This is a genomic window from Methylophilus sp. Leaf414, assembly GCF_001425425.1.
GTDB lineage: Bacteria > Pseudomonadota > Gammaproteobacteria > Burkholderiales > Methylophilaceae > Methylophilus.
The window spans coordinates 519,045-749,730 of record NZ_LMQQ01000004.1; the positions used below are offsets into that span (position 1 = coordinate 519,045).

207 protein-coding genes and 1 tRNA gene (2 of these 208 only partly in view) are annotated in these 230,686 nt (G+C 46.8%); 122 read left to right on the top strand and 86 right to left on the bottom strand.

Annotated features, from left to right (window positions below; translation table 11 throughout):
• The 3 genes in view from fliP to fliR are tightly spaced (at most 39 nt apart) and all read left to right on the top strand, a layout consistent with a single transcriptional unit that may run on beyond the window.
• Positions 1–104: the 3' portion of a flagellar type III secretion system pore protein FliP gene (gene fliP / locus ASG24_RS11355; RefSeq protein WP_055871447.1), read on the top strand. It extends 661 nt beyond the left edge of the window; the window shows 104 of its 765 coding nt (coding positions 662–765); its start codon lies beyond the left edge, outside the window; its stop codon occupies positions 102–104.
• A 36-nt stretch (positions 105–140) separates the two neighbouring features.
• Positions 141–410, top strand: a complete 270-nt coding sequence (gene fliQ / locus ASG24_RS11360; RefSeq protein ID WP_055831028.1) for a flagellar biosynthesis protein FliQ — start codon at positions 141–143, stop codon at positions 408–410.
• A 39-nt stretch (positions 411–449) separates the two neighbouring features.
• Positions 450–1,217 (top strand): flagellar biosynthetic protein FliR, encoded by a 768-nt coding sequence (gene fliR, locus ASG24_RS11365; RefSeq protein WP_055831030.1) that lies wholly within the window; start codon positions 450–452, stop codon positions 1,215–1,217.
• A gap of 86 nt (positions 1,218–1,303) precedes the next feature.
• Here fliR and flgL read toward each other — a convergent pair whose 3' ends face one another.
• The 11 genes from flgL to flgB form a co-directional block, all read right to left on the bottom strand.
• Positions 1,304–2,224 (bottom strand): flagellar hook-associated protein FlgL, encoded by a 921-nt coding sequence (flgL, locus tag ASG24_RS11370; protein WP_055831031.1) that lies wholly within the window; start codon positions 2,222–2,224, stop codon positions 1,304–1,306.
• 19 nt (positions 2,225–2,243) lie between these two features.
• A complete protein-coding gene (gene flgK, locus ASG24_RS11375; RefSeq protein WP_055831033.1) occupies positions 2,244–3,923 on the bottom strand; it encodes a flagellar hook-associated protein FlgK in 1,680 nt (559 codons plus the stop codon).
• A gap of 245 nt (positions 3,924–4,168) precedes the next feature.
• Positions 4,169–5,263 (bottom strand): flagellar assembly peptidoglycan hydrolase FlgJ, encoded by a 1,095-nt coding sequence (gene flgJ, locus ASG24_RS11380; RefSeq protein ID WP_055871450.1) that lies wholly within the window; start codon positions 5,261–5,263, stop codon positions 4,169–4,171.
• An 11-nt stretch (positions 5,264–5,274) separates the two neighbouring features.
• Positions 5,275–6,408, bottom strand: a complete 1,134-nt coding sequence (locus ASG24_RS11385) for a flagellar basal body P-ring protein FlgI (RefSeq protein ID WP_055831037.1) — start codon at positions 6,406–6,408, stop codon at positions 5,275–5,277.
• Positions 6,409–6,419: 11 nt separating this feature from the next.
• Positions 6,420–7,085, bottom strand: a complete 666-nt coding sequence (locus ASG24_RS11390) for a flagellar basal body L-ring protein FlgH (RefSeq protein WP_200934481.1) — start codon at positions 7,083–7,085, stop codon at positions 6,420–6,422.
• A gap of 22 nt (positions 7,086–7,107) precedes the next feature.
• Positions 7,108–7,890, bottom strand: a complete 783-nt coding sequence (flgG, locus tag ASG24_RS11395; RefSeq protein WP_055871455.1) for a flagellar basal-body rod protein FlgG — start codon at positions 7,888–7,890, stop codon at positions 7,108–7,110.
• 55 nt (positions 7,891–7,945) lie between these two features.
• Positions 7,946–8,689 (bottom strand): flagellar basal-body rod protein FlgF, encoded by a 744-nt coding sequence (gene flgF / locus ASG24_RS11400; RefSeq protein WP_055831041.1) that lies wholly within the window; start codon positions 8,687–8,689, stop codon positions 7,946–7,948.
• A gap of 54 nt (positions 8,690–8,743) precedes the next feature.
• Positions 8,744–9,958, bottom strand: coding sequence for a flagellar hook protein FlgE (gene flgE, locus ASG24_RS11405; RefSeq protein WP_055831043.1), 1,215 nt, complete (start codon positions 9,956–9,958; stop codon positions 8,744–8,746).
• Positions 9,959–10,011: 53 nt separating this feature from the next.
• On the bottom strand, positions 10,012–10,683 hold the full coding sequence (locus tag ASG24_RS11410; RefSeq protein ID WP_055871458.1) for a flagellar hook assembly protein FlgD: 672 nt from the start codon (positions 10,681–10,683) through the stop codon (positions 10,012–10,014).
• A gap of 21 nt (positions 10,684–10,704) precedes the next feature.
• Positions 10,705–11,109 carry a flagellar basal body rod protein FlgC gene (gene flgC, locus ASG24_RS11415; RefSeq protein WP_055831046.1) on the bottom strand — a complete coding sequence of 135 codons (405 nt, stop codon included), beginning with the start codon at positions 11,107–11,109 and terminating at the stop codon, positions 10,705–10,707.
• A gap of 18 nt (positions 11,110–11,127) precedes the next feature.
• On the bottom strand, positions 11,128–11,559 hold the full coding sequence (gene flgB / locus ASG24_RS11420; RefSeq protein WP_055871461.1) for a flagellar basal body rod protein FlgB: 432 nt from the start codon (positions 11,557–11,559) through the stop codon (positions 11,128–11,130).
• A gap of 228 nt (positions 11,560–11,787) precedes the next feature.
• On the opposite strand from flgB, the gene flgA reads away from it, so the two are divergent.
• The 3 genes from flgA (at position 11,788) to ASG24_RS11435 (ending at position 13,522) form a co-directional block, all read left to right on the top strand.
• Positions 11,788–12,555, top strand: coding sequence for a flagellar basal body P-ring formation chaperone FlgA (gene flgA / locus ASG24_RS11425; RefSeq protein ID WP_055871465.1), 768 nt, complete (start codon positions 11,788–11,790; stop codon positions 12,553–12,555).
• Positions 12,556–12,717: 162 nt separating this feature from the next.
• Positions 12,718–13,035, top strand: a complete 318-nt coding sequence (gene flgM, locus ASG24_RS11430) for a flagellar biosynthesis anti-sigma factor FlgM (protein WP_055831052.1) — start codon at positions 12,718–12,720, stop codon at positions 13,033–13,035.
• A gap of 4 nt (positions 13,036–13,039) precedes the next feature.
• Positions 13,040–13,522 carry a flagella synthesis protein FlgN gene (locus ASG24_RS11435; RefSeq protein ID WP_055871469.1) on the top strand — a complete coding sequence of 161 codons (483 nt, stop codon included), beginning with the start codon at positions 13,040–13,042 and terminating at the stop codon, positions 13,520–13,522.
• Between the two features lie 98 nt (positions 13,523–13,620).
• On the opposite strand, the gene ASG24_RS11440 is transcribed toward ASG24_RS11435, so the two are convergent.
• From ASG24_RS11440 to ASG24_RS11570, 27 genes are all read right to left on the bottom strand, one after another.
• Entirely contained in the window at positions 13,621–15,522 is a 1,902-nt protein-coding gene (locus ASG24_RS11440; protein WP_055871472.1) for an ATP-binding cassette domain-containing protein, read from the bottom strand.
• A gap of 132 nt (positions 15,523–15,654) precedes the next feature.
• Positions 15,655–17,598, bottom strand: a complete 1,944-nt coding sequence (locus ASG24_RS11445; protein ID WP_082488082.1) for a nucleoside-diphosphate sugar epimerase/dehydratase — start codon at positions 17,596–17,598, stop codon at positions 15,655–15,657.
• Positions 17,598–18,170, bottom strand: coding sequence for a sugar transferase (locus ASG24_RS11450; protein ID WP_055871475.1), 573 nt, complete (start codon positions 18,168–18,170; stop codon positions 17,598–17,600). Before ASG24_RS11450 ends, ASG24_RS11445 begins: the two co-directional genes overlap by 1 nt.
• 2 nt (positions 18,171–18,172) lie before the next feature.
• Positions 18,173–19,069 (bottom strand): NAD-dependent epimerase/dehydratase family protein, encoded by an 897-nt coding sequence (locus ASG24_RS11455; protein WP_055871478.1) that lies wholly within the window; start codon positions 19,067–19,069, stop codon positions 18,173–18,175.
• A gap of 13 nt (positions 19,070–19,082) precedes the next feature.
• Positions 19,083–20,093: an EpsG family protein gene (locus ASG24_RS11460; protein ID WP_055871481.1), complete on the bottom strand. Its 1,011-nt coding sequence runs from the start codon at positions 20,091–20,093 to the stop codon at positions 19,083–19,085.
• On the bottom strand, positions 20,086–21,345 hold the full coding sequence (locus ASG24_RS11465) for an oligosaccharide flippase family protein (protein WP_055871485.1): 1,260 nt from the start codon (positions 21,343–21,345) through the stop codon (positions 20,086–20,088). Before ASG24_RS11465 ends, ASG24_RS11460 begins: the two co-directional genes overlap by 8 nt.
• A gap of 9 nt (positions 21,346–21,354) precedes the next feature.
• Positions 21,355–22,281: a glycosyltransferase gene (locus ASG24_RS11470; RefSeq protein ID WP_055871490.1), complete on the bottom strand. Its 927-nt coding sequence runs from the start codon at positions 22,279–22,281 to the stop codon at positions 21,355–21,357.
• Between the two features lie 17 nt (positions 22,282–22,298).
• On the bottom strand, positions 22,299–22,892 hold the full coding sequence (locus ASG24_RS11475) for a DapH/DapD/GlmU-related protein (protein WP_055871493.1): 594 nt from the start codon (positions 22,890–22,892) through the stop codon (positions 22,299–22,301).
• The gene (locus ASG24_RS11480) at positions 22,889–23,653 is read right to left on the bottom strand and encodes a glycosyltransferase family 2 protein (RefSeq protein WP_055871496.1); all 765 of its coding nucleotides are present in this window, start codon (positions 23,651–23,653) and stop codon (positions 22,889–22,891) included. The genes ASG24_RS11475 and ASG24_RS11480 overlap by 4 nt, the downstream gene beginning before the upstream one ends.
• Positions 23,654–23,658: 5 nt before the next feature.
• On the bottom strand, positions 23,659–24,498 hold the full coding sequence (locus ASG24_RS11485; RefSeq protein ID WP_055871498.1) for a glycosyltransferase: 840 nt from the start codon (positions 24,496–24,498) through the stop codon (positions 23,659–23,661).
• Entirely contained in the window at positions 24,495–25,247 is a 753-nt protein-coding gene (locus ASG24_RS11490; RefSeq protein WP_055871502.1) for an FkbM family methyltransferase, read from the bottom strand. The genes ASG24_RS11485 and ASG24_RS11490 overlap by 4 nt, the downstream gene beginning before the upstream one ends.
• Positions 25,248–26,360, bottom strand: a complete 1,113-nt coding sequence (locus ASG24_RS11495; protein ID WP_055871505.1) for a glycosyltransferase — start codon at positions 26,358–26,360, stop codon at positions 25,248–25,250. It lies immediately after the preceding gene.
• Positions 26,353–27,555, bottom strand: coding sequence for a glycosyltransferase (locus ASG24_RS11500; RefSeq protein ID WP_082488083.1), 1,203 nt, complete (start codon positions 27,553–27,555; stop codon positions 26,353–26,355). The genes ASG24_RS11495 and ASG24_RS11500 overlap by 8 nt, the downstream gene beginning before the upstream one ends.
• Entirely contained in the window at positions 27,531–28,442 is a 912-nt protein-coding gene (locus ASG24_RS11505; RefSeq protein ID WP_055871511.1) for an NAD(P)-dependent oxidoreductase, read from the bottom strand. Before ASG24_RS11505 ends, ASG24_RS11500 begins: the two co-directional genes overlap by 25 nt.
• 17 nt (positions 28,443–28,459) lie before the next feature.
• Entirely contained in the window at positions 28,460–29,341 is an 882-nt protein-coding gene (locus ASG24_RS11510; RefSeq protein ID WP_055871514.1) for a hypothetical protein, read from the bottom strand.
• Positions 29,342–29,400: 59 nt separating this feature from the next.
• Complete coding sequence (locus tag ASG24_RS11515; RefSeq protein WP_055871516.1) at positions 29,401–30,090, bottom strand: class I SAM-dependent methyltransferase; 690 nt, start codon at positions 30,088–30,090, stop codon at positions 29,401–29,403.
• The gene (locus ASG24_RS11520; RefSeq protein ID WP_156376557.1) at positions 30,083–31,234 is read right to left on the bottom strand and encodes a polysialyltransferase family glycosyltransferase; all 1,152 of its coding nucleotides are present in this window, start codon (positions 31,232–31,234) and stop codon (positions 30,083–30,085) included. Before ASG24_RS11520 ends, ASG24_RS11515 begins: the two co-directional genes overlap by 8 nt.
• A 32-nt stretch (positions 31,235–31,266) precedes the next feature.
• Positions 31,267–32,118, bottom strand: a complete 852-nt coding sequence (locus ASG24_RS11525; protein ID WP_055871521.1) for a hypothetical protein — start codon at positions 32,116–32,118, stop codon at positions 31,267–31,269.
• Positions 32,119–32,147: 29 nt separating this feature from the next.
• Entirely contained in the window at positions 32,148–33,215 is a 1,068-nt protein-coding gene (locus tag ASG24_RS11530) for a class I SAM-dependent methyltransferase (protein ID WP_055871523.1), read from the bottom strand.
• Positions 33,212–33,895, bottom strand: a complete 684-nt coding sequence (locus tag ASG24_RS11535) for a TylF/MycF/NovP-related O-methyltransferase (RefSeq protein WP_162241165.1) — start codon at positions 33,893–33,895, stop codon at positions 33,212–33,214. The genes ASG24_RS11530 and ASG24_RS11535 overlap by 4 nt, the downstream gene beginning before the upstream one ends.
• A gap of 114 nt (positions 33,896–34,009) precedes the next feature.
• A complete protein-coding gene (locus ASG24_RS11540; RefSeq protein WP_156376558.1) occupies positions 34,010–35,011 on the bottom strand; it encodes a hypothetical protein in 1,002 nt (333 codons plus the stop codon).
• 43 nt (positions 35,012–35,054) lie between these two features.
• Positions 35,055–35,843 (bottom strand): 2OG-Fe(II) oxygenase, encoded by a 789-nt coding sequence (locus ASG24_RS11545; RefSeq protein ID WP_055871532.1) that lies wholly within the window; start codon positions 35,841–35,843, stop codon positions 35,055–35,057.
• A 4-nt stretch (positions 35,844–35,847) separates the two neighbouring features.
• Positions 35,848–37,113 carry an ABC transporter ATP-binding protein gene (locus tag ASG24_RS11550; RefSeq protein ID WP_055871535.1) on the bottom strand — a complete coding sequence of 422 codons (1,266 nt, stop codon included), beginning with the start codon at positions 37,111–37,113 and terminating at the stop codon, positions 35,848–35,850.
• A gap of 3 nt (positions 37,114–37,116) precedes the next feature.
• A complete protein-coding gene (locus ASG24_RS11555) occupies positions 37,117–38,007 on the bottom strand; it encodes an ABC transporter permease (RefSeq protein WP_235562404.1) in 891 nt (296 codons plus the stop codon).
• Positions 38,008–38,224: 217 nt separating this feature from the next.
• On the bottom strand, positions 38,225–39,193 hold the full coding sequence (locus ASG24_RS11560) for a GDP-L-fucose synthase (RefSeq protein WP_055871538.1): 969 nt from the start codon (positions 39,191–39,193) through the stop codon (positions 38,225–38,227).
• A 3-nt stretch (positions 39,194–39,196) separates the two neighbouring features.
• Entirely contained in the window at positions 39,197–40,282 is a 1,086-nt protein-coding gene (gene gmd / locus ASG24_RS11565; protein ID WP_055871542.1) for a GDP-mannose 4,6-dehydratase, read from the bottom strand.
• Between the two features lie 87 nt (positions 40,283–40,369).
• Positions 40,370–42,391, bottom strand: coding sequence for a UvrD-helicase domain-containing protein (locus tag ASG24_RS11570; RefSeq protein ID WP_055871546.1), 2,022 nt, complete (start codon positions 42,389–42,391; stop codon positions 40,370–40,372).
• Positions 42,392–42,520: 129 nt separating this feature from the next.
• Here ASG24_RS11570 and ASG24_RS11575 point away from each other — a divergent pair, with 129 nt between their 5' ends.
• Positions 42,521–43,786 (top strand): GGDEF domain-containing protein, encoded by a 1,266-nt coding sequence (locus tag ASG24_RS11575; RefSeq protein ID WP_235562405.1) that lies wholly within the window; start codon positions 42,521–42,523, stop codon positions 43,784–43,786.
• A gap of 26 nt (positions 43,787–43,812) precedes the next feature.
• Here ASG24_RS11575 and ylqF read toward each other — a convergent pair whose 3' ends face one another.
• Together ylqF and ASG24_RS11585 are read right to left on the bottom strand one after the other, a co-directional pair.
• On the bottom strand, positions 43,813–44,760 hold the full coding sequence (ylqF, locus tag ASG24_RS11580) for a ribosome biogenesis GTPase YlqF (protein ID WP_055871549.1): 948 nt from the start codon (positions 44,758–44,760) through the stop codon (positions 43,813–43,815).
• A 170-nt stretch (positions 44,761–44,930) separates the two neighbouring features.
• Positions 44,931–46,001 carry a YdiY family protein gene (locus ASG24_RS11585; RefSeq protein ID WP_055871554.1) on the bottom strand — a complete coding sequence of 357 codons (1,071 nt, stop codon included), beginning with the start codon at positions 45,999–46,001 and terminating at the stop codon, positions 44,931–44,933.
• A 281-nt stretch (positions 46,002–46,282) separates the two neighbouring features.
• Between ASG24_RS11585 and ASG24_RS11590 the strand changes: the two genes are divergently transcribed.
• Positions 46,283–47,119, top strand: coding sequence for an SAM-dependent methyltransferase (locus ASG24_RS11590; protein ID WP_055871557.1), 837 nt, complete (start codon positions 46,283–46,285; stop codon positions 47,117–47,119).
• A gap of 100 nt (positions 47,120–47,219) precedes the next feature.
• Here ASG24_RS11590 and ASG24_RS11595 read toward each other — a convergent pair whose 3' ends face one another.
• The 12 genes from ASG24_RS11595 to ASG24_RS11645 form a co-directional block, all read right to left on the bottom strand.
• Positions 47,220–47,912 (bottom strand): OmpW family protein, encoded by a 693-nt coding sequence (locus ASG24_RS11595; protein WP_055871560.1) that lies wholly within the window; start codon positions 47,910–47,912, stop codon positions 47,220–47,222.
• Positions 47,913–48,094: 182 nt separating this feature from the next.
• Positions 48,095–48,469, bottom strand: coding sequence for a hypothetical protein (locus ASG24_RS11600; RefSeq protein WP_229007189.1), 375 nt, complete (start codon positions 48,467–48,469; stop codon positions 48,095–48,097).
• Positions 48,470–48,680: 211 nt separating this feature from the next.
• The gene (gene pqqA, locus ASG24_RS14910) at positions 48,681–48,752 is read right to left on the bottom strand and encodes a pyrroloquinoline quinone precursor peptide PqqA (RefSeq protein ID WP_081624291.1); all 72 of its coding nucleotides are present in this window, start codon (positions 48,750–48,752) and stop codon (positions 48,681–48,683) included.
• A gap of 145 nt (positions 48,753–48,897) precedes the next feature.
• Positions 48,898–50,151 (bottom strand): DUF3526 domain-containing protein, encoded by a 1,254-nt coding sequence (locus ASG24_RS11605; RefSeq protein WP_055871563.1) that lies wholly within the window; start codon positions 50,149–50,151, stop codon positions 48,898–48,900.
• Positions 50,148–51,554 (bottom strand): DUF3526 domain-containing protein, encoded by a 1,407-nt coding sequence (locus ASG24_RS11610; RefSeq protein WP_055871566.1) that lies wholly within the window; start codon positions 51,552–51,554, stop codon positions 50,148–50,150. Before ASG24_RS11610 ends, ASG24_RS11605 begins: the two co-directional genes overlap by 4 nt.
• Positions 51,551–52,261 (bottom strand): ABC transporter ATP-binding protein, encoded by a 711-nt coding sequence (locus tag ASG24_RS11615; protein ID WP_055871569.1) that lies wholly within the window; start codon positions 52,259–52,261, stop codon positions 51,551–51,553. Before ASG24_RS11615 ends, ASG24_RS11610 begins: the two co-directional genes overlap by 4 nt.
• Positions 52,258–54,309 carry a TonB-dependent receptor gene (locus ASG24_RS11620; RefSeq protein WP_055871572.1) on the bottom strand — a complete coding sequence of 684 codons (2,052 nt, stop codon included), beginning with the start codon at positions 54,307–54,309 and terminating at the stop codon, positions 52,258–52,260. The genes ASG24_RS11615 and ASG24_RS11620 overlap by 4 nt, the downstream gene beginning before the upstream one ends.
• Before the next feature lie 180 nt (positions 54,310–54,489).
• A complete protein-coding gene (locus ASG24_RS11625) occupies positions 54,490–55,164 on the bottom strand; it encodes a DUF1826 domain-containing protein (protein ID WP_055871575.1) in 675 nt (224 codons plus the stop codon).
• A gap of 2 nt (positions 55,165–55,166) precedes the next feature.
• Positions 55,167–56,402, bottom strand: coding sequence for a zinc metallochaperone GTPase ZigA (zigA, locus tag ASG24_RS11630; protein ID WP_055871578.1), 1,236 nt, complete (start codon positions 56,400–56,402; stop codon positions 55,167–55,169).
• Positions 56,403–56,422: 20 nt separating this feature from the next.
• The gene (gene dksA / locus ASG24_RS11635; RefSeq protein ID WP_055872047.1) at positions 56,423–56,827 is read right to left on the bottom strand and encodes an RNA polymerase-binding protein DksA; all 405 of its coding nucleotides are present in this window, start codon (positions 56,825–56,827) and stop codon (positions 56,423–56,425) included.
• Between the two features lie 136 nt (positions 56,828–56,963).
• Complete coding sequence (locus ASG24_RS11640; RefSeq protein ID WP_055871581.1) at positions 56,964–57,416, bottom strand: Fur family transcriptional regulator; 453 nt, start codon at positions 57,414–57,416, stop codon at positions 56,964–56,966.
• A gap of 7 nt (positions 57,417–57,423) precedes the next feature.
• The gene (locus tag ASG24_RS11645; RefSeq protein ID WP_055871584.1) at positions 57,424–59,010 is read right to left on the bottom strand and encodes a YdiU family protein; all 1,587 of its coding nucleotides are present in this window, start codon (positions 59,008–59,010) and stop codon (positions 57,424–57,426) included.
• Between the two features lie 171 nt (positions 59,011–59,181).
• On the opposite strand from ASG24_RS11645, the gene ASG24_RS11650 reads away from it, so the two are divergent.
• From ASG24_RS11650 to ASG24_RS11675, 6 genes are all read left to right on the top strand, one after another.
• Positions 59,182–61,095: a ribonuclease catalytic domain-containing protein gene (locus ASG24_RS11650; protein WP_055871587.1), complete on the top strand. Its 1,914-nt coding sequence runs from the start codon at positions 59,182–59,184 to the stop codon at positions 61,093–61,095.
• The gene (locus ASG24_RS11655; protein ID WP_055871590.1) at positions 61,095–61,889 is read left to right on the top strand and encodes a polyamine aminopropyltransferase; all 795 of its coding nucleotides are present in this window, start codon (positions 61,095–61,097) and stop codon (positions 61,887–61,889) included. The genes ASG24_RS11650 and ASG24_RS11655 overlap by 1 nt, the downstream gene beginning before the upstream one ends.
• 70 nt (positions 61,890–61,959) lie before the next feature.
• Positions 61,960–63,111 (top strand): class I SAM-dependent RNA methyltransferase, encoded by a 1,152-nt coding sequence (locus ASG24_RS11660; protein ID WP_055871593.1) that lies wholly within the window; start codon positions 61,960–61,962, stop codon positions 63,109–63,111.
• A 253-nt stretch (positions 63,112–63,364) separates the two neighbouring features.
• Positions 63,365–65,596: a bifunctional diguanylate cyclase/phosphodiesterase gene (locus ASG24_RS11665; RefSeq protein ID WP_235562406.1), complete on the top strand. Its 2,232-nt coding sequence runs from the start codon at positions 63,365–63,367 to the stop codon at positions 65,594–65,596.
• 36 nt (positions 65,597–65,632) lie between these two features.
• Positions 65,633–66,007, top strand: coding sequence for a nucleotide pyrophosphohydrolase (locus ASG24_RS11670; protein ID WP_055871599.1), 375 nt, complete (start codon positions 65,633–65,635; stop codon positions 66,005–66,007).
• Between the two features lie 45 nt (positions 66,008–66,052).
• A complete protein-coding gene (locus tag ASG24_RS11675) occupies positions 66,053–66,553 on the top strand; it encodes an aminoacyl-tRNA deacylase (RefSeq protein ID WP_082488085.1) in 501 nt (166 codons plus the stop codon).
• 54 nt (positions 66,554–66,607) lie between these two features.
• Here ASG24_RS11675 and ASG24_RS11680 read toward each other — a convergent pair whose 3' ends face one another.
• The gene (locus tag ASG24_RS11680; RefSeq protein ID WP_156376559.1) at positions 66,608–67,087 is read right to left on the bottom strand and encodes a hypothetical protein; all 480 of its coding nucleotides are present in this window, start codon (positions 67,085–67,087) and stop codon (positions 66,608–66,610) included.
• Between the two features lie 199 nt (positions 67,088–67,286).
• On the opposite strand from ASG24_RS11680, the gene pabC reads away from it, so the two are divergent.
• The 8 genes from pabC (at position 67,287) to ASG24_RS11720 (ending at position 73,203) form a co-directional block, all read left to right on the top strand.
• Positions 67,287–68,126, top strand: coding sequence for an aminodeoxychorismate lyase (gene pabC / locus ASG24_RS11685; RefSeq protein WP_055871608.1), 840 nt, complete (start codon positions 67,287–67,289; stop codon positions 68,124–68,126).
• A gap of 21 nt (positions 68,127–68,147) precedes the next feature.
• Positions 68,148–69,149, top strand: coding sequence for an endolytic transglycosylase MltG (mltG, locus tag ASG24_RS11690; protein ID WP_055871611.1), 1,002 nt, complete (start codon positions 68,148–68,150; stop codon positions 69,147–69,149).
• 31 nt (positions 69,150–69,180) lie between these two features.
• Complete coding sequence (gene tmk / locus ASG24_RS11695; RefSeq protein ID WP_055871614.1) at positions 69,181–69,786, top strand: dTMP kinase; 606 nt, start codon at positions 69,181–69,183, stop codon at positions 69,784–69,786.
• Complete coding sequence (gene holB / locus ASG24_RS11700) at positions 69,783–70,778, top strand: DNA polymerase III subunit delta' (RefSeq protein ID WP_055871617.1); 996 nt, start codon at positions 69,783–69,785, stop codon at positions 70,776–70,778. Before tmk ends, holB begins: the two co-directional genes overlap by 4 nt.
• A 23-nt stretch (positions 70,779–70,801) precedes the next feature.
• Positions 70,802–71,173 (top strand): PilZ domain-containing protein, encoded by a 372-nt coding sequence (locus ASG24_RS11705; protein WP_055871619.1) that lies wholly within the window; start codon positions 70,802–70,804, stop codon positions 71,171–71,173.
• Positions 71,174–71,191: 18 nt separating this feature from the next.
• Positions 71,192–71,968, top strand: a complete 777-nt coding sequence (locus tag ASG24_RS11710; RefSeq protein WP_055871623.1) for a TatD family hydrolase — start codon at positions 71,192–71,194, stop codon at positions 71,966–71,968.
• Complete coding sequence (locus ASG24_RS11715; RefSeq protein ID WP_055871626.1) at positions 71,959–72,720, top strand: MBL fold metallo-hydrolase; 762 nt, start codon at positions 71,959–71,961, stop codon at positions 72,718–72,720. The genes ASG24_RS11710 and ASG24_RS11715 overlap by 10 nt, the downstream gene beginning before the upstream one ends.
• Positions 72,721–72,867: 147 nt before the next feature.
• Positions 72,868–73,203, top strand: coding sequence for a hypothetical protein (locus ASG24_RS11720; RefSeq protein WP_229008318.1), 336 nt, complete (start codon positions 72,868–72,870; stop codon positions 73,201–73,203).
• Positions 73,204–73,279: 76 nt separating this feature from the next.
• Here ASG24_RS11720 and ASG24_RS11725 read toward each other — a convergent pair whose 3' ends face one another.
• The 6 genes from ASG24_RS11725 to ASG24_RS11750 form a co-directional block, all read right to left on the bottom strand.
• Entirely contained in the window at positions 73,280–74,674 is a 1,395-nt protein-coding gene (locus ASG24_RS11725) for an efflux transporter outer membrane subunit (RefSeq protein ID WP_055871629.1), read from the bottom strand.
• A complete protein-coding gene (locus ASG24_RS11730; protein ID WP_055871633.1) occupies positions 74,671–77,769 on the bottom strand; it encodes an efflux RND transporter permease subunit in 3,099 nt (1,032 codons plus the stop codon). The genes ASG24_RS11725 and ASG24_RS11730 overlap by 4 nt, the downstream gene beginning before the upstream one ends.
• Complete coding sequence (locus ASG24_RS11735; RefSeq protein WP_304437669.1) at positions 77,769–80,852, bottom strand: efflux RND transporter permease subunit; 3,084 nt, start codon at positions 80,850–80,852, stop codon at positions 77,769–77,771. Before ASG24_RS11735 ends, ASG24_RS11730 begins: the two co-directional genes overlap by 1 nt.
• A gap of 15 nt (positions 80,853–80,867) precedes the next feature.
• Positions 80,868–82,193, bottom strand: a complete 1,326-nt coding sequence (locus ASG24_RS11740) for an MdtA/MuxA family multidrug efflux RND transporter periplasmic adaptor subunit (RefSeq protein ID WP_055871636.1) — start codon at positions 82,191–82,193, stop codon at positions 80,868–80,870.
• A 115-nt stretch (positions 82,194–82,308) separates the two neighbouring features.
• Positions 82,309–82,773 (bottom strand): cytochrome c, encoded by a 465-nt coding sequence (locus ASG24_RS11745; RefSeq protein WP_055871639.1) that lies wholly within the window; start codon positions 82,771–82,773, stop codon positions 82,309–82,311.
• Positions 82,774–82,811: 38 nt separating this feature from the next.
• Positions 82,812–83,534, bottom strand: a complete 723-nt coding sequence (locus ASG24_RS11750; RefSeq protein ID WP_055871642.1) for a cytochrome b/b6 domain-containing protein — start codon at positions 83,532–83,534, stop codon at positions 82,812–82,814.
• 556 nt (positions 83,535–84,090) lie between these two features.
• Between ASG24_RS11750 and ASG24_RS11755 the strand changes: the two genes are divergently transcribed.
• The 12 genes from ASG24_RS11755 to ASG24_RS11815 all read left to right on the top strand — a co-directional run bounded on the left by ASG24_RS11755 (position 84,091) and on the right by ASG24_RS11815 (position 98,184).
• Positions 84,091–86,841, top strand: a complete 2,751-nt coding sequence (locus ASG24_RS11755) for a TonB-dependent receptor domain-containing protein (RefSeq protein ID WP_055871645.1) — start codon at positions 84,091–84,093, stop codon at positions 86,839–86,841.
• Between the two features lie 94 nt (positions 86,842–86,935).
• Complete coding sequence (locus ASG24_RS11760) at positions 86,936–87,478, top strand: heme-binding protein (protein WP_055871648.1); 543 nt, start codon at positions 86,936–86,938, stop codon at positions 87,476–87,478.
• Positions 87,462–89,570 carry a protein-disulfide reductase DsbD gene (locus ASG24_RS11765; RefSeq protein WP_235562407.1) on the top strand — a complete coding sequence of 703 codons (2,109 nt, stop codon included), beginning with the start codon at positions 87,462–87,464 and terminating at the stop codon, positions 89,568–89,570. Before ASG24_RS11760 ends, ASG24_RS11765 begins: the two co-directional genes overlap by 17 nt.
• 34 nt (positions 89,571–89,604) lie before the next feature.
• Positions 89,605–90,225 carry a redoxin domain-containing protein gene (locus tag ASG24_RS11770; protein WP_055871651.1) on the top strand — a complete coding sequence of 207 codons (621 nt, stop codon included), beginning with the start codon at positions 89,605–89,607 and terminating at the stop codon, positions 90,223–90,225.
• Positions 90,226–90,294: 69 nt separating this feature from the next.
• Positions 90,295–90,579, top strand: coding sequence for a metal/formaldehyde-sensitive transcriptional repressor (locus ASG24_RS11775; RefSeq protein ID WP_055871654.1), 285 nt, complete (start codon positions 90,295–90,297; stop codon positions 90,577–90,579).
• A gap of 216 nt (positions 90,580–90,795) precedes the next feature.
• A complete protein-coding gene (locus ASG24_RS11780) occupies positions 90,796–92,880 on the top strand; it encodes a TonB-dependent receptor (protein WP_055871657.1) in 2,085 nt (694 codons plus the stop codon).
• A 282-nt stretch (positions 92,881–93,162) separates the two neighbouring features.
• Complete coding sequence (locus tag ASG24_RS11785) at positions 93,163–94,515, top strand: SMP-30/gluconolactonase/LRE family protein (RefSeq protein WP_055871660.1); 1,353 nt, start codon at positions 93,163–93,165, stop codon at positions 94,513–94,515.
• Positions 94,516–94,546: 31 nt separating this feature from the next.
• On the top strand, positions 94,547–95,434 hold the full coding sequence (locus ASG24_RS11790; protein ID WP_055871662.1) for a dienelactone hydrolase family protein: 888 nt from the start codon (positions 94,547–94,549) through the stop codon (positions 95,432–95,434).
• Positions 95,435–95,839: 405 nt separating this feature from the next.
• A complete protein-coding gene (locus ASG24_RS11800; RefSeq protein ID WP_055871669.1) occupies positions 95,840–96,349 on the top strand; it encodes a hypothetical protein in 510 nt (169 codons plus the stop codon).
• Positions 96,350–96,374: 25 nt separating this feature from the next.
• Positions 96,375–96,851, top strand: coding sequence for a DUF6644 family protein (locus ASG24_RS11805; RefSeq protein WP_055871671.1), 477 nt, complete (start codon positions 96,375–96,377; stop codon positions 96,849–96,851).
• Positions 96,852–96,882: 31 nt separating this feature from the next.
• Complete coding sequence (locus tag ASG24_RS11810; protein ID WP_055831185.1) at positions 96,883–97,497, top strand: cytochrome c; 615 nt, start codon at positions 96,883–96,885, stop codon at positions 97,495–97,497.
• Positions 97,498–97,611: 114 nt separating this feature from the next.
• Positions 97,612–98,184, top strand: a complete 573-nt coding sequence (locus tag ASG24_RS11815; protein ID WP_055871674.1) for a hypothetical protein — start codon at positions 97,612–97,614, stop codon at positions 98,182–98,184.
• 2 nt (positions 98,185–98,186) lie between these two features.
• Here ASG24_RS11815 and ASG24_RS11820 read toward each other — a convergent pair whose 3' ends face one another.
• Complete coding sequence (locus ASG24_RS11820; protein ID WP_082488086.1) at positions 98,187–99,605, bottom strand: PepSY domain-containing protein; 1,419 nt, start codon at positions 99,603–99,605, stop codon at positions 98,187–98,189.
• Positions 99,606–99,628: 23 nt separating this feature from the next.
• The gene (locus tag ASG24_RS11825; protein ID WP_055871681.1) at positions 99,629–101,761 is read right to left on the bottom strand and encodes a TonB-dependent siderophore receptor; all 2,133 of its coding nucleotides are present in this window, start codon (positions 101,759–101,761) and stop codon (positions 99,629–99,631) included.
• A 343-nt stretch (positions 101,762–102,104) separates the two neighbouring features.
• On the opposite strand from ASG24_RS11825, the gene ASG24_RS11830 reads away from it, so the two are divergent.
• From ASG24_RS11830 to ASG24_RS11865, 8 genes are all read left to right on the top strand, one after another.
• Entirely contained in the window at positions 102,105–103,220 is a 1,116-nt protein-coding gene (locus ASG24_RS11830) for a sigma-54-dependent Fis family transcriptional regulator (protein WP_082488087.1), read from the top strand.
• A 268-nt stretch (positions 103,221–103,488) separates the two neighbouring features.
• Positions 103,489–104,334, top strand: a complete 846-nt coding sequence (locus ASG24_RS11835) for an energy transducer TonB (RefSeq protein WP_055871685.1) — start codon at positions 103,489–103,491, stop codon at positions 104,332–104,334.
• Positions 104,335–104,346: 12 nt separating this feature from the next.
• Positions 104,347–105,075 carry a MotA/TolQ/ExbB proton channel family protein gene (locus ASG24_RS11840; protein WP_055871688.1) on the top strand — a complete coding sequence of 243 codons (729 nt, stop codon included), beginning with the start codon at positions 104,347–104,349 and terminating at the stop codon, positions 105,073–105,075.
• Entirely contained in the window at positions 105,075–105,479 is a 405-nt protein-coding gene (locus tag ASG24_RS11845; RefSeq protein WP_055831195.1) for a biopolymer transporter ExbD, read from the top strand. The genes ASG24_RS11840 and ASG24_RS11845 overlap by 1 nt, the downstream gene beginning before the upstream one ends.
• Before the next feature lie 98 nt (positions 105,480–105,577).
• Positions 105,578–105,958, top strand: a complete 381-nt coding sequence (locus ASG24_RS11850) for a DUF6152 family protein (RefSeq protein ID WP_235562408.1) — start codon at positions 105,578–105,580, stop codon at positions 105,956–105,958.
• Between the two features lie 42 nt (positions 105,959–106,000).
• On the top strand, positions 106,001–106,801 hold the full coding sequence (locus ASG24_RS11855) for a hypothetical protein (RefSeq protein WP_235562409.1): 801 nt from the start codon (positions 106,001–106,003) through the stop codon (positions 106,799–106,801).
• A 33-nt stretch (positions 106,802–106,834) separates the two neighbouring features.
• Positions 106,835–107,866, top strand: coding sequence for a hypothetical protein (locus ASG24_RS11860; protein ID WP_235562410.1), 1,032 nt, complete (start codon positions 106,835–106,837; stop codon positions 107,864–107,866).
• A 358-nt stretch (positions 107,867–108,224) separates the two neighbouring features.
• Positions 108,225–110,867 (top strand): TonB-dependent receptor, encoded by a 2,643-nt coding sequence (locus ASG24_RS11865; protein WP_235562411.1) that lies wholly within the window; start codon positions 108,225–108,227, stop codon positions 110,865–110,867.
• Positions 110,868–111,031: 164 nt separating this feature from the next.
• Here ASG24_RS11865 and ASG24_RS11870 read toward each other — a convergent pair whose 3' ends face one another.
• The 3 genes from ASG24_RS11870 to ASG24_RS11880 all read right to left on the bottom strand — a co-directional run bounded on the left by ASG24_RS11870 (position 111,032) and on the right by ASG24_RS11880 (position 113,026).
• On the bottom strand, positions 111,032–111,820 hold the full coding sequence (locus tag ASG24_RS11870; RefSeq protein ID WP_055871693.1) for a hypothetical protein: 789 nt from the start codon (positions 111,818–111,820) through the stop codon (positions 111,032–111,034).
• 282 nt (positions 111,821–112,102) lie between these two features.
• A complete protein-coding gene (locus tag ASG24_RS11875) occupies positions 112,103–112,567 on the bottom strand; it encodes a hypothetical protein (RefSeq protein ID WP_055871696.1) in 465 nt (154 codons plus the stop codon).
• A 12-nt stretch (positions 112,568–112,579) separates the two neighbouring features.
• Positions 112,580–113,026 (bottom strand): hypothetical protein, encoded by a 447-nt coding sequence (locus tag ASG24_RS11880; RefSeq protein ID WP_055871699.1) that lies wholly within the window; start codon positions 113,024–113,026, stop codon positions 112,580–112,582.
• A gap of 418 nt (positions 113,027–113,444) precedes the next feature.
• On the opposite strand from ASG24_RS11880, the gene ASG24_RS11885 reads away from it, so the two are divergent.
• Both ASG24_RS11885 and ASG24_RS11890 read left to right on the top strand, forming a co-directional pair.
• Positions 113,445–114,254 (top strand): MipA/OmpV family protein, encoded by an 810-nt coding sequence (locus ASG24_RS11885; RefSeq protein ID WP_235562412.1) that lies wholly within the window; start codon positions 113,445–113,447, stop codon positions 114,252–114,254.
• A 53-nt stretch (positions 114,255–114,307) separates the two neighbouring features.
• Positions 114,308–114,787 carry a nuclear transport factor 2 family protein gene (locus ASG24_RS11890; RefSeq protein WP_055831204.1) on the top strand — a complete coding sequence of 160 codons (480 nt, stop codon included), beginning with the start codon at positions 114,308–114,310 and terminating at the stop codon, positions 114,785–114,787.
• 76 nt (positions 114,788–114,863) lie between these two features.
• Here ASG24_RS11890 and ASG24_RS11895 read toward each other — a convergent pair whose 3' ends face one another.
• The 4 genes from ASG24_RS11895 to ASG24_RS11910 form a co-directional block, all read right to left on the bottom strand.
• Positions 114,864–115,391, bottom strand: coding sequence for an SRPBCC family protein (locus ASG24_RS11895; protein ID WP_055831205.1), 528 nt, complete (start codon positions 115,389–115,391; stop codon positions 114,864–114,866).
• A gap of 50 nt (positions 115,392–115,441) precedes the next feature.
• Positions 115,442–115,777, bottom strand: coding sequence for a multidrug efflux SMR transporter (locus ASG24_RS11900; RefSeq protein WP_055831206.1), 336 nt, complete (start codon positions 115,775–115,777; stop codon positions 115,442–115,444).
• A gap of 102 nt (positions 115,778–115,879) precedes the next feature.
• On the bottom strand, positions 115,880–117,034 hold the full coding sequence (gene dinB / locus ASG24_RS11905; protein ID WP_055871702.1) for a DNA polymerase IV: 1,155 nt from the start codon (positions 117,032–117,034) through the stop codon (positions 115,880–115,882).
• A 327-nt stretch (positions 117,035–117,361) separates the two neighbouring features.
• Positions 117,362–117,446, bottom strand: a tRNA-Leu gene (locus ASG24_RS11910).
• A 35-nt stretch (positions 117,447–117,481) separates the two neighbouring features.
• On the opposite strand from ASG24_RS11910, the gene rnr reads away from it, so the two are divergent.
• The 4 genes from rnr to ASG24_RS11930 all read left to right on the top strand — a co-directional run bounded on the left by rnr (position 117,482) and on the right by ASG24_RS11930 (position 123,798).
• Positions 117,482–119,944: a ribonuclease R gene (rnr, locus tag ASG24_RS11915; protein WP_055871705.1), complete on the top strand. Its 2,463-nt coding sequence runs from the start codon at positions 117,482–117,484 to the stop codon at positions 119,942–119,944.
• Between the two features lie 134 nt (positions 119,945–120,078).
• On the top strand, positions 120,079–120,840 hold the full coding sequence (rlmB, locus tag ASG24_RS11920; RefSeq protein ID WP_055871709.1) for a 23S rRNA (guanosine(2251)-2'-O)-methyltransferase RlmB: 762 nt from the start codon (positions 120,079–120,081) through the stop codon (positions 120,838–120,840).
• Between the two features lie 11 nt (positions 120,841–120,851).
• A complete protein-coding gene (locus tag ASG24_RS11925) occupies positions 120,852–122,627 on the top strand; it encodes an ABC transporter ATP-binding protein (protein WP_055871712.1) in 1,776 nt (591 codons plus the stop codon).
• Between the two features lie 169 nt (positions 122,628–122,796).
• Positions 122,797–123,798 carry an alpha/beta fold hydrolase gene (locus tag ASG24_RS11930; protein WP_055871714.1) on the top strand — a complete coding sequence of 334 codons (1,002 nt, stop codon included), beginning with the start codon at positions 122,797–122,799 and terminating at the stop codon, positions 123,796–123,798.
• Positions 123,799–123,879: 81 nt separating this feature from the next.
• On the opposite strand, the gene ASG24_RS11935 is transcribed toward ASG24_RS11930, so the two are convergent.
• Together ASG24_RS11935 and mqo are read right to left on the bottom strand one after the other, a co-directional pair.
• The gene (locus ASG24_RS11935; RefSeq protein WP_235562413.1) at positions 123,880–125,673 is read right to left on the bottom strand and encodes an adenylyl cyclase; all 1,794 of its coding nucleotides are present in this window, start codon (positions 125,671–125,673) and stop codon (positions 123,880–123,882) included.
• Between the two features lie 114 nt (positions 125,674–125,787).
• Complete coding sequence (gene mqo / locus ASG24_RS11940; protein WP_055871718.1) at positions 125,788–127,344, bottom strand: malate dehydrogenase (quinone); 1,557 nt, start codon at positions 127,342–127,344, stop codon at positions 125,788–125,790.
• Between the two features lie 347 nt (positions 127,345–127,691).
• On the opposite strand from mqo, the gene ASG24_RS11945 reads away from it, so the two are divergent.
• The 5 genes from ASG24_RS11945 to cimA all read left to right on the top strand — a co-directional run bounded on the left by ASG24_RS11945 (position 127,692) and on the right by cimA (position 133,383).
• On the top strand, positions 127,692–128,183 hold the full coding sequence (locus tag ASG24_RS11945; protein ID WP_055871721.1) for a urate hydroxylase PuuD: 492 nt from the start codon (positions 127,692–127,694) through the stop codon (positions 128,181–128,183).
• 61 nt (positions 128,184–128,244) lie between these two features.
• The gene (locus tag ASG24_RS11950) at positions 128,245–129,435 is read left to right on the top strand and encodes an aspartate aminotransferase family protein (protein ID WP_055872056.1); all 1,191 of its coding nucleotides are present in this window, start codon (positions 128,245–128,247) and stop codon (positions 129,433–129,435) included.
• Between the two features lie 21 nt (positions 129,436–129,456).
• Positions 129,457–130,374 carry an ornithine carbamoyltransferase gene (gene argF, locus ASG24_RS11955; protein WP_055831226.1) on the top strand — a complete coding sequence of 306 codons (918 nt, stop codon included), beginning with the start codon at positions 129,457–129,459 and terminating at the stop codon, positions 130,372–130,374.
• Positions 130,375–130,545: 171 nt separating this feature from the next.
• Positions 130,546–131,769 (top strand): argininosuccinate synthase, encoded by a 1,224-nt coding sequence (locus ASG24_RS11960; protein WP_055871726.1) that lies wholly within the window; start codon positions 130,546–130,548, stop codon positions 131,767–131,769.
• Positions 131,770–131,805: 36 nt separating this feature from the next.
• Positions 131,806–133,383 carry a citramalate synthase gene (gene cimA, locus ASG24_RS11965; protein ID WP_055871730.1) on the top strand — a complete coding sequence of 526 codons (1,578 nt, stop codon included), beginning with the start codon at positions 131,806–131,808 and terminating at the stop codon, positions 133,381–133,383.
• Between the two features lie 12 nt (positions 133,384–133,395).
• On the opposite strand, the gene ASG24_RS11970 is transcribed toward cimA, so the two are convergent.
• Complete coding sequence (locus tag ASG24_RS11970; RefSeq protein ID WP_055871735.1) at positions 133,396–134,181, bottom strand: helix-turn-helix transcriptional regulator; 786 nt, start codon at positions 134,179–134,181, stop codon at positions 133,396–133,398.
• Positions 134,182–134,313: 132 nt separating this feature from the next.
• Between ASG24_RS11970 and leuC the strand changes: the two genes are divergently transcribed.
• The 29 genes from leuC to ASG24_RS12110 all read left to right on the top strand — a co-directional run bounded on the left by leuC (position 134,314) and on the right by ASG24_RS12110 (position 166,149).
• On the top strand, positions 134,314–135,720 hold the full coding sequence (leuC, locus tag ASG24_RS11975) for a 3-isopropylmalate dehydratase large subunit (RefSeq protein WP_055831235.1): 1,407 nt from the start codon (positions 134,314–134,316) through the stop codon (positions 135,718–135,720).
• Positions 135,721–135,733: 13 nt separating this feature from the next.
• Positions 135,734–136,372, top strand: coding sequence for a 3-isopropylmalate dehydratase small subunit (gene leuD, locus ASG24_RS11980; RefSeq protein WP_055871738.1), 639 nt, complete (start codon positions 135,734–135,736; stop codon positions 136,370–136,372).
• A 170-nt stretch (positions 136,373–136,542) separates the two neighbouring features.
• Positions 136,543–137,613, top strand: a complete 1,071-nt coding sequence (leuB, locus tag ASG24_RS11985) for a 3-isopropylmalate dehydrogenase (RefSeq protein WP_055831239.1) — start codon at positions 136,543–136,545, stop codon at positions 137,611–137,613.
• Positions 137,614–137,716: 103 nt separating this feature from the next.
• Positions 137,717–138,028, top strand: coding sequence for a pyrimidine/purine nucleoside phosphorylase (locus tag ASG24_RS11990; protein WP_055831241.1), 312 nt, complete (start codon positions 137,717–137,719; stop codon positions 138,026–138,028).
• A 110-nt stretch (positions 138,029–138,138) separates the two neighbouring features.
• Positions 138,139–138,633: a YajQ family cyclic di-GMP-binding protein gene (locus ASG24_RS11995; protein ID WP_055831243.1), complete on the top strand. Its 495-nt coding sequence runs from the start codon at positions 138,139–138,141 to the stop codon at positions 138,631–138,633.
• 17 nt (positions 138,634–138,650) lie between these two features.
• Entirely contained in the window at positions 138,651–138,773 is a 123-nt protein-coding gene (locus tag ASG24_RS14465; protein WP_156376561.1) for an entericidin A/B family lipoprotein, read from the top strand.
• A 41-nt stretch (positions 138,774–138,814) separates the two neighbouring features.
• On the top strand, positions 138,815–139,927 hold the full coding sequence (gene asd, locus ASG24_RS12000; protein ID WP_055871740.1) for an aspartate-semialdehyde dehydrogenase: 1,113 nt from the start codon (positions 138,815–138,817) through the stop codon (positions 139,925–139,927).
• Positions 139,928–140,190: 263 nt separating this feature from the next.
• Positions 140,191–143,100 carry a FimV/HubP family polar landmark protein gene (locus tag ASG24_RS12005; RefSeq protein ID WP_235562415.1) on the top strand — a complete coding sequence of 970 codons (2,910 nt, stop codon included), beginning with the start codon at positions 140,191–140,193 and terminating at the stop codon, positions 143,098–143,100.
• A gap of 153 nt (positions 143,101–143,253) precedes the next feature.
• The gene (gene truA, locus ASG24_RS12010; RefSeq protein WP_055871746.1) at positions 143,254–144,027 is read left to right on the top strand and encodes a tRNA pseudouridine(38-40) synthase TruA; all 774 of its coding nucleotides are present in this window, start codon (positions 143,254–143,256) and stop codon (positions 144,025–144,027) included.
• Positions 144,028–144,045: 18 nt separating this feature from the next.
• Complete coding sequence (locus ASG24_RS12015; RefSeq protein WP_055871749.1) at positions 144,046–144,687, top strand: phosphoribosylanthranilate isomerase; 642 nt, start codon at positions 144,046–144,048, stop codon at positions 144,685–144,687.
• Between the two features lie 52 nt (positions 144,688–144,739).
• Entirely contained in the window at positions 144,740–145,942 is a 1,203-nt protein-coding gene (trpB, locus tag ASG24_RS12020; RefSeq protein WP_055831253.1) for a tryptophan synthase subunit beta, read from the top strand.
• A 63-nt stretch (positions 145,943–146,005) separates the two neighbouring features.
• A complete protein-coding gene (gene trpA / locus ASG24_RS12025; RefSeq protein WP_055831255.1) occupies positions 146,006–146,806 on the top strand; it encodes a tryptophan synthase subunit alpha in 801 nt (266 codons plus the stop codon).
• A gap of 30 nt (positions 146,807–146,836) precedes the next feature.
• Positions 146,837–147,700, top strand: coding sequence for an acetyl-CoA carboxylase, carboxyltransferase subunit beta (gene accD / locus ASG24_RS12030; protein WP_055871752.1), 864 nt, complete (start codon positions 146,837–146,839; stop codon positions 147,698–147,700).
• Positions 147,700–148,992, top strand: a complete 1,293-nt coding sequence (gene folC, locus ASG24_RS12035) for a bifunctional tetrahydrofolate synthase/dihydrofolate synthase (protein WP_082488089.1) — start codon at positions 147,700–147,702, stop codon at positions 148,990–148,992. The genes accD and folC overlap by 1 nt, the downstream gene beginning before the upstream one ends.
• 49 nt (positions 148,993–149,041) lie before the next feature.
• A complete protein-coding gene (locus tag ASG24_RS12040; protein ID WP_055871758.1) occupies positions 149,042–149,794 on the top strand; it encodes an SPOR domain-containing protein in 753 nt (250 codons plus the stop codon).
• Positions 149,795–149,802: 8 nt separating this feature from the next.
• Positions 149,803–150,321 carry a CvpA family protein gene (locus ASG24_RS12045; protein WP_055871760.1) on the top strand — a complete coding sequence of 173 codons (519 nt, stop codon included), beginning with the start codon at positions 149,803–149,805 and terminating at the stop codon, positions 150,319–150,321.
• A gap of 32 nt (positions 150,322–150,353) precedes the next feature.
• Positions 150,354–151,889 carry an amidophosphoribosyltransferase gene (gene purF / locus ASG24_RS12050; RefSeq protein ID WP_055831265.1) on the top strand — a complete coding sequence of 512 codons (1,536 nt, stop codon included), beginning with the start codon at positions 150,354–150,356 and terminating at the stop codon, positions 151,887–151,889.
• A gap of 223 nt (positions 151,890–152,112) precedes the next feature.
• Positions 152,113–153,300, top strand: coding sequence for an O-succinylhomoserine sulfhydrylase (locus ASG24_RS12055; RefSeq protein WP_055871762.1), 1,188 nt, complete (start codon positions 152,113–152,115; stop codon positions 153,298–153,300).
• Positions 153,301–153,549: 249 nt separating this feature from the next.
• Entirely contained in the window at positions 153,550–156,120 is a 2,571-nt protein-coding gene (gene gyrA, locus ASG24_RS12060; protein ID WP_055831269.1) for a DNA gyrase subunit A, read from the top strand.
• Between the two features lie 8 nt (positions 156,121–156,128).
• Complete coding sequence (serC, locus tag ASG24_RS12065; protein WP_055871765.1) at positions 156,129–157,208, top strand: 3-phosphoserine/phosphohydroxythreonine transaminase; 1,080 nt, start codon at positions 156,129–156,131, stop codon at positions 157,206–157,208.
• 23 nt (positions 157,209–157,231) lie between these two features.
• Positions 157,232–158,314, top strand: coding sequence for a prephenate dehydratase (pheA, locus tag ASG24_RS12070; RefSeq protein WP_055871767.1), 1,083 nt, complete (start codon positions 157,232–157,234; stop codon positions 158,312–158,314).
• A gap of 9 nt (positions 158,315–158,323) precedes the next feature.
• Positions 158,324–159,445 (top strand): histidinol-phosphate transaminase, encoded by a 1,122-nt coding sequence (hisC, locus tag ASG24_RS12075; protein ID WP_055871770.1) that lies wholly within the window; start codon positions 158,324–158,326, stop codon positions 159,443–159,445.
• The gene (locus ASG24_RS12080; protein WP_055871772.1) at positions 159,442–160,524 is read left to right on the top strand and encodes a 3-deoxy-7-phosphoheptulonate synthase; all 1,083 of its coding nucleotides are present in this window, start codon (positions 159,442–159,444) and stop codon (positions 160,522–160,524) included. Before hisC ends, ASG24_RS12080 begins: the two co-directional genes overlap by 4 nt.
• A gap of 266 nt (positions 160,525–160,790) precedes the next feature.
• Positions 160,791–161,732: a pyrroloquinoline quinone biosynthesis protein PqqB gene (gene pqqB / locus ASG24_RS12085; protein WP_055871775.1), complete on the top strand. Its 942-nt coding sequence runs from the start codon at positions 160,791–160,793 to the stop codon at positions 161,730–161,732.
• Positions 161,733–161,741: 9 nt separating this feature from the next.
• Positions 161,742–162,506 carry a pyrroloquinoline-quinone synthase PqqC gene (gene pqqC, locus ASG24_RS12090; protein WP_055831282.1) on the top strand — a complete coding sequence of 255 codons (765 nt, stop codon included), beginning with the start codon at positions 161,742–161,744 and terminating at the stop codon, positions 162,504–162,506.
• A gap of 34 nt (positions 162,507–162,540) precedes the next feature.
• Positions 162,541–162,825, top strand: a complete 285-nt coding sequence (gene pqqD / locus ASG24_RS12095; protein WP_055871778.1) for a pyrroloquinoline quinone biosynthesis peptide chaperone PqqD — start codon at positions 162,541–162,543, stop codon at positions 162,823–162,825.
• A 17-nt stretch (positions 162,826–162,842) separates the two neighbouring features.
• Entirely contained in the window at positions 162,843–164,024 is a 1,182-nt protein-coding gene (gene pqqE / locus ASG24_RS12100) for a pyrroloquinoline quinone biosynthesis protein PqqE (protein ID WP_055871780.1), read from the top strand.
• An 87-nt stretch (positions 164,025–164,111) separates the two neighbouring features.
• Positions 164,112–165,314 carry a multidrug effflux MFS transporter gene (locus tag ASG24_RS12105; protein ID WP_055871782.1) on the top strand — a complete coding sequence of 401 codons (1,203 nt, stop codon included), beginning with the start codon at positions 164,112–164,114 and terminating at the stop codon, positions 165,312–165,314.
• Positions 165,315–165,453: 139 nt separating this feature from the next.
• A complete protein-coding gene (locus ASG24_RS12110; RefSeq protein WP_055871784.1) occupies positions 165,454–166,149 on the top strand; it encodes a hypothetical protein in 696 nt (231 codons plus the stop codon).
• 84 nt (positions 166,150–166,233) lie between these two features.
• Here the strand turns inward: ASG24_RS12110 and ASG24_RS12115 are convergent, their stop codons facing one another.
• Positions 166,234–167,037, bottom strand: a complete 804-nt coding sequence (locus ASG24_RS12115) for a pyruvate, water dikinase regulatory protein (RefSeq protein WP_055831292.1) — start codon at positions 167,035–167,037, stop codon at positions 166,234–166,236.
• 38 nt (positions 167,038–167,075) lie between these two features.
• Positions 167,076–169,448 carry a phosphoenolpyruvate synthase gene (gene ppsA / locus ASG24_RS12120; RefSeq protein ID WP_082488090.1) on the bottom strand — a complete coding sequence of 791 codons (2,373 nt, stop codon included), beginning with the start codon at positions 169,446–169,448 and terminating at the stop codon, positions 167,076–167,078.
• A 219-nt stretch (positions 169,449–169,667) separates the two neighbouring features.
• Between ppsA and ASG24_RS12130 the strand changes: the two genes are divergently transcribed.
• From ASG24_RS12130 to miaA, 8 genes are all read left to right on the top strand, one after another.
• Positions 169,668–170,642 carry a beta-ribofuranosylaminobenzene 5'-phosphate synthase family protein gene (locus ASG24_RS12130; protein ID WP_055871790.1) on the top strand — a complete coding sequence of 325 codons (975 nt, stop codon included), beginning with the start codon at positions 169,668–169,670 and terminating at the stop codon, positions 170,640–170,642.
• A 145-nt stretch (positions 170,643–170,787) separates the two neighbouring features.
• Entirely contained in the window at positions 170,788–171,681 is an 894-nt protein-coding gene (locus tag ASG24_RS12135; RefSeq protein ID WP_055871793.1) for an NAD(P)-dependent methylenetetrahydromethanopterin dehydrogenase, read from the top strand.
• Positions 171,682–171,704: 23 nt separating this feature from the next.
• The gene (locus ASG24_RS12140) at positions 171,705–172,790 is read left to right on the top strand and encodes an ATP-grasp domain-containing protein (protein WP_235562416.1); all 1,086 of its coding nucleotides are present in this window, start codon (positions 171,705–171,707) and stop codon (positions 172,788–172,790) included.
• Positions 172,756–173,730, top strand: a complete 975-nt coding sequence (mch, locus tag ASG24_RS12145) for a methenyltetrahydromethanopterin cyclohydrolase (RefSeq protein ID WP_055871796.1) — start codon at positions 172,756–172,758, stop codon at positions 173,728–173,730. The genes ASG24_RS12140 and mch overlap by 35 nt, the downstream gene beginning before the upstream one ends.
• 121 nt (positions 173,731–173,851) lie before the next feature.
• Complete coding sequence (locus tag ASG24_RS12150; protein WP_055871800.1) at positions 173,852–174,760, top strand: RimK family alpha-L-glutamate ligase; 909 nt, start codon at positions 173,852–173,854, stop codon at positions 174,758–174,760.
• A gap of 18 nt (positions 174,761–174,778) precedes the next feature.
• Positions 174,779–175,612 (top strand): triphosphoribosyl-dephospho-CoA synthase, encoded by an 834-nt coding sequence (locus ASG24_RS12155; protein ID WP_055871803.1) that lies wholly within the window; start codon positions 174,779–174,781, stop codon positions 175,610–175,612.
• 112 nt (positions 175,613–175,724) lie between these two features.
• A complete protein-coding gene (locus ASG24_RS12160; RefSeq protein ID WP_055871805.1) occupies positions 175,725–176,099 on the top strand; it encodes a 4a-hydroxytetrahydrobiopterin dehydratase in 375 nt (124 codons plus the stop codon).
• Positions 176,100–176,150: 51 nt separating this feature from the next.
• Complete coding sequence (gene miaA / locus ASG24_RS12165; RefSeq protein ID WP_055871808.1) at positions 176,151–177,107, top strand: tRNA (adenosine(37)-N6)-dimethylallyltransferase MiaA; 957 nt, start codon at positions 176,151–176,153, stop codon at positions 177,105–177,107.
• 50 nt (positions 177,108–177,157) lie between these two features.
• Here miaA and ASG24_RS12170 read toward each other — a convergent pair whose 3' ends face one another.
• Positions 177,158–178,564 carry an undecaprenyl-phosphate glucose phosphotransferase gene (locus tag ASG24_RS12170; protein ID WP_082488091.1) on the bottom strand — a complete coding sequence of 469 codons (1,407 nt, stop codon included), beginning with the start codon at positions 178,562–178,564 and terminating at the stop codon, positions 177,158–177,160.
• A gap of 279 nt (positions 178,565–178,843) precedes the next feature.
• Here ASG24_RS12170 and epsL point away from each other — a divergent pair, with 279 nt between their 5' ends.
• From epsL to ASG24_RS12315, 29 genes are all read left to right on the top strand, one after another.
• Positions 178,844–180,046 (top strand): XrtB/PEP-CTERM-associated polysaccharide biosynthesis outer membrane protein EpsL, encoded by a 1,203-nt coding sequence (epsL, locus tag ASG24_RS12175; protein WP_229007276.1) that lies wholly within the window; start codon positions 178,844–178,846, stop codon positions 180,044–180,046.
• Positions 180,047–180,341: 295 nt separating this feature from the next.
• The gene (locus ASG24_RS12180; protein ID WP_055871814.1) at positions 180,342–181,370 is read left to right on the top strand and encodes an SLBB domain-containing protein; all 1,029 of its coding nucleotides are present in this window, start codon (positions 180,342–180,344) and stop codon (positions 181,368–181,370) included.
• Positions 181,371–181,386: 16 nt separating this feature from the next.
• Positions 181,387–182,739, top strand: a complete 1,353-nt coding sequence (epsF, locus tag ASG24_RS12185) for a chain length determinant protein EpsF (protein ID WP_055871816.1) — start codon at positions 181,387–181,389, stop codon at positions 182,737–182,739.
• Between the two features lie 38 nt (positions 182,740–182,777).
• Positions 182,778–183,644: a chain length determinant protein tyrosine kinase EpsG gene (gene epsG / locus ASG24_RS12190; protein WP_055871819.1), complete on the top strand. Its 867-nt coding sequence runs from the start codon at positions 182,778–182,780 to the stop codon at positions 183,642–183,644.
• A gap of 1 nt (position 183,645) precedes the next feature.
• Positions 183,646–184,545 (top strand): exosortase B, encoded by a 900-nt coding sequence (gene xrtB / locus ASG24_RS12195; RefSeq protein ID WP_055871822.1) that lies wholly within the window; start codon positions 183,646–183,648, stop codon positions 184,543–184,545.
• A gap of 13 nt (positions 184,546–184,558) precedes the next feature.
• Positions 184,559–185,287: an exosortase C-terminal domain/associated protein EpsI gene (locus ASG24_RS12200; RefSeq protein ID WP_055871825.1), complete on the top strand. Its 729-nt coding sequence runs from the start codon at positions 184,559–184,561 to the stop codon at positions 185,285–185,287.
• A 3-nt stretch (positions 185,288–185,290) separates the two neighbouring features.
• Positions 185,291–186,709 carry a lipopolysaccharide biosynthesis protein gene (locus ASG24_RS12205; protein WP_055871828.1) on the top strand — a complete coding sequence of 473 codons (1,419 nt, stop codon included), beginning with the start codon at positions 185,291–185,293 and terminating at the stop codon, positions 186,707–186,709.
• Complete coding sequence (locus tag ASG24_RS12210; protein ID WP_055871831.1) at positions 186,706–188,022, top strand: hypothetical protein; 1,317 nt, start codon at positions 186,706–186,708, stop codon at positions 188,020–188,022. The genes ASG24_RS12205 and ASG24_RS12210 overlap by 4 nt, the downstream gene beginning before the upstream one ends.
• 125 nt (positions 188,023–188,147) lie before the next feature.
• Positions 188,148–189,197 carry an acyltransferase gene (locus ASG24_RS12215; protein WP_055871834.1) on the top strand — a complete coding sequence of 350 codons (1,050 nt, stop codon included), beginning with the start codon at positions 188,148–188,150 and terminating at the stop codon, positions 189,195–189,197.
• A gap of 45 nt (positions 189,198–189,242) precedes the next feature.
• The gene (kdsA, locus tag ASG24_RS12220) at positions 189,243–190,082 is read left to right on the top strand and encodes a 3-deoxy-8-phosphooctulonate synthase (RefSeq protein ID WP_055871837.1); all 840 of its coding nucleotides are present in this window, start codon (positions 189,243–189,245) and stop codon (positions 190,080–190,082) included.
• A 14-nt stretch (positions 190,083–190,096) separates the two neighbouring features.
• Positions 190,097–191,374 carry a 3-deoxy-manno-octulosonate cytidylyltransferase gene (gene kdsB, locus ASG24_RS14470; RefSeq protein WP_082488092.1) on the top strand — a complete coding sequence of 426 codons (1,278 nt, stop codon included), beginning with the start codon at positions 190,097–190,099 and terminating at the stop codon, positions 191,372–191,374.
• A gap of 16 nt (positions 191,375–191,390) precedes the next feature.
• On the top strand, positions 191,391–192,383 hold the full coding sequence (locus ASG24_RS12230; RefSeq protein WP_229007288.1) for an SIS domain-containing protein: 993 nt from the start codon (positions 191,391–191,393) through the stop codon (positions 192,381–192,383).
• A gap of 77 nt (positions 192,384–192,460) precedes the next feature.
• A complete protein-coding gene (locus tag ASG24_RS12235) occupies positions 192,461–193,861 on the top strand; it encodes an O-antigen ligase (protein ID WP_055871840.1) in 1,401 nt (466 codons plus the stop codon).
• Entirely contained in the window at positions 193,854–194,408 is a 555-nt protein-coding gene (locus ASG24_RS12240) for a serine acetyltransferase (RefSeq protein WP_055871843.1), read from the top strand. Before ASG24_RS12235 ends, ASG24_RS12240 begins: the two co-directional genes overlap by 8 nt.
• Positions 194,405–195,409 carry an acyltransferase family protein gene (locus tag ASG24_RS12245; protein ID WP_055871846.1) on the top strand — a complete coding sequence of 335 codons (1,005 nt, stop codon included), beginning with the start codon at positions 194,405–194,407 and terminating at the stop codon, positions 195,407–195,409. The genes ASG24_RS12240 and ASG24_RS12245 overlap by 4 nt, the downstream gene beginning before the upstream one ends.
• Before the next feature lie 16 nt (positions 195,410–195,425).
• Positions 195,426–196,388, top strand: coding sequence for an NAD(P)-dependent oxidoreductase (locus tag ASG24_RS12250; RefSeq protein ID WP_082488093.1), 963 nt, complete (start codon positions 195,426–195,428; stop codon positions 196,386–196,388).
• 5 nt (positions 196,389–196,393) lie between these two features.
• A complete protein-coding gene (locus ASG24_RS12255; RefSeq protein WP_055871852.1) occupies positions 196,394–197,611 on the top strand; it encodes a glycosyltransferase family 4 protein in 1,218 nt (405 codons plus the stop codon).
• Position 197,612: 1 nt separating this feature from the next.
• Positions 197,613–199,262: a GMC oxidoreductase gene (locus ASG24_RS12260; protein ID WP_055871855.1), complete on the top strand. Its 1,650-nt coding sequence runs from the start codon at positions 197,613–197,615 to the stop codon at positions 199,260–199,262.
• 30 nt (positions 199,263–199,292) lie between these two features.
• Positions 199,293–200,708 carry a hypothetical protein gene (locus ASG24_RS12265; protein ID WP_055871858.1) on the top strand — a complete coding sequence of 472 codons (1,416 nt, stop codon included), beginning with the start codon at positions 199,293–199,295 and terminating at the stop codon, positions 200,706–200,708.
• Positions 200,709–201,126: 418 nt separating this feature from the next.
• On the top strand, positions 201,127–202,320 hold the full coding sequence (locus tag ASG24_RS12270) for a glycosyltransferase (RefSeq protein WP_055871861.1): 1,194 nt from the start codon (positions 201,127–201,129) through the stop codon (positions 202,318–202,320).
• A gap of 84 nt (positions 202,321–202,404) precedes the next feature.
• Complete coding sequence (locus ASG24_RS12275; RefSeq protein WP_055871864.1) at positions 202,405–203,181, top strand: WecB/TagA/CpsF family glycosyltransferase; 777 nt, start codon at positions 202,405–202,407, stop codon at positions 203,179–203,181.
• A 97-nt stretch (positions 203,182–203,278) separates the two neighbouring features.
• Positions 203,279–204,253, top strand: coding sequence for a UDP-glucose 4-epimerase GalE (galE, locus tag ASG24_RS12280; protein WP_082488094.1), 975 nt, complete (start codon positions 203,279–203,281; stop codon positions 204,251–204,253).
• Between the two features lie 27 nt (positions 204,254–204,280).
• Positions 204,281–205,693 (top strand): mannose-1-phosphate guanylyltransferase/mannose-6-phosphate isomerase, encoded by a 1,413-nt coding sequence (locus ASG24_RS12285; protein WP_055871868.1) that lies wholly within the window; start codon positions 204,281–204,283, stop codon positions 205,691–205,693.
• Entirely contained in the window at positions 205,680–207,128 is a 1,449-nt protein-coding gene (locus tag ASG24_RS12290) for a phosphomannomutase (protein ID WP_200937007.1), read from the top strand. Before ASG24_RS12285 ends, ASG24_RS12290 begins: the two co-directional genes overlap by 14 nt.
• Before the next feature lie 119 nt (positions 207,129–207,247).
• Positions 207,248–208,303 (top strand): dTDP-glucose 4,6-dehydratase, encoded by a 1,056-nt coding sequence (gene rfbB, locus ASG24_RS12295; RefSeq protein WP_055871869.1) that lies wholly within the window; start codon positions 207,248–207,250, stop codon positions 208,301–208,303.
• Positions 208,300–209,187 carry a dTDP-4-dehydrorhamnose reductase gene (gene rfbD / locus ASG24_RS12300; protein WP_055871872.1) on the top strand — a complete coding sequence of 296 codons (888 nt, stop codon included), beginning with the start codon at positions 208,300–208,302 and terminating at the stop codon, positions 209,185–209,187. Before rfbB ends, rfbD begins: the two co-directional genes overlap by 4 nt.
• An 8-nt stretch (positions 209,188–209,195) precedes the next feature.
• The gene (rfbA, locus tag ASG24_RS12305; RefSeq protein WP_055871876.1) at positions 209,196–210,083 is read left to right on the top strand and encodes a glucose-1-phosphate thymidylyltransferase RfbA; all 888 of its coding nucleotides are present in this window, start codon (positions 209,196–209,198) and stop codon (positions 210,081–210,083) included.
• Entirely contained in the window at positions 210,083–210,625 is a 543-nt protein-coding gene (rfbC, locus tag ASG24_RS12310; RefSeq protein ID WP_055871879.1) for a dTDP-4-dehydrorhamnose 3,5-epimerase, read from the top strand. The genes rfbA and rfbC overlap by 1 nt, the downstream gene beginning before the upstream one ends.
• 611 nt (positions 210,626–211,236) lie before the next feature.
• The gene (locus ASG24_RS12315; protein WP_055871882.1) at positions 211,237–211,758 is read left to right on the top strand and encodes an FxDxF family PEP-CTERM protein; all 522 of its coding nucleotides are present in this window, start codon (positions 211,237–211,239) and stop codon (positions 211,756–211,758) included.
• A 63-nt stretch (positions 211,759–211,821) separates the two neighbouring features.
• Here the strand turns inward: ASG24_RS12315 and dapC are convergent, their stop codons facing one another.
• On the bottom strand, positions 211,822–213,012 hold the full coding sequence (dapC, locus tag ASG24_RS12320) for a succinyldiaminopimelate transaminase (protein WP_055871885.1): 1,191 nt from the start codon (positions 213,010–213,012) through the stop codon (positions 211,822–211,824).
• 15 nt (positions 213,013–213,027) lie between these two features.
• Between dapC and ASG24_RS12325 the strand changes: the two genes are divergently transcribed.
• Positions 213,028–213,960, top strand: coding sequence for a DMT family transporter (locus ASG24_RS12325; protein ID WP_055871888.1), 933 nt, complete (start codon positions 213,028–213,030; stop codon positions 213,958–213,960).
• 3 nt (positions 213,961–213,963) lie between these two features.
• Here the strand turns inward: ASG24_RS12325 and ASG24_RS12330 are convergent, their stop codons facing one another.
• From ASG24_RS12330 to ASG24_RS12380, 11 genes are read right to left on the bottom strand one after another with little or no spacing between them, the layout of a single operon-like run.
• Positions 213,964–215,736 carry a tetratricopeptide repeat protein gene (locus ASG24_RS12330; RefSeq protein WP_055871891.1) on the bottom strand — a complete coding sequence of 591 codons (1,773 nt, stop codon included), beginning with the start codon at positions 215,734–215,736 and terminating at the stop codon, positions 213,964–213,966.
• Positions 215,733–217,688 (bottom strand): bifunctional tRNA (5-methylaminomethyl-2-thiouridine)(34)-methyltransferase MnmD/FAD-dependent 5-carboxymethylaminomethyl-2-thiouridine(34) oxidoreductase MnmC, encoded by a 1,956-nt coding sequence (mnmC, locus tag ASG24_RS12335; protein ID WP_055871894.1) that lies wholly within the window; start codon positions 217,686–217,688, stop codon positions 215,733–215,735. The genes ASG24_RS12330 and mnmC overlap by 4 nt, the downstream gene beginning before the upstream one ends.
• Positions 217,689–217,720: 32 nt before the next feature.
• Complete coding sequence (locus ASG24_RS12340) at positions 217,721–219,025, bottom strand: cyclopropane-fatty-acyl-phospholipid synthase family protein (protein WP_200937015.1); 1,305 nt, start codon at positions 219,023–219,025, stop codon at positions 217,721–217,723.
• Positions 219,026–219,036: 11 nt separating this feature from the next.
• Positions 219,037–219,825, bottom strand: coding sequence for a DUF1365 domain-containing protein (locus tag ASG24_RS12345; protein WP_055871899.1), 789 nt, complete (start codon positions 219,823–219,825; stop codon positions 219,037–219,039).
• Entirely contained in the window at positions 219,822–221,069 is a 1,248-nt protein-coding gene (locus tag ASG24_RS12350) for an NAD(P)/FAD-dependent oxidoreductase (RefSeq protein WP_055872063.1), read from the bottom strand. The genes ASG24_RS12345 and ASG24_RS12350 overlap by 4 nt, the downstream gene beginning before the upstream one ends.
• An 8-nt stretch (positions 221,070–221,077) precedes the next feature.
• Positions 221,078–222,019 carry an acyl-CoA desaturase gene (locus ASG24_RS12355; protein WP_055871902.1) on the bottom strand — a complete coding sequence of 314 codons (942 nt, stop codon included), beginning with the start codon at positions 222,017–222,019 and terminating at the stop codon, positions 221,078–221,080.
• A 33-nt stretch (positions 222,020–222,052) separates the two neighbouring features.
• Positions 222,053–222,574 (bottom strand): lipocalin family protein, encoded by a 522-nt coding sequence (locus ASG24_RS12360; protein WP_200934475.1) that lies wholly within the window; start codon positions 222,572–222,574, stop codon positions 222,053–222,055.
• A gap of 50 nt (positions 222,575–222,624) precedes the next feature.
• The gene (locus ASG24_RS12365) at positions 222,625–223,284 is read right to left on the bottom strand and encodes a DUF6134 family protein (RefSeq protein ID WP_082488095.1); all 660 of its coding nucleotides are present in this window, start codon (positions 223,282–223,284) and stop codon (positions 222,625–222,627) included.
• A gap of 4 nt (positions 223,285–223,288) precedes the next feature.
• A complete protein-coding gene (locus ASG24_RS12370) occupies positions 223,289–224,050 on the bottom strand; it encodes a DUF1295 domain-containing protein (RefSeq protein ID WP_055871905.1) in 762 nt (253 codons plus the stop codon).
• The gene (locus tag ASG24_RS12375) at positions 224,047–224,583 is read right to left on the bottom strand and encodes a DUF2878 domain-containing protein (protein ID WP_055871909.1); all 537 of its coding nucleotides are present in this window, start codon (positions 224,581–224,583) and stop codon (positions 224,047–224,049) included. Before ASG24_RS12375 ends, ASG24_RS12370 begins: the two co-directional genes overlap by 4 nt.
• Before the next feature lie 17 nt (positions 224,584–224,600).
• A complete protein-coding gene (locus ASG24_RS12380) occupies positions 224,601–225,644 on the bottom strand; it encodes a cyclopropane-fatty-acyl-phospholipid synthase family protein (RefSeq protein ID WP_055871911.1) in 1,044 nt (347 codons plus the stop codon).
• Positions 225,645–225,825: 181 nt separating this feature from the next.
• On the opposite strand from ASG24_RS12380, the gene ASG24_RS12385 reads away from it, so the two are divergent.
• Complete coding sequence (locus ASG24_RS12385) at positions 225,826–227,625, top strand: pyrroloquinoline quinone-dependent dehydrogenase (RefSeq protein ID WP_369814182.1); 1,800 nt, start codon at positions 225,826–225,828, stop codon at positions 227,623–227,625.
• A gap of 324 nt (positions 227,626–227,949) precedes the next feature.
• On the top strand, positions 227,950–230,686 hold the 5' portion of the coding sequence (locus tag ASG24_RS12390; RefSeq protein ID WP_055871913.1) for a response regulator. The gene runs 494 nt beyond the window's last position; only the first 2,737 of its 3,231 coding nucleotides appear in the window; the start codon lies at positions 227,950–227,952; its stop codon lies beyond the right edge, outside the window.

Below are 230,686 nucleotides of genomic sequence, written 5' to 3' on the forward strand. Positions count from 1 at the left end.
TATCACCGGCGATTGTCTCGCTGCCGTTCAAGCTGATGCTGTTTGTGCTGGTCGATGGCTGGCAGCTCATCCTGGGGTCGTTGGCCCAAAGTTTTGTCATGTAATGACCCATAAAGATTGTGCTTTTAAAGGAGTAACCCATGAGTCCTGAACAGGTTCTTACCATAGGCAGCGAAGCCATGCAGACTACATTGATGGTGGCAGCACCCATCTTGGGCACCGCGCTGGCGATTGGCCTGGTGGTCAGTATTTTCCAGGCGGCCACGCAGATTAACGAGCAAACATTGTCTTTTATCCCGAAACTGGTGGGTGTGATGGCGATGTTGCTGTTAGCTGGACACTGGATGCTGATGACCTTGGTGGATTATATGCACCGGGTATTCACCATGATTCCGCAACTGGTCAATTAAGCTGACCGTTCATACTATTGATTCTGCTCGCTACGTGTCATGCTAACCATCCATGCTTCTGATCTGCAACAGTGGATAGTGCAACTGCTTTGGCCCTTGACCCGTGTGTTAGGCTGTATCGCTGTCGTCCCGTTATTCAGCCATCCCTCCATCCCCAACCGCATCAAACTCGGCATAGGCTTTGTCATTACACTGGCGATTGCGCCGTCAGTACAAGTACCTGTTATTGAAGTAATGTCCTGGCAGGGTATGCTATCTTTGCTGGCACAGGTACTGATAGGTATCAGCATGGGATTCGTCATGCGTATCATGTTCACCGCGGTAGAAATGGCCGGCTTCATGATGGGGATGAGCATGGGCCTGGGCTTTGCCAGCTTTTTTGACCCGCAATCTGAAGGGCAGACTATTGCTGTCGCACAATTCCTCACCATGCTGACTTTGCTGGTTTTTATGAGCCTGGATGGGCACTTGATTGTAGTGGCGGTGATGTTGCAGAGTTTTGAAACCATGCCTATTTTGCTGGATCACTGGCAACTGAATGGGCAGGCAATTGCCGAACTGGGCGGGCACATTTTTTCCCAGGGCTTATTGCTGTCGCTACCGGTGGTTGCCAGCCTGCTGATTACCAACATGGCATTGGGTATTTTAACCAAAGCGGCACCGCAGTTTAATATCTTCGGTATCGGCTTCCCGGTCACTATTTCAGTTGGGATGGTGATGACATTACTAAGCCTGCCGTCATTGATCAGCCCGGTCAATCGCTGGCTGATAGATGCACAGCAATTGATGTTGCAGGTGATTAGATAAAGTGCTGTATGAAAATTTAAAGGCATAAAAAAAGACCCTGTCGGGTCTTTTTTTATTTTATGCTGCAAGTGCTTATTTAAGCAGTGCTAAATAAACTGGAATAAAGACAATTGTGAAGTTTGCACGTAGGATTTCTGCGCTGCTTCCAGGATAGTACTACGCTTGGCCAGGTCAGATAAGGCTTCAGTGTAATCCAGGTCCTGTAATTTGGAGATCGAGGCGGTATATTGCAGTTCCATATCACTGCCTGTGACATCCAGGGTATCCAGTTCATTCAGTTTGCTACCCAGGTCAGCACGTACATTCAACACCTGGTCCAGTACACCTTGTACTTTGGTCATGGTGTCAGCCAACCCGTTACTGAAGTTGGTCTGAGTCGTCGCATCAGTGATGGGTGTCTTCAACAGGCTGATCATGTCCTGCAAAGTTCCAAACAGGTCATTCCCATTGGCCTGGAACAATTCAGTACCACTGTACGTCACCGGCATCTGGCGTTGCACATCCACTTGCAGAGCGCGCTTTTCAGTATCCCCCTGGAAGTCGATATTGCCTGTCACCGTATTCAGTACATAAGGCACAGTACCGGTCTGGTGACCTGAATACATATAGTTTCCCTGCGCATCCTTGGTATTGACCAGGCCGATCAGGCTATCAAGGCGGCCTTGTAACTCACTCGCAATATTGGCGCGTTGCTGGTCGTTATATGAGCCATTACCTGCGGAAACCAGGGAGGATTGCACGTCCAATATCACATTGGTGATGCTGGTCATATTGGTTTCATAGGTTTCCAGCGATGTTTTCGCCACATTACGCGTGCTGGCGTAAATGCTGTTCAGGTTCTGTGCATTGGTCAACTCAAGAATACGGGCAGAGGCAACAGGATCATCTGCCGGGGTACGCACGCGTTTACCGGAGGAAATCTGCTCATTCAGTTTGCTCAGGTCATTCTGCAAATCCATCAGGCGGTTGGTGCCACTCTGGTAAATGCTGTTGGTGCTAATTCTCATGATTCATCATCCTTGCTAATTACTGACCCAATTGCAGCAGTACATCGAACAACTGGCTGGCGATTTGCATCATTTTGCCGGCGGCCTGATAGGCTTGCTGATACCGTAATAAATTGGCGGCTTCCTCATCGATATTGACACCGGATTCCGATTGCATCGCCGTGGTCGCATTTTCAAGGGCAGAAGCATCTGCCTTGCTGGTCACCATCATCTCGTTGGTTTTGGTACCTACCGCGCTGACCATCAGGGCGAAAGCCTGTGCATATGAACGATTACCGTTGCTTCCCAGCATGCGTACATTGGCGGAATCCGCCAGCTTGCCTAAACGCAGGCCATTGCCGTTGTCACCGGCGCCTTTGAAAGCGATCACATTGCCGTTGGCATCAATACGCTCAGCCAGCGCCAGTTTTTCAACATCATCAAACGCCAGCGTGATCTTGCTCGCCGCACCCTGGGTGGGGCGTATCATATATTCATCACCTTCGACCGGAGTACTCGTGTTGACATTGAATTCAATGCCATCCACCGTGATGGGCAGGGTAGCAGTGCTGGTCACCACTTTATCGCTGTTACGGATAATGTTGTACTGGCCACCGGTATATTTCAGCGTGTAGTCACTGCTGGTGACCTGCTGTGATTGCCCAGGCACGAAAGTGGCAGTCGCCTGCTTGGTTTTATCTATATTACTGGTGCTGCTGGTAGCGACAGGTTGCGGTACATTAAATAAAGCAACCCCGGCGTTACCATTCAGGTCATAACCCTGTTGCTGCATTTCATTGAATTGGGTGGCCAGCGTGACGGCCAGTTGTCCGATCTGGTTCTGGACGGAATCCAGGGTTTCATTTCTGAATGTCAGTAGCCCCCCCAGAGAGCCACCACCCAGGGATGAACCATCGATAATTTTCGGCGCACTTCTATCGCCATAAGCAATCTCAAGGCGATTAGGCGCGGTAGGGTTGGCCTGAGTATAAAGCTGATAAGTGTCATCACCGACCACTAACGGCATACCATTGCCTATGAAAACATCATAGTTGCCATTGCTCTGCTTGACGACGTTTGTCTTGACTTGCTCGCTGAGCTTGGACAATAGCAGGTCGCGCTGATCTAGCAGGTCATTAGGAGGGTTGCCCGTGGTGCTTGTTGCCTTTTCGATGACCTGATTCAATTGCGAAATCTGTGTTGCGTAGCTGTTGATGCTGGTCACACTGGCCGACACCTGGGTATTCAGGCTCTGGCGTATATCGTCCAGACGGGAGTTCATTGCCGAAAAACGGTTCAGCAATGAGTTTGCAGAAGAGATCACTGTCTGCCTTGTCGCTACATCGGTCGGGTTAGCAGCTGCCGCACTGATGGCGCTGAAAAACTTGGTCATGACCGGGCTCAGACCGGCATTGGCGTCCGAGAGCAAGCCATTGATTTCATTGATGCTGTTGTAATAGGCAGAGCTGGCGTTGCTGGTTGACGTGGTCGTCAGCAACTGTTTAGCCAGCGTCTCGTTGTAGACACGGTTGATACCGGTGATATCCGTGCCCTGGCCGACAAAGCCATAGCCAAAGTTTTGCGCCTGTGATGCCGCCTGCACGATCACCTGTCGGGTGTATCCCGGGGTAGACGCGTTAGCAATGTTGTGACCAGTGGTGGCAATCCCGATCTGGGCTGCGTTTAATGCACTTTTGCCGATATTCAATATGTTGGACATAATGTTGGAGTCCTCATGTGCCTGCACCCTGCAGAGTGTTCGACACGTATGTAAAGTTACAGTTATTTAGCCTAACGGCAGTTTTTTCTAATTCTTTAGTAAACAGGGAATAAATGTCTGTGCGAGCGAACTGCTGCGTTGCCCGGTACTCGAAACCTAGCTTTATAACTTATGCTAGATATTTCAGCGTTCCGTGCTTCTTGCACTACATCTCGATCGATCAATGATCCCGTGTTCCCTTCATACTAACTTTGCAGATGCTTGATCACCTGAGTCAGTTTTTTGCCGTATTGTGGATCTGTGGCGTAACCCGCACGTTGTAATTCATGCGCGTAAGCGCTGGCATCGTGCGTGTTATTCATGGCTTTTTCGTAGCGCGGATTTTGTGAAATCAGTTTTGCATAATCTTTGAAGGCATCACTGTAACTGTCATAGGCGCGGAATTTTTCTACGCGGGTTTCCTTGACGCCGTTGATGTACTCGGTAGTGACACTGTTCGCCACTTTGCCTTTCCAGCTGGCATCCGCTTTGATACCGAACAGGTTATGACTATTCACACCGTTAGTGGTCTTGATTTCGTGTTTTCCCCAGCCACTTTCCAGTGCGGCTTGGCCGATCATGAATTTAGCCGGGATACCGGAATCACTACTGGCAGCCTGGGCATGCGGTAACATGCGCTGGATAAATTGCTGGGTTTTGCTGGCGACTTCGCTCATGGCCGACGCTAACGGTGCAGCTTGAAGCAATGTGAAGTTTTTCGCATTTTCCTGCGTTTCTTCCATCAATGGTGGCAGTTCAGGAATGCCGCGCGCCCAGGCGGTATCATTATCGGTGCTAGCAGTTTCAGGTTTGGTAGCTTCCCATTGCTGGTAGGCATCACGGATTTTTTGTGCGGCTTGCATCAATACAGCTTTGCCCGAAGCCGTGCCACTAGAGGCCAGATTATTCAAAGAGGGATTGCTGGAAGAAAGCCCATTCACCAGATCATTTTTGGTGCCATGCAGTTGTGTTTTGGTTTTTTCAGTGTCTTCGGCTGGTTTGGGGCTGAACTTGCTCAATTGCCTGACCAGTACTTCAGTCAGGCCCATGCCTTTCTGGCTCAGTTGTGTGGTGAGCTGCTGGTCCAGCATGCCCATAAACATTTTGCTCTGTTCGTTATCGGTGATGCCATCTTGCGGCACGGTATCGCGCATGCTTTTCAGCATCATGTTCATCAGCACGCCTTCAAACTGACGGGCGACGGCGCGAATGGCTTCCGGTGAGTCACTTTTGGCGTTTTTCAGGCCATTCAGTGCGCTGCCATCTATTGCAAGACTGTTAGGATCGACACGTGGTTGCATGGCAATCTCGCTTAGATAACCTCAAGCTCGGCGTTCAGCGCGCCAGCGGCTTTCATCGCCTGCAAAATCGCCAGCAGGTCTTGCGGTGTGGTGCCAATTGCATTCAGCGCTTTGACCACATCAGCCAGGTTGGCGCCATTATTCAATTTGAGTACTTTGCCAGGTTCCTTATTGATATTGATCTCGGAAATGGCAGTGGATACGGTCTGGCCATTCGAGAACGGGCCAGGCTGTGAAATCACTGGTGAAGTATTGACGACCACAGACAGGTTGCCATGAGAAACAGCGCAGCTATCCAGCGTCACTGCCTTATTCATGACCACGGATCCGGTACGTGCATTCATGATGATCTTGGCTGGTGTTGCGGCCAGTGCCACGTTGATAGTTTCCAGGTTAGCCAGGAAAGAGACACGGCTCATGGTTTCCGGTGGGCGCACCTGGATCACGCGGCCGCTTTCAGCCTGTGCAGTCATCGGCCCAAATTTCTTGTTGATGGCTTCCACCACATTATTGGCAGTGGAGAAATCACTTTCCTTCAGTTCGAGTTTGACCAGATCCTGATTCAGCAACGTGTTAGGCAGGGCACGTTCAACCGTGGCACCATCTGAAATACGGCCCACGCTCAGGTGATTGATCTGTGCCGAGCTGCCATTCGCTGCAGCACCGACGCCGCCAACGACCAGGTTACCCTGGCCCATGGCATAAATCTGCCCATCAGCACCTTTTAATGGTGTCATCAGCAATGTACCGCCACGCAAACTCTTGGCATTCCCCATGGAGGACACAGTGACGTCCAGCGTTTGGCCTGGTTGGGCGAAAGCGGGCAGGGAGCTGGTCACCATCACGGCGGCGACGTTTTTCAGTTGCAGGTTGGTACCAGGCGGCAAAGTGATACCCATCTGGTTCATCATGCTGATAATACTTTGTACGGTAAATGGCGTTTGCGTAGTCATATCACCGGTGCCATCCAGGCCTACCACCAAACCGTAACCGATCAACTGGTTGGCGCGTACGCCCTGAATGTTGCTAATGTCCTTGATACGCTCTGCATGCGCTAAAGGCGCTGAAAGCACCAGACCCGATACCAGTATCAGGTTAAGTAGCTGCGTGGCAGTGCGGGTGAATGTGTTAAACAGGCTTGGCATGTTCAACTCTCCTATAACGGGATCATGCTAAGGAAGAAGCGGGAGAAGATGGAGAACGCTTCGGCAGCATCAATCTTGCTACTGGAGCGATACTCAACACGTGTGTCTGCCACTTTGGTAGAAAGTACTTCATTACCGATGGTAATGGTATCCGGGTTAACCACACCGGAAAACCTGACGTATTCGGTACCTTTGTCAAAGCCGATTTGTTTTTCGCCGCTGATGACCAGGTAGCCATTAGGTAACACATCGACCACAGTCGCGGTGACAGAGCCGCTGAAAGTGTTGCTGGCATCAGCACTGGCTTTATCTTTAAAGGATAATGCAGAGCCTGCATTAAAGGCTGATTTAGGCACGTTATGCCCAAACAGGCCGGTAATGGAAGCGCCCACTGAACCATCTTTGCTCTGGCCGTTGTCAGACGCTTTGTTAGCGGTAGTATTTTCTGTAATACGCACAGTCAGGATATCACCCACATAACGTGGCCTGCGGTCTTCAAACAATGGGCGATAGCCTGCAGTATTGAAGATAGCGCCTTCGGTACGCGCATCGGGACGAGCCAAAGTGGAGCGTGGTGTTTCAGGTTTTTGTACGATGGTAGAAGGCGTCACTGAGCAACCGCCAAGGAGCTGGGCGATTGCCAGGCAAAACAATAAGCTGATAAACGTTTTATGCATGATGCCAACCTTCAAACAAAAATTACATCTGTGACAGTTTTTGCAACATCTGGTCAGAGGTTGTAATGGCCTTGCTGTTAATTTCGTAAGCACGCTGGGTTTGGATCATGCTTACCAGTTCTTCGACAACGTTTACGTTGGATGTTTCAAGGTAGTTCTGTTGTAACAACCCTGCACCGTTGGAGCCTGGGGTATTGGTATTCGGGTTACCTGAAGCGGTGGTTTCCACATACAGGTTTTCACCTTTGGATTGAAGGCCGGTCGGGTTGATAAAGGTTGCCAGCTGGATTTGGCCGATCTGTGTAGATGCCGTTGAATCCGCCGTTGTGATCGACACGACGCCATCACGGCCAATGGACAATGATTGTGCATTGGCAGGAATGGTGATTGCCGGTTGTACCGGGAAGCCACTGGAGGTGACCAGTTGGCCTTGCGCATCCATCTGGAAAGAACCATCACGTGTGTAAGCAGTGCTGCCATCCGGCATCAGGATCTGGAAGAAGCCGTTACCTTGAATGGCGACGTCTTTGCTGTTATCTGTTTGCTGCAGGTTACCCTGGGTGAAAATGCGCTCGGTGGCTACGGGTTTCACACCTGTACCCAGTTGCAATCCGCTAGGCAGCTGGGTTTGCTGCGAGGACTGTGCGCCAGGCTGACGAATGTTCTGGTAGAGCAAATCTTCGAATACTGCACGTGATTTCTTGAAGCCACTGGTGCTGACGTTAGCCAGGTTGTGTGAAATAACGTCCATTTGCGTTTGTTGCGCATCCAGACCGGTTTTGGAAATCCATAATGAGCGTATCATCGTTTACTCCTTTGGGTGAAAACCCTTGTTCATACCGTCAATAATATGACAGACTTTAGCCATTCAAACTGAAGAGTTGATCGGCTTTTCCAGCGTTGTTTTGCGCGTTTTCCAGCATCTTCATTTGCATTTCAAAACCGCGCGCCAGGCTGATCATATTGACCATGGTTTCAACTACATTGACATTGCTACTTTCGAGCGCGCCGCCTGCCACGGTCACATTGGCGTCAGCAGGTGCTGGCCGGCCATTTTCCGTGACAAATACACCATCGTCAGCACGCTTCATGCTGGCAGGTGGGGGGTTAGTCAGTTTGATCCTGCCGATAATGGTGCTGGGGCTAGGCGTGGTTAAATTGCTCACCGTTGAAATGGTGCCGTCCTTGCCAATCGCAATCGCCGAGTCCGGCGGGATGCTAATCGGGCCACCATCACCCATCACATTGAGGCCAGTAGAAGTTTGCAGCTGGCCGTTTTCATTGATTTTCAATGCGCCATTGCGGGTATAACCTTCAGAGCCATCGGCACGCTGCACTGCGATCCAGCCTTCGCCGGTGACGGCTACATCCAGGTCACGGCCGGTCTGCTGGATGGCACCGGATTTGTAATCGGTACCTACCGTCGCATCGACGACAAAAGCGCGGGTAGGCAAACCATCACCAAGTACCGGTACCGCGCGGAAACTGTCTACCTGCGCCTTGAAACCGGTAGTGGTCGCGTTTGCCAGGTTATGGGCAGTCGTGGCCTGTTGCTCCAGAATATGTTTTGCCCCTGTCATTGCAGTGTAAATCAGGCGATCCATACCAGCTCCTTAGTCATTCAATAGTGAAGATTCAGCTTAAAGTCAGTGCGCTACTTATCTCAGGTTGACCAGGGTTTGTAATACCTGGTCCTGGGTCTTGATCGTTTGGGCGTTGGCCTGGTAAATACGTTGTGCAGTGATCATATTTACTAACTCGCCGGTCAGGTCAACGTTTGAGTCTTCCAGGGCAGAAGATTGCAATACACCCATGGTGCTGCTGCCTGGCGAGCCAATCAGTTCAGCTCCAGATTCGTTAGTTGCCTGCCACTGGTTGCCGCCCAGGGATACCAGTCCGTTAGGGTTGGCAAAGTTGGCCAGCACAACGCGGCCTAGTTGTTTGGTTTCGTTATTGGTATAACGGCCCAGGATCACACCGTCATCACCCACTGTGAAGCTGGCAATACGGCCGGAGGTATAACCATCCTGCGTCTGTTTGTTCACGCTGAAGGTTGCGCCATATTGCGTACTGTTGGAATAATCCATCGCGACAGTCACAGGACCGGAACCAGTGGTTGGTGTGAAAGTGATGTTGCCAACTGTTGAAGTAGCAGTGTCATACACACCGGTACCGGAGAAGTTCATTACTGGCACTGGCGCCGGCGTGATGTTGGTACCATCAGCTGTGGTGTAAAGACGCCATGTGTTAGCGGCTGTTTTTACAAAATAGCTCTGGATATTGTGAGCATTACCCAGGTCGTCATATACCTTGATCGCGGTAGCGTTGGTATAGCTCAGCGGATCTTGTGGGTCAAAAGGCCTGACTGTCTGGTCAATGGCAGGGCTTTCCGAGTTCAGGTTATATTGACCGGTGATTTCGGTAGTCGTGACCGGTTTCAAATCACTGGTATCAATCTGCAACTCAACAGGAGAAGACCCGTTAAGGGCATCAGCAGGATTACCCATCAGGCGCTTGCCATCGCTAGTGACTATATAGCCATTCTTATCCATCTGGAACTGGCCGTTACGGGTATATGTCACAGCGCCGTTGTTGCTCAGGCGGAAGAAACCACCGCCGTTAATGGCGATATCCAGGGTATTGTTGGTAGCGGTGATATTGCCCTGGGTAAATTGCTGGTTTACGTCCGCCAGTTTGGTACCAATACCAATTTGTGCTGCGCCACTGCCTATCAGTGAAGCGGCGAACATATCCGAAAACTCGGCACGTGATTGCTTGAAGCCAACGGTGTTGGCGTTAGATACGTTGTTACCAATCACCTCCAATTGTTTGGAAGCTGCGTTCAAGCCACTTAAACCCTGTTGAAAACTCATGATGTGATCTCCTGGAGAAAGACTAAATTCTGTAAATAAAATTAATAGACAAATTAGAATATTTCGACGACGTCAGAGACTGCGACTGCCGTGTTGTTACTCAAGTTAAGCTTGATGCCGCTGGTGCTGTTGGACACGCTTTGAACTTGCGCCAGGCTGAGTGCAGAGCTGGTGGTTGTGGTATCGCCAATCTTGGCGGTGATTTCATAGGTGTAATTGCCGCTAGGGGCCACTACGCCTTCATTGTTTTTGCCGTCCCAGCTTAAGGCATTCACGCCCACTTCCTGTTTGCCAAAGCTGAGGGTACGTACAATTTGTCCGGCACCATCTTTGATATTCACTGACACGGTATCTGCACCGTTAGGCACGTTGACACCAAAATAGCCACCGGCTTCAGCATGGGTCAGGTTATTGCCTGACACCAGAACGCTATGGCCTATCATGCTGGTAGCCTGGTAGGATTGGCCCAGTTGCACGCTACTGATCAGGCTGCTCATGGTTTCATTTAGTTTGTTGATACCAGTTACGGTGTTCAGTTGCGCCATCTGGCTGGTCACCTGCGCGTTATCCATCGGGTTCAATGGATCCTGGTTTTTCATCTGCGTCACCAGCAGTGTCATAAAGCGGTCTTGCGCTTCATCAACGTTGCTGCCTTTAGAACTGTTTTTCTTGTTGACCGCATCAAGAATGTCCTGCGATACCTGGTTTGTATTGACGGTTGTCATGTTAAAAATCCTTATATAAGGTTATTGACCGATATTGAGTGTCTTGAGCAGCATGGATTTGGCAGCATTCATGGTTTCCACGTTGTTCTGGTAAGCGCGTGAAGCTGAAATCATGTTCACCATTTCTTCCGTGACATTGACGTTAGGCATGGTGAGATAGCCATCGCTGTTTGCCATCGGGTTTTTGGGGTCGTAGACCATTTTGCCTGGCTTGGTATCTTCAATCACACGGTCAACTTGTACCGTGCTGGAGTTGGTGGCAGCATCCTGCACCGCTTTAAATACCACCTGTTTGGCCTGATAAGGCTTGCCGTCTGAGCTGACGACGCTATCCGCGTTGGCCAGGTTACTGGCGACGGTATTCAGCCGCAGAGATTGTGCACTCATCGCAGAACCGGAAATCTTGAATACATTAAATAAAGACATATGCTTGCTCCTTTATTCTTACTGGCCCGTAATGGCCGACAGCATTTTTTTAATCTGGCCAGACATCATGGTCAGGCTGGCTTCATAACGGATGCCGTTATCTACGTAAGCATTACGTTCCACATCCATATCGACTGTGTTGCCATCCACTGAGCCTTGCAGCACAGAGCGGAACAGCACGTCGCTGGATCCGGTCAGCCCATTCCCTGCGCTACCCTTCAGATGTGCGCCATTGGTTTGTTGTAAAAGCCCGGCCGGTTGTTGGGCAGTGCCTGTGCCTGTATTAGGTTGCAAGGCTGCTTGCATGGCAGACTTGAAATCCAGGTCACGTGCCTTGTATTGCGGGGTATCGGCATTGGCAATATTCGAAGCAAGCAATTCCTGGCGCTGATTGCGCACGCGCAGCGCTGTCTGGTGAAAACTAAACGCAGCATCCAGTTTATTGATCATCGTCTTTTCCTTTCCCGGGCATTCCCCGACAGAAATCTCAAGGTCATTTAAAGTTTTGCCATCTGCCGTCGTTAACCCTGATAAGCGGGCCTGCTTTCACGCACACATGACTTTTACTAGCTGTGCTTAGTGTACGCGGCGAAGACAATAATCATTCTTGGATTAAGAGGGTGAAATACCCTTTATTTCATCAATCATTTACATCTGCCGTGCGTAGAATGAGACTCCATGAAACCTCGTCTGCTTACCATTTTTGCTCCAGTGATTCCAGGCCTGATCTGGCTTTTTGCTTGCCACGTGCAAGCCGCCGATCGTTTGCCGAATGCTGCGGTTGCCGCTAACCAGCGGCTGGCATTGCCGGCTGCGAGTGATATGCACTCGCGTGTTTATCAGACGGTGATGCAGTATGTGCAAGGTCAGACGCAGGGCTATCCAGGTAAAGTGAATATTGAAATCCAGCCATTGGATAACCGTATCCGTATCGCGGACTGTGACCTGATGGAAGGATTTAACGTGCAGGGCGCACGCTTGTGGGGTAAAACGCACATTGGGGTGCGCTGTTTGCAATCAGCAACCAAGCCGTGGACGCTATATGTACAAGCGGATGTGCAAGTATGGGGCGAATATGCGGTGATTGGTTTGCCGGTCAGCCAGGGTTCACCCGTGCAAGCATCAGATATCGTGATGCAAACCGGTGATATCACCAAGTTACCTGCAGGGATTATTACTGATGTCTCTATGCTGGAAGGTAAAAAAGCATCATTGAATATGCCGTTGGGTACAGTGCTTAGACCAGAGTTGCTCAAAGCAATGCCAGTCATCATGCAGGGACAAATGGTTCAGTTAAACAGCCGTGGTGAAGGATTTGTGATCTCTGCAGATGGAACCGCCATGCAAACTGCCAACGTTGGCCAGGTGGTAGATGTGAAGGTAAGTAATGGCCAGATCATTAAAGGTGTCGCGCAAGCTTCAGGGAAAGTAGATGTACGTTTTTAGTCTGCGCCACAACTTTTAAAGCTAAAAATGCTTGTTGATCATAAACTTGAGATAAAAAGTATATTCAGCGCTAAAGTTCGCTTAAACTATGCCGATAGTACTGTTAACAATTGAGGGTTTTCGACACCCTTACATCCAGACAAACAGAAGCAGAGGTGCGGCATGAACATTTCAGACTCTATTAAAAAACTTGGTACCGTTGATAAACCAGTGCTAGATAAAAGCACTAATAGCAAAAGTAGCGAAAAAACTACCAGCGCTTCCGGCAACCCCAGCACAGATAATGTGACATTGTCTGCAGCTTCGGTGCAGTTGCAATCACTGGAAGCCGGTTTGGCAAACGGTGAAGTTTTCGACACTAATAAAGTAGATGAAATCAAAGCGGCTATTGCCCGTGGCGATTTCTCGGTAGACACCGCCAAAGTGGCGGATGGTTTGCTACAAACAGTTAAAGATTTAATAAAACCGAATAAAGGATGATGCTATGAGTCATGCAGATCGAACTTCAGTTCCGGCCATTAGTTTTGAGGCAGATGCCACCCTGGTGGCCGAGTTGGTTAACGATTTGCATAACGAGCAAACGGCATTGATCTCTGCCGACCTGGATATCATTGAGCAAATGGTAGACAAGCGGGTAGGGCTCCTGCAAGCCTTGGGTGAAGCAGCCAACCAACGCTACTCAGCACTCGCGGCGGCAGGATTTGAAGCCAATGAGAATGGGATGTCCAAATGGCTTGAGTTGCTTTCCAGCCCTACCATCGATGATGCCTGGGTAAATTTCCAGCGGCAATTGGCGCAAGCGAAAGAGCTCAATCGCCTGAATGGTGTGCTGATCAATAAACATTTTCAACGCAACCAGGAAAAACTGGATGCCCTGCAAGGTAAAGCCGCAAATAACACACAGCTGTACGGCAAAAACGGTCAGGCGCATGGTGGCAATAGTTCACGCGCAAGCTTCTCTGTTTAGTTTAAGATTTCATAAAAAAGCCGAATCGGTATAATTCGGCTTTTTTATTGTCGAGATGGCAGTGTAATTAAATGAAGCCAACGTTAAATAGAACTGGATTAACGCGCACTTTCCAGTATTTCCCAACGCTGCAGCTTTTGCATGACTAACGTTTCAATTTCACTCAGTCTTTCCTGTAGGGTTTTCGCTAGCTCTGGTGTCTGTTTATAAATATCAGGCTGCGCTAATTGTGCTTGAATGTCTGATTGCTCTTGCTCTAACAATTCAATCTCTTCAGGCAAGGTCTCGAGCTCACGTTGCTCCTTAAAGCTCAAAGATTTTCTTGTCGTTTCCTTAGGCATGGGTGCTGATGCTGGCGTGGTCGATGCTTTTTGCGTTGCAGCGGGTTTTTGATTGAGATCCTGGCTGAATCTTAACCAGTCATCGTATCCGCCACCAAATTCCGTCAATTTCCCTTGTCCTTCAAACGCAATCACTTGCGTAACAGTGTTTTCCAGGAAGGCCCGGTCATGGCTCACCAGGAAAAGAGTGCCTGTATAATCCTGTAACAGGGTCTCCAGTAGTTCCAGCGTATCTATATCCAGGTCATTTGTCGGCTCATCCAGTACAAGGACATTGGCGGGGCGGGCAAACAGGCGCGCCAATAGTAAACGGTTGCGTTCGCCACCGGAAAGTGATTTCACCGGTGAGCGTGAGCGTTGTGGCGGGAACAGGAAGTCTTCCAGGTAGCTGATGACATGTTTACGCTCATTACCAATTTCGACAAAGTCCGAGCCTGGGCTAATGGTATCGGCCAATGTCGCTTCTTCATCCAGCTGCTCGCGCATCTGGTCAAAATAAGCAACATTCACTTTTGTGCCACGCTGAATGTCGCCACTATCCGCTTCAATGTCACCTAGAATAAGCTTCAACAGCGTGGATTTGCCAATGCCGTTCGGGCCGAGCAAACCAATTTTATCGCCACGTAAAATACGGGTGCTGAACCCTTTGATCAATGTTTTATCGCCATATGACTTGTAGACCTGATCAAGCTCTGCCACCAGTTTACCGCTGCGTTCACCCGCATCCAGGTTGAGTTTGACGTCGCCTTGACGCTCACGCCTGGCAGCACGGTCCAGGCGCAGTGCTTCCAGTCTTCTCACGCGCCCTTCATTACGCGTGCGGCGTGCTTTAATGCCTTGGCGGATCCAGACTTCTTCCTGTGCCAGAAATTTATCGAATTTGGCAGCATGGGTTTCTTCTACCGCGAGCAGCTCTTCTTTTTTAATTTGGTATTGTGAAAAATTACCGACAAAGTCGGTCAGGTTGCCACGGTCAAGTTCGGTAATGCGTGTCGCCAGCTTGTCCAGGAAACGGCGGTCATGGGTGATAAACAACACACTACCGTTAAACCCCAGTAACAAGTCTTCCAGCCACTCGATGGCTTCGAGGTCCAGATGGTTGGTCGGCTCATCCAGTAATAACACTTCAGGCTCTGCCACTAGCGCACGCCCAAGGGCTACACGTTTACGCCAGCCACCGGAAAGCGTGGAGACCAATACATCTGCATCCAGCTTTAGGCGGCTGAGCACGGTTTCAACCCGTGATTGCGCTACCCATCCATTTTGCGCATCCATTTCATGCTGCAATGCCTGCATGCGTTCCATCAGCGCTTCAATATTGGCATCCGGCATACCCATATCATGCGTCACCTGGTGGTAGTCAATGATGGTTTGCTGCAAGCTGCCCAAGCCTTCTGCCACCGCTTCAAAAACTGTGTGCGCATTATCCAGTTCAGGTTCTTGTGGCACATAAACAATGCGTACCCCTGGTGCGCGCCAAACAGTGCCGTCATCCAGTTTGATGGTACCTGCAATGGCTTTGAGAAGACTGGACTTGCCAGCACCATTGCGGCCAATCAATCCGACGCGTTCGCCTGGGTCTAACTGAAATGAAGCCTGTGCAAGCAGGGCGTGATGACCAAATGCTAGGCTAGCATTATCAAGCGTAATATGAGGCATAAAGGGGACTGCAGCAGAGGTTGTTAAATCGATCCGACATTGTAAACGACATCAAACCATAGACTAAGCTTGATGCGTAAATAAAAGCACATGCTCACAGGCGATACTGACTTGTGAGCATGTAAGTAAAAATCAGTGAATCTGTTGCGAAGGGGAAGGCAGTGTATCCAAGGACAGTGTGTCGCCACGCAAGGAAATACTCGGTGCCGGACGCTTGTCAGGCTGGTATTCTTCCACCCAGCGTTGCAAGTCCTGCTTGAGTTGCGATTCAGCTAGATGCGGGCTATTGGTTAACCACTCCAGCAGGTCGGCTAACCAAACGCTATCAACCGTACGGGCCTGTGCAATGCGCAGTTTTTCGTGGCTGGTCGGCAACGTATTTTCGTCATCGGCAAGTAATTCCTCATAGAGTTTCTCGCCAGGGCGCAGGCCGGTAAATTCAATGCGGATATCGTGCTCTTGCAGGCCAGACAATTTAATCATGTCGCGTGCCAGGTCTATAATTTTCACCGGTGTGCCCATATCCAGCACAAATACTTCGCCGCCGTTGCCCATAGTGGCAGCTTGTAGCACTAACTGTGCCGCCTCAGGGATAGACATAAAATATCGGGTAATATCTGGATGGGTAATGGTAATGGGCCCGCCATGTGCAATCTGTTCACGGAATTTGGGAATCACACTACCACTGCTACCCAGCACATTACCAAAACGCACTGTAATAAAGCGCGTCACGGATTTTTCCTTATGCTGCAAACCCTGGCAAATTAATTCTGCAAGACGTTTGCTAGCGCCCATCACATTAGTTGGATTAACCGCTTTGTCAGTTGAAACCAGCACGAAGGTAGGCACCCTGGCCGCCTGACAGGCTGAAGCGATCTGGTAGGTACCATAAGCATTATTCTGTAACGCTTCCACCACATTGAAGTGTTCCATCATAGGCACATGTTTATAAGCACCGGCATGCAACACCACATCAGGTTGATGGTTCTGCAACACACGCTGGATACGTACACGGTTTTTCACATCGGCCACGACATAGACCAGCTCGGTATCGGTAGACCACTGACTGAACTCCTGCTGCAGCGTGTAAAGAGCATATTCGGAAATGTCCAGGCAAATCAATTGTGCAGGATGAAAGCTCAAAATCTGACGGCAAAGCTCGGAGCCAATCGAACCAGCAGCGCCTGACACCAATACCACTTTATTAGCCAGCATGGTACTCAAGCCATGACTATCCAATTGCACTACATCGCGTCCTAGCAAATCTTCGACATCAATTTTACGGATTTGCGATAAACTGACGCGGCCACTGATCAGGTCTGACATGGCTGGTAATGTTAAGACTTCCATGCCTTCGACCTGCCGTGCGGCCTCCACTGCCAGACGGCGTTTCTCATGCCGGCTACCAGGCATCGCAATCATGCAATGTAATGAGCCATAGCGCTGAGCAATTTCAGGGATATCCTGCAAGCTACCTTCCACTTTGGTATGCATGATCTCGCGACCCACCAGCTTGCCATTAGGGTCTATCATCGCTACCACTCGCCATTCGGGGCTCTTGCTTAATTCTTTAATCAAATTAAATGAACTGTCTTCTACCCCAATCACGATAACTGGCTTGCCCTGCGCGGCAACGGTGTTAAATAAACGTCTTTCTTTCCATGAGCGATATAGAAAACGACTCCCACCCATCATAATCACTAGCAACATCGGGTGAATAAACAGGACTGATCTTGGAATGATGATCGAAGGGTGCACTATTAAAGCGAAGCTGGCAGTGAGCAGGGCACCAAATGCGATTGCGCGTACGATACGCTTCAAATCAGGCAGGCTGGCAAACCGCCAAAGGCCACGGTAGAGACCAAACGTTTTAAAGCAAATGCTGTAAGAAATAAAAATCGCTGGCAGGCTCTCTAAAAAATAGCCCTTGTAATCACCGGGTACTTCAAAGTTAAAACGAAATAAAAACGCTATCCACCACGTCAACAAGAGGGCTAGGCCATCATGCAAATAGGCAAGTACAGATAAAAAACGAACAGGAAGTTTGAGCATTTTTAAACGTTTGTTAAGAGCCATTAATGCGTGATGTTATCACGTCTTAATACTTTGACTATGGTCATTATGATGATTTTAAGATCCAGCCACAGAGATTGATGTGAAAGATAATAGGCATCCAGTGTCACTTTGGCCGGAATAGGTATCTCGTCCCTGCCATTGATCTGTGCCCAGCCGGTGATGCCCGGTTTCAGGGTATGTACCTGGTTTTCAGTGCGCAGGCTGATCAGGTCGTCCTGGTTAAACAAAGCCGGGCGGGGCCCGACGATGGACATATCACCTTTGAGCACACTCCATAACTGCGGCAGCTCATCTAGGCTGGTCTTGCGGATAAAGCTACCGACGGGGGTCAAAAATACATCCGGGTCAGCCTGCTGATTCATCAGATGGGTGGCGATCTGTGGCGTGCCTATGCGCATGGAACGGAACTTAGGCATCAGGAACAACTGGTTTTCCCGACCTACACGCTGGCTCCAGTATAAAGCCGGCCCGGCAGAGCTCAGTTTCACCAACAGATAGGTGATAGCAATGAACGGCAGTAATACTATTATTCCGCCAAGCGTCAGCACAATATCGAGTAGTCTTTTCAACATGTTTATTCTTTTAAAGTCCGTACAATACCTTCATGAAAGCTGATTTTTGGCTCCCACCTTAGTAATGTTTTCGCTTTAGTGATATCCACCTGCAGCGAACCCATTAATCGCAACGCCAGGCTGGATTTACCGATCAGTTTGAATAGTAGCGTCAGCATCCCAGCCGGCAAAGGGATAAGCAGTGAATGTTTTTTGCTGACCTCCCGTATGGTTTTTATCAATGTCGCTGTGGAAACATCCTCACCATCTGAAATGAGAAAGGTCTGACCAGCTGCCCTGGGGTGCCAGCTACATAACACGATAAAGTCGGCCAAATTGTCCAGGCTGATAAAACTTCTTTTGTTGTCCACAGCGGCAAAAGGCAAAGGTAGAGGCAATGAACAGAGTTTAATTAATTGCTTGAAGTTCGCTTTAACCCCAGGGCCGTAAATCAGCGGAGGACGAATGATCACTAATTCCATCTCATTTGCTGCACAAAACTCCTTTAGCTTGATTTCTGCTTCTAACTTGGTCTGGCCATAAGCATCCAATGGCGCTGGCGTGTCATCTTCGGTGAATGGCTGGCGGGTGGCCTCGCCATTGACTTTTACCGAGCTCAGAAACACAAAGCGCTTGATCTTCAGACGACGTGCCAATTCAGCCACCTTGAGCGTGTAATCAATATTCACTGCAGCATATGCCTGGTATATGTCTTCAGCTGTCTCATGCATGACATGTGCTCGCCCAGCTAGGTGTATTAGCGTGTCCACCTGCTGATAAGCCTCTGGGTAAGATTCAGCTCTGAGCAAATCCTCAGTATTGTCACGACTCAGTGTGACTGCCTGGTGGTGTCCGGTCAATGTATGCTGTAAAAACTGGCCGACAAATCCGCCGGCACCGGAGATAAGAAATTTGTTCATGCTAAATTGTATTTCATACTCGTAAATTTTGAGTAATGTCAGGGAACAGGTAAATGAATCTGGCAATAAAATAGGTGAAAAAAATGGTGGTTAACAGGTGTAGTGTTAAGCGCTTGTTAGTTCTATGCAACTCTAAATACAGCCAGCTTAGTAGAATCACTAATGGAAAGAGTAATAGTTCTCCCAGTCGTGCTCCCAGAGCAACATGGTCATGGAATACGCACATAAAGATCACCCCACTCATGGCCAACCTTTGTATGGCGAGTTTAAATCTATCCACTTGCAAATATGGTTTCAACTTCCACTCTATTAGCACCAGAGTAGTCCAAAAAAAGGCGATAAAGTAAATATACAACCCTGTACTATTCTGGCCTTTTATTTTCTCACTTCCATATAACAAGTAGCGTGGATTAATAAAAGCAATCCCTTGTTCAAGCCAGGCATAAATAGAAACCTCAAAAATGATAAGTAAAGGACACAGCAAGAAAAGACACAAGGTAAAGAGCGCAGTGCGTTTAATAAAGTACAAGACAAAAACCAGGCTGAAAAGAATAGCAGTAAAATGAATTTGAGAAGCAATCGCAATCATCAATATCGATAAGTAATAACGCTGGTTTTGTAAATAATAAAAACTCAGCACAGCAAATGTAGTCGCATAAGCGACCCGCAACTGAGTGCCTTCTAATAACAGCCAATACAGGCAGATATAGAAAAACATTCCCACATATCTTTCAGGGACAATCTTCTGCAGGGTGCGAAGTTTTATGCATGTCAAACTAATAGTCGCAATTAATATGACTTTTTCAAAGCCAATATATGGCGAAAGAAATTTAACCGGGAAATTGTAAAGTGGTTCGCGGAAAATACTTAGTTCTTGCCAAACAGTAGGCCAGGTTTTATTTTGAAGTAAGCCGAACCACCACTGATAATGTATCCAGTCCTTGGAAAATCTGACGCAAATAATATAAGCAGCTATACCTGCGAGTAGATACAACCACTCTGTGGTCAAGATTTTTTTATACACTTATGCTTTCCTTGTTTTTGTTCATTGCATAACTTAAAAGGCAATATTCCAGAATTAACCTTCCTGCCCATAACATTCCGGCCCCGGTGCCATTGGCAAAAGAAAGTATCATTGGCGCAATCATTAAGTAAATCAAAAATTCAAATGCATAAATGTAGGTCAACAAACGGGGCTTACCTTTTGCAAGTAAAAGAATGAGCGGCATTTGGGAGAGTGCAGCGAAAAAAACGCCTATCGCCTGCAGGCTTATGATCAATTTTGCCTGCTGATTCAAATGGATCAGTGCTAGCCAGTCAATCAAGACAATTCCTGCCAAAACCAGCCCTACAAATATGATGGAAAGCCACAGTATCTTTTTTTGATGTGCAAAGTAAAACTTACTTTCCTCGTTTTTAGCCAGTTTGCCCGCCGCGAAAACAGGTAATAGCACGGTCGCCATAGACCACGGAATTAATAAGTAGCGAATGAGGATATCTTGCGAACCTATATAAATAGCCAGCGTTTCTGCTTCAACATAACCTGCAACAAAAAAGCGATCTCCATAAATAAATAGCGTGGAGATTAGGCCAGAGATCGCTGCCCACGCTGTATATCTGATGAGTGACTCATGAGTTTGAATGCGAATAGAGGCTTTTTTGAAATCTACCTTGTCCCATACTAAAAAAATATATAGGCCAAGAGAAGCATAACGCGTGCAGGTGATTGCAAGGCTAAGGTCTTGAATTTGCGATATATTCAGTTTGACCATGATTAATGGGGCCAGAAATATGCTAGCGCCAGAAACCATTTTTCCGAGGTTCGCCGCTTTGAAATTCGAATGACCTTCGAGAATGCCCCTGAATACATGACAAATTACACTGGCCGGGATTCCGTAGGCAGCAATACGGAAAGACTTGACTATAGGTTCATGTAAAACTAGGTCTATAGTTAGCCAGTGGGTTACAAACCAAGGAGCAGTCCAAAACACTAAAAAAGCAGCGATACATGAAAAAAAACATGCCCATAAAGCGCCCTGACCAAAAGCCGCATTCACATGATCACTATCTAAATCAGACTTGGCAATAAAATAAGTAATAGAACGGGCAATGCCGAAGTCATACACAAAAAAGAAGATAGCTAAAGAGATAAGTAATGAGCAGATAGAGAATAGCTGACTGCCAAGTGCATAGAATAGCGTGGGAATGGCTAATAACGCGATTGCAGCTGGTACCGCACTTCCAGCTATGCTCCATGCAGAATTTTTACTAATCATGAAATCAGCTTAATAAAGGTGCATCATCAACATTGTGGTAAGAATCAATCGTTCAACGGCATTGCGTCTGGATTGAGGCATGTATTGCAACAAGCGCAGTTTATTGATGATTCCACTGCCGAGTAATGTGTTACAAGCTGATTGTATATAGGGGTCATCAGACAGTTTTCTGACGATAAGTGCTAGTTTAGAAACTTCATCTCTATACCACTTATTGGTAATAAGGCGGAACCGGTTTTGCCATGCTCTAAAGCCCAGATTGACGCCGACGACATTTCTTCCATGCTGCCGGTATCTAAGAGTAGGGCGTGAATCTATCCACCACTTGCCGCCGCTAGAGCGGCAAATCGCATAAATCAGCCAGTCATGTAATACAACTGATGAGGCGGGCAGGGTAGGGTCTTTTAAAACTGCCTTAACTTTGCTAACTAATTGCCTGGTCATCAAGAATGTGCAGCCTGGGCCGGCGGATTCAAACAAGAAATCAAGTTTGCGCGCGGGTTGTGCCTTATCAACTAATGCGCGTTGCCCATCTGGCCAATAGGCGACTACATTGGATGAGACCGCATCTACCTGATGCTGTTTGATCAATGCTATTTGATTTCTTAGTTTGTTGGATAACCAGATGTCGTCCTGATCAGCGAGTGCAACATACTCATATCCTTCAATATCAACTTCCTGCAACAGGCGATAAAAGTTACTGCCCGCACTCCCGTACCTTTTTAGACTCGGTAAAAGTGTGATGCGGCTTTCACTTCCTGCATAATCATGAAGAAGGTCTGCACTGCCGTCATAAGATTGATCATCAGAAATAACCAGTTCAACATCGACGCCGCTCTGGTTTAAAATGCTGTTTATCTGATCTGGTAACCATGGAAAGCCATTGTAACTGGCTAACAGGACCAATACCTTGGGTAGTGAAGAAGGTTCTGACATGTTTTTTAATTATTTTGTTAGATTGAAATCCAGCTCGCAGAGTCGTTATCATAGTGTTTAATGATGCGCGCCGGCGCCCCTGCTGCAATTGTATTTGGAGGCAGATCGTGAGTAACTACTGAATTGGCTGCTACAACTACTCCTTCACCAATGGTTACCCCAGCCAATACGCTTACATTTTCTCCCAACCATACCCTGTCCCCGATAACCACTGGCGCTGAAATAAGTGGTCGACTGGCCGGAGGGGTTGCTGGGCTGCTATGTGGAGCATCCTTGCCATAACTGCCATGATTATGGTCGGTGATAAACACTTTACTAGCGATTAACACATCATTGCCGATTGTTACTGATTCGATGGCTGCAATGTGTACGTAGTCATTCAATTGAACACCATGCCCTATGTCAATAGCTATTCCGTTTTCAACAAAAGCATCCATTCTCAATCCAACGCCTGTGGTGAACCCCTTACCCCATTGAATGTGGCGCTTTCCTCTGATATACACAGGGTAGCGAATCAACCGAGCCTGATGGTAGAAAATTTGCGTGAATAGCCATGAGACGGCAAGCCTGAATGATCCATACGCCCCATAAACTTTTAATATAGTTTTCATTTCAAATGGCTCTTTGGCCTATTAAAAAACTGTGGTAGGCGGGAAAGTATTTTTTGCAGGTTGAATAGAGGAGTAATTAATAAATGATTTTTCTTGCAGGCACGATAGGCTTCAATATTTCCTTTAAGAATGTTCTTTAAAGAGTTGTTGGAAACACCACCAGTACGCATCTTTACCAATATTTTTGGTAAATAAATACTATTTATCCGATAAATCTCCAAGAAACGCATGGTTAATTCAAAATCAGACTGAATTTTAAATTCAAGATCAAAATTACCTAATTCATCATACAAGTAACGTCGCACGAAGAAAGTAGGGTGGGCTGGCATCCATCCTTTTTTAAACAGCCCAAACTGATATTTTTTAGATTGCCAGTATCTTACAATCTTGTACGTATTTTTTGCATCCACATAAATTAGATCAGCATAGCAAGCATCTACAGAGAGGTCAGAAAATACTTCAGCTACTTGGCTTAATACAGTGTTATCAATATAAAAATCATCTGCATTGAGTGTGCCGACAATATCACCGGTTGCCATTGCAATGCCTTTATTCATGGCATCATAAATACCATTATCCGGTTCGGAGACGAATCTTGTCACACTGGAAGCTGTGTTCACCATCGCTACTGTGTCATCTTTTGACCCTCCGTCTACCACTATGTGCTCGACCTCTGGATAATCCTGACTGGCGATTGAGCTGATGGTGTCCTGGATGGTATCGGCGCTGTTGTAGCATACCGTTATCACTGAAATTTTCATTTGACTTAAATTCCGGGGATACGGTAACAGCTGAGGAATGACAGGCTGTTGTTAAACAGGTAAATAGCGTGGGTGAGTTTTTTGCCCAAACTACCCATAGTCTCAAGCTTCGCAATCAGTCCGGCCAGTGTTTTCAAATAGCGTGGCCTGATAGAGTCGTTACCAAATTTCATTCCTTCGAATGCGGCCAGCTCGAATACTCGCTTGGACTTCACCGACATAGACTTGTTTTCTCCATGCAGGCGATAACCAGCGACTGGAATTGAAGATTCCAGCCATTGATATTTGAGATAGGCCTGATAAAAGAACACAACATCAAATACAAAGTGATAGTTGGAAGGCCATTCTTCAGGTTGGTAAACATGTTTCAGCCAGAACGTTGCTGGCTGGATGATGGCGGTTCTATAGCGCATCCAGTGAAAGCCATCCATAGGATGGTAGCGGTAATTGATCCGCTTTATCTTGTTGCCTTCGGCATTCAGATAGTCGCCGCCGTAAGTAAGAACACTTACTTGAGGGTTTTTTTGGAAATCATGTAGCACTGTGCTGAAAACATCACTATGCAGGAAACAGTCATCTGCATTAAGAAAGCAAAGAATATCCCCGCTGGCATGTGCAAATGCACGTTTGATTGCATCCGCCTGGCCTGTATCAGAGCGGCTGACGAATTTGAACCTAGGGTCTGCCTGGCAGTAGGCTTCTATGATCTCTATCGAACCATCGCTAGAGCCACCATCTGCAATGAGTACTTCGATGTCTTGATGTGATTGTGTGGCGATGCTATCCAGGCATTGCCTTAGAAAACGTGCATAATTAAAAGAGGGGACTGCGATGCTTATCTTCATTGAGGGTTGTCCAAACGCTTATTTACAAACAGCATGTCTGCTTCCAGGATATGACCGGTCTGTTTATCGCGCAGAAGATCCAGCATGTGTATGCATTCGAACCCATGTTCACGCAAAGCCAGCATCACTTCGTCAGCATGCGCACCGTTGGTATAAGACGAAGAAAAGGAAACTTCAGCTAGCACATAGCGGCAATGCCGCAGAAACTCCGCTGAACCTTTTATCACTGCAAGTTCAAAGCCTTGCACATCCAGTTTTAGAAAGGCAGCCTTTGTTATTGGCAAGGCTGTATGAAGGTTGTCTAAGGTGCTACAGTCTACAATGACCTTATCATAAGATTCATTTTCGTTCTGCTCCTGCCTGTTCAAGAATGAGTTGTTCACAGGGTTGGCATAACGACGTAGCTCCAGGCTGGCCTGTTCTGCCCCTAATGCGATATTGTGCGGCTGGCCGGGAATGGCATATTTGGTAAAGTTTCGCTTTAGCTGGGCAAAGCTGTCCGGGTCAGGTTCAAAACTATAAATAGGCAGTTGCGGCCAGACACAATGGGCCATAAATGCAAATTGACCCTGATTGGCCCCGATATCCCATATTGAATCAATGCCAAAGATTATTTGCCTGCGTTTCATCACATGCAAATTAGCCAGCAACCCGAATGACACCATTTCCTTGTAGCAAAAACGCTTCAGCAGCTTGGAGGGGGCAGCTAACATACCCATGTAGCCAGGTAAGAGATTATCTAAGAACATTTAATTTACCAACTCATTAAGGTAAAGGTCACGCAGTTTCTCACTCGAATGAGCCTGCCTGAATTTCTCCACTCCCAACAGCAGTTTTGTATATTCTGCGCTAGCCGGTGAGGGAAGGGACTGAAGCAGCGACTCTATATCGGCGTGATTTGCAGGGGCAATTAATCCGTTACCATATTCAGTGATCTGCCTGCCACACCAGCCGTTTCCGAAGGCAATTACGGGCCTACCTGCACGTGCCGCCAGGTAAAGCACTGCACTTTCCATCCGGGCATCCCAGTGATCGTAAAGCATGAGCAAGTAGTGTTGTTGTTGTGCAATTGCCAGCATTGTATCATCCGCCAGATACTCATTACGGAAGCCACTGAAGCCTTGTAAAAAAGCCATTGCTTCAGCCTCGCTGGCATTGTTAAATGCGCCTGCGACTAAAAGCTCGCCTAAATCTGGCCTGCGTATAAACATGGGCACCAGCCACTCCAGTCCTTTACCACGGCGGATCTGGCCCAGAACACCGAACTTGACCTGGTCGCCAATGATAGGCGGCAGAATAGGGGCCAGTGGGGCAGGCAATTCAAGCGACGGCAGATGGCGTATATCGGCAGGCGCTAAATTGGTAAAGGCTTTGCGCCAGTCAACCATGAGTTCTTCAGTACGCAGATAGAGTGTCACTTCTTTGCGTTTTAAGAATTGCGTGACAAGATAGGTAGCTATGCGTGAACGTAGTATGCGTTCAGGTCCCATCAAATAGATCAGGCTCAGGCGTTGCGGTTTCAGTAAACTGTAAAAGAGAAACCATAACGCAGAAAGCAATACCAGATGCGCATCAAAAAAAAACACATGGGTAAAGTTATGAGACCTTTTTTTAAGTTTGCAAAGTGCAAACAGGGCGTTAAGCGTGCCTTCACGGAGAGAAGCGCTGTTAACTTTAAAGGTTTCGACTTGTTTGGCGGTTTGCCGCAAAGTGTTTAAAGGATCTTCAGAGTAGCCAGTTTGCGCAGAAACTAAATAGCTAATGTGTATCGCATCCTTGAGAGCATTAGCCGTATTTAGAATTGATTGGGCAGGGTGGCCAACAGCTGTAAACCAAGGTTGTACAATTATTAGCTTAGACATTGTCTTTGTGCGTAACTAAAGTTGTAATCAGATGATGGTAATCATTACCATAGCTTCTCCAGCGCTGGTCTGCGTTATTTAGCGAGCTTTCCAGGTTATTTGCATCTTTTGCGCGATCATATTGATGCCATGTTGTTTGTAGTGCCTTGGCTAGAGTATTTGCATCAGTGGTTTTGAAGAATATTGTGCCTGTCGGTGCCTGCTCCTTGTGTACAGGTATATCGGATAAAATGAGTTGCTTGCCCAGGGCCTTTGCTTCCTCCACTGTCGTACTCCAGCCCTCGAATAATGAAGGGTTAATAAGCGCAATGGAGTGAGCCATTAAGCCTAGCAAGTCTTCGTAGGGAGTGATGCCTAAAAGATGGATATGCTGTCTGATACCTAGATGTTCGGCATAGGTCATGAGATTATCAAAAAACAGCGGGTTTTTAGCATCAAAGCTGTTACCGGTGAACAGGACGTCAATACTTTCAGATTGGTCTTTCAGTATCTTTAATGCCTCAAAAACCAGGCGATGATTTTTGTGCATCCAGAATTGATTGGGCAAAAAAAAGTATTTCTCACCAAAGTTGTATTTCTGACGAAGAGTGTCAATGTCAGGGATACGCTGACCGGAGCGGATCCCTGAAGTGAATCGTAACATCAATGCCTGCTCCGGCTTGAGATAAGGAGCAAAGGTCAGTAAATCAGTTCTGGCGGAATGACTGCTTGCAATAACTGCGTCACTATTGCGGCATATGGACTCATAGCTGGTGTTGCGGCGTTGAATCTCAGCCTTGGAAAAAAAATCAGGTAAATATTTATATTGAAAGTCAGGGATCCAGCCTATCACCAGCAGTCGTGGAATACGGCCTATATACGGTGCATGGGAGATCGCTTGAATGTTTTTATGGAGCAGGAATCTCTCTAGCAAAGGGTCAATATTCAGCAATGTTCTGCATATTTTAGACACAGTCCAAAGCGCAGAGTAACGATCCATAAGGCTGGTTCGAATGATTTCCACATTTTCTAGTGCTGCAGTAAGCTCTGGCGAAGGGTTGCTGCCTGTGATAACCACTGGCTCAATGTTAGAGTGCGGCAGCGTCTTGAGTGCATAAATAAGCCCTCTGTAATAATTGACTCCGCCCAGCCAGGACTGGTCAAGTGCCCCCAAAAGAAATGCAACCCGGATCATCCTGTAACCTCTGAAAACCATTTTGCATATTCTTTGACACCTTCAGATAGATTTATCTGTGCATTCCAGCCCCATTTTTGAGCTATCGCTATATCTGCCTGGTAGTGCTGGGGATCTCCCGGCCGGGTGAGCTGGTTGAATCGTGGTTCAAGGGGGACGTCTAAGGCAAGCGTAAGCTGCTTAAGCAAAGCCTGATTGGTTGTAGCCATTCCGCTGCCACCATTGACGATGGGACAAGTGTTATCCGCATGTTTTGCCGCCAGTGCCAACAGATGCACCGCGTCTTTTACATGCAGCCAATCACGCGTTTCATTTCCAGTTCCAAAAAATGCACTGTCTCCTGATTTCAACCTTTTGCATGCATCCCACAGGAGTTGCTTTTTCAAGCTTGGTCCATAAATGGAAAATAATCTGACGATCGCTATGTCCAGGTTGTGATTGACTGCATAATTGCGACAAAGCTGCTCGGAAAATAACTTGTGCAGCCCATATGGCGATACCGGATGTAGTGCATCAGATTCAGAAATAGGAAGTTTGTTGGCACAGCCATAAACAGCCGCGCTAGACGTATAGACCAGTTTTGCTTTAGGAAAACTGGTTTTAAGGTACTCTAAAACAGCATAAGTAGATGAGACGGTAGCTGTGAAGTCTGCAATTGGATGCATGACCGAAGCATGCACAGATGATCCACCTGCGCAGTGAATAATGATATCCGGTGCTGTGGAGCATTTCAGCAGTGCGTCAAGGGTGATGTCAGCGTTCACCCACGACTTGAGACCATATGCTGAGTATTCGGAAAAGCTCCAGTCTCCATGACCAATACCCGAGACATTTGCGCCGGCATCGGCAAACAATCTACAAACATTACGCCCAAGAAATCCGTAGGCTCCAGTGACTAATACATTCATTTTTGATAAAGAAATAACTAATCAAAATGCTTTAACGGGAGCGATTCGAGAATCGCACGTTCTTGTTCGGGACTGATAAAGTTCATTTCCCCGTTTTCGTCTCTGGACTCTCTGAATTGATTGCTTACAAAAGCTTCCGCTACAGTTTTGGCTTTAATCTGGTCAGTGATCAGATCGTTACGGAGGAAGAAAGCATTATTGCCTGCGCTGTTGCAACCAACCAAGGTGTAGCCTTTCTTGGCGCCCAATTTGAAGAGTGCAGAGAGTGATGTACCGTAATAAATGTTGGAATGATGTGCACTGGAACGAGTAAAGTTTGGCTCGTAGGGGATAGATACGGCTAGCTGATCTCCAAACCGGGCATTGTATTCAATGACTACAATAGCAGGCGTTACCACATCTATCGCTTCCCATATCCAATAGTCATTACCATCGATATCAACCGACAGTAATCCGATATCACCATTCAAGCCGCTATTTTTTATAATGGTATTGATGTTTTCTCGCGTAATGAAAGCGCATTCGGCTTTCAGGTTATGCTGCCAGTAAATCGCGTCGCTTTTAACAAAATCAATATTTTTTTGTGAGCCATCGATGATCAGGCCTGCCCAATTGTTATTGACCAATAAAAAACGTGTGTTCGATTCAACATAGTTTTGTACGCCAAACTCTATGAAGGTTTTTTCAAGATCAGGAATTGTTTTAATCAGGTGCTGAATGATCCCATCCTCACCCCACTGCGAATAAACCCGGAATTCATACTCTTGAAGGTCCTTGTTGGACTCTGGCTGTTGTGCTGATTCTATTCTTCCTAAACTTTGCTGAATCTTATCTAAACGATTATCGATAGAGCTAAATATCGACAAGTAATATTTCAGTTTTTTGATAGCGGCGCGCATTGAATTTATATTTCTAAATTGAATAAATGAATGGATTTTTCATCAAGTAATGAAGTTGATTAATTTTTTATGCACACAAACCATTTACCAACTGAAATATCGTCCTCCCAGGTTGAATCGACAGCATATACCTCAGCATAGACCTGGTGGAAATGCTCAAGCCACCATTTTACAGAATTGTTATGATAGCTTTGATAAGTTTTAATCCAGCCATGATCTATGCCTGACCTGGAAATGGGGATCTGGTGGTAGGAAACCTTAGCCGTCACTCTATGGCATTCACTCAGGAATTTTTGTATTCCATCCAGGGAGAAGTGCTCGAGTGAGCCAATAGAATAAGAATAATCAAAAGAATCAGCTTCATAAGGCATATTTGTAGCATCACAAACCTTTAGCCTGTCTTCGGTAATGCCACGTTTTACGGCTTGATCAATCAGCATATCCGATATGTCGCAGCCATGGATTTCCAGTGATTCATAGGGCGAAAGGATTTGCATGGTCTTCCCGGTGCCACATGCAATGTCCAGCACTTTACCCTGTTTATCAGCCAAAACAAGTTGTATTTCCTTCCATACATTTTTCTCTCCCCAGGTTTCGAGGATATTTGCCATTGCAGTATCCCAGTAGACGGAGAGGTCCTGTTTGTTTGGATTCAGTTTTCGTAAGGGCTTGACTACGGCTCGACGGATGGCTCTCAAGCTTTTTAACAGGATAGGAGGTGTTATTTCTTCAAATATAGTTTTATTCATTCTGCTCTCTCAGACTAGGTAAACATAATTTTTCTAATTGTATTTCATGCTCGATACGCGTACTTCGTGTTTTTTCAGGAAAATATCGGGAGACCAGTGATGACCCGATTCCAATTCTGGTTGGTAGACCGAGTACCAGGCTGGAACCCAAACAGGCAGTACTGACACACAGGCATTCCAGATGTTTCGCATATTCCTGCAGCTTCAATAAAAGGACTTCAACAGGGAGATAGGCACTGGCAGCTTCATCTATTGAAATGATCTCCAGAAAGTCATCTTGCAAAGCTTCAATCATCATTTTTTGTTTTAACGGCATATCACGGGGATGGGACTTAATTAAAAGTTTATAACGTTTTGTCACTGGCGCAAGCGATAACATCCATTGTCTGTAGGCGGAAATCTCCTGATCCAGGGTCATCAGTCCCTGCTCTGTGAAATTACTGCCCATAAATACCCAAACATGCTCGTTTTCCACTTTTTCCTTGATATAAGCGTCCCAGCCATTCTTTATCAGTGGCAACATCTTTTCATAAGTCTGGATCAAATATATAGGATCGGTTTGAATTACTTCTGAACAAGGGGGCGTAGAGAATGCATTGGGAAGTAACAAATAACACAAATCAATTTTATTATAATTCGGTAGACTCTGCTTTCGTAATATACCTTGTATTCCTTGCAACACTTGCCTGAGTCGGGTAACAAGCCGGGAAAAAAGTGATTGAGGCCGCGAAAAATACACACCAACGCTATCGCCATAACATATGTGTTTGGCATGAGGAAATGACTTCAAGATGAGTTCATTGCCCTGTTGCCAATCACGCACCACGTAAACTTCGTCTATCGAATCCGTTCCGATCCGGTCATTCAAGTGATGTCTGGCAGTTTGCCCACTGCATGACTGATTCCACAATGTATCCACTTCCTCGTCAGCAAGGTAGGAAATATGGCAAAAAGGGTGTATGGAATTCGCTATATTCTTTAACTGGGCAACAAAATCCTGTTCCTGGCTCTTGTTCACGGCAAGGCCGTAAATCACCAGAAAATCCATGGAAGTTAAGCCTGAATCCCTGTCTCTTGCTGCAATGACGGAAAGGGCAGTGACTAATTGTGCAGACCCTTGACAGGTAATCAATCTATTAGGCATATTGAACAGCTAAAAAGTAATTCTGAGATCACTTAACGAAACTTGGCTCGCACGCATCTCATCTCTGCAATCAGCTCACGTGCAGATCTGCGTAGATAAGAAGCAAGAGTCCACCTGTTTCCTTCACGAAGGTCCCGCCTGACATATGATCGGACAAGTGCAGTTTCAATGTCTTTTTCTGTGATGAATCCGCTGGCACAGGCCTCTTCAAAGTAGGTGAACCATAGGTCGCCATAAGGATGACTTCTGGCTTTCCAGGGTTGCGTAAAAAGATTGGTGTAATGTATCAGCTTGGTATCTTTATCAAGAAAATCAAAGTCATTCCATTTGCTATTGATTTGCCCGATTTTAAATGGGTGTCTAGCCAAAAAGGAAGGCAGCATCTGATGCAGGTCAGCATAGCTGTAAACACCTTTCTCAATTTCATCAAAATACTGATCAAGGTTAAAGCGTGTGCGAGCACAGTCTATGAGCATGACACTCAGACCCCACTGGTGGTCAGTTTGACTGCCGTAGGCTTCCGGCTTGGCTAGAAAGTCATCACTGCCCATGTCCGCATCAAATAGCTCACCAATATCGCCCAACACCACCATATCCGAGTCCATAGAGATCGCCTTCCCCTGGTGCCCACAGAGCGCTGGAACCAGGAAGCGATAATTGCTGAACTCAGTCACATTCTGGTACTTTACCTTTAGCGACATGGGGACTGGCTCGGGAGCATGACCGTCGCGCTCAACTGTGTTGTGAGTGCCGTTGAACACCCGGATATCGAGTTCCCGGGTGGAGTTGCGACGTAACGAATACATAAGCACCTTGCGCTCAAGCAGGCTGGCCTCGCCCGAACTGATGAATACGGTGACCGGAGTGTTTGAAGAAAGTGCCATAGTGTATGCCTGTGTTGTCTGATGGTGATTCAATGCTTGCCGAAGCGGCCCAGGAACGATTTAAGCTTTCGGTTTATACGCTGCAGCAGCACCACGATCTGGCCGCGGGTGAGATGTAAGCTGCGCAACCGTTCGGTACGGCTTAAATAAGCTAGCATCTGGCGGCCTGCCTCCTGCTCTTGAGGTGTTGGCAACGGGCCCTCGCTGCGAGTCAACAGGGCCCAGAACTCCGGACTCTGGTTCGCATCGCGCTGTTGCAGACTCTCGAGTTCCAGACCCGCGCGTGCCGCGAGCATCCGGAAGCCGGCGAGCGAGAAGTTAAATCTATGGGCAATGTGCAGGAACAGCCTTAAGTCGCCAGCGGGGAAGGGGAATTCGCTGATGCGGCTGACATCAGGAACGATGATCAGCAGCTTGCCGCCCGGCGCGAGCATTTCCCTAAGCCCGATCAGCTGCTGCAGCGGTTCTCGCACATGCTCGAACACGTGATGCATGTAGATCAGCGAAGGGGCGGTCAAGGTCTTGAGGACTTCGATCGGTGGGCCCCATTGAAGTGATAGCCCTCGACTAGATCCGAAATCGATCAGCTCCTGGCTGAAGTCGCAACCACCGACACGGTATCCCTTCTGCCTAAACACTTCGAGTGCGCCGCCGGCTCCGCAGCCTACCTCGAACACGAAACCATCTGCAGGTAGCCAGTCCTGGACGGCCTCCAGAACCCGTTGTCCATAGGTTTGCTGCTTTGCAAAGTACGCCAGTCTGTCATCGGACCTCGCGTACATCTGCTGGTAATGCAGGGTGTAAAAGTCTGCAATGCCCTTGTCGTCGGGGTAGGGGTCGGCGCGCAAGGTGCCACAGGCAGAACACAGCAAGGTGTCCACAGGCAGGCCATAGCGATCGACGGATGCGATCAGAAAGTCCGTTTCAAGCGTGCCACAGCAGGGGCAACTATCCGAGATCAAGCGGTAGCTGCCGTCGGTGAGCTTGCTGACAACTGTCTGCTTGATGGCTTTCTGCTCCGCGCTCAGGCGCACCGCAGAACCTACGTCACGCGCAAAGCGTGGAGACAATAATGATGGCAGGGCAGGGGTACTCATGATGTCCTATCTCGCTTGATGATCACGCCTTGACCGGTGGTGAGCGATAGCACCGTGATTCCCTTAGGGTCGCAGTATTCATCCAGCGCCTTGCGGGCGCCAGGCCATTGAAGGTGCGCGTAGTCGTCGCAAACGATGACGCCGCCCTCGCACAATCGGGGATAGAAGTATTCCAGGGAGTCCCGTGTCGGTTGATAAAGATCCACGTCGATGTGTACGAAACGGTATTGCCGCTCCGGGAGGTCTTTGAATCTGTCCGGGATCCAGCCCTGGTGGAACTCGATCGCGGGAAACTCCCTCAAGGCATGTCTAACCTGATCAAGGCCGCCGTGAAACGCCCCTGCACCCATGTAAGCTTGGCCTGTCGTACCAACGCGAGTATCGTCGATCACGTCCTTGGCCTCCGGCTCGCTGAGTCCCTCGAAGGAGTCGAAGATATAAAAATCTTTGCCGTCGTATCCAGGGTCATGTCCGCGCAGGTAATGACAGAACATGAAACTGCCTAAGCCTTTGAAGGTCCCACATTCGGCAATCCCCCCCTGCAGAGGCAGCACCAGGCGCAGAAACTGAATTGTGTTGTACTGTTTCTCTATGCTTTTGGTTTTGCCGTCCGGACTGCCGGTCTCTGCAAGGCCCTTGGCACGCAATGCGTGGTAAAGGGCGTCGGCTTCGTAAAGCATGTTTTTTCTATACCGCCCCGCAGAGCTACCTATGCGTCTCATTTCGAGACCGAACATGCGCAGCGTTCCATGGATAATTCTGATTAATATTCTTGACATTTTTACCTTAAAAATTCAGGAAGCACAAAGGCGCTTCCATATTAGTTTAGCAGCAATCAATTGCCCTCGATCCGTTAGATGAATGCGGTCAACAAACAGGTGCTCTTCAGTGAGCCATGCCGGGTCGTCGTTCAGATCAATAAAGTCGAGCTCGTGTGCTTTGCAAATTGACCGAATGTCTGAAGAAAAGCGCTTCCTCCAAGGTCGAATTATCGCCGGTTTATGCGTCGCACGAAAACCACTTGAGGCCAAGTCCCATTCTTCACACACTTCCTTTTCCCTTTGGTGAAGAGGCTTGTCTATCCAGGACAATACAGGTTGGAGTGCAAACAGAATTCGGTTTTGTTTTTGACGTCCATAACGAGACAGGAGCAAAAGTGCTCGGTCAATGCCTTGGAGGGCAATCAAGTATCTTTTTTCTACTGGCATGTCTGGATCGGGCCATACCATATTGGGCCGGTCGCGCTTATTCAAATCAACAAACAGATCCTCCCCCCAGAAACTTGGAAGCCAAGGGGAGGCAGATTCAAAGGTAAGCGCGAATAACAGATCATTTATGCCTGACATCAAAACAATGTCGCGATTTTGATGTGCACCGTACAAGACAAAAGTAAGAACATCTTGCATGAGGTTGGATGCGCGTCCCGCGAGACAAATCCAAGGCTGATTGGCAATTTCTGCAAGCTGACTTGCGAGACTGCAGGTGTCATTTGATGCTCCTACTCCAAATGCGACCGAGTTACCCAAAAGTACTGATGCATCTTCACTGGATCGATATTGCTGAAAGGAAAAAACTGCCCCTTTAAAATAGCTGACGCGAAATCCCACGTCATCCGTTTGCACCGAGGGTGTAATCTGATTAGGGCGACTTAGTCGCATCACATAGGGCCGCCAAACCAAACCAACCTGTTCGTAATCGGCAATTATGGGACTATGCTGCTTGCCTGAAGCGACTCTCCTTCGCCGGAAAAGCAATCGCAATACCAGGGCAGTCAGCCGCGAAAGAATTGCTTTCATTTCACACTCTTCGCGTTGCTGCCAGATCTTTTGATTAAGGCAGTCATGCAGATTCAATGTTTACAGTCAACGTCCGTCGCATGACCTGCCGAGGACCTGTCATGGGTTTAACTGCATGCAGGGAGTTGAAGGTCTTAATGAAAATCACGCATTGATTTGGAGCGAACTCCATAGTGCGTATGGTTTCCACTTGATCAAAGGTCAGATAGCGATTCAAAAAGTTGTAATTGTCACTAGGATCAATTGGGCGCATCAGATCCGTGCCGCCGCCCCATGACTGTTGCCATTCGCCTGCTTGAACCATACTCACCACCAACGTGATCACTTTTTTTGGCGAATCAGTATGCGGAAGGATATGACCACCTTCCGCACTCATCATAGAGAACTCGAAACGCGCCTTAAGTCCATGAGCGGAATCACGCCCGAGAAATTTATACAAGTGCTGAAGTATTCCTGCATCTTGCTTGGATTTCAGGCCAAGATCTATTTTAGATCTGGATAATTCGTCAAGCACCTGGTCTATAAACCCCTCAGTCTTAACTTCATGGTAGAGGCTATTCCATTCCGGACTGGATTTTAAGAACTGGTAATATTTATCTGGATTATTAAGCTCTGACAAAGACCACTTGTCGCCATGGTATTGCATAAACTGGAAAAGTTCTGCAGGCGGGAATGAATCAACCAGGCGCTGGTATAAACCAGGCTGGAATATGTTACGGATCAGTCCGATTGGATAAGGCTCATATTGAAACTCAGCGCCTTTTAGATCAAATAATCGTTGTGTTTTAGCCAAGGGTTCATTTGAGCTATATTGTTTTTTAAAATCACTCACGTACCTACCTCCAAGAATGCTCAATAGCTATCTGGCCAAAAGCCTGATTTAAAACCACATCCTTCGCAAATTTTTCTGAAGGACCAACCTCAAACTCAATTGCGCGTTCTAACTTATCTGCATTGACACCGCCGATAAGCACAGCTGCAGTGATCCAGTAACTTCCGGGAACCAAGGGCAGGCCTGCGGGAATCCTGCAATTAAACGATTGCAGCTCCCCAGAAACAAACAGATCATCCTGGGACCACTCCGTATAAAGTGGAATCATTCGATTATCCCGGCTGTCGCATACAATCAGGATCAAATCGATCTTTTTACCGATCACATCACGATCAGCTTTCACATTGACAATAAACCCGATTTCCTGTGTTGAAACGACCCGCGACACCTGCTGCCCAGATTCATTTTGAATGCTGATCGACTTTATTCTGACTTGTCCGGTACCGCTACGATCATGCCTGTCATCCAGCGAAGTTTCTTGTCTCCAGGTCCGGGAATAAGACTCGACGATCTTTCGCGTTTCACCCTCTTCAACAATCTTACCTCCGGATAGCAGAACAGCGCGGTTACATAATGTCTCTACCGCAGCCATATTGTGACTCACAAATATCAATGTACGTCCCTGCCGACTCACATCCTCCATTTTTCCGAGACATTTTCTCTGGAAAGCTGCATCGCCAACTGCCAGGACTTCATCGATGATCAGGATATCAGTTTCAAGGTGCGCAGCCACCGAAAACGCAAGGCGGGTATACATTCCACTTGAGTAACGTTTAACAGGGGTGTCCAGGAATTTCTCAACATCCGCGAATGCCACGATCTCATCGAACTTTCTTTCAATTTCATGAGAGCCCATTCCAAGGATTGCTCCATTCAGGAAGATATTCTCCCGCCCGGTAAGCTCAGGGTGAAACCCAGTGCCGACCTCAAGCAAACTGGCAATACGTCCTCGCAATATCGCTCTTCCACAAGTGGGCTCAGTCACCCGACTCAGCAACTTGAGCAGCGTTGATTTGCCTGCACCATTCCTACCCACAATGGCTAAACGCTCTCCCTGTTCTACCTGAAGATCAACATCCCTTAACGCCCAGAACTCCTCATTGCCTTCGCCCATCTGAGAGGTTTTACCAGACAACAAGGCTTTGGACGCAGCAGTGATTTTTTGCGTTTTTTGCGCAAGCACTTCTCGTAATGATTGATAGCCTCTGCTTTTCTGATGTTTTAGCAGGTAGCGCTTACCAAGACCCTCGATTTTTATTGCAAATGTCATAGTTTAAATATTATCCGCGAATGATCGCTCCGTGGCGCGAAAGTAAAGCACCCCAGCAGCTAACAAAACTAATGAGACGCTTAAAGACAATCCAACCCCGGGCCACCATGGCACAAAATCGCTGCCAAGCACCACCCAGCGGAAACTGTCAATAAGCCCAGCCATTGGATTGAGGTAATACAAAGTGCGCCATGCTTCTGGAATCAAGCTGGTGCTGTAAGCAACCGGTGAAACATAGATGCCCATCTGAACAATGAAAGGCACAACGTAACGAAAGTCTCGATATTTAACGTTCAGGGCTGCCAGCATCAAGCCAGGTCCGAGCACAACCAAGATGGCGAATATAAGCACTATAGGTAAGGCTAGCAGATGCCAATCCGGAATATATTGATAAAACGCAAATATGCATACAAGAATCAGCAACGATATCGAAAAATCTACTAAACAGACCGCTAGTGCGCTTAAGGGGATCACCAGACGAGGAAAATAGATCTTGCTGACGATTTTTTCATTGTCTGTCACGCTATTAGCTGCATCTGACAAACCCGCTGCGAAGAATTGCCAAGGCAAAAGCCCGCTGAGTACAAGCAAAACATAGGGCGCATCACCCTCTGATGGAAGTCGCGCTATCTTACTAAATACAACAGTCAAAATAATCAGGGTAAGCAAAGGTCGCAATAAAGCCCATGCGGTTCCAATCACGGTCTGCTTGAACCGCACCTTGATATCCCGCCATGAAAGGATAAACATTAAACTTTTATACTTCCATACTTCGCCAGCATATTGACGCGGAGAACTACCTGCTTCAATTACCAACTCTTGCCGTGAAGAATCAATTACGTCCATCACCACTCCTAAATCTGAATAATTATCCGCCAACGTGCGTTGTACCATTTTTCTTCATAGGCAATTCCAAACCGCCTGACGCGATCAGACCATGCTAATGAAGTGACTTTACGGCGCTTAGCTTTATGTCTTTTAAAAATAGGCGATATGCAACATAGCTCGCAGACAGTACGTCCCGAAACATATTCTTAACGAACGCAATTGGGGGTTGATAGCTGACTATCTGCACTATATGAAACTGATTTTGTATGCAGAATTTTTCTTTCTAATGTTTAGAAATAAAGTCCTGATAAGAAAGCTGTAATCCCTGTTTCAAACTAGTGTCTGGATGCCAACCTAATTTATTGATGCGCTGAGAATCCATAAGCTTCCTCATTGTGCCATCTGGCTTGGTAGTATCAAAAATGATCTCCCCTTTAAAGCCAACCACTTCCTGAACTAAACTGGCCAATTCAGCAATGGATAGATCACTGCCACTCCCTAAATTCAGCAGCGGCGGCAATCCATCATTTCTATCACTTGCCAATAATGGTTTAAATTGATCATCGGGCAGATTCATTACGAATACGCACGCTGCTGCCATATCATCGCTATATAAAAACTCGCGTTTAGGTGTGCCTGTACCCCACACTGTCACAGCGGGCTGCTGATTAACTTTTGCTTCATGAAATTTACGAATCAAGGCGGGTATTACGTGGCTGTTTTCTAAATGGTAATTATCGCCAAATCCAAATAGATTGGTCGGCATCACCGCTAAAAACTGTGTATCGTACTGGCGGTTATAACTCCAGCACATTTCAATACCAGCGATTTTAGCCAATGCATATGGTCTATTTGTTGGCTCCAAAGGCCCGGTGAGCAAATACTCTTCTTTGATGGGTTGGGGGCAATCACGAGGATAAATACAGCTCGAACCCAAAAAAAGCAGACGCTTTACGCCATTAACGTAAGACTGATGAATGACATTGTTCTGGATGGCTAAGTTTTCATGAATGAATTCAGCGGGATATGTATTATTTGCGTGAATGCCGCCGACTTTCGCAGCGGCAAGCAGAACAAATTCAGGCTTTTCTGAAGCAAAAAAACGACTCACCGCAATCTGATCGGTCAGATCTAACTCTGCATGCGTTTTCGTAAGCAGATTTGTGTAACCTTGCGCAGTCAATTGTCTGATCAGCGCCGAGCCGACCAGGCCTCTATGGCCAGCCACATAGATTTTTGCGTTCTTATCCATGGCTTACTCGTGATAGTCCATGGCCTGGTAACCATGCTGTTTGATCAATTCGTCGCGCTGGGCAGATTTATAATCTTCGCGCACCATTTCTGATACCAGCTCTTCAAAGCTAGTTTTAGGTACCCAGCCCAGTTTTTCTTTGGCTTTTGTCGGGTCGCCCAGCAAGGTGTCGACCTCAGTGGGGCGGAAATAGCGTGGGTCAACTTGCACGATAAATTTATCACCCCAGTAGCCTTTTTCTTCGACACCGTTACCACGCCAGGTGACGGTGATATCTAACTCTTGGGCAGCGGCATTGACGAAGTCACGCACGCTGTATTGTTTGCCGGTGGCGATCACAAAGTCTTCTGCCTGTTCTTGCTGCAACATCAGCCATTGCATTTCTACATAATCTTTGGCATGCCCCCAGTCGCGTAAGGAGTCCAGGTTGCCGAGGTAGAGGCATTCTTGCAAACCGAGTTTGATACGCGCCAGAGCGCGTGTGATCTTGCGGGTGACGAATGTCTCGCCGCGGATCGGGCTTTCGTGATTAAACAGGATGCCATTGCAGGCGTATATGCCGTAGGCCTCACGATAGTTGACCGTGATCCAGTAAGCGTACATTTTGGCTACTGCATAAGGGCTGCGGGGGTAAAACGGGGTGGTTTCTTTTTGGGGTGTTTCTTGCACCAGGCCATAGAGTTCAGAAGTGGATGCCTGGTAAAAACGTGTTTTCTTCTCCAGGCCCAGTATGCGTATCGCCTCAAGGATACGCAAAGTACCTATGCCATCGGCGTTCGCGGTATATTCCGGGGTCTCAAAGCTGACGGCTACGTGGCTCATCGCTGCCAGGTTATAGATCTCGTCTGGCTGAACTTGCTGGATGATCCTAATCAGGTTGGTCGAGTCAGTTAGATCACCGTAGTGCAGAATGAAGTTTTGATTATCAATATGCGGGTCTTGATATAGATGATCAATCCTGTCGGTATTGAATAATGAAGCTCTGCGCTTTATGCCATGCACGATATAGCCTTTATTAAGCAGAAGCTCGGCTAGATAAGCACCATCCTGACCAGTGATGCCGGTGATTAAAGCGACTTTTTGTGACATGTCTTAAAATTGTTGAGTTAAAAAGTGTTCGGATTATAACATGGGCTATATTGGCCTTAAACGAGGCCGACTAAGTTATTTTTTGGGTTATTTACTAGCCAGCATGGCCTTGATATTCGCCATCTTGCTTTTGCCATAATCTTTGCTGGCTGGCTCGCCGGAGCTGTTAAACGGGTTACCAAAGTGTTTGACGTCGTCCTTCGGCAGCTCTGCGATAAAGCGGCTGGGTTCGCAGGCTTGCATTTCGCCGGCGCGTTTGCGTTTTTTGCACCAGGTGATATTTAGTGATTTTTGCGCGCGGGTGATGCCTACGTACATCAGGCGGCGTTCTTCTTCTATCTGGTCGTTATCTATGGATTCACGGTGTGGCAGTATGCCATCTTCGCAGCCGATCAGGAACACGTGACCATACTCCAGGCCTTTGGAGGCGTGCAGGGTGGATAGTTTTACCGCGTCCGGTTCACCGTTTTCTTTACCTTCCAGCATGGTGATGAGGGCGACCATTTGCGTAAGTTCGAGCAAGTTTTTGCCGTCTGATTCGTTGCCGTATTCAGTCGAGGCTTCGCCTTTTTTACTAAGCCAGGCGACAAACTCCAGTACGTTGCTCCAGCGTGATTCTGCCGCACGTGCTTCTTCGCCGTCATACAAATAGGTCTCGTATTGGATGGCATTCAGCAGGTCGTTCAGTACTTCGTTGGCAGGGTCTTTAACAGCCCGGGTTTGCAGGTTCTGGATATAGCGACAGAAAGTGAGCAGGTCATCGAGTTGTTTCGCTCCGATATCGTGCTGGAAACCCCCTTCAAACGCCGCGGCAAACAGTGACAGTTTGTGTGCACTGGCGTATTCCCCAAGTCTTTCCAACGTGGTGTTGCCTATGCCTTTTTTCGGCGTGGTGGCCGCGCGGATAAAGGCCGGGTCATCATCTTCGTTAGCGATCAGGCGTAAATAGCTGGTGATGTCCTTGATTTCGGTTTTGTCAAAAAACGATTGTCCACCAGAGATGGTGTAAGGGATTTTGTGGTTGCGCAGGAATTTTTCCATTACGCGCGCCTGATGGTTGCTGCGGTACAGCACGGCATAATCTTTATACGTCGTTCTATGCTCAAATTTATGCGCCTGCAACTTCATCAGTACGGTTTCGGCTTCGTGTTCTTCGCTTTGCGTAGCGGTGACGTGTATCAGTTCACCTGTACCGAGGTCGCTCCAGAGTTTTTTCTCAAACAATTTCGGGTTATTGGCGATCACGCTGTTGGCTGCACGCAGAATACGTACTGTAGAGCGGTAGTTCTGTTCCAGTTTGATGACTTTGAGTTTGGAGAAGTCTTTGGTTAACTGGCGCAGGTTTTCAACGTCCGCACCGCGCCAGCCGTAAATCGCCTGGTCATCATCACCCACAGCCGTGAACTGGCCGCGCCCACCAGTTAATTGCTTGATCAGACGGTATTGACAGGCGTTGGTATCCTGGTATTCATCGATCAGCAGGTATTGCAGTTTGCGTTGCCATTTATCCAGTGTTTCGCTGTGCTGGTCGAAAAGCTCAACCGGGACTTTAATCAGGTCGTCAAAATCCACCGCCTGGTAAGCGCGCAGGGTTTGCTGGTAGAGCTGGTAGACGCGCGCGGCGGCATGGGTTAACTCTTCATCCGCCTGTGATTTGGCCTGGTCCGGATTTACAAACGCGTTCTTCCAGCTGGAAATCTGCCATTGCGTTTTGCGTAGTAATTGCTTATCTGTGGTCGCCAGGATGTCGCTGAGGATTTTAAAACTATCAGAGGAATCCAGAATGGAGAACTGCGGTTTGTAACCGAGCAAGGCAGCTTCCTGGCGTAGCATTTGCAGGCCTAGGGAGTGAAATGTGGTGACCGTTAAACCTTTGCCGCTTTTACCTTCCAAAAGCGGTGACACGCGCTCCTGCATCTCACGCGCGGCTTTATTGGTAAAGGTGATGGCGGCTATCTGCGAGGCTTTGTAATTGGCCTCGTTAACCAGATAGGCGATCTTTTGCGTAATGACGCGGGTTTTGCCGCTGCCGGCACCCGCGAGTACCAATAATGGTCCATCTAGGTAATGAATCGCTTCGCGCTGAGGAGGATTTAACAGGTGCTGCATGGAACTTCTACTGGTTGGAGAGAGACAATCAAAGAAAGGAATTAGCCTGTATGGACTATTTAAGCCCTTAATTTATATGGGTATAGTCTGGATACCATAGTATTATTCCCTATCAGGTAAACTAAAACTTTGACCTTCCCTTTGCTAGACCTCAATAGTGTCATTCTATCATCAATCGGCCTCACCTTTACTTTGGTTCTGGTCCTATTGGTATTTGGCGCTTACCAGCAAAAGTCATTAATCATGCATTGGGTGCGTGGTTTGGGCATGATGGGCGTTGGTCTTTGCATCTATTTTATTCCCCTGATCGCATCTAATCCTGGACAGAGCATTGTTTATGTAGCTACCTCGATGACATTGTTTGCACTTGGTGTCAGCATTTATGTCAATGGCATACGCATGCTGCGTGGCTATCGCGTCTATCGCTACCGAACCTTACTGGTGATGACGACATTGCTGGCCTGTAATGCTGTCATGCTCAATATGCATGCTGCAGAAAAGTGGATAGTACTTTCCAATTTGCTGGTCCTGGTATGGGTATTTTCTTATGGCAGCCGTAGCCTGATAGGCCATGGCCTTGATTTCGTCGCGCAAGTGTTCTGGCTCTGTTGCAGCCTGTTTGGTGGCATCAGCCTGATGCTGGGATTTTTCGCAATAGAAGTTGCAGTATCAAATGAGGCAGCACTGTTGTCGTTCATCCATTGGCCGGTGCATGCTTATCTGACGACAGCGATAATGCTGGTCCTCACCATCGTCACCAGCCTGTTACTTCTGGTAATGAATATTCGTACCCAGGCAGGGTTACAGGCTATTGCAACGCTGGATGGCTTAACCGGCGTATTGAACCGCCGTGGTTTGCAGGAGGCTGCTAATCGTATGCAGGCCGTTTCACAGCGGATCACCTTGCCGATGGGTATGCTGATTGTGGATCTGGATTACTTTAAAAAAGTGAATGACGTTTACGGCCATCTGGTTGGCGATGTGGTGCTGAAATCGTGCGCCGGCAATATACGCGCAGCATTGCGCGGTGGCGATGTAATCGGGCGTTATGGCGGCGAAGAGTTTTGTATCCTGCTGCCTAACACTGGTGAGCAGGAAGCCATGGTGCTGGCTGAGCGTATCCGCAGAACAATAGAAGTGACCCCAGTAAGTATTGCAGGTGTGGAAAGCATGAGTGATGATACCCATGCAATTAAATGTACAGTCAGTGTCGGTGCGGTGAGTTCCGAAACGGTGGGTTATGCGCTGGAAAGCATGTTTGCAGCGGCAGACCAGAATCTCTATAAAGCCAAGCAAAATGGCCGTAACAGAGTGGCCAGTAATATTGAGCTATTGATGACGCAACCGCCAGCCATGGGCAAACCTGTCAAACGTAATGCCAGCGTCATAGCTTAAAACGAATTAGATTAAAACATGACTCTTCAGGAGGCGTCTGTTTCTGCGTCAGCTTCTGTTGAGTTTTCAGCTTCATTGTTGATTTTTTCTGGTTTGGCTGCGGCCAATGCGATCATTTCAGCACGGCTTTTGGGTGATTCGAGACTCACCCTGCCAATTGCGCCGCCACGATAATCAGTCAGGAATGCCATTGCTGTGCGCTCCATATCCCATTGCCCGTCATTACGCTTGTAGGCTCTGCGTTTGGCAATCGCCTGTAACAGGTCTATCCCATCTATCTGTTGCACATCCAGTTTCATGGCATCCAGTTTGTAACGAGTATTGATCAATGCCGGGTATTGTTTCAACAGTAAGTTGCCAAGAAACTCTGCTACATCTTCATCAATCACGGCATTGCGGCCAATGGCATGGCTTGCGGCCAGCATATAGCCATCCGATTCATGTTCGATTTTGGGCCACATCATGCCTGGCGTGTCCGTGATGCTTTGATTGTCACCCAAGTCGAATCGCTGCTGGCTTTTGGTGACCGCCGGTTCATCACCGACTTTAGCGGCACGGCGGTTGAGCAGGGCATTCATCAATGTGGATTTACCTACGTTAGGAATGCCCATGATCATCATACGCAAAGGTTTGAGAGGTGAGCCACGATGGGGTGCCAGTTGACGGCACAGGCCAGGTATTTTTTTTGCGTCACCGGCTTTTTTGCATGAAAGGGCAACCGCTTTGGTATTAGGTTGGCTATTAAAGTAATTGAGCCAGGCTTGTGTGATTTGCGGGTCGGCTAAATCAGCTTTGTTGAGGATTTTCAGGTTGGGGCGCTGGCGGAAGTTACGCATCTCTTCAATCATGGGATTGTGGCTGGCAGCAGGTACACGCGCATCCAGTACTTCAATCACCACATCGATATGCTCCAGGGTTTCCTCTGCCTTTTTGCGGGCTGAGGTCATGTGTCCCGGGTACCATTGTATCGCCATATTTTTGCTCCATCATTCCATCAAAAAATACGGTGTTTTCACGCTGTGCCGTACTTCAACTATCGCCCAGGCACATTTTTTCTGATTGCAAATGTTGCAATGGCCAACGCTACGATTGGCCATTTTAACATTCAAGCGTGCAACTCGCTAAATTTCGTCAGGCTTGAAACTTACTTCCAGGTATACCCGAGTGTGAACAACGCCCGCGTGTCACCTTTTCTGCGATCATCTGCCGGGCGGGTGTCCAGGTTGTAATCCAGTTGAGTGGTTGCGCTCAAGCCCATAATAAATGGAAAGCGTAAGCCAGTTGAGCTGTAAAGGAGGATTTGTGAAGGTGCACGTGGGGTATACAACACTTCGTGGCGATGAAATGCCTGGACGAAGGAATTAAACAGGAACTGGTTGTAGTTAACGGCCCAGCGAATGGCTGCATGGTCCTCATCTTGCTCCTGGTAGAAGTCCTGATCGATCCACGACAGACCGCCTTCCAGCGACAGATTGAGTTTTTCTCCTTCAAATAGCTGGTAACCGGTACCCACACCGTACTGGCTGCGTAATTTGATGTCCCTGAACCGGTCTTTTTCCTGGATGGTATTCAGATAGGTAAACCATTTTTTTGTAAAAAAGTGGTCATACTGTCCACGTACACGCATATTGTTCTGGGTTTGTTCACCGTTATCTTCTGCCCAGTATGCGTAACCCTGCGCGGTATACCTGTCTTCCAGGCCGCGCGTGATAGATTCACCGTTGAACTGCATATTACGGTTTTTGCTGTTGCCGTTATTGAACGCACCGCCCAGGTTAAGGTTGCCGCTCCAGACATAGCCTTCGCCAATCAAGTCTTTAGAAGGGTTGATATATTGAATTTCTGACAGTTCAGTATCGACTAATTCTGTTTTAGCGTCTTCATCCAGAATGGCCTGGCCGTTCTCACCATGTTTCAAATAGCCAGTCACAACACTCTGGTCAGAGAGCATCATAGTGTAAGGTTTTTCGGCATCGATACTTAAAATGTCCGCCCAGTTCAATTTGATTTCACCCGCGTACGAAGTATTGATCACTACTTTATCGGTAATTTTCACCACCAGGGTGCCGGTGATTTTGTCGCCGTTTTTCATCCAGACGCTGTCTGAATATGCGCTGCCGGAAAACAATGTGATTAACGCAATTAAACTGTACAGAAGGTAATTCAGCTGTTGTTGATGATGATTAAGGGCCTTGCTGGCAACATTTAAAAACATTCATTCTCCCTTATTAATTGAATAGCTGACGTGAAACCTGGCAAGTGAAGCACTTCCAACAAGCTTTTCTCGCAAAGTTGGAAGTGGATTAAGATTCACATGGCATCAGCGCAAGGCGCTAAAATTGACCAACCTGATAGGGTAGTCAGCAAAAAAACGCGTGAGTTCCCGATATAAATTCCTGAGTAAGCCAGTCAACAACAATGACAATCCAGTCATTTATGCTGAGTCGCTCATTTATTGCTAGACTACTGGATTAGTATTTTAAAGCAGCAATTCGTATGGTCAAAACAATTTTGCCGCCAGAGGTCAAACCGGGCCAATCCATTCCTTTATTGCAGGCATTGCACATCCTGACGCGCGACGGCAAGCTTAACCAGGATAGCCGCCGTAAACTCAAGCAGGTGTATCACCTGGTTAATTTTATCGAGCCGCTGATGCAGTCAGTCATGACAGCACAGCCAAATCCAGTGCTGGTTGATCATGGTGCTGGTAAGTCCTATCTTGGCTTTATCCTCTACGATTTATTACTGAAGCAGCATTCTGGTGGCCAGGTAATCGGTATTGAAAACCGCGCTGAGCTCATAGAAAAATCCCGCCAGCTAGCCAGCGAATGTGGCTTTGAACGCATGCAGTTTGAGCCATTAACTGTGGCGGATGCCATGAGCTCGGAACAATTGCCGGCAAAGGTGGACATTGTTACCGCACTGCATGCTTGTAATACCGCCACCGATGATGCCATACAGTTTGGCTTGCAAAAGCAGGCGCAATACATGGTACTAGTGCCATGCTGCCAGGCAGAAGTGGCTGAAGTGATGCGTCAGCATAAAGCGGATTCCCTGGCAAAAACCTTGTTGAGTGAGCTCTGGCGGCACCCGATCCATACCCGTGAATTGGGTAGCCATGTGACCAACGTATTGCGCTGCCTGGAGCTGGAAGCGCATGGCTACCAAGTCACGGTGACGGAACTGGTAGGCTGGGAGCACTCAATGAAAAACGAACTAATTATTGCCAAATTCACTGGCCAGAAAAAACGTAGCGCGCTCGAGCGTGGCCAGCAACTGCTGGAGCAACTGAATTTAACCAGCCTGGCTAGCCGATTTAATTTGCAGGTTTAAGACGTTGTGTTACGGCCGGCTGTCATAACCGTAAAAAAAGCCCCTGATAAATCTAGAGGCTAATTGGAGCCATAAGCCCCGGGGAAGAGACTTCAACAGTTTAAAAGCGTTTACCAACGCCGACACTGATTACCCATGGATTGACATCCAGTGAGTCAATCTTGGTCCAGCCACCCGCGGTTTTCAGTTTTACGTCGGTATCTATCCAGAGATATTTGACGTCCGCGTTCAATAACCAGCCGTCTTTTAAATTCACATCGAAACCAGCCTGCAATGCCGGGCCAAAGCTTGATCTGTCAATTTTAATGTCCGTGCCTGCCAACGGGCCCTGGCTAAGTTCCAGTTTGCGGTCCAGCATAAAAGTGGCGTTAATCCCCGCACCTACATACGGGTCAAATGTCTGGTCGGGGTTAAAGTGCCATTGCGCTGTTAGGGTTGGTGGCAAGGCATCGATACTACCTAGCTTTTGATTTGGCACTACTGCGCCAGGCTCTTTGCTGACACTGACATCGTGTTTGGAACCCAAGGCCAGAATCAGTTCAGTAGCAATGTTTTTGGTCCAGTAGTAGCTGATATCCAGTTCAGGGATAGTATTGCTATCAACTTTCAGCTCGGCGCTATTCGACATTGCGCCAGCGGCCACATTTCTATTCACATATTTGCCTAAATCGCTGCTTTCATTGGGGCTGATATTGGTAGCGCGAAGACGCACCACCCAGTCGCCTTGCTCGGCCTGTGCTTGCATGGCAGGCAACAAAGCTGCCAACATAAAACTGATTGCTGTTTTTTTCATTGTGATTACTCCATTTGCTTTGGTGTTGCATTGAACTTGATGGCATTGTAGGAGTGACAGACAAAGCAGGTATTGACCCAAATCAATTAACTAGTGAGTGATTTGGGTCGATCAACAACGATGGGTTAGATTAAAAAAGAGAGGTGTTTTAAAGGTTTTGAGGAGTAAATCAGACTCAGTATTTAATAACTGCTGCGTTCTTTCCATGCCTCATCCAGCACTTTGGATTTTTGCTCGAATACGGCTTTTTTGGCTTCCAGATCGCGTTCAGTCTGCGCTTTTTCGTTCTGGTATTGTTGCAGTCTTTCCTGTTCCTTGGCAATCAATTCCTCTTGCGATTTGATGCGCTGGTTCAAGTCATTCAGCTTGCTCATGGCATCACCAACAGCATCACGGGCAGATGCCGCATCTTTCTGTTCCGGCAGGATGCTTCTGGCCATTACTGATTGACTAAAAACAGTCATCGCCACTGCTGCGAACATGAATGAAGCAATTAGCGAATAAGTAACAACAGATGAAGCGAGTGGTGATGTAGCAGCGTTTTGTTTTAGGCGCATGTATAACTCCGTGAGTATAAAAACAGACTCTTTAGAAAATTTATCTTGAACACAATTGTACTTGCGAATACAGCATTGGCAAGCCATTGTTTTTTAGTAACCCAGCTGGACATAAGGTTCCTGATTGTATAGCTGGTTGTAATGTTTAAGGACGACGGCCAACAAAAAACCCGCCTATCTGGCGGGTTTCTGTTCAATCAGCGTTGACTGATTATTTGTTCATAACGTACATAGTTACTTCAAAGCCAAAACGCATTTCAGTAGCAGCTGGTTTAGTCCACATGATAATCTCCTTTTGGTTGTTAAGTGCATCTGAGCGATGTACTTGTATGACTCTCACTATACGCACCTGTTTCAAAATCGCCCTGAAGCGATCACGTAAAAAAGGCTCATGATTTTACGTAGTTTTAGCTTATGCATTACTCGAGCTAATCTTCAAACACTGGCAGACGCATGTAAGCGTCAGTCGTAAAAGGCTTCTCCTCAAACAGGTGAGGGTATAGATAGAGCCTTAACTCTGTATGGAACGTGGTAATGCGTTGCCGTTGTGCTAACAGGTCAGGCACATCGCTCTGTGCAATGTCTTCCAGGTTACGTTGTACCCATACTGTGGGCAAAAATCTGGCTAGCAAGCCAGTGGCTTGGTCACGTTGATTGAGTGCCTGTTCACGTGCGGAAACTTGTGATTCTAGTTTTACATCTGCCATATGTTGGAAAGCGTAATACCATTTCCAGTGAAAGCGATCTGTCACTGGCGGTGAGTCTTTCCACTGCGGATACAGGGCATAAAACGGCGCCAGCGTGTCTTCTTTGGGCAAGTCCCACGCACCATGTACCCATTGCCGGTGCTGCAAGGCAATCTGGCTGCCGTCCTGTAATGGGTAATGGTGATGCAGCCACAGCTGGGAAAGATTGGGCAATACTACGCAGAGCATGACCCAGATGCTTGCCAACAGCATGGCGTTGAAATTGGCGTTGAGCGCGTGTTTACGCAGGCTGATGGCCGCGCATAATACAGACCAGAAAAAAGTATATAAGGCAGTGATCGCCAGTATGCGTATCAACGGCGAAAATGAAAGTGTTTGCGTGGCAGCAAGTAACAATAGCGGCAACACGAAGGTGAGCGTGACCAGCAGCCAGCGGGATAATACGCGGTTACCCCAAAACAACTTTGGCTCGGCCATCAAACTTCGTAAAAACAGTAGTCTTTGAGCTTGCTGCTCGCTGGCTTTTAAGTCGTGCATCAGGGCGATACATAGCAAAGGCGCAAAAAATACCAGAAGGAAAGCGTAATCAAACGTACCCAGCATCACATATTCAGGATGATGGGATTCACCATCGTAAAGCTGTCCTTGCAAGCCCAATAAACGTATGCGCTGTACATAGGGAATGACCAACCGGTTACCCAGTGCAATAAAACTCCACTCGCCAGGGCTATGGTACACATTATGGAACAGGTAGTAGCCCAGTTCGCCTGCATCCAGCGTTCCATGATGGCTATGGTGTTCGAGAAAATCCTGCTTGCGCAAAATTTCTTCCTGTTTTGCCTGGTTGATCTGTGCGTTAATGTGGTTGATATTTTGCCAGCCGTTAAACAGGCTAAAGCCGGTCAAAAACAGGCTTAGCAGCAGCAATATAATGATGCTGCGTTGCTTGAGCAATAAAGTCAGTTCATGTTTCATAAGCGGTGCGACACTTTAAAAAGCAAACATCCCGGGATGAATATCCAACCCAGCAACACGAGAAAGCCTGCCAGAATGCTGCTACGGCTGACGGCCATAGGTGACAAATGAACCGGAGGGCGGGGTGCTTTCTTCCAGAAATCTGCGGATACACGGGTGTTCTTATCGTCATGCTGAATGACTTTGAAGGTGTGGACCTGGTTGAGGTATTGAATTAACTTGTAGCGGCGATCTTCTGCTTGACGGATAAATGCCTGGTGATGCGGCAGGTCATTGCCGGCGCTGGCCATCTGTATATATTGCAACGCCAATGCAGGTGTTAACCACAACCAGTGCCGGATACTTTCATTCTGTTTAGCCAGTTGCGCATCGTGAAACACTTGCTGTTCACGATAAACGGCAGTGGTTAAGCGTTCGCCTTCCTGCATCAATATGCCCTGATAGTTCACTGGCAGATCATCTACACTGCTGACATGGTATTTTTTCAGTACGCTTTCTTTAAAAGCGGCAAAATGCGGATCGTTGGGATTATGGCTGTCGCCTATGGCCTGCAGTTTGGTTTCCGCATGGTATTCAGCTTCTGTTCTTGGTTGGGTCGGGTATGAAATCTGGGCCAGATTCGCTAATCCTCGCGGGAAAATAATGCAGATACATACCCAGCACAGCAGCAAGGTCAGCAACGCACCATGTAATTGCTTGCTGAACCAGGACACAGCCACGACCAACAGGCACCATCCGGCGATATAAAGCGCTTGCGAGAGCGCTAGGATAGACAACCTGAGTAAAGCCTGCTCACTCTGCCAGCTCCAGGCCAGGGTCAACAGGGCTTGCAAACACAACAACAAAAATAATGGCAAAAACAACGCCAGCCATTTTCCGCTCGCGATTGCCCAGCCAGGCGTGCCGTTGCCGCGCATAAAAGCGAGAATGCCACTGATTTTATCGGCGGTAACCGTGGCATAGGCAATCATGATCAAAAACAGCGGCATCCACCATTGCACAATCATGGCCGGGGTAATCAATGGGAAGCGGCCAAGACTGGTGGCCTCGGTGGCCGGATTGAAATTGGCGCTATTTAACCGGTGCGCTTCAAGGTAGACCAGGTGCCCGGATTGATCGAGTATGCCCGGCTCGATCACGCTGAGCGGGTGAACTGGTTTGGCGACAAAATCACCGTAATGTGAAACGCGATGCGGGTGGCGATCAGGTTGCGATTGCCAGTCATGCTGGCTACGTGCGGTCACTTCTGCGACGGTGTTTGCATGGTCTTGCCAGTGATGATGGGCGGCAAGTGCGGCAATTGCCCATAAAGTTACCAGCACCAGCAATAACAAAGCAGGAACACGCGCATGCCATAAGCGTCGCCATTCATTGATGGCGATTTTCCAGATCAATGAGGTCATATCTGTCCCTGATATAGTCTTTTGAGGCTATCCAGCGTGATTGCTGATTCGTTCACAGCTAACGGTTGTAACTGGCCATTTGCCAGCATCAGCAAACGGTCAGAAAAGGCGATGGCCGACAGTACATCATGCGTCACCACCAGCACGCCCATACCACGCTTTTTGCATTGCACAATGAGTTGGTTCAGCTCTTCGGTGGCCTGGGGGTCAAGCCCGGAATTGGGTTCATCCAGCAACAAGAGTTTTGCCTGTTTTGCCAGCGCGAATGCCAGCATCACCTTTTGTTTCATGCCTTTGGAGTATTCGCTACAAGGGCGATGCAAGGATTGCTCAGGCAAGCCAGCCATGGTCAGGCAGGTTGCAATATCCGTGCTCTGGCTGATGTCACCCAGGCTTAAGAAGTAACGGATATTTTCAATCGCGGAGAGATGGCCGTATACCGCCGGTTGTTCGGGCACATATGCGAGATGCGACAAAGCCTGATTTCTTGCTTGTGCGATATCAATACCAGCGATCAGGATTGAACCTGTTTGCTCGGCCGCGTCTTGTAACCCAAGAATGCTTTTTAGCAGGGTAGATTTGCCGGCGCCATTGCTGCCTAACACTGAGACGACTTCACCAGCGCGCAGGTCAAGGGCTAGCTGGTTTAAAATTTGACGCCCGGCAAAACGCAGGCTTAATTGCTGGATCGATAGTAATGCAGTCATTTGAAATCCACAGTTGCAGTGAGCATAAAGTTACGGCCGGCACCCGGGGCGAAATTCAGCTGGTTAGTTGCACCTGTGGATGAAAAGTCATACACATACTCATAATATTTATCGAAAATATTGTTAGCCAGCAAACTGACTCGCCCCCAGTTAGTTTTGTAATCCACATTGGCGTTAGTCAGCGTGTAAGCGCCATATTTGCCGCCTTGATTGCTTTCGTTGACGTAATAGGCGCCTTGGCGGTCAATGTGAAGCCGCGCAATCCAGTCAGCGTTTGGGGTAAATTGCAGGCCTAAAGAAGCCGTGTGGTCCGGGATACTACGTATCGTGTTGCCCTGGAAGCTTGGATTAAGTGCATTCGGCTCATCGATTTTGGCATACACTCTAGAGAGGTTACCCCAGAAGCTTAAGTAGTCATTTAACTTATAGTCCACACTGGCATCCACGCCTTGCCTGCGCGTTGCACCCAGTAATCGGCGAGTGCCATCGATATTGATAAACTCATTTTCCGCTTTTTGCTGCCAGTATGAAAAGCGGGTATTCAAATCGTTACTCCAGGCGCTTTTCAGGCCTAGTTCCCAGCCATCGTTAATCGCGACATCCACAGGTACTGTACCGCCACGTGTATTCAAATCGGTTCCGGTGGGTGTCTGGAAGCTTCTGCCAGCATTGGCAAATATTGTCTGCTGTTCAGTCATCTGTGCAAACACGTTAAATTTGGGTTGCACGATGGTTTGATCATTTAGCAGTGTGGTGACTAAAGTGGTATTGTTGTTTACAAAATTATTTTTTGGGTCACTGGTGAGGCGATCCACTCTATAGGCAATATTCCAGCGTAACCAATCCAGTGGCGTATTCTCCAACTTTGCGTAAAAACCCTGGGCGGTGAAATCGTAACGTGCATCTCGCCTGATAGTCGTTAAGCGCTGACGAAATTCACTGACTTCCTGATGCTCAATGTCGTAACCGGACTCAAACCCCCATTGTGGGTTGATCTTCCAGTTGAGTTTTGCGATAAAACCGGTAGATGTTTGCTCATCAAGCCGGTTTTCCACCCCAGGCGAACCGACAAATCGCACATTGCGCTCACGATCAAAATTCTGCCAATAACCCTTGAGGCTAACATCCACATCATTATTAAAGAAATAGTCGTAATGCAGACTTAAATGCTTGAATTCTTTCTCGCCGCTATCGTTCAGCGCATTCGGCGCTACGCCGGTTCTGTTGGAACGAGCCTGCGCTTTAGGCATATAGCCAGGCGCTTCCGGTGAGTTGTATTTGCCGTATTTGGCACTTAAGGCAAGGGTGGATTGGTCAAAATCCAATTGCCAGCGGCCGGATAAGGCAATTTTCTCATTCTCGGTATGGTCCCGGAAACCGTTGCCTTTACGGTAGCCCATCGCATAGTTTTGTGTGAAATCGCCTTGTTTTTCACCATAGTAGCCTTGCATTTCGCGCATTTGAAAACTGCCATAGCCAAATTGCAATTGCTTGCCGGTGTCCTTGCGTGTTTCGACCTTATAGTTACCGGCTGTGGCAAACAAACCAGTGGTGGCATCACTAGTGCCTTTAAATACCTGGATGTTCTGGATATTGGTCGGGAACAGGTAATCCAGCTCGCTCAATCCGGAAAATAAATTGGAAGGGATACCATCGACCAGCAATTTGGCATTCGGTGTTTCGCCGTCACCGCTAAAGCCGCGGATAGAGATTTCAGTATTCACTATGCCCTGGCTGTAGCGTGACAGAACCACACCTGGCGTTTTACTGAATAATTCCAGCGTATCGGTTACATGTTCATATTCAAGTTCATCGCGGGTGATGACATCAACAGAACCGGCGAGGCTTTTATCAGTGGCAGAGACCTGCTCTTTTTTACCGAGAACAATCACGCTATCCAGTTCAATGTTAATCGGCTCTTTGGCTTTGCTTTTTTGTCTGCTGCTGTCTTTAATTTTTTCTGGTGCTTCTATTTCCTCCGCTGATACAGATACGGCAGGTAGTAATATCATTGCCAGCAGACTGACAATTGTTTTTTGATGCGGCATGTTTCTCTTCCCTGAGGATTTATTTTAGATTTATCCGGACAATCTCATCATTATAAATCCCTCAATTTAGCTTTCTCACTAAAAAACCTGACTGTCATTCACAAAAAAACATGAAGTAGACGTCGTGATACTTTTATGGGATTCCGTGTCACTTTTATGAGCATTCTTTAATTTGATAGATCACCAGATCGCATCTAATGCCAGCACCACACGTGTCGTAGTTTCTGCTATCTGGGGTGAGCGATGAATAGCGCCACCATGTTGATTGCCTTGCCACAAACTCCCTTTGAGCAATACCAATACTTGCTCAGGCGCCTGACGTATGCCTTGAGGATGCAGGACTAGCGATTGGTTGAATATTTCATCGGTCGGGTGCGTGCTGGCAAATGCATTCCTATTGCAAAATGCTTCGTCCAGCCATTCAGTACCTGGGCCGAGATAAGTGCACAGCAGGCGGATGCCGGTGCGGTCAATATGAAACTTAGGGCACATGGCATGCTTCAGCACTTCCAGCCTGATGCCTACCGAAGGACAATCCATCAGGTCAGCATAAAGCTTAACCAGCAGGCAGATATCAGCGAGCAAATCTTGTTTGCCAATGCCTTCAGGTAGACGTAGTTGTCGGTCAAGCAGGGCAGGCATTGTTTCTTTTTGTCTTGTCGTCAGCCTGCTGCCAGCGCTGAGCTGGTTGCTGAATTGCTGCAAATAAGCAGATATTCTCGGGTTGTTAGGCCTTGTGACAATACCTACTTGTTGAGAGGGTTCAAAAATAGACAGACATTCCATCGCGTCAAAATCTATATTCATGCCGGGCAACGAAGTGGTCTGATGCGATATTTGCTTGGTGAGGCGCATGATTACACCATTTCCTCTGTCACTTGTTGCTCTATTTCATCATGCTCACCCATTGACCACCGCGGGAATGGGTCGGGGAGTCTACGCCAGGCATCCATACCCAAAGCAATCTCATGCTCGGTTAGCAGGCAGGCATCAAAACCGGCGATCAGGGCTTCTTTCTGCATATGCATGCCAATAATCACCAGTTCTTGCTGACGGTCGCCGTACGGTGCTTGCATGCGTGCGTGTATCTGTTGCAGGCTTTCCGTATCGTCCGGCCAATGCTCGCTTGGGGTCGCTGCCCACCAGATGCCCGCCAGTTCCGTACGCGTGACGGCGCCTGCCTGGGACCACATGACGCAAAACTCAGGGCGAGAGGCAATCCAGTAACGCCCTTTGGATCTGACCACGCCTGGCCACTCGGTATTGAGCCATTGCCATAACCGTTGCGGATGAAAAGGCTTGCGCGAACGGTAGACAAAGCTGGAAATGCCATATTCCTCCGTCTCAGGCACATGCTCGCCGCGTAATTCCTGCAACCAGCCCGGCGCATCGGCTGCCAGGTCAAAATCAAACAATCCGGTATTCATAACGCGGTTAAGCGGCACTTTGCCAAAACTGCTGTGGAGGATGTGAGCACGAGGGTTTAAAGCTTTTAAAATACCTTCCAGTTGCGCTATTTCTTCCAGCGTCATCAGGTCAGTTTTATTCAGGACAAGCACATCACAGAACTCGATCTGGTCAACCAGCAAGTCAACTACCGTACGCTGGTCTTCTTCACCCAGTGATTCGCCACGCTCACTGAGCAATGTTTGAGAACTATAGTCCTTGAGGAAGTGATAACCATCCACCACGGTGACCATGGTATCCAGCTGTGCAACATCCGCCAGCGAAATGCCCTCTTCATCGGCAAAGGTAAACGTCTCGGCAATCGGTAAAGGCTCTGAAATGCCGGTGGTTTCAATGAGCAGGTAATCAAAACGGTTCTCTTTCGCCAGACGCGTGATTTCCACCAGCAAATCCTCACGCAAAGTACAGCAGATGCAACCATTACTCATCTCTACCAGCTTTTCTTCCTGGCGTGATAACTCAGCACCGCCATCACGCACCAGTTGCGCGTCTATGTTCACATCCGACATATCGTTAACAATGACTGCTACCCGCTTGCCTTCGCGGTTATTAAGAATATGGTTGAGCAGGGTGGTTTTGCCAGCACCGAGAAAGCCGGAGAGCACTGTCACAGGGAGTTTTTTCATGGCGTTTTCCTTCATTGTTTCTAGTGATTGAATTGCCGTTCGCGGCGCTCATGTCGTTCTTGCGCTTCCAGACATAGTTTTGTGGTGGGCCGTGCAATCAGGCGTGCCAGGCCAATGGGCTCGCCGGTTTCTTCGCAATAACCATACTGGCCGGTGGTTATCCGCAACAAGGCAGACTGTATCGTTTTGATATGTTTGCGTTCCCGTTCCCGCGCGCGTAGTTCCAGGCCGTGTGTTTCTTCCTGGGTGGCCCTGTCGGCCGGGTCCGGTGTTTCCTGCTGCTCGTGCAAATGCACGCTGGTGAGTTGCATATTGGCTTGCAAGGTTTCTAGTTCCGTGAGCAACAGTGTTTTAAAGAATGCGAGTTGTCCGGCATTCATATAGGCAGTTTCAGGCATGGAAAGTAATTCAGCAGGAGTCAACATCATTACGCAACTTGGTTGCAATGCAATTTTGTTGCATTTTAAGTTGATATGGAATTAATTGCAACTATGTTGCAATTTAAGTATTAACTCTAACGTGTTTAGTATCTAGAGGTTTAAATGTGGAAGCGTGAAACAGTCAGGATTGCTGGCAATCCAGGCAAAGCCCTTTCAGGCTGATTTCGATATTCGATACACGGTAAGTATCAAATAATGATTGCGGAATGTGCGCCGCCAGCTCGTGTATGCATAATACAGTCCCGCATTGCTGGCAGTGCAAATGTGCGTGACCGTGGTTATTTAGTAGGCCTAGATGGGCTGTGTCTGCACTGCGGTAGTTGCGTTTAGGCGCGTTCAGCTGGAATTTCCAGGCGCGGTCATCGCTGGAAATTTTATGAATCAAGCTATTTTCCAGCAACCAATCAAGCACTCTGTATACCGTCACGCGGTCTATCTCCACGCCTTGCAAAGCCGCCAGAATATCCGGGTGACTAAGTGCGTTGGTGGATGTTAACAGGGTATTCAATACAGCAACCCTGGCTTTGGTCGGCCGCAAGCCAGCATCGGTGATTAATTGTTCAGCAGTCAGCATTTTTCAATTATGAGCTACAGGATAACATCGAGCAACCGGCTTTTTGTCGCGCCCAGTCCGGGCGTTTTTGTGCGAATGCAGACATGCCAGGCTGCTCGGTGTATGGGTTACGCAATACTTCAAGCAAGGTCAGCAGCCGTGAATTATCGCCCTGGGTTGCGAGGTCAATCGCCTCTTGAGCAAGGTAGTTACGCAACACATAAATCGGGTTATTTTCTGACATGCGTTGCAGCCGTTGTTCTGGCGAAAGTGTTGATTGCTGCAAACGCTGACTATAGCGATGCAACCAGCTTTGAATATCTTCCCCAAATTGTTTCAAGCCTTGTTCCGTGTAGAAAGCTTCCGTAAGCACGGAGAGTTGCGGCTGGCTGATATCCAGCTGCTTGAGCTGGGTAAAAAACAAAGTCTGGTCAACTTCTGCGCGCTGCATCAGCTCAAAGATGTCGTTGATCAACTCGCCATCGCCGTTTTGCCAGGCATCCAGGCCAAATTTGCCAGCCAGCGATGTCGTCAGTGAATCAAAATACACCGTGTCAAAATGATTGAGTCCATTTGATAGACCATTGTTTTCAGGCAGCACAGTTGCCAGCGCTTCCGCTAACCGTTCAAGATTCCAGCGCGCGATATCCGGTTGGCGACCAAAACAGTAACGACGACCTTGTGCGTCAGTAGTATTTGGTGTCCAGCCCGGGTCAAAATTATCTACCCAGCCATATGGGCCATAATCAATGGTCAGGCCGAGAATAGACATGTTGTCGGTATTCATGACGCCATGCACAAAGCCAACCCGCATCCAGTGCGCGACCATGATCGCTGTGCGAGCGCATATTTCGCTGAACCACGCTTCAATCATGCCTGGGCCTGGATTATCCACATCCAGTAGCAAACCTGTGCTGGGCCACCAATCGGCATAATCCCTGTCTATCGTAAACCCGATAAAATGCTTGAGTAACGGCAACTCATTGCGGCTGGCAAGTATTTCAAAGTGGCCGAAACGGATAAATGAAGGCGCTACCCGGCAAACAATCGCACCTGGCTCGAATTCAGGGTTGCCGTCATAAAACATATCCCGCACCACTGAATCGCCAGTCGTGACCAGGCTTAAGGCGCGAGTGGTGGGGATGCCCAGGTGATGCATGGCTTCGGAGCATAAAAATTCACGCAGGCTGGAGCGCAATACAGCGCGGCCATCAGCGCGGCGAGAGTAGGGCGTTTCGCCAGCACCTTTGAGTTGCAGCTCAAAACGATTTTGCTGATGAACTAACTCACCCAGATAGATAGCACGTCCATCTCCCAGTTGCCCGGCCCAGTTGCCAAACTGATGGCCACCGTATCGCGTCGCATAGGTAAACATGCCTTGCAAGGCACCGTTGCCGCCTAGCGTTTGTACCATCTCCGGATCATGCATATCAGCTTCGCTCAGGCCCAGCATGGCAGCAACCTCCGGACTGTAAGCAAGTAATTTGGGTTGCTTGACCGGCGTCGGTTGCACGGCTGACCACAGGCAATCGCTTACCTGGCGGGTGTAGTTATCGGTAATGCGGTCACCGGGTAGTTCACGAATAAAACGGTTATCAAATATCAGCGGTTTCATATTCTCTATTGTAGAGGGTATCCCTTTATGACGACTATGTTAATTAACACCTGGCTTAATTTAGTCACCGCAACCGGCTAAAGTTCAATCTCTGCCAAAAAGTACATGCTTCTCGGGTAAAATAGCGTTTTGAATTCAATCGTGTGTCATCCACACCTCAAATCTCCCGCAATGAATGTTTTTTACGAAGAAGACGGTGGCTTCAAAGTCGCTTCCATCATGACTGAAGCTGACAGCAGCATGCAAGTCGAGGCCAGCACTGGCAAACGCAGCAAGATCAAAACCGCGAATGTGTTAATGCGCTTTGAGGGCAGCCTTTCCGGTTTTCTTGAGGCCGCACAAACTGAAGCAGAAACCCTGGATACTGATTTTTTATGGGAATGCAGCGGTGAATCAGAATTCGGTTTTGAGTCACTGGCGGAAGAATACTATGGCGGCAAACCCAGCCGTCAGCAAGCAGCGGCGATTGCGATCAAACTGCACAGTGCGCCCATGTATTTTTATCGCAAAGGTAAAGGGCAGTATAAAGCCGCACCGCAAGAAACCTTGAAAGCTGCCATGGCTGGCGTCGAGAAAAAACGCCAGCAAGCCGAGCTGATGGCGTTGATGACCGCGCAGCTGACTTCCGGACAGTTACCCGAAAGCTTCTCTGCCAAGCTCGACCAGTTGCTGTATGCGCCGGATAAAAACGCCATGGAATGGAAAGCGCTGGAGCAGGCGGCCACCGAGCTCAAAAAATTACCGGTGCAGGTGCTGTACGATGCTGGGGCGATCCCGTCTATCCACGATTATCACCTCGGCGCTTTCTTGCGCGAGTATTTTGCCAATGGCACTGCGTTCCCTGAGTTCTCATTGGGTACTTTGCCTGAGGATCTGCCAATATCAGCAGTGCAGGCATTCAGCATCGATGACAGCACGACCACCGAGATTGATGATGCTTTATCCGTGACAACCTTGCCAAACGGCAATACGCAAGTAGGTATTCATATTGCCGCGCCAGCATTGGGGGTGACGCCGCGTGAGTCATTAGATCACGAAGTCATGAAGCGTTTGTCTACCATGTATATGCCTGGTCATAAAATCACCATGCTGCCCGAAACCGCCATCCGCCCGTTCAGCCTCGATGCCGGCGAAACCAAGCCTGCCTTGTCGCTGTATCTGGAAGTGGCTGCTGATTACAGCGTTGTCCAACAGCATAGCCGCCTGGAACGCGTGCAGATCGCGCACAACTTGCGCCATGACACACTGGAGCCTTACTTTAACGAAAACACGCTGGAAACCGATAGCGGCCACCCGTTGTGGCAGCCGCTGGTGTTCCTGTTCCACTTTGCTGAAAGCCTGGAAAAAGCGCGTGGCAAATACGACCCGACCAGGCCGCAACCGGTAGATTACAATTTCTACGTTACCGATGGCATCGTCAGCATCATCAACCGTCAGCGCGGTTCGCCTATGGATAAACTGGTGGCTGAATTAATGATTGCCGCGAATAGCCAGTGGGGTTTATTGCTGGCTGAGCATAATGTGCCGGGGATTTACCGTGCACAGAATGGCGGCAAAGTGTACATGACAACCAAAGCCGAGGGTCACCAGGGTTTAGGTGTGGCGCAATATGCCTGGTGTACCTCGCCATTACGCCGTGCGGTTGATTTAATCAATCAACGCCAGATTATCAGTGTATTGACGATGCAGGAACCAGTCTACGCCGTCAATGGCGATGAAATCGTCGGCCATATGCGCAATTTTGACCAGACTTACAATGCCTATAATGAATTCCAGACCCGTATGGAGCGTTACTGGTGCCTGCAATACCTGGTACAGGAAAACATCCAGGAAGTGGAAGCCACCGTCTGGCGCGAGAACCTGGTCCGCCTCAGCGGCTTGCCTTACATGACCAAAGTCTATGGCATGCCAGTGTTAAAGCCTGGCAGCAAAGTGCAATTGTCAGTGCAAAAAATAGATACTTTGCTGATGGAACTTGAGTGCAAGTTCTTGCGCGTGATTGAAGAAACGGTCGCTGACAACACTGAAATAGCCTCAGTCGCCGAAACAGGGGATACGCCTGCAGATGCGGCGGAAAACGCATAATGTTTAAATTTAACCGTAAAATTCATAAAGCGATTTCTGATCTCGAAATGGTCGAAGTCACCGAAGTCGATGGCGTGCGCTCCATGCACCTGGGTTCGCCGACGATTCAAAGCAGCATGAAGGTGAAAGACCCGTTTGCGCTGGTACTGGCGTATTCATGGGGTATGCTGAGCAGCCTGTTGTTCAAGCCGGATGTCCGCAATACCGTACTTGTAGGGCTGGGCGGCGGATCCATTGCCAAATATGTCTGGCAAGCCTGCCCACAGATTAAACAAACTGTCATTGAGCTGAACCCGCAAGTTATCAAGGTCGCGCGCAGCCATTTTTTTGTGCCGGAGAATGATGAGCGGCTGAACATTATTGAAGGTGACGGTATTGCCTATATCCAGCAGCATCTTGGGAGTTGTGACTGGCTGATGATGGATGCGTTTGGCAGCAACGGCCTGCCGCCTGACTTTTGCACGCAGGCATTTTTTGACGATTGCGCCGAGGCATTGACGCCGGATGGCCTGTTTGCCATTAACTTATGGGGTTCAGACAAAAAGTTTGATATCTACATGCAGCGCATCGAGCAAACATTTGACCAGCGCGTGTTGATGATGCCTACCGGCAAACCGGGCAATATCATTGTGTTTGGCTTTAAGCCTGAACTGGCCATGCCGGATTTAATCACACTGCGGAAACGTGCGCAGGAAGCCATGCAAGCGCATGCAATCCAGTTCCTGGATTTAATTGACCGTTTACAGGGCGCAAACCCAAATGACGGCAAAGTATTCACATTGAGCAGAGATTAGTTAAAGCCTGCAACAGCGGCTCACTGCTCAACTATTAAGTTGATATTCAACTAGAAAATCAGAGATAAAAATGCGTAACCATTATTTTGCAACCTGTCCGCGCGGTTTAGAGACCTTACTTGTTGAGGAGTTGAAGCTTAGCGGCGCCAATGACATCAAACCTACCGATGGCGGTGCCAGCTTTAGCGGTGACCTGGGCGTGTGTTACCAGATCAACCTGCATTCACGCGTGGCCACCCGTGTGCTCATGCAAGTCGGCAACGGACAGTACGCAACGGAAGAAGATATTTACCAGGGTGCACTTAAAGTGAATTGGCCGAACTGGTTCAATGTGAAATACAGCATGATGGTGAAAGTCACCGCGGTGCGCAGCCCGCTGAAAAGCCTGGAATTCATTACATTGCGCGTCAAGGATGCCATTTGCGATAAATTCCGCCAGGCCGTGGGTAGCCGACCCAATATTGACACACGTGAGCCGGATATCCGTGTACATGTCTATTTAACCAGTGACCGTTTTCTCCTGTATGTAGATACATCAGGCAACCCGTTATACCAGCGCGGCAACCGTAAAAATACCATTGAAGCGCCGCTGCGTGAAAACCTGGCGGCTGGTATTTTAAAACTTTCCGGCTGGCAACCAGGCCAGGCACTGCTGGACCCGATGTGTGGTAGCGGTACCTTCCTGCAGGAAGCGGTAATGATGGCGCTGAATATTGCGCCAGGCCTGAACCGCAATTTCGGTTTTGAAAAACTCAAAAACTTTGAATCAGATACTTTCAAGAAAATCCGCAATGCGGCCGCCAAAGCCGTGAAACCTGTCAGCTTCCAGAAGATTTATGGTTCAGATATGGATCTTAGAGCCGTGCGTGTCACCAAACAAAACCTGGAAATGGCCGGCTGGAGCGAAGCTGTACAACTGAGCCATATCGAATTTACCAAACTCACTCCTCCAGCCGACAGCGGCGTGCTGGTGGCGAATCCACCATATGGTGTGCGCATCGGTGAAGATGAAACACTGGCCGAGTTATATCCACAAATGGCTGCCACACTTAAACAGCAATTCAGTGGCTGGAATACCTACTTCCTGACCAACGATTTACGTATGCCCAAACTGATGCGCTTAAGCCCAAGCAAAAAAACACCATTGTTCAACGGCCCGCTCGAATGCCGTTTATTTGAAATCAAGATGGTGGCAGGTAGCAACCGTAAGCAGGTCTCTTAGTATTCTATATCCGCCAATATGTTAGCCATGCATCTGATGGCGCATTCAAGCATGCAATACAACGTTGAAGTGTATGCCTTGTTGAAATGTTAATCATTGTTTTATTTGAGTCACATATCTATATTTTAGTATAAATTATAGTCGTAAATATTATCGCTATATCATTTCCTGCATTTACTGTGGGAACCCAGCTTTAACCATTACATTTCACCAATACTAAGAATCAACGAAGAGGCTTTGTATGGATGCTTTATTGAGTTGGTTGGTCCCTGGCGACTTTATGCCGCATGGTCATTGCTATTTATGGACGCCCGTCCTGCTGTGGATGTATGTTGTCTCCGACACTGTCATAGCAATTTCCTACTACACGATCCCGATTGCATTGCTCTACCTGGTTAAAAAACGCGCTGATCTCGAGTTTAACTGGGTATTCGTCATGTTTTCAGTGTTCATCTTTGCCTGTGGAACGACGCATTTGATTGCGATTGCAACCATTTGGGAGCCTGCCTATTGGCTAGATGCCGCCATGAAAAGCGTGACGGCTGTGGCTTCAGGGATTACCGCAATCATGCTGTGGCGTTTGATGCCGGTTGCCTTGACGATTACCAGCACAAAACAGCTTAAAACAACCATTGCCAGGCTGGAATCTGAAGTACAGAAACGATTACTGGCAGAACAGGCGCTGGCAAAATTAAATTTGAATCTTGAACATCTGGTCAAAGAACGCACTGAAGATTTGAGCAATATCAATGTGAGTTTGCGTCAGGAGATAGAACAAAGAAAACACACGGAGCTGGAGCTGTTTAACCAGAGGCAACTGGCGATTGTCACGCTGGAATCTATCGGGGATGCGGTGATTACCACCAATATGCAGTCCGAGGTGACTTATCTTAATCCGGTGGCCGAAAAAATGACGGGCTGGAGCAAAGCCGAGGCGATGGGGCGTCCTATTCTGGAAATATTCAGGATTTTGAATGAAAGCACCCGCAAGCTGGCAGCCAACCCGGTGGATGTGGTGTTGGCGCACAACAAAGTTTGCGGGCTGGCCAATCATACCTTGCTGATTGCCAAATCAGGCGCTGAATATGCCATTGAGGATTCAGCAGCGCCGATTCGCGATCAGAATGGCGCCATTTTAGGCGTGGTGCTGGTGTTTCATGACGTGAGTGATGCACGCCAGATGGCACAAAAAATGACTTATCTTGCCGAGCATGATTACCTGACCGATTTGCCGAATCGATTGTTACTGACAGACCGTATCACGCAAGCGATCAGTGCGGCGAAAAGAAGGGATTCCAAGCTTGCGATTCTGTTTTTTGACATAGATCATTTTAAACGGGTGAATGATACCCTGGGTCATGAAGTTGGTGATCAATTGCTCAAAGTCATGAGCAAAAAGCTTCAAATGTGCATTCGAGCCTCTGACACACTCAGTCGCCAGGGCGGAGACGAGTTTGTCGTGTTATTGCCCGAATTAAATGATGACACGGTGCCTGCCGAAATCGCACAAAAAATACTCTCTGCCATTAAAGACCCGATCAACATCGCTAATCACGAGTTGTATATTACCGCCAGTATTGGTATTGCCGTTTATCCTGATGATGGCGATAGTGTGGATGTGTTAACGAGACATGCAGATGCTGCGATGTATCATGCTAAAAATTCAGGTAGAAATAATTACCAATTTTTTACCAGAGAAATGAGTGCGCGTGTTGCGGCCCAGCTCACGATGGAAAACAGCCTGCAAAAAGCCATTTCAAACAATGAGTTACTGCTGTTTTATCAGCCTAAAGTCAGTATCAAAACTGGCAAGATTATTGGCGCTGAAGCGCTTATCCGTTGGTCGCACCCGGAATGGGGGCTGATGATGCCAGATCGCTTTATCAAGATTGCTGAAGAGTCTGGCTTGATCAAGGGCATTGGTCACTGGGTATTACGGGAAGCTTGTACGCAAAATAAAAAATGGCAAGATGCCGGCTTGCCCGAGATTCCGATTGCGATTAATGTTTCTGTGGTGGAATTACATCACGCTCACTTCACGCAGGAAGTCATGAAAGTGTTATTACAAACCGGTCTGCAACCCTATAATCTTGAACTCGAAGTGACTGAAAGCGTTGCATTTCAGAGTGAGGCGACTGTGATTCATGATTTGAATAAATTAAAAGAGATGGGGGTCAGGCTATCGGTAGATGATTTTGGAACTGGATACTCCAGCCTCTCGTATCTCAAGCTGCTGCCAGTGAATACCATTAAAATTGATAAAAGCTTTATTCGTGATATACAAATTGATATCAACGATGCGGCAATTGTCACTGCCATCATCAAAATGTCCCAAAGTCTGGGGTTAACCGTCATTGCCGAGGGCGTTGAAACTCAGGCACAACTAGAGTTCTTGAAATCGCATGATTGTGATGAGATGCAAGGTTACCTGTTTAGTCGGCCTTTGCCTGCAGATGAATTTGAAGCCTTGCTTGCACAGCAATAAACCTTGCCATCCTTTTATTTTTGAATAATTTTATTTATGACCGAACCCGAAAACCAGACTACTGATTCTTTGCTGACTTTACGTCGACGTATCAATGCATTTGTGGAGGCGCGTGACTGGGCACAGTTTCATTCCCCCAAAAACCTGGCGATGGCGATGATCGTGGAAGCGGCTGAAGTGGTAGAGCATTTCCAGTGGATAACCGAGCAGGAAAGCCGCCAGCTGGATGAAGCAACCAAAGAAAAAGTTGGGCATGAGCTGGCGGATACCTTTGTCTATCTGATGCGCATCGCCGAAGTCTGCGGAATTGATTTGATTGCTGCGACCAATGCCAAAATCGATTTGAATGCCCAGAAATATCCGGTAGAAAAATGTAAAGGTAGTAACGATAAGTATACTAAATATCAATAACTTGAGTTTAATACTTAAACTATTTTATATTTAAGGATGCTGCCAATGACCAACAATTTTCAATCTGCTGTGACCAACCTGCTACAACAGCAAGGCATTCAATTCCAGGTCATTCAAATTCCTCTGAGTGAAGATAAAAAGCCTATCCGCAGCCTTGAAGAATTGCTTTCTGGCCAGGGATTGCAACCGCAATCAGTGGTGCGCAGCATAGTGTTTAAAGGCGAAAACAGCGGGTTCAGTTTACTGGCGGTAGCTGGTAGTGGCCGTGCAGACTGGGCTTTATTACGCAAACACCTGAATGAGCGTAAATGCCGTATGGCAGAGTATGACGAAGTGCCGGAAGTGACTGGCTATGTAGTTGGCGCAGTACCACCGATAGCTTTGCCGGACGATTTGCGCGTGCTGGTGGACAGCAGTGTTGCAGAATATGAAACTGTAGTGATAGGCAGCGGGGTGCTGGGTTATGCGCTGGCATTGCGCTCAGCAGATTTGCTGAGCTTGCTGAATGATAAAGAAAGTGGCAGTTTTGTGAAGCCTGAAGCTTAAGATTCTTCTCGAACCTTACAATGTAAAGAAACAGAAAAAGCTAGCTAAGATGACTTAACCACCCAGCATGGTCTTAATCGAACTATTCTTGGCCTTTTCAACCATTATCGCGGCTTTATCCGGCTGTTGGCTAATGGACTCGGTCCAATCGCTTTCCCCTTCAGTATCACCTTCACTGCCAAACATGCCCATTAAGCCGTTACTGTCTTCGGCATTTTCTTCTTCACTGCCAAACAGCAGCATGGTATTGCTGAGCTGAATCTGACGCATTTGCTGTAACAGGCCTTGTGCGGTATAGATTTCTGTTGTGTTGCCAGATTGTCCTAATGTCACCTGCGCACTGGCGCCAGCTGGGTTGTCTGTTGCGCTATCGGCAGCAGTCGTGGCATCTTTTTCAGCGCTAGGCGCGGTTTTGGCTGTGCTCGCTGTAGTGCTAGCCTGTGTGGATGCAGGGGACTTCGTTGCGCTATTGTCAGCGCTATATGCTTTGTTAATCAATGCGGCCAGGTTAGTCTGGATGCTGGACAATGACATGCTGATGCCTCCCATAATATTGCAGATACAATACGCCTCATCTTGTTAACGGCATCCAACCATTAAACTTTAGAAAATTGTTCAATTCTTTGTAACGCTACTCCTTCATGGTTGATTTATGCCGTTAGGTGCGTGGTTTTTTCCGGTTTTATGGTAAGGTTTCAGCCTTGTTCAGACACATCAATTTTCCCTTCTCAAGATGACAACTGTCCGCTATTGCATCAATGGCAAACTGGTCAATGGCATCGCGCCGACCAACCGTGGCTTTGCTTATGGCGATGGTGTTTTTCGCACCATGCGCTTATTGAATGGCGAATTGCAAGACTGGCCGTTGCATTACCAAACATTAGTGGCTGATTGCAGCAAAATCCAGATTGTGTGCCCGTCTGCAGAGTTGCTGATGCAGGAATTCAAATACTTGATGGCGTCTGCCAGTGAGGAAGATACGCAGTTTAGTATCCTCAAGATTATGATTACGCGTGGCGAGGGGGCGCGCGGCTATGCGCCACCGGCAGTGAGTGAACCAACAAGAGTGCTGATACAGAGCCCGTTACCAAATTATCCGCCGGAGATTTATGCGAATGGTGTGGCGCTGTATACCTGCCAGACGCGGCTGGCGCACCAGCCTTTACTGGCCGGTATCAAGCATTTAAACCGCCTGGAAAATGTCCTCGCGCGTGGCGAGCTGAAAGACCCGCGATTTTTTGACGGTTTATTGCGCGACTATGATGACCATGTCATTGAGGCGGTTAGCGGCAACCTGTTTATCCGCAAGGATGGCGTGGTGATGACGCCAGTGCTGGAGAGTTGCGGTGTGGCCGGTGTGATGCGGCATAAAATACTGGATTGGTATAAAACGCAACGCCAGACCGTGCTGGTAAGCACATTAACCATGGACGATTTGCTCAATGCAGAAGCGATTGTCATCGTGAATAGTATTTATGGTGTGTTGCAGGTGTCGCATATTGATGATCAGCCGGTAGCGACCAATCACTGGGCGAAAGAGCTCCGGTCACAGCTGCATTATGTAACGCATTAAAAGTTTTTTATCAGGCACTACATGTTTAAGAAAAGCTTCAAATACGGGTTAGCGGTTTTGGGGTCATGCGGACTGGCGCTGACGCTCTGGCTAGTCATTTATATGATACGACCATTGCCTATGGTTTCTGAAACCATAGGCTTGCAAATTCCCGCCGGCGCCAGTGTGCGCGGCATTGCAGACCAACTGGTATCGGCAGGGGTGTTGAAAGAACCTTATAGTTTCCTGGCGGTGGTCAAACTGACAGGGAGCGGCAGCCGACTTCAAGCGGGTGATTACGCTTTAAATGCACCATTGCAAGTGCTGGGCCTGATTGATGTACTCAAGCATGGCACATTTGATCAGCTTAAACTTCAGTTGACTGAAGGCAAGACCTTTAGCGACTTCAGGCAGAAGCTGGCGCAAATGCCTGGCATACGGCATGAGACACAACATTTATCTGATAGTGAGTTAATGGAACTGGTTAGCGGTGAAGCCAAGCCTCCTGAAGGCTGGTTTTTTCCGGACACCTATTTTATTGACAAGCAAAGCAGTGATACGGAAATGTATAAGCGTGCTTACCAGAAAATGACGCAGTATTTATCTGCTGCGTGGGAGACACGTCAATCCGGCTTGCCTTATAAAACGCCATACGAAGCACTGATCATGGCCTCCATCGTTGAGAAAGAAACTGGCGTTGAAGTGGAGCGTCCGCAAATCGCCGGTGTGTTTGTCAATCGTTTGCGGCTGGGCATGCGTTTGCAGACTGACCCGACCGTGATTTATGGCATGGGCAGCCGGTATCGTGGCAATATCACGCGACGGGATTTACTGACGGATACCCCTTTCAATACTTATACGCGCAGTGGCTTACCGCCAACGCCAATTGCTTTGCCAGGCCTGGCCTCTATTCAAGCGGCATTACATCCCGCCAATACCAAGGCGTTGTATTTCGTGGCAAACGGGCAGGGCAGGCATGTGTTTACCAGTACGCTGGAAGACCATAACAAGGCCGTGCGCGCCTATCAATTAAAGAAACACTAATGACAATCAGCATGAGTTGGGAAATAAAGTAATGGCAGGTTTGTTTATTACACTTGAAGGCATGGATGGCGCGGGTAAAAGTACGCATATTCCCACCATACTGGCATTGCTGGCAAAGTCTGGCCGTGAAGTGGTTTCTACCCGAGAGCCCGGTGGCACCCCGTTGGGTGAAGAGTTGCGTGAACTGCTCTTACATAAAGAGATGCATGTGGAAACCGAATCATTGCTGATGTTCGCTGCCCGTGCGGAACATCTGCAGCAGGTAATCCTTCCGGCATTGGCACGCGGCGCGATTGTTTTGTCTGACCGGTTTACCGATGCTTCCTATGCTTATCAATGTGGCGCACGCGGATTGCCTTTAGCTAAAATGCAGTCTCTTGAAAAATGGGTGCAGGGTGACTTGCAGCCAGATATCACCTTGCTGTTCGATGTGCCGGTAGAGGTCAGTATGCAGCGCCTGGCTGGGGCACGCACACCTGATAAATTTGAAGCGCAGGGGATTGAATTTTTTTCCAAATTACGCGCCCAATATCTTGCCCGTGCGGCCGAATTTCCGCAACGTTTCCGCGTGATTGATGCCAACAGGTCTTTGGAAGAAGTAAAGAAATCAGTTGAAGAAATCATTATATCATTATGATTAATAATGTATATCCATGGCAAGAATCGCTGTATACACATTGGGTGCATGCAGGCGACAGCCGGCACCATGCCTTGCTGTTTCATGGTAAGGCCGGGATAGGCAAACTGGCTTTTGCAAATTCACTGGCAGCAGGGCTATTGTGCTCGCAACCACAGCAAAACGGGATTGCCTGCGGTCAATGTCAGGCATGTCACTGGCTATCAGAGGGGGCGCATCCTGATTTCAGGGAAATCACGCCGGAAGATGACGAAGTCGCAGATAGCGCAAAAAAGAAAACCCGTAAACGCCAGCAGATCCTGATTGACCAGATTCGTGCATTGAATGATTACCTGGCCCTGACCAGCCACCAGGCAGGAGGCATACGTGTGGTACTCATTCACCCCCTGGAAGCAATGAATGTTGCGGCTTCCAACGCATTGTTGAAATTACTGGAAGAACCTCCGCAGCGTACGCAATTCCTGCTGGTTTCGCATCAGCGCCAGGCCTTGTTACCCACCATTTTAAGTCGTTGCATGCAGGTGGATATGCCAGTGCCAACGCATGAGCAGGGCTTGCAATGGTTGCAGTCACAATCAGTCGCGCAGGCTGAATGGCTCTGGCACTATAGTGGTGGTGCACCGACGACTATCCAGCAGGATGACCTCGATTGGTATGGCTGGTACCAGCAGTGGAGCCCGCACCTTTCGCGTGGTGCTGCCATGGATAGTGCGCTGGCAAGTGGTATATTGATCAAACAAGGGATGATCGCAGCCATTCAGGTGTTGCAAAAATGGCTGCTGGATTTATGGCTGTCGCGGCATCAACTGCCATTACGCTACCATCCGGCGGAGTCCGCTACTTTACAAACACTTGCATCGAAACTTGAGTTAGCACGCCTGCTGGCATTTCAACAGCAGTTAAATCGTTTTAAAATGACTGCACAGCACCCGTTAAACCAGGAATTGCAATTGGAGCAATTATTGCTCCAATACAAGAAGATGTTTGGCTAATAGATTAGCCCAGGAGTCCATGCATGACTGACACCCAATCACCATCGACGATGAGCCCTGCCAAGCCAGGCGTGCTGTCACTGGCTATCCGTGAAAAAGCCGCCTTGTTTGCTGCTTACATGCCTTTTGTCAAAGGTGGCGGACTATTTATCCCAACCAGCAAACCCTTCAAAATGGGCGAAGAAGTATTCATGCTGCTGACCTTGCTGGATGACCCGCACAAGCTGAAGATTGTCGGTAAAGTGATCTGGATCACACCCCAGGCAGTGAATAATAAACCGCAGGGCATAGGCATCCAGTTCAGTGACCGCGATGGCGGCGTAGAGGCCAAGAAACGCATTGAAACCATACTCGGCGCAGCGCTTAAATCCAGTCGCGCAACCCATACTATCTAGCAGGTTTTTGGATTATTCATGTTTGTAGATTCGCATTGCCATATTAACTTTCCCGAACTGGCGCAAAACATCGACCAGGTACGCGCCAGCATGCTTACCAATGAGGTCGGTCATGCCTTGTGCGTATCCGTCACACTGGACAAGTTTCCCGAAGTATTGGCGCTTGCCGAGCAGTACCCGAATATCTATGCTTCTGTAGGCGTGCATCCTGACTATGAAGATATCCAGGAGCCAACCGTAGCCGAATTGGTCTCACTGGCCGATCACCCGCGCGTGGTGGCCATCGGTGAAACCGGACTGGATTATTTCAGGCTGACTGGTGACCTGAACTGGCAACGTGAACGCTTTCGCACCCATATCCGCGCTGCCAGGGCCACAGGTAAGCCGCTGATCATTCATACCCGCAATGCAGCCGAAGATACCTTGCGTATCATGCAGGAAGAGGGCGCAGCAGAAGTGGGCGGCGTGATGCATTGTTTTACCGAAAGCTGGGAAGTGGCGCAGGGCGCTATCGAAATGGGGTTTTATATTTCATTTTCCGGGATTGTCACTTTTAAAAATGCCGTCGCCTTGAAAGAAGTGGCGCAGAAAGTGCCACTGGCATCGATGCTGATCGAGACTGATTCACCTTATCTGGCGCCTATTCCTTTCCGCGGCAAAACCAACCAGCCTGCCTATGTGCGCCACGTAGCTGAAGAAATCGCCAAGTTACGCGATATTCCATTGCAACAAGTAATGGATGCCACTACCAGCAACTTTTTCAGCCTGTTTAAGCACGCGCAGCCATGCAACTGACCATACTTGGTGCAGGTTCCAGTGCAGGCACTCCCGCGGTGGGTTGCCCTTGCGCCACTTGTGTCTCCACTGACCACCGTAACAAGCGCACGCGTTGTTCCAGCATGGTGACGCTGGATGATGGCCGTGTGATCCTGATTGATACTTCGCCCGATTTACGCCAGCAGGCACTGCGTGAAAATATGCAGCGGGTCGATGCAGTGCTGTTTACCCATACCCATGCCGATCATCTGCACGGAATTGATGACTTGCGTGCTTTTTGCCAGATCAACCGCTGCCAGATTCCCCTGTATAGCTATCCTGAAGCGATCAGCCATATCCAGGATAAATTTGGCTATACCTTACGCGAGCCCAGTAACTTCTGGGATTTGCCCGTGCTGGCAGCCCATGTGGTAGAAACACCGTTTGAAGTGGCAGGGCAGGCCGTGACGCCCATCCCGGTGATGCACGGCAAGATACGTATTTATGCTTATCGCATAGGGAATCTGGTGTACATGACGGATGTGTCCAGTATCCCCGAATCTTCTTACGAGTTGCTCAGGGATGTGGATCTGCTACTCATAGATTGCCTGCGTGAAACCCCGCACCCCACCCATGTCAGCCTCAGTGAATCGCTGGCGCTGATCAGCCGCATAGGTGCAAGGCGCAATGTGCTGATTCATATGACCCACGAGCTGGAATATCATGCGCTACAGGCAACACTGCCAGCCAATGTTGAAGCGGGTTACGATGGCTTGCAGCTCACCATCTGACCGTGACGTGAACAAAGTTTACCGTGGTTGCAGTCAACCAAATAAGGTGATAAACAGTTATACTTTCACAAACACGATAATTGTAAAATTGAATTTGGATCACAGGGATTAAACATGAAGTTTTATGCAAAGATTTCGGCTGTTGTTATGGCACTGGTGATGTTCAGCAACGTGGCATCAGCCTTCGCTGGCAAAACCTACAATGAAAACGAATTCATTGATAATTTTAGCGGCAAGTCAAAAAAAGTAGTGTTGGAAAAACTTGGCCAACCCTTCAAGAAACAGCAATCAGTAAAGCCTAGCAATGCGAGTAACATGATTGCAGGCGTAGGTGGGCAAGAGAAAAGCTCCAAGCCGGTACAAGTGGAAATGTGGTACTACAAAAACATCGTTAAATATGATGCCAAAAATACCTATAAAGAAACCGAAGTAACTTTCGTGAACGATAGAGTGATGAATATTGGATATTTCAATAATCGTTAATTCCCTGGATGATTAAAAAGCTGTGTCTGTGGGCACAGCTTTTTTATTTTGCACCTTCCACAAATATATCAACTAGCTAATGTACGCCGCCTAATGCAATCATGAGTGCCACAGAAGCATTAAATCTCCGGCCGGTAATTGTGAGCAAATTGCGCTCTGCATTCAATAATGCCGATTGAACAATCACTACATTCTGGTATTCACTGATACCGGCTCGATAGCGGTTTTCAGTTTGTTCAACCGCCTCACGCGCGAATTTTACGGCGATTTCCTGCTCCACCGCTTCCGCTTCCAGAATGCGCAGCAACGCCATATTGTCCTCTACTTCACGTATCCCGTTGATAACTGTCTGTTTGTAGCTGGCAACGCTGGCGTCATAACGGGCAATCGCTGCATCCGTTTGCGATTGACGTAGTTGATTGTCAAAGATAGGCCCCGCCAATGCCGGGCCTAGCGACCATACGCGGTTCGGCAGCGATAACAGGTTGCCCAGCTTATCGTTGCTGTAACCCAGGCCTGCACCCAGGCTCAGGGTCGGGAATAGTGCCGCTCGTGCAACGCCGATCTGCGCATTAGCCAAGGCAATGCGGCGTTCGGCAGCCGCAATATCCGGTCTTCTTTCCAGCAGGCTGGAAGGCAGGCTGGCTTCTGCAATCGGAAAAGCAATACCAGTCACTTGCTTGTAGGGGCTAGACGGGATCGAAAGCTCGGCCGGGACTTTTCCTATCAAGACGGCTATTGCGTGTTCCAGTTGCGCACGCGCTGCCGTGATGTCGATTGCTTGCGCCCGGGTATTGCGTAATTGTGTTTCGGCCTGGGCGATTTCGGTACGGGAGGCTAATCCGACGTTGTAACGGTTAATGGTAAGTTTCAATGAACGCTCGAAACTTTGCGCCGTGGTATCCAGCAATAATTTTTGCGAATCCAGTATGCGTAACTGAAAATAGGTTTGTGCAAGTGCGGATTGTACGGATAGTTTCACGGCAGCCAGGTCTGCTGCAGAAGCTTCTGCATTTGCCTCACCTGCCAATATGCTGTTGCGTATCCTGCCCCATAAATCGATTTCCCAGCTGGCACTAATGCCTATACTAAGCTCAGTGCTTGCGCCCGAATTGCTGTTATTACCACGGATAATGGCTGATTGCCCGTTGATTGCCGGCAACAGCGGGGCGCGGCTGCCTCTCGCCAGTGCAAGGCCCTGGCGGTAATTGGCTTCAGCAATCAGGATCGAGTAATTTGCCTGGTTAGCTGACAGTAACAGTTGAGTGAGTTGTGCATCCTGGTAGCGATCCCACCATTTGTCAGACAATGCAGGGCTACCTGGCGTCGCCGCTTTCCAGCCGGCAAACGCGCTCGCTTCTTTATATTGCTCGGGGATCACCATTGTAGGGCGGGTATAGGCTTCCCATACGCTGCAGCCTTCCAGCAACAGGCCAGCGATTACCAGTAAGCTCAATTTGATATTTTTCATACAGATGTGATATTTGTTGAAACAGGTGTTGTTCGTTGTGTTTTTTTTGTTCTAAACTGATTCAGCTTGTCCAGATACAAGTAAATGACCGGTGTAGTGAATAAGGTTAATACTTGCCCTAACAGCAAACCGCCGACAATCGAAATACCTAATGGCTGGCGGATTTCGGCGCCATCGCCCACGCCAAAAAGCAGGGGCAGTGCGCCCAGCACAGCCGCAAATGTAGTCATTAAAATCGGCCGGAAGCGTTGCATGCAGGCTTCTACAATCGCTTTATCAGGAGAGGTGCCTCGGTGCTGGATGATATAGCGTGCAGCATCTATCATGATGATGGCGTTTTTCATCACGATGCCGATGAGCAGCACGATGCCTATCATGGCGATAATCGTCAACTCACTGTCAAACAGCAATAAAGCCATTAATGCACCAATCCCGGCCGAGGGCAGGGTGGAAAGTATCGTGATGGGATGTATCAGACTCTCGTAAAGTATTCCCAACACGATATAAATTGTGACTAGTGCAGTCAAAATCAGCCAGGGCTGGCTATCCATGGATTCTTTAAATGCTTTTGCTTTACCTGAGAATGATCCATGTATGCTTTCGGGTGGATCCAGAGATACAAAAGCTGCTTCAATCGCCTGGCTGGCTGCATCCAGCGCATAGCCTTCTGCAATATTGAAGGAAATGGTGGCGGCGGCAAACTGCCCCTCATGATTGACTGCCAGCGGGGTATTAACCAGCTCCCAGCGCGCGATGCTTGACAAGGGTATACGCTGGTTCTGGAGGCTGTTTAAATAAATATGGTTTAATGATTCCGGTCCTTCTGCAAACCGTGGTGCCAGCGTCAGCACAATAAAGTACTGGTTCAATGGTTCATAAATGGTAGACACTAATCGTTGGCCGAAGGCATCGTTTAATGAAGCATCAATCTGGCGCTGGGTAATACCTAGCCGTGCCGCAGCATCACGGTCTATCACCAGGTTTGCCTGTAAACCCTTATCTTGTGCGTCACTGCTCACATCGGTCAGTTGCGGCAGTTTAGTCAGTGCATCCCTCAATTGCGGCGAGAATCTACGCAGATCCTCGATGTTGCTGGAGAGCAGGGTATATTGAAATTCAGCCGAACCGGGTCGTACACCAATATTAAATTCCTGCTGCGGCCGTAAACGAAGCGAAGCACCGGCTACCCTGTCCAGTTGCGGGCGTAGTCTGTCCACAATCTCCTGTGCGGATGCTTCGCGCTCTTTCCTGGGTTTAAGGCGAGCATTCAACATGCCGGTATTGGACTGTCCGCCGCCAAAGCCACCGGTGTATTCATAATAAGTTTCTATATCCGGGTCACTGGCAATCACGCGCATGAACTGGTCGACTTTTTCACGCATCGCCCAGAACGACAGGTTCTGATCACCTTCAAAGTTGCCTTGCAACCTGCCGGTATCCTGTAACGGGAAGAAGCCTTTGGGCACGATGGAATACAGGTAGACATTGCTGCCGATCGCCACAAAAAACAGCATCAGGATAAGTGCGGAATGGCGGATCGCCCATTGCAATGCCTTGTAGTAAGCCCGGTGCGGAATATCGAAAATGCTCGCCAGCGCGCGTGACAGCCTGTTGGGTGAAGGATCGGATTTCAGTAATCGTGAGGATAGTACCGGGGTAAGCGTCAATGTAATCAGTAATGACAGTACCACTGCACTGGCCAGGGTGATGGAGAATTCGCGGAAAATACGCCCGATCACGCCATCCATGAACAGCAAAGGGATAAAGGCAGCAATCAGCGACAGGCTCATGGCAATAATGGTAAAAGATACTTCATGCACCGCCTGGAACGCCGCCTGCAATGGCTTTAACCCATGTTCGATATGACGCATAGTGTTTTCAACCACCACAATCGCATCATCCACAATAAAGCCGGTGGCAATAATCAGCGCCATCAGCGTTAAGTTATTCAGGCTGAAGCCACATAAGTAAATCACTGCCAGGGTACCCAGCAGTGAAACCGGGATGGCGATACTTGGAATCAGCGCAGCGCGGCCACTGCGTAAAAACACGAAAGTGACCAGGATCACCAGCACGATGGAAATCAACAGCGTATGTTCCACTTCCTGCAGTGACTTCCTGACGATGGTACTCCTGTCAATCAGCACTTCCATTTCAATGCCGGGCGGCAGCAAGGGTTTCAGTTTTGGCAATAAGGCCTTGATGCCATCCACGGTGGCGACAATATTGGTGCCGGGAATATTATTGACTGAGATCACTACCCCTGGCTTGCCATTGACACTGCCCGTGCTGCGTAGCTCTTGTACCGAGTCCTTGACATCGGCAATGTCGTGCAGGCGGATAGGGGCGCCATTGCGCCAGGCCACGATTAAATCTTCAAAGTCGGCGGCTTTATTGCCATTGTCATTCACATCAAGCTGCCAGCGCTTGTCATCATTTTCAACAAAGCCTTTCGGCAGATGCGCGTTGGTATTTGCGATCACATTGCGTATCTGCTCCAGGGCAATACCATATTGATGCGCAGTGAGCGGGTTAACTTCAACGCGCACCGATCGCAAGGCACTGCCATTCACATTCACCTGGCCTACACCATCGACCTGGGAAATACGCTGACCGACCAGTGATAGGCCAATATCGTACAGTTCGCGCCGACTGTAGCGCTCCGAAGTCAATGCAATATGCATAATCATGTTGGAGCCGCTTTTGCGCCAGGTCGGGTTGCTTTGCATGCCGGCAGGCAGCAAAGGCACCGCTGCGTTAATGGCTGCCTGCACATCACGTGCTGCGCCATCTGCATTTCGGTCCAGGTCAAATTGCAAACTGACCCGGGTTTGCCCTTTGGAACTGCTGGATGTCATTTCATTGACACCGGCGATATTGCCCAGGGAGCGTTCCAGTGGCGATGCTACCGCAGAAGCCATGGTTTCTGCGCTGGCCCCCGGCAATCTTGCAAATACATCAATACTGGGCATTTCAACTTGCGGGAGGGACGCGATAGGCAAGGCAAAATAAGCTGCAATCCCCGGCAACGCGATTGCCACCGCCAGTAAGGTGGTGGCAATCGGCCGTCGCAGGAACAAGGTCAACCATGCCATCAGGTTGGCCTCGCCGTTTTCTGCTTTGCTGTCTGCCAGGTTTTGGCAAGGCGATCAAAAGTCAGGTAAACCACTGGAGTGGTAAATAAGGTCAGCAGCTGGCTCAAGAGCAAGCCACCTATCATCGCAATTCCTAGCGGCGCGCGTAACTCTGAGCCGGGGCCATCGCCCAGAACCAGTGGTACGGCGCTGAACAGCGCTGCCAGGGTAGTCATCAGGATAGGCCGGAAGCGTAACAGGCATGCCTGGTAGATGGCTTCCAGAGTGGATTTGCCATGCTCGCGCTCAGCCTCAAGTGCAAAATCAATCATCATGATGGCATTTTTCTGCACAATACCAATCAGCAGAATAATCCCTATGATCGCGATCACGCTTAATGGATGATTGGTCACCATCAGGCCCAGCAAAGCACCTACGCCTGCAGTGGGGAGTGTTGACAATATGGTTAGGGGATGAATATAACTTTCGTACAAAATGCCGAGCACGATGTACATGGTAGTGATCGCCGCCAGCGTTAAAAATAACTCGTTATCCAGTGCGGCAATAAATGCCGATGCCGCACCCTGAAAACGGCTAATGATTGTTGCCGGAAATTGCATCTGCTGCCTGACCCTTGTAATCGCAGACACACCGTCACCGAGCGCATAGTTCGCGGCCAGGTTAAAGCCGATTTCAATCGAAGGTAGCTGGTCTTCACGGTATATCACTAGGGAAGCAGGTTTTTCGCTGACAGTCGCGATACTCGCCAGTGGCACTTGCCGACCGTTGCTGCTGGAAACAAATACTTGTTCCAGCGCAGCTAGCCCCGGGCTTTGGGAGGGCTGCGCTTCCAGGATCACGCGGTATTGATTTGCCTGTGTGAAAATAGTAGTAATCATGCGTTGGCCGAATGCACTGTATAAAGCGTTGTCCACATCCGCCATGGTGATGCCAAGACGGCCGGCATTGTCCCTGTCCACGACAATGGCGGCACGTAAGCCATCGTCATGCTGGTTGCTGGCGACGTCTGTTAACTGCGGCAACCGGCGAAGTTTTTCAAGAAACGCCGGCAGTATCTGAGCTAACCCCTCCGGATCGGTACTGGTCAGCATGTATTGATACTGGGTTCGGCTGACACGGTCTGAAAGCGTCAGATCCTGCACCGGCTGCATATGCAGGATCAGAGGTGAACTTTCATCGAGGGTACGCTTTAATCTGCTGATCACTGCTGTGGCTGATGATTGCCTCAGGGGATAAGGTTTGAGGTTAACCAACAGGCGGCCGCTGTTATGGGTGGTATTCACGCCATCAATGCCCACCACTGATGACACGCTGTCTACATCCGGGTCACGCAGGATTTCATCTACAACCCGCTGTTGCTTCAGGCTGACTTGCCTGAAGGCATCCGAACCTGGTGTTTCGGTAATTACCTGGATAAAACCGGTGTCTTGTACCGGAAACAAACCTTTTGGAATCACGATCGCCAGCGCAACCGTCAGTAGGAATGATAGCCCTGCAATAGCCAGCACCCAAGGTTGATGATTTAAGGAAATCTTCAGGTAACGACCGTAAATCTCGATCACCTTATCGCTTAATGTTGGGCGCTTATCATGCTGCGGTGGGGCGGCCTTGAGTAAACGTGCGCATAGCATAGGGGTAAGCGTTAATGACACCACCGCTGAAATCAAAATGGCTACTGCCAGTGTCACGGCAAATTCCCGGAACAGACGCCCGATCACGTCGCCCATAAAAAGCAGTGGTATCAGTACCGCAATCAGTGAAAATGTCAGCGAGATAATGGTAAAACCAATCTGGCGGGCACCTTTCAATGCAGCCTCCAGTGGGCTTTCACCTTCCTCAATGTGTCGGGCGATGTTTTCAATCATCACAATCGCATCATCCACCACAAAACCGGTGGCGATGGTAAGTGCCATCAATGTCAGATTGTTGATACTGAAGCCAGCGACATACATAACACCAAAGGTACCCACCAAAGATAGCGGAACAGTCAGACTGGGAATCAGGGTGCCGGCTGCGGTGCGCAAGAACAGGAAAATCACCATCACCACCAAACCGACCGCCAGCATCAGCTCAAACTGCACATCGTGCAGTGCGCTACGGATGGTATGGGTGCGGTTGGTTAACTCCTTGATTTCAACATCGGCAGGTAATCCCGCAGTCAATGAGGGCAATCTGGCCTGTATCTGTTCAACCACCTCAATGACATTGGCACCCGGCTGGCGCTTGATATTGACGAGTACAGCTGGGGTTTTATTCGCCCAGGCAGCAAGATACATGTCTTCCTGTGCTTCTTTGATGTCTGCCACATCGCTTAACCTTACCGGCCTGTCGTTGACATTAGCGACAATCAGTTGACGGTATTCCTCTGCAGAGCGCAGCTGGCTGTTGGCATCCAGTTCATAAGCCAGTAGTGGACCATCAATATTGCCTTTGGCCTGGTTAGAGTTGGCGCTATCAATCAGGGTACGCAAGTCATTCAAGCCAAGGCCGTAGGCGGCTAAAGCGGATTGATTCACCTGAATGCGGATAGCCGGTTTTTGACCGCCATCGACACTGACCAGTCCGACACCATTCACTTGCGCAATTTTCTGCGCCATACGGGTATCCACAAGATCACGCAATTTCGGTAACGACAAAGTGGAGGAGGTTACCGCCAGTGTTAATACCGGTGCATCGGCAGGATTAACTTTGTTATAGATCGGTGGCGCTGGCAGGTCGGCAGGTAAAAAGCTGCTGGCGGCATTCATGGCTGCCTGCACAGATTGAACAGCCACATCCAGGCTGGTTTTCAGGCTGAATTGCAGCGTGATTACCGAGGCACCGCCAGAGCTGGCAGAAGACATGTGAGCCAGGCCGGACATAGAGCCAAACTGCCTTTCCAGCGGTGAAGTGACATTCATTGCCATTACTTCAGCACTAGCGCCAGGGTACAAAGTCACCACCTGGATGATCGGGTAATCAACTTGTGGTAAAGCGGACTTGGGTAACAGGCTGTATGACAGAATGCCAGCCAGCAAGATGGCCAGCATCAGCAGCGAGGTCGCCACCGGGCGCAAAATAAAAATTCGAGACGGATTCATCATCAACCAGTGCGCTGCTTAAGCAGGCGCATCCGAACGGCGTTTATGTGTCTGGTCCGGAGAGCCAGCACCGTGAGGACGCCTGGATTTTTTTTCGGCACCTGGCTCGTCTTTATCGTCAAATGCATTGGCCGGGTTTTTAATTTTTACTTTGGCATTCTGTTTCAGTTTATCTATGCCGCTGCTGACTACCTGGTCATTTACAGCGAGACCATTTGTGATGGCTGCAATTTCACCGGTAGTGTGACCAACGGTGACCGGCTGCAGGATGACCTTGTCGCCTTTCTCGTCACGCACAATCTTGTAAACAAAGGAGCCGTCCGGCCCATGCTGTAAAGCATTGACCGGAATCACACTGGCATTGCGTATGGTGTCGCTATACAGGCGGACATTGATGAACTGGTTGGGAAACAGGCGATTGTCTTCATTGGAAAATTCCGCCTTGAGTTTCAGCGTGCCAGAGGTGGTGTCAATCTGGTTATCAATACTGGTCAAAAAGCCGTTGGCCAGCCTGGTATTATTTGCTTTGTCCCAGGCTTCCACCTTGAATTTATGATGGCTGCCTGGTGTATGTGTCTGTTGGACCAGCTGCGTGATTTTGTCTTCAGGCAGTGTAAACACCACATGAATCGGGTGGATGGCGTTAATAACTGCAATCGGGTTTGTGGTAGTGATATTGTTGCCGCTATCTACCTGGCGTAAACCGATACGGCCACTGACCGGAGCAATAATATTGGTATAACCGAGTTGCAGCCTGGCATTCTCCACCGAGGCGTGGTCAGCTTGTACCGTACCCTGGTATTGTTGTACCAGTGAAGCCTGTGAGTCTACCTGTTGTGACGCAATCGAATCTTGCGATTGCAGCGTTTTAAAACGCTCCAGGTCAATCTGGCTGTTTTTCAGCAATGCCTGGTTGCGTACGGCCTGGCCCTGGATTTGTGCCAGCGCCGTTTCAAATGGTTTCGGGTCTATCTTTGCCAGCAACTGCCCTTGTTTCACCAGTTCACCTTCTTTAAAAGCCACCTGTATCAGCTGACCGTTGACGCGGCTGGTAACAGTGACTACCGCGGAGGGAATTGCAGTGCCCAAGGCCGAATGGATGATAGGCACATCGGCTTTGACAACCACTGTCACCAACACTGGCACAGGTTTGTCACCACGATGGCGACCACTGGCAGGCCCATGTTTACCTCCATTTTTATGGTCTGCATCATGAGATGCGGCAGGGTCTGCTTCATCCGCAACAACTCCATTCCGTGCTTCATAAGCCCGCCAAAGCCATATGGAACCCCCGATCAGGATCACACTGAATAAGGCTAGAAATATTAGTTTTTTAAATGACATACTGGCTCATGCATCTACAGGCGGTTAAGGGGTTTGTTTAATTGCTATACATACGCACGGCGGCTGACAAATGCCAGCCGCCGTGCATGTTCAAAATAGAAACAAACAGGAATGTTTATTTCACATCTTTTTCCCTGAAGCTGTCATGGCAGGATTTGCATGACTGCGTCAGTTTGCCAAACTTGGCCTTGATCTGGCCTACATCGCCAGTGGCCGCTACCTTGGCAAACTCATTGGCTTCCAGGTTGAACTGCAAAGCTGCCTTTTTCGCTTCTTCAGGCTTTTCAAAGAACTCGGATTTTAATCTGGTTTTTTTCCAGCCTTCACCTTTGTCTGTGCCAGGGCCATATAACGCGCCCAGTCCCGAATTCGCAGCAGCAGCAATTGCATTCGCCGCGGCAACTATTTCTTCTTTTGACAGTGTATCCGGATTGTCCAGTTGGGTTTTGATTTTGTTGGTATTCCAGCCAATAAAGCTGTAAGCAGATTGACGGAACTTGATCTGATCTTCAATCGGGCCAGCAGAAGCTGCTGCTCCTTGCAACATCAAAAGCGCGCACAGGATTGTCTGAATTTTCATGTATTTTTTCCTTGAAATGATGATAAAAACGCCTGTCGTTACCATGCATGCTGTGAAGCAGGCACAACTGGGGCAGGCGGGGGCTGGTAAAAAAAGGTATGCGCTTGCGGGCTGAACAGCAGCCAGGTCAATGCGCCAGCAGTGATTACACTAAACAGTAAGCGCCATCCCAGCCTTTTACCGATAGGCGGAAGCGTTAATGAGGCGGCAAGGTGCACGGACTTTTTCCCACTGATCATTGGTTTTAACAGGTTGTCTTTTTTGAATAACCCGTAGAAAACGATAGCGAGGACATGCAAAACGATCAGGCCCAGCAATACATTAAACAGCAGGGCATGTAATTCGGACATCTGGTCGCTCAGTGCTTCATCTGCATATTTGGCTAACGGACCTTGCAGCGTGATGTCATCACTTGCAATTACGCCGGTCGCAACCATCCCCGCCAGTAATAACAGGAGCGCAATCACTGACAATGCTCCGGTTGGCGTGTGTCCAACGCCCTGCCATGAACTTTTAAAGTAATTCAGCAACTTGCGCGGGGTAGGGAAGAACTGGGTAAATCTGGCGGTGGGTGTGCCAACAATCCCCCAATTTAAACGGAATAACACCAGGAAAGTAATGGTCAGACCCGCATACCAGTGGATATCCACATCCAGCCAGTCAGTTTTCACAGACAGATATGAAACTGCTACCGTAATGACCAATAGCCAATGAAAAAGTCGTAGTGGAAGGTCCCAGACTTTTATGGTGGTGTCTTGCATGTGTCGCTTAAATTCCAGTTGCTTTAATTAATAGACAAATAAGTCCGGATAAAAAAGTTAGTCATCAATAAGGTGATGCTTTCAGCGATGACTATTAGCAGAAAATATGCCATGTTGTTTTGCCGCCCATCTGATTGGATAATTTATGCAGTACATGTTTTAACAGGCTGATTTTTATATACAAATTTTTTAAAGGTGGTTATCTCAAAATCGCGATATTTTGTGATTCTGAGCTAGTACTGTTTGTATCTGAGCAGTTTTAAAAACAAACTGTTGATATAGAAGCAGCTTCAGGTGTGCTTTGAAAATTGACGATTTGTTTCAATGGCAACAGTCTGTTCTGGCAAGTGTTGAAATTTAAACAGCTGTTTTAAATATAAATATAATTCAAAATAATTTCTTATTAATTTATTGGTTATAGTTTGCCCGATAATGCATTGATTTTAATGAAGTAAAAATTATTTGTTTTACTTCAAACAAGGTTTCTTAATGATTGGCATAGCAATTGCCAATACGGTCCCTGAGTTTATAAGCATAAATAACCAGGGAGACCTTAATGACTGTACTAAAAGTCAGAAGAGCAATAAGAGCTGTTGATAATAAAACAGCCATCGTATTTAAAAGAAAAGTGCTGCAATCTGCAGTGAGTCTGGCCATTGGTGCAACACTTGTAGTCCCAGGCCTTTCAATGGCTGCGGATCCTACAGTAGCTGATTTGCAAGCGGAGAATGAACGCCTTAAAAAAGAACTTGAAAGCCTGAAACAAAGCCTGAATTCAAAAAAAACAGATAGCACTGCGGCGAGTAATGAAGAAGCTGATTCAGCAGCAGACGCCGCACCAGCACCAAAAACCAAGCAGGCAGCAAAAGCAGAGGAAGAAGAGCGCATTACACAAAATGTGCTGGATTCGCTGATCGTCACTGCACGTGCGCGTGAAGAAATCGCACAAGATGTACCACTGCCGGTTGAAGTGATTGGCGGCAAGCGTCTGGATCGTGACAATATCGTCACGATAAACGAACTGGTCAAAGCAGTCCCCAACCTGGGTGTGTTTGGCAGTAATCCACGCCAGACCAGTATTTCGATTCGTGGTATCGGTAAAAACAGTGCTAACGACACCTTGGAACCTGGGGTCGGCGTCATTGTTGACGGTGTTGTGAGCTCTTATGTAGGTCAGTCATGGAACGACTTTAACGACCTGGACCGTATTGAAGTGTTGCGCGGCCCTCAAGGAACCTTGCTCGGTAAAAACACTACTTTGGGTGCGATCAATATCACCACTAAAGCCCCTAGTTTTACACCCGGTTATAACGTAGAGGGCCGTGTGGGCGAGTATGACCAGATGATAGGTAAGTTCTCTGCCACAGGGCCGTTAGTAGATGACCTGCTGGCGTACCGTGCCTCGTTCTTTTTTAACAAACAGAATGGGATGCTGGATAACGTCTGGCAAAGCAACGGACCTTCCAGTAACGAAACATGGAATGAGACCAATCGTATTGGCGGCCGCGTACAATTCCTTCTGACACCTAGCGAAAACTTGTCTATCCGTACCATTCTAGACAGAACGCAAACAGTGGAGAATGGTAACAAATCTTTGCTAACTGAGGATCCTATAGCATTTGCAAATGGCCCAACAAGAGGGACTACATTTACTACCCGCTTAGGTCGTCCTTACTTTAATAATCCTGATGGGTCGCGTTTTCAACCAGTTATCGGCAATGGCAATAATATTCAAGACTCTCAGGCACGTCCACAACGTACTGATCAAGGTGGTATTTCAGTACAGGCTAACTGGAATGTGAATGATGCCTACAGCCTGACCTCCATCACAGCATATCGTGGTCAAGAGTTCGATATTAAAAATGGTGGTAATACCAAATTTGATATCGGCAATGGAGGCCAGCAATTGAGCAACCGTCAGTTTTCTCAAGAGTTACGCCTGAATTATGTTGGCGATAAGGCTTACGATTACCAAGTTGGTTTGTACTATTTGAATGCCAGTGTCTATTCAGATGATCCGAGTTATTTTGGAGCTGATGCTGGTGCTTTTAATGCTACCAATACCCAATGGACAGCTTTGCAGGCACAGCGTTATCGTACTCTGCTCAGGGATTCGCAAGATGGTGTCTATCGTTCTTATGTATTGAATCCAACTACCGAGAGTTATGCTGCCTTCGGTCAAATTAACTGGCACTTGACCGAAAAAGCCACTTTGACGTTGGGTTTACGTAATACATTGGAGTTTAAAGATGGACGTAATAAACGTGAGCTAGACCGCGCAGGAAAAGGTCTTACCAATGCGGCTGGTACAGATGATTCAAAAGCAGCAGATTATGGCCTGACCTTAACCCCAGGCGGTAATACTGCTGATGATCGTGCATGGGCCGCAGCCAAAGAATTATACCGTTCGGCTATTGGTACAATTAATAACCCGAATGGGATTTATGATTGGCGCGATGGTCAAAGTATTCGGGATAGCTCCATCGGTTGGCTTATTAATCCAAGTTATAAACTGAATGAATCCACATTGTTGTATGCGTCTGCTGCACGTGGAGAAAAATCGGGTGCCGTTGAATTTAATGCGGATCCTAGCAGTCCTGACTATGGTAGGCCTCTTAATGTGAAGCCTGAAAAAGCATTAGATTTTGAACTTGGTTTCAAAACATTGTTGTTTGATAACCGTTTATTGTTGAATGCCAATTTGTATTACACGCAGGTAAAAGATTATCAGGGTAATGTCACCGTACCAGCACCGACTACGCAAGATCCAGAAGCAATCCGTGGTTATTTGGGGAATATTCCTGAAGTCATTGCACGCGGCCTGGAATTCACAACTGCTTTTGCTGCCACGCCTAATCTTCGTTTGAATCTAAGTGGTGCTTACAATGATTCTTACTATAAAGAATTTGATAGCACTACAACAGATGTACAAACTCCAAGGTTAGTCGATTTCTCAGGACGACAGTTACATGGCGCTCCGCGAGTTACATTGAGCTACGGTGCCGACTATAACTACTTCTTTGGTTCAGGTTATCGCGCGCATTTCTTCGTCAATAACTCATATCGTTCAGGAACTTATATTGGCGCGACCCAAGCGGCAAGCACCTATCAGGACTCTTACAATATTACGGATGGCGGTGTAGGTATAGGTAGTGCTAGTGACAAATGGGAGTTTACTCTGATAGCTAGAAACCTGTTTGATAAATACTACGTTACTGGAGCAAGTACATACAGTTCATCTGCCCCTATCAGTGAACAACCAGGTTATGGACGCACACTTGGCATTGCTTTCCGTGCCAGGATGTAAATGGATGACTACCTAATTATTTAGCCAGATATGCTGCGTCGCTTTCTCAAAGAGAGGTGACGCTTAAGCATTTATAAGACTTAGAAAGAATGTTATGAAAAAATTATCAGTAAGTGTTTTTCTGGTTTTGTTGTACGCAGGTCTGGCGAATCCGGTGATGGCCGAAGATCCTCCCTCACCCCCAGCCAATACGCCTGCCAGGGTGCCTGCCGCCAAAGGGCCATCACTTGCGCTGGCGGTTGAAGCAGCAAAAGTTGCCGTTGAAGCCTGTGCCGCAGATGGTTCGCAAACTGTCGCTGCCAGTGTGGTCGATTCTGCAGGCGTGTTAAAAGCTTTGCTGGCAGCAGATGGCACTTCACCACGAGGCGTCAGTTCCAGCACAGTCAAGGCGCAGACCGCGCTGCAATACAAGAAAAGCACCAGCGCTTTGTTCGAGCAGGCAAAAACAGATAAGGCATTTGCTGATGCTGTCGCTGCTAACCCCAATATCAATGGTCGTCCCGGCGGTATCCTGATTAAGGTTGGTGACGAAATTATCGGCGCAATTGGTGTAGGTGGTGGCCGTACGGATGAGCCTTGCGCCATTGCCGGTTTACAGAAAATCCAGGCAGGCTCGCACAATGATGTTCAAAGGTAATTCCATCAGAAACCTGATGTTGTGGGTCCTCTGGATGGGATTAAGCTTGCCTGTCATGGCGGCTTCAAATCAGGCCAGCACACCGCAGGTGACAGCCACCTTGATTTCTTCACATAGCCACATTGCGCCAGGTGAGCAAATTATTTTGGGGATCAAACTCGATATTCTGCCTCACTGGCATACCTATTGGCGTAACCCTGGGGACTCCGGAACGGTGACTACCATAGGCTGGAAATTTTCCCAGCCAGTAGAGGCGGGTGATGTGGTCTGGCCATTGCCGGATCGTTTCAAAATGGGCCCGATTGTGAATTACGGCTATGAAAATAGCGTGACATTACCCACGCCGTTGAAATTGCCAGCCGATTTAAAACCTGGCAAGCCGCTGAAAGTGCAGGCGGTGGTCGACTGGCTGGTGTGCAAGGAAGAGTGTATTCCACAGCAAGTTGTTTTATCGCTGGATTTGCCAGTGGTAGCCGCTGGCCAAGGGCAGAAAACTGCTGCCCCCGATATCGATCTGGCATTGGAAAGACAGCCTGCCAAAGTAAGCTGGCCTGTCCGTTTGCAAGGCAGTGATGGTTCATTGACATTACTGGTAGATGCGCCCGAACTGGCTGATGCAGCAGTGAAGGATATCTGGTTCTACCCTTACGAATGGGGAAAGATTGCCCAAAGCCATGAGCAGGTAGTTACAAAAACCGCTACTGGAATCGCCATAGAATTGCATGCCGGAGATATGCCGCTGCAACCCGGCGAAGCACTGGAAGGCGTGTTAATTGCAAAGGGGCAGAACATTGAAACCAGCGGTTATTTACTGAATCCCAAACTGCAAACCGTGACTGAATCCAGTCCCGCTGAAACAGGCACTGACAGCCTGTTGCTGGCGATTTTTCTGGCGTTCGCAGGCGGCATGGTCCTCAACCTGATGCCTTGTGTGTTTCCGGTACTGTCTATCAAAGCACTTTCTCTCATCTCGCATTCCAGTCTCGGTCGCGGTGAGCTGATCAGGCAAGGGCTTGTTTATACCCTTGGTGTGGTTGTCAGCTTCGTTGCGCTAGCCCTGGTTCTGGTGTTGTTAAAAGCGGGTGGGGCACAGGTGGGCTGGGGCTTCCAGTTCCAGTCACCATGGTTTGTGTTCCTGATGGCTTACCTGATGTTTACTGTCGGCTTGAATTTATCCGGCGTGTTTACCATTGGTGGCGGTATTAGTGGCGTAGGCAGTCATCTGGCGGATAAGCCTGGTTATTGGGGCAGTTTCTTTACTGGTGTACTCGCCACTGTTGTGGCGACGCCTTGTACTGCACCATTTATGGCCGCTGCCTTAGGGTTTGCGCTGGCGCGCCCAGCACATGAATTGATAGTGATTTTTATCAGTCTCGGTCTGGGCCTGGCATTTCCTTATCTGCTGCTCACCAGTTGGCCTGGCCTGCAAAAAGCATTGCCAAAACCGGGTATATGGATGGAATACACCAAGCAGTTTTTTGCATTCCCCATGTATGCAGCCGCCGTGTGGCTGGTGTGGGTGCTGGCCCAGCAGCAAGGCGAGCTGGCGGTGGTGCTGGTCCTCAGTGGTTTTGTATTAATTGCATTGGCTGCATGGATCTATTCCATCAGCAGGGGTGCTTCATCCATCAGGCTTAAATTTGCAAATGCTGGCGTAGTGCTGGTGGTGGGACTTGCTATCGGGCTGGTCACTTTACTGGCCGAAACTTCCACTGAAGCTTTGCCTGATAAACAGGCTAAATCCCTAAAACAAAATTGGCAGCCGTATTCGGCCGAAAAACTTGAGTCCCTGCTGGCAGAAGGCAAACCGGTGTTCCTGAATTTTACTGCGGCCTGGTGCATCAGTTGCCTGGTCAATGAAAAGGTCGCGCTTAGCCAGCCGGAAGTCGTAGAGGCATTCGAACAACAGGGAATTACGTATTTAAAAGGTGACTGGACCAACAAAGATGCCGAAATCACCAAAATTCTGACTAAGTTCGGGCGCAGTGGTGTGCCCTTGTACGTGTTTTATCCCCCGGGACATGCCGGTAAGCCGATTGAGCTGCCACAGATTCTGACGCCAGCCAGTGTGCTTTCCCATATCCAACCTTAATTAACCACAACTTTTATACAACCCAGGAGCTATCATGCAAATTAAGCAAATTTTTACTCATACCTTGATCGGTTTGGCGATTGGCGTATTCAGCCAGTCAGTTTCTGCAGAAGCCATTATAGATAAACCGGCACCGGCATTCACTGGCACTACTGCGGATGGCGGCAAGCTCAGCCTGGATTCGCTGAAAGGCAAAACAGTGGTGCTGGAGTGGACCAACCACGAATGCCCGTTTGTAAAAAAACACTATGAAAGTGGTAATATTCCACAACTGCAAAAAGACGCAGCCGCTAAGAATATTGTATGGGTACAAGTAAACTCATCCGCAGAAGGTAAACAAGGCCATGTGAGTGGTGCAGAAGCCACCAAACTGAATGAATCCAGAAGCGCAAAACCTGCTTATGTGGTGTTGGATGCGGATGGCAAAATCGGCCAGGCTTACGGCGCACAGACGACACCGCACATTTACATTGTTGATCCTAAAGGCATCCTACTCTACAAAGGCGGCATTGATGACATTCCAACTGCCAAAGTAGAAGATCTGCCAAAAGCAAACAACTACGTGCGCGAAGTATGGGCAGCATTGGCTGATGGCAAGAAAGTGCCGCACGCCAGCACCAAGCCTTATGGTTGCTCAATTAAGTATTCAAGCTAATTCTCTCGACTTGACCATCAATGCCGGGAGCTAGTTATTCTGCCCCCGGCATTATTTTTAAGGAACACCATGTCTCACATCACGGAAAATAATAAAAAACTTGGCCTGCGCATTAACCGTATTAAGGGTCAAATCGATGCGCTGGAAAAGTCACTATATAACGGGGTGGCATGCGCTAATTTTCTTCACCAAGTCGCTTCAGTACGCGGCGCAATTGACGGTTTGATGTCAGAAGCATTGGAAGGACATATCCGCGAGCATTTGGGACATGCGCACCAAAACGATGGAGCTGGGCACAATCATCAGGAAGACCTGGATGAAGTGATCAATGTGCTCAAAACCTATCTCAAGTAACTCCAGCCTACCAGTCCTGCTGTTGTAAATCATACATCTGCTACAAAACTGTGCAGATTGCAACAACACGTGTCCGTATTCATTCTGCTAACTGATTGATTTTATTGACAACGATGTTTGGCACAACTCCTGCTATCCCAATCCCCTGATAGGGAAGCCCCCTATCCATTATTATCGTCGTCGCTTTTGTCATAACGAAATAAATAAGGGATTTAGATGTATAAGAAGAATAATGGCTGGTGCGGGTTGATGGCACTATTGGCGACCGCATGGACAACTTCCGTAAATGCTGAAGCCAAAGATACATTACCGGCCATTGAAGTCAGAGCCGAAATCCATGCATTGATTGGAGTTGCGGATTCTGCTTCAGATGGCAAAGTGACTGAAAAACAATTGGCGCACCGGCCATTCTTGCGCCCCGGTGAAGTGCTGGAAACCGTGCCTGGTTTGATCGTCACCCAGCATTCGGGCGATGGCAAAGCCAACCAGTATTTCCTGCGCGGCTTTAATCTGGATCATGGCAGTGACTTTGCTACTTATGTGAACGGTATGCCTATCAATATGGTCAGCCATGCTCACGGCCAGGGCTATATGGACCTTAATTTCTTGATTCCGGAACTGATAGGAGGCCTGCGTTACCAGAAAGGCCCTTATGCCGCTGAAGATGGAGATTTTAATACGACTGGTTCGGCGCGTATCCAATACAAACGCTCGCTCAAAACGCCTTTCGCAGCATTGACCGTTGGTGAATACCAGTACCAACGTTTTTTGACAGCCGGAAGTGCTGAGTGGAACGGCCGCCAGCTGTTGGGTGCTGCTGAACTGGTTGGGTATGATGGCCCGTGGGACCAGTCGCAAAACCTGAACAAGGTCAATCTGCATGGCAGTATCAGTGAAGGGACAGCCAGTGACGGTTACACCATTACTGCCATGGCCTATAAAAGCACCTGGGTAGCCAGCGAGCATGTGCCACAACGGGCCATTGATAGTGGCGAGATTGGCCGTTTTGGTACCTTGGTCACCAATGATGGCGGCAAAACTCATCGCATCAGTTTGTCAGGTGAATGGAACCAGAGTGATGAGCGTTCTTCAAGGAAAATCAATGCCTGGGTGATAGACTATGGCTTAAACCTTTTCAGTGCGCCATCAGGTTATATCAACGGCCCTGATGGCGACCAGCATGAGCAAGAAGATCACAGAATTCTGTTTGGCGGTCAGGCCGAAAAGCATTGGTTATTACCTGAGGGCTGGTTTAATACTGAAGTGATTGCCGGTGCGCAGTTGCGCCATGACCGCATCGGAGCTCTGGGTTTGTATGACACGGTCAATCGTGTGCGTACCAATACCGTCAGTCAAAATAAGGTTAACCAGACCGGCAGCGCTCTTTATACTGAACTGAAAACGCCTTGGTTATCCTGGCTGCGCACTAATGTCGGCTTACGGTATGACACCATTTCTGCCGATGTAAATGCCCGTGGCGGCCAATTCAACCTGTCGAATGGCGGCAGTGAGACTGCACATCAGGTTAGCCCTAAGTTGGGTTTAGCGATTGCACCATTCAATCAACTTGAATTTTATGCTAACTGGGGCCGCGGTTTCCATAGTAATGATATCCGTGGTGCCGTCATCACTAATAATGCAGTTGATGGCTTGCCAGCCGAGCGGGTGCCATTACTCGCCAAAAGTACAGGCGGTGAAATAGGACTGCGTGCAGCACCATTTGAAGGTTGGCAAACAGCATTGGCAGTGTGGCAGGTAAAATCTGCTTCCGAATTGGTGTTTGTTGGCGACGAAGGAATCACTGAACCACGCGGTAGTTCACATCGCTACGGGGTTGAGTGGACTAACCATCTGACTTTGTCAGATTATTTCTTCCTGGATGCCGATCTGGCGTTATCAAAAGCCAGGTTTGACCGTGAAGAAAATGGTGGCCGTCATGTGCCTAACGCTATCCCGGTAAGTGCATCGCTGGCGGCTAACTATGATGATGGCAGCCATTGGTCCGGCGGCATCAGGGTACGTTATATCGGTTCTTATGCATTGGAAGAAACCGGTACGCAAACATCATCTTCATTTTTGACAGCAAACGCCAGGCTGGACTATCAATTCAACCCACACTGGCAACTGTCTGCCAGCATCCTTAATCTGTTGAATCGCAAGGCAAATGACATCGAGTATTGGGGCGGCGCCTGCTCGCGTCAGGATGGGGCAGGTTGCGGCGGTGGACAGGGCATTGATGGACGTCTGGTTCATCCGCTGGAACCACGCACATTACGCGTAGGTTTGCGCTACAACTTTTAAGACTAATGATTGTTTCTAATGCAACATGCTGATACGGCAACTGTTGCATAGTAAACAGCCTGGTAAATCCCTTTGAATGGCACGTGATTAACGTGCCATTTTCATTTTATAAAATTCCTTTTTAGATCAATTGATTAGATAGAAAAACTCCAGGCCTGAAGCTAGTCATCCCACACTTCAAAAGCTGGCACGCAGGTTGCAATAGTAATGGCCGATATCGCATGTCATGGTCACGGCTATGCATGTATTGCATCACTCTGTTAGACCTATAAAAGGATTACAATGAAAAAAATTCACCTGGTAGTGGCTTCACTATTTCTTTCTGCGGCAACGTTATCTTATGCCGGCGGTGTAAGTAACACTGGCGCAACAAATACTGCACCAGCCAATACACAAGAAGCGAAAAAACCACCTATCTCAAAAAAACTGGATAAAGCGGATGTGGATGCCATCCTTGCCAAACCTAGCGACTACGTGCTGATCGATCTTCGTCGCCCTGATGAGCTGATCAAGATTGGCGGCTTTCCTGTATACCTGAACATCCAGTCCAAAGAACTTGAACAATACCTGGATTACATCCCTAAAGATAAACAGATTGCTACTATTTCCAACCATGCCGGTCGAGCCCATGCAGCTGCTGATTTGCTGATTGGGAAAGGCTACAAAGTAGTGGGTGCGATTGGCGTGCAGGATTACGAAGCACAGGGCGGTGCACTGACCCGCATCACACCGCCAGCGCCGAAGTATGAAGTAAATGCCGATATTCCAGGCGTAGTCGCCAAAGGCACGAAATACGAGTTTCTTTATGAAGGTTTTGAAGGCACTGAAGGTCCTATCACTTTGCCTGACGGTTCGGCTATCTTTACTGAGACTCGCGCCAACCGCATTACACAATTAAAAGAAGACCGTGGTGTTTCGATTTTCCTGCAGAACAGTAACGGTTCTAATGGCCTGGCATTTACACCAAAGGGTGACCTGATCTCGGTGCAAAACCTGAAACCGCAAGTAGGTATCGTTTATCCGGCCGGCCATGAAAAAGTGCTGTCTAACAACTTTGAGGGCAAACCTTTCCAGCGTCCGAATGATTTGGTGCTGGACAAAAAAGGCGGCATTTACTTCACTGACATCGGTGTGATACCCAAGCCTGAAGAAAAAGATGCGGAAGCAGCCCGCCCTGCGGTGTACTACATCACGCCTGATGGGAAAACTACCCGTGTTATCAATGACCTCAAGCGTCCTAACGGTGTACAGTTGAGCACAGACGAAAAAGTATTGTACGTGGCTGATACTGCCAACCAATTCCTGATCGCCTACGACATCAAGGCTGATGGCTCATTATCCAACAAGCGTGATTTCGCCAAGCTGGATGGTTACCAGAAAAACCCGGCAGGTGAGTTTGCCAGTGGTGCAGATGGTATTGCGATTGACGCTGAAAACCGTGTCTATGTGGCTACCAACTCCGGTGTAGAGGTATTTTCTGCCAAAGGTGAGAAGCTGGGTATTATTGCTTTGCCTAACAAACCACAGAATCTGGCTTTTGCCGGCAAGGACAAGAAAACCCTGGTGGTAGTTGGCCGTGGCGCCGCTTACCGTATCCCATTGCTGGCACAAGGCTTCCTTGGCCGCGCTAAATAACCATTGATCACTGACATTACGGAGAATTTGAATGACGCAAAAAACAGCGAAGGATTTTCATCCGGAAGTATTGGGGCTGTTTGACAAGTTTGTGCACGGGGATATCAGTCGGCGTGACTTTCTGAATCAGGCTGGTAAATATACAGTTGCTGGGGTGACTGCCAGCGGCCTGCTGGCGGCTTTGACGCCCAAATTTGCCCAGGCCAAGCAAGTCGAAGAGTCTGATGTGCGGATCAAGGCAGAGTACATTGAAATTGATTCGCCCAATGGTTACGGCAAAGTGCGCGGCTATCTTGTCACGCCAGCCAATGCCAAAGGCAAGTTGCCGACTGTGCTGGTTGTGCATGAAAACCGCGGCTTGAACCCGCATATTGAAGATATCGCGCGCCGTCTGGCTGTGGATGGCTTTATCGCATTTGCCCCTGATGCCTTATTTCCGCTCGGTGGATATCCTGGCGATGAAGACAAGGCGCGTGAACTTTTCCAGAAGCTGGACCAGGCTAAAAGCCGTGAAGATTTTATTGCCTCAGCGGCTGCACTGAAAAAACTGCCGCAAGGTAATGGCAAAGTTGGCGTGGTCGGCTTTTGTTATGGCGGCGGTATTTCCAATTTCCTGGCGACTAAAGTCTCCGATCTTGGGGCAGCCGTCCCTTTCTATGGTGGGCAGCCTGCTGATGAAGAAGTCGCCAAAATCAAGGCGCCTTTATTGCTGCATTATGCAGGCCAGGATGAACGCATCAATGCTGGTTGGCCTAAATATGAGGCCGCACTAAAAGCCGCAAAAGTGAATTATCAGGCGTTTATTTACCCTGATGTCCAGCATGGTTTCAATAACGATACAACGCCGCGATACGACGCGGAAGCTGCAAAGTTAGCCTGGGGAAGGACGGTGCAGTTTTTCCGTCAACACCTGGCCTGACTATCTCCCCGCAGCAATTAAGCTGACATCAGTAAATTGCTGCAATCTCTGTGTATGTTATGCCCTGATTAAATCCCTCTTTAATGGGGGCAGGGCGTAGCATACCTTTCTTTTTTGTTGTCCTTCTATTTTCACTCATTGCTGGGTAATCAACACCCTCTCGAGCCATTTGTTGCGCAGGCAACAGCCGCTTCCTGGTATCAGCATCAATCATTGTGCGGTTTGTTGATAAATGATATATAAATCATATACTTAAACAAGTATTTTGCTTGGGCTAATAGATGGCATGGAGTCTGCTATAGCCATAGGGGATAAGCCTATAAAAAAAAGTATTGAAGCGGATGATTGCTACTAAATACTGAGATTTGGGCCTAATCGTATCAGCTACTATTTTTAGGGACATTCATGACCATTATTCAATTTCTACAAATTCTGCATGACTCAGAGTTTGGTACCAGTGTGCGCGAATCACTGTATCTGTTTCCGTTGCTGGAAGGCATTCATTTGATCGGACTGGCACTATCGGTGGGCTTGATTATAGCAACTGATCTACGGCTGATTGGGGTATTCCTCAAGCAAGTGCCCGTCAATGAAGTGCTGCATAATTTCAGGCCTTATGTATTGGTGGGTTTCCTGATCACCTTTGTCACCGGCATTATTTTGTTATGGGCTGAAGGCCCGCGTATCTGGGAAATACCGGTTTTCCCACTCAAACTGGCACTCATTGTGGTCGCCGGTTTCAATGCACTTTGGTTTGAACTGAAGTTTGGCAGGACTGTACAAGTATGGGGTCAGCAGGCTCAATTTCCGGCAGGCGCCAAGCTGGCAGGCTGGGTTTCGCTGATTTCATGGAGCGGCGTCGTTATATTGGGGCGGTTGATTCCATACCTTGAAGCAACCCAATCCAGATTCTAATCTAAGTAATTGCGAGAACCAGATCATGACCACAGAAGCTTTTTTTAATGAACTACAAACCAATCAGGTAAGCCTGTATATTTCGCAGCTGAATGCATTTGCCGGTGCAGTTGCACAACTATTTCATATACTGGGATTCCTGCTGATTTTAACTGCCGTATTAATCGTAAACCTGCGCCTGATTGGGTTTGGATTGCGCAAGCAACCCATCCCTTACCTGGCTAAAGTCACTAATCCCTTGATCCTGGCTGGATTGGTACTGGTTGCCATATCCGGCTTGTTTATTCTTCTGCCGAGCGCGTCATTGTATTACCCGAATCCTGCATTCTGGCTGAAGTTCTATCTGCTGGCCGCGGTACTGGTAGTGCATTTCACGATCACAAGGTTGGTGACGCGTAAAGAAAATCCAAAACCTGTGGTCGCAATATCCGCAGCAATACTGAGCCTCACCCTGTGGTTTGGGGTTGCATTTGCAGGACGTGCAATCGGTTTTTTGAATTAGACTCCAATCGCAATAGAAAGCAAGTTTATACATGAATGTAAAGGTAGTGTTTTTAACCACGTTTTATCTGGTGATTACTGCGTGCAGTAAACAAACAACAGAAATACCGGACGGAATCAAGCCATTTGGCACCTTGCAGGAGCTGATGCTTTCGGTGATTGACCCTCATGTGGACCCTATCTGGAATTCCGTCTCCACTACGGTCACAAAAGAGGGGGTTGAGGAAAAAGCACCTGCTACAGATGCAGAGTGGGCTGTACTCCGGCAGCATGCCATTGCGTTGATAGAGGCCGGTAATTTATTGCAGATCCCTGACCGGCAGGTTGCGGTGACCGGGGCCAGTACTTCCATACACCCTGTTGAAGAAGACCCCAAAAAGATTGAGGAGCTGATCCGCAATAATCACGCTGATTTTGCCTTAAAAGCTCAGGGGCTGCAGGAAGCAACCAAAATTGCGCTAATCGCAATTGATGAGAAAAATCCTGAGGCTTTGCTTAAAGCTGGCGAGGGTATAGAAAAAGCTTGTGAAGCTTGCCACTCTGCCTATTGGTACCCGAATGATAAGCGCCCTGTTTCATGGAAGCCATTAGGTCAGGCTGAGTCAGGGCTATTCGCACGTTTAATCAAGCTTGCAGATGTAAGTTAGCAATTCACTGATTGGCTCAACCGGAATAGCTTCTGCTTTTTCAGAAGGCTATTCCGGTTTTTTTGTTTCAGCTAAACTCATTGATGAACCCACTGTTAAAGCGGAGCCAACACCATGTCAAAAAATATCGTGGATGCCAATTACCGGTTTATTTCTGCTTCGCAAGAGGTCAATGCGCGCATTACGCAACGGCAGCAGGCCCTGACCCTGTATGTGACGCTGACAGTCAGTTTGCTTGCAGCCCTGGTGGCACTTAAACCTTCTGGTGCAGCGAGTGACCCTTTACCTATAGAATGGTTGGTGCTTGGATTCCCCGTGGCTTCGACTAGTCTTGCATTCCTGGATTACAAATCAGAACGAGCAATTACCAATCTTCGCCGTTTCCTGTCCGAGCTTGAGAGGCTGGATAATGCCCATACGCATATGCCAAGCTATAACACTGATCCGAAATGGGCGATGGGGGCCAATAAGGCCCGCCGCTTTCATGATTATGCCGCGGCAGTGTTAGTAGCAGGCGGAAATGCCATCGGCTTGGGCGCATTTGTCAGTATTTATCCGGAGCAGATTGTTGAGCATCCGGCTATGATATTGATTGCCATAGCAGGGGCGATAGGGTCTTTAATCGCTTTGCTGTGGATTCCCAAATGGAGTTATATTCCTTCTGAGTTGCGCCGCAATCATTATTAGGTTTAACGTTGCAATGCCAAACGTTTAAAGCCATAGTAAAGGCCGGTCAGACTAATAGCCAGCCCGGCGATAGATAGCATAATTATTAACAGCCTGCGCCAGAATTGCGGTTCAATCCCCGGGAAGTTCCATGTGTGCAGTGCCGTAAACAGCCATCGATAAGATCGGCTACGCGTATCCTGGCTGGAAACAATTTCCCCTGTGACTGCATTGATGTAATAGCTCACATTAGAATCACCCGCAAAACTGGCGCGCACGATAGGAAGGTGCTTGTTTTCCGGTGTGTAATAGGCGTCTCCTTGTTCAGGGAGCCATTCGATAGATGTCAGAGATGCTGTTTTTAAATTCCTGACAGCTGCCTGTAATTGTTGCAGTGTGTATGCAGGCAATGCATTGCCGCTCACCGCGTCTATCCTTTGGGTCTTATCCAAAAGATGGCTAATGACACCTACTTTTCCCGAAAATGAGGTCCATTCAAGGAGTTTTGTCTCGGCCGAAAAATGGTCTGGTAGTCGGTAATCATCTAAAGAAACCGGCTGGCCTTGCCACTTATGTAATTCTTGATCGGATAAACTGCGGTCAGACAGCCAGTTTAGCGGTGTCATCGAAAGCCAGCCGCTGAATAACCAGGTAAATAAAATCAACCCCAGTGCATAACCCGCAACATGATGTATACGCATAAGGCCGCGATAGGGGGTATGTCGATTTCGGCTATAACGTGAAGCCAGCCGCATTCTTAATATACCTATCCAGATGCCAATCGCCGATAACGCAATAGCAAAACCGGCGGGCCATAAAATCACTTGCCGCCAGACCTCTCTGTTAGCGCGCAACTCTGTGAAGTAAACCCAGTGGGTGATTGAACCCAGCCAGTTCCAGAATCTTTCATGCCGGCTGGTTTCAAGCACAACCTGGCCCGTACGGCTGGATATATATATTTCTGACTTGCTGTCGTTATCGAGCGAAACTTTATAAAGCGGGCGGTGTGGATTCAGCCTGCCGGAAAAAGACCACTGATCAAGTGCAATCAAACTCACTTTACTAACGTGTTCCGCCGGTTGGAAAGCCAGTGCATTACGGATAGCCATTTCACCATCAATGACAACTCTACTCCCGGAGTCGGCCCAGACCGCACGCCAGTGATCTGTTAAAAAATAGTATACCGGTCGGCTTTGTTGCATCTCCAGCTGGATTTTTATTGGAGTTGTCTCTAGAGATTGTCCAGAAATTGAATGCCAGGCGGTTTCGGGTGAAACCTTTACCAAATCGCGCTGTAATGTCTGCAGGTGACCCAGCTGTTCTTCATTTGTGAGAGAGGGGTAGCTGACAAATAACATCACTACCCCGGATAACAGCCAGAGCACGACGAGTGGGCCAAGAATAAGGCCCAGCCATCGATGGGTAAGATACAGATATCGCAAAACAACTAACTCAAGATGCTTGCTTAAAAGTTAAACTCGCCCCTGATTTCGGCACGGCGAGATTCACCAATGAGAAACTGCTCGGTATCGTAAGAGACAGCAGCATACAGCTTGTTGGTCAAATTGCGGATGCTGCCACGCAGTGTGACATTTTTATTAATGTGCCAAGCTACATTAGCGTCATAAACGGTATAGCCAGGCAATTTTGTCGTATTGGCATTATTCGAATAACGTTCACCAACGAAACGTGCACCTAGTCCGGCTTGCCACAATGGTTGCTGATAGAAAACCCATGCATTAGCTACACGCTCCGGAACATCCACTGGGGTGTTACCTGCACGCGAAATACCCGCACTACCTTCACGCAATTCGTCATATTGAGCATCCAGAATAGCAAGGTTAAAGTCTGTGCGCCAATGATCAAGCGGTAGTAATGAAGCAGAAAACTCTATGCCCCTGGACGATTGCTTACCACCTTGTACCGTCTGCGTTGGGTTGCTGGGATCACGCGTGAGAATATCATCCTTGCTGATATCGTACATAGCCACAGTAAACTCGCCTTTCCGATTCTCGAGCACATGCTTGATACCAATTTCAGCCTGCTCTGCCGAGGTAAGTTTAAAGTTGCGATTGTTTGAACGTGTGCTAACAATCGTAGAGACAGGGTCAGAACCTTGACTCCATTGACCATATAGTGATGTGTTCGGTGAGAACAGGTAAGTAGCACCCAGACGGAATGAGAAGGGGGAGAACTGCTTGTTGTAATCAGTGGTTCTGTAAGGAAGGGTGGCAGTATGATCGAGGTCGATCCAGTCTTGGCGAAGACCTGCACTTAAGGTCAGGTCAGGCGTAATGTGAAATGCGTCTTCTACAAACAAGGCTTGTTGCACTGTCTTGGAGGTAAATTCCTTTAGCGTTGGGTCTATGGTTTGAAACAAGCCAGGATTGCTGTTGCTAATATCAACCGTACTACTCGGATCATTGCCCAGGTAGAAGTTGTCAAAATACTGGAAATCAACTCGAGCAACTTCATAGCCAACAGACCATTTGTTTTCATGATTCCAAAGCTCACTCGTGCCGGCGAGAATAGTTTGGTCACCCAACTGCCTTTGTTTGTGCTGTATCTCGGTATAAGTGTTCCTGTCGACGGTATTAGGAGTAGCGCCTAAAGCGTACAATTCAACTCCACGCCAATGCCTGCGTGAGTTAAACCAGTACGCTGTGTTAGTAAGTTTCAGAGAGTCTGAAATATCCCATTCCAATTTGGCTTTCAATCTGTCATCCAGGAATTCTTGAATAGCATTGTCTACATTGTAATTCTCGTCACGCAGCTCACTTTTAATCCGGCCATTCTTTAATGGGATGCCAGTGTAATTCATAGGATTTTCATCACTATGATCATAGATAAAGTTCAGCTTGAGCGTATCACTAGGCTTGATCTCAAAATTAGTCATTAGCTTGTGGCTGTAATAACGTCCATCATCCACATGTCCCTGACCGCCCGAAGCCGATGCATCAATACGTACGGCGGCTACTTCACCCACTGGTGCTGTGCCGCCTATCCCTAAACGATAGGCGCCTTGTGTGCCACCACTCACCAGGCCTTGCAATGAAAATTCACGACTAGGTGCTTTGCGGATGCTGTTCACAATGCCGCCGACTGAAGCGTCACCGAACAGTACTGATGACGGGCCACGCAATACTTCGAATCTGTCATAGCCCCAACTATCGGAGGGGTAGGTGATGGTCGTAGCCGCGACTAGCAAACGTATCCCATCTTCTGCCTGGGCTACTGAGTTGTTGCCGGTGAAGCCACGGGCAGAGTAAGCTACACCGGTGCCCAGGTTGCTAATATCTGTGAAACCAGTAGTACGGGAAACAGCTTCGCGTATGCTGAAATCGCCACGAAGTTTCACTGTTTCGGCATCCAGTGTTTCAACACTGGCGGGGGTTTCCAGATTGGTTAATCCAAGGCGGCTACCAGTACTGGTTTTCGCTTTCAAATTAATAGACGACTCTTGTTCTTGTTTACCTTTCACTTCCACAGCAGGCAATTCTTCTTCAGCAGCCATTGCTTCTTGAAATTCTGTTAAAGCTGCCAGTGATAAAAATAAAGCAGATAAATACGAATATGAGGGCTTAGCTCGGCGTGACATGAATCAATTCTTTCTAGTTATAAATACAGTTATTTTTATAGGGGGGTGGCCTATATAAATAGGGGAGGCGCCTATAGTACCCGATTCATAGCAGAATGTGTGCCACATTATTAAAAACTTTTTTAATCAATGGCTTGTATGCTTTGTGCTTTTTATTTAAATGTTGCCTCTGTTGATTTTGCAGCAATTGACTATTCAGAACTGTTGCAGTGCCAGCAGTAGAATTGCCGATTTTTTAATAACTATTTGATATAAATGAATGACAAAATGTTATTTGTAATTATTATGTAGCAAGCGTATCTTTCACGTTTTTGAAAATAAATACCACGTGACGGATACACAAATGGCGAGAAATGATCGTGACAATGCGGGCGAGGGAGTATGGACAACATCCGAGTTTGATGAAAACCTTTCGGGAGAGGACAAGATTGTTCTTTTTCCCAATCCACAACGTTTAAGTTTATCCGTTAGAGCAAGCGCACTCATTTATTCTGATGAGAAATCCAAACAGTTACTTTCTTTGATTGAAAAGGTAGCACCAAGTGATGCTACTGCTTTGATTAAAGGTGAAACTGGGACGGGCAAGGAGTTGGTAGCAAGACATATCCATAATTTAAGCCCAAGAAAAGCGGGCCCATTTGCGGCCATCAATTGCGGTGCCTTTTCAGAAACATTGGTTGAAAGTGAATTATTCGGTTACGAGCGAGGTGCGTTTACCGGCGCCGTCGGCTCCAAAAAAGGATGGTTCGAGACTGCCAACGGCGGGACTTTATTCCTGGATGAAATCGGAGATTTACCTCTCTCCACCCAGGTGAAGTTGCTCAGGGTTTTACAGGAGCGTGAAGTGACGCCGATAGGTTCCCGAAAACCGGTTCCAATTGATGTGCGGCTGATAGCTGCGACCAATGTGAACCTGGTGGAAGCCGTGAATGCAGGCAGGTTCAGGGAAGACTTGTACTACCGGATTAAAGTGGTCCCCATTGAGATCCCGCCTTTGCGAGATCGTAAGGGGGATATTTTGCCTCTGGTTGAACATTTTCTGGAGGTCTATCGCAATCGCTTGCATACGGTGAAGCCGCAGCTGACATCAGACACAATTAAATTGATGAATGATTATCCATGGCCGGGAAATATCCGCGAACTGGAAAATGTCATTCACCGGGCATTACTGGTGTGCGACGGCAAATTGCTGAAGCCATCGGATTTGAACTTGCCAAGTTTACAAAGTCTTGCAGGCTCCGGGGTAAGCAATAGTTTGTCACTTGAAGATCAGATGGATGCTTTGCTGAGTGAATATATCAAACTGGAGCCAGATGAATTGCTTGAGAATTGCGTTAAAAGAATAGTGCTCAAAGCTTATGAATATTCACACCAGAACCAAGTGCAAACGGCGCGGGTGCTGGGGATTAGCCGTAATGTGTTAAGGGCTTATTTAAAGCAATACGGGATTATCCAGTAATTAACTTTTGCTAGTTTTTAACAGGTAGTCTCAAACGCCACTCAAGAAAACGAGTGGCTTTTTTGTAGCCATGAGGACTGTTTGCCACGCAACAGTAGTTGTTTCTACAGAGACAGTTAACCATTGGAAGAAATGCGATTTATGTCTTAACCAATTGAATATTAATAGTTTTTTATGTTGGCACAAAAATTGTATATATAAAGCAATATTTCATGGATGTACAAAGCAAGAGATTATGCATATGTACGCTTGCTTAAGGGAATAATTGATGTCGAGTTCACTAAGTCGTTATGTAGTTGATGCATTTGATGACAAAACTTTTAGCCAGTTGGCAAAGCCAACGGCACAATTGGCTGCAAAACTGGAGCGGATTGCTATCAAGCAAGGGTTGCAGTTTGATGGCGAGCTAAAAAAGAGTGTTTACATTTGGGCTGGTACAGGCATTGTTTTACTGCACCTGGCTGCCGTATGGGCATATCTTAATTACGAGCAGCCTCCTTTAGTTGTTGAACCTAAGCATGAGGTGGCGATTGAGTTTATCAAACCTGAAATTCCACCGCCGGTGGTAGAGCCGCCTCCGCCACCACCGCCTCCGCCGCCACCAAAAGTACAGAAAGTAGCTCCGCCGCCACCCCAGCCCATCGCAGCACTTAAAACGGCGCCTGCGGTTGAAAATGTGGCGCCGACTGATTTGACTGTGCAAGAAAACACCAAGGCAGAGGCAACCAGTGCGCCGGTGATGGCAGCCAGCGGTCCGTTGGATAAAAGCGCACCGATACCTGAAGTTTCTCCACCACCAGCACCGCCTGCGCCCAAGGTTGAAGAACCTGTAACAGAAGCTTCTGCTAACGCAGGCTATTTGAATAACCCCAAACCTGATTATCCCGGTGCGGCATTAAGAAACGGGTGGGGTGGAACAGTCATATTGCGTGTACGAGTGTTGGCAAGCGGAGCCCCTGAGAGTGCAACAGTCAAAAAATCAACCGGTAAGAAAGTACTTGATGATGCGGCTGTAAATACTGTCATGAAATGGACTTTCGTACCCTCTAAGCGTGGCAGCACACCTATCGATGGCTGGGCTACTGTGCCAATTATTTTTAATCCTGAACAATAAGGAATTTAGATTATGTTAGAAGTATCTTCATCAACATCTGCAGTCGTACAAGGCGTATTGATTGCATTAGTCATCGGCTCAATTTTCACCTGGGTTTTGATTTTAATTAAGGCCTATCAGGTGTGGCTGATCCGCCGTCAAAACGTTAAATTCCGTGGCGCATTCTGGTCTGCGTCCGATTTGAATGCAGCTTCTAAGTTAGAAGGGCATGCAGGCCCTGCTTATCGTGTCGCCCAAGTGGGTTTTCATGCACTGAAAGAGTTTGATGCTTCATCAGGCGCTGGTGGTGATCTGCAGCACTCCGGTGACCGCCAGGATGTACTGGAGCGTGCGTTAAAACAGCAGATTAAAAAAGAGCGTTTTATCCGTGAAGCCGGTCTGGTAGTGCTGGCTAGTATTGGTAGTACTGCGCCATTCGTCGGTCTGTTTGGTACGGTGTGGGGCATTATGCACGCGCTGACTGACATCAGCCGCCTGGGCTCTGCCAGCCTTGAAGTCGTTGCAGGCCCGATTGGTGAAGCATTGATTGCGACTGCAATTGGTATTGCTGTAGCGGTGCCGGCGGTGCTTGCCTATAACTTCTTCCTGCGCCGCTTGAAGACCAGCAGCGACAACCTGGATGATTTTGCCGCAGACTTGATCAAAGTATCCCGCCGCGTGACTTTCCAGCCACGTATTGAAACTGGCAGTACAACTCAAGAAGCTAATGTAGTGCGTAACCTGAAAGGAGCGATAGCTTAATGTCTTTTAGTTCAAGCGATGGCGACGACGTCCTGAGTGAGATCAACGTAACCCCGTTAGTGGATGTGATGTTGGTATTGCTGGTGGCATTTATTGTGACTGCCCCGGTGATGACCAATGCAATCTCCGTGAATTTGCCTAAAACGGTTGCAACCAAACCTACCGACCAGCTTAAACCTGTGACATTAAGTGTAGACGCCAAAGGCGATGTTTACGTGGATAAAGACCAAGTGCCCTTGACCGAGCTTGAAAGCAAGTTGAAAACGATTTACCAGCAACGTCCGGAACAGGTGTTTCATCTGAGTTCAGACGATGAAGTGAATTACGGGTCTGTTGCAAAGGTGATGGCGATAGTGGAACGTGTTGGCATATCCAAATTGGCTGTATTGACTAAAGCTGAGTAATACAAGCATTAGAGAAAATAGTGGAGATTTAAAGAATGACTAAATTAAATAGTTTTGTGTGCTTTAAGGGGACTTTAGCCGTCATAACTAGCGGCTTAATGTTAAGTGCACAGAATGTGACTGCACACCATGCTTTTTCGGCAGAGTTTGATGCTTTGAAGCCGATTGAAATTAAAGGTGTGGTCACCAAAGCCGAGTGGGTGAACCCGCATAGCTGGGTATATGTTGATGTAAAAGAAGCCGATGGCACTGTCAGCAACTGGGGATTTGAGTTTGGGGCACCTTTCAGCCTCAAACAAAAAGGCCTGACCAAAACTGTGTTGCCATCAGGTACTGAAGTAGTCATCAATGGTTATTTATCGAAGAATGGTAAGAAATTCGCCTATTCCACTTCTATCAAATTGGCCGATGGCCGGGTATTCCAGACTGGCGGTGCACAGGACGCACCGACATTGCCGTCTGCAGGTACCACTAACTAATGTCACTGATGACAAAAAATTAAAAGAATGGGATTTCAGTTGATGCCTTTAAAGATGCAATCCGGGCAACGTGTGAAAGAAATAGCGACCTTGCTGTCTTTCATGGTGTTGGCCTTTTTTTTACCGGTCGATCATGTATTTGCCCACGATGCCAAAATTCCTCGCGGAGCTGACAAAAAGCCGGATTTTTCCGGTATATGGGAGACCACCAGTTCGGCAGATGAAGATTTGGAGCCGCATATTGCACGCGCTGATGCTTCTTCTGGTGTGGGTGTGGTGGAGGGTGGAGAGATTCCTTACCTGCCGCAAGCTCTAGAGCAGCGAAAGAAGAATTTTGAAAACAGGTTCACCGCCGATCCACGCTTGAGAGGTGCCACGCTCGGCGTACCACGTGGCATCTATTACCGTGAACCCATCCAGCTATTCCAGCGGCCACGTGATATCACTATCGTGCATCAATTTGGACACTCGGTACGCACTATACACACCAACAATACCGAGCATCCTGATGATCCTAACGACTGGTGGTTAGGCGACTCCCGTGGTCATTGGGAAGGCGATACCCTGGTTGTTGACGTGAAGCACTTTAATGATAAAACCTGGCTGGATCGTTCAGGTAACTTTCACAGTGATGCACTGCACGTTGTGGAGCGCTGGAAGCTGGCTGATGCTAACACGATTGAATACAAGGCCACGATTGAAGACAAAAATGTGTTTAGCCGTCCATGGAACATTACTGTTTATTTGCATCGCCACCCAGAAAAAAACTTTCAGCTCATTGAAGATTACCGCTACACCCTCGAGTACGAGCAACATTACCCGCCAAAGCCGGACACTAAATAGCTCAGTAACTCAGTTAAAACAAATGAATGGTCAATGAATCATATGATGAAACATGGTATTAAGCGCTTTTCAGGGTACTCCAGTATTTTCCTTGCTTTGTGCGCAATGGCAGCGTCAGAGTCATTGCTGGCTGCCGATGAAGCTAAGAGCAAGGCTCAGCCAGTAGCTGCAACACCGGTTGTCACGCCACCTGGTCAGACCAGGATTGCACGTGAAACTTCATTTCCTAAACTGGTCTCAGGAAAATGGAGTGGTCCACGGTTGCCGGATGGCCAACCTGACATTAGTGGCTTGTGGTCGAACACGATTGGTAATCACAGCAATCTGGAAGACCCGCAAGCAGGGGTGATTTACGAAGCCAGAAAAAAACCACTGGGGCCACGTGAAGAGCGGGCACCAAGCCGAATCAGCGATCCTCAGGATGGCAAATTTCCTTTCCAGCCATGGGCCAAGGAAAAGGTGGAACAGTTCAGGATAGGCTTTCATAACCCCACCAACCCAGGACATGTAGAGCCAAACGCACGATGCGCACCTGGCGGCGTGCCAAAATCTTTTTACTGGCATGGTTATGATATTTTGCAATATCCTGGGTATGTATTGTTTGTATTTGATAACGGCAGCCGCATTATTCATCTCGACAACAAGGCGCATTTGCCCTCGAAATTAAAGCTTTGGAACGGGGACTCCAGGGGCCACTGGGAAGGCAATACTTTAGTAGTCGACGTTAGTAACCATAATGGCAAAGCCTTATTCGGGCGTTCTGGCGAATTCGTCAGTGAAAATGCCACGATCAAAGAAAAGTATATTTTTTCAAATGATGGCAAACGCTTTAACTACGAAGGCACGTTTGATGATCCCACCGTTTATACCCGGCCTTTCACCATTACTATCCCAGCTATTAAATATACCGATGCAGAGGATTCCGATGGCTGGAATCTGGAAGCCCGCTGGGCAAAAACTAAAACCAGCGCCAAGTATTTGGAACATGATGAACGTATATGCTTTGAAAACAATGGTGGCTTCGGTTTAGGTGCAACAGACACGCCACAGGTATTAGTTAAATAACAAATATTTCCAAGTTCATCGACTGATAAAGCCCGGTTAAAACTGGGCTTTTTTTTATGGTATTTGTAGCTTTATTCGATATAAGGGAAATGAATAAATGATCTTAATCTTAGTAAAATTTTATACATAACTCAGGGTGAAAAAAGCTGTTTCCACAGCAACAATCGCTAAAGATTATGTTGGGTGAGATGCAGTATTTTTAAATTTACAAAGATATTATTTTATTAAAATAAAAAATAAATTTCAATAAAATCAAGCAGATAAAAGATTATATAACATCATTCTTTTGTATGGTACGCATCTTGCGATAAGGCATGCGTGACAAAGTTTTAAAACTTACTATAAAAGGGATGATGTAATGCAAGACATTAATACAGGGACACACGCCAGACCCAAGATTATTGCCAAACTGCTTTCCACAATGGTGTTTGGAAAACACCATTCGACAGCAGTTTTCCGCGGCACCGCATTTACTGTATTGGCTGGACTTTCACTGGTAGGTTCGCTGGATGCATACGCGGCTGAGAAAGACTCGAAAGAGATCAGAGATAAAATCATTCAGCTCGAACAAGCGCTTGAAGATGCCAAAAGAGAATTGAAAGATCAGACTGGTGAAGAGTCTGCAAGCTCCGCAGAAGCTACTGCTAAAACGGAAACTGCCAAAAAAGCTGAACCTGAAGATCAAAATTTGCTGGGTTCTGTTGTGGTGACTTCACGTAATCGTGCAGAAATTGCGCAGGATGTCCCGATCCCGGAGACGATTATCAGCGGTAAACAAATTGACCGCGATCGTATATTTACCATTGATGACTTGACCCGGGTTACCCCAGGCTTGACTGCCACAACACCAAATGCACGTCGTTCGGGTATTTCGATTCGTGGTATCGGTAAGACAACAGGTAATGAAAATGCCGAATCCGCTGTCGGCATTGTAGTGGATGATATTTATTTGAGCCAGGTCGGTATGTCGTTCCAGAATTTTACAGACCTTGACCGAGTCGAAGTGCTGCGCGGGCCACAAGGTACATTGAAAGGTAAAAACACAACTTTAGGCTTGATTAATTATGTGAGCCGTGCCCCCAGTTTTACTCAACAGGGATGGCTGGAGCTTGAGGCTGGAGGCCGCTTAAGTGACGATGCGTCACCAGCTGGCCAAAAAGCGCGTGGTTCCTACAGTAATGCCATTATTGATGATGTTTTGGCATGGCGTGGTTCCTTTTTTGTAGATAAACAAGATGGTGACCGTGAAAACGTGTTTACTGAAGGTGGCCGTTACCATGAGAAGAATCGTCTGGGCGGCAGATTACAATTCCTGATTACTCCCACTGAAAATATTACTGCCAAGATCAACCTAGATTCAGCGGTTGCAAATGAGCGTAGCAACACTAAAGCAAAAATCGTGGATTCGCTAGTCAATGTCTCTACCAATCATACCGCACGTTTATCACGCTCATGGTTTGATGGTGGCAATTACCGTCCTATTATTGGTAAAGACAATATTGATAAAGTCGAAATAAATGCTGCTCAACCACTGCAGACATATAACCGAGGCATTTCTGCGACGGTCGACTGGAATTTGGGCCCTGTCACATTAACTTCTATCACCGGTAGCCGAAAATACCATTTTGATGCAAGAAACGATAACGAGGAAACCAAATTTGATATTGCACGTGGGGGAACTTTGGTCGATGCAAGACAGTTTTCACAAGAGTTTCGTCTGACATCTGAGCCAGGCGGCTTGTTGGATTATCAGACTGGTTTTTACTATCTCAACGCAGCGGCTGACACCACTTCGCGTAATTTATATGGTGAGGATGCAGGTGCATTTTATGTTGCCACTGATGCAGAGTTTAATGTACTCAATGGTACTGCTGCCGGACGGGAGCTGTTAAGAAACTCTCTAAACAATGTCTATGCAACCAATCGCCAATTATCCAAAACGGATAGCAAGGCTTTGTTTGGCCAAATTAACTGGCACTTAACTGACCAAGTAGATTTAACAACGGGTTTACGTTTCACACACGAGCAACGCAGTAACAGTATAACCAAAAATAATATAATGTATGATGGTTCGGCGTTGACACCATTGATAGGCGCAACTGCACCTATCAATGAGATACGTAGAAGCGTACTCGGTAACACTTATGGTTATAGAGATGGCGAACTTACTGAAAACTCTATCTCCTGGTTACTGAGCCCAAGCTACAAATATAATGAAAATGTAATGTTTTATGCCTCTGCAGCCGGCGGTGAAAAGTCTGGGGTTGTTAATTTTCGAACGAATAATGGTACACGTCTGGATGCAAAACCGGAAAAATCTTTAGATTTCGAAGTTGGTTTTAAGAGTGTGCTGTTTGATAGACGTTTGTTGCTGAATGTTAATTTGTACAATACTGTGGTCAAAGATTACCAGGCTAATACGAGTACTTTTGTAGGTGTGCAGCAAGGTGTCCCTACTGGCTATCGCTCTGACTTTGGTAATATTCCTGAAATTACTGCACGTGGTATTGAATTGGATGGTGCATTTAGTGCGACATCTAACCTGGTATTTAACTTTGGTGCCGCCTATAACCATGCAGTCTATACCGATTGGGAAGAAGCGACTTGCCCGCAAGAGAACTCTGCTCCAATTTGCGACAATACCGGTAAACAGATTGTCGGGGCTCCTCGATTAACAGGTATTATTGGTGCGGATTATCGGCTGCCATTACCTGGAGGCTTTACTGGTCATGCCTTCTTCAGCACAGTATTCCGTTCTAAGCAGAATCTAGAACAACAATTGTCTGAGTACGGTGAGGTTAGTGGTTATTCAGTTACAGATGGTGGAATCGGTATCATTACCAATACCAAAAACAAGTTTGAAGTTAACCTAGTAGCTAAGAACTTGTTTGATAAACGTTATACCACTAGCGTGAATAATTATTCCAATCAATATCCTGTGGGTTGGGATGGCTTAGGAACATTCCGCTATATTGGTTTGGTACTGAAAGGTACGTTGTAAGATCTAGTTTGATAAGAATAAAAAATCGCCCATAAAAGGCGATTTTTTATTTTACTTAATAAGGATTTAATGAGCGTATTAAAGCTGGTTGCGAGGCTAGAGAGATGATTTTATATATTTATTCATAATTCAGATTCGACACAAACATTTAAATTAAAAGATCATTAAGAAGCACTAATACCCAGCGCATTTAATCTGTTCAATTCTGTCGTATTTTCTGAAGTATGGCACTCTAAAATTTCCACATCTTTATCTTTAAAAGTCAATTTCTCGACTGTATTGATATTGCTGGCAAACTTGCTATTGAGTTCGCCGCATTTGTGGCTTCTTTTATTGACAAAGCTGAGATACTCTTTTTTTCTAGACTCCAAAATTGAGGCAGGGGCTGAGCTATCATTGATTAGCTTTGTGAAAGCACTGCGCAGCCTCAATTCAGAAACGCTCCAGATATTAAACACCAGCATGTTTTTTTGAGGCTCTTTTAGAGTTGGTTGTTCTGCCTCATGATTAGCTGCAGTCTCTGTGTTTGCTTCGGTATGCTGGACTTGGTTACCCGCCGCTGATTCAGGTTGCTGAGTGCGAGTCACAATCACTGTAGCGTTTGTTTCGTTTTTCTTACGTTTTTTTTGCGAGGGTTTTGACTCGGGTAAAGGAGCCTCAGGCTGTTCTTCTGCAGGGGTATCTACTTTTGGCGTTTCAATAGCGGCAATTTCAGGTGTAGTCACCGTTTGGACACGCATATCCTGCGTAGAGAGTAGCGTGCTTCCATCTTCCTGCGCAATCAAGCCAAATATGATCACTCCAATCACGCCGATGAGAAAAATATTTAGTTTGCCAATTTCTACCAGGCCTTTTTCACAATGAAAAGGTTTTAAGGAGGCGTTATTTCCTTTTACAAACTTTTTATGATCAACCTTGATATGAGATTTTTCAGGGTGAAACGTGTTGCTCATTCATTTGTTCCAATGTATCTTCGTTCAATGTCGCCACAATGCCTTAAAAGTCTTCAAGACTCAAGGTTTTTGCACTTGATTACCAGTCAAATGCTGCGTGGTTACCTGATTGAATTAATCGATAGGTAAACAACTTTTGGTCTTTTATTGTAAATGCTTTAGTAAGATATTGATGCCTGGAATAAGATTGGAAATAGGCTTCAAACTATGTATCTGTGATAAACCTGAAATGCACATACATTAGAGGGCCTTTTTTAAATAATAAAGGCGATTGACGCAATTTTATTTTGAGATTGAAAGTTCTACACCGCTTGCTTCAGCAAGGTGGATGATGGAGATATGCTCTCTCTCAAACGCGCTGAGCAGTTCTTTCAGGGTAGCATTGGAGAGAGCTTCATCAATATTTAAAGACAGGAATTGCAGGTCTGCCAAGACACCGAGCACAACCAGGGAGTGTCGTTCTTTGAAGTTAATGCGGTCTATAAATATGGCCTGGATATTTTTTACGGAATTGCAAGCTCGGCCAACTGCTGAAAGCAGGTCCCAGCCCACTTCACGGATAGCAAAATCATAATTGGCGCCATCGGCGATGGCTTCAACTTCAGCACGGTCAGTAAATAAATAATCAACGCTACGATATTTGCTGGAAAAGGCTACATGGGGTGCTTTAATTGTTTCGGCTGCTAATAACAAATCAGCAGTTAAAAAACTGCTGATGATTAGTAAACTTGAAATTAGCTTTCGCATTTGAAATTTTGATTATGCTGCGGCTATTAAGGTTTGTGTTTGTTTATCATTCAAGCTGGCGAAAACGTGATTACCTTTAACCGAAAGTTTAGGTTGCTGCTCTTTTGGCTCAGTATTGGACTGTTGTGAATCAGGTGAAATGGTGTGTGAATCTTCACGTAAGATGGCATCAATATAAAAGCTTTTGTTCTTGTTACTCTTTTTAACTTTGTAAAAGTTTCCAGCTTTGGCGGTTTGCATTTCAACTGGCAATACAGCTACGTTACGAATTCCAGCAGTACTATCAGTAAAGTTAGACGCTGTTTGTTGCGTTCCTGGGTTGATGGATGCACCAATAGATATGATGGTAACGATAGAGCCGATTGACATAATCACTACTGCGGCAGCTACAGCGCCAGCGGTAATTGCAGCTAGTGAAATCGCGCTTGTAGCGCTGTTTGTACCTGAAGATTGTGACATTGTGTGTCCTCCCTCTAATTTCTAATTTGGTTTAATGCATTTATTTCAATGAAGGCTCAATAATGCTGATTAATCAAATTAGGCTCCATACATCTTTGGCTGAATCTCGTGTAGGAATATTCGTACAAAAACCTACATTTACTACAGAAGATAAAACCTTGTTTTTTATTGAATTTACAATCACTTAGCTAATGTTTTAACTAGAAAGAGGGCGCGCAAATAAAAGTTCCGGATCATACTGATTGTGAGATGTAAGCTCTGTTTTTGAGCTTAATTTAACGATGGGTTTATGAGGTTGAAATACACGGATGTTTAAGCAACTTCTTTACAGATATGGCGTCTGTGGTTAATGTAATTTACAGAATCCAGTTTAATATCAGTTGGATATCAATTAAAGCCTTAGAATCGGAGAAGAAGTTTGAATAAGCCAGGCAAAAAAGCATTAGCACCATTCAATCACGCACTCGGGCTTGTCAGCATGTTGTTAGTGAGTCCCGGAGTAATGGCAGAAACCAATATTGACAGACAAACCGAAACCGCCATGCCGCGACAGAAAAACATGTATGGCCTGGGCGTTGGAGTGATTCCAAAAACTTCGGGCTCCAAAGACCAGCGCATGCTGATCCTGCCTGTCATCAACGCCAACTATGGCGAGCGCTTTTATATCAATGGTTTGCAGGCAGGCGTCTGGTTATTGGAGTCGGATGACAAACGTATCCGTATGGGTTTGTCTGCCGATGCCAGGTTTGGCTGGGATGCCGATGACAGCAGCCGTACCAAAGGCATGAACGACCGTGATTTTTCTGTAGATGTCGGCCCAGTACTGCGCTGGCAGACTGATTATGGCACCATTAATGCACAATGGGGATTCGATGCCGGTGGTGCCAGCAACGGCCAGAATGTGCAGCTACAATTTATCCGGAGTGTTTACCGGTCTGAACGGTTCCGCGTGAATGGCCTGGTTGGCGTGCAGTGGAATAACCGAAAATTTAATGATTATTACTTTGGCGTCAATGCCGATGAAGTTCGTGCCGATCGCCCAGCCTATCAGGCTAAGGCGGGCACGCAGTTGCAACTTGGCGTTAATGGGATTTATAGTGTGACTGCTGATCAGGCGGTGTTTTTCGGGCTGATTGCCAATCGCCTTGGCAACCAGCAGGCCGATAGCCCGATCGTCGAAACTCGTTTTCAGCCGTTGGGGTATGTAGGTTATTCAATAGGCTTCTAAAGCGTTATAGTTTTATAAATGACAAGAATTGCTAATCCACTCAGGAGATTGAAATGAGCTCAACCCCATCTATTCGCCCACCTGTTCCGCCGTTCACACGCGAAACAGCCATTGAAAAGGTGCGGCTGGCTGAAGATGGCTGGAATTCAAGGGACGCAGCCAAAGTTGCCATGGCATATTCTTTGGATACGCAATGGAGAAACCGGGCAGAATTTGTGAAGGGCCGCGACCAGGCACAGGCGTTTCTTGAGCGTAAATGGAACAAAGAGCTGGAGTACCGCCTGATCAAGGAGTTATGGGCTTTTACTGAAAACCGCATTGCGGTTCGCTACGCCTATGAGTCGAAAGATGACTCGGGAAACTGGTTTCGTTCTTACGGTAATGAAAACTGGGAGTTCGGGCCGGACGGACTGATGATCAATCGTTTTTCATCTATCAATGATTTACCGATTAAAGAGAGTGAACGGTTATTCCGCTGGCCTCTGGGTCGACGTCCGGATGACCATCCTGGCTTGAGTGAGTTAGGTCTTTAAGCAAACTAGAGATTTAAAAAACCGGCAAAAACTAATTTGCCGGTTTTGTTTTATAAAAAGTAAATACCAACCATCATTACCTGCCTTCAGATATTTTCTTCAAATTATCAAGGCCAGATCTATAAACCACAGTCATGGTTTTAATCGCATCATCATCGGTCTGGTTAGCGACTGGCTTATCCGAAAGGTCTTTGCGTTTAAAGTCACCACTCCAGGACACTTTGGATTTTGTTGCAGAGATGGCTTTCACACTAATGGTTGAGCGGTAATTACTGACTGGCAACACGCCATCCAGGATTTTATAGCTAAAAGTTTTTTGCGCCGGGCTGAAGGTCAGCAACTCTTCTTTTACCTGGCTATTGTCTTGTAATGTCAGCAAGCGGATGGCGCCAGGAAGGTTAGGCGTACCACTTAAAATATGCGTGGTCTTGATGGCTGGGTGCCACAAGCCCAAGTCGCCAAAGTTGCTGACATTTGCCCAGACTGTATCTGCGTTTGCATTAATTTCCACTGACTCATCCAGTTTCAATGTCTCTGCTGCTGCATGGCTAGCAGCCGGAATAAAGCCCGCCATCAATACCAACGATGTGAATAAAGCCCTCATTCATTTCTCCTTTTAAATTATTCTGATTTATTGAGTGATAAATTGATTATCTATCCATGAGAGACTGTTTTAGAGAATAAATTCATAATAAGTACACCAGCCAGGATAAAACCAATGCCGACGATGGCTGCAGTATCAAGTTTTTGCCCATAAAATACCCAGCCAACAATGGCCAGCAGCACAATGCCCAGACCTGCCCATATTGCGTAAGTGATGCCGATTGGAATGACTTTGAGCGTCAGTGACAGGAAGTAAAACGATAGCCCATAGCCAATGACCACCGCCATTGAAGGTAATAGTCTGGTAAAGCCTTCGCTGGCTTTCAGGCTTGATGTGGCCGTAATTTCGGAAATGATTGCGATTGCTAGATAAAGCCAGTACTTCATAGGGGTTCTCCGGAAAAGCTTGTATGAATGGGGCGTGCTTAAGTCAAATGTTAGATAGTGGTTGCGTGGGTAAAGACAAGCTCAGATAAAGCAAATATCCCATCAATCAAAATTAAACGTATATTGCTCTGAGGCTTTACTTGCCTGGGTCTCAGGCCGTTCAAGGCCGCTGGCTTTCACGCCCAGCAGGCGTATCGTGCGGTTAAGATCTATGCGCTTTAAACATTTGCCCGCAGCCCGGCGTATCGATTGTGCGTCTGCGATCGGTTTGGGTAGCGTCAGGTCACGGGTGACTGTTTTAAAGTCATCAAAACGCAGCTTGAGACCTATTTTGCGGCAGACATAACCTTTGCGCTTCAGGTCATCCGCGACGCGCTCACACAAAAGGGTAAAGCTTGCGCTCAAGGTTTGCTTGTCGCGCACTGCATGCAGGTTTTGTTCAAAGGTTGTTTCGCGGCTCATGGAAACCGGCTCGCTCTCGGTTACGACCGGCCGGTCATCCAGCCCGCGAGAGACGCGATAAAGCCATTTGCCGTAACTTTGTCCAAAATGTGAGATCAGCCAGGCTTCATGCAGTGTGGCAATCTCGCCAATCGTGTGGATTCCCAGTGACTCAAGCTTGGCGCTGGCTTTAGGGCCTATGCCATTGATTTTGCGTGCCGGCATGGGCCATATACGGGAAGGCAGGTCTTCCATGCTGATAATGGTGATGCCATCCGGTTTTTGGATATCGGAACAAAGTTTGGCTAATAACTTATTGGGCGCAATGCCAACGGAACAAGTGAGGCTGGTGGCCTCCAATACGGCCGCCTTTAGCCTTTTTGCGATAGTCAGGGAATCCTCATCCAGCATGGTGATATCCACATAGACTTCATCAATGCCAATGTCCTGAATGACCGGGCTGATCGACTGTATAGCCTCTTTAAATAGCCGTGAATAGCGACGATATAAATTAAAATTGACAGGCAGGATAATCGCATTTGGCGCCAGTTTGGCAGCACGCATGGTAGGCATGGCAGAATGCAAGCCCAGTGCGCGCGCTTCATAAGTGGCAGTGGTTAATACGCCACGGCCGACATAATCCCGCAGTCGCGAGAAAATATGCGTGCCATCATCATTCAATTTAGGCGTATCAGAAGCGCGTCCGCCTACTACTACCGGCAAACCGCGGAGTTCCGGATATTGTGATAATTCGCAGGAAGCAAAAAATGCGTCCATATCGATATGCGCAATCCGGCGTGAATTTGCATCGCTCATGCTTAGCTGTAAAAAACTGAAATCATTCGAGCGAATTGTAGCGTTTTTAAAACCGGTTTAATGTAGGACTATTGAATTAAAACTAATTCGCGATGAGCAAATATTTCAAAAAATATGAATGAAATAAAAAAACTTTCGAATGACAAAACAGGAGGGATGTTGTCGAATTTCTACCTGTAGTAAAACGGTAGATATTGGAAAGAGTGTTAAACTGACCTTATGTTGTCTCAACACAGTCAGAATAAATTTTATGCGGGTAGTTTTTTTGGGTAGCTTAAAACAAAAAAATCCTAAGTTATTACTAACAAAGGATTGTTTTATTCTTTATGGTGCCCAAGAGAGGACTCGAACCTCCACGTCGTTAAACACTAATACCTGAAACTAGCGCGTCTACCAATTCCGCCACCTGGGCTAAAGAAGCTGTGCATTTTAAAGGAAGAATTAATATTGTCAACAAGAAAAACTAAAACGCCTCTGCGGGCAAATGACCCGCAGGCGCAACGCGAAGCCGAGTTATATCAAACACCGTTACCAAGCCGTGAGCTGGTTTTACAGCTTCTTTCCGATCAGGGTGTTCCCCTCAGTGCAGACCAGATATACCTGTTGCTAGACATCAGCCATGATGAGCGCGATAACTTTAACCGCCGCCTGGGCGCGATGGAGCGTGATGGTCAGTTAATGCGCAATCGTAAAAACGCATTTTGCCTGCCGGACAAGATACATTTAATCGCCGGCACTATTTTCGGCCATACCGATGGTTTTGGTTTTTTAGTGCCGGATGACAAGACCAAGCATCCTGAAGATATTTTCCTGGGCCCGAAAGAAATGACCATGGTTATGCATGGTGATCGCGCTATGGTGAGGCTGGCAGGGCTGGATAGAAGAGGCCGCCCGGAGGGCAAGCTGGTTGAAGTGCTGGAACGAGCCAACAAGACGCTTGTAGGTCGCGTCATTCGCGCACAGGGTGTGACGATTGTGGCAGCAGAAGACAAGCGTATCAGCCAGGATATTCTGATTCCTTACCATCTTGATATGGATGCACAAGTGGGGCAGGTGGTCACCATTGAACTGACTGAATACCCTTCCTCACATTCGCGCCCTATGGGCAAAGTGGTGGAGATTCTGGGTAACTATGCCGATAGCGGTATGGAAATCGAGATTGCCTTACGCAAGCACCATTTGCCGCATCAATTCAATCCGGCAGCCATCAAGCAGGCCGAAGACTTTCCAAGAACGGTCCAGCCCAAGGATTACAAAGGCCGCAAGGATTTACGTGATCTAGCGCTGATTACCATTGATGGTGAAACGGCGCGTGACTTTGACGATGCCGTATTTGCCGAGCCGCAAGGCAAAGGCTGGCGACTGGTGGTGGCGATTGCTGATGTCAGTTTTTACGTGCAGCCTGGCGATGCCCTGGATAAAGAGGCGTTTGACCGCGGTAACTCTGTGTACTTTCCACGCCGCGTGATTCCGATGTTGCCGGAAGCCTTATCGAATGGCTTGTGCTCGCTCAACCCTGAGGTTGAGCGTTTGTGTATGGTCTGTGATATGCAGATTGATGGGCAGGGCGTGGTCAAGCAATACCAGTTCTATCCTTCAGTGATGCTGTCCAAAGCACGCATGACTTATACCAAGGTATCTGCGTTGCTGCACGAGGAAGACCCGGCGCTGACCGCAGAATACCAATGGCTGCTGCCGCATTTGAATAATCTGAATGGCGTGTTCAAGTTAATGCTGACGCAACGTGAAAAACGCGGCGCGGTCGAGTTTGAATCCACCGAGACCATGATGGTGTTTAATGACAATGGCAAGATAGACAAGATTGTGCCTGTGGTACGTAACGACGCGCACAAGCTGATTGAAGAATGCATGCTGGCTGCCAACGTTTGTGCCGCAGATTTCCTGCTCAAAAACGAGCAGACTTGCCTGTACCGTATCCATGAAGGCCCGACGCCGGAGAAACTGGAAGCCCTGCGCCTGTTTATGGGCGAGTTCGGTTTTGGCGTAGGCGGTGGTGAAAAGCCGCAGGCCAAGGATTACGCGAAACTGATGCAGCGCATTAAATCGCGTCTTGATGCGCAATTATTGCAAACCGTGATGCTGCGTTCCATGCAGCAAGCAGTCTACAGCCCGGACAATGTCGGCCATTTCGGCCTGGCTTACGATGCGTATACGCACTTTACTTCACCTATCCGTCGTTATCCGGATTTACTGGTACACCGCGCAATCAAGGCAGTTGTAGAAGGCAAGCGTTACCAGGCCAAAGACTGGCATCAACTCGGCACCCATTGCTCGATGACTGAACGCAGGGCCGATGATGCGACACGTGATGTCACCAACTGGCTGAAATGCTTTTACATGCAGGACAAAGTCGGCGAAGTGTTTGCCGGCACCGTGGCTGGCGTGACCAGTTTCGGCCTGTTTGTAGCGCTGGATGAAGTCTATGTCGAAGGCTTGCTGCATGTGACAGACCTTGGAAACGATTACTTTATCCATGACAAAGCCCGCCATGAAATGGTAGGCGAGCGTACCGGTGTTCGTTATCGCCTTGGCGACCGGCTGACTGTGAAAGTCGTGCGTGTAGACCTGGAAACCGCCCGCATCGACTTTACCCTGGCAGGGAAAGGCGACGCTTCCGATGCGGGCGCAGAAACTGAGACAGTTTCAGAAGCCGGAACATCCAGCCCAAGAAGATCGCAGGTAACAGAGGCTCGGGCCAGACCTGCAAGCCCCTATAACGCTGGTAAAACGGGTAAAGCGACAGGTAATAAAGCGTCATCCAAAGTCAGAACAGCAACAACATCAGCAAGCTCAGGCAAAGAGGGCGCTAGCAAACCACGTACGGCAAAAGAAAAAAACCGTCGCTCGGTGCAAAAAAATAAAGGCAAACCCAAGGCGAAAGCCCGATAATATCGCCTGTGCACATTTCGCAAGGTTGTTTCTTATGCGTGCAACCTTGCGAAATATTCAAACCAGCCCGCGCTTGAACTAATCTGCGCGGCGTTTGGCGTTTGAAATCAGAATTAAATTAATTAGGAGTAACTATGTCAGAAGCCCGCATTCTGTTTGGTTTTCATGCGGTGTTGAGTCGCATGCGTCAGCATGGCAGCAGCATTCAGGAAATTATCATTGATCAAGACCGGGTAGATGCGCGTATGCGCGACCTGCTGGAGATGGCCAAGTCACAGAATATTCGCGTGATCCAGTCCGAGCGTAACCGCCTGGACGGATTTATCGGTGCACATGGCCGCCACCAGGGTGTGATCGCCAGGGTGATTGAAACGCCCATGCCTTATAAGGATATCCACGATATCCTCGAATCAGACCTGGATGAGCCACCTTTCTTTTTAATCCTGGATGGTGTGCAGGATCCGCATAACCTGGGGGCGTGCTTGCGTGTTGCAGATGCCATGGGCGTACATGCGATTATTGCGCCTAAAGACCGTTCAGTCGGCTTAAATGGCACGGTACGTAAAGTCGCCAGTGGCGCCGCTGAAACAGTGCCGTTTATTTCAGTCACCAATCTTGCGCGCACCATGCGTGAACTCAAGGAAGCTGGCGTACATGTAGTAGGCACCACTATGGATGCACCAAGTGAACTGCATAACACCAGATTTGAAGGGCCGATTGCCCTGGTGATGGGGGCTGAAGGCGATGGCTTGCGCCGCCTGACCCAAGAAACCTGCGACTCACTGATTACTATCCCTATGTTTGGCTCAGTGCAAAGTATGAATGTCAGTGTCGCCAGTGGCATTGCTTTGTATGAAATCCGTCGTCAACGCGTTCTGGCCAATCCCCAGAAATAAGCTTCAGATTCATGATTACTTTAACTGGCCTTTGGGAGCAGTTACGCCGGCAGTCTCGGCGTTTGTGGTTGGGCCAGTGGCTGGCATTTTGCGGTGCCGCAGTCGCGGTGCCCATCCCGTTGATGATGCCACTGCTGGTCGATGAAGTCCTGTTAAATCAACCCGGTAAACTTACCCAGACTCTTTCCCAGTGGCTCCCGCCAACATGGATGGGACCCATCGCCACCATTGCTTGCGTGACGATTTTCACCATTTGCTTGCGTCTGGGCAGTGTATTGCTGGGTGTGGCTACCACCCGCATTTTTGTCAGTTTATCCAAGCAGGTCACATTAGGCGTTCGGCAAACGTTGCTCGACAAGTTGTCACGCATACGCATGCAGGTATATGAAAGCCTGGGGGCAGGGCAAATCACCGCGCGCCTGCTGACGGATATTGAAACACTGGATAAATTCCTCGGTGAGACCATCGCCAAAGTGCTGGTTGCCGTATTGAGTGTGATTGGTGTCGCCGTAGTTTTACTATGGATGCACTGGCAACTGGCCTTAATTATTCTGCTGCTTAACCCGTTTGTCATTGCGCTGACCATGGTGCTGGGTAAAAAGGTCAAGCTATGGAAACAACGCGAAAATAATGCGTTTGAAGTGTTGTCGCAATCAGTCAGCGAAACGCTGGAAGTGATGCAACAGCTTCGCGCCAGCAATAGTGATAAACGCTTCCTCGAACAAGCCAAGCAAGCCGCGGAAGCGGTCAGGGAAGCCGCTACCGCTTCCGGCTGGAAATCAGATGCTTTATCCCGCTTGTCCTTTGGCGTATTCCTGTTTGGCTTCGAGATTTTCCGTGCCGTCGCCATGTTGATGGTGGTGTTTTCGGATTTGTCAGTCGGCCAAATGATCGCCGTGTTCGGCTATTTATGGTTCATGATGGGGCCGGTACAGGAGCTGCTCAATGTGCAATTTTCCTACTATGCCGCCAAAGCGGCTCTGAGCAGGATTAACCAGGTACTGGAAGCAGATGAGGAACCGCATTATCCGGCAGCAGTAAAAGGCTTCACTGACCAACAGCCCGCCGCCATTACGCTAAAACAGGTGACTTTTGCCTATGGCGAGGGTGACCCGATACTTGATCAGGTCAGCCTGGATATTGCTCCGGGGGAGCAGGTCGCCCTGGTTGGAGTTTCCGGTGCAGGCAAGTCTACCCTGGTGCAATTGCTACTCGGCTTGTATGCGCCTAACCATGGACAGATTTTATTTAATGGAAAATCGATAGAGCAATTAGGCTATGCCCAGGTTCGTGAGCATGTAGGTGTGGTCCTGCAACATCCCATGTTATTCAATGATAGCGTGCGGCAAAACCTTTCCATGCAACAACCTTATTCTGATGATGAGCTATGGCAGGTACTTGAAGTAGCCCAGTTGGCGCAATTTGTCCGTGATTTGCCAGAGCGGCTGGATTCGCAACTTGGACGTAGTGGCGTGCGCTTGTCAGGTGGACAGCGACAGCGGCTGGCGATTGCGCGCATGATGCTCAAGCAGCCGCAAGTTGTTATCCTCGATGAAGCGACGTCTATGCTGGATACCCACACTGAAGCCATGCTACATGCGGCTATGCATGTGTTCTTGCGTGGCCGTACCACGATTACCATCGCGCATCGTTTGTCCGCCGTGAAAGAAGCTGATCGTGTACTGGTGTTTGATGCTGGCCGTATTATTGAAGAAGGCCAGCATGCAACATTGGTTAACCAGGCGGGTAGTGTTTACCAGCGCTTGTATGGTCAGCAAACAGCCTGATTCATGCAAACAGGCTTGCCCGGATTAAAAGGCCAGGCCTTACTGTCGTTCATTATTACGTTAAGCGAAACAGTGTATTGATTTCCCGCTAGTTTTTCTTAAATTCTTATCCGGTTACATTGAGTCATCCCGAATTTCTTCGGTTATCGACCTCAATGACAAAGGATAAATGATGAACTACACCAAATTTAAAATTGCTGTGCAAATTCCAGTATTACTGGCTGCGCTAATGACTTCATCAGTTTTGCCGGTGTATCAGGCAACGGCGGCAGAAACAGCAACGCAAGCTATCCAGAATGAAACGGCTGTTTCATATCACACGGTATTCATCGATGGCGTGAAAGTATTCTATCGCGAAGCAGGGCCTAAAAATGCACCTACAGTCCTGCTTCTGCATGGCTTTCCTACCTCGTCACATATGTTCCGCAATCTTATACCGCAATTAGCTGACCGTTATCACGTCATCGCGCCTGATTATCCCGGCTACGGTCAAAGCGATCAGCCAGCCATGGATAAGTTCAGTTATAGCTTCGACAACCTGGCTGCAGTAGTAGACAAATTAACCACTAAGATCGGTTTAAGCAACTATGCCCTCTATGTACAGGATTATGGCGCACCTATCGGTTACCGACTGGCTGCTGCACACCCGGAAAAAATCAGTGCCATCGTTGTGCAAAACGGTAATGCATATCAAGAGGGGATAGATAATCCTTTCTGGGAGCCGATCAAAGCCTACTGGAAAGATAAAACAGAAGCTAATGCAGCCAAGCTGCGCCCGCTGCTGGAAATTGGCGCTACCAAATGGCAATACACTGAGGGCTTTCGTGACCCGGCTAGGCATGTGAGCCCTGATACCTGGGTAATAGACCAGGCCTACCTTGATCGCCCTGGAAACAAGGATATTCAAGTTGAGATGTTCTACAGCTACGGGACGAATCCTCCGCTTTACCCGGCATGGCAAGCGTATTTCCGTAAACATCAACCACCCATGTTGATAGTCTGGGGTAAGAACGACAAAATCTTTCCGGCTGCCGGGGCATCGCCTTACCTGCGTGATCTACCTCATGCTGAATTGCACCTGCTCGATAGCGGTCACTTTGCTCTGGAAGAGGATGGCGAGGAAATTGGCAAGTTAATGCACAATTTCCTTGATCGCAAAGTCAAACGCTAAAAATGCAGTGAGCGGAAAATATTAATTATTTTCCGCTCACTGTTTGGATTCTAGATAAAGGAGGAAGCGACCAGTCTGCGCTTAGTGACTGACTATCCTGGATACATAATTTTTGTCATAAGCTTTTTCACCCTGGTCATTGAGCACATGGGTGATTTCCCCGGTTCCACCTAGCGACACACTGGTTATGTGATCAAAGTGAATGCCCGGGCCGGTTGGTGCTTCAATTGCGCTATGCAGTTTGACGCTGGTATTCACATCAAAGAAGCAGTAAATCCCCATGCCGATGGCTTTGTGGTGTTTGACATCGTCAGCGACTTTATAAGAGGCATAACCGTTGGTGCTGCCGTTCATCCAGCTTTGCTGGTTGGGCACATCATAAGGTGCTTCACTTTGATAAAAATAGACTTCGCCATTCTCACCATTCCATAAGGTTTGATAGTTGTGGAAGTGCTCCACAAACAAGCCGTACATGGTGACGTCATCACCATTCACGATAATGCCGTGTTTGGTTTTGTTGGTTTGCCAACCTATGCCATTGCCATGGTCACCGCGCCAAACCCATAAATTATCACCTATGACCTGATTGCTGTTCACAACCACACTATGCGTGGCATTGCCGACGCTGGCACCCCCAACCCTGAAAAATACGTCATGCAAGGTGCTCGGGTTTTGTGCATGGCTGACAGCCGTTTTCTTGTCGCCCAACTGTAGCAATATTTCAGAATTCTTTTCACCGGCATCAAATAGTATGCCGCTGACTTTGACGCCATCCACATCGGCCATTGTCATTGCGATATTGCCAGCAGTAGGCAGCAGGGTGGCGATGCCTAATCCCAGCACAACCGTATTCGGTTTTTTGATTTGGATTGGGGCATCAAGTTTGTAAATGCCTGGTGTCAGCAATAAATGTTTGCCCGTGTCCAATGCGGCATTGATGGTTTTGGCGGTATCTTTATTGGCTTTGGCAATATAAAACTTGTTTAGGGGCAGGCTTTCACCTGCTACGCGTTTGTCTTGCCAGCTGACTCCCTGAGTGTCCTTTCGCAATGCAGGAATAAAGACACTGTAATGGCCCACGCTATCAATGTTTAAAAATGGTTTTTCACTCACCCGCGGCGTGCGCTCAACCACAGTATAAGGCGGTGTAGGCCAGTTGTTGGCTTCGGGCGCATTTTTTACGCCTACGAAAACCATGTTCCAGTTTTGGTTAGTCCAGCTGCCCAGGGTGGAGTTGCGGGTAAACCATTGTTGCTGGGTGCCGGAATTGATCTCCTGATCAACCAGGCTGTCTGCCATAAATCCGCCACTCGACCAGCCGCCATTGTCATCCAGCAACATATTGCCGCGCACATGGATGCGGCGTAAAGGGGATGCCTGTGAAACCGCCCATTGCATGGTGCCGTTATCGGGCGTCACTGAAAGGTTTTCTACACTGCGCCAGAAGTTTTGCGTGGCATCACCACCATGCCAGGAGGCTTCCACCTGGATACCGCCTTGCAGCATGACATCATCGGGAAACTGCCCCAGACCTAATAGCTGGGTATAAAATCCTAACCTGACTTTGTTATGGTAAACGCCAGGCTTGAACAATACCGCATAGCGCTCAGGGCCGAACTGGTTAGCTTCCTGCTGTTTGAATATGGCATCCAGTTTGTTCTGGATATCACTCGATGGCATGGAAGGATCCATGATAATGACGTTCTCACCGAAATCTGGTGTTTGTGAAGGCGTATTTTGCGCTTCTGTTGCCTGGCAGCCAGCTAGCACCAGGCTGGCAAATAACGCAGAGGTCTTTGCACCAAGAGGAAGGTTGAAGGCTGGAAAATTTGAATAAGACAATGAAAAATAAGGCATCAACAAATGGGCTTTCATTTTTAAGTATTTGTAGGCTGGACCATAATATCGGCTATGAAATTCAATTTTTCTTATCATCCGTAAGCAGCTCATAACTTCAAATAAGTGAGTTTTGTTTGAAAAATCAATACCCTATGGCGCAAGCTTTAATGTGCTCAATGTATCTCGCCGAACACGGCCAAGCAGGTTTGCATCCTCAATCAGCGATTCTCCGTAAGAGGGAATCAGTGCTTTCAATGTGTCTTGCCAGGCTGGCGTTTGCATACGGTCGCCAAAACAGCGTTCGAGTACATCCAGCATGGCTTTGACACTCACTGATGCGCCTGGCGATGCGCCTAGCAATGCTGCCAGGCTGCCATCGGCAGAAGCCACAATTTCAGTACCAAACTCCAGCTTACCCCAGTGTTGATGGCAGCGTTTGATGATCTGTACCCGCTGGCCGGCATGCGCCAGCTTCCAGTCATGGCTATTCGCTTCCGGCAAAAATACGCGTAGTGCATTCATACGTTTTTCGTGGCCCTGGAATACTTCTTTAATCAGGTATTTTGTCAGGTCTACATTGTGCCGGCATACACCCAGCAGGCTTTTGATATTCTTGAATTTGACCGATTTGGCCAGGTCTAAGCGTGAGCCTTGCTTGAGGAAGCGGGTAGTGAAACCAGCATAAGGGCCAAATAGCAGTGCCGGTTTTCCATGGATCATGCGTGTATCCAGATGCGGAACAGACATCGGTGGCGCGCCAACTGCAGCCTGGCTGTAGACCTTGGCATGGTGTTTGTTGATCAGTGCAGGATTATTGCAGATCAGCCATTGTCCGCTGACCGGAAAGCCGCCATAACCCTGCGCTTCAGGGATGCCGGATTGCTGCAAGAGCGGCAATGCGCCGCCGCCAGCACCCAGGAAAACAAACGAGGCGTTGTATGATTGCGTTTGGCCTGAAGTTAAGTGCTGAATGTGCACCTGCCACGCACTTTGTTCTTTTAGGTGCTGCTGCTTCAGTTTGCTGACGCGCGATTGGGTCAGCAAGGTGAAATTGGAGCGTGTTTTTAAATACGCGACCAGTTGCCTCGTTAAAGCACCGAAGTTGACATCAGAGCCATGCCCGACATGGGTGGCAGACATATGATCTGCCTGCCTGCGGCCAGCCATCATCAGTGGCATCCATTCATTAAGTTTTTTTTCCTGGTTGCTCCATTGCATTTCGGCAAATAGCGGATGCGATTTGAGCAGGGCGTGACGTTGCCGCAAAAACGCGCTGCTTTGTTCGCCCCATACTGCGCTGAGGTGCGGCACGCGCTGTATAAAATCATCGGCGTTCAATACGCCTTCTTTCACCAGGGTTGACCAGCATTGCAGTGACACTTCAAACGCTGCATTGATTTCAAGCGCGCGGCGAATCTCAATGTCACCATTTTTGGTTTTGGGAGTGTAATTCAGCTCACAGTAACCGGCATGGCCGGTACCCGCATTGTTCAGGGCGTCCGAACTTTCCAGGGCCACATCTTCCAATTGTTCCACCATGCAAATGTGTAGTGCAGGGTCCAGACGATGCAGAAGAATAGCCAGGGTAGCGCTCATAATGCCGCCGCCAACAAGCAATACATCGATATGGTTTGTTGCCATGGTGTGTGAGTTCCTCATAGGGAGGCGCTTGAGTTTCAAACGCGCAATCATAATGCCGTCGCGCATTATAAATCGAAAAAGTCCAGCCATCATCTGCGAAATCGGTTTGGCAGGGCTGCATCAGGCTTGCCAACTTGTCAAATCAAGACTTTTGCGGTAATCTCCAGCATTCGCCAAACTGTGATTTCACAACAAAAAATGCCTGTATTAAAGGGCGGGTGAAATGACCGGAATTTGCGTCTTATTTGCTTTGAATAGGGCATGCAATATTCACAATAAACATGGCTACATACAAGGGGGAAAGTATGAAAAATCCATTGGAATCTGTCGCAGGTACTATCATTTCAGGGTTGTTATTAACCCTGGCACTGGTGTTTTTCCTTAAGAATTTTATCGCGGTCGGAGGCTAAACCATGGAACTGGTACCGGCTCTGGCACGATGGATACATTTCCTGGCAGGCATTACCTGGATAGGTCTGCTGTATTATTTTAACCTGGTGCAGATGGCTGCCTTGAAAGACGCGGCAGCGGATGGCACGGCTGCTGGCATCAGCAAACATGTGGCACCCAGGGCATTGCTCTGGTTCCGCTGGTCTGCCGTGGTGACCTGGCTGGCTGGTGCTGCTTTGCTGGGGGCGCATATGGGTGATGCTTTCATGCTGCGCAATGGTTTTGAAGTGATTGGTGTGGGTGCATGGTTAGGCACCATCATGCTGATCAATGTCTGGGTATTTATCTGGCCTAACCAGAAAAAGATTTTAGGTATAGTGCCTGCTGATGATTCAGCCAAGAATAAAGCGCGACGTGTAGCTATGCTGGCATCGCGCACAAATATGATGCTCTCCCTGCCGATGTTGTTTTTTATGGCGAATGGATTGAGTCATAGGGCAGTATTAGGATTTTAGAAGGTTCAAGACGTTTACGGCGGCTTGAGCCGCCGTTTTGTTTTTTGAAAAAGGGTTTGAAATGCATTCCGAACATTTAATGAACACCTATGGCAGGCAGCCGGTGACGTTTGTCAAAGGCGAAGGTGTCTGGTTGACAGACACCGCCGGTGATCGCTACCTGGACGCGCTGTCTGGCGTGGCTGTGAATGGTCTTGGTCATGCACACCCGAAATTTACCGCCGCACTCAATGCGCAAGTTGCCCGATTGATCCATGTCTCCAATATTTACCACATCGCCGAGCAGTCAACACTGGCAGATAAGCTGGCTGAGATTTCCGGCATGGATAAGATCTTTTTCTGTAACTCAGGTTGCGAAGCGAATGAAGCTGCGATCAAGCTGGCGCGTTTGTATGGGCACAACAAGGGTATAGATCATCCTGAAATTATCGTGATGGACCATAGCTTCCACGGCAGGACCATGGCGACTTTGTCTGCTACCGGTAACCGCAAGGTGCAAGCCGGTTTTGAACCTTTGGTCAGTGGCTTTTTGCGTGTGCCGTTTGATGACCTGGAAGCCATCAAAACCATCGCTTCACACAAAAACAATGTGGTGGCTATCCTGGTGGAGCCGATTCAGGGTGAAGGTGGCGTGCATATTCCCGCTAGCCTGAAAACCTATTTTCAGGGCTTACGCGAGATCTGTGATGCGAATGGCTGGTTGCTGATGCTGGATGAAGTACAGTCCGGTATTGCCAGAACAGGCACCTGGTTCGCTTTCCAGCATACGGGGATTGTGCCTGACGTGATGACACTGGCTAAAGGCCTGGGTTCTGGCGTGCCAATTGGCGCTTGTGTAGCGCGTGGTGCAGCGGCTGATACTTTTAGCCCGGGCAAGCACGGTTCAACGTTTGGTGGCAACCCACTGGCAACTGCCGCCGGGCTGGCGACGCTGAATATTATCGCCGAAGAAAACCTGCGCGAAAACGCAGAGACTGTAGGTAATTACATTAACCAGTTGCTCACTGATGCATTAAAAGGCCAGAAAGGCATCGTCCAGATACGTAATGCCGGCATGATGATAGGTGTTGAGCTGGATAGGCCTTGTGCCGAGCTGGTTAAGCAGGGCTTGGCGGCAAAGATATTGATTAACGTGACTTCTGAAAAAGTCATCCGCTTGTTGCCATCACTGGTCATGACCAAGCAAGAGGCCGAAGAGTTAGTTAATAGACTCGCTCCCCTGATTTTGAATTTTTTAAAGGCAAGCGCGTGAAGTAACTGGCGCTGAAATATCATGAGTATCAAACACTTTTTGCAATTTAACGATTTAGCGCGTGATGAGATAGAGCATATTTTTGCGCGCGCCAAATGGATTAAATCCCAGTTCAAAAATTACAAACAATACTGGCCATTAGTGGATAGGACGCTGGTCATGATTTTTGAAAAAGCCAGCACGCGTACGCGCCTGTCGTTTGAAGCAGGTATGCAGCAACTAGGCGGTTCAGCCATTTACCTGAATACGCGCGACTCGCAACTGGGCCGTGGCGAACCGGTGGAAGATGCGGCGCAAGTGATTTCACGTATGAGCGATATCGTCATGATCCGAACCTTTGAGCAAAGCATTATCGAGCGCTTTGCCCAGAACTCACGTGTGCCGGTGATTAATGGTTTGACCAATGAATATCACCCTTGCCAGATACTGGCGGATATTTTTACATTCATTGAGCACCGTGGTTCTATCCAGGGCAAAACTGTGACCTGGATTGGGGACAGCAACAATGTTTGCAATACCTGGCTGCAAGCTGCTGAAGTACTGGATTTCAACGTGCATGTGTCAACGCCTCCAGGCTACGAAGTCGAGTTTGAGCGTGCCAATCTTTACGGCACTGATCATTTCGAGTCGTTTGCTGACCCGATGGAAGCAGCACGTGACGCTGACCTGGTAACGACCGATGTCTGGACCAGCATGGGTTTTGAAGCTGAAAATGAAGAGCGCCGTAAAGACTTTGCCGACTGGCAAGTCGATGCCGACATGATGCGCGTAGCAAAAGCGGATGCATTGTTTATGCATTGCCTGCCTGCCCATCGTGGCGAGGAGGTTTCTGCAGAAGTAATTGATGGTTCACAAAGCGTGGTCTGGGATGAAGCTGAAAACAGATTGCATACGCAGAAGGCACTCATGGAGTACCTTCTCCTGGGAAAAATTCTTTAAGCGCTAGCTTAAGATGTGCAAGCTGTTTCGGCGCGAGCTAATCTTTAGGTTAAGCTTGGCGGCCATAGTGTTAACAGGCGGCATACCAAAAAAGCGTTGATGGAATATTTATTATTGGGAAAAGTGGCTTGATAAAACAAGCCTGATGATTTCAGTTTGGGATTTATTTAAATGAGCGATATTAAAAAAGCGGTATTGGCCTACTCCGGCGGGTTGGATACTTCCGTGATCTTGAAGTGGTTGCAAGACACCTATCAATGTGAAGTGGTGACATTTACTGCTGATCTGGGCCAGGGTGAAGAGCTGGAACCGGCGCGCGAGAAAGCGCAAAAGTTTGGCGTCAAGGAAATCTACATTGATGACCTGCGCGAAGAGTTTGTGCGTGACTTCGTGTTTCCTATGTTCCGTGCCAATACTGTATATGAAGGCGAATACCTGCTGGGTACGTCTATCGCACGTCCATTGATTGCAAAGCGCCTGATTGAAATCGCTAATGAAACCAAAGCCGATGCCATTTCACATGGTGCGACCGGTAAAGGTAACGATCAGGTGCGTTTTGAACTGGGTGCTTATGCGCTTAACCCGAATATCCAGATCATCGCCCCGTGGCGTGAATGGGATTTGTTGTCCCGCGAAAAACTGCTGGCTTACGCCGAAAAACACGGCATCCCGGTTGAAATGAAGCATAAGCAAGGCGGCAGTCCATATTCTATGGATGCTAATTTGCTGCATATTTCTTACGAAGGCCGTCATCTGGAAGACCCTTCTGCCGAAGCCGAGGAAGATATGTGGCGCTGGACAGTGTCGCCTGAGAAAGCGCCTGATGCAGCTGAGTATCTGGATATCGAATTTAAGAACGGCGATATCGTAGCCCTGAATGGCAAAGCTTTAAAAGCGCATGAAATCCTGGCAGAACTTAACCGTATTGGTGGCAAACACGGCATTGGCCGCCTGGATCTGGTGGAAAACCGTTATGTCGGTATGAAGTCACGTGGCTGCTATGAAACTCCTGGCGGTACCATCATCCTCAAGGCACACCGTGCGATTGAAAGCATCACGCTGGACCGCGAAGTCGCGCACCTGAAAGATGATTTAATGCCACGCTACGCCAGCCTGATCTACAACGGTTACTGGTGGAGCCCGGAGCGTCTTGCACTGCAAACATTAATTGATCACACGCAAGCGACAGTCAATGGCTGGGTGCGCGTGAAGCTGTATAAAGGCAATGTGATTGTGGTTGGCCGTGACAGTAAAACAGATTCGCTGTTTGACTCAACCATTGCTACCTTTGAAGATGACAAAGGCGCTTACGACCAGAAAGATGCCGGCGGCTTTATCAAGCTGAATGCTTTGCGTATGCGTATTGCAGCGAATTTGCACTTGCGTAAAAAATAACCCAGCGCAAAAAATGACCGCAAACAAATAATCCTTATGTCCAGGCAACGTGTGATTGCTTATGATTCAACCCTGCGCGATGGAGCACAAGCGCAGGGTGTTTCATTTTCAGTCGAGGATAAACTCAAAATTGTGCAACGCCTGGACAGGTTAGGCATAGGCTACATCGAAGCCGGTAACCCCGGTTCCAACCCAAAAGATTTAGAGTTTTTCGCACGCGTCGGCGAGCTGAATTTGCAACACGCAAAGATCATTGCGTTTGGTAGTACGCGCCGCATAGGTATTACAGCTGCCGAAGATAAAAACCTGCAGTCCTTGTTATCCGCCAATACTCAGGCGGTCGCCATTTTTGGCAAAAGCTGGGATTACCAGGTGACCGATATCCTGCGTACTACGCTGGAGGAAAACCTGGCGATGATAGGCGACACGATTGCCTTTCTCAAAGCGCAAGATAAAGAGATTGTGTTCGATGCCGAGCACTTCTACGATGGCTACAAAGCAAATCCCGAGTATGCATTGAATACCTTGCAGGCAGCGGCTGATGCCGGTGCGAATGTGTTGGCATTGTGCGATACCAATGGCGGGACATTTCCCAACGAGATTTTTGAAATCACCCAAACAGTCGTTACGCGTTTCCCCACTTTAGAAATCGGCATTCATTGCCATAATGATTGCGAGATGGCAGTGGCAAATTCTGTCGCTGCGGTGCAAGCAGGTGCAGTGCAGGTACAAGGCACAATCAATGGCATCGGTGAGCGTTGTGGCAATGCCAATCTGGTGTCCATCATTCCAAACGTGCAGCTGAAACTAGGGCTGGAATGCATTTCTTCAGCCCAGTTGGCTGAACTCACAGCCGCTGCGCGCTTTGTAAGCGAAGTCGCAAACGTCACTTTTAATGATAAAGCACCCTATGTCGGTCATGATGCTTTTTCTCACAAAGGCGGTATGCACATTGATGCTGTGAATAAAAACCCCAAGTCTTATGAGCATGTCAGCCCGAATATGGTCGGCAATGAACGCCATATTCTGGTGTCCGAGGTGGCAGGGCGCGGGGCGATTCTGAATAAACTGCAACAGATAGATCCGACCCTGACCAAGGAGTCTGATGAGGCTATCCAGATACTTGAACACCTGAAAGCACTGGAGCATGAAGGCTACCAGTTTGAGAGTGCAGAAAGCTCATTTGATTTGCTGATGCAAAAGCTGCTGGGTAAGTTTCAACCGTTTTTCAGGTTGAAACAATATAGTGTGTACATTCATGAACCATCGATAAATGGCATCAACTCTTCAGCTACCGTGCATATTTTTGTTGATAACCAGGAAGCGGAAGTGACCGCTTATGGCGATGGCCCTGTGTATGCACTGGATAAGGCGATGCGCAAAGCACTGGAACCTTTTTACCCCATCATCAAAGACATCAAACTGATAGATTATAAAGTACGTGTGCTGGATTCGAACCTGGCCACGGCGGCTAAAGTGCGGGTCATGATCGAATCTACTGACCAGCAGACCAACTGGACCACGATAGGCGTCTCATCAGACATTCTCGAAGCTTCATGGCTGGCATTAAAAGATGCGATTGAATACAAGCTTTTCAAGACGAAAAAGGTGTAATTCCATTCATTGTCAGGTGGGTTGCAGTAACACCAGTTTAAGTTGCTCCTGTTCAACCAGTCTCAATGTTACTTGCTGAAACTGGATCAATCCTAAATCAGGATGCTGAAATTCACGTTTTCCGCCTTGTCTTTCCAGCACATCATGCTGTTTCCAGAAGCGGTCAAATTCAGCGCTACTGGTACTCAGTTCATCCACTAGCTTTTTCACTTCGGGTTCTTCCAACCGCGAACGGCAATCGGCCCTGAATTCGGCGACAAGGCGACGACTACGCATCTCCCAGCTAACAACAAATTGCCTGGCGGCAGGATTGGCGAACACAAACCGCAGCAGATTAGGGTGCTGACCTTCGGGCCATTGGATATCCAGCAATCCGCTAAACAGGTTGGTCGCGGCCTGATTCCAGGCCAGGATATCCCACGTGCGACCCATGATGTAAGCGGGGACCTGTATCTGGCTTAAGATACCCACTAATGTTTCAGGGGCGGTATCGACTTCGCTCTGATGCGCCTGCGGATCGCGCCGGTCGGCCATATCAAATAAATAACTGCGCTCGGTTTTGCTGAGTTTTAAAGCAGTCGCTAGTCTATCCAAGGCTTCTGACGACACATTGATTTCGCGTGCCTGTTCAATCCAGGTATACCAGGTGGCACTGATGCCGGCCAGTTGCGCGACTTCTTCACGGCGCAGGCCTTGCGTGCGGCGGCGAGAGCCTGAGGGAAAGCCGAATTCTTCAGGGCTACCGCGCTGGCGCATCGCTTGCAGAAATTCAGCCAGTTCCTGACGTCTTGTATCCATTTGATTTTATTATCCTATTAGTGTCAATACTAGTATAAATCATCTTCTTGTAAGGGTATTAAAATTTAGGTATTCTGCGCGTGTTTTATCAATTTATTAAGATTTGATAGCTTGGATTTGAAAGGAACAGTCATGGCAGGCAAAACGCTATACGACAAATTATGGGATTCACATGTGGTGCGTGAGGAACCAGACGGCACCTGTCTGATTTATATTGATCGCCATCTGGTGCATGAAGTCACCAGCCCGCAAGCCTTTGAAGGGCTACGCATCGCTGGCCGTAAGCCATGGCGCAACTCATCCATCGTGGCTAACCCTGATCACAACACGCCAACCAAAGATTGGGATAAAGGGATTGAAGACCCAATCTCGCGCCTGCAGGTGGAAACACTGGATAGCAATATCAAGGAATTTGGTGCCTTGGTGTATTTTCCTTTTAAAAACAAGGATCAAGGTATTATCCATGTGATTGGGCCTGAGAACGGTACGACCCTGCCTGGCATGACAGTGGTGTGTGGCGATAGCCATACTTCAACCCATGGTGCATTTGGTGCGCTTGCTCATGGCATAGGCACTTCTGAAGTTGAGCATGTGATGGCTACGCAAACACTGGTGGCTAAAAAGTCCAAACGCATGCTGGTGAAAGTGGATGGTCAACTTGGCAAAGGCGTGACTGCTAAAGACGTTGCGCTGGCGATTATCGGCAAGATAGGTACCGCCGGCGGCACTGGTTACGCCATTGAGTTTGGTGGCGAAGTCATCCGTGGTTTATCCATGGAAGGCCGTATGACGCTGTGTAATATGGCGATCGAAGCAGGTGCACGTGCCGGTATTGTGGCACCGGATGAGAAAACCGCTGCTTATCTTGAAGGCCGTCTGCATGCCCCAAAAGGTGAAAACTGGACCAGGGCGGTGGCGTACTGGAAAACTCTGCAATCCGATGCAGATGCACAATATGATGCGGTAGTTGAACTGAAAGGTGCTGAAATCGCGCCACAAGTGACCTGGGGTACTTCGCCTGAACAAGTGTTGCCGATCGGATCGAATGTGCCGGATCCGCAACAGGAAGGCGATGCGACCAAGCGTACCAGTATCGAAAATGCGCTGAAGTACATGGGACTGGATGCCAATACACCGCTTGATCAAATTCGGCTGGATAAAATATTTATTGGATCCTGTACCAACTCGCGTATTGAAGATCTGCGCGCTGCAGCCAGTGTTGCCAAAGGCAAAAAAGTCGCTGGCAATATCAAACTGGCGATGGTAGTGCCTGGTTCCGGCCAGGTGAAACGCCAGGCCGAGGCTGAAGGCCTGGACAAAGTATTTATTGATGCAGGTTTTGAATGGCGTGAGCCAGGCTGTTCCATGTGCCTGGCGATGAATGCTGACCGCCTGGAGCCGGGTGAGCGTTGTGCTTCAACCTCTAACCGTAACTTTGAAGGCCGTCAGGGCCCTGGTGGACGCACGCATCTGGTCAGCCCGGAAATGGCAGCAGCAGCTGCGATTGCCGGTCATTTCGTTGACGTGCGCAGCGTATAAAGGAGAACACCCTATGAAAGCATTTACCACTATTAACGGCCTGGTTTGTCCTCTGGATCGTGCCAATGTCGATACCGATGCGATTATTCCAAAGCAATTCCTGAAATCCATCAAACGTTCAGGCTTTGGCCCGTACCTGTTCGATGAATGGCGCTATACCAACTACGGCGAACCTGGCATGGATTGCAGCACACGTCCTTTGAATAAGGATTTCGTGCTGAACCAGCCGCGCTATCAAGGTGCGCAAGTATTGCTGGCGCGTGATAACTTCGGTTGTGGCTCATCACGTGAGCATGCGCCATGGGCGATTGAAGACCAGGGTTTCCGCGTGATTATTGCGCCTAGTTTTGCCGATATCTTCTTTAATAACTGTTTCAAAAACGGTATCTTGCCGATAGTCGCTTCAGCCGAACAAGTGGATATCCTGTTCAAAGAGTGCCTGGCAAATGAGGGTTACTCGCTGAACGTCGATCTGGTTTCACAAACGGTGACTACGCCTTCAGGTCAGTCATTCAGCTTTGAGATCACCCCGACCCGTAAGCACAACCTGCTGAATGGCCTCGATGAAATCGGCCTGACCTTGCAGCATGCGGAAGAGATCAAGGCATTTGAGATTAAACATAAAGCCGCCCAACCCTGGCTATTCGCTTAGAAACCATATAAACCTGCTGTGCAATTGATTGACTTCGTTACGCGGTGCTCGAAATTCTCATGTACTTTTGTACATTCCGGTTTCTGTGCTCCGGGTGCCTTGTCACTCAATCGCTCGCGACGGTTTCTGATGGCTTCTCACATCATAGAATAATTATTTAGGATAAACCTATGGCATTAAATATTGCAGTTTTACCCGGTGACGGCATCGGCCCTGAAATCGTTGCACAAGCCTTGCGCGTGCTGGAAGTATTGAAAAAAGATGGTCTGGATATGACCTTCACCGAAGCTCCGTTAGGCGGTCAGGCTTATGACCAGTACGGTCATCCATACCCTGAGTTTACGCAAAAAATCTGTAGGGCCGCGGATGCCGTATTGCTGGGCGCTGTTGGTGGCCCGCAGTATGACACTTTAGACCGCCCATTGCGTCCTGAGCGCGGATTACTGGCTATTCGTAAAGACTTGGGTTTGTTTGCCAATCTGCGTCCGGCAGTGCTATTCCCGGAACTGGCGAATGCTTCCACCCTGAAACCGGAAGTGGTTGCCGGCCTGGATATCATGATCGTGCGTGAACTGACCGGTGATGTCTATTTCGGCCAGCCACGTGGCATTCGCACTAATGAAGAAGGCGTGCGCGAAGGTTTCAACACCATGATCTACAGCGAGCCGGAAGTACGTCGCATTGCGCATGTGGCGTTTGAAATCGCCATGAAGCGTGGCAAAAAACTGTGTTCAGTCGATAAAGCCAATGTATTGGAAACCACTGAATTCTGGAAAGAGATCGTGATTGATGTCGCTAAAGAATATCCGGAAGTGGAATTAAGCCATATGTATGTGGATAATGCAGCCATGCAGCTGATCCGTAACCCTAAACAGTTTGATGTGATGGTGACGGGCAATATCTTCGGCGATATCTTGTCAGATGAAGCTTCCATGCTGACTGGCTCGATTGGTATGCTGGCGTCTGCTTCGCTGAATGAGAGCAAGCAGGGCTTGTACGAGCCATCACACGGTTCTGCGCCGGATATCGCTGGTAAAAACCTAGCGAACCCGATTGCGACTATTTTGTCTGCGGCCATGATGTTGCGATACAGCTTTGATAACGAAGCTGCAGCGACCCGCATTGAAAATGCAGTGAAGAAAGTGTTGGCAGCAGGCTACCGTACCGGTGACATCTATGAAGAGGGCACCAAGCGTGTATCCTGTTCTGAAATGGGTGACCAGATCGTGGCTGCGATGTAAACGGGCAGCGCGCGCCTTGCATTGCATCGCGCTCGCTCAGTTTTCAGGTGTGATATAGTCGCGCTTTTATTGGCGACACATTGAAATTAATCAGGAATTTAAAATGGCACAATTTGATAATGTCAGTGTTAAAAAGAAAGCAAACGTTTATTTTGATGGCAAGTGTGTGAGTCATACTGTGCTGTTTCCGAACGGTACACGCTGTACCGTGGGTGTGATTTTCCCGAGCACTTTGACCTTTAATACCGGCTCGCCAGAGTTGATGGAAATCAATGATGGTGTCTGTAAAGTGCGCTTGAAAGATGAAGAAAACTGGACCACTTATAAAGCAGGTGAGAAATTCACTGTGGCGGGTAATTCGTCTTTTGATATTGAAGTGTTAGAGACCGTAGACTACGTCTGCCATTTCGAATAATTGTGTGATTGCTCGGCAGAGCGGTGTTGTTAGCGCTTGTCGTACTTAATGTTAATGTACTGCCTGCGCGCTAACGCCTTGCTCTGCCATCGCTTGAAAGGTTTTCAAAGATGCCCAGTTTTGATATTACTTCTGAAGTTGATATGGTCAACTTAAAAAACTCGATTGATGCTTCAATTAAACAGATCACCAATCGTTACGATTTCAAAGGTACATCTGCCAAAGTCGAATTTAACGAAAAAGACAAGGTCATTACCTTGTTTGGTGACAATGATTTTCAACTGGACCAGATAAAAGATATTTTGCTTCCAGCAATGGAAAAGAAAGAACCGGAGTCTTCCAAGCGACTTGAACACAAGGACGTACAAAAAGTCTCAGGTAACAAGGTGAAACAGGATCTGCGCGTGCAAGATGGTATTGATAGCGACTTGGCCAAGAAAATCACCAAGCTGATCAAAGACAGCGGAATGAAAGTGCAAGCCACTATTCAAGGCGATACAGTGCGGGTTAATGGTGCCAAGCGCGATTTATTGCAGGATGCCATTGCGTATGTTAAAAAGAGTGTGACGGATTTTCCGTTGAAGTTTGGTAATTTCAGAGATTAATTTTAAGGAGAAAATAAATGAAAAGGTTAATGATGCTATTGGTTGTGACGATGGTGTTGGCAGGTTGCAATACCATGAACGGTGTGGGCAAGGATATGGAAAAAGCTGGTGAAGCTGTGCAGAAAAAGGCCTCCGAATAATGTTTTGATGCCGGGATGACCGGCGAGAATAACGAGATCACATGTTAAAAGTAGGGTTTGTAGGTTGGCGCGGTATGGTGGGCTCTGTGCTCATGCAACGCATGGTGCAAGAGAAAGATTTTGCAGATATTGATCCGCAGTTTTTCACTACATCACAAACGGGTGGAGCTGCACCCAAGGTTGGCAAGGATTCGCCTGCGCTAAAAGATGCCAAGGATATTGCTGAACTGAGCAAGATGGATGCGATTGTGTCTTGCCAGGGCGGTGATTACACCAGCGAGATTTTTCCGCAGTTGCGCAGCAGTGGCTGGAACGGTCACTGGATTGATGCCGCTTCAACTTTGCGTATGGAAAAAGATGCAGTAGTGATTCTTGACCCGGTCAATATGCATGTGATCAAGGATGCATTGAGCCAGGGTGGCAAAAACTGGATTGGTGGTAACTGTACGGTTTCCCTGATGCTGATGGCTTTGAACGGTCTGTTCAAGGCGGATCTGGTGGAATGGGCCACTTCGATGACTTACCAAGCAGCTTCAGGCGCCGGTGCGCAAAACATGCGTGAGTTAATTTCACAAATGGGCGTGATTCATGCATCAGCGTCGAATCTGTTGGGCGATCCTGCTTCTGCGATTCTTGAGATTGATAAAACTGTAGCCGATACAATTCGGAGCGCTGATTTACCTACTTCTAATTTTGGCGTGCCTTTGGCTGGTAGCCTGATCCCGTGGATTGATAAGGATCTGGGTAACGGCCAAAGCAAGGAGGAATGGAAGGGCGGTGTAGAGACCAACAAGATTCTGGGTCGTGAAGCCAACCCGATTGTGATTGATGGTCTGTGCGTGCGCATTGGTGCAATGCGTTGCCATTCACAAGCCTTAACCCTGAAATTGCGCCAGGATGTGCCGCTGGATGAAATCAACCAGATGCTGGCAGAAGCCAACCAGTGGGCCAAAGTGATTCCTAATGAACGCGAAGTCAGCATGCGTGAATTAACGCCTGCGGCCGTGACGGGTACGTTAACAACCCCGGTTGGCCGTTTGCGCAAGCTGGCCATGGGTGGTGAATACCTGTCAGCTTTTACCGTTGGCGACCAGTTACTCTGGGGTGCAGCAGAACCTCTGCGTCGTATGTTACGTATTCTGGTTGAAGCTTAAGTAATTAATTAAATTGCAGCCCGTAAAGCCATGATTTGTTAATAAAATCATGGTCTTTTCGGGCTTTTGTTTTGCATGCATTCAGGTTTAATGGATGATAGAGTCCAAGCAAGGTAAGTTTGTGGCATGCAGGGTGGCAATTGGCGTGCTTGCGTGGCTTACTGATTGATGCTATGTTGACAATCGCCATGAATGACAAGGGTTAAACGGTGCCTAAATTTAAATTAAAAAAATTAGCCTTTACATTAAGTCTGGGGTTGAGCTTGAGCGCAGCAATTGTTGCGCACGCTGCAGGTCTGGGAACAATGACCTCCACTTCAAAACTGGGGGAGCCACTGAATGCAGAAATTGAATTGCTGGCGGTTGCGCCAGGCGAATTAAACAGTATCCAGGCCGCGCTAGCCGCTGATCAGGTATACCAGGATCAGATGCTGGAAAAACCTGCTTCTTACCCATATATTCAGATTGAGGTTGGCAACAATAGCAAGGGTCAGCCCATCCTTAAACTCACCAGTTCACAACCGATTACCGAAGCTTTCCTGGATATGCTGATCCAGGTAGATTGGCCGACCGGGCGACTGGTCAAAGAATACACCCTCTTGCTGGATCCTCCAGGATTCAATTCTAACTACGTGTCTGAATCATCAGGGTTGCCCGTGACTGGTCAACCGCAAGCCCCCGCTGAAACAGCTAAAGTGGAACCGGTGCCTGCAGCCGACATTGAACAGCCTGTTACAAGCAAGCCTGCTTCGAAAAAGTCGCCAGCTAACCGTGCCGTGGCTCCCAAGCCAACGCCCAAACCTGAACCATCAGCTGAAAACGTTGATACGCCGGACCCACTCACCACTGACCGAGGTGATACGCTGTATGCCATCGCGCGCCAAATGAAACCGGATAATGTCAGTGTCGAGCAAATGCTTGCAGCGCTTTACCGCTCAAACCAGGATGCGTTTGATGGTAAAAATATGAACCGTTTAAAAGTGGGCAAGATCATCCGCATGCCGGATCAAGACACTTTAAATGCCATCAGTCACCAGCAGGCTAAAAATCTGGTGGCCGAACATAATACAAATTGGCTGGCGTATAAAAATGCCTTGTCTAATGTAGTGGAAAAATCTGCTGCCAGTGAAACCGGCGGTAACACCCAGCAATCCGCTGGCAAAATTGGTAGTGCACAGGACAAGCCTGTACCACAAATACCAGCAGGCAAAGATACACTGAAGCTGTCTGCCGGCGATGAAAAGTCTGGCACCCAAACCGATAAAGCCGCTTCTAAAGCTTCGGAAAATGCTGCCAAGGAAGAAGCCATCGCTAAAGAAAACGCTATCAAGGAAGAGCAATCGCGTGCCGCAGCGCTTGAAAAACAAGTCGCCGACATGAAAAAATTGGTAGAGATGAAAAATAATGCCATGGCGCAGGCGGAGAAAAATGCTGCACAAGCTACGGCTCCTGATACCAAAACACCTGAAACCCAAGGCCCGGAATCCAAAACTGAAGTACCTGCCACTCAGACCACTGAAACGCCTGCAGTACCCGCCGAAAGCAAACCGGCACCCGCTGTTCAGGATTCGCCTAAAGCGAATACAGAATCTGTTCCGGTTGAGCCTGCTATTGAAGCAGAGCAGCCTTCTTTCATGCATGTGCTGATGGCGCGCTTGAAAGGAATCAGTCCCGTATTGCCATGGGCCTTGATTGCCTTACCTATCTTGATTTGTGTCTGGGCACTGATTCGCATTCGCCGTAAAAAAGAAATTGATACCTTTGAAGATGCGATCCTGACTTCACCAGCGACTGAAATGCAGAACAACACTGTATTTGGTGATACCCAGGCTGCTTCTGGTGACACCTCTTTCTTGACCGACTTCTCGCAAAGTGGTGTAGGCGGGATGATCGACTCACACGATGTTGACCCGATTGCTGAAGCCGAAGTCTACATGGCTTACGGTCGTGATGCGCAGGCAGAAGAAATTCTCAAGGATGCGATTCAAAAAGATCCCGAACGTCAGGAGCTCAAGTTAAAGCTGCTTGAAATTTACCAAAGCACGGCTAACAAGGGAGCATTTGAATCATTGGCTGGGGAGATTTACGCCAATGTCGGCCCTAATGACCAGACCTGGTCCAAAGTAGTGGCGATGGGGCAGAAGCTGGATCCTGAAAATTCACTTTACCAGATGCCGGCGCTTGATAATACCGGCCTCGAAACACCCGTGGTTGAAGCAGATAGTGCAGATCAAGGCTATCACTTCAATTTTGAAGCGCCAGCGCTTGAATTCGAACCATCTGATAATAGCAAAAAAAATAATAATGATAATGCGGGCAATGCAGGCGTAGAAGTTTCGACTGAAGATTCATCAACCGTAAATACATTGACTGAACCCTCACTGACAGAAACTAAACCGGAAAAATTTGCAGAATTACAAACAGACTTTGATAATCCTGGTAACAAACCTGCAGATAATTTGCCGGAATTGCTAGAAACGCCTTCAGACGATTTAATCATCGAGCCTGTTCAGCAAGAAAATATTCTGGCTAACGAAAAAGTACCTCAGTCCGAGGACTCAGAGAAACCAGACCTTACTACTGAACTACGCTTTGAAGAAAGCTCTGAAAAAGAAACAATTGAGCAGACATCGGTGCCAAATGCAGTGGTTGATGCAGAGCTAACACCAAAAGCGCTGGACTTACCCTCCCTGAATCTTGATGACGAGTCTTCAAGTTCAATCAGAGATAATCAGGCTGCTACACAGGCGACAGGTGAGCAGAAGCTATCATCGGATGATGCTGTGTTTGAATCTCTACCTGAGCTTTCGCTGGAGCTGGGAGGGCCAAATGATACGACTATCAAGACTTCTGAAGAAGATGATGCACTCGATATCGATGATATCCGCCTCGACAATGTGGATGACGAAGTGCTCAGCCGCGTACCTGCCGAAACCTTCAGTAGCGAGACCGCTTTCCCTGAAATTTCACTGGATGTCACAGAAAAGCCTGAGGAAAGCCTGGTTGAGTTTGATGGTGAGCCAGAAGAGGTTAATACCAAGCTGGATTTGATCCAGGCCTATATCGATATGGAAGATATGATAGGCGCCAAGGAATTGATCGAAGAAGTGCTTACCGAGGGTGGTGAACGCCAGCGGCAACGAGCTAGTGAGTTGCTTGCAAAAGTTGCATAAAACAAGGCCGGGTTTTCCGGCCTTTTTGTTTGAAGATGAAGTAGACGCATAGCAATGGTATGGATCAGCCAAAAGCCAGCACCAATAAGAAAATATTGATTCAAAGCTTTGCGCTATTAGGTGTTATACCTGACAGCCCTTATACTATGCGCCATGAAAATTGCGATTGGCATTGAATATCATGGTGCTTATTTTCAGGGATGGCAAAGCCAGCCTAATGGCCGTGGGGTACAGGATGCAATTGAACATGCCATAGCAATGGTTGGTGGTGAGCCGGTAAGACTGCATGCGGCTGGCCGGACTGATACCGGTGTCCATGCGTTAATGCAGGTTGCCCATTTTGAAACGACGGTAGTACGGCCGCAAAGTGCCTGGGTTCGTGGTAGCAATGCGCATTTGCCACCATGGATACGTATCTTGTGGGCGCGCGAAGTCGCTGATGATTTTCATGCCCGATTTAGCGCCAAGGCACGCAGTTACCAATATGTGCTCTATAACCATGCCGTGGCACCAGCGACCCAGCACGGTCGTGTAGGCTGGTACCATAGACCGCTGGACATTGCACCGATGCAACTTGCCGCCGAATTCTTATTAGGCGAGCATGATTTCAGTGCGTTTCGCGCCAGTGAATGTCAGGCGAGTTCCCCGATACGCACCATGCACCGTGCCGAAGTAAACCAGCAAGGCAAACATATAGTTTTCAGCTTTCAGGCAAATGCTTTTCTGCAACACCAGATACGTAATGTCGTCGGGGCATTAATCTACGTCGGTCAAGGCAAACTGACGGTCGCCGAATTTGCTGAATTGCTCCAGCGTAAAGATAGAACGCTTTCACCACCCACGTTTATGCCAGATGGCTTGTACTTTACGGGCGTGACCTATGATACGCATTGGCAACTGCCACCCTGTGAAACAAAGTGGGACTAAATAAGGTCCATGAAGCATATGAAAAGAACCAGAGTTAAAATTTGTGGCATTACCAGGCATGAGGATGCTTGGGCAGCTATTGATGCAGGAGCTGATGCTCTCGGATTTGTGTTTTATGCGCCAAGTCCGCGTGCTGTAAGCGCAGCCCAGGTGCAGGCTATCATTAAAAATTTACCGCCTTATGTTGGTAAGGTTGGCCTTTTTGTGAATGCTTCTGCCAGCGAGGTGCAACAGGTGATAGATACGACTTCTCTGGATTGCCTGCAGTTTCATGGCGACGAAGCGGCGGACTATTGCGAGAAATTTAATCTGCCATATTACAAAGCAATCCGCGTCAAACCGGATGTAAGTTTGGTACAATGCGAGCTTGATTTTGCGTCGGCTTCCGCCTTATTGCTGGATACTTTTTCAGAAAAAGCAGTTGGGGGGACAGGCCAGACATTTGATTGGGGATTGATCCCTGCCGGGTTAAAAAAACCACTGGTTCTGGCTGGTGGATTAAATCCTCTGAATGTCGCTGATGCATTGCAACAGGTTCAGCCTTATGCCGTGGATGTGAGCGGTGGTGTAGAGGCGCAAAAAGGGATTAAATCCCCAGAAAAAATAGCAGCATTTATGCAGCAGGTTACCCAATACGATGCAAGACGCAATGCAGGTTGAGAAGGTATGCACTGGGGCGGTTTGAATAACAGAACGATATACGGAGTAACGCATGCAAGTGTATGACATGCCAGATAAACATGGCCATTTTGGTCCATTTGGTGGAATTTTCGTCGCGGAAACTTTGGTAGAAGCACTGGAAGAGCTGCGGCTGATGTATGAAAAGTATCGCCATGATCCCGAGTTTTTAGCTGAATTTGCTTACGATCTCAAACATTTTGTTGGCCGTCCAAGCCCGATTTATCATGCCAAGCGCTTGTCTGATAAAATCGGCGGCGCCCAGATCTACCTTAAGCGCGAAGATTTAAACCATACTGGCGCGCACAAAATCAATAACACCATAGGCCAGGCTTTGTTGGCCAAACGTATGGGTAAGCCGCGCGTGATTGCAGAAACAGGCGCAGGGCAGCATGGCGTGGCAACCGCTACCATCGCTGCTCGTCTGGGCCTAGAGTGCGTGGTGTACATGGGCGCCGAAGATGTGAAGCGTCAGGCGCCTAATGTATTTCGCATGAAACTGCTGGGTGCGACAGTTATCCCGGTTGAAAGCGGCTCTAAAACCCTGAAAGACGCACTGAATGAAGCAATGCGTGACTGGGTTACTAATATCTCCAATACGTTTTACATTATCGGCACAGTTGCCGGTCCGCATCCTTATCCGATGATGGTGCGGGATTTCCAGGCGGTGATCGGTATTGAAGCCAAACAGCAAATGCAGGAAATGATGGGTCGCCAGCCTGATGCTGTGGTGGCCTGTGTGGGCGGTGGTTCCAATGCGATGGGGATTTTCTATCCCTACATTGATGTTGAAGGCGTGCGCCTGATTGGCGTAGAAGCAGCAGGGCATGGGCTTGAAACCGGAAGCCATGCTGCTCCTCTAACTGCGAACAGCCCAATTGGTGTATTGCATGGCAACCGTACTTACCTGATGCAGGATGAAGACGGCAATATCGTTGAAACACACTCTATCTCAGCTGGCCTCGACTATCCGGGAGTAGGCCCGGAGCATGCATGGTTAAAAGATATCAAACGCGCTGAATATGTGGCGATCACAGATGACGAAGCCATGCATGCATTTCACCAGCTCTGTCGTACCGAAGGCATTATTCCGGCAATGGAATCAAGCCATGCCTTGGCTTATGGAGAAAAACTGGCTAGAACAATGTCACCGGACCAAGTGGTGCTTGTGAATCTGTCAGGACGCGGTGATAAAGATATTAATACCGTTGCTAAGCTATCTAACATCACACTCTGATGCAGCCAATTAGCTAGTCCAGACTATCAATAGCCCATCCATTAGAAAAAAGAATTTTTTGCTATGTCACGCATTCAATCCGTTTTTGCTGAATTAAAAGCGCAAGGTAAAAAAGCGCTGATCCCTTACTTCACCGCTGGAGATCCACACCCAGACCAGACCGTACCTTTATTGCATGCTTTGGTTGACTCCGGTGCCGATGTGATTGAGTTGGGCGTGCCTTTTTCTGACCCGATGGCAGATGGCCCGGTGATTCAGCGTGCAAGTGAGCGTGCGTTGATGCATAAAATGGGCTTGCGCAAAGTGCTGGCGATGGTGAAAGATTTCCGCGAAACCAATCAGAAAACCCCCATTGTTCTGATGGGCTATGCTAACCCTATCGAGGCAATGGGTGTATTACAGTTTGTGAATTTAGCCAAAGAAGCAGGTGTCGATGGCGTATTGACTGTTGATTACCCGCCTGAAGAGTGTGAAGACTTCAATAAGCAACTGGCGGCAGCCGGCATTGATAGTATTTTTCTGCTGTCCCCGACTACCGAGCCATCGCGTACCGAATTAATTGTCAAGCAGGCAACAGGTTTCCTGTATTACGTATCGCTTAAAGGCGTTACCGGCGCAGGTAATCTTGACATCGTTGAAGTAAAAAAACGTGTGGCTGAAATCCGTGGTAGTACTGATTTGCCTATTGGCGTGGGATTTGGCGTGAAAGATGCAGAGACTGCACGTGAGGTATCTGCGATTGCTGATGCGGTAGTGGTAGGTAGCCGTATGGTGCTGGCAATCGAGCAGTCAGATGAACACAATCTGATTCCGAATGTGCAAGCCTTGATGAAAGAATTACGTACTGCGATTGACTCCGTTTAGGGGCATCACATTATTTGAGCAGGAGAGACTATGAGCTGGTTAGACAAAATTCCTCAAAAAATCAAACGTGCGGTAAGCGGCGAGCGCCGCAATATGCCGGAAGGACTTTGGCATAAATGTGATGCCTGCCAGACCGTGCTGTATCGTACTGATCTGGATGCAAACCTGGAGGTATGTCCCCAGTGTGGCCATCATCACAGATTGGGGGCCCGCGCGCGTCTGAATGTGTTTCTGGATCCGGAAAGCCGCGTTGAAATTGGTGCCGATGTCACGCCAGTCGATGCCTTGAAATTCAAGGATAGCAAGACCTATACTGAACGTATGCGCAGCGCGCAACGCGACGTGAAAGAAAAAGATGCATTGATCGTCATGCGCGGTACGGTTGAGCGCGTACCGGTTGTCGTGGCTGCGTTCGAGTTTAAGTTTATGGGCGGCTCTATGGGTTCTGTAGTCGGCGAGCGCTTTGTCCGTGGCGTGCAGGCTGCTATTGAAAACAAATGCGCTTTTATCTGTGTTTCTGCCAGTGGCGGGGCGCGCATGCAGGAAGGTTTGCTGTCATTAATGCAAATGGCCAAGACCAGCGCATCATTGACTAAACTTTCTGAAGCTGGCTTGCCTTATGTCTCAGTCCTGACTGACCCAACCATGGGTGGCGTTTCTGCGAGTTTTGCCATGCTGGGTGATGTGATTGTTGCCGAACCAAATGCGCTAATCGGATTTGCTGGGCCGCGCGTCATTGAGCAAACAGTACGCGAAACCCTTCCTGAAGGCTTCCAGCGTGCAGAGTTCCTGCTAACGCATGGCGCGATTGATATGATTATTGACCGCCGAGAAATGCGCGCAAAATTAAGTCAGTTGCTGGCCGGTTTTATGAATATTGCTAAAGTTGCCTGATGTCGTCACATGTGCCCGAGCTTCCTGACACAGTCGAGGCTTGGCTTAGCTTCATAGAGTCATTACATCCCAAATCGATAGAAATGGGATTGTCACGGGTACAAGCGGTAGCCGCACGCTTACATCTGAAATTTCCTTTTACCGTGATCACCGTCGGTGGTACCAATGGTAAAGGCTCTACATGTGCCATGCTCGAAGGCATTTATGCTACAGCTGGCTACCGTGTCGGCTGTTATACTTCACCGCATCTGGTGCAATATCAAGAGCGCGTCCGCTTAAATGGCGAGTTGATTGCCGATGACGTTTTATGCGCAGCATTCACCGCCGTAGAAAAAGCGCGCGAAGATATATCTTTGACTTATTTTGAGATGGGCACACTGGCGGCATTGTGGGCGTTTGAGCAGCAGCCTCTGGATGTCGTCATTCTCGAAGTAGGGCTCGGCGGCAGGCTGGATGCCGTCAATATTGTTGATGCCGATTGCGCTATTGTGACTAATGTTGACCTTGATCATATGGAGTTTTTGGGCGATACCCGCGAATTGATCGGCCATGAAAAAGCAGGTATTTATCGTAAACACCAGATTGCCATTTGTGGCGATGTACAACCTCCAATTTCTCTCCTGAATTATGCTGAATCACTGGGCGTACCATTAAAACGCTATGGGGTAGATTACCGCATGGACTTAGCGGATACGCAGTATAGTGACGCTCATGGCTCACTGGCCATTGGTTCGCTACCATTGTTTGGTGATTATCAGTGGCAAAATGCTGCCAACGTGATTTATGCAGTACGCGCACTGCAATCTAAATTACCAGTGACAGACGACGATTTACGACAAGGGTTGACCTCGACAAAAGTGGTCGGTCGTTTTCAATATTGGCATCGCTCGCCGGATGTGATTCTGGATGTTGCACATAACCCGCATGCTGCTCGTGCCTTGCGTAGTAATTTGCAACAACTGAGCGCCGACGGTTGTAAGGTTGTTGCCGTATTTTCCATGTTGTCAGACAAGGATATTGCCGGTGTGGTAGATATTCTGCATGATGTCATCGATGAGTGGGAAATCGCGCCTATCCAGCATCCGCGTGCCGCCAGTGTTGATTATCTTAAGCAGTGCCTGAGCCACAAAGTTTCTGATCAGCAATTGAAGACACATCCTGACCTGCCAACGGCATTAAGAAGCTGTTATAAAAAAGCAGCAAAAAATGATAAAATTATTGTGTTCGGCTCATTTTTCACTGTGGCTGCCATCCTGGAAATAACACCTGACCAATGGACTTCATCAAGCTAGCTGTTGACTAGCAATATGTGAAATGATGTGAGTGGGAATTTAAGACAACATGGCAAGAGATAGTGTGACAGACAAAGAACTGACCCTTAAGAAAACAGCCCGCAGGCGGCTGGTGGGTGCCATCACCCTGGTTATTCTGATGTTGATCGTATTGCCTTTCGTCCTGAAAGACAGAGTCGTTGAACCTGCGCATGACGATGTTGAGATTACTGTCGTCAATCAACAAGCGAACCGCGAACCGATACTTGAATTACCGGATGAGGATGTTGAACTTGAGGTAGAGGCTGCTGCACCTGCTGCAAATGCCGCCACTCAGACAACGCCTGCGGTAGAAACACCTGCAGCACATATCGAAGAAGTGCCTGTAACGCCCCCAGCACCAAACAAACCAGCCAAAGCAGTGCCTGCGCAAGTGGCGGTTGCTGAAACAGCTACTGCTAAGCCTGCTCCAGTAGTTGAACCGAAAGTTGAACCCAAAGTTGAACCCAAAGTTGAACCCAAAGTTGAACCCAAAGTTGAACCCAAAGTTGCGGCGGCGAAATCTAAAGAAGAGCCTAATTCTTCCGATAAATCATCAGGTAAATTCTATGTGCAGTTTGGCGTGTTCTCTGACCCGAATAACCTCGAAAACCTGCAAGGCAAATTGAAACAGGCCGGTTTTGAAGCAGCGACGGATAAAGTCGATGCCGCTGGCAATAAGTTACGGTTGCGGTCGCGCACGTATGCGACACGAAATGAAGCGGCAGCAGCATTGAAAAAGCTGGAAGCTGCCGGTTTTAGCGGAATAGTTGCGAAATCCTGAATCAGGCAATGACCATTTTTGATTATTTTGTACTTGGTATTATTGGCTTTTCCATTCTGGTTGGATTGATGCGCGGCGCTATCCGCGAGTTCTTTTCGGTTATCGGCTGGGTACTGGCATTTTATCTGGCCAACAAATTTAACAGTGAGGTTATTAGCTATATCCCGGAGCAAGTGCCTGGTGAAGCGGTGAAAGCGATTGCTGCATTCTTGCTAGTATTTTTATCTGTGCTGTTTTTATGCACCTTGTTAGCTTTATTACTGACCACCCTGATCAAGGCAGTAGGTTTGGGTGGCCTAAATCGCGTGCTGGGTGGTCTTGCCGGTGCAGTTAAAGGTGTATTGATCGTCTGCATACTGGCGATGCTTGCTGCGATGACCGATATTCCCAAAGACCCACGCTGGACCAACGCCATGTTGAGTGCCCCCGTTGAAGTGCTGGTCTTGAATTTGCTGCCATGGATACCATCTAGTATTGCCGAGCATGTGCATTTGGAACATGAGCAGGCAGATGAATCCCTCATTTAATTTGTAATCTAGTCTTGGAATAGGATGTCGCTATGTGTGGAATTATCGGTATTGTAGGTAAAAACCCGGTGAACCAGTTGTTGTATGACGGGTTGCTGGTGCTACAGCATCGCGGGCAAGACGCTGCAGGGATTGTGACTTGCGATGGTAATACTTTCCATATGCATAAAAATAACGGACTGGTTAAAGACGTATTTCATACCCGTCATATGCGCAACCTGGCCGGTAATGTCGGCATAGCGCATGTGCGTTATCCGACGGCTGGCTCTTCCAGTGCGGCTGAAGCGCAACCGTTTTATGTCAACTCACCTTTCGGAATTGTGCTTGGCCACAATGGCAACCTGACCAATTCAGAACAGCTTAAATCTGAAATGTTCAGGCAAGATCTGCGTCATATCAACACCAGCTCCGATTCGGAAGTGTTGTTGAATGTGTTGGCGCATGAGATTGAAGATACCTCCAAAAATGCCTTGTTGAACAGCGACATGGTATTTGATGCGGTTTCTGGCGTACACAGGCGCTGTAAAGGCGCTTATGCTGTGGTTGCCATGATCGCTAACTTTGGTTTGCTGGCATTCCGCGACCCGCATGGCATTCGCCCGTTGGTGATAGGCAAGCAGGAAACCAGCAAAGGTACTGAATATATCGTGGCTTCTGAAAGCGTTGCTCTGGATGTGCTGGGCTTTACTCTATTACGTGATGTTGAGCCGGGCGAGGCAGTATTTATCGATATGGATGGCAATTTGTTCAGCCGTCAATGTGCGCAAAATCCTAAACTGACCTCCTGTATTTTTGAATATGTTTACCTGGCACGCCCAGATTCAGTGATTGATGGTGTTTCTGTTTACCAAACCCGCCTGGACATGGGTACTTTGCTAGGCGAAAAAATCAAGCGCGAATGGGCTGACAAACAGATTGATGTCGTGATTCCTATCCCTGATACCAGCCGCCCGAGCGCTTTGCAATTAGGGATTTCACTGGGCCTGGATTACCGCGAAGGGTTTATCAAAAACCGGTATATTGGCCGTACGTTTATCATGCCAGGCCAGGCATTACGTAAAAAATCGGTACGCCAAAAACTAAACCCGATCGGCATTGAGTTCAAAGGTAAAAACGTTTTGCTGGTCGATGATTCGATTGTGCGTGGCACCACATCACAGCAGATTGTGCAGATGGCGCGTGATGCCGGTGCTAACAAAGTGTATTTCGCTTCTGCCGCGCCGCCGGTACGTTACCCTAACGTATATGGTATTGACATGCCTAGTCGTGACGAGTTGTTGGCAACTGATCGTACCGATGAAGAAATTTGTGCCGAGATTGGTGCCGATGCATTGATTTACCAGGACCTGGATGCATTAAAAGAGAGCATTACCAAGTCCAACCCACACCTGACAGAATTCGATTGTAGCTGTTTTGATGGCAAGTACGTGACTGGTGATATTGATGCGGCTTACCTGAACCGTATTGAGGCGGCGCGTAGCGATTTCAACAAAAAACAACCGCCACCAAATTCAACTACGCAACTGGATTTGAATTTGTTATCAACCGATCTGGTTGGGGTAGATTAGCCCTTGACAGGCGCCATCAGAAGGCGTCTAATGAAATTGCGCTGATTTGAGTGGCGAACTTTAAACGAAGCCGAACTCAGCTTGCGAGCGCATTATAAATCCTGCTAAAGCGAGAGCCCAAAAACCCGTTTTAGCGCAATGCTGAAGCGGGTTTTTTATTGGCTGCATACCTTGTAAAGTTAAATGTGTCGTTAAAGATTAAGATAGTTGGAAGATTAACAAAATGAGTGATCAATACCATTTGGAAACGCTGGCAGTACGTGCTGGCACGCTGACAACCGAGTTTGGTGAAAATTCTGAAGCCTTGTTCCTGAACTCCAGTTTCCGTTTTAAAAATGCAGCCCAGGCAGCAGCAAGATTTGGCGGCACAGAGTCTGGCAATATTTACTCGCGCTTCACTAACCCGACCGTGACTATGTTTCAGGATAAGCTGGCTGCTTTGGAAGGTGCCGAACAATGCGTGGCCACCGCCAGCGGCATGGCGGCAATTTTAGCCTGCATCATGGGTATTTGTAGTGCGGGCGACCATGTGGTGGCTTCGCGCAGTGTGTTTGGTACCACTGTGCAGTTATTTTCGAATATCCTCAAACGTTGGGGATTGGAGGTCACATTGGTATCACTTACCGATACTGACGCATGGAAAGCCGCTGCAAAACCCAATACCAAATTGTTTTTTGCCGAAACGCCTTCTAATCCTCTGACCGAAGTAGGCGATATTGCCAAGCTGGCGGAAATAGCCCACGCTGCAGGCGCTTACCTGGCAATTGATAATTGCTTCTGCACCCCGGCTTTGCAACAGCCATTGAAATTGGGTGCCGATATTGTGATTCACTCTGCAACTAAATATATTGACGGTCAGGGCAGGGTATTGGGCGGCGCTGTGCTTGGCAATAAGACCTTGATGGAGCCGGTCTATGGATTCTTGCGTACCGCAGGCGTGACCATGAGTGCATTCAATGCCTGGGTGTTCGTCAAAGGCATGGAAACACTACAGATCCGTATGGAAGCGCATGCGCAACGTGCCCTGGCGATAGCGCAGTGGCTGGAACAACAGCCTCGAGTAGCCCGTGTGTATTACCCTGGTTTACCATCGCATCCGCAGTATGTGTTAGCACAACAACAGCAAAGATTAGGTGGTGGCATCGTCACTTTTGAGGTTAAACCACGCGCCGGACAAAGCGCGCAGGAGGCCGCCTGGGAATTAATTGACGCCACTAAGCTGATTTCAATTACGGCTAATCTGGGTGATGCGAAATCAACCATCACACATCCGGCAACCACTACGCACAGCCGTGTGACAGCCGAGGCCAGGGCAGAAGCTGGCATCAAAGATAACCTGGTGCGTATTGCAGTAGGGCTGGAGCACGTGGAAGATTTAAAAGCTGACTTGCAGCTGCTGTCGCAGGCTTAACACCAGCTTTAAAACAAACGGTTTATCGCTACCTGACGACGGGTAATGCGATAAACCGTTTTTTATTATCCCGAGTTTTATTGTTTCCATATTTGTGCAGGTAAAACGATAGATTTAATTCTGCATTTTGCACTTGTTTTTTACTTCTGCAAGGCTGATCCAGGCCATTTTAGCCGCGTTTTAAGCAGCCAGAGTCTGCTAAATATGCTAAAATCGCGAGATAATTTTTAACTATAAAATGGGTCAAGAATGAGTCAGTCTCCCGATCAGTTTGCTAAAGAAACCCTGCCTATCAGTCTCGAAGACGAGATGCGCCGCAGTTATCTTGATTACGCGATGAGCGTAATTGTTGGTCGTGCTTTACCAGATGTGCGTGATGGCCTCAAACCAGTACACAGGCGTGTATTGTTTGCCATGCACGAACTATCCAATGACTATAACAAGCCATACAAAAAATCTGCCCGTATTGTCGGTGATGTGATCGGTAAATACCATCCGCACGGCGATACCGCAGTGTATGACACCATCGTTCGTATGGCACAGCATTTCTCTTTACGTTACATGCTGGTTGATGGTCAGGGTAACTTTGGTTCAGTAGATGGGGATAACGCGGCGGCAATGCGTTATACAGAAATCCGCATGTCCAAAATCGCCCATGAACTGCTGGCAGATATCGAGAAAGAAACCGTCGATTTTGGCCCTAACTATGACGGCAGCGAACAAGAACCGCTGATTATGCCAACGCGAATCCCTAATCTGCTGATTAACGGCAGCTCGGGGATTGCTGTAGGGATGGCGACCAATATTCCTCCACACAACCTGAATGAAGTGTTGAACGGGTGTTTCGCATTGCTGAAAAATCCGGAAATTTCGATTGATGAGCTGATTGAGTATATCCCTGCACCTGATTTCCCGACTGCCGGTATTATTTACGGCACGGTAGGCGTAAAAGAGGGGTATCGCACCGGCCGTGGCCGTGTTGTAATGCGTGGCCGCACGCATTTTGAAGATCTGGATAAAGGTGGTCGCCAGTCCATTATTATTGATGAACTGCCTTATCAGGTGAATAAGAAAACCCTGATCGAGAAAATTGCCGAGCTGGTTAACGAGAAAAAAATAGAAGGCATTTCTGATCTGCGCGACGAGTCGGATAAATCCGGCATGCGCGTGGTGATCGAGCTTAAGCGTGGTGAAGTGCCAGAGGTAATTCTTAACAACCTCTACAAGCAAACGCAACTGCAAGATACCTTCGGTATGAATATGGTTGCCCTGATGGATGGTCAGCCACGATTGCTCAACCTGAAGCAGATGCTGGAAGCCTTCCTGCGCCATCGCCGTGAAGTCGTTACACGCCGCACTGTATTTGAGCTGCGCAAAGCGCGTGACCGGGGTCATGTACTCGAAGGTCTGGCGGTAGCCCTGGCTAATGTGGATGAGATGATTGCTATCATCAAGGCCGCACCAACGCCACCGGAAGCGAAAAAAGAATTGATGGCACGCAACTGGCATTCCACTGTGGTGGAAGAGATGCTCAAGCGCGCAGCCATGGAAGCATCACGTCCAGAAGGACTATCTGTAGACTTTGGCTTGACGCCAAATGGCTATCGCTTGTCAGATGTGCAGGCGCAGGAAATCCTGCAGATGCGCTTGCAACGCCTGACCGGCCTGGAACAAGACAAGATAGTGACCGAATATAAAGAGGTGATGGATATCATTGCCGATTTGCTTGATATCCTGGCGAAACCTGAACGCGTGACGGCCATTATAGTTGAAGAATTGAATGAAATTCAGAAACAGTTTGGCGACAAACGTCGTTCCGAGATTGAGCACAATACGCAAGACCTGTCACTGGAAGATTTGATCACACCGCAAGATGTGGTAGTGACCTTGTCACATACAGGTTATATCAAATCTCAGCCTTTGGATGAGTACCGTGCACAGCGCCGAGGTGGTCGTGGCAAACAAGCCGCAGCGACTAAGGAAGACGATTTTATCGACAAGATGTTTGTGGCAAACACGCATGATTACATTCTGTGTTTCAGCAGTCGTGGCCGTGTTTACTGGCTCAAAGTCTATGAAGTGCCGCAAGGTAGCCGCGTTAGCCGTGGCAAGCCGATTGTGAACCTGTTCCCATTGGAAGAAGGTGAGAAAATCAATGCTATCCTGCCGGTGAAAGAGTTTGACGAAAACCATTATGTATTCATGGCGACCGCCATGGGTACAGTTAAGAAAACTGCGTTGACTGAATTCTCCAACCCGCGCAAATCCGGCATTATCGCGATTAACCTCGATGACAATGACTACCTGATTGGCGCAGAAGTCACCAATGGCAAGAATGACATCGTGCTGGTTTCCAACGGCGGTAAAGCGGTTTGGTTTACTGAAGATGACGTTCGCCCAATGGGTCGTGCGACGCGAGGCGTGCGCGGTATGAAACTGGCTGCCAAACAGCAGGTACTTTCATTACTGATTGCAGAAAATGATCAGCAATCAGTATTGGTTGCCACCGAAAATGGTTATGGTAAACGTACTGTGTTGTCTGAATTCCGTCACTCCGGTCGCGGTACACAGGGCGTGAAGGCGATTGCAATCAGCGAGCGTAACGGCTTGGCGGTTGCAGCAAGATTGGTGACAGCAGATGACGAAATCATGCTGATTACGACCGGTGGTGTATTGATTCGTACCCGTGTTAAAGAAATTCGTGATATGGGCCGCGCTGCACAAGGCGTGACACTGATTAACCTGGGTGAAGGCGAGAAGCTTTCTGGTCTTGAAAAAATCGTTGAAACTGATGAAGACGAGAACGATAGCGAAGAATAGTTGGATTCATGACACAGATTTTTAATTTTTCAGCGGGTCCGGCAGTATTACCGAAACCGGTTCTGGAGCGCGCGCAAGCTGAAATGCTTGATTGGCATGGTAGTGGAATGAGTGTGATGGAAATGTCACACCGCGGAAAAGAGTTCACCGGCATACTGGAGAAAACCGAAGCCGACTTGCGTCAGTTATTAGCCATACCGGCCAATTACAAAGTGCTGTTTTTGCAAGGCGGCGCTATCGGTGAAAATGCCATCATTCCGATGAATTTGCTGAATGGTAAATCGGCGGATTACGTTGTTACCGGTTCCTGGAGCAAGCGCAGTGTGCAGGATGCCAAAGTCTACGGGCAGATCAATATTGCAGCTTCCGCAGAAGCAGATAATTTCACGCATGTGCCGTCATTTTCCAAATGGCAGCTAAACCCTGATGCTGCCTACGTCCATTACTGCACCAATGAGACGATTAATGGTGTTGAGTTTGTGGATGTGCCTGACACAAAGGGCGTACCTATTGTCGCTGATATGTCTTCGCATATTCTTTCTCGCCCGATTGATGTATCGAAATATGGTGTGATTTATGGCGGTGCACAAAAGAATATTGGCCCGGCAGGTTTGTGCCTGGTGATTGTGCGCGAGGACTTGCTGGAACAAGCCTCACCATTAACACCAGCAGTATTCCACTGGAAAACGCAGGCCGAAAACCAGAGCATGATCAATACGCCGCCTACTTATAGTATTTATATTGCAGGCCTGGTGTTTGAATGGTTGTTGGCACAAGGTGGCGTTGAAGCGATTGAAAAAGTAAATATTGCCAAAGCCAACCTGCTCTACGACTATGTGGATCAAACCGAGTTTTACTACAACCCGATTGAACCGGCTTACCGTTCGCGTATGAATATCCCGTTCCGCTTGCGCGATGAGAGCCTGAATGAGGCATTTCTGAAAGCCGCAGATGCGCGTGGTCTACTGCAGTTAAAAGGCCATCGTTCCGTAGGTGGTATGCGTGCCAGTATTTACAATGCGATGCCGATTGAAGGTGTGCAAGCGCTAGTCGCTTTTATGCAGGAATTCGAAAAAGGTAATTCTTAATTCACATTAAGTATGAATCTTAAATGTCTGATTTATTAAAACAATTTAGAGATAAAATTGATGCTATCGATGCGCAGGTGTTGGCATTGGTAAATGAGCGCGCAGCTTTGGCGCGTGAAATCGGACATTTGAAAGACGATGGTGTTATCTACCGTCCGGAGCGAGAAGCGCAGGTCATACGCCGTTTACAGGCTGACAATCAGGGACCTTTGTCTCCGGAAGCCGTCAGCCATATTTTCCGTGCCGTGATGTCGAATTGCCGTGCGCTGGAAAAAGAGTTGTCTATCGCTTTTTTAGGCCCTTTAGGCACCTACAGTGAAGAGGCAGCCCTGAAACAATTTGGGGAAGGGCGCCAGGCAGTCGTTTGCGCCAGCATAGATGAAGTTTTCCGCACGGTGGAAGCGGGCCAGGCAGATTACGGGATTGTGCCGGTTGAGAATTCAACCGAAGGTGCGGTAGGTATTACACTGGACTTACTGTTAGCCAGTGCATTACAAGTCGTTGGCGAAGTGACACTGCCGGTGCATCATTGCCTGCTGTCAGCCCAACAGGATATTTCGCAAATCTCGCATGTGTTCTCGCACGCGCAATCCTTATCGCAATGCCATGAATGGCTCAATAAGGTACTGCCTGGTGTAGAGCGGGAGGCGGTGACCAGCAATGCCCGTGCAGCGCAGATGATTCATGAACTGGTTGCGACCCAAGGCACGTTTGCTGCTGCGATTGCCAGCAAGCGCGCGTCCGAGCTGTTTGATTTGCATATTCTGGCTGAAAATATTGAAGATGACCCAAAAAACACCACGCGTTTTTTGGTGTTGGGTAATCATAGCGTAGCGCCGTCAGGGCAAGACAAGACTTCTCTCGTGATGAGTGCCCATAATAAGCCGGGTGCTGTGTTACAGCTGCTGGAGCCATTATCACGCCATGGCGTCAGCATGACCAAACTGGAGTCCAGGCCTTCACGCCAGAATTTATGGAACTATGTATTTTTTGTCGATATTGAAGGGCATCAGCAGGCGCCTTCTGTGCAAGCGGCACTGAAAGAATTAGCTGAACGCGCCACATTCCTCAAAGTGTTGGGTTCATATCCAACCGCCATTATTTAACTTAAAGATATGTCTGATTCATCAAAGCTTTCTCATTTGTCAGCATTGGCGCCAGCCAATATACGTGCGATTGCCCCTTATCAGGGTGGCAAGCCTATCAGCGAGCTGGCTCGCGAAATGGGATTAAACGAAATAGATATCGTAAAGCTGGCCTCAAATGAAAACCCGCTAGGCATGAGTCCTAAAGCGCAGATGGCGCTTGAAGAAGCCATTTACGAAATCGCGCGATATCCGGATGGTAACAGTTTTGCGCTACGTGATGCAGTCAGCCAGAAATACCAGGTAAAGCCAGACCAGATTGTATTTGGTAACGGATCCAATGACATACTGGAATTGGCGGCACGTGCATTTCTAACAGCCGGTGATGAGGTGATTTATTCGCAGCATGCCTTTGCTGTGTATCCACTGGTGACGCAAGCGGCAGGTGCCACTGGAATAATAGTCCCTGCTGTGGATTTTGGTCACGATTTGGATGGCTTTTCAAAAGCCATTACACCAAAAACCAAACTGATTTTTGTCGCCAACCCGAACAATCCGACCGGCACATTGATCTCCAAAGCAGTGCTAAAAGACTTTCTGCAAAAAGTGCCGAAAAATATTGTGGTGGTACTCGATGAAGCTTATGACGAGTACCTGTCTGTAGCGCATAAATCTGAAGCCATTCATTGGCTGGCTGAATTTGAAAACCTGATTATTTCGCGCACGTTTTCCAAGGCTTATGGACTGGCAGGTTTGCGGGTTGGGTTTGGCCTCATGCATACTGCCTTGGCCGATTTGATGAACCGCGTGCGCCAGCCATTTAATGTCAATAGTTTGGCACAAGTGGCGGCAACAGTATCATTACAGGATGAAGACTTTGTCGAACGCAGCTATGCAGTCAATCAGGCCGGTATGTCACAAATAACGCAAGGTTTAACAAAGCTAGAGTTAAGTTTTATTCCGTCTTTTGGCAACTTTGTCAGCTTTAAAGTGACCAATGCGAGCGCTGTCAATCAGGCTTTGTTAAAACAAGGCGTGATTGTGCGGCCGGTAGCCAATTACGAAATGCCGGATTATTTACGCGTGAGTATTGGCTTGTTTAGTGAAAATGCACGTTTCCTGGAAGTGCTGGAACAGATTCTGAAGTCATGAATACCTATGAAAAATTAGCCACCGACGATGTTCGGGTGCTCGAAGTGAAACCCCTGGTGAAACCGGCGGAGCTGTTGTCACGCCTGCAGGAAAGTAATACCACCACCCAGAATATCCTGCAAACGCGCACGGCGATTCACCATATTCTGCATCAAGGTGATGACCGCCTGGTGGTTATTGTCGGGCCGTGTTCGATTCATGATACAGATGCTGGCATGGAGTACGCAAAACGCCTGCTTGAAGTACGTAACCGTCTTGGCAATGAGCTGGTTATTGTGATGCGGGTATATTTTGAAAAACCGCGTACTACAGTCGGCTGGAAAGGGTTGATCAACGACCCTCACCTGGATGGCACGTATGACATTAACTTAGGGCTGGAAAAAGCACGCCGCTTTTTGCTGGAAGTGAATGAAATCGGCATGCCTGCAGCCACTGAATTCCTGGATGTAGTATCGCCACAATACACGGCAGATCTAGTCAGCTGGGGCGCAATTGGTGCGCGCACCACCGAATCCCAGATTCACCGCGAACTTGCATCAGGTTTATCCTGCCCGGTCGGTTTCAAAAATGGCACTGATGGTGGCGCTAAAGTAGCGATAGACGCGATTAAGACTGCTGCAAGCCCGCATCACTTTTTATCTGTGACCAAAGAGGGTGAATCGGGCATTTTTGCGACCAAAGGCAATGAAGATTGCCATGTTATTTTACGTGGTGGCAAATTACCAAACTTCGATGCGAAAAGTATTGGTGAGGTTTGTGACCAATTAGCAGATGCTGGCCTGGCACCTGTGTTAATGGTGGATTGCAGTCATGGCAACAGTCAAAAACAGTACAAAAATCAGATTGCAGTCGTTGACGATATTTCGGGCCAAATTGCAGGTGGAGATAGCCGTATTATCGGTGTGATGCTGGAGTCGCATCTTAACGAAGGCCGGCAGGATCATTATCCGGGCTGTACATTGAATTATGGACAATCCATTACCGATGCCTGCCTGGGTTGGGAGGACTCGGTAGCTGTGCTGGAAAAATTGGCGATTGCAGTAAAATTCAGACGCGAAAAACTGGCCGAAGAAGATTAGCCCATTTAAACAGACGTAAATTAAAAGCCGCATTATTCAATGCGGCTTTTTCATTTTGTAACGCCATATGATTGTGCTCATGAAAATCATGAGCAGGGAATCATTGTCAGTAGCAGGGTGAACTTGCAACGCATGCGTATGATGCGAGTCATACTTACAGGCAAGAGTCATTGGTCATTGCCGCACGAAGAGTTATCAACGATGATGAGTGAATTATTGTATGATGGCCTTCGTTACCTCAATAATTATTAAAACAGAAGCGATTTATGTATATACACGTGTTGGGTGCTGGTGCTGGCGGGGGCTTCCCGCAATGGAACTGTAACTGTGAAAACTGTGATGGCTTGCGCAAAGGCACGATTAAAGCCACGCGTCGTACACAGTCCTCTATTTGTGTGTCCAGCAATGGCATCGATTGGGTGTTGTTTAATACCTCACCGGATATCTTGCAGCAAATCCAGGAATTCCCACCTTTACAGCCAGGACGTGCAATCCGCGACAGCGGTATCCAGGCCATTATTTTGATCGACGCCCAGATTGATCATACCACTGGCCTGTTTATGTTGCGCGAAGGGCAGGTCAAACGTGAGATTTACTGTACCAAAATGGTCTATGAAGACTTGACCAGTGGTAACCAGATTCTGAATATTCTCGGCCACTACTGCGGTGTGAATCACCACGAAATTGCGATTGATGCCAATGATATCAGCTTAGCTAATAGCTTTGAGATACCAAATGTGCCGAACTTGCGTTTTACTGCAGTGGCATTAAAAAGCGCTGCACCGCCTTATTCACCGCATCGTAATGATCCTCACCCTGGCGACACCATAGGCGTTTTGATCGAAGAAATCACAACCGGCAAAAAATGCTGGTACTCGCCTGGTTTGGGTGAGATCGAGCCACATTTGCCTGCCTTGATGAACCAGGCGGATTGCATCATGGTAGATGGTACTTTCTGGACAAATACTGAAATGCTGGACATGGGGTTGATGACTAAAACCGCACGTAGTATAGGCCACAATCCGCAATCGGGTCCGGGTGGCATGATTGAAGAACTGGATAAGTTCGGGTCTGACAAACCAGTACGTAAAGTGCTGATTCATATCAATAATACCAACCCGATTTTAAGGGAAGATTCCGCCGAGCGCGCCATTCTTAATGATCACAAGATCGAAGTGGCGTATGACGGTATGGATATCATTCTTTAGGAGAGCAATATGAATGCAGTGACACAGGCAGCATTACCCTGGACACGTGAAGAGTTTGAAGCCAAATTGCGGGAAAAAGGACAGGGCTATCATATTTATCATCCCTTCCATGTGATGATGTATGAAGGAAAACTGACCAAAGAACAGTTGCAGTGCTGGGTTGCCAATCGCTTTTACTACCAGATCGCAATCCCGATGAAAGATGCTGCGATTTTATCCAATTGCCCGGACAAAGAAGTGCGCAAGCAATGGATAGTGCGGATTACCGACCACGATGGCGTAGATGACCAAATCGGCGGTATTGAAGCCTGGATCAAATTGGGTGAGGCAGTTGGGTTAACACGTGAGCAAGTGACCAGCCTGGAACTGGTTTCTCCCGGTGTACGTTTCGCGGTGGATGCCTATATTAATTTTGCCAAGCAGCGCTCATGGCAAGAGAGCGTTTGCTCCAGCCTGACAGAGTTGTTTGCTCCGCATATACATCAGCAACGTATCAGCTCCTGGCCGAGCATGTACCCATGGGTGAAAGAAGAGGGCCTGATGTACTTTAAAAAGCGCCTGACCGAAGCCCGCCGCGATGTGGAACAAGGTTTGGGCGTGACTTTAGACTATTTCAGTACCTCGCGTGAAATGCAGTTGAAAGCGCTGGATATCTTGCAATTCAAGCTCAATGTATTGTGGGTGATTGCGGATTCGATCATGCTGGCTTCGACTGACATTAAAGTCGAAGGCCGCGATTATCTGCGGCAGCCGGTCATCAAGATTGAAAACTGATGACTGATTAGACTGAAGATTTGAGAGAAGACAGATGGAAAACAATATTCAATATTCAGATATTTATGCGATTGCCTTACACCACCGCTTTCAGTGGGAAGAGGCGCAGCAAAGCTATGTCATCCTTTTTCCGGAGGGTATGGTGAAATTGCATGGGGGTGCCGGAGAGATTTTGAAGCGCCTGGATGGTAAAGCAAGCGTAGGCGATATCGTTACTGAGTTAAAAGCTGCTTTTCCGGATGCAGAAGGTATTGAAGCCGATATTCTCGGCATGTTTGACCTGGCTGTCAGCAAAGCCTGGTTACGCAAGGTGAATTGATCCGTAAGGAGAACAGCATGGCACAATTGAATAATGGGGTTGCAGCAAATGTTACGCAGAAACAGCCGCTTTGGCTGTTGGCAGAGGTGACCTACCGCTGCCCGCTGCATTGTGCTTTTTGCTATAACCCGACGGATTATGACAAGCACACCAAAAATGAATTAAGCACCGAGCAATGGATAAATGCGCTACGCGATGCGCGTAAAATGGGTGCCATCCAGCTCGGTATTTCCGGTGGTGAGCCTTTGTTACGTGATGACATTGAAGAAATCGTCGCTGAAGCACATAAACTGGGCTATTACAGCAACCTGATCACTTCCGGTGTGGGATTGACTGAAAAACGCATACAGGCATTTAAAGAAGGCGGGTTGGACCATATCCAGCTTTCCATGCATGATGTGACAGAAGATATTAGTAACTTTATTACCAATACCCGTACTTTTGAGTTGAAGAAAAAAGTAGCGGCCATGATTAAAGCGCATGGTTATCCTATGGTGCTGAATGTGGTGATTCACCGCTTTAACATTGACCAGGTTGGCAAAATTCTGGAAATGGCTGAAGCGCTGGGTGCTGATTACGTTGAGCTGGCCAATACGCAATATTATGGCTGGAGCCTGGTGAATCGCGATCAACTGATGCCAACGCGTGAACAATTGAATAGGGCAGAAGCGGCCACCAATGCTTTCCGCGAGCGTGTTGGTAATAAAATGAAGGTATTTTTTGTGGTGCCTGATTACTTTTCTGACCGTCCGAAAAAATGCATGAATGGCTGGGGTGAGGTATTCATGATCGTCACTGCCAATGGTGATGTGCTGCCATGTCATTCTGCCCGCGTTTTACCAGGTATGGAGTTCCCGAATGTACGGGAAAATGGACTGGAATGGGCCTGGAAAGAATCACCAGCATTTACCAAGTATCGTGGTAAGGACTGGATGAAAGAGCCTTGCCGCAGCTGCGACGAGCAGGATAATGACCTGGGTGGTTGCCGTTGCCAGTCTTATATATTAAGTGGCGATGCTGAAATGGCCGATCCGGTATGCACCAAATCACCAAACCGTCATTTGATTGATGAAGCATTACTAAGCTCACAAAATCCTTTGGTGCGCGAGCAACCGATTATTTTCCGCACCGACAAAAACTCCAAGAAATATGTGGAAGGCGACAAGGAAAGAGTTGAGCAATTTCATGCCTTGCCCTGATCATGGCAGTTACATGCTTTATAATCAACAGGCGCTTTGGGCGCCTGTTATTTTTTATGATCTTTTATTTTTTGTGAAAGTGTCTTCGTGCGGCATTCTTCTTTGTTGGTTTATGTATTGGCAGCTTTAGCTGCGTTGGCACCTTTCGCTATTGATACCTACCTGCCAGCTTTTCATGTGATGGCGGCATCGTTGCAGGCGGATCCTGTGGCTATCCAACAGAGTTTGACCTTTTACCTGTTGCCTTACGCTTTAATGACCCTGTTTCATGGCGCCATTTCTGATGCAATAGGCCGTATCAGAACCATTAAATGGGGATTGACGATTTTTGTATTGGCCAGTCTCGGCTGTGCTTTCGCACCTAATGTACAAACCCTATGGTTATTCCGTGCCTTGCAAGGTGCCAGTGGCGGGGCAGGTAATACTGTTGCACGCGCGATGGTACGCGACCTGTTTTCTGGCGCTCAGGCGCAAAAAGTGATGGCAACAGTACAATTGTTATTTGGCATTGCACCGGCTGTCGCGCCCATATTGGGTGGCCTGTTGCTAGGCATACACTGGCAGGCAATTTTCATTTTCCTGGCGCTGTATGCAGCCATTTCCTTGTGGGCAGCTATGCGTTATTTACCTGAAACAATGACGGCAGATAAACGTGTGCCACTGTCGTTCCCAGGTATTAAAGACACTTATCTCACCATGCTGAAAAATGGCATCTTTTTAGTATTGATTGCCAGCCTGGGGCTCAATTTTTCAGCGTTTTTTATTTATGTATTAGCCAGTCCGGTCTTTCTGGTCGAACACCTGCATTTAAGCAGCCAGCAATTTGGATTCCTGTTCATTCCCACAGTAACCGGTATGATGATCGGCTCCTGGATTTCGCGTCATTCTGCGGGGAAAATATCGCCGACAAATTTGCTGCGCTGGTCATTTGCGTGGATGGTCGTGATCGCGGCTGTCAACGTTGCTGTGCAAATATGGGTCATGCATGCAATTCATCATGTATGGTGGCTGGCCATTATTCCGATTGCTTTATTTAATATAGGCATGGCAGCGGCTATGCCAGTGCTTTCTATTGCCGCTCTCGACTGCTTTCCCAAAGTGCGAGGTACCGCCGCCTCAGCTCAGGCCTTTATGCAAATGCTTTGTTCCACCATCAGTTCGGCAGTGATTGTGCCGCTTATATGGGATTCGCCGCTAAAATTAGCCGGCACCATGCTCTGCATGACGTTGCTTAGTGCCGGATTATTATGGATGGTCAGGCGCCAGTTTGTCGCTGTGAAGCCCGTCTAGAACAGGGTCGTAAAATCATAATCTATGAGGGGTTTCTGGATTTAATCGTGTATTTGAATTGCATGCCTCTACTCTATGATGACACTATAAATAGCTATACACATTCAGTGTTAATCATAAAAGCAGATGGGAGTCACAAATGGAAATGTCCAGAGAAGAAGATGCACAACGTGCGTATGTCAAACTGCTTACTGGCCAAGGTGTGAGTCAGCGAGTACTCATACAACGTGAGTTCACCATTATCCGCTTAGGCGCATTTCTCAAAGATATTCCCTGTAGCGGTACTGCTTACCGTCATGCTGTAGACCGCTTTATCGCCAGTATTGATACTGCCGAGATTCCAATGGTGTTACCTGTGGTGCGTGAGTTTTTCTCGTTCTGGGTGCGTGATATCAAAGCGATAGCTGCAATGAGCCAGGCTAAGGTATTCAACGGCAATGTGCCGGTTGCCGCGGTGACGCAAGATGAATTATTCAAGCATTGGTATGATTTGGACAAGACCATGATGTCCACCGCAGAGAAGCAGATTTTGGAAGCTTTCCTGACCGATTCTCAAGCCAAGGGGTTTGACCCTGCCGCCTTTAAGGAGCGTATGCGCATGGCAAAATGCCTGTTACTGTCGCTGCGTAATGTCGCTCACAAACAGTCACATAGTTATCGCCAGATGGTAGATAGAAATATGCCATTATTTAATGCGCTTGGTAACCAGCATAAATTCCTGAGTGTAGCGCGTGAATTTTATTATTTCTGGCGTGGCGATATGTTGAAACCTCAGCAGACGCCAGTACCAGCAAAATCTAAAGCCAAAACGTCAGAAATGGCCATGGCAGCTTAATCAATGCACAGGAGAAGGTAATTCTGTGAATTACCTGATGATTTAACTGTGGGTTAGTTAAAGGAATTAAACAAACTGCCAGCCTTAGCGCTGGCGAATTTTTTGCAGGATTAAGGCAGAAAGCTCTTCAATGGAACGGCTGGTTGAGTCAGCCCATGTGATGCCGTAACGGCGCATCATGTTTTCCGCCAGTTCAATTTCCTTGCGGCAGTTATCCAGTGAAGCATAAAAACTGTCGGGACGGCGCTCGCTGCGCACCGAATGCAGGCGCTCTGGCTTGATAGTCAGTCCGAATATCTTGTCTATATTTTTCTCTACCGCCGCAGGAAAAGAGCCGCGCTCAAAATCTTCCGGAATCAATGGGTAATTGGCCGCTTTGATACCAAATTGCATGGCCAGATAAATACTGGTCGGTGTTTTTCCACAGCGGGATACACCAATCAGAATCACCTCAGCTTCATCCAGACCGGTGTTGGTCATGCCATCATCATGGTTCAGCGTAAAATTAATAGCTTCCATGCGCTCATGGTAGCTATTACCCATAGAGCTGTAAGCAATGCTTGCGCCTGTCAGAGGCTCCTGGTTGAGTTCTGAGCCTAGTGGATAGATAAAGCGGTGAAACAGGTCAATAAAGTAAGCATTGGCCTGTTTCAGGCGATTTCTATGCTCGCCGTTACCCACCGACATGATCACAATCGGGCGGATGCCGTCCTGATCTGCAACTTTCTGGATATGCTCGAAACCTGCCTGTACCTTTTCATCGTTATCGGTGAAGGGCAGGCGGGTAGTAGTGAATTTGGTATTTGGAAAATGCTCAAGCAGTTTGCTCAAGGCACCCGCCGTAATCCCCGTACCATCAGAAATAATAAACACAGAACGGTGATTCATGCGATTGCCTTGAGTTAAAGAGCTTTAAAGCTAAAAAATTATTTTTTAGTCAGACGCTGCCAGGTAGCAACCACAGTATCCGGGTTCAGCGAGACAGACTGTATGCCTTCGGCAACCAGCCATTCAGCAAAGTCTTCATGGTCAGAAGGGCCCTGGCCGCAAATACCTACGTATTTACCTAAGCGGTTACAGGTACTGATTGCCATTTTGAGTAATACTTTAACTGCGTCATTACGCTCATCGAAGCCATCAGCCAGGATGCCGGAATCGCGGTCCATACCCAGTGTCAGCTGTGTCAGGTCGTTTGAACCGATAGAGAAACCATCAAAGTATTCCAGGAACTGCTCAGCCAGCAGGGCGTTTGCAGGAATCTCGCACATCATGATCAGGCGCAAGCCATTTTCACCACGTTTGAGGCCGTTTGCGGCCATGATTTCTGTCACTGCCTTGGCTTCGTCAAGAGTACGAACGAATGGAATCATCAACTCAACGTTCTCTAAACCCATTTCATCACGGACTTTTTTCATGGCCTGGCATTCCATGGCGAAACATTCTTTAAAGTCTTCTGCCATGTAACGTGCTGCGCCACGGAAACCGATCATCGGGTTTTCTTCATCCGGCTCGTAAATGTCGCCGCCTACCAATTTCTTGTACTCGTTAGACTTGAAGTCTGAAGTACGCACAATCACTGGTTTCGGGTAGAACGCAGCTGCAATGGTTGCAACGCCTTCCGCGACTTTATCAATGTAGAACTGTTTCGGGCTGGCATAGCCACGCGCACGGTTGTGAATAATCGTTTGAACGGATTTCGGCATGGCTTCGACATTCAAAATCGCTTTCGGGTGTATGCCGACCATGTTGTTGATGACAAACTCCAGACGCGCCAGGCCAACGCCATCGTTAGGCGTTTGCGCAAATGTAAACGCCATATCAGGGTTGCCTACGTTCATCATGATTTTGCATGGCGGTTTAGACAATGCACTATTTGACTGCGTGGATACTTCAAAATCCAAAGCGCCGTGATAAACAAAGCCTGTTTCACCTTCAGCACAGGAAACAGTCACGATTTCGCCATCGCGCAGTAAATCCGTTGCATTGACTGAACCAACAATGGCCGGGATGCCTAATTCACGCGCAATAATCGCTGCGTGACAAGTACGACCCCCACGGTTCGTCACCAGGGCACTGGCGCGTTTCATCACCGGTTCCCAGTTAGGGTCTGTCATGTCAGCAACCAACACATCACCAGGTTGTACTTCGTGCATATCGGCTGGATCCAGCACGATACGTACAGGACCTACACCTACTTTTTGCGTCACGGCACGACCGGCAACCACTGGCACTGAGGAGTGCTTCTGTAATTTAAATGTCTCAGTAACGTTTTTGGCCGCTTCCTGGGATTTCACTGTTTCAGGGCGTGCTTGCAGGATATACAACTTATTATCCAGGCCATTTTTACCCCATTCGATATCCATTGGGCAACCATAATGCTGTTCAATGGTGATCGCGTAACCCGCTAATTCCAGGATATCAGCATCATTCAGAGAGTAACGGTTAGATTCAGCCGCATCTACCGGCACTGTATTGGTAGATTTACCAGCCTGTGTCGCGTCAGAGAACACCATCTTGATCAGTTTTGAACCCATGGTGCGACGTACAATAGCCGGTTTGCCTTTATTCAGTAATGGCTTATGTACGTAGAACTCATCAGGGTTCACCGCACCTTGCACCACAGTTTCGCCCAGACCGTAAGAAGATGTGATAAATGCAACATCTTTATGACCGGATTCAGTGTCAATCGTAAACATTACGCCTGCACAGCCAATGTCTGAACGCACCATTTGCTGTACACCCGCAGACAGGGCAACATCGGCATGTACGAAGCCTTTATGAACACGGTATGAAATTGCGCGGTCATTATACAAAGATGCGAACACTTCTTTAATGGCATGGTTGATGTTATCCAGGCCATGAATATTCAAAAAGCTTTCTTGCTGACCAGCGAAAGATGCATCTGGCAAATCTTCTGCGGTAGCAGATGAACGGACAGCGAAGGTAGTGCCCGGTGCCGATTTATCGATCAGCTTCGCGTAGTTCTGTGCAATCGCGCTTTGTAAGGCGTCCGGAAACTCGGCTTCCATAATCCACTGACGGATTTGCGAACCGCACTTCGCTAGTTCTTGCGTATCATCAGCATTTAGTTTATCGAGCAAGTCATTGATTTTTTTATCTAGACCGCCTTGAGATAAAAATTCACGGTATGCATCAGCTGTGGTTGCAAAGCCTGTCGGTACGCGAACACCCTTAGCGCTGAGCTGAGAAATCATTTCACCCAAAGAAGCATTCTTGCCACCGACTGACGGCACATCGCTGTTTCTGAGATTCTCGAATGGAATAACATGACTAACCATATAAAACCCTTAATTGTTTTAAATCAGATGATATCTATCGCCGATGAAATCTACCACCGAGTGCAATGGATCGAATTCGATAAAGTGAGGTTTACTCTTGAGTGCAACCTGTTTCAAGGAATTACTTTTATCCAAGCATTATGCCAAAATCATGTTTTAATGTCACGTCAGCTTCGCGCTGACAGCCCATATTTTTCAGCACCAGTATAATTTGCCGTTATGAATGCAGTAAACTCTTCAATACGCTCGGTCAGCGTGACTACCCATGGTCGGTTGCATCTCGGCTTTTTTGATTTAAGTGGAGAGAGCGAACGTCGTTTTGGTAGTGTAGGGGTGGCTATTGATGCTTACCAAACCGCACTGACTATTTCAACGCAAGCTCAGCAAGATGAAGTAGATCCCTGGGCATTCAATATTCTGCAACAGCATTTAAAATCTATCGCTGCTAATAAGCCAGCTCAACCACTTGATTTAAACATTCGTCAGGCCGTTCCCCGGCATAGTGGCTTGGGGTCAGGTACTCAAATGGCGCTTGCAATTGGTGCAGGGGTAAATACACTACTGGGCAAGCCGTTGAACACCGCCCTTATTGCATCTGCCCATCAACGAGGTGCTCGCTCGGGGATCGGTATCGCTACTTTTGATCATGGTGGCTTAGTGGTCGATGGAGGCCGCGGCCCTGAAACTATCGTACCGCCATTACTGGCACGTCATGCATTCCCCGCAGAATGGCATTTTTTGTTAATTGTCGATCAAAGTCGTGATGGGCTGCATGGCAATGGTGAAAAAACCGCTTTCAAACGGTTACTGCCCCAAACAGTCGCAGCTTCAAAAGATATTCAGCATCAATTATTGATGCAAGGATTGCCCGCATTGGTTGAACGGGATTTCCAGGCTTTTAGTGCATTTGTCGGGGAACTGCAAAATTATAACGCAGATTATTTTGCGCCTGCACAAGGCGGTGCTTATGCGAGCCAGTCAGTGGCACACATTTTAAACAGCTTTAAACAGCAAGGTTTTCACGGAGTAGGTCAAACGTCATGGGGCCCTACCGGTTTTGTGCTACTGCCTTCGAAAGCTGATGCTCTACGAATGCAGGCAGATTTGGCACAGCGCCATGCCACAAACCAACATTTATCATTTATTGTGACTGCTGCCATCAATAATGCAGCGCGAATTGAAACAAATATATAGAATAAAGCTAAACTGATTATTAACCTTAAATAACATATTCGGGAAAAGTGTCTATTTTTAAGGTCTGCTTCTGATTTTGAACATGTATATCATTGTGTATATTGCTACGAATACTATTTAGTAAACGGATTCCACAGGGGGAATAATGAAAAAAACCAGTATTATGCATTTATTCACAGCCGCGAAAAATGCCAGTCCATTCGATGTGAATATGGCATTTGATGCAGGCTATGAAAAAATTATTTCCTATACAGACGTAACGCTGAATGAAGTGATTGCTTTAACTCAAGATGCGATTTTTTCACGCAGCCCTAGCGGCCTTAAACAACAGGCTTTATTTTTTGGTGGCCGTGATATCCAGGTTGCGCTTGAAATGCAGAAACAGGCGCGCAGCGCCATGTTTAAACCTTTTGAGTGCCATACCTTTTCTGATCCTTCCGGCGCGTTTACAACAGCTGCTGCGATGCTGGCAAAAGTCGATTTTTACCTGCAAAAATCCGGCAGCGGTTTAGGCAAAGAGAAAATTGCTATTTTTGGTGCGAGCGGCACCGTGGGTTCTACCGCTGCGCTGATCGCCGCACGCCAGGGGTCTACAGTGTTGATGGTTGCGCATGCAGGTGTAGATAGCATGCAAGCCTATGTCGATAAATTATCCAGCAGTTACGATGTGAATCTAAAAGTGGTGGATGGTAGCTCTGAAGAGGCCAAAATTGCGATCCTGAATGAGGCAACAGTGGCTTTATGTGCCACGCCAGCAGGTATTCGTGTACTGGAAACCCGCCAGTTAGCCAATTCTAAATCATTGAAAGTGGTCGCGGATGTGAATGCGGTACCACCGTCAGGCATTGAAGGCGTTGATACGTTCTCTAATGGTGGCCTGATTGAAGGTACACAAGTAGCCGGGTTTGGCGCACTGGCCATTGGCCAACTGAAATATGTGACGCAGAACAAATTGCTTGAGCAAATGCTGCAAAGCGAATCACCAATGCATATTGATTACCACCAGGCATATGAGTACGCCTGCGCCCACGTGGAGTAATTACATCTTTGCGGTTGGCGATTGTGTCGCAAAGCGCACGCATTTATGCGGAAATGGCGAAGCGCGAAGGATTTGAAGTATTAGCAATTGATGCTTTTGCAGATATTGATACGTTAGCAGCCGCAGAGAAAGTTTGGCGATTACCTGCATTGTGTAAGCAACTAAATGCTGCAGATGCAAAAGCTTTAATAAATAAACTGGATGCATGGCAACCGGATTTTGTGCTGGTAGGCTCTGGTTTTGAGGCAAATGCTGAGTATTATGCAAGCCTGTACAAACGTTATGCATTACCTGGCAATGCGCCGGAAGTGATTGAACAGGTAAAAAATCCATTTTGGTTAAAGGCGCATTGTGTTCGCCATCGTGTCGTAACGCCAGAGGTAGTGTCACAAGCTCCCCAAAATGGACGCTGGTTATACAAGATTGCCGGGCAGAGCGGTGGAGCGCATGTACGTGATTGGAATAAAGCTTCGGCGCTAAATGCGGCGAATGGTTATTGGCAAGCATTTCAGTCTGGCCTGCCGGTAGGGGCGTTGTTTGTGGTAAGCAAGAATTCAATCACGTTGATTGGCGTGCATGCCCTGAAGCAACGGCCTGGAATGTATACATATGCAGGGGCTTCGCGTTTACATGATGAGAAATTAACGCAAGCCATGCAAGAATTGTTAGATTTGGTCGTACCAGATTCCGGCCTGGTTGGTATTAATAGCCTGGATGCAATCTGGCAAGATGGCCGTTTGCATGTATTGGAAATCAACCCCAGGTTAAGCGCTAGTATGCGTTTGTATGCAGAGTTGCCTTTGATACAGACTCAACTCTCCAGTTGCCAAGGGATGGAGATCCTTGAATTAAATGTATATAAAACTCATGCCAGTCATTGCATCGCGTATGCAAAACAAACGTTAGAAATAAATCAGGCGGAGCTCCCAACCTGGTTGGAAGACCGGCCTGAAAATCGCACAATCGAGAGAGGCGAACCTATATGCAGCCTGTATGCAGAAGGGCCTTCAAAAGATGCGGTGCAACAGATTTTGCAAGATAAAAAAACACAATTAGAGAAACTATGGGGCATTTATGTCTGTGAACACATCGAATTCAACATCCATTAGCGTGCAGCAATACAGTGCGCCACTGGTCGCACACCTGATCGCAAATGCACCGGCACTTGGCTGCCTGGTTACTACACATGAGACTGGCGCGACTATTATTGATGCCGGCATCCAAACTCCTGGTGGTTTAGAAGCCGGGCGCATCATTGCTGAAATATGCATGGGCGGTTTGGGTAGCGTGACACTGCAGCAAGTCCCGCAATTCGCTAATTGGCCATTGAGCGTGGTAGTCACAGCAAAGCAGCCTGTGATTGCCTGTTTAGGTAGTCAATACGCCGGCTGGGCATTGTCACATGAAAAGTTTTTCTCTCTTGGTAGTGGCCCGGCACGCGCCATCGCACAGCGTGAAGAAGTTTTCAAAGATATTAATTACAGCGATAAAGGCGATCAGTCGGTATTGGTACTGGAAACCGATAAAGTGCCGCCAGTGGAAGTGATTGAGAAAGTCGCCAGGGATACTGGTCTGCCAGCTAATAAACTGACTTTTATCCTGACCCCTACCCGCAGTATTGCCGGTTCGCTACAAGTGACTGCACGCGTACTGGAAGTCGCACTGCACAAATGCCACACCCTGCATTTTGATCTCAGCGCCATTGTTGATGGCTATGGCGTGGCACCAGTGCCAGCGCCTTCACCGGACTTTATAACCGGTATGGGCCGCACCAATGATGCAATTTTATTCGGTGGTTTCGTGCAATTGTTTGTGAATGTTGAAGATGCTGCTGCTGAACAGCTGGCGCAACAATTACCTTCTTCCGCTTCTAAAGATTATGGACGTCCATTTGCTGAGGTATTTAAAGCAGTGAATATGGATTTCTACCAGATTGACCCTATGCTGTTTTCACCGGCCAAAGTCAGCGTCACTAACCTGAATTCTGGTAAAACTTTCTTTGCCGGTCAATTCAATGAGGCATTGCTAAACCAATCTTTTGGTGGATAGATATTCATCTAAACTTGGGTAAGTATCCAAGACATATTGCATCGAAGCTTACGTATATTTTGTACGAAGCTTTCAATAATGTCTTATCCCAGCATTCAGTCCCGTCCATCTTTCAGATTGCATGAAAATCGTTCCTATCTTCACCGATGAAGTCGCCCAGGCGGGCGGCTGGCATGGGCAGGCCCTGGCGCAAGCGTTTGCCCGTCAGGGCTGGCACGCGCATATGGTCTGCCTGGATAGCTGCCATGTCAGTATCGTTGACCAGCAAGTACAAGTGCATATTCCAGGTTTATCGCAACCTTCACCTATTGCATTTGTACGTGGCGTTGCCGCCGGATCTACCCAGCAAATCATCACCCGCATGAATATTTTGCATACCCTGCAACGTCAGGGCATGGCTATTTATAACCAAGCCCGCGCCATTGAAATCACTGTCGACAAAGGCCTGACTACCCAGTTATTAGCCGAGCATGGTATCGCGACACCGAATACCTGGGTATGCGAGTATAGACAGGTTGCACACCCCCTGATGCAAGAAGCGCTGGATAACGGCAAAACATTAGTGATCAAACCCTTGTTTGGCTCTCAAGGCAAAGGTGTGCGTCTAATTGAGCATCCGCAGCAATTTGCCTTGCCGCAGGATATGTTTGTCGATGGCATTTATTATCTGCAAGAGAAAATTGATTGCGGCACCAATCAGCATGATTATCGAGTCTTCGTCGTCAATGGTGAGCCTGTGGCTGTGATGCGCCGGCAGGGAGATGGCTGGCTACACAATGTTGCGCGTGGCGCACGATGCACGGCCAGTGAGGAAGACGATGTGACCGAAATAGGGGTGCAGGCAGCCGCTGCCATTGGCATCAATTATGCCGGGGTGGATATCATGCGCGACAAGCACGGTAAACTGTGGGTGATAGAAGTGAACAGTATTCCAGCCTGGCGAGGTTTGCAAACTATTACTGATTTGAATATTGCAGATATTCTGGTGGCAGATTTATTACGCTTTTCAGGCGAAAGCAATGTTGATTAATTTAGATCACTATTGCCTATGAACGTACAAAGCGCATATTTAAAAGCTTGCCTGGCGGAACTGGAAGCACTCAAACCCGGTAATGTGCACATCTTTGCTGATGGTCACGGCATGCAGGTCCAACACTTTATCGATAGCGCCGAAGTCTCGGCACCTGTTCTGTGTGATGATGCACAGTATGGTGATCGCACGTTAGGTCAACGTATCCTGGCTGCATTAGAAGTCACTTATAACAAAGTAGCCTGTAATACCAATCTGGGTATTATTTTACTGGCAGCACCTATAGTGCAGGCTGTCTTACGTTATCCACATTTGCCTCTGCTGGATGGTCTAAAGCAAGTATTGAATGAAACGACCGTGGAAGACGCAGCGCTAGTCTATCAGGGCATCAGGCTTGTAAGTCCCGCAGGAATGGGCGAGCGCAACGAACATGATGTATCACAGCCACCCCAGGTTACCTTGCTTGAGGCAATGCGTCTTGCAAGTGCGCACGATGTGGTGGCGCGCCAGTATAGCGAATGCTATGCACAACTATTTTCTCAAGCGCTGACACTTTATAAAAACTATATTGATCGTTGGCAGCGTCCGGCCTGGGCACTGACCGCAGTATATCTACACTGGCTATCCTCTGTGCCAGACAGCCACATCGCACGCAAGTATGGTGAGGAACGGGCATTACAAGTACAGCAAACCGCGTTGGAACATGCCACAGCATTCATGGCACTTGAAAATCCTAAAAACTATATGACAGCACTACTCAACTGGGATCAATTGCTCAAGCAAGCGCGACTTAACCCTGGCACTAGTGCGGACCTCACCGTAATCACCGCCATGCTGGCAATGCTGATTTAATTTAGGACGATCTCGATTCTCGCCAGTCAAGGGATGCTAGATGCATGTAAATCGCCTTTATTGCTAAGGTATACTGTCTGTAAAATTAAAAATTATTCACGAGGAGAACGCCATGACTGAACAGGTTCTAACCGAGCAGGAAATCCAACAACACTTTGCTGAATCTTTGCCTCACTGGTTTTATGAAGAAGGCTGGATCCGCCGCAAATATAAAACAAATAGCTGGAAAGGCACACTGATGGTGGTGAACACCGTCGGGCATTTGGCTGAAGCTGCCTGGCACCATCCTGATTTAACTGTTTCCTACGCCTTTGTGATTGTGAAGCTCTGCACCCACAGCGCCAAAGGTATCACCATGAAAGACATTGAACTGGCACGCAAAATTGAAGATGTTGTTCAATGGCAGCCGAATGCCAAAGGTGATTCTGCCTTGGAAGGTACCCCACAAGATGACCTGCGTTTCAGTTATGTAAAGTATGATAAATAAACTGCTCAACTAAGCAGTTGCTACACCTTATTGATTATCGCTTGATACTGTATGTCCTTACCAGTTAACACCAGTCTGCCCCCCGCGATTTTCCTGATGGGGCCGACTGCCAGCGGCAAGACTGCCGCCACGATAGCCTTATACCAACAATTGCCGGTAGATATTATCAGTGTAGATTCGGCTCTGGTATATCGCGGTATGGATATCGGCACCGCCAAACCTGATGCCGAAACGCTACGCCAAGCCCCGCATCATCTGATTGATTTAATCACACCGCTGGAACAGTACTCAGCGGCGCAGTTTGCCAAAGATGCACTCTCACTGATGAATGCAGCGAAGGAAAAAGGGCGGGTGCCTTTGCTAGTCGGTGGCACCATGTTGTACTTTAATGCCTTGCAGCATGGGCTTAGCCAGCTTCCCGAGGCTGACCAAAATGTGCGTGACGAAATCGAAGCCGAGGCGGCGAAGGCGGGTTGGTCAGCCATGCATGCGCAGCTGGCAATCATTGATCCACAAGTAGCTGCAAAAATACAACCCACAGACTCGCAACGTATTGAGCGCGCGTTAGAAGTTTATCGCATAAGCGGTCAGTCGATGAGCACCTTGCGCGCACAATCCAGCAAACATGAACTTTCCTTTAATATCCTGAAAATTGCCCTGATGCCGAGTGAGCGCGCCGTATTGCATCAGCGCATCGCGGATCGTTTTAAATTGATGCTTGAACAAGGTTTTGTCGAGGAAGTGCAAAACTTGCTTGCCGAATATCCACAGCTTAACGCAGAAAGTCCAAGTATGCGTTGTGTGGGCTATCGACAAGTATTGGCCTATTTGAATGGTGAAATTGATCTTAAAACACTAGGAGACCAGGGCGTTTTCGCCACGCGGCAACTTGCCAAGCGCCAACTGACCTGGTTACGCGGAATGACCGATAACCATGTGGTTGATTGCTTACATCCAGACTGGATCAATATTGCTTTTAAATCCATAAAACAGCATATCCAAAAATAAAAAAAGCCGGAATTATCCGGCTTTTTTGATCTAAAAACTTAAGTAACGATTTAATACGCGCTGTCCTGACCCACTACGGTTAACCAAACTGTTTTTGCTACAATTAACATATCCAGTCTCGGGCTCCAGTTACGCAAATATTCCAGGTCATAATGCACACGCTGCTCCATTTTCTCAAGCGTATCAGTTTCACCACGGAACCCGTTCACTTGTGCCCAACCGGTGATGCCTGGCTTAACCTTATGGCGTACCATATAGCCTTTGATTAACTTTCGATACTCTTCGTTATGCGCCACCGCATGTGGGCGTGGGCCGACGACACTCATACGTCCTTGCAATACATTAATAAATTGCGGTAATTCATCTAATGAAGTTTTACGCAGAAATGCGCCCAGTGGCGTAATCCGCTGATCATTCTTTGTCGCCTGTGTCACCTTGCCGCCATCTTCAGTCACCGTCATAGAACGGAATTTGTAGACCAATATCTCTTGCCCATCTAAACCATAACGACGTTGCTTGAAAATGATCGCGCCAGGAGAGGTAAGTTTTATTCCAATAGCAATAATCAATAAAATCGGTGAAATCAGAATTAAAACAAAAAGTGAAAACAACACGTCAGCGGTGCGTTTAGTGAACCCATCCATACCTGTGAACGGAGTATCGCATACAGACACAACTGGAATACCATTTACCTCAGATACGCGCCCCTGGATCAAATCCGTGACAAAAATATCCGGCACAAAATAGATTGAAGTTGTGGTGTCTTTTAAATCGTCCAGCATTTTTAAAATACGTGGGTGACTGGACATTGGCAAAGCGATATACAACTTATGTACTGTATGCAGCCTTAGATAAGTGCTGAGTTCATTTAAACTTCCAAGCACAGGATAATCAGACTGTTCTTCCAATCGGGCTGGCGAGCGATCCTCAAAAAAACCAAGCACATTAATTCGTTGGTAATAATCTTCTTTAAGATTGTCAGCCAACAAAATACCTTGCTCGTTCAATCCAACTATTAAGGTATTTTGCGGCGGCCCTTGCCATTCGATTAATTTTGGGCTGGCCCATTTTAATAACTGTAAGGCTGTAATTTGTGCCAATGGCGTAATAACCAGCCACGCTAGAATCATTTGTCCACTATAGAGTGTGATGTATCGGGTGACGTAAGCAAAAATTAAAACAAAAAAGGCGATTAATAACCATTGTGCGATGACATCCCTGCACATGGAAAAAAAAGACTTTCGAATTTTGGCGCCGCTAGGAAAAGTAATCGAAAACAAAACAATCGATACGATAAATATCGACATCGGAATTTGGTTTTCTGTGTATATGAAAAGACCCCATAGCACAAAAACCATTACTAATGGCTCGACAATGGATTCTAAAAGGTAAAGCGGACTATTAGCGCTTGCGGAAAGCCCCGATAGCGTTCTGATAGGAGGTTTTTTAGTGGCCATAAATTTCTTTTATAATTCTCATGCAGAGTTTAACGCATCCGTTGTAGTTACAGCAATTGTTTGTTTAGGCAATCGCCACCTTGAGTAGGTGCAAGAATGGCGCAGACATGATAGGCTTATTAGTAATATCATTTTTAAACCAGCAAATATCAGTATTTAGATGATTTAAACTTTAAACTAATTTAGTTGGGAACTGTTCTTGTTTTGCAGCATGATTCAGTTTTTATATATAGTAGAATGCATACTAGTCTAAAAGGCCTTATCAATTCAGGGTGGCTCATGCCTTTAAAATATAACAATAGAGTAACAACATTGTTAGTACATCAAACAGTTTGGTGCTACTGCTTTTTTAATTTTGCATTTAATCCGGCGATAGCCGACGAATTTGATACGGTACAATTTAATGCTTCTGTTAACAAAGCCTGGGATAACAATCTTTTTCGTTTAAGTAATAACGAAATTTCTGATCAAATCACAACCTATTCAGCCGGCGTTCATATTGATAAACAGTATTCCTTGCAGAGATTTATGTTGAACGTCAATTATGTCGATAATAAATATCAACGCAATGATTTTTTAGACTTTGACACCATCAACTATGATGCAGAATGGCTATGGGCCCTTACTCCTTCATTAACTGGTAGCGTGTACTCCAGCAAAAGCAAAACTTTAAATGGTTTTAGTGATTTCCGGCTGTTGACTCAAAATATTAGAACGACTGAAATCAATAGATTCAGAGCGGAATACTCACCACATAAAGTTTGGGCTTTAATCGCTGGTTTAACTGAAACAGATAATGACAATAGTCAAACATTTAATGCTGTCGCACAATACAGTGCCACAGCATTTGATTATGGGGCCCGTTACAATTTCCCTTCAGGTAGCAACCTAACGCTCTTGGGGCATAAACGTGATGGTCAATTTCAACGCCCGATTAGTCAAGCTTCACTCTTTGATAATGGATTTACGGAAAATGAGTTTGAGCTGGACTTGGTTTTAAAGCCTACAGGTAAAAGTAGATTAAGTAGCAAGTTGGGCTATCTTTCCCGTGAATATGATAATTTCTCCGTCAGAGATTATGATTCATGGCTGGGTTATGTAAAGTATGATCTATTGCTGACTGGCAAGCTTAAAACAAACTTTGATTTATCCCGAGTTATTGGTCCATTTGAAACCAATTACAGTACTTATACTGTTTCTGATGCATTGCTGGTGGGGTTAAGCTATGACTATTCTGAAAAAGTGATTTTCAGTTTAAACACCCGGATTGCACAAAGAGATTTTCGACAAAGCGTTATTCCAGGGATAGATAAGCGAGTTGACGATGAAAAGAGTTTTTCAGGCTCAATTACCTGGCAGCCAATCAAGAATATCGGCTTTACACTTAACTCCATCAAGTCTTCAAGAAATGCTAGCTCAACATACAATAACTTTGATTACGATGATGTCACCACTAGCGTGATAGTTGACCTTAAAATTTAGGTAAATACTAAAGTCGCTTACTGCATAATCATGTTAGGTTAATGAAGTTAATGTATGCTTAAATGCCTGGGTACTTTCATGCATGTCGACATTGAATACAGAGCAGGGGAAAACAGGGGTTTGTTACTTAACGAATGTGTGTTTAAAGAAACTGTCAAAATTAAAGTGTTTAATGATTGCTCACTAATCTAAATATAGTACTTAAAGAAGTTTAATTGAATTTTTTTAAAGAACAGGCACCTAAAGTTCTTGCATTTTATGAGTTAGTTTTCATTGTGAAAAGAGTTAATTATTTATGACCAAATTTTTAAAATACATCGTAGCCGGATTTGTTTTAGTCTTCAGTACTTTCGCCCACGCAGACTACACACTCGGTGCCGGAGATTATGTAAGAGTCATTGTTTATGGCGATGCCGACCTTACCCGTGAGACCAGAGTGTCTGAAGATGGTGTTTTGACCATGCCACTTATTGGTGAGGTGAAAGTTGGCGGACTTACGACTATCGAAAGTGAAAAGCGCATTTCAGAGCAACTGAAACGTGGTGGATTTATTGCCAATCCGCAGGTTTCAGTGCTTATTCTTGAATTTATGAGTAAAAGTGTTTCTGTCTTAGGTGGCGTTTTAAAGCCAGGCCGATATCCAGTTGTGCGCCCAACAGATATAAAGGATATTCTTGCAGAAGCAGGTGGATTGACTTCGGAAGCATCGGAAATAATTACGGTAGTTCGTGGTGAAAAACGTAGCGAGTTCGATTTAAACGAAATTATTGAGCATCGTAATTTAAATGCTCATGATATCAGTCTAACTGGTGGCGAAACTGTTTATGTCAGTATCCGGGATGTAACTGTTGCAGGATTAGTGCTGCGCCCTGGGAAATACGGTATTCAGGGAGGCACTCGAAAAATTACAGACTTTATTGCATTGGCGGGTGGAGCGAATGAAATTGCAGGCGAAACTTTATTTTTTACCACATCACGTTCCGGTACACCAACAACGCAAGAATTAAACATTAATGATTTATTTAAAGCCCCTGCAAGCGAGTTGAATAAAGAGCTGACTCCAGGAGATGTGATTTATGTACCCCAAGCGCCTCAGTTTTACATCTATGGTGAAGTGCAACGCCCTGGCATGTATAAAATTGATAAAAATATGACTGTGATGCAAGCAATTGCGAAAGCAGGTGGCCTTACATTGCGCGGTACTCAGCGGTCAGTTAAATTGCATAGAAAAAATGCAGAAGGAAAGGTAGAGAAAAAATCACCAGATTTGACTGGCACATTGATGGATGAAGATGTGCTATATATTGAAGAAAGTTTGCTCTAATTAATCAGGTGTTAATATGAATTTTTACCAATTTACAAATATTCTAAAAGCACGGTTCAAGATTATCATCCTTGTAATGATAATCACCATGCTTACAGCGGTTATCATTAGCTTGCTGTTTCCCAAAAATTATTTTGCCGCCAGTAGAGTCATTCTTAACTATAAAGGCGTAGATCCAGTCACGGGCATGGCAATGCCAGCGCAACTTATGCCAGGGTACATGGCAACTCAGGCAGATATCATCCTTAGTAAAAGTGTTGCGCTTGATGTGGTTAAAAAGTTTAATTTAACTGAAATCCCATCAATTAAACAAGACTTCGCTAATGAAGAAAATGGTGAAGGGGCCGATATTAATCAGTGGATGGCTGACAGGCTCGCAAAAAAACTTGAGATCATTCCTTCAAAAGAAAGTAGTGTGATTACCATTGGTTACAAAGCAGTTGATCCCACTTTTGCGGCAACGATGGCTAATGCATTTGCGGAATCTTATATTGCCACAAGTCTGAAATTGAAGATTGACCCTGCGATCAAAGCTTCGCAATATCTTTCAGAGCAAACAAAAATGCTGCGTGATAACTTGCAGCAAGCGCAAGATAAACTCTCGAAATACCAGCAAGAACATGGCTTGACCAGTATTCAAGATGCGTTTGATGTTGAAAGTTCCAAGCTTAGAGATTTGTCTACGCAATATAGCCTAACTCAATCGCAATCTATCGATGCCAACTCCCGAAGAAGTGATGCATCCAGAAATACCAGCGAGTCTCCTGATGTGTCACAGAATCCTGTTGTACAGAATTTACGCATGAATCTGGCCACCGCAGAATCAAAACTGGCCGAGATGGAGCAGCGGTATAGTAAAAATCACCCCTTGTATCAGTCAGGTGAAGCCGAAGTAGCCAAATTAAAAAGTCAATTGAACTCAGAAATCAATCGCACCGTCGCCAGTATAGGTAACAACGCGACCATTAACTCGCAACGGCTTGGCGACCTTAAAGTCCAGTTGGAGAAGCAAAAGCAAAAAGTGCTTGAACTGAATAGTTACCGTTCAAATTTTGCTATTCTCGAAAAAGAAGTGCAAATTGCGCAGAATTCACTTGAATCTGTCAACAATCGTTTTAGCCAAACTGCTTTAGAGGGACAGTCTAACCAGGGTGATATCTCTGTGTTGGAAAGAGCCACACCACCATTAAATCCCAGCAATCCAAGTGTAATGTTGATTGCTCCATTCTCAGCAATTGTTGGTTTCTTCCTGGGCTGCTTGTTTGCATTGTTATTGGAGTTTATTGATCGCAGAGTTCGTGGTCTGGATGATCTTGCTTTAATAGGTGACATCCCTGTATATCAATACAGTATCAAGTCTTCAATTTAGCCATTTACTGAACAAAAAATTATTGCATGAGTGCCGTTATGAATATCATTGAATCTGAATCCAATACTCCCATGAAAACCGTTTCAGCCAGTATTGGGCATTTACTGCTTGATATGGGTAAAATTACTGATAAGGATGCAGAGCGGATCTTAAAATTCCAAAAAGAAAAATCCATGCGATTCGGTGAAGCAGCCATAGCGCTTGGTTTTGTCACGATGGAAGATATTAACCACGCATTGTCTTATCAATTTGAGTATCCTTACTTATCTCCTGATAAAACTTCTTTTAGTCATGACCTGATTGCCGCTTTTGACCCGTTCTCTAAGCAAGTAGAAACTTTACGCTCTTTACGTACGCAATTGATGTTGCGCTGGTTTGAACGAGGCTATAAAGCAATAGCCATTTCTTCTGCACGTGAAGCTGATGGCTCCAGCCAATTGGCAAGTAATCTGGCGATTGTATTTTCTCAACTGGGTGAGCGTACATTATTGATTGACGCTAATCTCAGGAATCCTACCCAGCATAAATTATTTAAACTTTCCAATAATCTAGGTCTTTCAGATATTCTGGCCGGTCGAGCATCTACAGATGTAGTAGTTAGAATTGCATCATTACTGAATTTAAGTATTTTAACTTCGGGTACTGTGCCACCCAATCCACAAGAGTTACTTAACAAAGAACCTTTTGACAAACTGATAGAACATTTTTCAAGCCAGTTTGATGTAATCATTATTGATACGTCCCCTATCTTAAGTTCATCAGATGCGCAAATCGTATCCAGAAAAGTAGGCGGGGTGTTGATTACTACACAGCTCAATAAAACAGTACTGAAGGATACCGAAGAGGCTGTAACAGCTTGCCGTAGTTTAGGTATTGAGGTTCAACTTGCTGTAAATGAATCTTAATATGTCTCCGCAAAACCCACTAAGACTATCATTAATCCCGCAAAACAAACTGTTGAGTTATGTAGTTATATTACTTTCAATTCTGTGTTTATTTGTACCCGTATTCTATGACTTGTCCACGACGGTTTGGAATCTTGATAGTCAATCCCATGGGCCGGTTGTCCTTGCTATTGCAATCTGGTTTTTCTATTTTAAAACCAAACAAATTTTCGCTACTCCGCAGCAATTAAATCCTGCGCCATATACTGGCTGGTTACTCATTGCAGCTGGCTTGTTAATTTATACGATTGGTTATTCGCAAAGCGTATATTTACTGTCGATTTTTTCGCTTGTATTTATATTGGCAGGTGTCATTTCTAATATATTTGGGACAAAGATTGCTATTAAATATTGGTTTGCACTTTTTTTCTTTATTTTTCTAATGCCGTGGCCAGCTTCAATCATAGATGCTGTCACACAACCTATGAAAATCGCAGTCTCCTATGCATCAGAATATTTGCTATATACACTCAATTACCCTGTGGCAAGGTCTGGCGTAATTATTCAAATAGGGCCATACAAACTTTTGGTTGCAGACGCCTGTGCGGGGTTAAACTCCCTGTTTACATTAGAAGCAATCGGCTTACTTTATATAAATGTAATCAACCATCAGGCATTCTGGCGTAATGTTTTATTGGCTGTATTAATCGTTCCTGTCTCTTTTACATCGAATGTTCTCCGTGTTTGTACACTTGCCCTCATTACATACTACATGGGCGATGAAGCAGGACAGGGATTTCTGCATAACTTTTCCGGAATGGTATTATTCCTGACAGCATTGATATTAATTATTTTGATTGATACAGTCATTCAAAAGATCGCTGAAAAATTTAAAATAAAATCATTACTTAGTTCAGAATAGTGACGTGTGTTTAATGAAAGACCTATTTAATAAGTTGCCTGATGTAAAAATTAAAACAGCTTTAATTTTATTTGTTACTAGCCTTATTTTTTTGGCAATTGCAACTTCTCTTAAGCCTCAGAAACATTATTCAAGTGGTTTTGATAATTTTGAGAACAGTATTCCCAAAGAGTTTGGTGACTGGAAAGAGGCTCCGCAACTGACACCACAAGTGAGCTTGGTTAGTGATAACAAAAGCTTACAAAATCAAATTTACGATGACGTCATTATGCGCACGTATGTAAACAAAGACGGCGCAAAAATAATGCTTGCGCTGGCTTATGTCAAAGAACAGCGTCAGGATGTTAAGGTTCATCAGCCGGAGATTTGTTACCCGGCACAAGGTTTCCAAATGCTGTCCTCGAAAGTCTCAGTATTCAATATGCCTGTTAGCTCAAGTCCTGTAGTTGGAAAACGGCAGGTCTACTCGGGTTCATCTCACCAAGAGGCCGTGAGCTACTGGATTAGGGTGGCTGATGAAACCCTTTTAACGGGCATCCAAATGCGTTTAAAAATTATTGAAGACGGTTTGTTTAAAGGACGCTTGGACGATGGTGTTTTGGTGCGGGTGTCTTCAATCACCAATAACGAAAGTGATGTAAGCAAGTTTTATCAGCTACATGATCAATTCCTTAGGGAATTGACTGCAACAGTAGAAGGAAAATTCCCTGGTTTACTAGTACCATCTGCCTCAAAGACATAATTTATGTCTGTCATGAGAAATACAAAATGGGTTGCAGTGTCTCAAGCTGCTAAGGTGCTTTCACAACTCGCAAATATATTTGTATTAGCGAGAATTTTGCCTCCCAGTGATTACGGTTTGATGGCTATAGCCGCAGTCGCTATTAATCTCGCTTTGCTGATCCGGGATATGGGGACCGCATCAAATATCATTCAACGTCCAACCCTGGACCATGGCATCATCAATGCAGTTTTTTGGTTAAACATTGCATTAGGAACTGTCATCTTTTTGATTGTCTTGTTGCTGGCACCAGTTATCGCTACCAGTTTTAACAATGACCAGCTAATTGGCGTATTAAGTTTAATCGCCTTGACCTTCCCAATGGCGAGCAGCTCTGCCATACATCAGGCCTTACTTGAGCGAGAGTCTAAATTTAAACTATTAGCTAAGATCGAGGCTTTTTCTGCGCTTTTAGCGATCACAGTCTCACTGGTTGCAGCTTGGTCAGGTTGGGGCGTATATAGTCTGGTCATACAGGTTCTGGTGCAAGCAATCAGTGTCACAGTCCTTTTGTGGATCAATGCACCATGGAAACCATCGTTAGATCCACAGTTATACAGACTAAAAGAGCTATTTCATTTTTCTGGAAACATGGCAGGATATCAACTTGTCAGTTTTGCTTTCAGAAATGCTGACGCTGTCATCATTGGTAAACTACTTAGCAGCTCTGCACTCGGCGTGTACTCGATGGCTTACAAGATCATGTTATTTCCGATACAGAATATTTCATGGATCACGACACGCGCAATTTTTCCGTTACTCAGCCGCTGTCAGCATGACTTGTTTGAAGTGAGGAAACTTTATCTTAGTGCACTTAAGGGGGTTTCTTTCTTTACTGCACCTCTCATGACTGTGCTTTATGTCACAAGGCATGATTTTATTTTAGTGAGTTTGGGTGATAAGTGGGGCATGATTACTGACCTCCTGATTTTTATGACACCCATAGGTTATTTGCAGGCCGTAAGTGGGACCACTGGCCCGGTTTTTATGGCCCTGGGCAAGACAGGTTTTCTATTTAAATTTGGCATCTTTGGCGCAGTGATTCATATTATTCTTTTTATTATTGGCGCGCAGTCAGGTATTTTAGAAGTGACCCAGTGCTATTTAATTGCATCGGTAGTGGTGACATTTTTGACATTTGTATTTGCTAACAAAGCCATGATGCTATCAACCCGGGATATGCTGGTTACTGCTTTACCGAGTGTTACTTTATCGTTATATGCTGGCTCCATCTGCCTGCTTTTTGATCAGATCTTTCCGATAGTGAATTCAGTCGCCCGTTTTTTTACGGATTGCTTGGTGTTTTCATTAAGCTACCTGGTTCTTATTTATATTTTAAGTCCAGAGCATTTACACTTTCTTAGAAGGCATAAGGTCAGATGACAACAAAAGCACTCTATTATGTATTTTCAGATATCTTTGTTCCTTTCTTTTTGAATCTCTCTGAAATTCATCGAAAGCTCTATCATTACGAGCCATACTTGGTTTCATTCACACCAAGAGAGCGACGTATCCTGCAAAAAAATGGATATGCCGTTTATCCAGCTGACTTATCTGAAATCGATGCACAAGAAAACACAAGCGCTTTAAACTTATCAGAGTCAGACATTGATGATTTATTTGCCTTTATGCACGCAAAGCATAAAGGGAGTAAAACGGAATGGATAAGACGAACTTCGACACTATTGGGTTTTCTGGAAAGCTTCATCCAAAAAAACCAAATAAACCTGATAGTGGTTTGGAATGGTCAGGATCACGTGGCACGTGCACTTACTGAAATTGCAAAAAAGCATCACATTCGGACTGTCTATATGGAAAATGGTTACTTTTCCAATACGCTACAGGCGGACACTCAGGGTGTGAATATGAGTGCTTCAAACCGCACATTTGCATTTAGTAAAATAAATGAATTATCACAGTTACCCGCAGCGCAAGTTCCATCTGAATTAATAGCACCTACGCTTGTTCAGGTAAACCAATTATCTTCATTGAATAATGTGTTTAACTTCTTAAAGAGGATTCTTGATTTTAAGTTCTATGCAAAGTTTCCAGAACTGCGTGGATCAAGCTGGTTCATGAAGCGGAAGCTAGATAAGGCAAGGCTGGCTATCCCATTAGACACTATTCTTTTACCAAACAACTATGCATTCCTGCCGCTTCAGGTGCATGATGATACTCAAATTTTAATAAATTCCCCTCACTTCAAGGATCCCAAACAATTTATTCGGCACTGCTACCAGCAAATTCGTGAGGCATTGGGGGCAGAATATCCGATCATTGTTAAAGAGCATCCAGAAGACTTTTTGAGGTATGACTATGATGACATCAGGGCAGAGTTTCCTGATATTATTTGGTTAAGAAAGTTTGACATTGAAAAGCTGCTTGATAACGCGACTTTCGTTGCTGTCATAAACTCTTCAGTGGGATTGCAAGCCATCGCCAGGGAAAAGCCGGTGATTGTGTATGGGGACTCTATTTACTCACGTGATCAGATTTGTAGCTTTATCACTGATTTGAGCCAGTCTAAAAATGTAATCCTGGATGCGAGTAAGCCAATAAGTGAAGAGCGCCGTCAAAATATAAAAACATATCTTAAATATATTAATAGCCACTTCTTTTTTAAAGGAAGCTGGAAAAACTTTAGTCCCGAAAGCATCTCAGAATGTGCTTATAGAATTCATAAATTAGTTAATTAAATTATTAATATTATAAAAATTCCAATGTCTCAATTTCATCAGATCAACTTTTTTCATCATAAACCGATTTCTTCAATGGCAGTAGGCTTAGTTATAAGAATGAAAGAATTGCAGAAGGTAACAATATGAGACTTCCTTTTCTGGATTTTCTAAGATTTTTTGCTGCATTTTCGGTTATGGTTATGCACATAATGGTTAGGGGGTTTCCCAAAGATACGTACTATGCGCATAGCTTTGGAGTCTGGGGAGATTGGTTAAAGTATAATTATTTGGCAGTTAATTTATTTTTTATAATCTCTGGATTTGTTATTTTCTTAACTGCACAAAATAGGTCCGTAAAACAATTCTGTATTTCGCGTTTTCTTAGACTTTACCCAGCGTATTGGCTGGCCTGCACCATTTCATTTGTAGTCTCTTATTTTTATTTGCAGCATATATTTCATCCAACGATAATCAGATACATTGCCAATATGACAATGCTAAATGGTTTTTTTAAAATACAGTTTATTGATAATGTTTACTGGACACTATTTGTAGAATTAAAGTTTTATCTACTTACATTGTTGGTTATTTACTTTAAACAATTACAAAATGCAGAAAAAATCTTGTGGATTTGGCTGCTATTGAGTCTAGCAAACTACTTCATTCACAATCAAATAATCCAGAACATATTTATAACCGATTATTCAAGTTTCTTTTCGAGCGGTGCAATGCTCTTTATTATAAGTAATGATAATTTCAAACTGAATTTGAAAAGAGTTGCGTTTTTAATTCTAAGTTTTTTCTTGGGTTTCTTAAATGAAAGTACTACTTTGTCATTTAAAACAATTCAATATGGTTTCGAATTCAGCTCTTCAAAACTATTATTAGTTTTATTTGCAATTTATGTTTGTTTCATTATTGCTATAAATTATAAAATTTCAAAACACGATTCATCAAAAATATTTAAAGTATGTCAAATACTTGGGGCCGTCTCTTATCCGCTCTATCTTATTCACTTTAATGTTTCATTAGCTGCTTTGAATTTATTTGCGAGCGATGGAAGTAATCGATATTTTGTTGCATGGTGCTTAATAATTTTCTTACCTTGTGTAGCTTATTTAATTGCAAAATATTTTGAAGAGCCTCTTAGGAATAAACTTAATAAAGTTTTTTTTATTAAGCACTTATCTTGAAACATTCACTAACTTTCCCTCATTAAGTTTAATTAAAGGCAATAGATGAAAATTAACGATTCAATTACTTTAGACAATAATCTACCATTTGTTTTATTTGGCGGTATTAATGTCCTCGAAGATGTCGACTCAACATTAGAGGCTTGCCGCCATTATGTGGATATCACTAAAAAACTTGATATCCCTTTAGTCTTCAAAGCTTCTTTTGATAAAGCAAATCGCTCTTCCATCAAATCTTACCGTGGCCCAGGTCTGGAACAGGGTATGCAAATATTCCAGGCGGTAAAGAAAGAGTTCAATGTGCCTGTAATTACGGATGTACACGAGCCATGGCAAGCTGAGCCAGTTGCAGAGGTGTGCGATGTATTGCAATTACCCGCTTTTCTGGCTCGCCAGACAGATCTGGTTATTGCCCTTGCCAAAACCGGTAAGCCAATTAATATCAAAAAACCTCAGTTTTTAAGTCCGCATCAAATGGTGAATATTGTGGATAAATTTAAAGAGGCTGGTAACGAGAATGTGATTTTGTGCGAGCGCGGCTCTGCGTTTGGGTATGATAACCTGGTCGTTGATATGCTGGGCTTTGGTGTGATGAAAAAAGTCTGCCCGGATGTACCCGTTATTTTCGACGTCACTCATGCATTGCAGCAACGTGATTCATTAGGTGCTGCTTCGGGTGGCCGCCGCCAGCAAGTAGTGGATCTGGCGTTGTCCGGGATGGCAACCAAGATTGCAGGTTTATTCCTTGAAGCCCATCCTAATCCAAATGAAGCTAAATGTGATGGCCCAAGTGCATTGCCTATCGCATTACTTGAAGCATTCCTTGGTCAGGTTAAGGCAGTAGACCAGTTGGTCAAGTCTTTCCCGGCTTTAAATATCGATTAAGAGTCACAGGCACTATGCAGCAGAAGATTATCATTGTCATACCGGCGCGGTATGCATCAACACGCTTCCCGGCAAAGCCTCTGGCCTTGTTGCTCGGTAAGCCAATGGTGCAACATGTTTATGAGAAAGCAAAACAGGTTGAAAATATTGCAGATGTGATTGTGGCTACCGATAATGCAAGGATATTGCAGGCGGTAGAGCAGTTTGGTGGTAAGGCAATGATGACTTCTGAAAACCATCAATCGGGTACTGACCGTTTGATCGAAGTGATGAAAGCATATCCCGCAGATGCTTACATTAACGTGCAAGGTGATGAGCCTCTGATTCGCCCGGAAGATATTGCTCTGCTAGTGACACAACTTGGCTTGCCAGAGACTCAAGTGGCTACCTTGTGTCACAAGATCCATGCTGAAGAGGCCAAGAATCCAAACTTTGTAAAAGTGGTTTTAAATCAGTATAAACAAGCACTGTATTTTAGCCGCTCACCAATACCTTATCCACGCAATGCAGAGCACGCTGCATACTATAAACACGTTGGTGTTTATGCTTACAAAAGACATGTGCTTGAGCAGTTTTATGATCTGCCTTTCTCAGCTCTGGAAAATGCAGAGTCATTAGAGCAGTTAAGATTGCTTGAAGCGGGTATTCCCATAAAAGCATTAACAGTGGATGAAACAGGGCCGGGTGTCGATACACCGCAAGATCTCAAGGCAGTGGAAGCGCTGCTAACGGGAAATGCTGTCGTCATAACTGAAAACCCACTCGCAAATATCAAACTTGTCATTACCGATGTGGATGGTGTGCTTACTGATGGCGGTTTGTATTACAACCAGGACGGCGAGTTTATCAAACGCTTTCATGTGCGTGATGGTTTGGGTATTCGCATGCTGATTGAGCTCGGGATTCAAGTGGCCGTGGTTTCCGGGCGCGATTCAGCTGTGCTGAGAAAACGTATTGCCGACCTTGGTATTACACGCTTTAAACTTGGTGTGAAAGACAAGTTTCAGGCCTGTAACGACCTGATGCAAGATTGTGGTGTTAATAAAGAGCAAACAGCCACCCTTGGAGATGACTCAATAGATTTACCCGCCTTTAAAGCCTGCGGGGTCCGCTTTGCTGTTGCGGATTCTGCGGACTATGTAAAGCAACATGCAACGCATGTGTTGAAATTAGGTGGTGGTCATGGCGCATTTCGTGAGGCAAGCGATGCTATATTGATCGCCAAAGGAATGGGCGACGTATTATCTACCACGGATGGGTATGCCAGAATCATGGATATGATGGTGCAGTAACTTAGCTGGCTATTAAATGACTAAAAAAAGCATAGATATGAATACATCAGTGACTACAGCTATCAGCGAATCCCAAATTCTCGACATCGCCAAAACGGTGTTTGATACCGAGATTGAAAGCCTGGTACAAATTGCCAATGGGCTGAATGACGAGTTTTTAAAAGCAGTTCAGCTTGTTTTAGAAAGTACAGGACGGCTGATTATTATTGGAATGGGTAAATCAGGCATTATTGGCAGGAAAATAGCTGCTACTCTAGCCTCTACAGGAACGGCCTCATTTTATGTGCATCCTGGCGAAGCTTTTCATGGTGATTTAGGCATGATTCAACCTGGTGATGTCACACTACTGATTTCGAATAGTGGTGAAACCGAAGAGCTGATCAGGATTATCCCTTTCCTGAAATGGCAAGAAAACAAGATGATTGCGTTGACTGGTAATCCCAACTCAACATTGGCAAAAAATGCGCATGCTGTTCTGAATATAGCCGTCGTAAAAGAGGCTTGTAATAATAACCTTGCGCCAACCAGCTCAACAACTGCTACCTTGGTAATGGGTGATGCATTGGCGGTAACGCTTTCGACCCTTAAGCAGTTCAGGCCTGAAGACTTTGCAAGATTCCACCCTGGTGGTAGTTTGGGCCGTAAGTTGTTAACAAAAGTGCATGAGGTTATGCGAAGTAAACAATTGCCGGTTTGTGACTCTAATGCAAGCTTTAGAGACGTGGTGAGTGTAATGAATCAGGGCAGGTTGGGTCTGGCAATTATTATTGATAAAAATAGGTTGAGCGGGATTATTACTGACGGGGACTTAAGACGCGTTTTAGATAAATACGATATTCCAATCAATCTAAAAGCCAGTGATTTTATGACGAGCTCGCCTAAAACTATTAACCAAAACGAGATGTTTTCTACGGCTGAGGAATTCATGCAGAAATTTAAAATTAACTCTATGGTTGTATTAGATGACAATAACTTAGTAGTGGGTGTATTGCAGATTTTCAACTTGTAGTAAGTCAAACATTTATACCAATCTCAGTAAATGGCATACCCAATTTAAAATGAAACTTACCTAAAATTTGGTTAACAATGACAAGCAAATCTAAAGTAGCACTTTTTCTTTTCGCATCTATTGCAGCCATTTTTTTTGGACTAGCATCATTAATGATGCTAAATTTAGCTGGCCAGCATTACAACTATTTATTATCGCTTCCGTTGTTTTTCGTTATTGCGATTCTATTTTTTCTTGATCGTCAGTTATTTTTTCTATTAATAATATTAACCAGAGCGTCTTTAGATGCCCCCCTTGACTCAATCAAGCTTGGAACTTTTGGCCTTGGAGCAGTGTTAAATGCATTAGTCATTATCATCGCTTTTTTAGCTATACTTGAAAAGAAACCAAAGTTAACCAATGACTTAGATTGGGTAAAAAAGTCGTGGGCTATTTTCTTAATATTAAGTTTCATCTCATTATTCTATGCACCAAAGCTTTTACCTAGCGTAAAGGTTTTTCTACTTTACGTTTCTTACTCCTCCATGCTCTACTTGGGCTTATACCTAGTTAAATCCGAAAATGATTTTGGTAAATGGATGAAAGCAATCTTTTACTCTTCCGTAATACCAGTTACTTATGGTTTATATTGTTTGGCATTTGGAGGTCAAGGGGGATTAAGGTTAAGTGTTGAAGAAGGCTTAAGATTACAAAGTACTTTTAATCACCCCAACTCTTTTTCTTTTTATTTGGTTTTGATTATTACAATTACATTTTATATTTATAAAACTAAACCAAGTTACTTCAACACTACAGTTCTTAAAGTACTACCGATTTACATAATCACGCTTTTAGGTCTGTTATTAATGACTAAAACACGTGCGGCTTGGGCAGCATGCGGACTTTTTTTCCTTTTATATGGCTTGATTTTTGAACGGAAATTTTTAATTGTCTTATTTTTTGCTTCTTTTCTAGCTTTATTGATTCCAGATGTTCAGCATAGATTACTTGACTTGCAACAAGGCACTAATTGGGGCGCAACAGGTTACGAACGTCTAAACTCTTATGCATGGCGGATTAAATACTGGACAGATGCTCTACACTGGATGTCGGTAAAGCACTATATCCAGGGATATGGTCTTCATAGTTTCACGCATTTTTCAACGTCATTTGGCATGGGTAATGCCCATCATTTACAAACCGTTGAAATTAATGCTCATAGCGTTTACGTATTACTATTCTTTGAGTTGGGGATACTTGGGTTATTAGCCTTTCTATTTATTATCTTTTCACACTTAAAGGCGTTAATAAAAATTTATTCTTATAATAAATTTTTGGTATTTACAGTAATTGTTGTTCTTGTCGAGTTTTTGTTCGAGTGTTACTCAGACAATATGCTTGATTACTTAAATTTTGATTGGTACTTATGGTTTTTGATTGGATTGACATTAAGCTATGTGAATCTTTCTAAAAACCCTAGTAAATATAAAAATGTTTAATTTTGTTCATGATGCTGATTACAAACAGGATTTAGCCCAGTATCCTAAAAGAGCGTTTTTGAAGGAGCAATCTATATGGGCTGTTGCTGTTTATCGATGGGGTAGGCGAATTAATTCGCAAAAGCCAGGGTTATACAAAAAATTCTGCACTACAATTTATTGGCCTATATTCCGTTTAATAGAGACAATTACCGGTATCAGTTTGCCAAAAGACGTTGAAATTGGTGGCGGTTTACGTATCTGGCATTTCGGTAATATTTTTGTCAATTCTGGGGCAAAAATCGGTAAAAACTGCACGCTACGACAGGGAGTGACCATTGGTAATCGCCATGAAAATGGGCCGTTGCCAATCATTGGGGATAATGTTGATTTCGGTGCTTATGCCCAAGTCTTGGGAGGTGTCAGGATCGGTAATAACGCGAAAATAGCTGCAATGTCTGTAGTCCTACATGATGTTGAAGATAACGTGACAGTTGCAGGCATTCCTGCAAAACCAGTTCGAGTTAATCAAGCAAGTTATATTGATCAAAATATATACCAAAAATGAAGAATACCTTAAGACAAAACTCGATTGATGTTTATAAAGGCATACTTATTTCTTTGATGGTGATAGGACATGCGGCTCAAGAAAATACTTTTCTGTTCAATTTTATTTATAACTTTCACATGCCAAGCCTGGCGATATTGAGTGGTTTTTTATGGAGCTCAAAACACGCTACAACGACATTTCCCATTTTTCTTATTCAGCGTTTTAAAAGAATTATTTTGCCGGCATTTATAATGGGACTTATATGTTCTATACCGTTTTTGCTAAAGCTGGTTAAAGGAAATATCGAAATACATGAATTTTCTGTAAAGGTAATTGGCACTTTTACTGGAAACTCTTCAGTTAAATATAATTTTAATTGCTCTCCGCTCTGGTATTTATATGCATTATTTTTTGCTGAACTAATGTTTTTTTATGTCACACGTTTATCCAAGCTTCTAGTGGCTATGGTAACCCTCTTAATTATTTGCTTTTATACGCAATTTAAAATATCCGAAGTCCCTTTTTATACTGTTGGTTTGTTTCTGTCTTTCCAATTTATTCCATGGATTTATTTAGGTAAGACCATTTCTAACTATTTAAATAAAGATCTTTCATCATTGTTCAAAAGGGATACTAAAACGTTCGTTTTAGCATTGATTTTGACATTTTCGCTGATTTTAATTCCTTTACTTTCCAATTCTACAATTGTCATGGCCAGAGCAGTTTATGGAGCAAATATCACTGAGTTTACCTTTCATGTATTAATTGCATTGGTTGGTGCGTGGCTGATAATGTTTTATGCAAGACTTTATAAAAAATCGAGTTTCTTTACTTTTATTGGATATAGGACTTTGCCATTTGTGGGATTCAATTATCTTGTCCATGGATACAGCATTCGTTTAGGGTTGGACGCACTATTAACCGGTGTTATTGATCTATTGCTTTTGTTTGCCCTTGTTTATCTTTTGAAAAGCTGGCCTTTGCTTTCCAATAGTATTAATGGGCATGCTATAAAGTGAAAGCTAATCTGGATTTATGATGAAAGTTTTGGTAACAGGTTGTAATGGTTTTATCGGAAAAAAATTAACAAAAGCATTAATTTCTTCAGGATTTCATGTTCTGGGAATCGATCTCACAAGCCAAGATGCTGAGCTTTCAACATCGCCACTTTTCAGTTTTATTTCATTAAATCTAGATAGCGACCCATTACCAGATTTGCTGGGCTTTGATTGTGTTGTTCACCTTGCGATTTCGATGAACCCAAAGAGATCACAATCTTCAGCTGAATTGCTAAATGGTACTTATAGGCTATTGCAAGCCATGGAAAGCGCAAAAGTACCTATCCTGGTCGGGATGAGCAGTATGTCTGTACTTGATTTTGAGTATGTGAAGGAAAACTCGACGATTAATGAAGAGACGCCAAGGTGCACAAACTACGAAATAATGGGTCGATATGCCGCATTAAAGTCTGCCCAGGAGGCTGTTTTTATAAACTACAGCAACCATGCATGGGCAAATGTGGCAATTGTCAGGCCAGGCCTTGTGTATGAAGGTGAGCGCTTGAGTGATGCCTATGCAGGGATCATCAAAAATAAACTATCAATAATTATTTCTAATAATGGATTTGTACCATTAGTAGAGATTAACTCTTTAATTGAAGGTATCAATAATGTCATTCAATTAGGGAGAAATCAAAAGAAGGTGTCTTTTATTCATTTTGTAGATGATTATTTACCAACTCAAAGTGACTACCTGAAGTATTTACGTCAACGTGGAGCCATCTCTACCAAATCGGTTTCAGTTAATTGGCGGGTTTTCAAGATTTTGATAAACATTATTTTTACTGCTTCAAGACAGTTCAATTTGCATCACAGTCTGCCTGATTTATTAATGCCACAAGCCTTTTCAACACGTCTGAAACCTTTTAAATATAGTAATGCTTATGCAAAAGAGCTTTTGGGTTGGAAACCAAACTGTTTGATTAAAAAGGATTTATAACAAGAATGCGGATTGCTTACTTTACTAGCGTTTATCCTAGGGCAACAGACACTTTTATTCAGCGTGAGGTTGTGCAATTAAGATCATCAGGGCATGAGGTTTTTACCAGTGCACTGCGCCAGCCGGAAGGAGTTAACAATGTCAGCGAGCTTGTTGTAAGTGAGCGTAAAAACACTTCTTATCTGCTGCCTGCCAACCCTTTGAGATTAATTATTCTCAATTTGAAAATGCTGGGCACGGTGCCAGCAAAGTATTTAAGTACTTTGAAGCTTGCTTTTACTACACGTCGTCCTGGCATAAAGGGAACGCTGTATCAATTGTTTTACTTTCAAGAGGCGTTATTGCTTGCTGAACATTTGCAAAAAAATAATATTCAGCATATGCATAATCACTTCGGGGACAGTAGTGGTAGCGTAGCAATGCTTGCTTCGCAGTTGAGTGGAGTAGGGTATAGCATCACCTTTCATGGACCGCACATATTTTTTGAGCCCACATTATGGGCACTTCGCGAGAAAGTAAAGCACTCAAAATTTATTGTTTGCATCAGCAATTACTGTAAAAGTCAGATGATGCTTTTTTCAGATGTTGAAGATTTGGCCAAATTACAAATAGTGCATTGTGGAATAGATTTAAACAGTTACACCATCAATAATGCATCTGAAAACAAAGTAACGGATGTCATAAGGTTGCTTTATGTTGGTCGTCTTGCAGTAGAAAAAGGCGTTCCTGTTTTACTGCGCAGTTTAATTGCATTAAAAAATGAAGGCTACAGGTTCCACTTGACTTTATTGGGCGATGGGCCTGAAAGAGCATCTATTGAAGCTGATGTAAAAGCACATGGACTGGATGAAATGGTGTATTTTGGCGGTTTTTCCAGCCAGGAAACAGTGAGAAACGCACTGCAAGAAAGTGATGTATTTGTGCTGCCAAGTTTCGCAGAAGGTGTGCCAGTCTCTCTTATGGAGGCCATGGCTTGTGGTGTGCCTGTTATTGCCACTAATGTGGGTGGAGTCACAGAACTAATTGAGCATGGGGTTTCAGGTCTGGTAGTAGCGCCATCGGATGAGATCGCACTCAAAAAGGCACTTTCCAGCTACATTGATAACCCAGAGCTTCGTGAAAATGTTAGGAAAACAGCTAGAAAAGTGGTTGAGACAGACTTTAATTTACAGGCTGAGATAAGCAAGCTGCAACAGTTGATGACGAAGTATCTGGAAGGTTGAAATGATCGGCTATCTTGGCAGCACAGATCAGTCTTTACTCGAAAATTTCCCTTTATGCATTGTGGGCGCTGGTGCAGCAGGGATTAGTTTGGCAATAAGCCTGTCACGTAAGGGCAAGCGTGTTTTACTGATCGAGGGAGGGGATTGGAACGAGACAGCAGAAATCGTAGATTCGTATACTGGTAAAGCCTCGCCTCCTCATGCGCAAACAACTGAATACAGATACCAGCGGTTTGGAGGTACGACGCATTTATGGGGAGGCCGGTGCATTCCTCTAGACAAGCATGATTTTGAACAGCGTGGACATGTTCCCAACAGCGGTTGGCCATCTGGTGCATCAGAAATCGCTGATTATTACCCCAAAGCACTTGAGTATTGTGATGCCGGGAATTCAGATTTTACCATTTCGGCTTTTGGGCCTAACGCCAAACCCATATTTTCAGAAGCCCCTGGTTTGGCGCCTGATTTAAACGAATATATTGAGCGTTACAGTTTACCAACTGATTTCGGTCGTAAGTTTCGTGATGAATTAACGCACTCTTCAAATGTATTGGTGTTACTAAATACGCGTTGCATACGATTAAACTGTCTTCCTGAAAAAGCAGACGAGGTCAGTTCTATTACGCTTAATGATGGCGAAAATCAAAGAGTAATCACTGTTCAACAAATTGTTTTGTCCGGCGGCGGTATTGATACTACTCGATTAATGCTTGTAAGCAGACTATGTAATCCAGGATGGGGACACTTGGATGCAAGTTTAGGGAAGTACTACGCGTGCCATTATGATCTGATTTTTGGCTCGCTTCGATTCAAGAACGAAAAACCGGTATTTGATTTTCAGAAAACCGTAGAGGGTATATATGCTCGCCGGAAACTACAGTTCTCTGCTCCCTTTCAGGCACAGCACGGCCTACTAAACTCTGCATTCAGATTACATTTTCCTGCTTATGCTGACCCCAGCCATGGCAGTGGTGTTTTGTCGGCTATCTATTTGGCTAAGTCAGTACTCAAAAGCGAATATCAGACTATTTTAAATCATGGTGTGAACCAATCTACTGGATACGGTCAATCATTCAGACATTTGATAAATGTGATTGCTGATGCTGGATCTGTTAGCAAGTTTGCGTATGACTGGCTATTTAAGATCAAATTGGCAAAACGTAAGATCCCTTACACCTTGATTGCCAATCGCAATGGTACATATCCAATTGAATTTAATAGCGAGCAAGAGCCCCATCCGTCAAATCGAATTGAGCTTTTAGACGAGGTTGATCGTTTTGGTATGCAGCGCGTCAATGTTCATTGGAAATTGACGGATCTTGATATTGACTCCGGTATCAAATCCTTTAATTTGTTAAAACAAACCTTTGAAAAAACTCAAAATTGTCGATTAGAGTTTGATGCCAAGCAATTGGAACTGGCGGTAAAAGATGCTTTACCCGTTGGCGGGCATCATATAGGGAGTACCCGCATGGGAGATTCCTCTCAAACTAGTGTAGTAGACGTGAATTGTAAAGTGCATGGCATCAAGAACTTGTATATTGCCAGTTCATCTGTTTTTACTACAAATAGTCATGCGAACCCGACACTAACTATTGTTGCAATTGCTTTGAGGCTCTCGGATTATTTATCTTCTGAGGAGCGCAACTAAAAACGGCGATTCTTAATCTAGGAGTAGTAGATGTATTTTTCTAAAAGTATCCCACGCTCAAAACTAATTGTTTTTTGGGTAGGGTTGCTAAGTTTAAATATAACTGGCGTCTCAGCAAAGGAATTTGGTACATACGCCACCCCATTTTCTGTGAATTCTCTTTGGAATAGCAAGCCAGTTAATCCTAAGTTTAAAGAATTTCAAATACCAACGTCGATTTACTATCCCGCTATTCAGCAAGGTAAATATTCGACAGGCGTTTTTCAAACTAAATCGTCCGATCCTGAAGGCACCATCTACGGATACCCGGACAAAAAGGGAGTCTGGGACCCGGATTCTGAAGTATTCAAGCCTTTCATCAAGATTCCTCATTGGCCATCAGGTGTAGTTCCAGCAGAAGGAAGTGATGGGCATGCTGATGTAGTAGATGAATCCTTGGGAATTATTCATTCCTTTTGGCAGCTGAAATTGATTAATGGAAAGTGGGTCGCGGCTCAATACGCCTGGACAAAGTTAAATGGAACTGGATGGAGTGATCCTGCACATTACTTTCAAGGCGCAAGAGCTGCAGCAGTTCCTTCTAGCGCTGGGATTATTCGACAACATGAAATGGATGATGGTAAAGAGATTTATGAGCATGCGCTAGCTATCTCATTGGCTCATAACGCTTTATCCAAAAATCCCACATATGTATTCCCCGCAACCTCTGCTGACAGTGATGCGGATAAAACGAATAGTGGCGATATTCCTGAGGGTGCACTATTAATGTTACCACCTGACTTTGACATCTCTCGGATAAAAACACCAAAACTTATAAAAGTCGCAAAAACGCTTAAAACCTATGGTGCATATGTTGTTGATCGAAATGTCGGAACGCCGTTTGTCGTCTATGTTGAAAATGGGTCAAATGTATACAGCCTGAAAAAGGCAAATCTTCTATGGGATAGTCAAGCAGCTAGTGAGCTGCATTTGATACGTGAAGGTTTACGGCAAGTTTCTACAGCCGAGGGTTGGTTAAACGGTAATGGAGAACGGTTTACACCTGATAAAAATCTTAATTTGCTCTCTATGCGTGGCCCGTGGCGTCTTGTTTCAGGTAACACCTTAGGAGAGTTTAGTACTGCTGATCAAGCTGTTAATTTCGGCAAAACAGCCAGTCCTGTCGTGCAAGAAAATATATCCGGACGCTCGATGCAGATTGTTAATTGGGCAAAACCCAAACTTGGCGACTCTTATAAATTAACTATTAAAAGCAGTGGCGGTGCAAAATTAACTCTAAAAATCGTCGATAAAACATCAAAGAAAATCGTATTTCAATCCAAAGAACTTGGAAACGGCGAATCTGAAATATTTACTTGGCCCGCTGATGATTTTTCTACCATTTTAACTATTACTAGTGGTGTAGGAGATAGCTCGAGCTTGTCTGCAGAACTTCTTAAGCCTTGATAATAAGATAAATGTTAAGAGCTATACCCAAAAAACGTTAGAAAGATCAGTTAACCGCTATGATACGTGCAATATTTAATCGTTTATGACTCGAAAGAGTTAGCTGACTCAAGGTTAGCTGACTTTACATGGTATTTGAATGATTTTGATTTCACCACCATTGCAATTAGTGGTGTCGGTAATTATCTTCGGTTTCTTGTGACTTATTGGATTGAGTAAGTTTGATTTTGTAAGCGAAGCATTGTGTTTACGGCCATGTTTCATGTATTAAAGTTGATTTTTGCCATTTGCGAATTTTTATTGTTTTTAAGGTTGTACAAAAACTGATTTGTCGTTAATGTTCGATTAGACTATCAGAATTACAAAATGCACTCCCTTAAAGTGCCAGATTCGTATTGCGAATCGTGTTAGGAATTGAATGCTAATCTTCCAGATTTTATACTCCCTGCTGCTTTTAATGATTGCTGTTCCAATTTTGACGTTGTTCATTCAAGTAATAGCGGCCTTACTCATACCCAGCAAAGAAAAAAGTGGATTTCACTCAAATAGTCATTCTGCAAGTGTGGTTGCGCTGGTTCCTGCTCATAATGAATCAATCAACATTATTGCTACGATTAACTCTTTAAAATCACAAACTTTGAGTGGACTTAGAATATTAGTCGTAGCTGATAATTGCGATGATGATACTGCAAGCGTTGTTCGTACCCAAGGTGTTGATGTGATTGAACGCTTTGATCAGCAGTTGAGAGGTAAAGGTTATGCACTTGATTTTGGAATTAAATATCTCAGCCAATCAGCACCACCCGATTTTGTAGTGATTGTTGATGCCGATTGCATCGCTGAATCTGATGCTTTAGAACGCTTGGTAGCTCAATCCATAGCGACTAATCGTCCTTCTCAAGCAGCATATCTGATGCTTACGCAAGAAGGGACTTTAATCAAAACGAAAGTTGCCGAGTTTGCATGGATGCTAAAGAACCTGGTGCGCCCACTCGGATATTCTAAATTAGGGCTTCCGTGTCAATTGACGGGCTCTGGGATGTCTTTTCCATGGAGCGTATTATCGAAAGTCAATTTCGCAACAGGGCATATTGTCGAGGATATGAAGTTAGGTTTGGATTTTGCAAGTATGGGGCATGCCCCTGCTTTTTGTCCCCGCTCATCAGTATCTAGCTATTTTCCTGTAAATGATCAAGGCTTGAAAACACAAAGAACGCGTTGGGAACATGGTCATTTGGACATCATTTTTAAAGTTGTTCCCGGACTAGTTACAAAAGCTATCAAGTCGAGAAATTGGAACTTATTAGCGATGGCAATAGATTTGTTAGTTCCACCTTTGTCCTTAATGGCGATGATAATTGTGGCGGTGGTGTTGATAGGGGCAGTAGCTAGTCTATTTACTTCATCAATGGTCGACTTATTCAGCTATGCTTTTTATTTGTTCTGTTTATTCGTTATTACTATCCTGGCCTATTGGGGGGTATTTGGTCGAAAAGTGATAAGCTTGGGTCAATTGTTGAGTATCCCTTTTTATATTCTTTTAAAACTCCCTATATATGCAAAATTTATTTTTAACAGGCAATCTGAATGGGTTCGGTCTAAGCGGGATTGATTATAAAAGCGTTTCAGAAAGAAATTAGACACTTGGGTGCTGCTCAGGCGTTGTTCTGCAAAAATTATTAAACATAGGTCTTTTATGTCAAAAACCATTAAAATGTTTGGACTAAACATTGACAGCCTCTCTATGAATGAGGCTGTGGATGTCGTGAGAAGTTGGATCCTTACTGGAGAAAGTGACTGTAAATACGTTGTAACACCTAATGTAGATCATGTGGTACAACTAGAGAAAAATACGGCTTTCAAGAATGCATATTTAAAAGCGTCGATGATTGTTGCGGATGGAAAACCAGTCGTCCTAGCTTCAAAAATACTAGGTAAGCCTCTCCCTGAAACAATTCCTGGTAGTGACTTGGTGCCAAATATTTTTGAGCACTTTAATCAGTCAGGGACTCCACTGAAAATTTTTTTGCTGGGAGCAATGCCTGGCGTAGGTGAAGTTGCTGCAAAAAATATTAAAGCGCGTTGGCCAAGTGTAGACGTCGTCGGCATACTAAGCCCAGATTTTGGCTTTGAGAAAGATGCAGCTTATTGTGACCGAATTTGTGCATCCATAGCTGCTTCTGAGGCAGATCTTTTGGTGATCGGCTTGGGTGCGCCCAAGCAGGAGTTATGGATCAACAAATATTCACATCAGATTCCTGTAAAAGTCGCATTATGTGTGGGAGCCACCATTGATTTTCTTGCTGGCAATAAACCGCGAGCTCCAATATGGATGAGAAGCATGGGCATTGAATGGCTACACCGAATGCTTTCTGAGCCAAAAAGACTGGTTAAAAGATATGCTATTGGGGCGATTGTATTCCCACAAATCTTCTTGAAGGAGTGGTGGAGAACTAAGGTTAATCCTTCATAAGCTTGTTCTGAGCCATCTACGCCCAATCGAAGCTTAACTAAACAGGCTTGGATTATGCTGTGAATTTGCAAAATCGTTTTTAAACCGGAATATTTTTATGCGTGTATTGGTTGTTGGCGGGGCTGGGTATATTGGCTCACATATGGTTAAGAGTTTGCTTGGCGCCGGTTACGATGTCATTACCTTTGATAATTTATCAAGCGGGCATAGGAGTGCTGTGCTGGGTGGCGCTTTCGTTGAAGGCGACTTGGCTGATACCGAATGCCTTGAGCAAGTTTTTAAAAAATACCAGCCGGAAGCAGTGATGCATTTTGCTTCTTATATCCAGGTAGGGGAATCGGTACGTAAACCGGATATTTATTATCGCAACAACGTCACAAATACACTTAACTTATTGGATACTATGCGCGAGCATGGTGTTAATAAATTCATATTCTCATCAACCGCAGCTGTGTTCGGTGAACCTGATTATGTTCCTATCAATGAAGCACATCCTAATAGACCTTTAAACCCTTATGGACGGTCAAAATGGATGATTGAACAGGTATTGGCTGACTACGATAAAGCATTTGATTTTAAATCAGTTTGTTTGCGCTATTTCAATGCCGCCGGCGCTGATCCGGATGGACAGTTGGGCGAGCGGCACGAGCCGGAAACGCACCTGATTCCGTTAATCCTCCAGGCAGCTTCTGGAAAACGGGAAAGTATTCAGGTTTTTGGCCGCGATTATGATACGCCCGATGGCACTTGCATTCGTGACTATATCCACATAGTGGATTTGTGTTCAGCGCATTTGGCCGCATTGGAATACCTTAATGGTGGAGGCAGCAGTGATAGCTTCAATTTAGGTAACGGCTCTGGCTTCTCGGTGCAGGAGGTGCTTGATGCTGTGCAGAAGGTCTCTGGTAAAACTGTCACTGTCATTGATGGAGAACGCAGGGAAGGTGATCCTGCCAGGCTGGTGGCAGACGCTAGCCGCGCCAGAAGCACATTAGGCTGGAAACCTGTTTTTACTGATTTAGAAACAATTGTCCTGCATGCATGGCAATGGGAACTCAAACAGTCAAATTAACAAATTCAAAGTAAAAAAGGCAAGTAGATGAAAATTGTTCCAGTGATTCTTTCCGGTGGTTCTGGCACGCGTTTGTGGCCATTGTCTCGTGCAGTTTTGCCCAAACAATTATTGCCATTGGTGACTGAAAACACCATGCTTCAGGATACCTTGTTAAGGCTTTCCAGTTGGACTGAAATAGCGCCGCCGATAGTCGTTTGTGGCAACGATCATCGTTTCCTGGTGGCTGAGCAGTTGCGGCTTATCAACCTAAGCCCAGAAGCTATTCTACTTGAACCTGTAGCGCGTAACACAGCGCCAGCGATTGCTGCCGCGGCGATTGCGCTTCAAGAGAAAGATGTGCTGATGCTGGTATTACCTGCTGATCATGTCATTACCGATGTAGCCGCTTTTGAAGCTGCCGTGAAGCGGGCCAGCCTAGCTGCTGAACAGGGCAAATTGGTGACATTCGGGATTGAACCCACCCATCCAGAGACCGGCTACGGTTACATTCAGTCTGACAGTGCCTCAAAGTTTGCCGACAATTGTTATGAAGTGGCGCGCTTTGTAGAAAAACCGGATGCTGCAACTGCGCAAGAATATCTGGATGCCGGTAATTTTTACTGGAATAGTGGAATGTTCTTATTCAAGCCTGCAGTATTTCTATCGGAGCTGCAGCATTATGCGCCTGCTATCGTGACTGCAGTTACTAAAGCTGTCGAGCAAAGTTATAAAGACCTGGATTTTGTGCGATTGCATGAGGCTTCTTTTGCCGAGTCACCTTCGGATTCGATTGATTATGCGGTGATGGAAAAAACAAAACTGGCAGCGGTTGTGCCTGCGAGCATGGGCTGGAACGATGTTGGCTCATGGACCGCGCTTAAAGAAGTACAAACGCAGGACGCCAATGGCAATGCAGTACGTGGCGATGTCTATCTCAAAGATGTAAACAATACTCTTGTTCGTGCCGAAAATCGTTTTGTAGCTGCCGTGGGCGTGGAAGATTTGCTGATTGTGGAAACCAGTGATGCGGTTCTTGTGGCGCATCGCGATTGTGCGCAGGATGTAAAAAACATTGTTGATCATCTAAAAGCCAGCGGTCGCTCAGAACACAAAATGCATCCTCGTGTATATCGCCCGTGGGGCTGGTACGAAGGCATTGATATCGGCGAGCGTTTCCAGGTGAAGCGTATTATGGTGAAACCTGGCGAACGGCTTTCTCTACAAATGCATCATCATCGCGCCGAGCACTGGGTGGTCGTAAGTGGATCCGCGATGATCACGATTGATGATGTGACCAAGCTGTATACCGAAAACGAGTCTACTTATATTCCTATCGGTTCCACACATCGCTTGGAAAACCCCGGCAAATTACCACTGCATTTGATTGAGGTGCAATCAGGTAGCTATCTGGGCGAGGACGACATTGTGCGTTACGAAGATACTTATGGCCGTAGTTAAGGTGGCCGATATGCCGGTATTACAAACTGTAATGCAGCAGAGCGGGGTGGCATTTGGTACCAGTGGTGCACGCGGCCTGGTGGCTGCCATGACAGATGAAGTTTGTGCTGCTTATACACAGGCTTTTGTAAAAACAGTCCAAGGTTCGTTTGCCTTTAAACAAGTAGCCATTGCTGTAGATCTTCGACCAAGCAGCCCACGCATAGCGGAAGCATGTGCAAAGATGTTGCGTCAGCTTGGGCTAGAAGTCATTTTTTGTGGTGCTATACCCACACCTGCTTTGGCTTTATTCGCTCAAACATGCAGTATTCCTGGGATTATGGTCACTGGTAGTCATATCCCTTTTGACCGCAATGGCCTCAAATTCTATCGCCCGGATGGTGAAATCACTAAGTCTGATGAAGCTTCAATGTTGACTACTGAGTTACAGACATTATGCGAAACGGGCACCAGCTTGCCTGAAGAAGATTCTCAGGCCAGAGCCGAGTATATTCAGCGTTACAAAGGTTTATTAGGTGATCAAGCACTGACAGGATTAAAGCTGGCGATTTACCAGCACTCGAGCGTGGCGCGCGATGTATTGCATAGTCTATTGAGTGACCTGGGCGCCGAAGTCGTTTGCCTGGAACGGTCAGACATTTTTGTGCCGATTGATACTGAAGCGGTGTCTGCTGAAGATACAGAACGCGGCCTTGATTGGGCAGCGCAATATCAGGTAGATGCGATCATTTCTACTGATGGTGATGGTGATCGGCCATTAATCAGTGATGAACAGGGCAACTGGTTGCGTGGCGATATCGTGGGTTTATTAACAGCAAAGGCTTTACAGATTACACATTTAGCTGTGCCGGTGAGCTGTAATACCGCAATTGAAGCCAGTGGCTTTTTTCAGCAAGTAGCACGTACACGCATTGGGTCACCATTTGTAATTGCAGGTATGCAAGCATTGCAAAAAGAGGGTGCAGCCAGTGTGGCAGGGTTTGAGGCCAATGGTGGATTTTTGTTAGGCAGCCATATACCTCAGGCCCCTTCATTACAACCACTACCTACACGCGATGCAGTATTGCCGGTAGTGACTTTGCTGGCACAGGTAAAAACGCAAGGCAAACCTCTGTCACAACTAGTAGCCGCCTTACCTCAGCGTTTTACAGCCAGTGACCGCCTGCAAAATTTCCCCACGGAAAAAAGTAAGGCACTGCTGTCTGGCTGGACTAACAATCCCGCAGATATGTTGGAAACGCTGAAGATTAAAGAGCAAGTGTCTAAAATAGATACCACCGATGGTTTGAGGGCAACGTTGCAATCTGGGAGCGTGGTGCATTTACGGCCATCCGGCAATGCGCCTGAGTTCAGATGTTATGTTGAAGAAACCAGTCAGTTGGCGGCGCAATCATTGCTGGCTAGCGTCATGGGGCAGCTTAAGCAGTTTGCATAATCCAGGTTCTCAAATATGATCAGATTGGCAGTTAACATTCATACTAAAATTGTCGTCATCGCAAAAACGTTCTAATATGCCTTTTTGGTATCTGAACACTTAAAAAGGTTATTGATTACATGATTTTTGTTACTGGCGGCGCCGGGTTTATCGGCAGCAATTTCATATTGGACTGGCTGGAGCAATCCGATGAGCCTGTGTTAAATCTGGATAAACTTACTTACGCAGGCAACCTGGATAACCTGACATCGCTTAACAATGATAAGCGCCATATTTTTGTCAAAGGAGATATTGGCGACTTTGAATTAGTCAGAAGATTACTGGCTGAATACAAACCAAGAGCAATCTTGAATTTTGCGGCTGAGTCACATGTAGATCGTTCTATCCATGGGCCGGAAGACTTTATTCAAACCAATGTGGTCGGCACTTTCCATTTACTAGAGGCGGTACGCGCTTACTGGACCGCGCTGGAAGGCGATGCAAAAGCTGACTTCAGGTTTTTGCATGTGTCTACAGACGAAGTGTATGGTTCTTTAGAGAAAGAGGATCCACCTTTCAATGAGCAGAATCGTTATGAACCGAATAGTCCTTATTCCGCTTCCAAAGCTGCTTCTGATCATTTAGTTCGTGCCTACAACCATACTTATGGTTTACCTGTACTAACGACCAATTGCTCAAACAATTATGGTCCTTATCATTTCCCCGAAAAGCTAATTCCTCTGGTTATTCATAATGCGCTCAATGGCAAACCACTTCCTATCTATGGCGATGGCCAGCAAATTCGTGACTGGTTGTTTGTGAAAGATCACTGTACTGCAATTCGCAGAGTCTTAGTTGAGGGGGAATTGGGAGAGACTTACAACGTCGGTGGATGGAACGAGAAACCCAATATTGAAGTGGTAAATACTATCTGTGCAATATTAGATGAACTGAAGCCAATGGCAGATGGGCGCTCTTATAAAAACCAGATTACCTACGTAAAAGACCGTCCAGGTCATGATAGACGCTATGCAATTGATGCCACAAAACTGGAAAAAGAATTAGGGTGGAAACCAGCCGAGACATTTGAAAGCGGCATCCGGAAAACGGTACAGTGGTATCTGGATAACGCTTCGTGGGTTGAAAACATTACCAGTGGTCAATACCGGCAGTGGGTAGAAAAACAGTATCAATGAGGCTATTACTTACGGGATGTACTGGGCAAGTAGGTTTTGAGCTGCAACGCAGCTTGGCCCCGCTGGCTGATGTGATCACCATTGGCAGGGATGATTGTGATTTATCCGATGAGTCCGCTCTACGCTCACTTATCCGGGAGATTACACCTGACGGGATTATTAACCCGGCTGCTTATACCGCGGTGGATAAAGCTGAATCAGACCCCGGATCAGCCAGGAAAATAAACTGCGATGCACCCAGAATCATGGGTGAAGAAGCATCGGCGTGTGGCGCTTTTGTTTTTCACTATTCGACTGACTATGTATTTGAAGGGGTGGGCAACCAGTTTTATAAAGAAACTGATGCAACCAACCCGCAAAATGTATATGGGCAAACCAAACTCGCCGGTGAGCGGGATTTACTTTCTGCTTGCCAGCGTAGTTTGATCATGAGAACAAGCTGGGTGGTCGGCGCACATGGTGCGAATTTTGCAAAAACCATGCTAAAACTTGCCAGTGAGCGTGATGCGCTGAGCGTGGTTGCTGATCAGTTTGGCGCACCGACCTCAGCGGCGCTGCTGGCTGATATTACTGCGCAATTGATAGGTCGTATTAAACATCAGGTTGATGAAACATTCCCTTATGGTTTGTATCATGTCGTCGCTGGCGGCGTGACTAACTGGCATGAATATGCCAGGTTTGTCATTGCAGAAGCAATCAAAGCAGGTAAGGCAATGAAAGTATCGGCAGAGATGGTGAAACCAATCACCACTTCAGATTACCCGGTACCGGCTAAACGTCCCGCGAACTCCAGGCTAGATACGACATTGTTCCAAGACACATTTGATTTACGCCTGCCTGACTGGAAACAGGGTGTTTCTCATGTGTTGCAGCAAATTTTATAAGGCACATTATGGCAAAAAATAGAAAAGGCATTATTCTGGCAGGAGGATCTGGCACACGCCTATATCCTGCTACACAGGCAGTTTCCAAGCAATTGATCCCTGTATATGACAAGCCTATGGTGTATTACCCACTGACTACGCTCATGCTGTCCGGTGTTGAAGATATCTTGCTAATCTCTACGCCGCAAGACACTCCCAGATTTGAACAACTTCTAGGGGACGGGTCGCAATGGGGCATCAATATTCAATATGCAGTGCAGCCTACACCAGATGGGTTGGCACAGGCATTTATCATTGGTGAGTCTTTTATCAACAACTCCCCAAGCGCGCTAGTCTTGGGCGACAATATTTTTTACGGCCATGATTTGGCGACGACCTTGCAGCAGGCAAATCATTCTGAAAGCGGAGCGACAGTGTTTGCCTACCCAGTCAATGATCCCGAACGTTATGGTGTCGTTGAGTTTGATGGGCAGGGTAAAGCTATAAGCCTGGAAGAAAAACCGACCAAACCTAAATCCCGTTATGCGGTGACCGGTTTGTATTTTTACGATAATAAGGTCTGTGATATTGCGGCAAACTTGAAACCTTCTCCAAGAGGCGAGTTGGAAATCACCGATGTGAACAAGCATTATCTTGCCCAGCAGCAACTGAATGTTGAGGTAATGGGCCGTGGACACGCCTGGCTGGATACCGGCACGCATGAATCTTTGCTGGAGGCTTCGCTGTTTATCCAGACCATTGAAAATCGCCAGGGCCTGAAAATTGCCTGTCCTGAAGAAATCGCTTATCGCATGGGATACATCACCTCTGAGATGTTATTAAAAGAAGCTGAAATTTATAAGAAAAATAGCTACGGCCAATATTTAATGCAAGTTGTGAACGAGAGGGTGTTTTAGTGATTACGTCTCAAACAGCGATTCATGATGTTTTCGTTTTTCAACCCAAGGTATTTGGCGACGACAGAGGCTTCTTTTTTGAAAGCTTCAATGAGAATATATTTGCTGAAACTACCGGGCTTCGCCCTCGTTTTGTACAGGACAATCACTCTAAATCAGCAAAAAACGTATTAAGAGGTTTGCATTACCAGATTAAACAACCTCAGGGAAAACTGGTTCGAGTGACCCAGGGTGCGGTGTTTGATGTTGCTGTAGATCTGCGTTTACAGTCACCCACTTTTGGAAAATGGGTAGGAGAGGTTTTGAGTGATGAAAATAAAAAAATGCTTTGGGTTCCTGAAGGATTTGCTCACGGATTTCTGGTGCTTTCAGAATCAGCCGAGTTTTTATACAAAACTACAAACTTTTATGCGCCTGAGCACGAGCGCTGTATTATATGGAATGACCTGACCTTAAATATTGATTGGCCTATTGCCCAACAGCCCTCGTTATCTACAAAAGATGCGCTTGGTCTCAGTTTCGCTGAAGCCGATAAGTTCTAACACAGCCCGTCATAATTCAGTCACAGAATAAATCAACTTAAATCATGCATTTTGCATTTGACAAAAGCCATTGTTAAATGTAATAAAAAATTCACAATAAACCTTTTTTTATGTGTAAAATGCAAATCGTTTAGTGCACTTAAGTGGTGCATGCGCATCAATGGTGCAGCAAACTTGTGATTTTGATGCAATTAATTCAGCACTTAAGCAATCAACCTTAAAAATAATCAAATTAAATCAATAGGTTAAATGCTTTAAAAAGCTGGAACGTTTTTTGCATTCCTTAACTTTGAAAATAAATAACGCGATAATAATATTTGAATAGCCCGAATGGGTAATGTCGTAAGAGAAAATATTAAGTTATTGTTAGAAAAAGAGGAGAATTATAAGGAAACGCTCAATGGGGCGTATTGTTGGGTGAATGCTGCAGTAATTGGCTGGCAATACCAACAAACCTTTAATCTCCCCGATTTACCTGGATGTCTCAGCTCCACGTAGTAATGTTATTGGTATGAACTTAGTCTGCTTCTGTTTAGTTTGCGTGTTTTAAGTTTGCCTTTTGTAATTAGTTTGTTTTTTAGTTATTTCTTTTAATTTTCTTAAGGATATATATGTTAAATATAAAAAAATCTTTGGCAGTAATGGCCTTTGGGTCTGCAATGTTGTTGCCTATGACTTCTTCTGCGACAGTCACTAACTTTAATGATATTACCGATAGTTCTAATAGTGGTTCTTTCAGTACATGGGTTGTAGCGGGTGCAGTGATTGATGCTGGTGATACATTCAATTTCAGCTTTACTAAAACTTCTGATCTTTCAATCAACATTTCCGAACTATTTGGTCTTAGCATTGGAAACACTTATTTCAGCCTAAAACAAGGTGCGACTGAGATTCAGCAAATCGCACTTGCTCCATTAGCTCTTGTAAGTTCACATACCTATACATTTGATGATCTGACAAGTGGTAGTTACTCTTTGACATTGGTTCCATCGAGCATTTTTACATTGCGTCTTGGTGGTGAAGTGGCTATCTCAGCAGCATCTGTAACCCCAGTTCCAGAGCCAGAGACTAACGCTCTGATGTTCCTGGGCTTGGGCATTATTGGTATGATCGCTCGTAGAAAATTTGCTTAATTCTCACTAGCAATTAAAAAGCCGGATGCACATGCATCCGGCTTTTTTGTTTCCTCGAATAGGTTATTCCAGAAGTCCTTTAATTCTTTGTGCCGCCATGATGGCTTCTTCTGGCGAGGCCACCAAAGCCATACGGATAAAACCTTTTCCAGGATTAAATCCATGAGCCTGGCGGGCCAGGAAAGAGCCTGGTAGCACCGTGATATTCAGTTCCTGATAAAGCTGTCTGGCAACGAAGGTATCATCCTGTTGAGTGTCTACCCATAAGTAGAAGGCCGCATCAGGAAGTTGTGTATTAGGCCATACTTGTTGAAGTATCGGTGTCACTGACTGGAATTTCTCGTTATACAGTTTACGGTTTTCGATCACATGTGCTTCATCATTCCAAGCCACGATACTCGCTGCCTGCACGGCAGGATTCATGGCACATCCATGATACGTACGATACAAAGCAAACTTTTCAATGATAGTAGTATCACCAGCTACAAAGCCTGATCGCATACCTGGAACGTTGGAGCGTTTGGATAGTGAACTGAACATGACGACCCGGCTAAAATCACGTCCTAACTTATACGCTGCTTCCAAAGCGCCTACTGGTGCATTCACTTCATCAAAGTAAATTTCTGAATAGCATTCATCTGAAGCAATTACAAACCCGTACCGATCAGACAACTCAAATAAGGTTTTCCAGGCCTCCATATCAATCACTTTGCCTGAAGGGTTGCCCGGACTACAGACATACACTAATTGTGTGCGCTTGAGAATATCAGCCGGAACCTGTGTCAGGTCCATGACATAATCATTCTCTTGGGTAGTATTGATAAAGTAAGGCGTGGCGCCAGCAAGGAAAGCAGCGCCTTCATAAATCTGGTAAAACGGGTTTGGTGAGATCACAACGGGTTGCTGCGGAACGCTGGTGTCAATCACGGCTTGTGCAAAGGCAAACAAGGCTTCACGGCTTCCATTTACAGGCAAAATGGCTTTTTCGATATTCAATGCAGGGATCTTGTAACGACGTTGCAGCCATTGATTGATGGCTTCGCGCAAGGCGGGTACACCGACTGTGGTAGGATAGCTGGCCAGTCCGCCAAGGTTTGCCTTTAAGGCCTCGGTAATGATTTCCGGCGTGGCATGCTTGGGCTCGCCGATAGATAAATTGACAGGCGCAAAGTCTGGATTAGGCGTTAGCCCATCAAACAGGTCGCGCAAACGCTGAAAAGGGTAGGGCTGGAGTAAATTTAAATGTGGATTCATAGGGTTGTATTATAAGTGAGCCTTGCGCATAAGCAAAAAGCCCATCAGCAAAAATATTTTGCTTTGGCAGCATTGATCTACGGTGCCATTTCCTGGGGGGTGATCTGGTACCCATATCGACTACTAAATGATAGTGGCATCTCTGGCGTGCAATCCAGCTTTTTGAGCTATTGGCTGGCCTTGCTGATAGGCGGAATTATATTCTGGCGCCGCTACCCGCACATTTCCAAAGTACCTAAATCTGCATATTGGCTGAGCCTGGTAGCCGGCTGGACCAATCTCGCTTATGTGCTGGCTGTGATTGATGGTGAAGTCATGCGGGTGATGCTGCTGTTTTATCTCTCGCCTTTATGGACGTTGTTACTGGCGAAAATCTGGCTGCATGAACGTTGGCATAAACCGCAACTATTAGCCATCGCCTTATCTTTGTTAGGGGCTGATTTAATGCTGACAGATGGTCAACTCGCATGGCCGTGGCCGCAATCATCTTCTGATTGGCTGGCATTATCAGCTGGCATTGGTTTTTCGATCACCAACGTTATTACGCGTTTCTCCACTCACCTCACTATCGCAGCCAAAGGCATGCTGGTGTGGTTGGGCGTGTTTGGATTATCGTTGCTCGTGCTGCTCTGGCAAGATGGTTTATCCGGCCTCGCTTTTGCCAGCTCATTGACTTCGGGCACTATGGTTTTGATGCTGCTGATAGCATTTATGCTTATTTCCGCAACTTTGCTGGTGCAATATGGCATTACCAAAATACCCGCCATTCAGGCGTCTGTATTATTCATGTTTGAATTGATTGTCGCTGCGGTAGCTGCCTACTTTCTGGCACAAGAGAGTATGTCACTGATAGAAATGGTCGGCGGCTTTTGCATCGTTGCTGCAGGCCTGTTGTCTGTGTACTATAGTGAAAGCAGTGAAGTCAGCGAAAAAAGCAGTGCAAGGTAGTGGTTATGGCAAAAGTTCTCGATAAACTTGTTCTAGCTGGCGACAAAAGGTTAAGGGATCAAATAGCACTTGTGCCTGCTGTTTAACCTTTTCCTTCAGCGTCTGCAATGCGGCGGGGTTATTTGCCAACATCACCGCCTGTTTTATCAAGTTCTCCCAATCGCTACAAACGCACTCTTCCAATCCACTATGTTTAAGCAAACTGGCACTGACACGCGCAGGGAATGTAACTCCCTCCACCGTCAGCAAAGGTACGCCTTGCCACAGCGCATCACTGGCCGTGGTATGTGCATTGTACGGTGTAGTATCCAGCATCAAATCAGCATGTTGCTGCCTGGCAATATGCAGCTCGGCGCTAGTGCGCGGCGCGAATACAAGTCGGGCAGGATTGATGCCTGCCAGGTGCGCAGCTTGTTTGAGATTGTTGGTCGCCCATCGATTGCACTCCTGCAACCATAAAACACTTTCAGGGACCTGCTCGAGTATGCGCATCCAGTAAGCAAAAACATCGGCTGTGATTTTAAAGCTTTGGTTAAAGCTGCAAAATACAAATCCGTGCTCGGGTAAGCCATGCTGGGATCTACTGCCAGCATCAGCCTGTGGTCGCTGTGCATTGTTCGGCTGGTAACAAGGTAATTCTATTGGCTGCTCAGCCAAAGAATTACTTTTTACCGAGCTATCCACCAGAATCACATCGAATAATGGACGATTATTCACTTTGCCCATCGTGCCAGGGTAACCTAGCCAGTTGATATGACAGCGTGCCGGACGATAGGCGGCCACGCCGCTGCGACTATTCTGGGTGAATCCGGTCAAGTCTATCAGGCAATCAATATCTGCAGCCCGCATATGGGCAGCCACTTGCGCGTCAGTCAGCGTAGCAATCTCAATCCAGTGATCCGCAGCCGCAATAAATGCGTTTCTTTCAACCGATTGATCATCTTTAGCCTGACTATACAAGCTCGCTTCAAAGTGATCGCGATTATGGGCGGCAATCACATCAGTGACCAGATATGCCAGCGGGTGTTTGCGAAAATCGGAGGAAATATAAGCTAGCCTGATTTTTCGGCGGTCTGTTACGGGAGAGGGTGCTGGTAATGGCTGTATGGATCCATAGTGCTGTTGAGCCCATGAGCTGGCGCATAGCAGTTGCTCCGCATCGCTAGTGCCTGGCATGGCGAGGAACGCAAATGGAGGAATTTGTGCATTTGGTTGCTGCTTTAGTGCTGCGCGGACTTCGTTGATGGCATCGTCCATGCCTTGCCAGTCAGCCATGTGCTGTTTCTGGTGTATCCAGTGTACTTTGGCATGTAGCAACTGTGGATTGCATTTAAGTGCCTGCTCATAGGCCTTAATCGCTAAATCCAGTTGCCCGGTTTCGCGATAGGCATTACCCAGATTATTTTGGATATCAGCATCGGCTGGATTGATTAACAATGCTTGCTGATAATGCTGAATGGCTTCCGGATTTCGCCCAAGCTTACGCAGGCTGTTGGCCAAGTTAAAGTGAACATCGGCCTGTTGAGGATCTTGTTGTAAAGACTTTCTGAAAGCTTCCGATGCGCGCAGTTCATCACCTTGCCGGCTGGCAACATTGCCTAACTGCATTAAGATTTGCGGATGATCAGGCGCCAGGCGCAATGCTGCAGAAAAGCATTTCTGGGCCAGGTCTAATTGATTTTGCGCCAGGTAGCATCGCCCAAGCTCGTAATGCAGGCCCGGGTCATGTGGCATCTTGACAAGCTGCTGCTGCAAATTGGCTATTTCCGGCGTCATCCTGTCACCTTAAATGGCTTTAATAGTTTTTTCCAGCCCAGTTGTTTGAACAGAAGTCGCTGTGGATGCAGGCCATTCCAGAAGCTATCCTCGGTCAACTGCGGCAGGACTATTGAAAAATCCTTTAACAGCCTTCTGGCCAACACAGCGGCGCAATAAGGTGCAGTCATCAAGCCTTTGCTACCATGTGCGATATGTATATATAAACCTTGTGGCGCGGGCAAGTCTTCATAATCGGTAATGCTGATAGAGGTTGGCTTGAGGTTGTCTGTAGGAAGTAATGGCCCGACATAAGGTAAATAGTCGGGGGAGCCGCAGCGCATTGAAGCCCTGGCATAAGTAATTTCTGCTGAAGAAACTGCATTAAATTGCGGACTTAAGTGACTGACCATATTGAGGTTACTTGCATTATCTGCATCCCTTACATCAGTATCTAAATCGCCATGCGCGAAAGTGGCACCCATGGCGTGCATGCCGTCCTGCAACGGTGTCAGGTAACCAATGCCGCACAGTATCATTTTTAAATCTTGCATGGCAGCTTGTCCGGCAATCATCCCCATTTGCCCGCGCACCGGGTTTAGCCACATGCTGCTGTCTGGTAATAGTTCGGCAGCATTTGCAGCGTTGGCTACAATCACTGCATCGAATCCCTGGTGCAAATCAGTACTGGATTGTAATTGCCAGCCATCTTGGCTGGATAGTCCAGTGATATTCTGCTGCAAATGCACATGAATATTCACATGCTTAAGCATGGCAATACACGCTTCACGAGGATTCACCCAGGCCGCGTCGGCAAAATACAAGCAATCTGATGTCAGAGGCACGCCTGCAAGTTCAGTGGCTTGAGCTGCATCCACTTGCTGCAATAATCCTAAATGGGCATAACGCGCTGCGACTTTATGTACGCGCTTCTGTTCGCGCGCAGCACCACCTAATTGCAATAAGCCATTGTGTTTGAAAGCATCTTCAGCCAAGCCCAAATTGGCAAAGTGGCGCAGGCTAAAGCTATAGCTGCGCAAAGCTAATTCATCATTCAGGAGTTCTTCGGTATTTAAGCGTGGATAAAGCATGCCGCGTGGATTACCGGATGCCCCGCTGGCGATGGTTTCAGCCCGGTCAAACACGTGTACTTCGCAACCCATAGAGGCTAAAAACCACGCACTACTGCAACCGGCAATTCCGGCACCGATGATGGCAATTTTTGGCATGTCTGGCATAGGTGTAATCGCTTGAGAGGGCCACTCACCGCATAACATTTCACGCTTTGCACCATAGCCCGCAGTTTTTTTAGTTTGAAAACCTGCTTCTTGCAACTGGCGACGGACAAAGCCGGCACTGGTAAATGTGGCGAAAGTAGTGCCGGCTTTGGCGCACTTCACCATACATTCAAACAGGGGCGCCTGCCACATTTCAGGGTTTTTTGAGGGGGCGAAACCATCCAGGAACCAGGCATCTGCTTTTAAATCCAGTTCAGCCAACAGGCTGGCAGCATCAGCAATGTGTAAGGTCAGGCTGGTAGAAAAATTCGGTAGCTCCAACTGATTAATGCCAGGTTGCAAAAAACGATATTGCTCGCACAAAGCCTGGCTGTACTCGGCTAGTTCAGGAAAGTGCGCATGCGCCTGCTGCAAGTCCTGCAAGGAAAAAGGTGCAATTTCGATACTGACAAAGTGTAAGTGGGCAGAGACAGGCGCTGTTTCGCGCCACAATTGCAAGGTTGCCAGAAAGTTCAGGCCGCTGCCGAAACCGGTTTCAACAATGACAAAGTGACTGGGTTTATCAGCGGGAAGGTTTTGCCAGCGCTGTTGCAAATGATTTTGTTGCAAAAACACATGACGCGTTTCAGCGAGCCCATGTTGCGGATGGTCTGGGCTAACGGAAAAATAGGTATCATCAAACGTGGTGGAGTAGGGCAAACCATCGCGCCATTCCAGTGCTGCATGGGTAGTCATAGGCTGGCAAGTGTATCATGCCTGATTTACGCTTACACCCGTTTAAGCGCTCGGTAGCCCGGTTTTGCCAGCAATAAATGCACATCGCCTAGCGCGCATTCGGCAAATCCGCCTTCGCAATAACTCAGGTAGAAATCCCACATGCGAATAAAAGTATCGCTATAACCTAACTGTTTCACCTGATCGAGATTGGCAAAGAAGTTCTCGCGCCACAAACGCAGGGTGGTCGCGTAATCCTGGCCAATATCCTGCAGATCTATTAAACGTAAATCACTCGCACGTGTCAGGCTAGTCAACATGGCGGTATTGGAAGGGATATTAGAGCCAGGGAAGATATAGCGCTGGATAAAATCCACCGAGCGAATAGCGCTTTTGTAGCGCTGATCCATAATCGTAATAGCTTGTATCAACGCAACCCCGTTTGGTTTCAGCAAATGGCTCACTTTATTGAAATAGGTGTCGTAGTATTGATGACCCACTGCTTCTATCATTTCAATAGACACCAGCTTGTCGTATTGACCTTGCAAGTGACGATAATCCTGCTTGAGTAATACGATTTTATCCTGCAAGCCTTCCGCTGCAACCCGCTCTTTTGCCAGCACAAACTGTTGCTGCGATATTGTGGTCGTGGTGACACGGCAACCATAATGCTTGGCGGCATAAATGGCGAATCCTCCCCAGCCAGTGCCTATCTCAATCACATGGTCTGCCGGCGACAGCTGCAATTTGTCACAAATCACTTTTAGCTTGCGTTCAGAAGCCGCCTGCAAGCGGCTGATATCCGCACTGGATCTGTCTTCAGCATCGAACATGGCGGACGAGTACATCATGGTTGGGTCCAGAAACAACTTGAATAAATCATTGCCCAGGTCGTAATGCGCGGCTATGTTTTTCTGGCTACCCGCTTCACTATTGCTGTTTAACCAGTGGAAAGCCTTAAGCATCGGTTTACTCAAATACTGGTAACCACCTTCAAGCGTATCCATCACAGACTGATTGAGCACCATCAGTCGCACCACATTGGTCAATGTGTCCGCCTGCCAATAACCGAGCATGTAGGCTTCGCCTGCCCCGATGCTGCCGCCGAACGCGATTTCGCCATAAAAACGCGGATCATGGACGGTGATACTGGCCTGGATTGCTTGTATATTGCTTTGGTTGGGAAGATGTCCGAAAACATGGCTTTCGTTACCATCAATAATAGTCAGCTGGCCGACTTTCAGTCCGGCCAACCGTTTGAGCACCTGCTTTTTTGCCAGTTGCGCGACCCATTTGGCACGACTTTTAGATTTTAAGGGTTTGGTCAGCGTGTCAGTGGAAAGGGCGTTTGAAGGCATTGAGTTCATGATTAATCACCAAGTTTGGCGTGTTGTTTTGGGTGAGTGTAGAAAGGAATTCTTTTGAGCCACAGCCGCAGGGCTTGCCAGTAAATGGCTGCGATGACTTTGACAGTCATCCATGGATAGCTTAATAACATGCGATTTAAAGTACTGGCTTGCCAAGGATGTCTTTGTAATTTCAAGGTAGCGAAAAACGTAGCTTGCTCATGGTGCCAGTTTTGCATATGCACACTCAGTGCATCACCGGGTGCTGAAAATTGCCATTGATAATCGATATCCATGGGCATAAATGGCGAGACATGGAAATCTTTTTCCAGTTTGAAAAGCATTGAGGTGGCCTGCTTTACTTCATGTACATAAGCAAACTGCTCTTTCCAGGGTGTGTTGGTAATATGGCTGACGATCGCCTGTAACTCACCCTTAGGGTCGTAGCAATAGTAAAAACTGACCGGGTTAAAGCAGACGCCCCAGTAGCGACAATGGGTGAGTAGACCAATTCTGCCGAGAGGGCGTTGGCCGGTATGTTTTTCAACCAGGTCACGTACACATTGATCCAAAGGTTGATCTGGCGGGCCCAGATAGTCTTCGCGCTTAAAATAAGCCAGGTTAGGCTTAAGGTAAGACCACAAGCGATTGTTTTTAAATAGAGAGGGCAGCTCATCTAAATCCAGGTACAGCATAAAAAGCTGGTAACGGAAGCCATGAGCTTTCGGTTGCAATCTCTGATGGCTGATCCATCCGGTGTAGATAGCACTATGCAACTTTTCATTCTGATTTGACGAAGATGCCGCATTCATCGCATGGCTGCCTCAAAGTGTTTGATAGCGGCCAGCGCACTGATCACTCCATCCTCGTGGAAACCATTCTTCCAGTAAGCGCCAGCATAGCCTGTGCGATGGTGACCACTGATATCAGCATGCTGTAACTGTGCCCGGGCGCCGGCCAGGGTATAAAGCGGATGGCGGTATTGCAGCTTTTTAATCACTTTGGCGGGGTTAATCGCATTGGTGTAGTTAAGCGTCACCAGCAAAGGCTCTGTTGAGCGTATGCCTTGCAGGATATTCATATTGTAAGTGACTTGTACTTTGTCAGTGGGCTGCGCTGCGACGTGATAATTCCAGGCCGCCCACGCCAGTTTGCGCTTGGGCATTAAGCTCGCGTCAGTATGTAAAAAAACGGTATTGTCCTGATAGGGAATTGCACCGAGTACTTCACGTTCATTATCCGTTGCTTCAGTGCCAAGAATGGTTAAGGCTTCGTCACTATGGCAGGCAAAAAACACATAATCAAATCGTTGAGGCTGTTTGTTGGTAAACGTAAGCGTGACGCCAGCACTGTCTCTTTCAACGGTTTTTACGGGAGAATTCAGATGGATACGATCACGATAACCGGCAGTCACTTTTTCGACATAACTCGCTGAACCACCGATAATCGTGCGCCATTGCGGCCTGTCATCGATACTCAACATGCCATGGTGATGAAAGAAGCGCACAAAAAAGCGGGCAGGGAACTGCAACATTTGCTGTGCATCGGTTGACCAGATTGCAGCCCCCATCGGTACTATGTAGTCACGAATAAACTGTGGCGAGTAACCATTCAGCGATAAATATTCCCCTAACGGAATTTCATTGCCTTCTGCCAGCAAAGCCAATGACTGTTGATTAAAGCGCAAGATATCGCGAATCATGCGGTAAAACTTTGGCGATAACAGGTTACGCCGCTGCGCAAACAGGCTATTAAGAGAAGTGCCATTGTATTCAAGATGCGTGACTTCATTACGTACGCTAAAGCTCATGTCGCTGTTGCGCCAGGCCACACCTGCTTCAATCAATATGCGTTCGAACTCAGGGTAAGTTTTATCGTTAAATACAATAAAACCGGTATCAACCGCATGTGTTTCTCCGGCGATTTCTACATGGTGGGTATGGGTGTGGCCGCCAATATAGTCATTGGCCTCAAACACAGTGACCTTATGCTGTTTATGCAGGTGATAGGCGAGGGTGTTTCCAGCAATACCACTGCCGATAATGGCAATATTCAAGCCCATTGTTAATCGCCCTTCACAGTATGCTGGTTGCGTACGTCTATCGGTACTTGTTTGAGATTCCAGATCAGCCCCAACGCGGCCAACACTTTAAGGCCATAATAGGTAAAGTCTATTTCCCACCAGTAAAATCCTTGCTTTACTGAACCAGGATAGTGATGATGGTTGTTATGCCAGCCTTCGCCAAGTGTGAGTAGTGCTAGCAGCCAGTTATTGCGGCTGTGGTCGCGTGTTGCATATCTGCGGCTACCCCAGACATGGGCGAGTGAGTTAATACAAAACGTGGCGTGATAGAGAACGATAGTAGAAACGACAAACCCCCAAACCAGCAACTGCCAGCCATTGGTATGCAGTTGCGGGACGTAAACACGAAGCAATTCCCCTAATGCAAAAATAGCGGCCGCGAACCCAATAGGAACGATGCTATCAAAACGATCAAGCCAGCATAGCTCGCGAAAACGGGTAAGTTCACGCACCCGATCAAGCTGGGTCTTGAAACTGGCATGACTCAGAAACCAACCCAAATGGCTCCATAAAAAGCCTTGTTGATAGGGAGAGTGAATATCTTGCGGTTGATCGGCATGCACATGATGGTTTCGGTGATGGGCTGCCCACCACAATGGTCCGCGTTGAACGGCGGTGGCGCCAATGAGGGCAAACAGAAACTGCCCTGCGCGAGAAGTTTGAAAAGTTTTATGCGCAAAATAGCGATGATAAAACCCGGTAATGGCAAACATGCGTGACACATACATGACCACGGCAAAGACAACCGCAAACGGGCTCCAGCCAACCCAGAATAAAGCCACCAACGCCAGATGCAAGGCTACAAATGGCACTACCCGCCACCAGTCGATACTCTCGGCACTGGCATTGGCTGGTGGCTGATAACGCTGGTTATCCAGCCAGCCTACCAGCCTGCCAAATAGCCCCCAAATGCGGTAATGCATGTCACTTCCTTTTAAATAGCAAGCCTGATTAAATTAAAGGGGCGGTTTTGATGGTGCTTTTGCATTCAGGTGCGGGAAAATTTCCAGCTTGTTGATGTCATATCCCAACGCTTTGATTTTAGCCACCAGTTCGTTATAAGTCGCCTGATCTATCGCAGGCTTACGTGACATTAGCCAAACGTAATCGCGTTTGTTTCTGGCAACAATGGTGTGCTGGTAGTCATCACTTAAATAAGTAATCAGGTATTCGGATTTGAAGGGCCACAGAAACTGCATTTTCCACTCAGCATTGCCACTATCCGGCACCACAAAACCTGTCGGATGATAAACCTTTAGCTTGCCATCAAACCCACCCTGGTTGTACGTAAAGGTAGTCGCAATAGTGCCATCCGGATTTTTTTCATAATGCTCGACCGGGTTATAGGGATCACGCTCCATAAAAGTGGGGATCGCCGCAATCACATACCAGTCACCCATAAAGCGATCAACATCGACTTTCTCGACCGTTTTGACAGGTGGTAAATTTTGACAAGCACTCAGTCCGAATATACTCATTATACAAATCACTTTAATTAAATTTTTTAACATATTGATCAAATAGCCTTTTAGACTAGTTTATAAACGATTTTGTAACCCTCTGGCGTAATGGATTCAAGAGCAACCCACGCTTGTTGCTGGTCATACCAGAGTGTAATCTTTAACTTATCCTTGCCATTCAGGCGACCATTAAGGCGATATTGACGGGTCTGTGTGCTTTGGCCTTTAACCATAATTGTTTTAGGACCTTCATCCGTTACCGTCACATCCAGATATTCAGCATTTTGCGGATTAAGCAGTCGCGACTGCTTGAGGATTTCAGGGTTCCAGTAAGCAAATGTCATGGTGCAAGCGGGTAAAGTTTGCTGGTCAGAGTTTTTCGCGCTGTGTTTATCGACCACAAATTGTTTGTCTTGCAGCTGCCCATTCACGTCTGTGACGACTTTATTTTCTTCGGTGTGCGCCTTTAAACTGGTCAGGCATGTACCTTGCCATGTTTCATCTGCCTGATGTGTGTAGCGATACGCGTTAATGAATAACACTTTTACATTGAAATCAGCACGGCTTTGCAACTGGTTGTTATTAAACGCAAAGGTATGGGTACCAATTTTTTGTTTATCCAGCCAAACCTCAAACGTCCAGTCTTTCGCTTGGGCGGTCGACAACATACCTAGACTTAAGGCAGTAAAAGCCAAAAACTGTTTTGCTTTATTAATCAAATTGATCACGCATCTACTCGCTTTTTGGAATGCCAGGAATAAAAGCATTGGTATTTTTGACGTAAGCAGCATAACCGGGACGGCGGCTATGGATGGTTTTTTCCATCAAGCTGACACCACTCACTTTCAATAGTAATAAGGTCATGATGATGGGCGATAGCCATACCCATGGATTGCCGGTAGCGGCGCCAAATAAAGCGAAACCCCACCAGATCAGGCTCTCACCAAAGTAATTGGGGTGGCGGCTGTAGCGCCAAAGGCCGGTGTTTAATACGGCATTTTCGTTTTCAGCTTGATTACGGAAGCGCATTAACTGGATATCAGCCACGACTTCCCAGTAAAAACCAATCAAAAACAACGCAACACCGGCGTAATCCAACCAGAGTAAAGGCGCTTGATCATGGATGGCTGCATATAAAGGATAAGAAATGATCCAGGCCAGCACTGCCTGAAATGCAAAAATGATATAAACGCTTTTAAACCAGAAGTGTGGTTCGTTATTTTTACGGATAGTTTCATAGCGGTGGTCTTCCTTGCCCCAGTTGCGCCAGGTAAGAAAGATACTCAATCTAAGTGACCACAACGTGACTGCTGCCAATACCAGGCAGGCACGCACAGATAGATCATAGGTAAAGATGGCAGTAATAAAGGCGGTGATTGCCATGAACAGGCTCCACATACTGTCGACATGGCTGTAATGGCGGGTAGCGAAGCTTAAAAGCCAGCCGCTCAGGGCAAACATCAAAATCGCAATCAATGCATAAAAGTAGATCATGCGGGTTTCCCGAGGATGGTTTGAGAGAACTGCCGGCGTATCCAAAACATGAATGGCATGGCGATTGCCCATTCCAGCGCTACCCATGCCAGGCTAAGCGTGGGATGGGGCAGGTGTATCACCTGTAATTTTGCGGAGCCAAGATAAGCCAGAGGGCCAAAAATGCCACCCAGTATTGCTGCAAGCAGAGGTTTTGGCTGTAACCAGCGCATGCTGACGTTTAAGGTACAGGCAAATGCCAGCCATAAGGCAATCATCCACAGCGGAATATAACTTGTCCAGAATTCCGGGTATTCAAAACTGATCAAGCCCATGTAATAGCCTATCTGGTCAAGCAGGCAACCAATCAAAGCGGTGATGATGAGCGGTAAAGCTTGCTGCCAGCCTTCTACCCACTCTAAATGGGCTAGAGTAAAAATGATGACCAGCAGGAAAACAGCAAAACCCAATCCTGGTTTAGCTGATAGCACACACGCCCACCAAAGAATTTGGAAAGAGATAAAATTAAATATAATCAATTTATTAGATTTCATATTTAATGTTTAACTTCTCATTTTTTCGAGAACAAATAATGACTTACCCACCAGGTTTGTCCCTGGTTATAGCCGAATAGCTCGGCACATGCCATATAGAATATTCGCCAGCGCTGCCGCCACAGTTCAGCGTCATCTGTACCATATATAGATTGCAGCACCGGGGTAAGCACAGCATGATTTTGGTCCATATTTTCCAGCCATGCATTGGCAGTTTTTTCGTAGTGAGTGCCGTCCCAGCGCCATTTTTCGATGATTTTCAAATCATCCTGGAAATATAGTGGCAGATCGTCACTGGGCATCATGCCGCCACTAAAAAAATACTGACTCATCCAGTCATCATCCGCCTTGACATCAAATGTATAAGGCGCGTGACGATGCACAAAAATATGCTTGAAAAACAATCCATCAGACTTTAACCAGCGCGCTACTTTGGCATATAAAACCTGGTAATTCCGCATGTGCTCGAACATCTCTACCGATACTATGCGGTCAAACGTTTGATCGGTATCGAACACATTCATATCCGCGGTAATGATGTTGATATTAGAAAGCCCACGCAGGTTGGCCTGCTGCAAAATATATTCCCGCTGTGAGGCGGAATTGGAAACACCAGTGATTCGGGCATTCGGGTAATGACTGGCCATCCAGAACGTTAATGAACCCCACCCGCAGCCTAATTCCAGTATCTGTTGACCATCTTGTAGCAGTGCATGCGCACAGGTCTGTGAAAGTGCTAATTGCTCTGCTTCATCCAAAGTTTTTGTTTCAGGTGACCAGTAGCAACTGCTGTATTTACGATTAACGCCCAGGCAATAGTTATAAAATATGGCGGGGACTTCGTAATGCTGCGCATTGGCCTTTTCCGGTAGGGGAGCAATCTCAGAACTTTGCATCTGCTCTATAAATTTGATAAGTGCAGATTGCGCTCGTTCGCAATTTTCTTCATTGATTTCAATTAACCTGTCCTTGCATAGCTTTTGTATTCCTTTCCGGATAAGTGCATCAGGTATCAGGCCTTTTTCGGCAAGTTTTAGCGCTGCAGTTGCAATTGAACTCATATTTATTATCGCACTAACTATTTCGTTGTTGTTATGTCCATCATAAACGGAGTTTAGTTTCATCATGCAAAAAATTTTTAAATGGCCGCCTTGGGGTAGTGGCGTTTACTTGGAGACTTAACTGTTTCAAGTTTATATTTAACATGTATACTAATCTGTATAGTTTACTAAATATTTTGAGATGAAACCCTCTATGACGCGCACACTTTTTCGTTATTTAAGCTTGGCATCCATCACAGCCTTAATGGCTTGCACACAAGTTTCCAAGCCGACTTCAAGCAATACCGGCAATGTAGATTGGCCAAGTTATGGCTTAGATCTGAAGTCGCAGCGGTTTTCAAATCTGTCACAAATAAATAAGCATAATGTCTCAACATTAAAAACTGCCTGGAAAGTGGAAACTGGCGTCAAAGCGACATTCCAGGCCACACCCATCGTGGTGAATGGCATCATGTATGTCAGCCTGCCTTTTAATCATGTATTGGCGCTAGATGCAGCAACGGGTAAACAACTCTGGAAATATTCGCATGATCGCAAAGCAGATTGGGCCATGTGTTGCGGACCTGCCAATCGTGGCGTCGCAGTGGCTCAAGGCAAGGTATATATTGGTACCGTAGATGCAAGATTAATCGCACTAGATGCTAAAACCGGACAAAAACTTTGGGATATTGATGTAGCAGCCAGCCAGGTGACTACAGAGCAGCAAGGCACATTAAATAGCAGCGACCCTAATAAAACCCGAAAAATCACTGGTGGCACCGGCGTGGGCATTGCCATGGCGCCAGTCGTGTTCAACAACAAGGTCATCATCGGCATAACCGGCGTGGGTTATGGATTACATATTGATAATCCTCGCAGCGATGCGCCATTGGGTGCCGTGATTGGCGTCACTGGGCGCTATGGCCGTCCTGGCTTTCTGGCTGCATTTGATGCGAACGATGGGCATCGTGTCTGGCAGTTTGATACTATCCCGACCAAAGGATGGGAAGGCAACTTTACGACACAAACCTCTGATGGCAGCCATTTTGAACGTGATGTTGCAGAAGAGAAAGCGGCGCTTAAAACATATCCTGATGCCGCCACTTTTGGTGGAGGATCAGCGTGGAGCACGCCTGCCATTGATGCCAACACCAATACCTTGTATTTCGGAACCGGCAATCCATCGCCGCAAATGAATGATGTTTCAAGACCCGGAGATAATTTATATACCGTCTCATTGGTCGCACTGGATACCGAAACCGGTAAATATAAGTGGCATTATCAGCAAGTGCCGCATGACTTGTGGGGATACGATTTAGCAAGCCCGCCCGTCCTGTTTCAATACAATCATCATGGCAAAAATATTGCTGCTGTGGGGCAAGCCAGCAAAACCGGATGGTTTTATATTCATGATCGGGTCACTGGTGAATTTTTAGCCAAATCGGAAGCGTTTGTGCCGCAACATAACCTGTTTAAAAAACCCAGCATAGAAGGGACAGTCGTTTATCCTGGGATACTTGGCGGCTCAAACTGGTCGCCTGCCAGCGTAGATGAGCAACAGCAAAAAGTATTCGTCGCTGCCATGCATAGCCCGATCAAGTACACCATCCATGAAACAGATAACGATGATGGCAAGCATTCTATGCGCTACACATCCAGCGAACCTACCGATGATGCGCGTTGGGGTTTGTTAAGCGCGATTGATTTGAATTCCGGAAAAATCGCCTGGCAGCAAAAAACGGCACAACCCCTGGTAGGGGGCGTGTTATCAACAGCAGGGGACTTGTTATTTTCAGGTGAGGGCAATGGCAAGTTTACGGCTTATGCCAGCCAAACCGGTAAACCCTTATGGCATTATCAATCGGAATATGGTGTGAATGCGCCACCTATTACTTACCAGGTAAATGGCGAGCAATATATTGCAGTCGTAAGCGGCGGTAACTCATTGTTTGGTTTTAAACAAGGCGATAGCGTTCTCACATTTAAGCTGCCAAAACCGTAGACATATTTTTTAACTTAAAGCGAGGAAAGCCAATATTTAACACGATAATAAGAAACAATTTCAATCAGTTATTGTAACAATTAATTTAAGTAAAAATAATAATTGACATGTAAATACACTACGAATAGATTAGCGTAAATATGTATTTACTTACTGCTTTTGAGCACTTGATTGCCCATGCAAAAAAATGCTCGATTATTTTTTTAAATCAAAAACTTACAAATAGTAAACGATGGTTGAACGTTGTCGAACCGTTAACGTCAAACAGCGGCTTAAAAGCAATACAGACTTATCCTTGAAATTAAAAACAAGATAGGAATCGCAATGCTTAGTGGGGTGGTACCGGGGAATTCGCAACGTAAAGAGCTTTGGGCTTTAGAATCCATCATTATTTATGGGTTTATGAGCTTTTTTGCGCTGTTAGTGATTCTGGGTATTACCAGCATCATTTATTTGCAGCGCTTTTCTGAGAACAATCGCTGGGTCACCCATACCAATGAAGTCATCTCAAAACTGGATAGAGGTTTAGGGCTATTCAATCAACTGGAAGTCTCTCAACGCGGTTTTTTATTGACTGGTGATGAGAGTGCTATTAATCGACGTGACATTGCGCTAGCCGAGTTGCAAAAAGATATTACTGAACTTGCGGTGCTCACCAAAGATAATAGCTTCCAGCAAAAACAAATTACCCAACTTAGAAAGCTTATCGATAGGCGCCTGATTTACTTTAATCAGGTTGCAGATTTTGCCCGCACAGCATCAGTAGACAAATTAAAGGAATTCCTGCGTAAAGATTCTATTCGTAGGGAAGATATGCTCGAGATTCGAGGTGTATTCAGTGCCATGTCACTTGAAGAGCAGAACCTGCTGGATGATCGAACCAGGTTAGAGCAGGATCACGCTAAAGACTTGCTGGTGCTGTTTACTGTGATGTCTGTGGCCATTCTGATTTTCTTCCCTTTACTCATCTGGCGGATTCAACGCGATCTTAACATCCGCAAACTCGCGTCTGCTGAACAAAAACGGCTCACGGATATTCTGGATGCTTCCCCTGACCTCATTGCAAACGCTAACCTTCAAGGCGATTATTTTTACCTTAACCGGGGAGGGCGCAAACTACTGGGGATTGGTGAAAATGAAGATATCGCCTCACAAGCCATCTCGCGCATGCGCCCTGCATGGGCGATTGATCTGATTCATAACAAAGCCATTCCTGCAGCGCTCAACACGGGAGTGTGGAGCGGCGAAACCGCTTTTATCAGCCGGGGAGGGGTGGATATCCCGGTATCCCAGGTAGTGGTGGTACATAAAAATGCGGATGGCATCCCTACGCATTTATCCACCGTTGCGCGCAATGTGAGCGAGTTCAAGCAAATTGAATTTGACCTTAAACATGCGGCCATCTATGACCAGACGCATACCGAAATATTAAGGCTGTTCAATGCCAATTACGATCGTCCGAACATCCTGCAAAGCATGTTGGAGACGCTGGCCAGAAACCATGCATTTCCGGTATCTGCAATTTATGGCTACGATGAATGGGCTGGATTATATCGTCTGGAAAGCACGCATGCTGCGCCGACGGATATCCTTACTGAATTTAAACTTGGCCACGGAATAATAGGGGAGGCGATTCAAAATAATCAGACACTCATATTGCGTGATGTCGACCTGTTTCCATCCCTCAGCCTGGAAACAGGGTTACTTTCCATCAAGCCGGCAGGTATCATCATTTGCCCTGTTACCTATCAGGATAAATGTCTCGCCGTGCTGGTGCTGGCCGCCAGCCAACCGATTTCAGACCGCGATCAGACCTTTATTGAACGGCTTTCTGCGCAATTGGGCGTAGCCCTGCATAACATTGAACAGTATGGTGACCTCAAGCTGCTGGCAGAGCAATTGCATTTACGCAGTGAAGAAATCAGCTCAAAAAACGAACAGCTATTGGAAGCAGATAAGATGAAATCTGAATTCCTGGCTACGATGTCTCATGAACTGCGCACACCGCTGAATGCCATTATTGGATTCTCGGAAATACTTCGCGATGGCTTGATTGGCGACCTCGCAGACAAACAGAAAGTTTACGTCAATGATATTTTTGAAAGCGGGCAACACCTGCTTTCATTGATCAATGATGTGCTTGATCTATCAAAGATTGAAGCCGGTCGTATGGAGCTTGAAGGTGAAGTCATTGACGTTCAGAGTTTGCTGCAAAACAGCCTTTCTATCATTAAAGAAAAAGCATCTACCCAACGTATTAAATTACAGGCCGATTTATCAGATGCATTAGGCAATGCCTGGCTGGATGCCCGTAAAGTGAAACAGATCGTTTATAACCTGCTCTCCAACGCGGTTAAATTTACACCTGAAGGCGGACAGATCACTTTACAGGCGAGCCTGGTTTCGCGTGAATACGTGCTTGAACAGACTAGAGATATACCGAAGAGCCATTATTCACCGATCGGTAATGCTGAACAGTTTATCCAGATCGCGATTACCGATACCGGAATAGGGATTGAAGCACAAGATATTACCCGCCTTTTCCAACCTTTCGTGCAAGTTGAAAGCACGCTTTCAAGGCGCTTTGAAGGCACCGGCCTGGGCTTGGCACTGGTAAGGAAACTTGCGGAATTGCATAGCGGTGCGGTGGCTGTGACCAGCACACCGGGTGAGGGCAGTACATTTACGGTATGGCTGCAATACAAAACCAACCTGGTAGACGCAGCGTTGGCATCCACACAAACCGGCGAAAGTATCCGGCAATTGGTTCTGTCGGATTCCCCACATGTATTGGTGCTGGAAGATGATGACCGGGCCGCGGATTTAATCAGGTTACAGCTTGAATCAGATAACTGTCGTGTGACGCGTGCGACTACTGCCGAAGTAGCCCTGGCTCTCTTGGCTGACAATAGCCCTCCTGATTTAATTACGCTGGATATTCTTCTTCCCGGCATGGATGGCTGGGAGTTCCTGACTACCTTAAAAGCCAACCCCAAGCTTGCGCATATCCCGGTAGTGATTCTTTCGATTGTGGCTGATAGTAATCGTGGCCTGTCTTTAG

What these genes read in the sequence shown, in the direction of transcription:
- flgB (WP_055871461.1), bottom strand. Translation starts at nt 11,559, where the DNA reads ATGATCAATAAACTGGATGCTGCGTTTAGTTTTCACCAGACAGCGCTG.
- ASG24_RS11705 (WP_055871619.1), top strand. Translation starts at nt 70,802, where the DNA reads ATGACTGACACCCAATCACCATCGACGATGAGCCCTGCCAAGCCAGGC.
- flgA (WP_055871465.1), top strand. Translation starts at nt 11,788, where the DNA reads ATGAAACCTCGTCTGCTTACCATTTTTGCTCCAGTGATTCCAGGCCTG.
- fliQ (WP_055831028.1), top strand. Translation starts at nt 141, where the DNA reads ATGAGTCCTGAACAGGTTCTTACCATAGGCAGCGAAGCCATGCAGACT.
- ASG24_RS12285 (WP_055871868.1), top strand. Translation starts at nt 204,281, where the DNA reads ATGAAAATTGTTCCAGTGATTCTTTCCGGTGGTTCTGGCACGCGTTTG.
- ASG24_RS11850 (WP_235562408.1), top strand. Translation starts at nt 105,578, where the DNA reads ATGTTAAGTGCACAGAATGTGACTGCACACCATGCTTTTTCGGCAGAG.
- ASG24_RS12290 (WP_200937007.1), top strand. Translation starts at nt 205,680, where the DNA reads ATGGCCGTAGTTAAGGTGGCCGATATGCCGGTATTACAAACTGTAATG.
- ASG24_RS11670 (WP_055871599.1), top strand. Translation starts at nt 65,633, where the DNA reads ATGACCGAACCCGAAAACCAGACTACTGATTCTTTGCTGACTTTACGT.
- flgK (WP_055831033.1), bottom strand. Translation starts at nt 3,923, where the DNA reads ATGTCCAACATATTGAATATCGGCAAAAGTGCATTAAACGCAGCCCAG.
- ASG24_RS12270 (WP_055871861.1), top strand. Translation starts at nt 201,127, where the DNA reads ATGCTAATCTTCCAGATTTTATACTCCCTGCTGCTTTTAATGATTGCT.
- ASG24_RS11465 (WP_055871485.1), bottom strand. Translation starts at nt 21,345, where the DNA reads ATGATTAGTAAAAATTCTGCATGGAGCATAGCTGGAAGTGCGGTACCA.
- ASG24_RS11785 (WP_055871660.1), top strand. Translation starts at nt 93,163, where the DNA reads ATGAAAAAAATTCACCTGGTAGTGGCTTCACTATTTCTTTCTGCGGCA.
- ASG24_RS11755 (WP_055871645.1), top strand. Translation starts at nt 84,091, where the DNA reads ATGACTGTACTAAAAGTCAGAAGAGCAATAAGAGCTGTTGATAATAAA.
- cimA (WP_055871730.1), top strand. Translation starts at nt 131,806, where the DNA reads ATGTCCAGGCAACGTGTGATTGCTTATGATTCAACCCTGCGCGATGGA.
- xrtB (WP_055871822.1), top strand. Translation starts at nt 183,646, where the DNA reads ATGTCTCCGCAAAACCCACTAAGACTATCATTAATCCCGCAAAACAAA.
- ASG24_RS11535 (WP_162241165.1), bottom strand. Translation starts at nt 33,895, where the DNA reads ATGCTTTACGAAGCCGACGCCCTTTACCACGCATTGCGTGCCAAGGGC.
- ASG24_RS11615 (WP_055871569.1), bottom strand. Translation starts at nt 52,261, where the DNA reads ATGACTGCATTACTATCGATCCAGCAATTAAGCCTGCGTTTTGCCGGG.
- ASG24_RS11520 (WP_156376557.1), bottom strand. Translation starts at nt 31,234, where the DNA reads ATGCCTAATAGATTGATTACCTGTCAAGGGTCTGCACAATTAGTCACT.
- ASG24_RS12200 (WP_055871825.1), top strand. Translation starts at nt 184,559, where the DNA reads ATGAAAGACCTATTTAATAAGTTGCCTGATGTAAAAATTAAAACAGCT.
- ASG24_RS11675 (WP_082488085.1), top strand. Translation starts at nt 66,053, where the DNA reads ATGACCAACAATTTTCAATCTGCTGTGACCAACCTGCTACAACAGCAA.
- ASG24_RS12380 (WP_055871911.1), bottom strand. Translation starts at nt 225,644, where the DNA reads ATGAGTTCAATTGCAACTGCAGCGCTAAAACTTGCCGAAAAAGGCCTG.
- ASG24_RS12375 (WP_055871909.1), bottom strand. Translation starts at nt 224,583, where the DNA reads ATGAAATCTAATAAATTGATTATATTTAATTTTATCTCTTTCCAAATT.
- ASG24_RS12345 (WP_055871899.1), bottom strand. Translation starts at nt 219,825, where the DNA reads ATGAATGCGGCATCTTCGTCAAATCAGAATGAAAAGTTGCATAGTGCT.
- miaA (WP_055871808.1), top strand. Translation starts at nt 176,151, where the DNA reads ATGTCCTTACCAGTTAACACCAGTCTGCCCCCCGCGATTTTCCTGATG.
- ASG24_RS11485 (WP_055871498.1), bottom strand. Translation starts at nt 24,498, where the DNA reads ATGAAGATAAGCATCGCAGTCCCCTCTTTTAATTATGCACGTTTTCTA.
- ASG24_RS12260 (WP_055871855.1), top strand. Translation starts at nt 197,613, where the DNA reads ATGATCGGCTATCTTGGCAGCACAGATCAGTCTTTACTCGAAAATTTC.
- ASG24_RS12235 (WP_055871840.1), top strand. Translation starts at nt 192,461, where the DNA reads ATGACAAGCAAATCTAAAGTAGCACTTTTTCTTTTCGCATCTATTGCA.
- truA (WP_055871746.1), top strand. Translation starts at nt 143,254, where the DNA reads ATGAAAATTGCGATTGGCATTGAATATCATGGTGCTTATTTTCAGGGA.
- ASG24_RS12205 (WP_055871828.1), top strand. Translation starts at nt 185,291, where the DNA reads ATGTCTGTCATGAGAAATACAAAATGGGTTGCAGTGTCTCAAGCTGCT.
- ASG24_RS11640 (WP_055871581.1), bottom strand. Translation starts at nt 57,416, where the DNA reads ATGCTGACTGCTGAACAATTAATCACCGATGCTGGCTTGCGGCCGACC.
- ASG24_RS12255 (WP_055871852.1), top strand. Translation starts at nt 196,394, where the DNA reads ATGCGGATTGCTTACTTTACTAGCGTTTATCCTAGGGCAACAGACACT.
- ASG24_RS11760 (WP_055871648.1), top strand. Translation starts at nt 86,936, where the DNA reads ATGAAAAAATTATCAGTAAGTGTTTTTCTGGTTTTGTTGTACGCAGGT.
- ASG24_RS11945 (WP_055871721.1), top strand. Translation starts at nt 127,692, where the DNA reads ATGGAACTGGTACCGGCTCTGGCACGATGGATACATTTCCTGGCAGGC.
- ASG24_RS11950 (WP_055872056.1), top strand. Translation starts at nt 128,245, where the DNA reads ATGCATTCCGAACATTTAATGAACACCTATGGCAGGCAGCCGGTGACG.
- epsG (WP_055871819.1), top strand. Translation starts at nt 182,778, where the DNA reads ATGAATATCATTGAATCTGAATCCAATACTCCCATGAAAACCGTTTCA.
- holB (WP_055871617.1), top strand. Translation starts at nt 69,783, where the DNA reads ATGATTAATAATGTATATCCATGGCAAGAATCGCTGTATACACATTGG.
- ASG24_RS12315 (WP_055871882.1), top strand. Translation starts at nt 211,237, where the DNA reads ATGTTAAATATAAAAAAATCTTTGGCAGTAATGGCCTTTGGGTCTGCA.
- ASG24_RS11970 (WP_055871735.1), bottom strand. Translation starts at nt 134,181, where the DNA reads ATGGATACAAGACGTCAGGAACTGGCTGAATTTCTGCAAGCGATGCGC.
- ASG24_RS12055 (WP_055871762.1), top strand. Translation starts at nt 152,113, where the DNA reads ATGAGTGATCAATACCATTTGGAAACGCTGGCAGTACGTGCTGGCACG.
- ASG24_RS11660 (WP_055871593.1), top strand. Translation starts at nt 61,960, where the DNA reads ATGCGTAACCATTATTTTGCAACCTGTCCGCGCGGTTTAGAGACCTTA.
- ASG24_RS11865 (WP_235562411.1), top strand. Translation starts at nt 108,225, where the DNA reads ATGCAAGACATTAATACAGGGACACACGCCAGACCCAAGATTATTGCC.
- ASG24_RS11435 (WP_055871469.1), top strand. Translation starts at nt 13,040, where the DNA reads ATGAGTCATGCAGATCGAACTTCAGTTCCGGCCATTAGTTTTGAGGCA.
- ASG24_RS11765 (WP_235562407.1), top strand. Translation starts at nt 87,462, where the DNA reads ATGATGTTCAAAGGTAATTCCATCAGAAACCTGATGTTGTGGGTCCTC.
- ASG24_RS11475 (WP_055871493.1), bottom strand. Translation starts at nt 22,892, where the DNA reads ATGAAAACTATATTAAAAGTTTATGGGGCGTATGGATCATTCAGGCTT.
- gmd (WP_055871542.1), bottom strand. Translation starts at nt 40,282, where the DNA reads ATGTCACAAAAAGTCGCTTTAATCACCGGCATCACTGGTCAGGATGGT.
- pqqC (WP_055831282.1), top strand. Translation starts at nt 161,742, where the DNA reads ATGAATGCAGTGACACAGGCAGCATTACCCTGGACACGTGAAGAGTTT.
- kdsB (WP_082488092.1), top strand. Translation starts at nt 190,097, where the DNA reads ATGCAGCAGAAGATTATCATTGTCATACCGGCGCGGTATGCATCAACA.
- ASG24_RS12215 (WP_055871834.1), top strand. Translation starts at nt 188,148, where the DNA reads ATGAGACTTCCTTTTCTGGATTTTCTAAGATTTTTTGCTGCATTTTCG.
- ASG24_RS11650 (WP_055871587.1), top strand. Translation starts at nt 59,182, where the DNA reads ATGAATGTTTTTTACGAAGAAGACGGTGGCTTCAAAGTCGCTTCCATC.
- ASG24_RS11720 (WP_229008318.1), top strand. Translation starts at nt 72,868, where the DNA reads ATGGCACTGGTGATGTTCAGCAACGTGGCATCAGCCTTCGCTGGCAAA.
- ASG24_RS11835 (WP_055871685.1), top strand. Translation starts at nt 103,489, where the DNA reads ATGTCGAGTTCACTAAGTCGTTATGTAGTTGATGCATTTGATGACAAA.
- ASG24_RS12245 (WP_055871846.1), top strand. Translation starts at nt 194,405, where the DNA reads ATGAAGAATACCTTAAGACAAAACTCGATTGATGTTTATAAAGGCATA.
- dapC (WP_055871885.1), bottom strand. Translation starts at nt 213,012, where the DNA reads ATGAATCCACATTTAAATTTACTCCAGCCCTACCCTTTTCAGCGTTTG.
- ASG24_RS12155 (WP_055871803.1), top strand. Translation starts at nt 174,779, where the DNA reads ATGAACGTACAAAGCGCATATTTAAAAGCTTGCCTGGCGGAACTGGAA.
- fliR (WP_055831030.1), top strand. Translation starts at nt 450, where the DNA reads ATGCTAACCATCCATGCTTCTGATCTGCAACAGTGGATAGTGCAACTG.
- dinB (WP_055871702.1), bottom strand. Translation starts at nt 117,034, where the DNA reads ATGAGCGATGCAAATTCACGCCGGATTGCGCATATCGATATGGACGCA.
- ASG24_RS11620 (WP_055871572.1), bottom strand. Translation starts at nt 54,309, where the DNA reads ATGCCGCATCAAAAAACAATTGTCAGTCTGCTGGCAATGATATTACTA.
- leuD (WP_055871738.1), top strand. Translation starts at nt 135,734, where the DNA reads ATGAAAGCATTTACCACTATTAACGGCCTGGTTTGTCCTCTGGATCGT.
- ASG24_RS12160 (WP_055871805.1), top strand. Translation starts at nt 175,725, where the DNA reads ATGACTGAACAGGTTCTAACCGAGCAGGAAATCCAACAACACTTTGCT.
- ASG24_RS11410 (WP_055871458.1), bottom strand. Translation starts at nt 10,683, where the DNA reads ATGACAACCGTCAATACAAACCAGGTATCGCAGGACATTCTTGATGCG.
- ASG24_RS11840 (WP_055871688.1), top strand. Translation starts at nt 104,347, where the DNA reads ATGTTAGAAGTATCTTCATCAACATCTGCAGTCGTACAAGGCGTATTG.
- pqqD (WP_055871778.1), top strand. Translation starts at nt 162,541, where the DNA reads ATGGAAAACAATATTCAATATTCAGATATTTATGCGATTGCCTTACAC.
- ASG24_RS12040 (WP_055871758.1), top strand. Translation starts at nt 149,042, where the DNA reads ATGGCAAGAGATAGTGTGACAGACAAAGAACTGACCCTTAAGAAAACA.
- mnmC (WP_055871894.1), bottom strand. Translation starts at nt 217,688, where the DNA reads ATGACTACCCATGCAGCACTGGAATGGCGCGATGGTTTGCCCTACTCC.
- ASG24_RS12210 (WP_055871831.1), top strand. Translation starts at nt 186,706, where the DNA reads ATGACAACAAAAGCACTCTATTATGTATTTTCAGATATCTTTGTTCCT.
- pqqE (WP_055871780.1), top strand. Translation starts at nt 162,843, where the DNA reads ATGGCACAATTGAATAATGGGGTTGCAGCAAATGTTACGCAGAAACAG.
- pabC (WP_055871608.1), top strand. Translation starts at nt 67,287, where the DNA reads ATGACAACTGTCCGCTATTGCATCAATGGCAAACTGGTCAATGGCATC.
- ASG24_RS11480 (WP_055871496.1), bottom strand. Translation starts at nt 23,653, where the DNA reads ATGAAAATTTCAGTGATAACGGTATGCTACAACAGCGCCGATACCATC.
- epsF (WP_055871816.1), top strand. Translation starts at nt 181,387, where the DNA reads ATGAATTTTTACCAATTTACAAATATTCTAAAAGCACGGTTCAAGATT.
- ppsA (WP_082488090.1), bottom strand. Translation starts at nt 169,448, where the DNA reads ATGGTTAGTCATGTTATTCCATTCGAGAATCTCAGAAACAGCGATGTG.
- ASG24_RS11860 (WP_235562410.1), top strand. Translation starts at nt 106,835, where the DNA reads ATGAATCATATGATGAAACATGGTATTAAGCGCTTTTCAGGGTACTCC.
- ASG24_RS11805 (WP_055871671.1), top strand. Translation starts at nt 96,375, where the DNA reads ATGACCACAGAAGCTTTTTTTAATGAACTACAAACCAATCAGGTAAGC.
- ASG24_RS12385 (WP_369814182.1), top strand. Translation starts at nt 225,826, where the DNA reads ATGAAACCCTCTATGACGCGCACACTTTTTCGTTATTTAAGCTTGGCA.
- flgE (WP_055831043.1), bottom strand. Translation starts at nt 9,958, where the DNA reads ATGAGTTTTCAACAGGGTTTAAGTGGCTTGAACGCAGCTTCCAAACAA.
- ASG24_RS11750 (WP_055871642.1), bottom strand. Translation starts at nt 83,534, where the DNA reads ATGCAAGACACCACCATAAAAGTCTGGGACCTTCCACTACGACTTTTT.
- ASG24_RS11800 (WP_055871669.1), top strand. Translation starts at nt 95,840, where the DNA reads ATGACCATTATTCAATTTCTACAAATTCTGCATGACTCAGAGTTTGGT.
- ASG24_RS11550 (WP_055871535.1), bottom strand. Translation starts at nt 37,113, where the DNA reads ATGACATTTGCAATAAAAATCGAGGGTCTTGGTAAGCGCTACCTGCTA.
- flgF (WP_055831041.1), bottom strand. Translation starts at nt 8,689, where the DNA reads ATGGATCGCCTGATTTACACTGCAATGACAGGGGCAAAACATATTCTG.
- flgC (WP_055831046.1), bottom strand. Translation starts at nt 11,109, where the DNA reads ATGTCTTTATTTAATGTATTCAAGATTTCCGGTTCTGCGATGAGTGCA.
- ASG24_RS11495 (WP_055871505.1), bottom strand. Translation starts at nt 26,360, where the DNA reads ATGTCTAAGCTAATAATTGTACAACCTTGGTTTACAGCTGTTGGCCAC.
- flgM (WP_055831052.1), top strand. Translation starts at nt 12,718, where the DNA reads ATGAACATTTCAGACTCTATTAAAAAACTTGGTACCGTTGATAAACCA.
- mch (WP_055871796.1), top strand. Translation starts at nt 172,756, where the DNA reads ATGTCTGTGAACACATCGAATTCAACATCCATTAGCGTGCAGCAATAC.
- folC (WP_082488089.1), top strand. Translation starts at nt 147,700, where the DNA reads ATGTCGTCACATGTGCCCGAGCTTCCTGACACAGTCGAGGCTTGGCTT.
- zigA (WP_055871578.1), bottom strand. Translation starts at nt 56,402, where the DNA reads ATGAAAAAACTCCCTGTGACAGTGCTCTCCGGCTTTCTCGGTGCTGGC.
- ASG24_RS11505 (WP_055871511.1), bottom strand. Translation starts at nt 28,442, where the DNA reads ATGAATGTATTAGTCACTGGAGCCTACGGATTTCTTGGGCGTAATGTT.
- ASG24_RS11385 (WP_055831037.1), bottom strand. Translation starts at nt 6,408, where the DNA reads ATGCCAAGCCTGTTTAACACATTCACCCGCACTGCCACGCAGCTACTT.
- ASG24_RS11855 (WP_235562409.1), top strand. Translation starts at nt 106,001, where the DNA reads ATGCCTTTAAAGATGCAATCCGGGCAACGTGTGAAAGAAATAGCGACC.
- ASG24_RS11740 (WP_055871636.1), bottom strand. Translation starts at nt 82,193, where the DNA reads ATGTCATTTAAAAAACTAATATTTCTAGCCTTATTCAGTGTGATCCTG.
- ASG24_RS11525 (WP_055871521.1), bottom strand. Translation starts at nt 32,118, where the DNA reads ATGGCACTTTCTTCAAACACTCCGGTCACCGTATTCATCAGTTCGGGC.
- trpB (WP_055831253.1), top strand. Translation starts at nt 144,740, where the DNA reads ATGCAAGTGTATGACATGCCAGATAAACATGGCCATTTTGGTCCATTT.
- flgJ (WP_055871450.1), bottom strand. Translation starts at nt 5,263, where the DNA reads ATGCAACCACGTGTCGATCCTAACAGTCTTGCAATAGATGGCAGCGCA.
- ASG24_RS11995 (WP_055831243.1), top strand. Translation starts at nt 138,139, where the DNA reads ATGCCCAGTTTTGATATTACTTCTGAAGTTGATATGGTCAACTTAAAA.
- ASG24_RS11875 (WP_055871696.1), bottom strand. Translation starts at nt 112,567, where the DNA reads ATGCGAAAGCTAATTTCAAGTTTACTAATCATCAGCAGTTTTTTAACT.
- rlmB (WP_055871709.1), top strand. Translation starts at nt 120,079, where the DNA reads ATGTCAGAAGCCCGCATTCTGTTTGGTTTTCATGCGGTGTTGAGTCGC.
- ASG24_RS12330 (WP_055871891.1), bottom strand. Translation starts at nt 215,736, where the DNA reads ATGACGCCGGAAATAGCCAATTTGCAGCAGCAGCTTGTCAAGATGCCA.
- ASG24_RS11960 (WP_055871726.1), top strand. Translation starts at nt 130,546, where the DNA reads ATGAGCGATATTAAAAAAGCGGTATTGGCCTACTCCGGCGGGTTGGAT.
- ASG24_RS11610 (WP_055871566.1), bottom strand. Translation starts at nt 51,554, where the DNA reads ATGACCTCATTGATCTGGAAAATCGCCATCAATGAATGGCGACGCTTA.
- asd (WP_055871740.1), top strand. Translation starts at nt 138,815, where the DNA reads ATGTTAAAAGTAGGGTTTGTAGGTTGGCGCGGTATGGTGGGCTCTGTG.
- tmk (WP_055871614.1), top strand. Translation starts at nt 69,181, where the DNA reads ATGGCAGGTTTGTTTATTACACTTGAAGGCATGGATGGCGCGGGTAAA.
- ASG24_RS11845 (WP_055831195.1), top strand. Translation starts at nt 105,075, where the DNA reads ATGTCTTTTAGTTCAAGCGATGGCGACGACGTCCTGAGTGAGATCAAC.
- ASG24_RS11895 (WP_055831205.1), bottom strand. Translation starts at nt 115,391, where the DNA reads ATGAGGGCTTTATTCACATCGTTGGTATTGATGGCGGGCTTTATTCCG.
- ASG24_RS11595 (WP_055871560.1), bottom strand. Translation starts at nt 47,912, where the DNA reads ATGAAAAAAACAGCAATCAGTTTTATGTTGGCAGCTTTGTTGCCTGCC.
- ASG24_RS11725 (WP_055871629.1), bottom strand. Translation starts at nt 74,674, where the DNA reads ATGAAAAATATCAAATTGAGCTTACTGGTAATCGCTGGCCTGTTGCTG.
- ASG24_RS12250 (WP_082488093.1), top strand. Translation starts at nt 195,426, where the DNA reads ATGATGAAAGTTTTGGTAACAGGTTGTAATGGTTTTATCGGAAAAAAA.
- ylqF (WP_055871549.1), bottom strand. Translation starts at nt 44,760, where the DNA reads ATGGCGATACAATGGTACCCGGGACACATGACCTCAGCCCGCAAAAAG.
- ASG24_RS11445 (WP_082488082.1), bottom strand. Translation starts at nt 17,598, where the DNA reads ATGGCTCTTAACAAACGTTTAAAAATGCTCAAACTTCCTGTTCGTTTT.
- ASG24_RS11815 (WP_055871674.1), top strand. Translation starts at nt 97,612, where the DNA reads ATGTCAAAAAATATCGTGGATGCCAATTACCGGTTTATTTCTGCTTCG.
- rfbB (WP_055871869.1), top strand. Translation starts at nt 207,248, where the DNA reads ATGATTTTTGTTACTGGCGGCGCCGGGTTTATCGGCAGCAATTTCATA.
- ASG24_RS12240 (WP_055871843.1), top strand. Translation starts at nt 193,854, where the DNA reads ATGTTTAATTTTGTTCATGATGCTGATTACAAACAGGATTTAGCCCAG.
- ASG24_RS11440 (WP_055871472.1), bottom strand. Translation starts at nt 15,522, where the DNA reads ATGCCTCATATTACGCTTGATAATGCTAGCCTAGCATTTGGTCATCAC.
- flgL (WP_055831031.1), bottom strand. Translation starts at nt 2,224, where the DNA reads ATGAGAATTAGCACCAACAGCATTTACCAGAGTGGCACCAACCGCCTG.
- ASG24_RS12265 (WP_055871858.1), top strand. Translation starts at nt 199,293, where the DNA reads ATGTATTTTTCTAAAAGTATCCCACGCTCAAAACTAATTGTTTTTTGG.
- mqo (WP_055871718.1), bottom strand. Translation starts at nt 127,344, where the DNA reads ATGCGCGACGGCATTATGATTGCGCGTTTGAAACTCAAGCGCCTCCCT.
- ASG24_RS11390 (WP_200934481.1), bottom strand. Translation starts at nt 7,085, where the DNA reads ATGCATAAAACGTTTATCAGCTTATTGTTTTGCCTGGCAATCGCCCAG.
- ASG24_RS11880 (WP_055871699.1), bottom strand. Translation starts at nt 113,026, where the DNA reads ATGTCACAATCTTCAGGTACAAACAGCGCTACAAGCGCGATTTCACTA.
- ASG24_RS12080 (WP_055871772.1), top strand. Translation starts at nt 159,442, where the DNA reads ATGAATACCTATGAAAAATTAGCCACCGACGATGTTCGGGTGCTCGAA.
- trpA (WP_055831255.1), top strand. Translation starts at nt 146,006, where the DNA reads ATGTCACGCATTCAATCCGTTTTTGCTGAATTAAAAGCGCAAGGTAAA.
- ASG24_RS11455 (WP_055871478.1), bottom strand. Translation starts at nt 19,069, where the DNA reads ATGAACAAATTTCTTATCTCCGGTGCCGGCGGATTTGTCGGCCAGTTT.
- epsL (WP_229007276.1), top strand. Translation starts at nt 178,844, where the DNA reads ATGCCTTTAAAATATAACAATAGAGTAACAACATTGTTAGTACATCAA.
- ASG24_RS11925 (WP_055871712.1), top strand. Translation starts at nt 120,852, where the DNA reads ATGATTACTTTAACTGGCCTTTGGGAGCAGTTACGCCGGCAGTCTCGG.
- accD (WP_055871752.1), top strand. Translation starts at nt 146,837, where the DNA reads ATGAGCTGGTTAGACAAAATTCCTCAAAAAATCAAACGTGCGGTAAGC.
- ASG24_RS11825 (WP_055871681.1), bottom strand. Translation starts at nt 101,761, where the DNA reads ATGTCACGCCGAGCTAAGCCCTCATATTCGTATTTATCTGCTTTATTT.
- pheA (WP_055871767.1), top strand. Translation starts at nt 157,232, where the DNA reads ATGTCTGATTTATTAAAACAATTTAGAGATAAAATTGATGCTATCGAT.
- ASG24_RS11745 (WP_055871639.1), bottom strand. Translation starts at nt 82,773, where the DNA reads ATGAAAATTCAGACAATCCTGTGCGCGCTTTTGATGTTGCAAGGAGCA.
- ASG24_RS12355 (WP_055871902.1), bottom strand. Translation starts at nt 222,019, where the DNA reads ATGCATTACCGCATTTGGGGGCTATTTGGCAGGCTGGTAGGCTGGCTG.
- ASG24_RS11935 (WP_235562413.1), bottom strand. Translation starts at nt 125,673, where the DNA reads ATGAAAGCCCATTTGTTGATGCCTTATTTTTCATTGTCTTATTCAAAT.
- dksA (WP_055872047.1), bottom strand. Translation starts at nt 56,827, where the DNA reads ATGTTGACTCCTGCTGAATTACTTTCCATGCCTGAAACTGCCTATATG.
- ASG24_RS11830 (WP_082488087.1), top strand. Translation starts at nt 102,105, where the DNA reads ATGGCGAGAAATGATCGTGACAATGCGGGCGAGGGAGTATGGACAACA.
- galE (WP_082488094.1), top strand. Translation starts at nt 203,279, where the DNA reads ATGCGTGTATTGGTTGTTGGCGGGGCTGGGTATATTGGCTCACATATG.
- ASG24_RS11810 (WP_055831185.1), top strand. Translation starts at nt 96,883, where the DNA reads ATGAATGTAAAGGTAGTGTTTTTAACCACGTTTTATCTGGTGATTACT.
- serC (WP_055871765.1), top strand. Translation starts at nt 156,129, where the DNA reads ATGACACAGATTTTTAATTTTTCAGCGGGTCCGGCAGTATTACCGAAA.
- ASG24_RS11450 (WP_055871475.1), bottom strand. Translation starts at nt 18,170, where the DNA reads ATGTTGAAAAGACTACTCGATATTGTGCTGACGCTTGGCGGAATAATA.
- ASG24_RS11715 (WP_055871626.1), top strand. Translation starts at nt 71,959, where the DNA reads ATGCAACTGACCATACTTGGTGCAGGTTCCAGTGCAGGCACTCCCGCG.
- ASG24_RS11930 (WP_055871714.1), top strand. Translation starts at nt 122,797, where the DNA reads ATGATGAACTACACCAAATTTAAAATTGCTGTGCAAATTCCAGTATTA.
- ASG24_RS11770 (WP_055871651.1), top strand. Translation starts at nt 89,605, where the DNA reads ATGCAAATTAAGCAAATTTTTACTCATACCTTGATCGGTTTGGCGATT.
- ASG24_RS11780 (WP_055871657.1), top strand. Translation starts at nt 90,796, where the DNA reads ATGTATAAGAAGAATAATGGCTGGTGCGGGTTGATGGCACTATTGGCG.
- ASG24_RS11890 (WP_055831204.1), top strand. Translation starts at nt 114,308, where the DNA reads ATGAGCTCAACCCCATCTATTCGCCCACCTGTTCCGCCGTTCACACGC.
- ASG24_RS11585 (WP_055871554.1), bottom strand. Translation starts at nt 46,001, where the DNA reads ATGTTTTTAAATGTTGCCAGCAAGGCCCTTAATCATCATCAACAACAG.
- ASG24_RS11515 (WP_055871516.1), bottom strand. Translation starts at nt 30,090, where the DNA reads ATGAATAAAACTATATTTGAAGAAATAACACCTCCTATCCTGTTAAAA.
- ASG24_RS12015 (WP_055871749.1), top strand. Translation starts at nt 144,046, where the DNA reads ATGAAAAGAACCAGAGTTAAAATTTGTGGCATTACCAGGCATGAGGAT.
- purF (WP_055831265.1), top strand. Translation starts at nt 150,354, where the DNA reads ATGTGTGGAATTATCGGTATTGTAGGTAAAAACCCGGTGAACCAGTTG.
- ASG24_RS11590 (WP_055871557.1), top strand. Translation starts at nt 46,283, where the DNA reads ATGGTCAAAACAATTTTGCCGCCAGAGGTCAAACCGGGCCAATCCATT.
- rfbD (WP_055871872.1), top strand. Translation starts at nt 208,300, where the DNA reads ATGAGGCTATTACTTACGGGATGTACTGGGCAAGTAGGTTTTGAGCTG.
- argF (WP_055831226.1), top strand. Translation starts at nt 129,457, where the DNA reads ATGAGTATCAAACACTTTTTGCAATTTAACGATTTAGCGCGTGATGAG.
- ASG24_RS11730 (WP_055871633.1), bottom strand. Translation starts at nt 77,769, where the DNA reads ATGGCATGGTTGACCTTGTTCCTGCGACGGCCGATTGCCACCACCTTA.
- ASG24_RS12180 (WP_055871814.1), top strand. Translation starts at nt 180,342, where the DNA reads ATGACCAAATTTTTAAAATACATCGTAGCCGGATTTGTTTTAGTCTTC.
- ASG24_RS12360 (WP_200934475.1), bottom strand. Translation starts at nt 222,574, where the DNA reads ATGAGTATATTCGGACTGAGTGCTTGTCAAAATTTACCACCTGTCAAA.
- ASG24_RS14465 (WP_156376561.1), top strand. Translation starts at nt 138,651, where the DNA reads ATGAAAAGGTTAATGATGCTATTGGTTGTGACGATGGTGTTGGCAGGT.
- ASG24_RS11500 (WP_082488083.1), bottom strand. Translation starts at nt 27,555, where the DNA reads ATGGTTTTCAGAGGTTACAGGATGATCCGGGTTGCATTTCTTTTGGGG.
- rfbA (WP_055871876.1), top strand. Translation starts at nt 209,196, where the DNA reads ATGGCAAAAAATAGAAAAGGCATTATTCTGGCAGGAGGATCTGGCACA.
- ASG24_RS11655 (WP_055871590.1), top strand. Translation starts at nt 61,095, where the DNA reads ATGTTTAAATTTAACCGTAAAATTCATAAAGCGATTTCTGATCTCGAA.
- ASG24_RS11870 (WP_055871693.1), bottom strand. Translation starts at nt 111,820, where the DNA reads ATGAGCAACACGTTTCACCCTGAAAAATCTCATATCAAGGTTGATCAT.
- ASG24_RS11490 (WP_055871502.1), bottom strand. Translation starts at nt 25,247, where the DNA reads ATGTTCTTAGATAATCTCTTACCTGGCTACATGGGTATGTTAGCTGCC.
- ASG24_RS12340 (WP_200937015.1), bottom strand. Translation starts at nt 219,025, where the DNA reads ATGCCTTCAAACGCCCTTTCCACTGACACGCTGACCAAACCCTTAAAA.
- leuB (WP_055831239.1), top strand. Translation starts at nt 136,543, where the DNA reads ATGGCATTAAATATTGCAGTTTTACCCGGTGACGGCATCGGCCCTGAA.
- ASG24_RS11470 (WP_055871490.1), bottom strand. Translation starts at nt 22,281, where the DNA reads ATGTCAGAACCTTCTTCACTACCCAAGGTATTGGTCCTGTTAGCCAGT.
- ASG24_RS12045 (WP_055871760.1), top strand. Translation starts at nt 149,803, where the DNA reads ATGACCATTTTTGATTATTTTGTACTTGGTATTATTGGCTTTTCCATT.
- ASG24_RS11735 (WP_304437669.1), bottom strand. Translation starts at nt 80,852, where the DNA reads ATGATGAATCCGTCTCGAATTTTTATTTTGCGCCCGGTGGCGACCTCG.
- ASG24_RS11645 (WP_055871584.1), bottom strand. Translation starts at nt 59,010, where the DNA reads ATGAAACCGCTGATATTTGATAACCGTTTTATTCGTGAACTACCCGGT.
- mltG (WP_055871611.1), top strand. Translation starts at nt 68,148, where the DNA reads ATGTTTAAGAAAAGCTTCAAATACGGGTTAGCGGTTTTGGGGTCATGC.
- ASG24_RS12115 (WP_055831292.1), bottom strand. Translation starts at nt 167,037, where the DNA reads ATGAATCACCGTTCTGTGTTTATTATTTCTGATGGTACGGGGATTACG.
- ASG24_RS12135 (WP_055871793.1), top strand. Translation starts at nt 170,788, where the DNA reads ATGAAAAAAACCAGTATTATGCATTTATTCACAGCCGCGAAAAATGCC.
- leuC (WP_055831235.1), top strand. Translation starts at nt 134,314, where the DNA reads ATGGCAGGCAAAACGCTATACGACAAATTATGGGATTCACATGTGGTG.
- ASG24_RS12170 (WP_082488091.1), bottom strand. Translation starts at nt 178,564, where the DNA reads ATGGCCACTAAAAAACCTCCTATCAGAACGCTATCGGGGCTTTCCGCA.
- ASG24_RS11540 (WP_156376558.1), bottom strand. Translation starts at nt 35,011, where the DNA reads ATGAAAGCAATTCTTTCGCGGCTGACTGCCCTGGTATTGCGATTGCTT.
- kdsA (WP_055871837.1), top strand. Translation starts at nt 189,243, where the DNA reads ATGAAAATTAACGATTCAATTACTTTAGACAATAATCTACCATTTGTT.
- ASG24_RS11570 (WP_055871546.1), bottom strand. Translation starts at nt 42,391, where the DNA reads ATGCAGCACCTGTTAAATCCTCCTCAGCGCGAAGCGATTCATTACCTA.
- ASG24_RS11625 (WP_055871575.1), bottom strand. Translation starts at nt 55,164, where the DNA reads ATGCGCCTCACCAAGCAAATATCGCATCAGACCACTTCGTTGCCCGGC.
- ASG24_RS11900 (WP_055831206.1), bottom strand. Translation starts at nt 115,777, where the DNA reads ATGAAGTACTGGCTTTATCTAGCAATCGCAATCATTTCCGAAATTACG.
- ASG24_RS11510 (WP_055871514.1), bottom strand. Translation starts at nt 29,341, where the DNA reads ATGCGCGCCGCTATCAAAAAACTGAAATATTACTTGTCGATATTTAGC.
- ASG24_RS12150 (WP_055871800.1), top strand. Translation starts at nt 173,852, where the DNA reads ATGAAAATCGTTCCTATCTTCACCGATGAAGTCGCCCAGGCGGGCGGC.
- gyrA (WP_055831269.1), top strand. Translation starts at nt 153,550, where the DNA reads ATGAGTCAGTCTCCCGATCAGTTTGCTAAAGAAACCCTGCCTATCAGT.
- ASG24_RS11600 (WP_229007189.1), bottom strand. Translation starts at nt 48,469, where the DNA reads ATGCGCCTAAAACAAAACGCTGCTACATCACCACTCGCTTCATCTGTT.
- ASG24_RS12370 (WP_055871905.1), bottom strand. Translation starts at nt 224,050, where the DNA reads ATGATCTACTTTTATGCATTGATTGCGATTTTGATGTTTGCCCTGAGC.
- ASG24_RS11790 (WP_055871662.1), top strand. Translation starts at nt 94,547, where the DNA reads ATGACGCAAAAAACAGCGAAGGATTTTCATCCGGAAGTATTGGGGCTG.
- ASG24_RS11605 (WP_055871563.1), bottom strand. Translation starts at nt 50,151, where the DNA reads ATGAAACATGAACTGACTTTATTGCTCAAGCAACGCAGCATCATTATA.
- ASG24_RS12110 (WP_055871784.1), top strand. Translation starts at nt 165,454, where the DNA reads ATGGAAATGTCCAGAGAAGAAGATGCACAACGTGCGTATGTCAAACTG.
- ASG24_RS12130 (WP_055871790.1), top strand. Translation starts at nt 169,668, where the DNA reads ATGAATGCAGTAAACTCTTCAATACGCTCGGTCAGCGTGACTACCCAT.
- ASG24_RS11710 (WP_055871623.1), top strand. Translation starts at nt 71,192, where the DNA reads ATGTTTGTAGATTCGCATTGCCATATTAACTTTCCCGAACTGGCGCAA.
- ASG24_RS11555 (WP_235562404.1), bottom strand. Translation starts at nt 38,007, where the DNA reads ATGGTACAACGCACGTTGGCGGATAATTATTCAGATTTAGGAGTGGTG.
- ASG24_RS11680 (WP_156376559.1), bottom strand. Translation starts at nt 67,087, where the DNA reads ATGTCATTGTCCAGCATCCAGACTAACCTGGCCGCATTGATTAACAAA.
- ASG24_RS11990 (WP_055831241.1), top strand. Translation starts at nt 137,717, where the DNA reads ATGGCACAATTTGATAATGTCAGTGTTAAAAAGAAAGCAAACGTTTAT.
- ASG24_RS11775 (WP_055871654.1), top strand. Translation starts at nt 90,295, where the DNA reads ATGTCTCACATCACGGAAAATAATAAAAAACTTGGCCTGCGCATTAAC.
- flgG (WP_055871455.1), bottom strand. Translation starts at nt 7,890, where the DNA reads ATGATACGCTCATTATGGATTTCCAAAACCGGTCTGGATGCGCAACAA.
- ASG24_RS11530 (WP_055871523.1), bottom strand. Translation starts at nt 33,215, where the DNA reads ATGAGTACCCCTGCCCTGCCATCATTATTGTCTCCACGCTTTGCGCGT.
- ASG24_RS12275 (WP_055871864.1), top strand. Translation starts at nt 202,405, where the DNA reads ATGTCAAAAACCATTAAAATGTTTGGACTAAACATTGACAGCCTCTCT.
- ASG24_RS12230 (WP_229007288.1), top strand. Translation starts at nt 191,391, where the DNA reads ATGACTAAAAAAAGCATAGATATGAATACATCAGTGACTACAGCTATC.
- ASG24_RS11560 (WP_055871538.1), bottom strand. Translation starts at nt 39,193, where the DNA reads ATGGATAAGAACGCAAAAATCTATGTGGCTGGCCATAGAGGCCTGGTC.
- pqqB (WP_055871775.1), top strand. Translation starts at nt 160,791, where the DNA reads ATGTATATACACGTGTTGGGTGCTGGTGCTGGCGGGGGCTTCCCGCAA.
- hisC (WP_055871770.1), top strand. Translation starts at nt 158,324, where the DNA reads ATGTCTGATTCATCAAAGCTTTCTCATTTGTCAGCATTGGCGCCAGCC.